The sequence below is a fragment of the Streptomyces sp. NPDC005302 genome (assembly GCF_040607345.1).
In the GTDB taxonomy this organism is placed as follows: Bacteria; Actinomycetota; Actinomycetes; order Streptomycetales; family Streptomycetaceae; genus Streptomyces.
Map to the genome: position 1 here is coordinate 57,672 of NZ_JBEXGN010000009.1, position 230,686 is coordinate 288,357.

Sequence of the window (230,686 nt, forward strand, 5' to 3'; positions counted from 1 at the left end):
CAGGGGGCGGGGGTCCATGGCGTTCATGAGCGACCTCTTCCGTGTCTCGGTGTGCCCCCACCGTGGACGCATAACCTGACAACCTCCGTCAGCATTTGCCGGGCCCCCGGGCGAGCGCGATCCTGGGCCCGTGAAGTCCGACCGCCTGCTCTCGATCCTCCTGCTGCTCCAGACCCGGGGCCGGGTCCCCGCCCACGAACTCGCCGACCGCCTCGAGGTGTCGGTGCGCACCATCTACCGGGACATCGAGGCCCTCTCCACCTCCGGCGTCCCCGTCTACGCCGAGCGCGGCCGGCACGGCGGCATCGAACTGCTCGCCGGATTCCGTACGGACGTCACCGGACTGACCGCCGACGAGTCCCGCGCGCTGTTCATCCTGGCCGCGCAGGGCGCGCACGCGGCCCTCGGCCTGGACGCGGCGCTCGACTCCGCACTGCGCAAGGTGATGGCCGCGCTGCCCGCGCCGTTCCGGCCGGCCGCCGAGGTCACCGGCAGGCGCATCCTCGTCGACGCCACGCGCTGGAAGGGCGGCCCCCGACGGACCGTCGACCTGGACGTGCTGCAGGACGCCGTGTTCAGCGACCGCAGGCTGCGGCTGCGTTACCGGCACGGCGGGGAGACCGAACCGCGCACGTACACCGTCGACCCGTACGGGCTCGTCTCCAAGGCCGGGGTCTGGTACCTCGTCGCCGACCGGCGCGGCACCCCGCGGCTGTTCCGCGCCGACCGGATCGGCGCGGCCACCCTCCTGCCGGACCCGGTGCGCCGCCGTCCTGGAGTGGAACTCGCCCATGCCTGGAAGGTGTTGCGCCGCCAGGTGGAGGAGCGGCCCGGAGGCGTCGAGATCACGGTCCGGGTGCGCCGCACCCACCTGGACATGTTCGTGCGCCTCAACGCGGCCGCCCTCACCGAACTGCCCGAGGACACCGGGGCCGGGGAGTGGGTGACGGCGCGGCTCTCCCACGGCTCCGTGCGCGAGGCCCGGACCCTGATGGCCTTCGGGGACGCGGTGGAGGTCCTCGCCCCGGCATCGGCCCGGGCGGAGCTGGCCGCGACGGCCGCGGCCATCGGCGTGCTGTACGCGGGGGGTTGAGCCCAGGATCGGCACTCCCGCCGTACAGGGCTGCGCACAGCAAGCCACAGCTCCGGCACAGCGCGGACCTACGTGGATCTGGTCCTCTGGCCACCGCTCGACCGGCTCTCGTCGGCCGGCCCGACCGGGGCGGCCCTCGCCAACGGGCCTGTGCACACGCGTCGTCCGCCGGCCGGCGCCGGTCCGACGTCGACCGGCCCACGCCGGGCGCTCGGGCCGACCGGCCTGTCGTCGGGCGGCCCTGGCCACCCGGCTTCGTCGACCGGCCCTCGCCGACGGGAGGGCGGGTCGACCGCCGACGTCGGTCGGTCACGTCGACCGGCGGTCATCGCGTGCCGTCCGCTCACCATCTCGCCCGATCCGACTGGGAGTTACCCATGAATCCTCGCGCACGGCTCGTCCCCGCCGTCGTCCTCCTCGCCCTCGCGCCCCTGCTGGCGGCCTGCGGCTCGGACGACGCGACGTCCTCGGACAGCGGCACCTCCGACGGCCGGAACTGCACCCGCCCCTCCGGCATGCCGAGCGGTGGCGCCTCCGGCCGCCCTTCGGGAGCACCGTCCGGCATGCCCTCCCGCTCCGGCGCCCCCTCGGGCATGCCCACCGGCAAGGCGCCGTCCGGCAACCCCTCGGGCATGCCGAGCGGCGCTCCCGGCGGCGGCATGGGCGGCGGCCAGGGCGGCTGCGGCGGCCCCGGAGGAGGGCAGGCCGGACAGGCGGGTGAGGGGCAGCAGGCGAATCAGGGCTGAGCCGCCGGGCGCGGGGCGCGCGGGGCGTGGTGCGATGCCGGGCGCGGTGGGGGAGGGGGCGATCTTCGGGGCGGGCAGACAGGCGGGCCGGTGCGGTCGCCGGGTGGCCGTGGTGAGGGGAGCGCCCGAACCGGCGGGGCTACGAGGTGTGCCGCGTCGGCGCGTTCAGGTGGGCCGCGCCGGTGCCTTCAGCCGGGCGGCCGCGCTCACCGGGCCGGCGCCCGTGCGGGCTCGGACGCTCGGCGGATGTCACCAGGCCGGAGGCTGGGCTCAGTTGGCCCGAGTCGGGTCGTGACGTCGGTCGGTGTCCAGCCCGGATGACCGCGCCCAGCCGCCCCGCGTACGGGCCTCGCCACGCGCTCGTCGGGTGCCATCAGGCCGGAGGCTGGGCTCAGTTGGCCCGAGCCGGGTCGTGCCGTCGGCCGGTGTCCAGCCCGGATGACCGCGCCCAGTCGCCCCGCGTACGGGCCTCGCCATGCGCTCGTCGGGTGCCATCAGGCCGTTGGTCGCGCTCAGTTGGCGCCTGCCCGGCCGGATCGTGTGGTCGGCAGGGTTCGCTTGGCGCCGGATGGGGTGGTCGTTCGGGCTGGCGCGGCGCCGGGTCGGGTGGTCGTTCGGGTTCGTGCGGCGCCGGGTCGGGTGGTCGTGCGGGTTCGCTTGGCGCCGGATCGGGCGGTCGTCCGGGTTCTCGTGCGCGGCCGGGTCGGGCGGTCAGCAGGTTCGTGCACGGCCGTCGCTCGGGCGGACGCAGGTCTTGGTGCCGGTGCCGGTGCCGGTGCCGGTGTCGGCGGCGGGCGGGTCGTCGGGCGGCCCGTGTCCCGGCTCGGGCCGGAGCTCATGCCCGTCCCGGGTTGTGGGGCCCCGTCCGCCGGGCCGGGGATCAGGGGTCAGCCGAGCCAGTGGCGACGGCCGAGGCTGATCAGACGCATCTGACGGCCGGCCACCCGGGCCACCCGCTCGCGCTCCGCCTCGGGGGCGTCCAGCGCCTCCAGGAATGCCGAGGCCGCCATCAGCATGTGGTCGACGTAGAGGCCCGCCAGCATGAGCAGGTCGTCGTCGCTCCACCCCCGCGACTCGGGGTGTTCGGCGAGCGCGTCCCGCACCTCCTCGGCGAACCGGGCCAGTTGCTCGCGGATCGCGTCCCGCACCGACTGCACCCCGCCGTGCCGCTCGCGCGCGATGAAGCGGACGTGCGCGGGGTGCGCCGCGACGTGATGGTCGATCAGTTCCACGGCGCGGGCGATGCGTTCGTCGCTGTCTCCGGCCGCGGACACCGTGTCCTCGATCATCGGGTGCAGGCTGCCGAGCGCCTCCTCGACGAGGGCCACGCCGAGATCCGCCGTCGAGCGGAAGTGCCGGTAGAAGGCGGTCGGAGCGACGCCCACGGCACGCGTGACCTCCCGCAGGCCCAGGCTGCTCAGGCTCTGGTCCTCCAGAAGCAGCAACGCGGCGTCCAGCAGCGCCTGTCGGGTCTTCTGCTTCTGCGCCTGCCGGATGCCGAGAGTGTGACTCATGCCATGCAGTTAACAACTGTTCTCTGGATTTTTAAAGCCGCCGGACGCGCTAGACTCCAAAGTCAGTGAACAAGTGTTACTACAACCGTTCACTGAGTCGTCAAGTCCCGGAAACAATCGGGCCTCACCGTCGAGGCACGGGTGGTCCGGGACCGGACCACGAGACTTCTTCGAGAGGCATCCCATGCTGTTCCTCGTCGCCGCACTCCTTCTGCTCGGCGTCGTCATGGGCACCGTGGCGCACGCGCCGCTGCCCGTCACCCTGGTCGCCGCGGCCGTCATCGGCACCTGGCTGGTCGTCTTCGCGCTGCGTGAGCGCGGCGCCCGCCGCCGGCACACCTCCGCCGGCTGACCGCATGCACACCTCCGCCGGCTGACCGCCGGCCACCGCACCCTCGCCGACCGGCCCGTGGTCCCCTTCCTTCACCAACTGACCGTTGGGAGCTGACATACGTCATGGCACTCACCACTCACACCGCCGGCACCACCCGATCCGCCGGTAACACCAGCAGCGCCGACTCCACCAGCACCGCCGACACCGACTTCGACACCGCTCGCGGCGCGGAGACGGCTCCCGGCACGGACACCGCCCCCGGCGGGCGGACCGTGCGTACCGAGGGCGCCGCCCGCTCCACGGAATCCACCCGGGACGAGGCGACCACGCGCGCCGCGCTCGCCCGCCGTGTCCGGGACGCGGACGGCATGGCCGTGGCCGCGTTCATCCTCGGGCTGGTCGGCCTCCTGGTCCTCAACGTCTTCCTCGGCCCCATCGCCATCGTTCTCGCCTCCGTCGCCCTGTGGCGCGGGACCGCCCGTCGCGGCCGCGCGTTCCTCGGCCTCGGCCTGGGCATCGCCGACCTGGTCGTCCTGATCGCCGTCATGCACGTCGACAGCACGGTGTCCTGGAGCTTCTGACGCCGGACGTCCGAGCGGCGCACGGTGGCCCGAGTCCGGCGAGGCGCCCGTTCCGGTGCGGGGAGGACGCCCCCGCCGGTCCGCGCGCGGCCCGCGACGACCGTCATGGCGGTGGGGGCAACCGCTGGGGAACCACGGGCCCGTAGAATCGGGCCCACCATGGCTTACCTCGACCACGCCGCGACCACCCCCATGCTCCCCGAGGCGGTAGAGGCACTGACCGCCCAGCTGAGTGTCACGGGCAACGCCTCCTCCCTCCACGCCGCCGGCCGCCGCGCCCGGAGGACGGTCGAGGAGTCCCGCGAGACCCTGGCGGACGCCCTCGGCGCCCGTCCCAGCGAGGTGGTTCTCACCTCCGGCGGCACCGAGGCCGACAACCTCGCGGTGAAGGGCCTCTACTGGTCCCGCCGCGACGCCGACCCCGCCCGCACCCGCGTCCTGTCGAGCCCCGTCGAGCACCACGCCGTCCTCGACGCGGTCCACTGGCTCGGCGAGCACGAGGGCGCCACGGTCGAGTACCTCCCCGTCGACGCGTACGGCCGCGTCCACCCCGACGCCCTGCGCGAGGCGATCGCCCGCAACCCCGACGACGTCGCCCTCGCCACGGTCATGTGGGCCAACAACGAGATCGGCACCCTGATGCCGGTACGTGAACTGGCCGACGTCGCCGCCGAGTTCGGCATCCCGCTGCACGCCGACGCCGTCCAGGCCTTCGGCCAGGTCCCCGTCGACTTCGCCGCCTCGGGCCTCGCCGCCATGACGGTCTCCGGCCACAAGATCGGCGGCCCCTACGGGATCGGCGCGCTGCTGCTGGGCCGTGAGTACACCCCCGTGCCCGTGCTGCACGGCGGCGGTCAGGAGCGGCACGTGCGCTCCGGCACCCTCGACGTACCCGCCATCGCCTCCTTCGCCGTCGCCGGGCGTCTGGCCGCCGAGCAGCGCGAGTGGTTCGCCCGCGAGATCGGCTCCCTGCGCGACGAGCTCGTCGACGCCGTCCGCAAGGCCGTGCCCGACGCGATCCTCGGCGGTGACCCGGCCCCCGGCGGCCGGCTGCCCGCCAACGCCCACTTCACCTTCCCGGGCTGCGAGGGCGACTCACTCCTGCTGCTGCTCGACGCGCAGGGCATCGAATGCTCCACGGGCTCGGCCTGCACCGCGGGCGTGGCCCAGCCGAGCCACGTCCTCCTCGCCACCGGCACCGATCCGGACCTCGCGCGCGGCACGCTGCGCTTCTCGCTCGGCCACACCTCCACGGAGGCCGACGTCGACGCGGTGGCCCGGGCGATCGGCCCCGCCGTGGAACGAGCGCGGAGCGCGGGCCTCACCTGACCGACCCGGCGCGCGCCCTCGGCCCGCCTCGCGGTCGAGGCCGTTCCCCGGGTGCGACCGGCCTTCAGGCCGCGCTCACGCCGCCGCCGTCCGCGCCCGCCGCACCAGACGCAGATACCGGTCCCAGTCCCAGTACCGCCCGGGGTCGGTGTGGTCGGTGCCCGGCACCTCCACGTGGCCGATGATGTGCTCCCGGTCCACGGGGATGTCGTACCGGCCGCATATCCCGGCCGTCAGCCGGGCCGACGCCTCGTACATCGCGTCCGTGAACGACGAGGCGCGGTCCACGAAGCCCTCGTGCTCGATGCCGACACTGCGCTCGTTGTACGCGCGGTTGCCCGCGTGGAACGCCACGTCCAGCTCGCGGATCATCTGTGTGACGTGACCGTCCTTGCGGACGATGTAGTGCGCCGCCGCCCCGTGCCCCGGGTCCTGGAAGACCCGCACCGCGCTCGCGAAGCTGCCCTGGGTGACATGGATGACCACCCGGTCTATCGAGTAGTCGTCCGGCCGGTCCGCCCGCCGCCAGTTCGCCGTCGACGCCGCCACCCACTGGGCTCCCCGGGAGTCCACCGCTCCCGCGACCCTCTCCTTCTCCACGCCGGGAAGCCGCCACCACAGGTGCGTCAGCACGTCCCGGGCGATCGCGGCCGTGCCCACGGCGGCCGCCACACCGCCGACGAGCAGCACCCGGCGCCCGACCGCCGCGTCCGCGTCCTTGGCCGCCGCCTTGCCACCGCGGCCCTTCGGCTTCCCCTTTTTCTCCCCCATGCGATCTTCAACGGATACTCGCGGGATCCGGTTCCCGCCGCCCCGTACTCTGGAGGGGTTATGACTGACACCTCGCAGCGCCCCCTCCGCGTCCTCGCCGCCATGTCGGGCGGCGTCGACTCCGCCGTAGCCGCCGCCCGCGCCGCCGAAGCCGGACACGACGTGACGGGCGTGCACCTCGCCCTGTCGGCGAACCCCCAATCGTTCCGGACCGGCGCGCGGGGCTGCTGCACCATCGAGGACTCGCGCGACGCCCGACGCGCGGCCGACGTCATCGGCATCCCCTTCTACGTCTGGGACCTCGCCGAGCGTTTCCGCGAGGACGTGGTCGAGGACTTCGTCGCCGAGTACGAGGCGGGCCGCACCCCGAACCCCTGCCTGCGCTGCAACGAGAAGATCAAGTTCGCCGCCCTGCTCGACAAGGCGCTCGCGCTCGGCTTCGACGCGGTCTGCACCGGCCACTACGCGCAGGTGATCGTCCGCGAGGACGGCACGCGCGAACTGCACCGCGCCTCCGACATGGCCAAGGACCAGTCGTACGTCCTCGGTGTCCTCGACGACCGCCAGCTCGCCCACGCCCTGTTCCCGCTCGGCGACACCGTCACCACCAAGGACGAGATCCGCGCCGAGGCCGAGCGCCGTGGCCTCGCCGTCGCCAAGAAGCCGGACTCGCACGACATCTGCTTCATCGCCGACGGAGACACCCAGGGCTTCCTCGCGAACCGCCTGGGCAAGGCCGAGGGCGACATCGTGGACGAGGCCGGAGCGGTCGTCGGATCCCACGAGGGCGCGTTCGGCTTCACGATCGGCCAGCGCAAGGGGCTGCGCATCGGCACCCCCGCCCCGGACGGCAAGCCGCGCTACGTCCTGGACATCTCGCCGGTGGACAACACGGTGACGGTGGGCCCGGCCGCGTCCCTGGACGTGTCCGCGCTGACCGCCCTCAAGCCCCGCTGGTGCGGCGCCGCCCCCACCGGACCCGGCACCTACACGGCCCAGCTGCGCGCCCACGGCGGTGAGACGGAGGTGGCCGCCGAACTGGTCGACGGCTCCCTCCAGGTCACCTTCACCGAGCCGGTCCGCGGGGTCGCCCCCGGCCAGGCGATCGTCCTGTACGACGGCACGCGCGTGGTGGGCTCGGCGACGATCGCGACGACCACGCGCGCGACCGCGGGCGTCTGACCCGACGGTCGCCTCGCGCGGCCGTGCGCGGCGAGGCCCGGCCGGGCGAGGCAGCCGTCCGGGGCGGTCAGCCGTTCGCGTCGAAGAACTCCGCCAGCACGGGGGCGAGCGCCAGGGGGTCGACCATGTGGGTCTGCCCCTCCAGCGTGCGGTACGAGCCGTGGGGCGCCGCGTCCGCGACGACACGGGCCGCCTCGCGCATCCACCCGGGGCTGGCGTCGCCCGCGACCGACAGCAACGGCACGGGTACGGCGGCCAGTCGCTCACGCGGCACCGCACCGTCGCCCAGGGCGGCGTTGTCGTACGCCAGGGTCGCGGCGATGGCCTCCATGCCGGCCCACACATGGGACAGCCGGATTCCGGCGATCGTCGCCGGCGGCGTGCCGACCCGTGACAGGAACAGCTCGACGGCGTCACCCCGCCGGTCCTGCCCGAGCAGCTCCGTCAACCGCTCGGTGTACTCGGCACGCTCCTTGCCGCCCCGGTCGTCGACGGCGAACGGCGTCTCGTAGAGGGCGATTTCGCGCACGGGCAGCCCGCTCGCCACCGCTCTGAGGGCCAGCGCGCCGCCCGACGAGATGCCGTAGAGCGCCGCGCTGCCTCCGGATGCCTCGATCAGCGCCGCGATGTCCTCGACCTCACGAGCGACCGCGAAGGGCGCGGTGTCGCCGCTCGCGCCGCGACCCCGCCGGTCGTAGGTGACGGCCCCGAAACGGTCCGACAGGGCCGCCGCCAGGGGCGCCAGAGTGGCGCCCGTGCACATGGCCCCGCCGACCAGGACGACCGCGGGGCCGTCACCGAAACGTTCGTACGCGATGGGGGTCCCGTCGCGCGAGATGGTCTTGTTGTCCATGCCTGGGAAGACTGCCGGGTGGCCCGGAAGTCATCGCGTCGCCACGCCCGCGTGGGCGCGGCGTCAGGACACGTCCTGCTCGTAGAAGCAGAAGTGGTCCTTGATCCCGGCGACGTCGGGCTTGGGGTCGGGGTAGGCCCACACGAGGTCCGCCCCGTCCGGGCGCGACCAGTACGACGCGGTGCCCTTGAAGGGGCAGTACGTGTGGGTGTCGGAGGGCGTCAGCAGGTCGAGACGGACGTCCTCGGGCGGGAGGTAATAGCGCACCGGACAGCCGGTCTCGCGCAGCAACAGGGGGCGGTCGCTCTCCGCCAGGACCTGGTCGCCGTGCACGACGCGGACGTGCTGGGTGCCCTGCTCGATGGTGATCGTGTGTCCTTCAGCCATACCGGGAAAGCGCTCGCGGGCCCCGATTCGTTCCCGCGTACGGTGAGGACATGAACATCTGCGTCTTCCTTTCGGCCGCCGACCTCGACGAGCGCTACACCCGCCCCGCGCGGGAGTTCGCCGAACTCCTCGGCAAGGGCGGCCACACCCTGGTGTGGGGCGGCTCCGACGTCGGACTGATGAAGGTCGTCGCCGACGGCGTCCAGGAGGCGGGCGGACGGCTCGTCGGCGTCTCCGTGGACTTCCTGGCCGCCAAGGCCCGCCCCGGAGCCGACGAGATGGTCGTCGCCGGTGACCTCGCCGAGCGCAAGGCGCTGCTGCTGGCGAAGGCGGACGCCGTGGTCGTCATGGTCGGCGGCACCGGAACCCTCGACGAGGCGACGGAGATCCTGGAGCTGAAGAAGCACGGGAAGACCGAGAAGCCGGTGGTCCTGCTGAACACGGCCGGGTTCTACGACGGCCTCAAGGAGCAGTTCCGCCGCATGGACACCGAGGGCTTCCTGCCCCGCCCGCTGACCGACCTGGTCTTCTTCGCGGAGGAGCCCGTGGGGGCCGTGGCCTACCTGGAGGAGAGCCTCGGCACCCAGTGAGGCGCGTGCGGCCGAGGTGCCGGCACGCGGTGACGGGCCGGCCCCTGTGACGTGTCGGCCCCTGTCACGCGTCAGGACCCGGTGGGGGGCCCGCGCCCGGTGATGCGAGCATGGCGTCCATGGCTACACATGTGATCACCGGGGCCGGCTCCGGCATCGGCACGGCCGTCGCCCGCCGCCTGCACGCGCGCGGGGACGACCTCGTGCTCCACGCGCGCGACGCGGGCCGCGCCAAGGAACTCGCCGTCGCGTTCCCCGGCGCGAAGACCCTGGTCGGCGACCTGGCGGACCCCGACAAGCTCTCCTGGGCGTTCTCCCACCAGACACTCCCCGACAGCGTCGACTCCCTGTTGCACATCGCCGGCGTCGTCGACCTCGGTCCCGTCGGCGACCTCACCCCGAAGACCTGGCGCCACCAGCTCAACGTCAACCTGATCGCCCCCGCCGAGCTGACCCGCCACTTCCTGCCCCAGCTCCGCGTCGCCCAGGGACACGTGCTGTTCGTGAACTCGGGCGCCGGCCTGAGCGCCCACGCCGACTGGTCCGCCTACGCCGCCTCCAAGCACGGTCTGAAGGCCCTCGCGGACTCCCTGCGCCACGAGGAGCACGCCGCCGGTGTCCGGGTGACCTCCGTCTACCCCGGCCGCACCGCCAGTCCCATGCAGGCGAAGGTCCACCAGCAGGAGGGCAAGGACTACGACGCCGCACGCTGGATCGACCCCGAATCGGTCGCGACCACCATCGTGATGGCGCTCGACCTGCCGCGCGACGCCGAGGTCAACGACCTGACGGTGCGCCCGGGGGGCTGACCTCCCCACGGCATTCCGTACGCTTCCGGGGTGAGCGAAAACAGCGTGTTCAGCTTCGGTGCGGCCACCGGGGTCGGGTCCATGCCGGGCGGCGACGCCCGGGAGGCCGCGAAGACCGTCACCGGTTCCCTGGAGGACTTCCCCCACCTCGCCGAACTCCCCGCCCGCGGGCCGGGCGCCGACATGATCGGCCGGACCGCCGGGATGCTCGTCGAGCTGTACGCGCGCGTGGAGCCCAGCGGCTGGCGGATCGGCGACCGGCCCGGCCGGGACACCAGGCGCGCCCGGTCCTGGCTGGGGGAGGACCTCGACGCCCTGGAGGAGTTCACCCAGGGCTACGAGGGACCTCTGAAAGTGCAGGCGGTCGGCCCCTGGACGCTGGCCGCCGCCCTGGAACTGAGGAACGGCGAGTCGGTGCTCTCCGATCCGGGCGCCTGCCGCGACCTGGCCGGCTCGCTCGCGGAGGGACTGCGCGTCCACCTCGCCGACGTACGCGAGCGGATCCCCGGCGCCCAGGTCGTCCTCCAGCTCGACGAACCCTCCCTCATCTCCGTGCTGCGCGGACAGGTGCGCACCGCCAGCGGCTACCGCACCCACCGCGCCGTGGACCGCCAGCTCGTCGAGGGAACCCTCCGCGACGTCCTCGGCGCCCACGCGGGCGGACCCGTCGTGGTCCACTCCTGCGCCCCGGACGTCCCCTTCGCCCTGCTCCGCCGGGCGGGTGCGACGGCGATCTCCTTCGACTTCTCGCTGCTCACCGAGCGTGACGACGACGCGATCGGAGAAGCCGTCGAGAGCGGCACGCGTCTGTTCGCCGGTGTCGTCCCCGGCGTGGACGGCCCGTTGTCGGACCCTGCCGGTAGCGTCATGGGTGTCAGGACGCTGTGGCGCAGGCTGGGGCTGCGGCCGGGGCTGCTCGCGGAGGCCGTCACCCTCACTCCGTCGTGCGGGCTCGCGGGGGCTTCCCCCGACTACGCGCGCAAGGCGCTCGCCCACTGCGTCCGGGCGGCGAGATCCCTCGCGGACAACCCTGAGTAACGGGAGGACACAACGGTGGCCGGCGAAAAGCACGCAGAGCCCACATCGGTACCCGCCGAGGCACGGGAGAAGCACGCGCAGCTCGCTGAGCAGATCGAGGAGCACCGCTTCCGGTACTACGTGAACGACGCGCCGGTCGTCAGCGACGCCGAGTTCGACAAGCTGCTGCGCTCCCTGGAAGCCCTGGAGGAGGAACACCCCGAGCTGCGCACCCCCGACTCGCCGACCCAGAAGGTCGCGGGCGCGTACGCCACGGAGTTCACCTCGGTCCAGCACCGCCTCCGCATGCTGTCGCTGGACAACGCCTTCTCCGATCTGGAGCTGGCCGCCTGGGCGGAGCGCGTCGCCAAGGACGTGGGCACCTCCGACCACCACTTCCTGTGCGAGCTGAAGGTCGACGGCCTCGCGGTCAACCTGACGTATGAGCGCGGCCGTCTCACGCGCGCGGCGACCCGCGGCGACGGCCGGACGGGCGAGGACATCACGCCCAACGTCCGCACGATCGCGGAGATCCCGGACCGCCTGGCCGGCGACCGCGTCCCGGACCTCGTGGAGATCCGCGGCGAGGTGTACTTCCCGATGGAGAAGTTCGAGGAGCTCAACGCCCGCCTGGTGGAGGCCGGCGACAAGCCCTTCGCCAACCCGCGCAACGCGGCGGCCGGTTCACTGCGCCAGAAGGACCCGCGCGTCACCGCGTCCCGCCCGCTGCACATGGTCGTCCACGGCATCGGCGCCCTGGAGGGCTTCGACGGTCTCGGCCGCCTCTCCGAGGCCTACGAGTTGCTGCACTCCTGGGGCCTGCCCACCACGCGGTACGCCAAGGTGGTCGACGACCTCGACGGCGTACGGGAGTTCATCGCGTACTACGGGGAGAACCGCCACTCCGTGGAGCACGAGATCGACGGCGTGGTCGTCAAGCTCGACGAGATCCGTCTCCAGGGCCGCCTCGGTTCCACGGCCCGCGCTCCACGATGGGCCATCGCCTGGAAGTACGCGCCGGAAGAGGTCAACACCAAGCTGGTCGACATCAAGGTCGGCGTCGGCCGGACGGGGCGCGTCACTCCGTACGCACAGGTCGAGCCGGTCACCGTGGCGGGCTCGGAGGTCGAGTTCGCGACCCTGCACAATCAGGAGGTCGTGAAGGCCAAGGGCGTCCTCATCGGGGACACGGTCGTGCTGCGCAAGGCCGGTGATGTCATCCCGGAGATCCTCGGGCCGGTGGTGGATCTCCGCGACGGCACCGAGCGGGAGTTCGTGATGCCGGCAGAGTGTCCGGAGTGCGGGACGTCGCTGCGCGCCATGAAGGAAGGCGACATCGATCTTCGCTGTCCCAACGGCCGTGGCTGCCCGGCCCAGTTGAGAGAGCGGGTCTCCTATCTCGCGGGCCGGGAGTGCCTCGACATTGACCACTTCGGCAGCGTGGCCGCCGCGGCGCTGACCCGTCCGCTGGAGCCCGCCGCCCCGCCGCTCGTCGACGAGAGCGACCTCTTCGACCTCACGATCGAGCAGTTGCTCCCCATCAGGGCCTACGTTCTCGACCAGGACAGCGGCCTGCCCAAGCGGGACCCGAAGACCGGCGAGGAGAAGATCGTCACGGTCTTCGCCAACCAGAAGGGCGAGCCCAAGAAGAACGCGCTTGCCATGCTGGAGGGGATCGCCGAGGCGAAGAGCCGACCCCTCGCCCGTTTCATCAACGGACTCTCCATCAGGCACGTGGGCCCGGTGGCCGCAGAGGCGCTGGCCCGCGAATTCCACTCCATCGACCGCATCGAGCAGGCCACCGAGGCGGAGCTCGCCGCGGTCGACGGGGTCGGCGGGATCATCGCGACGTCCCTCAAGGAGTGGTTCGCCGAGGACTGGCACCGCGAGATCATCCGCAAGTGGCGGGCCGCCGGGGTCCGGATGGAGGACGAGGGAGCGGACGAGGACCGGGGACCGCGCCCCCTCGAAGGCCTCACCGTCGTCGTCACGGGAACGCTGGAACACCACACGCGGGACGGGGCCAAGGAGCAACTCCAGAGCCGTGGAGCGAAAGTGACCGGTTCTGTTTCGAAGAAGACGTCATTCGTTGTGGTGGGTGACAATCCTGGTTCGAAGTACGACAAGGCGATGCAGCTGAAGGTTCCGGTTCTGAACGAGGACGGCTTCGCGGTCCTGCTCGAACAGGGGCCCGAAGCGGCGGCGGACGTCGCACTTCCGATCGAGGAGTAGCGGTTGAAGGCCACCCGTTCGGCGCATATCAGATGCATACGGGTGGCCGGGTCGCATTCGGGCAACCGTAGACGACCGCTGCCCGTGGAAGCCTTCTGCGGCCTACTGTTGACGTGTGCGCCTGCCGTGCCCAGTTGCGGCCGGCGCACCCCCTGCTCCACGGGAGCGGGGGGAAGGGTTTTCCGACGTGGCTCCGTTGGCAGTTGTCGCCGGCGACGGACCGCGTGGCGTGGGCACCGCCGGCTGTGAGAGGGACGGGAATGGAACCGACCGAGAGCGCTCCCCCGGACTCCCGGCTGCGACTGAGCCGGATGACCGGCGCGTGGCTGGCGGGACTCCGGACCGGACGGTCCGCGCAGCGTCCCGCGCCCAGCGGCCTCGGCGCCGCACCACTCGGCGCTCCCGCTCACTCCGGCGCCGGCCCGCTCACCGCCGGGCGCGGCACCGGTCTGCCCGGCCACGACCCCGAACGCCACCCGTCCTGGCCCGCGCTGCCCGCCGCGGTCGTCGCCGCGGCCGGCATGGTCCTGGGCGCCGGTTTCTACCGGGCGTTCAGCGACCACCACGCGCTCTTCCCGTGCGGCACCGTCGGCTGGGCCCTCGCCCTGCTGACCGGCATCATCGTCGGCCACCTCGTCGCCCTCGGCCGCGCGCGCTGGTGGGGCGGCACCGGCTCCGGCGCCGCGCTCACCCTCGCGGTCCTGCTGCTCTACGGCTGGGTCCCCGCCGGGATGGTCAGCCTCACCGTCGTCGTCCTGGTCGGGGCGGCCCGCCGCAACCGCTGGCGGCAGGGCGTGCTCCACGGCGCCGCCGACATCCTCGGCATCGGGGCCGGAGCCCTCGTCCTCACCTCGTTCGGGCGGTACCCGAGCGTCGAGACGCCCTGGGACGCCACGACCTGGACGCTGTACGCGGCCCCGCAGGTGGTGCTCGTCGCCGGTACCTACCTCGCCGTCACGCGGGGAGTCCTCTGGTACCTGCAGGCCCCCCGCGGCGGCGGGCTGCCCACCGTCGCCCGCACGGCCCTGGTCAGACAGGGACTCGTCGCCGTCGCGCTGCTCGGTATCGCGCCGCTCGTGTGCGTCGTCGCGATGTCCCAGCCGATGCTGCTGCCCCTCTTCTCGATCCCGCTGATCGCCCTCGACTCCACCCTGTGGATAGCCCGCGCGCGGGCCGAGGAGCAGCTTCGCGACCCGCTCACCGGACTGCCCAACCGCCAGTGGCTGCTGGAGCGGACCTGGACGGCCCTGGACGACGCCGAGCGCATCGGCGCACGGTCCGCCCTCCTGCTGATCGACCTGGACCGGTTCCGGTCGGTGAACGACACGTTGGGGCATCTCGCCGGTGACCGGCTCCTCCTCCAGATAGCCGACCGGCTGCGGCTCGCCCTGCCGCGCGGTGCGGAGGCCGCGCGACTCGGCGGGGACGAGTTCGCCGTATTACTGCCGGTCGCGGACTCCACCACGTCGGCCACCCGCGTCGCCCGCAACCTCGTCACCGCCCTCGGCTCGCCGCTCGACCTCGACGGGCTCACCCTCGTCCTGGAGGCCAGCGCCGGGCTCGCCGTCTTCCCCGACCACGCGCTCGACGCCGAGGGGCTGCTGCGCCGGGCGGACGTCGCGATGTACCAGGCAAAGCGCGACCGCACGGGCGTCGAGGTCTACGAGTCCAAGCGGGACTCCAACACCCCCGACCGGCTCGGCCTGTTGGGCGACCTGCGCCGCGCGCTGGACGCCGGCGACGTCGAACTGCACTACCAGCCCAAGGTCCGCTTCGACGGACAGGTGGCCGGCCTGGAGGCCCTGGTCCGCTGGGTGCACCCCGAGCGGGGCAAGGTGCCGCCGGACGAGTTCATCGCCATCGCCGAGTCGTCCGGGCTGATGCCCCACCTCACCGAGTACGTGCTGGAAACCGCCCTCGCGCAGGTCGCCCGCTGGCGCGCCCAGGGTCTGTTCGTGCCCGTCGCGGTGAACGTGTCGCCCCGCGACGTCCACACGCCCGGCTTCGCCGGCTCCGTCGCCGCGCGCCTCGCCCGGCACGGCGTCCCCGCGGGATCGCTCCAACTGGAGATCACCGAGCACGTGCTCCTGGAGGATCCGCAGCGGGCCGCCGACACCCTGGCCGCGCTCACCGGGCACGGCGTGAAGATGTCGCTGGACGACTTCGGCACCGGGTACTCCTCTCTCGTGCATCTGCGCAGGCTCCCCGTGAGCGAGCTGAAGATCGACCGTTCGTTCGTCGCGCGGCTCGCCATCGACACCGAGGACGCGGAGATCGTGCGCTGCACCGTCGATCTCGCGCATTCGCTCGGGCTGCTCGTCGTCGCGGAGGGCGTCGAGGACGACGAGACGTGGGAACGGCTGCGGGATCTGGGGTGTGACGCCGTGCAGGGGTGGCTGGTGGCGGCGGCGATGCCTCCGGAGGAGGCCACGGCGTGGCTGCTGGCGCGTGGGTCGCGGGGCTGGCAGCGGCCTCGCGCCGCGCTGCCCGCCGCGGAGTAAGTCCCCCTTCCTGGAAGGGGCCGCCCTCCGACCTGATCTCTCCCACCCGCGCACGGCCCGTGACTGTGTCCCGACTGGCTCGGCTCGCCTGTGGTGTCTTAGCGCCGTCGGCGTGCGCCGGTTGCAGGATCTCTCCCACCCGCGCACCGCCCGCGACTGTGTCCCGACAGGCTCGGCTCGCCTGTGGCGTCTTAGCGCCGTCGGCGTGCGCCGGTTGCAGGATCTCTCCCACCCACGCACCACCCGCGACTGTGTCCCGACAGGCTCGGCCCTCTCGTGGTGCCGTCTCGCCGTTGGCGGGTGGCGTCGGTCCTGGCGGCGGGCGGGCGCCGATGGTGGGAGGGCCGTGCGGGAGGGCTGTGGCTGTTCCGTGGGGTCACGGGTGGTGCGTGGGTGGGAGGGATCCGGCCGGAGGCCGGCCTGCGTTGTGCGCGTGCCCGGCGGGAGACGGTGACGCGTGGTGCGGGGGTGGGAGACACGCGGCCGGAGGCCGGAGAGCGGCCGACGGCAAACCCGGGCGCGGGCATGGGCGTGGGACCCATAGGATTGGGCCAAACCACACACACTCACCCCAGAGGATCGCTGCATGCCTGGCATCACGCGCGAGGAGGTCGCCCACCTCGCACGGCTGGCGCGTCTGGAGCTGAAGGGCGAAGAGCTCGACCACTTCGCCGGCCAGCTCGACGACATCATCGGCGCGGTCGCCCGCGTCAGCGAGGTCGCCGACCAAGACGTACCGCCGACCTCTCATCCGCTGCCGCTGACGAACGTCATGCGCGCGGACGAGGTCCGTCCGTCGCTCACCCCCGCGCAGGCGCTCTCCGGCGCCCCGGCCCAGGAGCAGCAGCGTTTCAAGGTGCCGCAGATCCTGGGGGAGGACTAATCACCATGACGGACACCAACGTCAACATCATCAAGCTCACCGCCGCCGAGATCGCCGAGAAGATCGCGGCGGGCGAGCTGACGGCCGTCGAGGTCACCGAGGCCCACCTCGCCCGGATCGGGGCCGTCGACGAGAAGGTGCACGCCTTCCTGCACGTCGACCGTGAGGGTGCCCTCGCGCAGGCCCGCGCCGTGGACGCCAAGCGCGCGGCCGGCGAGAAGCTCGGCCCGCTCGCCGGTGTGCCGCTCGCGCTGAAGGACATCTTCACCACCGAGGGCATCCCGACCACGGTCGGTTCCAAGATCCTCGAAGGCTGGATCCCGCCCTACGACGCGACGCTCACCAAGCGGCTGAAGGCCGCCGACGTCGTCATCCTCGGCAAGACCAACATGGACGAGTTCGCCATGGGGTCCTCCACCGAGAACAGCGCGTACGGTCCGACCGGAAACCCGTGGGACCTCACCCGTATCCCCGGCGGCTCCGGCGGCGGTTCGTCCGCGGCCCTCGCCTCCTACCAGGCGCCGCTCGCGATCGGCACCGACACCGGCGGTTCCATCCGCCAGCCGGCCGCCGTCACCGGCACGGTCGGCGTCAAGCCGACGTACGGCGCCGTGTCGCGGTACGGCATGGTCGCCTTCTCCAGCTCCCTCGACCAGGGCGGGCCCTGCGCCCGTACGGTCCTGGACGCGGCCCTGCTCCACGAGGTCATCGCCGGCCACGACCCGCTGGACTCGACGTCCATCGACGCCCCGGTCCCGCCGGTCGTCGAGGCCGCCCGCAACGGCAGCGTCGCCGGAATGCGCGTCGGCGTCGTCAAGCAGTTCCGCGGCGAGGGCTACCAGGCCGGCGTGGTGCAGCGCTTCGACGAGGCCGTCACCATGCTCAAGGAGCTGGGCGCCGAGGTCGTCGAGCTGGACTGCCCGTCCTTCGACCTGGCGCTCTCCGCGTACTACCTGATCGCCCCGTCCGAGTGTTCGAGCAACCTCGCGCGCTTCGACGGTCTGCGCTACGGCGCGCGCGTCGGCGACGACGGCACGCACTCCGCCGAGGAGGTCACCGCCCTCACCCGTGAGGCCGGCTTCGGCCCCGAGGTGAAGCGCCGCATCATGCTCGGCACGTACGCGCTCAGCTCCGGCTACTACGACGCGTACTACGGCAGCGCCCAGAAGGTCCGTACGCTCATCACCCGCGACTTCGAGAAGGCGTTCGAGCAGGTCGACGTGATCGTCTCCCCGACCACGCCCACCACCGCCTTCCCGATCGGCGAGCGCGCGGACGACCCGATGGCGATGTACCTCGCGGACCTGTGCACCATTCCGACCAACCTGGCCGGCAACTCCGCGATGTCGCTTCCCTGCGGCCTCGCCCCGGAGGACAACCTGCCGGTCGGTCTGCAGATCATCGCCCCGGCGCTGAAGGACGACCGCCTTTACAAGGTCGGAGCCGCAGTCGAGGCCGCCTTCGTGGAAAAGTGGGGCCACCCGCTGCTTGAGGAGGCTCCGTCGTTGTGAGCAAGGCAATGTCCAAGGCCAAGGGATTCAAGAAGTCCAAGTCCGGCACGTACCTGTCCATGGCCGGTACGGCGTTCGGTGCGCTCGGTGTCGCGAAGCAGGTCAGGAAGGCCCGCTCCGAGAACGACACGCTGCGCCTCATCGACGCGGCCGTGTCCGCCGCCGCCATCGTCACCGGCCTCGCCATCCTCTACCGGGAGCTCAAGCGCCTGGGCGACGACGACGTCCTGCTGGGCTGAGAGGGAAGTTTTCACCGTGACCACCACGACCGACCTGGTGTCGTACGAGGACGCACTCGCCTCGTACGACCCCGTCATGGGCCTCGAAGTCCATGTCGAACTCGGCACCAAGACGAAGATGTTCTGCGGCTGCTCGACCGAGCTCGGGGCCGAGCCCAACTCGCAGACCTGCCCGACCTGCCTCGGCATGCCCGGCGCCCTCCCGGCCGTCAACGCGATCGGCGTCGAGTCCGCCATCAAGATCGGCCTCGCGCTGCACTGCGACATCGCCGAGTGGTGCCGCTTCGCCCGGAAGAACTACTTCTATCCGGACATGCCGAAGAACTTCCAGACCTCCCAGTACGACGAGCCGATCGCTTTCAACGGCTATCTGGACGTCCAGCTGGAGGACGGCGAGGTCTTCCGCGTGCAGATCGAGCGCGCCCACATGGAGGAGGACACCGGCAAGTCGCTGCACGTCGGCGGTGCCACCGGCCGTATCCACGGCGCCTCGCACTCCCTGCTCGACTACAACCGCGCGGGCATCCCGCTCATCGAGATCGTCACCAAGCCGATCGAGGGCGCGGGCGAGCGGGCCCCCGAGGTCGCCAAGGCGTACGTCGCCGAACTGCGCGAGCTCATCAAGGCGCTCGGTGTCTCCGAGGCCCGCATGGAGCAGGGCCAGATGCGCTGCGACGTGAACCTCTCGCTGCGCCCGCACGGCCGCGAGAAGTTCGGCACGCGCTCCGAGACGAAGAACGTCAACTCCCTGCGCTCCGTCGAGCGTGCCGCCCGCTTCGAGATCCAGCGCCACGCCGCGGTGCTGAACTCCGGCGGCACGATCATCCAGGAGACCCGCCACTTCCACGAGGACACCGGGTCCACGACCTCGGGCCGGGTGAAGGAGGAGGCCGAGGACTACCGGTACTTCCCGGAACCCGACCTCGTCCCCGTGGCCCCGTCCCGTGACTGGGTCGAGGAGCTGCGCGCCGGGCTGCCCGAGCAGCCGCTGGCCCGCCGCAACCGGCTGCGCGAGGAGTGGGGCGTGGGCGCCCACGACATGCAGTCGATCCTCAACGCCGGCGCCATCGACCCGATCGTCGCGACGATCGCGGCCGGGGCCGACGCCGCGTCCGCCCGCAAGTGGTGGATGGGCGAGCTGGCGCGCAGCGCCAACGAGTCCGGCAAGGCGCTGGAGGACCTGCCGATCACCCCGGCGCAGGTCGCCCGGGTGGCCGAGCTGGTCACGTCCGGCGACCTGAACGACAAGCTGGCCCGCCAGGTCATCGAGGGCGTTCTCGCCGGCGAGGGCACTCCGGACGAGGTCGTCGAGAAGCGGGGCCTGAAGGTCGTCTCGGACGAGGGCGCGCTGACCGCCGCCGTCGACGAGGCCATCGCCGGGAACCCGGGCATCGCCGACAAGATCCGCGGCGGCAAGCTCCAGGCCGTCGGCGCGCTCGTCGGCGCGGTCATGAAGGCCACCCGCGGCCAGGCCGACGCGGCCCGCGTCAAGGAGCTCATCCTGGAGAAGCTGGGCGTCAGCGAGGGCTGAGGTCACGTTTTCCCACGTCCCAGGGGGTGCATCGCCGAGCGATGCGCCCCCTGCGGTCTGTCCCGGCCCCTCCGGTCCCGTCCGGCTCCTTCCGGGACCGCCGTGACACGCGTGGGGCGCCGGAGTTCACGCGTATGCCCCGGGACAGGGGTCACAGATCTGTGAGTAAGCCCACGAATGCGACAAAGGATCATTTCCGGCTGTAAGAGTGATGGCGCATGAGTCATGCGTTCTTTGCGGGCAGTTCCCGATAAAGATCCCCAAATCCCCCAGGGAGCTCGTCCGTGGCAGCCCTCGCACGTTGGTGTGTCCAGCACCGCCTCGTTGCCGTACTGCTCTGGCTGGTCGCCTTCGGCGGCGTGACCGCTGCCGCCGCCGTGACGGGTTCCTCGTACTCGAACGACTACGAGGCCCCGGGAACCGAATCCGGTCGCGCCACCCAGCTCCTCGGCGAGGGCTTCCCCGGCCTCGGTGGCGACAGCGACACGGTCGTCTGGCACACCGGCCAGGGCGCCAGCGTGCGTTCCCCCGCCGTCGAGCAGTCGATGACCCGCACCCTCGACAAGATCGCCGAGCTCCCCGGAGTCGCCTCCGTCGACAGCCCGTACGGCCGCGGTGGCGCCGACCGGATCAGCGACGACGGCCGCACCGCGTACGCCAACATCACCTTCGCCGACCGGGCCGAGACCATCGACAAGGGCGAGGCCCGCGCCGTCGTCGACACCGCGAAGGCGGCCGGGACCGAGGGGCTCGACGTGGAACTGGGCGGCAGCGCCGTCGCCCTCACCCAGTCGTCCGGCGGGCACGTCGCCGAGATCGTCGGCGTGGTCGTCGCCGCTCTCGTCCTCTTCCTCGCCTTCGGCTCCCTCGCCGCCTCCATGCTGCCCATCGCCACCGCCCTGATCGGCGTGGGCACGGCGTACTTCGGCATCGTGCTCCTCGGGCACGCCATGACCGTCGCCGACTTCGCCCCCATGCTCGGCATGCTCATCGGGCTCGGTGTCGGCATCGACTACGCCCTGTTCATCGTCACGCGACACCGGCGCGGCCTGAAACGCGGGCTGCCGGTGGCCGAGGCCGCCCGGAACGCCGTCACCACCACGGGCCGCGCCGTCGTCTTCGCCGGCGCCACCGTCTGCATCGCCCTGCTCGGCATGCTCATCCTGCGGCTGGGCTTCCTCAACGGCGTCGCCATCGCCGCCTCTCTGACCGTCGTCCTCACCGTCGCCGCCTCCGTCACGCTGCTGCCCGCACTGCTCTCCTTCATCGGGCCCCGCGCCCTGAGCCGCCGCGAACGGCGCCGGCTGGAGGAGCACGGACCGCAACCGGAGCTGCCCACCGGGTTCGCCGCCCGCTGGTCCGCCTTCGTCGAACGCCACCCCAAGGTGCTCGGCGGCGTCGCCGTCGTCGTGATGGCACTGCTCGCCCTGCCTACGTTCTCCCTCCATCTGGGCACCTCCGACCAGGGCAACGACCCGCGGACGACGACCACCCGACAGGCCTACGACCTCATCGGCAAGGGCTTCGGACCCGGCGTGAACGGGCCCCTGACCCTCGTCACCAAGGTCGGCGGCGCCGAGGACCGCCTCGCACTCGACAACCTGGACCTCTCGCTGCGGCTCACCCACGGCGTCGCCTCGGCGACCCCGGTCACCTACAACACCGCGGGCGACACCGCCTACCTCACCGTCGTCCCGTCCTCCGCCCCGCAGGCGAAGGACACCAGCGACCTCGTCGACCGGCTGCGCACCGAGGTCCTGCCGCGCGCCGAGGCGGGCACCTCCCTCGACGTGCACGTGGGTGGGGTGACGGCGAGCTACGACGACTTCGCCGACGTCATCGTCGGCAAGCTGCCGCTCTTCGTCGGCGTCGTGATCAGCCTCGGCTGCGTCCTGCTGCTCCTCGCGTTCCGTTCGATCGGTATCCCGCTCAAGGCCGCCGTGATGAACATCGCCGCCGTCGCCGCCGCCTTCGGGGTCGTCGTCGCGATCTTCCAGTGGGGCTGGGGGAGCGACCTGCTCGGCCTCGGCCGCGCGGGACCGATCGAGCCCTTCCTCCCCGTGATCATGGTGTCGGTGCTCTTCGGGCTCTCGATGGACTACCAGGTGTTCCTGGTCAGCCGCATGTACGAGGAGTGGCTGGAGACGGGCGACAACCGGCGGGCGGTCCGGGTCGGGCTGGCCGAGACCAGCCGGGTGATCAACTCGGCGGCCGTCATCATGATCTCGGTGTTCCTCGCCTTCGTCCTCAGCGGCGACCGCGTCATCGCGATGTTCGGCGTCGCCCTGGCCGCCGCCGTCGCCCTCGACGCCTTCGTCCTGCGCACGCTCCTCGTCCCCGCCCTCATGCATCTGCTGGGCGGCGCGAACTGGTGGCTGCCCGGCTGGCTCGACCGCCGGCTGCCCCGGGTCAGCATCGAGGCACCGGAGTGCCGTGCCGCCCATGAGAGGCTGGCCGAGGTGACGGACGCCGGTGTGGCGGACGTCCTGGACGCCGCCGACGCGGCGGACCTGATGGCGAAGGAGCGGTAACCGGATGTACGCGATATCCCTGGGTGACGACGGGGCGGAACTGCGGCCCCTGGAGCCGTGGCACGCCGAGGAGTTCCTCGCCCACCTGGACCGCGGCCGCGAGTTCATCGGACAGTTCATCCCCTTCGGATCCCAGTCCACGGACGTGCCGTCCACGCGGGCCCACCTCCAGCGGTACGCCGACATGCGCGCGGCGGACACCGGCTCCCTGCACGGCCTGTGGCTCGACGGCAAGCTCGTCGGCGGTGTGCTCTTCCTCAACTTCGACGCCGAACAGGGCAACTGCGAGGTCGGCTGCTGGCTGGAACCCGCCGCTTCCGGCCGCGGTCTCGTCACCCGCGCGATGCGCGTGCTCATCGACTGGGCGGTCGAGGGCCGCGGGATCCACCGGATCGAGTGGGTGGCCGCCGCCGGCAACGTGCCGAGCCTGAACGTGGCCCGCCGTCTGGGCATGACCCAGGACGGTGTTCTGCGCGAGAAGCACCCCTACCGCGGGGTCCGGCACGACCTGGAGGTGTGGTCCTTGCTGGCCCCCGACTGGCGCGCAGCCCGTGCGCGCGAGGCGCACAAGGATCATTAAGGAACTTCTCAGACAGCGTCCGTACGGTGCGGGGCATGGGAACCAAGACAGTTGACGAAGCCGGGGCCGAGACCGGCACCGAGGCGCAGCGCGACGACCAGACCGTGGACGTCACCAAGACCGACGCGACCACGGACGACGTGACCGGCACCGAGGCGGAGGGCGCCCGGGCCGAGGAGCAGGACGAGGCCGACGCGGCCCTCGTGGACGGCGACGACACCACCGCCGCCGAGCAGGCGACCGGAGTCGGCCAGGGTGCCGCCGCCGTGGTGTCCGCCGGACTCGGCATCGTGTCGCTGACCGGCAGCTGGGTCTCCACCGTCGCCGCCGCGCGCGAGACGCTCGTCGGCCAGCTCAGGACCTCGTCGAGCGCGAGCGTCGCCCAGCAGGTCAAGGAGGTCTACGGCGATGCCTGGGCGACCACCGCGCTGATCGGCGGCCTCTTCGCACTGGCCGCGCTGATCGTCGGTGTCGTCGTCCTCGTCCGCCCCGCGTTCGGCGCCCCCGGCAAGCCGCAGGCCGCCTGGATCAAGTCGGTCGCCTGGGCGGGCGTCTCGCTCGGCGTCGTCGGGCTGGTGCTGGCCGTCGCCAAGTACTCCGACCTCCTTCTCGGGCTGCCCTCCACCAGCTGAGAACCGACCACTCTGAGGGGCCTTAGGGCCGGCGCCGTACAACCGGCGTCGCCCTAAGGCCCTTCGCGTGCCCAAGATGCGGAACTCTCCCGATGTGGCGCACCCCCCTCGGAGACGAAGGTTGAGACATCGCAGACAGCGAGGCCGAGACCGACTCTTCACCAGGGGTACGAGATGTTCGAGTACGAGCTTCACCAGATCCGGACCGCGGAACTGATCCGCGAGGCCCAGAACCACCGGCTCGCCCGGGAGGCCCTCCAGGGCCGCAGGGCCGCCCGACGCGCGGCCCGCCGCGAGTCCGTACAGCAGGACACGGAGGGGCGGGCCCATAGCCGCCGTCCCCGCCGGTATCCGTTCACCCGCGCCGCGTGAACGCCACGGCACCCGGCGCCGGCCGTACCGCGTACGACCGGCTGCCGGGTGGGCAGGAGGGCGGCCGTACAGGGGGCGGCCGCCTCCTGCCGGACACCGCACGTCCCGCCGGGGCACCGACGGCCCACCGGATAACCGGTGCCGCGCCGTCGGTGCCCTGTGCGATGCTCGGGCCCGTGGAGACCAGGTCCGTGAGCCCCGTGTTCGTCGGACGCACCGCCGAACTGGGGGTGTTGAACGACGCGCTCTCCCGTGCCGCCACGGGAGAGCCACAGGCGTTGCTGCTCGGCGGCGAGGCCGGCGTCGGCAAGACCCGCCTCCTGGAGGAGTTCGCCACCGCCGCGGCCCGCGAGGCCGCCGTCGTCGCCTGCGGCGGCTGCGTCGAGATCGGCGCCGACGGCCTCCCCTTCGCCCCGTTCTCCACCGCCCTGCGCGCCCTGCGCCGCATCCTGCCCGACGAACTCGCCGCCGCGGCCGCCGGACAGGAGGAGGAACTCGCCCGCCTGCTGCCCGAACTCGCGGACACCAACTCCGGACGGCGCTACGACGAAGAGGGCATGGCCCGGCTCTTCGAGCTCACCGCCCGCCTCCTGGAACGCGTCGCGGCGGACCGTACGGTCGTGGTCGTCCTGGAGGACCTGCACTGGGCCGACGCCTCCACCCGCCATCTGCTCGCCTACCTCTTCCGCACCCTGCGCAGCGGCCGGCTCGTCGTCATCGCCACCTATCGCGCCGACGACATCCACCGCCGCCACCCGCTGCGCCCCCTGCTCGCCGAACTCGACCGCCTCCGCACCGTCCGGCGTCTCGAACTGGGCCGCTTCAGCCGGGCCGAGGTCGGCCGCCAGATCGCCGGAATCCTCGCCCGGGAGCCCGACCCGGCCCAGGTCGACGAGATATTCGCCCGCTCCGACGGCAACGCGTTCTTCGTCGAGGAACTCGCCGTCGCCGCCCACGAGGGCTGCCGCACCGGACTCACGGACTCCCTGCGCGATCTGCTCCTGGTGCGTGTCGAACGGCTCCCGGAGAGCGCCCAGCGGATCGCCCGGACCGTCGCCGAAGGCGGCTCCACCGTCGAGTACGCGCTGCTCGCCGCCGTGGCCCAGCTCGCCGAGGACGATCTCATCGAGGCCCTGCGGGCCTGTGTGGGAGCCAACATCCTGATCGCCTCGCCCGGCGGCGACGGCTACCGCTTCCGCCACTCCCTGGTCCGCGAGGCCGTCAGCGACGACCTGCTGCCCGGCGAGCGCTCCCGCTTCAACCGCCGCTACGCCGAGGCACTGGAGGCCGCTCCCGCGCTCGTCCCGGCCGACGAACGCGTGACCCGGCTGGCCAGCTACTGGTACCACGCCCACGACGCCGCCAAGGCGCTGCCCGCCGTCCTCGACGCCTCCGTCGAGGCCCGCCGCCGACACGCCCACTCCGAGCAACTGCGGCTCCTGGAACGGGCGATGGAGCTGTGGGAGGTCGCCCCCGACACCGTGCGCGCCGCGCTGCGGCCCGTCGACTACGCGGAGGCCTACCCGGCCTGCGGCTGCGATCCCGAGACGACCCCGCTGAGCTACCTCGACCTGATGGCCGAGGCGGCCGTCGCCGGCCGACTGTGCGGAGAGCGCGAGCGCGCCCTGAAGACGACCCGGCGCGCCCTGCACCTCCTGGAGGACACGGGCGATCCGCTGCGCGCCGCCTGGTTCTGGCTCCAGCGCTCCCGGCTCGTCCAGTCGCAGGTCCGCGGCGACGGATGGGAGGAACTCGCCACCGCCCAGGAACTGGTGCGCGGCCTCCCGCCCTCCCAGGTGCACGCCGAGGTGCTGTCCATGGTCGCCGCCTGGTGCATGCTCCACGAACCGGGCCACGGCGCCCTCTCCGCGGCTGAGCGGGCGGTGGAGTACGCGCGCATGGTGGGCGCCCGGGACATCGAACTCAACGCCCGGCTCACCCTCGGCGGCCTGATGGTCGACTCGGGGGACGTCGAGGCCGGACTCGCCGCGATGTACCAGGTCAAGGAAGCGGCACACCGGCACGGCGCCGCCTACGTCGTCGGCCGGCTGCACATCAACCTGCCCTCCCACCTGGAGTCCGTCGGCCGTTCCCGCGAGGCCGTCGCGATCCTGCGCGAGGGCGTCGAACTTGCCCGCAGGAACGGCCTGTTGGACACCCTCGCCTGGGTCTGGGGGAACCTCTCCGAGTCGCTGTACGCCCTCGGCCAGTGGGACGAGGCCGTCGACGCCGCCCGGAACGCGCTGGGCGTGGGACTCAGCGGCAAGGCTTCCGGGGTGGGCGCCGCCCGTCTCGCGCCTGTCGCCCTCGCCCGCGGCGACCTCGCCGAGGCGACCCGCCAACTGACCGCCGCCCGGGGCCACTTCGGAACCCACGATCCGATGCCGCAGCACTCCCTGCCGCTGCTCTGCACCAGCGTCGGTATAGCCGCCGGCGAGGGCCGCCTCCTCGACGCCCGCGCCACCCTGGAGCAGGCCCTGGAGGTGGGCTTCCCGCCCGGCACCCAGCGCTACGGCTGGCCCCTGCTGCTCGCCGCCGCCACCGCGGAGGCCGACGCCCGCGGCCTGCCCGTCGCCGAACCGGGCCGCGCCCCGGCTCTGGATCGCATCCGCGTGACCGCGAAGTCGCTGGCGGCGGGTGCGCCCGTCTGGCTCGCCCACGCCGAATGGGTCCGCGCCGAACTGGGCCGGGCCGAGGGCGACAGCTCTCCGGACCAGTGGTCCGACGTGGTCAGCGCCCTCGAACGCCTGGAGCGCCCCTACGACCTGGCGCGGGTCCGCCTCCGCCTCGCCGAGGCCCTGCTCGTCTCCGGCACGGACGACGACGAGCGCGACCGGGCGACGGAACTCCTCCGGCTGGCCCGTGCCGCTGCCGACCACCTCGGCGCCCGCCCGCTCACCGACGCCGTCGCGCTCCTCGCCCAGCGCGCCCGCCTTCCGCTGGAGCACGCCCCCGAGCGGTCGGCGGCGCCCACGGACCCCGCGCTCGCCCTCGGTCTCACCGGCCGCGAGCGTGACGTCCTGCGGCTCGTCGCCGCCGGCCGCAGCAACCGCCAGATCGCCGGGGAACTCTTCATCTCCCCGAAGACGGCCAGCGTCCACGTCTCGAACATCCTGGCCAAGCTGGAGGTCTCGGGACGGGGTGAGGCGGCTGCTCTGGCCCACCGGCTGCGGCTCTTCCCGCCGGAGACCACCTCGGTGCGGGCGGCGGGGCGAGGTCTAGGCTGAAAGGGATTCGGGCCGAGGGAGGCGCCGTGTTCAACATGTTCGAGGAACTCTTCGCACCGGGCCGCAAGCACACCGACGACGAACGCAAGCGGCTGGAGCTGAGCCGCGTCGACCTGAACGACGGCGACCCGGGCCGCGGCCCCATAGACCTGACCTCGGGCAAGGTGGTCGTACGGGCACCTCGGCATGACGAGGAGCAAGCGCAGGACGAAGAGCAGGCGCAGGACGAGGAGCAAGCGCAGGACGTAGAGCAGGCGAAGGACGTAGAGCAGGCGCAGGAAGCGGACCAGCCGACGGCCGCGGTCCAGGACCAGAGCGCCGCCCATGACCAAGACGCTGCCCAGGACCGGAGCGCGAGCCCGGGACGGGACGCGGCGCGGAACCCCGGTCCCTCGCAGGCGCCGTAGCCCGCACGACCGCCGCCTCGGCCCTCCGCCCGCTTCCCCCGCCGCAAGCTCCCGCTATTTCACCTCGATCTCCAGCAGCCGGTCGTCACCCTTCCCGGGGCTGCCCCGGCCGTCGGTCTCGCTCGTCATCAGCCAGAGCTTGTCGCCGCCCGCGGAGACGACCGTGCGCAGCCGGCCGTACTTCCCCTGGAGGAACGCCTCGGGTTCGGCCGAGGTCTTCGTGCCGTTCAACGGGATGCGCCACAGCCGCTCGCCCTTGAGGCCCGCCATCCATATGGATCCCTCGGCATACGCGATCCCGCTCGGCGAGGCGTCGTCCGTGTGCCACTGGGCGACCGGGTCGTGGTACTTCGCGTCCTTGCCGATGCCCTCGACCACCGGCCAGCCGTAATTGTCGCCGGGCTTGATCTGGTTCAGCTCGTCCCAGGTGTCCTGGCCGAACTCGGAGGCCCACAGCCGCTGTTTGTCGTCCCAGGCGAGACCCTGGACGTTGCGGTGTCCGTACGAGTAGACGACGGAGCCGGGGAACGGATTGCCGGGCGCGGGCTCGCCGTCCGGGGTCATCCTCAGGATCTTGCCGCCGAGCGCCTTCTTGTCCTGCGCCTGCCCCCGGTCGCCCGTCTCGCCCGCGCCCGCGTACAGCATCTTGTCCGGGCCGAACGCTATCCGCCCGCCGTTGTGGATGATCCCCTTGGGGATGCCCTTGAAGATCGTGTCCGGTGCGCCGAGCTGTTCGCCGGAGGGCTTCTTCGCGTCGTACAGCATGCGGACGATGCGGTTGTCGGAGGCCGTGGTCACGTACGCGTAGATCATGTGGTCCGAGGCGTAGGCGGGGGAGAGGGCGATGCCCAGCAGACCGCCCTCGCCGGCCGGGGCCGCTCCGGGGACGTCGCCCAGCTCGGTCTTCCTGCCGGTCTTCTCGTCGATCCGGGTGATCGTCCCCTTGTCCCGCGAGGACACCAGCAGGCCGCCCTCCGACAGCGGAGCCAGGCCCCACGGGCTGTCCAGGTCCTCGGTCACGGTGCGCACGACCTTCACCGACCCCTTGGCCGGCGGGGTCGGCTCGGGAGAGGCGCCGCGGGCGGACGACGACTGCGGCGCGGGGCTGCTCCCGAGGCCCGGGAACGCGCCTCCGTCGTCCGAGCCCCCTCCACCGCCGGAGGAACAGCCTGCCGTCACCAGAAAGGCGGCCGTGACCAACACGGCTGTCACTGCTCGACGTTGCACCATCTGTGTCCCTTCGAAGCGGCGGTCCCACTGTTCATACACCGCTCGCGTTCCTCAGGTTCCCGATCACGGACCGGAGAATCCGCACTCCGGCCCGCGGACGTGCCTCACTCCCAGGATCCCAGGGCCCCCGGCAGACCCGCCACCTCCGCCAGATCCTCCGGCGTCAGCCGCAGTCCCGCCGCCCCCGCGTTCTCCGTCACCCAGCGTTCCCGCTTGGCCCCGGGCACCGGAACCACGTGCGGGCCCTGCGCCAGCACCCAGGCCAGCGCCACCTGCGCGGGCGTGACCTCACGGCCCGCCTCCGAGTGGCGCCGGGCGATGCGCCGCAGACCCACCACGATGGGCTGGTTCGCGGCCATCATCTCGGCGGTGAAGCGGGGATGCCGGGCCCGTACGTCGTCCGGCTCGAAGCCCTCGCCGGGGGTCAGCGTCCCGGTCAGGAAGCCGTTGCCCAGCGGCATCGCGGCGAGGAACCCGACCCCGCGCGCCGCACACCACGGCAACAGCGCGTCCAGCGCCTCCGTCGACCACACCGACAGCTCGGCCTCCACGGCGCTCACCGGGAACACCTGCTGGACCCGCTCCAGCTGCCGGATCGTTCCGTCGTGCAACCGCGCCCCCGAGCGCCGGCCGGACCGGGCCCCCAGCGCGCACAGCCCGAGCGAGCGCACCTTCCCCGCCGACACCAGCTCGGCCATCGCGCCCCAGGTCTCCTCGACCGGCACCTCCGGATCGGCCCGGTGCAGCTGGTACAGATCGATCACGTCCGTCTGGAGCCGGCGCAGCGAGGCGTCGCACGCCCGCTTCACATACTCGGGACGGCCGTTGGCCACGATGTGCTGCTCGCCCGCCAGCAGACCGACCTTGGTCGACACGAAGGCTTCCGGGCGGCGCTCCCTGAGCGCCCGCCCGAGGAGCAGCTCGTTGGTGAAGGGGCCGTACATGTCGGCCGTGTCGAGCAGCGTCGAGCCCCGGTCGAGCGCCGCGTGCACCGCGCGCAGCGACTCCTCGCCGCGCTGTCGCGATCCCGTGTAGGCCCAGCTCATCGGCATGCACCCGAGGCCGACCGCCCCGACACCGAGCGCCGCGGCCCCGATCGTTCTGCGCTCCACCTGGTCGTGATCCTCCCTCTGCCGGCACCCCAACCTAACCTCTGCGCGAACGGGCGCCTGGCATAGCCTCCTGACCATGACTTCCGATGTGTGGCTGCCGTTTCACGCCGACGAGATCGAGGGGCTCCCAGAAGGCCCCGCGTACCGCTTCTGGGACGGCGACCAGGACTTTCCCGCCGACCCGGCGGAGTGCGCGTTCTACGTCGTCCCCTATATGAAGCCGCCCGCCGTGTCACAGCGTCCGCTGTCGGCGATGACGTCGGTCCGGGTGGTGCAGACGCTCTCCGCGGGTGTCGACCACGTCCTGCCGAGCCTCAAGTCCCTGCGCCCCGGCGTGGTGTTGTGCAACGCCCGCGGTGTCCACGAGGCGAGCACAGCGGAGTTGACCCTCACACTGATCCTCGCCTCGCTGCGCGGCGTCCCCGACTTCGTCCGCGGCCAGGACGCCGAGGAGTGGCGCTCGGGCTTCCGGCCCTCGCTGGCCGACAAGTCCGTCCTCATCGTGGGGTACGGCTCGATCGGGTCCGCCATCGAGGACCGGCTCGCGCCGTTCGAGCTCGCGCGGGTGGCGCGCGTCGCGCGCTCCGCCCGCACCACGGAGCGCGGCCCGGTGCGCCCACTCACGGAACTCCCGTCGCTGCTGCCCGAATCCGATGTCGTCGTGCTGTCCACACCGCTCACGGAGAGCACCCGTGGGCTGGTGAACGCCGACTTCCTGTCCCGGATGAAGGACGGCGCCCTGCTGGTCAACGTGGCGCGCGGCCCCGTCGTCGACACCAAGGCGCTGCTCGCCGAACTGGAGAGCGGCCGCATCACGGCGGCCCTCGATGTGACCGACCCCGAACCGCTGCCCCCGGGCCATCCGCTGTGGCACGCGCCCGGTGTCCTCATCAGTCCCCATGTCGGCGGCCCCACCTCGGCGTTCTGGCCGCGCGCCAAGCGGCTGCTCGCGCAACAGCTGACGCTTTTCGTGAACCGGGAGCCGCTGCGGAACGTGGTTCTCACCACCGGCACCTGAGCACCGCTCCGTTCGTCCTCCGTCCGCCTCGAACACCCTCCGCAGTTCCCCGAACGCGGGCAGTTCCGGCATAGTCCCTGGTCGTCACGGAGCGTAGAGGAACTATGTCCCTGAGTGACGAGACTGGTGTATCGTCCCGACAGGGGCTGCGCCGCGCACCGTTCGGCGCCGGGGATGGACATTGAGACTGCGAGGGGGGCGACGGGCGATGCACGGCCTATGGACCAACGATCCGACGCGGCGGGGCCGCCGCCGACGACCCTGGCGCGCGGCCGCACGCGGACGCGGCCACGGCTGCCATCACCACCGCAGGCATCCGAGCCGTCGCAGGCATGCCCATCCGGCGCACCGGGACCAGTTGGACCCGGGGGCACGGACCGGGTGGGCCCGGTGAGCTCCCCCGGAGCGCTGTTGGCCCGCCGTCCGGTCTTCGACGGCGGGACGGGCCTGTTCTCGCAACTCGTCCTGGCCCTGGTGTGCGGGGGATACGCCGTCGGTTCCGCGCTCGGCTGGGGCTCCGCGAGTCTCGCGCTGGTCATGGGCGACTTCGGGCTGAGCATCGCGGCGGGCACCGCGGCCGTCTCGTGCTTCCTCTACGCCCGTAGCCGGAGCAGCCGCTTTCGTCCCGCCTGGCTGCTGTTCTCGCTCTCCTCGGCGATGGCCTCCCTCGGCAATCTGGTCTGGGGGTGGTACGAGGTCGTCCTCGAACGCCCGGTGCCCAGCCCGAGCTACGCCGACCTGTTCTTCCTCTGCTTCGCGCCGCCCGCCATCGTCGGCCTGCTGGTGCTCGCCAAGAGGCCCGTCACCAGGGCCGGTTGGGTGTGCCTCGCGCTCGACTCCTGGCTGATCGGCGGTTCGCTGCTCACGCTGTCCTGGTCGCTGGCGCTCGCCCAGGCGGCCAAGTTCGACGGACCGAGCGTCGCCCACACCGCACTGTCGCTGGCGTACCCGCTGCTGGACATCGCTCTGGTCAGCATGGTCCTCGCCCTGCACTTCCGGCGCTCGTCGGTGAACCGTTCGGCGGTGAACACCGCGATCGGGGCGCTCGCCCTGACCGTGATGTGCGACGCCCTGTTCACCTCGCCCCTCCTGCACAACAACTACCACTCGGGCCAGCTCCTCGACGCGGGCTGGTTCGCCGGCTCCCTGCTCCTCGCGTACGCCCCCTGGGCGGCCACCCGGCACGGACACCCGGAGGCCGAGGAGCACGGTCCGCAGGGGCACGCCCCGGAGGGGCCCGTGCGCGGGATGCGGGAGCACATCCCCGGCCAGCGCCGGGAGGGCCGCTTCGGTCCGCCGGGCTCCGACGGGCGGGGCGGACCGCGCGGCGGCCACGAGCCGTCCGGGCCGGGAGGCCCGCGGGGCCCCGGAGGCCACGAGCGCCGGGGCGGGTCCGGTGCGCAGGAGGAGGAGCACGGGTACGAGCGGGAGCAGGACGGACACCCGCAGCCCGCCCCGCAGGGCCCGGGGCACGGCCGGTACCCGGTGACGCGTCCGATCGCCGGATCGATCGCCGCGCTGACGCCCTATCTCGCCGCCGCCGTCTGCACGTTGGGGATCCTCTACAACATCCTGAACGGGCGCCGGGTGGACCGCGTGGTGCTCCTCACCGCCGGCCTCGTCGTCCTCGCCCTCGTGGTGCGCCAGGGCATCATGCTGCTCGACAACATCACCCTCACCCAGGAACTGGCGCAGAAGGAGAACCACTTCCGCTCCCTGGTGCAGGGCTCCAGCGACGTCATCATGATCGCCGCTCCGAACGGCATCCTGCGGTACGTGAGCCCGGCCGCCGCCGGGGTCTACGGCCGCGATGCGGAGGACCTCGTCGGCTCCGAGCTCGCCTCGCTCATCCACCCCGAGGACCTCGGCTGCGTGGTCCACGAGGTGCGGCGGTTCCTCGCGGCCAGCCACGTGGAGGAGCCGACCACCCGGATCGAGTGCCGGTTCCGGTCCGGCGACGGCGGCTGGCTGAACGTGGAGTCCACCGTCAACCGGCACCACGGCGGACTGATCTTCAACAGCCGTGACGTGACCGAACGCGTCCGCCTCCAGGCGCAGTTGCAGCACAACGCCGAGCACGACCCGCTCACCGACCTGCCGAACCGCGCGCTGTTCACCCGGCGCGTCCAGCAGGCACTCTCCGGGCGTCGTTCCTCCGACCGGGGCACCGCCGTGCTTTTCATCGACCTGGACGGCTTCAAGGCCGTGAACGACACGATCGGGCACCAGGCGGGCGACGAACTGCTCGTCCAGGCCGCCCGCCGGCTCCAGGACTCCGTACGGCACGGGGACACCGCCGCCCGTCTCGGCGGGGACGAGTTCGCGGCGCTCATCGTCGGCGACGGCGGCCGCGACCGCACGGCCCGCGAGCAGCAGATAATGGAACTGGCCGACCGGCTGCGGATCAGGCTCTCCCAGCCGTACTGCATCGACGGCAACGATGTCCGCGTCGCCGCGTCCATCGGTGTGGGTTTCGCCGAACCGGGTCTGGGCGCGGGTGAGTTGCTGCGCAACGCCGACCTGGCCATGTACCGCGCCAAGGCGGCGGGCAAGGGCCGTGTCGAGCTGTACGCGCCGCAGATGCAGCAGGACGTGGTCCGCAAGGCGGAGCTGGCGACCCGGCTGCGCTCCGCGCTCCAGGAGGGTGAGTTCGCCCTGCTGCACCAGCCGGTGGTGTCGTTGGAGAACGGCCGGATCTCGTCGGTCACCGCACAGGCGCGCTGGCGTTCCTCCCAGGGAGTGCTCTTCACGCCCGCCGAGTTCCTGCGGGTCGCCGAGGACAGCGACCGCACCGCCGAGCTGAGCCGCTGGATGCTGGACGAGGCCGTCGGGCAGGCCGCCGAGCGCACCGCCGCCGGCATCGCGGTGCCGGTGGCCGTCCGGATGACCGCCCGGCGGCTGCTGGACCGTTCCCTGCCGCTCGGTTCCGTCGAGTCCCTGCTCACCCGGCACGGGCTCGCGTCCGGCGGGCTGGTCATCGAGCTGTCGGACACCGATCCACGCGTCCCTCTGGACGAGCTGGAGCGCCGTCTGAACGCCCTCAGACGCCTCGGGGTCCGGATCGCCCTGGACGGCTTCGGCAGCGGCTACGCGGCCATCACAGCGCTCCGCCGGCTCCCCGTGGACATCCTGCGCCTCGACCGCAGCCTGGTCGAGGGAGTCGTCGAGTCCGCCCGGCTGCACAAGATCACCAGCGGGCTGCTGCGGATCGCGACCGACCTGGGGCTGCAGTCCGTGGCGGACGGGGTGGATCTCCCGGAGCAGGTGATCGCGCTGCGGGCGATGGGCTGCACGCACGGGCAGGGCATGGCGTTCTCCGGACCGCTGGACGAGTACCGGCTGCGCCGGGCGCTCTCCTCCGGCCACTTCCCCGTACCGAACGGGCCGGTCGAGCCCGTCTTCGCGGGCGGTGGAGCGGGGGTGTACACCGGTGGTGTGCCCGCTGTTCTCGGGGGCGGAACGGCCCTCCGTTCACATAATGAGACTCCCGTCCCACCTACTTGACAGTCGGTGCGTGCCGGGGGGAGGGTCAATGCCATGCGCACCCGAATTCTCGTACTTGGAAAGCGCGTCGGCTGAAGCTAGGTGGTCACCGGAGGATCCGGTAACACCCAGCGACCGCACCCGGCGCGCTCCCCTCGCTTGCCTCACGGCACGAGGGGTTTTTTGTTGCACAGACGCCTGTCGACCAGCACACGCACACCGCACAAAAGTCGCAAAAACCCTCAGCATCGAGAAGAGAATGCCGATGACCGAGCAGGCCACCGGGGCCCACCATCCGCAGCCGCGGCCCCGTTCCGGAGGACAGCAGTCCGCCCCCGAGCACGTCACGGGTGCGAAGTCCCTCATCCGCTCGCTCGAGGAGGTCGGGGCCGACACCGTATTCGGCATCCCCGGTGGGACGATCCTTCCGGCGTACGACCCGATGATGGACTCGAACCGGCTGCGCCACGTGCTCGTCCGTCATGAGCAGGGTGCGGGTCACGCGGCCACCGGCTACGCGCAGGCCACCGGCAGGGTCGGTGTCTGCATGGCCACGTCGGGCCCGGGTGCGACGAACCTCGTGACGCCGATCGCGGACGCCATGATGGACTCCGTCCCGCTGGTCGCCATCACCGGCCAGGTCGTCACCAAGGCGATCGGCACGGACGCCTTCCAGGAGGCGGACATCGTCGGTATCACGATGCCGATCACCAAGCACAGCTTCCTGGTCACCAGGCCCGAGGACATCCCGAAGGCGATCGCCGAGGCGTTCCACATCGCCTCGACCGGCCGTCCGGGCCCGGTCCTCGTCGACATCCCGAAGGACGTGCTCCAGGCGCAGACGACGTTCTCGTGGCCGCCGCAGAGCGACCTGCCCGGCTACCGTCCGGTGACCAAGCCGCACGCCAAGCAGATCCGCGAGGCCGCCAAGCTCCTCAGCCAGGCGAAGCGGCCCGTGCTGTACGTCGGCGGAGGCGTCCTCAAGGCCCACGCCACCGCCGAGCTGAAGGTCCTCGCCGAGCTCACCGGAGCGCCCGTCACCACCACACTGATGGCGCTCGGCGCATTCCCCGACAGCCACCCGCTGCACGTGGGAATGCCGGGCATGCACGGTGCGGTCACCGCCGTCACCGCGCTGCAGAAGGCCGACCTGATCGTCGCCCTCGGAGCCCGCTTCGACGACCGTGTCACCGGCAAGCTGGACAGCTTCGCCCCCTTCGCGAAGATCGTCCACGCCGACATCGACCCGGCCGAGATCGGCAAGAACCGCGCCGCCGACGTGCCGATCGTCGGTGACGCCCGCGAGGTCATCGCCGACCTGGTCCAGGCCGTGCAGAAGGAGCACAGCGACGGCAACACCGGCGACTACAGCGCCTGGTGGAAGGACCTCAACCGCTGGCGCGAGACGTACCCGCTCGGCTACGAGCAGCCCGACAACGGCTCGCTCTCGCCGCAGCAGGTCATCGAGCGCATCGGCCAACTCGCCCCCGAGGGAACGATCTTCGCGGCGGGCGTCGGCCAGCACCAGATGTGGGCCGCGCACTACATCCAGTACGAACAGCCCGCGACCTGGCTGAACTCGGGCGGCGCCGGAACGATGGGCTACGCGGTCCCGGCCGCGATGGGCGCCAAGGCCGGTCAGCCGGACCGCACGGTCTGGGCGGTCGACGGCGACGGCTGCTTCCAGATGACCAACCAGGAACTCACCACCTGCGCCCTGAACAACATCCCGATCAAGGTCGCCATCATCAACAACGGCGCCCTCGGGATGGTCCGCCAGTGGCAGACCCTCTTCTACAACCAGCGCTACTCCAACACCGTGCTGCACAGCGGCCCGGATGCGGACGGCAAGCAGCCGAGCGCCGGCACCCGCGTCCCCGACTTCGTCAAGCTGTCGGAGGCCATGGGCTGTTACGCGATCCGCTGCGAGTCCCCGGACGACCTCGACAAGGTGATCGAGGAGGCGAACTCGATCAACGACCGCCCGGTCGTGGTCGACTTCATCGTCCACGAGGACGCGATGGTGTGGCCGATGGTCGCCGCCGGCACCTCCAACGACGAGGTCATGTTCGCCCGGGACGTCCGCCCCGACTTCGGCGACAACGAAGACGACTGAGAGAGAGCCGAGTCAGAACCATGAGCAAGCACACCCTCTCCGTCCTCGTCGAGAACAAGCCCGGTGTCCTCGCCCGGATCACCGCCCTGTTCTCCCGGCGCGGCTTCAACATCGACTCCCTCGCCGTCGGTGTCACCGAGCACCCCGAGATCTCCCGCATCACCATCGTGGTGAACGTGATCGAGGCACTCCCGCTCGAACAGGTCACCAAGCAGCTCAACAAGCTCGTCAACGTCCTGAAGATCGTCGAGCTGGAGCCCGGCGCCGCCGTTCAGCGCGAACTCGTTCTGGTGAAGGTGCGCGCCGACAACGAGACGCGCTCCCAGATCGTCGAGATCGTCCAGCTGTTCCGCGCCAAGACCGTCGACGTCTCCCCGGAGGCCGTCACCATCGAGGCCACCGGAGGCGCCGACAAGCTGGAGGCCATGCTCAAGATGCTGGAGCCCTTCGGCATCAAGGAGCTCGTCCAGTCCGGCACCATCGCGATCGGACGCGGATCGCGTTCGATCACCGACCGGTCGCTGCGCGCGCTCGACCGTTCGGCCTGAGCACCGACGGACGACACCGGTACACGGGCGGGCGGCACCCGCGGCCCGCCCGTATACCGAGACCCGAGAACTTCCCTTCCCCAGCCCGCCGTACGGTGGGACGCAACACCGGCAATACCGGATAACAAGGAGAACCCCAGTGGCCGAGCTGTTCTACGACGACGACGCCGACCTGTCCATCATCCAGGGCCGCAAGGTCGCGGTCATCGGCTACGGCAGCCAGGGCCACGCCCACGCGCTGTCGCTGCGCGACTCGGGTGTCGACGTCCGCGTCGGTCTGCACGAGGGCTCCAAGTCCAAGGCGAAGGCCGAGGAACAGGGCCTGCGCGTGGTGACGCCGTCGGAGGCCGCCACCGAGGCCGACGTCATCATGATCCTGGTGCCGGACCCGATCCAGGCCCAGGTCTACGAGGAGTCCATCAAGGACAACCTCAAGGACGGCGACGCGCTGTTCTTCGGCCACGGCCTGAACATCCGCTACGGCTTCATCAAGCCGCCGGCCGGCATCGACGTCTGCATGGTCGCCCCCAAGGGCCCGGGCCACCTCGTGCGCCGTCAGTACGAGGAGGGTCGCGGCGTCCCCTGCATCGCGGCCGTCGAGCAGGACGCGACCGGCAACGGCTTCGAGCTCGCCCTCTCGTACGCCAAGGGCATCGGCGGCACCCGCGCCGGCGTCATCAAGACGACCTTCACCGAGGAGACCGAGACCGACCTGTTCGGTGAGCAGGCCGTCCTCTGTGGTGGCACCGCCGCCCTGGTCAAGGCCGGTTTCGAGACGCTGACCGAGGCCGGCTACCAGCCGGAGATCGCGTACTTCGAGTGCCTCCACGAGCTGAAGCTCATCGTCGACCTCATGTACGAGGGCGGCCTGGAGAAGATGCGCTGGTCGGTCTCCGAGACCGCCGAGTGGGGCGACTACATCACCGGCCCCCGCATCATCACGGACGCCACCAAGGCCGAGATGAAGCAGATCCTCGCCGAGATCCAGGACGGCACGTTCGCCAAGAACTGGATGGACGAGTACCACTCGGGTCTGAAGAAGTACAACGAGTACAAGAGCCAGGACGAGAAGAGCCTCCTGGAGACCACCGGCAAGGAGCTGCGCAAGCTCATGTCGTGGGTGAACGACGACGAGGCGTAAGCCGTCCGACGAGGGGCCGGGGCGGCACGCTCCGGCCCCTTCGTCGAACCCCGGGTAACCCCCGGGGCCGCGGTGTTGTCCATCCCGTCCAGCCACGGACGGGTGATCCTTCCGCGGAGGCGCAGGACGACCGCTTCGGCGCCACTACACTGCTGCACATCACCAACGCGTCAGGCCCACAGCGTCGTGCGTCTTCCACGCGGCTCGAGCGACCCCACCCCCTGTGCAGGCACGCCCCAGGGGCCGCTACAAACCCTCCACCGCCTGCGGCCGTCGGGACGGCCGTCCGCAATGGACTTGTGAGGACTCACGTGAGCTCGAAACCTGTCGTACTCATCGCTGAAGAGCTGTCGCCCGCGACTGTGGACGCCCTGGGCCCGGACTTCGAGATCCGGCACGCGAACGGCGCCGACCGCGCCGAGCTGCTGCCCGCCATCGCCGACGTCGACGCCATCCTGATCCGTTCGGCCACCAAGGTCGACGCCGAGGCAGTCGCCGCCGCCAAGAAGCTGAAGGTCGTCGCACGAGCCGGCGTCGGCCTGGACAACGTCGACGTCTCCGCCGCCACCAAGGCCGGCGTGATGGTCGTCAACGCCCCCACCTCGAACATCGTGACCGCCGCCGAGCTGGCCTGCGGCCTCCTGCTCGCCACCGCGCGCCACATCCCCCAGGCCAACACCGCGCTGAAGAACGGCGAGTGGAAGCGCAGCAAGTACACCGGCGTCGAGCTCGCCGAGAAGACCCTCGGCGTCGTCGGCCTCGGCCGCATCGGCGCGCTCGTCGCGCAGCGCATGTCGGCGTTCGGCATGAAGGTCGTCGCCTACGACCCGTACGTCCAGCCCGCGCGGGCCGCGCAGATGGGCGTGAAGGTCCTCACCCTCGACGAGCTGCTCGAGGTCTCGGACTTCATCACCGTGCACCTGCCGAAGACCCCCGAGACCCTCGGTCTCATCGGTGACGAGGCGCTGCACAAGGTCAAGCCGACGGTGCGCATCGTCAACGCCGCGCGCGGCGGCATCGTCGACGAGGAGGCGCTGTACGCGGCGCTCAAGGAGGGCCGCGTCGCCGGCGCCGGCCTCGACGTGTACGCCAAGGAGCCCTGCACGGACTCCCCGCTCTTCGAACTCGACGAGGTCGTCTGCACTCCGCACCTCGGCGCCTCCACGGACGAGGCCCAGGAGAAGGCCGGTATCTCCGTCGCCCGCTCGGTGCGCCTCGCCCTCGCCGGTGAGCTCGTCCCGGACGCGGTCAACGTCCAGGGCGGCGTGATCGCCGAGGACGTCAAGCCCGGTCTGCCGCTAGCCGAGAAGCTCGGCCGCATCTTCACCGCGCTCGCGGGCGAGGTCGCGGTCCGTCTCGACGTCGAGGTGTACGGCGAGATCACCCAGCACGACGTCAAGGTGCTCGAACTCTCCGCTCTCAAGGGCGTGTTCGAGGACGTCGTCGACGAGACCGTCAGCTACGTCAACGCCCCGCTGTTCGCGCAGGAGCGCGGCGTCGAGGTCCGTCTGACCACCAGCTCCGAGTCGCCCGACCACCGCAACGTGGTCACCGTCCGCGGCACCCTCAGCGACGGCCAGGAGGTCTCGGTCTCCGGCACGCTCGCCGGCCCCAAGCACCTCCAGAAGATCGTCGCCGTCGGCGAGTACGACGTGGACCTCGCCCTCGCCGAGCACATGGTCGTGCTCAGCTACGAGGACCGTCCCGGTGTCGTCGGCACCGTCGGCCGCATCCTCGGTGAGTCCGGCATCAACATCGCCGGTATGCAGGTCGCCCGCGCGGCCGTCGGTGGGGAGGCCCTCGCGGTCCTCACCGTCGACGACACGGTCCCGCAGAACGTGCTGACCGAGGTCGCCGAGGAGATCGGCGCCACGTCGGCGCGGTCCGTCAACCTCGTCTGAGGTCGGAAGAGGCCTGAACAAGGCCTGTCCGCCGGGGTTTTCGCCCAGCGGCCGAGGGCCGGGTCACCCGAGGGTGACCCGGCCCTCGCGCGTTGTCCGGGTCACCCGGACCGCGCGGACTCCTCAGGTGGAGGCGGTCGTCTCCGGCTCGATCAGACCCTCGCGGTAGGCGATGGCCACGGCCTCGGTGCGGCTGGCCGCGCCCAGCTTGGCGAGGATGTTCGACACGTGGACGCTCGCCGTCTTGCCGCTGATGAACAGCTCCTCGCCGATCTGCCGGTTGGTGCGCCCCCGGCCGAGCAGCCGCAGGACATCGCTCTCGCGGGCGGTCAGCGCGGCGATGCGGTCCGCGGCGGCCGGGGCGTCGGAGAGGCGGCCGCGCCGGACCAGGGTGTCCACCGCCTCGCGCAGCGGTACCGCGCCCAGGCGTACGGCGGTGTCCCGGGCCGCGCGGGCCTGTTCGGCCGCGTCCTCGCGGCGGTCGGCGGTGAGGAGCGCCTCCGCCAGTCTCCTGCGGCAGCGGGCCAGCTCGTACGGATCGCCGTAGCCGAACGCCGTCACGGCCCGGTCCCAGACGTCGACGTCCGGACCGGTGGCCGCGCGCACTCCCTCGGCCTCGGCGCGGGCCAGCCAGGCCAGTCCCTCGGGGCCCTGCTCGGTGCCGTCCTCGCCGCGCGCGGCGGTGCTCCGGGCCAGTTCCACCAGGTCCGCGGCGGTCGCCGCGCAGCGCTTCGCGGCCACCGGGTCACCGCTCAGGCGGGCCTGCTCCGCCGCGTCCGCGACCGCTGCCAGCGTGAGCGCGGCGAGCCGCACCACCACGTCGGGCCGCTCGGAGACGGAGGCGTCCGTGAGCGCCTCGACCGACGCGCTCATCCGGCGGACGGCCTCCTCGGCGTCACCGCGCAGTGCCGCGGCGTCGGTCAGCACCACGCTCGCGACGAGCGTCGCCATCCAGTCGAAGGGGCGGTCCAGCAGGGCGTGCGCCCCGGCGGTGGCGGCGTCCAGCTCGCCGCGCGCCAGAGCGACGTACAGCGCGGGTCCGGTCGCGAACCCGCCCGCGGACGGGAGGAGTTCGGCGTCCTCGGCGGCGGCTCGCACGCACTCGTCCCAGCGGCCCAGCGTGTACAGCAGCAGGGACTCCAGATAGCGCAGTTCCAGGGCGTACGGCGAGGAGAGGAGTCCGGCACGGCGGGCGCGGTCCAGGCCGTCGCCGATCCAGGTCAGGCATTCGTCCAGGGCACCGGACTCGTAGCATCCGATGGCCAGGTTGAACAGGGCGCGCATCTCCACCGGGAGGTTCCCGGCGGTGCGGGCCAGCTCGCGGGCCCGGCGCAGCCGGTCCCGGCCCTGCGCGGTCCGCCGGTTGTGCGGCTCCATGCCGACCAGCGAGATCATCAAGTCGGCCTGGGCGTCGCCCAGTCGGAGCCGCTCGGCGATGTCCAGCGCCTGCCGGGCGACCCGCTCCGCGTCCTCTTCGTGTCCCACCTGCCGGGCGGCCATGACGTGGGTCGCCGCCGCCCACACCCAGGTGTGCGAGGGCGGTTCGGCCGGGATCAGGGCGAGGGCCTCGCTGCTGTACGTGAACGCGTCGTTCAGGCTGTCGATCCGGATGAGGTTGCCCGCGAGGGTGTAGCGCACCCGCGCGGCCAGTTCGGAGTCGGTGTCGGCGCCGGCCCGGGCCAGCGCGGAGCGGGTGAGCTGGACCGCGCGATGGGGTTCACCGGCGCGGGCGGCGGCGGCCGAGGCGCGCAGCGTGAGCGTGACGGTGTCGCCGCTCTCGGGGCGGGCGGAGGCGTCGACCACCGCCCAAAGTTCGAGCGCGGTCTCCAGATGGCGCAGCTCCTCGGCGGGCGCCCCGACGCGCTGGGCGTGGTCGGCGGCTTCGAGGGAGGCGGTCAGCGCGTCGGCGAGGTCGTGGCTCTCGCGGGAGTGGTGGGCTCGCTCCGCCGCGCTCTTCGCCGAACGGCCGTCCGCGGCGAGGAGTTTGGCGAACAGTCCGTGCAGCCGGACCCGCTCGCCGGGCAGCAGGTCCGCGTACACGGCCTCGCGGGTGAGGGCGTGCCGGAACGAGTACGCCGCGTCGTCGCCGGGCAGCAGCAGCTGGCGTCCGACCGCCTCGCGCAGCGCCGACTCCAGCTCCTCCTCCGGCAGTTGTACGGCGTCACGCAGCAGGTCGTGTCCGACGCGGCGCCCCGCGACGGCCGCCGTGCGCAGCACCTGCTGGGCGGTCTCGGAGAGCTGCTCGATCCGGATGAGCAGGACGTCCGCCAGGCCGCTGGGCATGGCGGGGGACCCGGACGCGTCGTCGCCGGGCAGTGCGGCGAGCAACTCCTCGGCGTAGAAGGCGTTTCCCTCGGCGCTGTCGACGATGCGGCGGACCGTGCTGTCGGAGACGGGGTCGGTGCGCAGCGCGCGCACGAGCCTCGCCACGTCCGCGTCGGCCATCGGCCGCAGTTCCAGCCGGTCGACGGCGGGCAGCCGGATCAGCTCGGCGAGCAGCGGCCGCAGGGGGTGGCGGCGGTGCAGGTCGTCCGCGCGGTACGAGGCGAAGACGGCGAGGCGGCGGGGCGGGCCGCCGGGGGAGGGCCGCTGGAGGACGCCCCGGCTGAGCAGGAAGCGGAGCAGGTCGCGGGAGGACTGGTCCGCCCAGTGGAGGTCTTCGAGGACCAGCAGGAGCGGGGTCAGGTCCGCGAGGTCCGCGAGGAGTCCGGCGATGCCCTCGAAGAGCTGGAGGCGGCTGCCGGGATCGGGTGCGCTGCCGGTCCCGGAGGCCGTGCCGATCAGGCGGTCCACGGCGGGGTGCGCGGCGAAGGCCGGGGCGAGCCGGTCGTCGGCGGCGGCCGCGCCGAGGATCTCCGTGAACGGGAGATACGGCAGGCCCACGTCACCGAGGTCCACGCAGTGGCCGGTCAGGACGGTCATGCCGGCGGCGGACGCGTGCGCGGCGGCCTCCGTCAGCGTGCGGGTCTTGCCCACTCCCGCGTCGCCGGCCAGCAGGACGGCGCGCGGGTCGCCGGCCGCGGCCCGCTCCAGCACGCTGGTGAGCCGGGCGAGTTCGTCCTCCCGGCCGATGAACGGCGTACCGAATGTCTGTGCCACGTGCCCATCCTGGCACGCCCGCCGACCACGCCCGGTGGGTTTCCCGCGCACCCGGACCGGGACGGCGCGGTGCCGGGCGGGGCCGGAGTGCTCCGGCCCCGCCCGGCGGGCGGGTGGCGTCCGGCGCGGAGCCGGCGCGAGGGGGTCAGGCGGTCACCTCCCCGGCCGCCTGCTCGGTGGCCAGGGGCTCGGGTGCCGGCGCCCCGGACGCGGTTCCGGCCGCACCGGCCGCGACCTTGCGGAGGGTGGCCTCGGCGAGCAGCGCGGCGGCCAGCAGAAGGACCGCGCCGGACACCGCCGCCGCCTGCATGCCGTGGGTGAAGGCCTCCCGTGCGGCGGCGGTCAGGGCCCGGCCCGCGTCGCCCGGCAGCTGCCCGGCGACGGCCAGCGCGCCGCCCAGCGTCTCGTGGGCCGCGGCGGGGGCGCCGGCCGGGATGTCGTGGCGGTAGACCGCGGTGCCGACGGAGCCGAGGACGGCCATGCCGAGGGCGCCGCCGAACTCGGCGCCCGTCTCCAGCAGGGAGGCCGCGGAGCCCGAGTTGCCGAGCGGGACGGTGCCGAGCGCCAGGTCCATCATCTGGGACATCACGGTGACGATGCCCGAGGCGAGCACGCCGGCGCCGGCCAGGACCAGCCAGAGCGAGTCGCTGCCGGCGAGGGCCAGCAGGGCGTATCCGCAGGCGGCGACGGCGAAGCCACCGGCGACGACGTGGGCGCGGTGCACGCCCTTCTCGACCAGTTGAGCGGCGACGGGCGCGGCCACACCGACGAGGACCGTGGGGAGCAGCGACCAGAGGGCGGCCGACATGGAGCTCTTGCCCAGCACGGACTGGAGGTACTGCGTGGTGAAGAAGGCCGAGCCCATCATGCCGAACGAGGAGACGAGGTTGAGGACGACAGCGGGCGCGAATCCCCGGCCGCGGAAGAGGGCGGGGGAGATGAGAGGGGACCGCGCGGTGCGCTGCCGGTGGACGAAGAGGGCGGTGAACAGCAGTCCGACGGCGATCGAGACGACGTACCGCACGTTCCAGCCCTCGGAGGGGATCTCCTTGATGCCGTAGATCACCGGGAGGACGGCCGCCATCGACAGCGGCACGCTGACCAGGTCGAAACGGCCGGGCTCGGGGTTCCTGGACTCCGGCAGCAGGAACGGGCCGAGGACCAGCAGCAGCACCATCGCGGGCAGGTTGACCAGGAAGACCGAGCCCCACCAGAAGTACTGGACGAGGACGCCGCTCATCACCGAACCGAGCGCGATACCGCCGGTCATGACGCCCGACCACAGTCCGATCGCCTTCGCGCGCTGCCCGGGGTCGCTGAACATCGTGCGGACGATCGCCATGGTCGACGGCATCAGGGTCGCGCCGCCGACTCCGAGGAGCGCGCGGGCGGCGATGAGGGTCTCGGCGCTGTTCGCGTAGGCGGCCAGGGCGGAGGCGGTGCCGAAGGCGGCGGCGCCGATCAGCAGCAGCTTGCGGCGCCCTATCCGGTCGCCCAGCGAGCCCATCGTCATCAGCAGGCCGGCGAGCACGAACGCGTAGATGTCGAAGATCCAGAGCTGCTGGGTCCCGCTCGGCTCCAGGTCCGCACTGATCGCGGGGATCGCGAAATACAGGACGGAGACGTCCATGGAGACCAGGAGCAGCGGAAGCATCAGTACGCCGAGGGCGGTCCACTCGCGGCGGCCGGCCAGGGCGCCGGGGGCGCCGGGGACGGGAGTCGTGCTCGTCGGGTTCGTCATGGCAGGGACTGTACGGATGTCATAAACGCTTGTCTAGTACGTTCGTATAAGACAATCGTTTGGGACGTCGGTATAGGACGGTTGTCTGAATCGCGGTACGCTGGCCGGCATGGGACACCGTGAGGATCTGCTCGAAGGCGCCAAGCGCTGCCTGCTGGAGAAGGGCTTCGTGCGCACCACGGCGCGCGACATCGTCAAGGAGTCGGGGACGAACCTGGCGTCCATCGGCTACCACTACGGGTCGAAGGACGCGCTGCTCGCCACGGCGTACGTGGATCTCATCGCCAACGTCGGTGACACGTTCGGCGCGTTCGCGACGACCGACACCGCGAGCGCGCCCGGATCCCTGGAGCGCTTCCAGGAGGCATGGGAGAACATCACCCGGTCGTTCGTCAAGGAGCGGCCCATCTGGATGCTCACCTTCGAGGTGATCACCAACTCGGACCGGCTGCCCACGGTCCGCGAACACCTGGCGAAGGCCTCCGACGAGGGCCGCCGCGGACTCGTCCCCATGCTGGCCGGCGGAGTGGAGGCCGACGTGGACGACGCCACGCTGCGCTCGCTCGGCGGCTTCTACCAGGTCCTGCTCAACGGGCTCAGCGTGCAGTGGCTCTTCGACCCGGCCTCGGCGACCGACGCCGCCGAACTGACCGAGGGGCTGCGCCGGGTGATGGACGGGGTGGCACGGTCCGGGAGCTGAGTGTTCGTCAGTCCGACGTGGGTGAAGGGGACTTGGTTGTCCGCGGGACCGGCAGCGGGGGAGCGGCCGTCGCTCCCCGGTCCCGGAAGGCCGGGATCAGGGCGGCCGTCATCAGGACGCCGGTGACCGCGAACGCCGCCGGGTAACCGGTCGCCCCGGCCAGCGTGCCGAAACCGACCGCCCCGACGCCCATCCCCCCGTCGTACGCCAGGTTCCACAGCGCGCTGACGGTGCCGTAGCCGGAGGCCGGGACCCGGGTGTACATCAGGGTCAGCGTGGCGTTCTGGGCGACACCGAAGCCGGTGCCGAAGACGGCGACTCCCGCGAGGACGGCGACCGGGTCGGCGGTGAACGCGGTGATGACCATGCCGCAGGCCGACAGGAGCAGCCCCGGCACCACGAGCCGCGCGGGCCCGTGCCGGTCCCCGAACCGGCCGGCCGCCCAGCGGGCCGCCGTCGACGCGGCGGGCTGTACGAAGAGGGCGGTCGCGACGATCCCGGAGGACGCCGCGGGAACGGCGAGCGGCAGGAACGTGACGATGATCCCGGCCGCCAGGGCCGTCGTCGCGAAGACGACCGCGGGCCGCGCCAGGGCCCCGGTACGCAGCGCGGCCACCATCCCCACCGGCTTCTCCGACGCGGCCTCCCGGCCGGGCAGACCCGGCACCGACGCGACGGCGGCCAGCGCGGCGACGCCCGCCGCCACGGCGACCGGGGTGAAGCCCACGTGCGCGGCCAGCCAGACGCCCAGCGGCAGGGCGATCAGCGACGGCACCCCGGAGACCACGCCCACCAGTGCCAGCCCCTCGCCCCGTCGCCCGGCCGGAATCAGCGTCGCGGTCGGCGCACCGCCCGCGACCAGCGTGAGCGCGAACCCCAGACCGCGGACCAGGCAGATCAGCACGATCCACACCAGGGAGTGCGAGAGCGTCAGCACCAGGGCGGGAGCGCCGAGCAGGCAGAGGCCGGCGACCAGCGCGACGCGGTAGCCGTAGCGGGCGACGAAGCGCGGAGCGGCCAGTTCGCCGAGAACCGTGGAGAGCATCAGCGCGCCGGTGGCCGGGCCCGCGCCGGACGCCGTGGTGTAGGCGGGCACGACGGACAGCAGCAGGAAGAAGCTCACCGAGGAGCCGACGATGCTCACGAAGCGGAGCAGCAGGGGCCGGGTGACCAGCGGCGGCCGGGCGGCGCCGGGTTCGGCCGAGGGCGCCCCGGCCACCCGCGCCGTCCCGTCCCCGGAGGCCGGGACCTTCGGGGGAGTGGCCGGGGCCGGAACCGGGTTCTGCGGGGGCGGTTGCTGCTCCGGAGACGTCGTCATGGCTTCACGCTAGGTTCCGGCCGGACCGCCGGTAAGCTCCAATTCCATGCCGCCGCAGTGGGCCGGTCTGTCACCCGAGCTGCTCCTGTCCGTCGACCGGGACAGTGGCGAGCAGCTGCGCGCCCAGCTGGAGCGACAACTGCGCGACGCGATCCGCACCGGCCGTCTCGACGCGGACGAACGCCTCCCCTCCTCCCGTGAACTCGCCCGCGAACTCGGGCTGTCGCGCGGCCTCGTGCAGGACTGCTACGCCCAGCTCCAGTCCGAGGGATACCTGGTGACCCGGGCCGGCTCCGCCACCCGGGTCGCCGCCGGTGCCCACGTCCCGCCCGTGCCCGCCGCCGCGCGACCTGCGGCCCCGCGGCTCATCGCCGACTTCCGGCACGGCGTCCCCGACCTGGGCAGCTTCCCGGTCGCCGACTGGCTCCGGGCACTGCGCGAGGCGGGCCGCGCCATGCCGACCGCGGACCTCGACTACGGCGATCCGCGCGGGAGCCGGGTGCTGCGCGAGGTGCTGGCCGGCTATCTGCGCCGGGTGCGCGCGGCCGCCGCCGACCCCGAGCGGATCGTCGTCTGTTCCGGATACGCGCAGGGGCTCGGGCTGGCTCTGCGCAGCCTGGCCGGCGCCGGGGTGCGGGTCGTCGCCCACGAGGATCCCGGCGGCCCCGCCACCGTGACGGCCGCCGCCGGGGCCGCGGGCCTGACGGCCGTGCCCGTCCCGGTCGACGAGGACGGCATCGACGTCACAGCGCTCGACGCGAGCGGAGCCCGGGCCGTCGTCGTCACCCCCGCGCACCAGTGGCCCACCGGGGTCGTCCTCGCCCCCGCACGCCGGCTCGCCCTCATCGACTGGGCCATGCGCCGGGACGCGTACGTCATCGAGGACGACTACGACGCCGAGTTCCGCTACGACCGGGAGCCGGTGGGCGCGCTCCAGGGGCTGGCCGCGGACCGGGTCGTGTCGATCGGCACAGTCAGCAAGTCCCTCGCCCCGGCGCTGCGCATCGGGTGGCTGCTCTGCCCGCCCGCGCTGCTCGCCCCGGTCACCGAGGCCAAGCGGCTCACCGACCGCGGCTCACCGACCCTGGACCAGCTCGCGCTCGCCCGGCTGATCGAGTCCGGCCGCCACGACCGCCACCTGCGCCGTATGCGCACCGTGTACGCGGCCCGGCGTACGGCCCTGGTCGACGCGCTCGCCGCCCACGCCCCGGAGGTCCGGCTGACCGGACTCGCCGCCGGGTTCCACGCGGTCCTCCACCTCGCGGAATCGGCCGACGAACGGTCCGTCGTCGCCGCGGCCCGGGCACGCTCCGTCGGCCTGTACGGCATGAGCGACTGCCGCGCCGGTCACGGGACCACACCGCCCCGGCTGGTGCTCGGCTTCGGCGACGTGGGGGAGCGGGCGATCACCGAGGGCGTGGCGGCCGTCGGCGACCTCCTGACCGGCGCCTGATACCGCCCCCGCTCGCTAGAGCCTGGCCCCCTTCAGCGCCATGTGCAGCAGCAGGCGGTCCTCGCCGTCGTCCAGGTCGAGGCCGGTGAGCTGTTCGACGCGGGACAGGCGGTAGTAGAGGGTCTGGCGGTGGATGCCCAACTCGGCCGCCGTGCGCCCCGCCTGGCCCGCGAGGTCGAGGAACACCTCGGCAGTGCGCGCGAGTTCGCGGTGGGCCGGGGCCAACAGGGCCTGCACGACGGGATCGTGGGCCGCTTCCGGAGACAGGGCGGTGAGTAGGCGGTAGGGCCCGATGGCGCCCCATTCGGCGACCGGTCCGAGCCGTGGTTCGGCCAGCGCGGCGCGCGCCGCGGAGGCGGCCTCCTGCCAGGCGCCACCCAGCTCGCCGAGTCCGACCCGCGCTCCGGAGACCCCCGCGGCGGCCCGTCCGCCCCCGCCGGCCGGCCCCGCGCCGGCCGCGCCCTCGCCCCGTCCGCCCTCCGCCTCCCGTACGAAGCGGTTGGCCGCGGTCAGCGCCGGCGTCAGGACGTCCGCGGAGCGCAGCCGCACCAGCAGCGCCAGACTCTGGCCGGTGGTGCCCCACGGGACGGTGCACAGGGCGGTCGCGCCGGGCACCGTGCGGGCCGAGGGGGCGTCGTCCGGATCGGCCGAGGGCCACGGCGCGACGCACACCACCGTGTGCAGACCCTCGCCGCGCGCCCCGAGCGCGGTGCGCAGCTCGGCCACCGCCATGTCGCGCTGCCAGCCGCGCTCGGCGGTCAGGACGGCGCGCAGCTCACGGGTGAGGTCGGCGCCCGCCTGCGCCTCGTCCGCGAGGAGGGCGCCGATGCGCGAGGTCACCTGCATGGCCGCGGCCAGCTGCGCTTCGGTGGGTCCCGGGTCGTCGTCGAGCAGCCAGACGTAACCGAGCACGACACCCCGATGGCGTACCGGCAGACAGATCCGGCCCCGGTAGACCCCGGCCTCCGGGGTGGGCGGGATACGGACGGGGCCGGAGGCGCGGGTGATGCCGAACCCCTCGAACCAGGTCCGCACCGTGGTGGTGGAACGGCGCGTGAGGATCGAGCGCGTGCGCACCGGGTCGAGCGCCGACGGGTCGAGGTCGCCCTCACTGTCGTACGCGCCGAAGGCGATCAGCTCGAAATCGCGGTTCTCCAGCGTCGCGGGCACGCCGAGGAGCGCCGAGATCTCGTCGACCAGCTCTTGGTAGTCGCCTCTGTATTCACCGCTCACCCGGGCATTCTCCCGCATTTCAGCGAGCCCTTCATACATTTGTCTGAGATCCGGGGAACGGATGCGTGACAGGTGTCGATGGCCCAGGATCGAAGAGATCCCTAGGTTTCACGGTGGTTCTCCGTGCCGTACCCGAATCGTCGGGATTCGGCCTCCTGCTGGCCTTGTTGTGGAGGTGCCCCGTGCTGGGTCCCGTGATTCTCGCCGCTTCGCGCAGCGACAAGATGCGCCGTCTGATCTCGGCCGCCCCGGTGACCAAGCCGGTCGTCGACCGTTTCATCCCGGGTGAGACCGTCGACCAGGTCGTCCCGATCATCAAGGACCTGACGGCCAAGGGCCTGGAACTCACCATGGACGTCGTCGGTGAGGACATCACGACGCCCGAGCAGGCCGCCGCCGCCCGGGACGCCTACCTGGCGCTCGTCGACCACCTGAAGGAGCTGGACCTCGGCACCCGTGCCGAGATGTCCGTCAAGCTCTCCATGTTCGGCCAGGCGCTGGAGGGCGGCCACGAGCTGGCTCTCGCCAACGTCCGCCCGGTCGTCGAGGCCGCCGCCGCCATCGGCACCACGGTCACGCTGGACGCCGAGGACCACACCACCCTCGACTCGATGTTCGCCATCCACGAGGAACTGCGGAAGGACTTCCCGCAGACCGGCTGTGTGATCCAGGCCTACCTGTTCCGCACCGAGTCCGACGCCCGCCGCCTCGCCGAGAGCGGCAGCCGCGTCCGTGTGGTGAAGGGCGCCTACAAGGAGCCCGCGGAGGTCGCCTACCAGCAGAAGGCCGAGACCGACAAGGCGTACGTCCGCATCCTGAAGATCCTGATGGAGGGCGAGGGCTACCCGATGATCGGGTCCCACGACCCGCGGATCATCTCCATCGCGCAGGAGCTCGCCCGCAGGGCAGGGCGCAAACTGGACGAGTACGAGTTCCAGATGCTGTACGGAATCCGCAGCGACGAGCACCTGCGGCTCGCCGCCGAGGGCCACCGCATGCGCGTCTACACGGCGTACGGCACCGACTGGTACGGCTACTTCATGCGGCGTCTCGCGGAGAAGCCGGCGAACCTGCTGTTCTTCGCGCGTTCGATCCTCACCAAGGGCTGACGGATGACGGCCGTACGGACCATCGGCCGGGGGTCCGGGGGTTGTCCCCCGGGGAGGCGCAGCATGCGGCGTCTCGCGGAGAAGCCGGCGAACCTGCTGTTCTTCGCGCGTTCGATCCTCACCAAGGGCTGAGCACCGGCCCGAGCCCCACCGCTCGACACCGAAACACCCGCCCGACTCAAGGAGTTACGGAACTCATGGACGCTGTGACCCAGGTCCCCACCCCCGTCAACGAGCCGGTGCACGGCTACGCCCCCGGCTCGCCCGAGCGTGCCCGGCTGGAGGCCAAGCTCAAGGAGCTGGCCGAGAACCCGATCGAGCTGTCGATGACCATCGGCGGCGAGAAGCGGCTCGGCGGCGGTGAGCGCTTCGAGGTCGTGCAGCCGCACAACCACAAGTCCGTCATCGGCACCGGCGCGCACGCCACCCGGCAGGACGCCCAGGACGCGATCGACGCCGCCCTCGCCGCCGCCCCGGCCTGGCGCGCGATGTCCTTCGACGACCGTGCCGCGATCATCCTGCGCGCCGCCGAGCTGCTCTCGGGTCCCTGGCGCGAGACGCTGGCCGCGTCCACCATGCTCGGCCAGTCGAAGACCGCCCAGCAGGCCGAGATCGACACCCCCTGCGAGCTCGTCGACTTCTGGCGCTTCAACGTCCACTACGCCCGCCAGATCCTCGCCGAGCAGCCGCCGGCGAACTCCCCGGGTGTGTGGAACCGCATGGACCACCGCCCGCTGGAGGGCTTCGTCTACGCGATCACGCCCTTCAACTTCACGGCGATCGCCGGCAACCTGCCCACCGCTCCGGCGCTCATGGGTAACGTCGTCGTCTGGAAGCCGTCCCCGACGCAGACCCACGCCGCCGTGCTGCTGATGCAGCTCCTGGAGGAGGCGGGCCTGCCCAAGGGCGTCATCAACCTCGTCACCGGTGACGGCATCGCGGTCTCCGAGATCGCCCTGGAGCACCGCGACCTCGCGGGCATCCACTTCACCGGCTCGACCAAGACCTTCCAGTACCTGTGGAAGACGGTCGGCAACAACATCGAGAAGTACCGCGCGTACCCGCGTCTCGTCGGTGAGACCGGTGGCAAGGACTTCGTGGTCGCCCACCCGTCGGCCGACCGCGCGGTCCTCAAGACCGCCCTGACCCGCGGTTCCTTCGAGTACCAGGGCCAGAAGTGCTCGGCGAGCTCCCGCGCCTACATCCCGGCCTCCATCTGGAACTCCGGTTTCAAGGAGGAGTTCGCGGCCGAGGTCGACTACCTGACCATGGGTGACGTCACCGACCTGTCGAACTTCGTCGGCGCGGTCATCGACGAGCGGTCCTTCGCCAAGAACAAGGCGGCCATCGACCGCGCGAAGGCCGACCCGACCTGCACGATCGTCGCGGGCGGCACGTACGACGACTCCGTCGGCTACTTCGTGCGCCCGACCGTCGTCGAGTGCTCCGACCCGGAGAACGAGGTCTTCACGACCGAGTACTTCGGCCCCTTCCTCGCCGTGCACGTCTACGAGGACGACAAGTACGACGAGATGCTGACCCAGATGGAGTCGGCCTCCGACTACGCGCTCACCGGCGCGGTCATCTCCGGCGACCGCGCGGCGACCGCCCACACGATGGAGAAGCTCCGCTACGCGGCGGGCAACTTCTACATCAACGACAAGTCGACCGGCGCCGTCGTCGGCCAGCAGCCCTTCGGCGGCGGCCGTGCCTCGGGCACCAACGACAAGGCCGGCGCCCCGCAGAACCTGATGCGCTGGACGCTGACCCGCGCCATCAAGGAGACGCTGGTCGCGCCGACCGACTACGGCTACCCGCACATGGGCTGACACCCCGCCACCGACTCCGCCCCCGCCCACGGTCTCCCCCGTCCGTGGACGGGGGCGGTTCCATGTCCGCACGCGACGGCGCGACGAAGTCCGCGGCGAGGGGGCCCGATTCCCCTCCGCCATCGGAATACTGGCCGCATGGCCATCCGACTGAGGACCGCCCACACCGCGGACCTCGCCCCCGCCGAGCTCCGCGCCGCCCGCACCCTCCTGGAGGACGCCTTCGACGGCGACTTCCGCGACGAGGACTGGGACCACGGACTCGGCGGCCCGCACGTCCTCGTCCACGACGACCGGGGTCTCGCCGCGCACGGCTCGGTGATCCAGCGGCGCGTCCTGCACGCCGGACGCTCGCTGCGCGTCGGCTACGTGGAGGCGGTCGGCGTCCGCGCGGACGTGCGCCGCACGGGGCTCGGCGGGCGCGTGATGGCCGAGCTGGAGCGGATCATCGAGGGCGCCTACCCGCTCGGCGCGCTCTCCGCCAGCGAGGACGGCGCCGCCCTGTACACGGCGCGCGGCTGGCAGCTCTGGCCGGGCCGCGTCTGCGTCCTCGCCCCGGACGGCGTCGTCCGCCTCCCCGACGAGGAGGGCACCACCTTCGTTCGCCCCGGCACCGCCCTCGGCACCCTCGACCCGGCACGCGACCTGGTCTTCGACTGGCGCGACGGCGACGTGCTCTGACCGGCGCGGACGCGGACACCCGGTCCCGGCGAGGGGCCCCCGCCGCCTCCGGTCAGGACCCGCCGGACTCCGACGCCGGGCCGAACTCCGCCGCCAGCCGGGTGAACGACCGCCGCAGCCACCGGTGCGCCGGGTCCGTGTCCAGGCGTACGTGCCACGCCTGCGCCGATGTCACCCGCGGCAGGTCCAGCGGGATCTCCAGGACGGCGAGCGGCATCACCCGGGCCGCCTCCGTCGCGACCTCGACCGGGACCAGGGCCAGCGCGTCGGTGCGCAGGGCGAAGAAACAGGCCGCGCCGTAGGTGGGGGCGGTGGCCAGGACGTCGCGGCCCAGGCCCAGTTCGGCGAGCCGGTCGTCCACCACGCTGCGCGTGCGGCCCCGCCGGGTGACCGTGATGTGGGGGAGCGCGGCGAAGGACGCGGCGGTCAACGGGCCCCGCGCGAAGGAGGCGTCGGCGCGCGCGACGGCCACATACCGGTGCACGTGCAGGACGGCGCTGCGCACGTCGTGCGGCAGTCGCTCCGGCAACTCGCCCACGTCCAGGTCGATATGGGTGCGCAGATCCGCCGGGTCCTCGTCGCCCTCCGGCAGCAGTCGCAGCCGTACACCAGGCGCCTCTCGCGCCGCCAGCGCGAGCAGCGGGGCACCCAGTGACATGGCGACCCCGTCGTTCGTGCGGATCCTGAACTCCCGCTCCAAAGTGGCGAGTTCGACGTCCAGGGGTGGATGCAGGGCGGCCACGGCCGCGGCGAGCGCCGCTTGCACCCCCGGCCGCATCTCGTGCGCGCGGGGGGTCAGTGTCAGGCCCCGGCCCGACGGCACGAGGAGCGGGTCGCCGACGACCCGGCGCAGCCGGCCCAGCGTGCGGCTCATCGCCGAGGGGGAGACGCTCAGCTCGGCCGCCGCGCCCGCGACGCTGCCCGCGCGCAGCAGGGCGTCCAGCGCGGGGAGCAGGTTCATGTCCGGAAGGGGCGCCATCGCGTCGGGCGGAGCCGAAGCCGATCGTGAATGCTGCATGAGACGCAAGGCTACGTGAAGCAATCAGACCTTGTGTGCAGCAATGGTGCTCCCCGAGTCTGGACGCATGATGGATTCTCGTCAGCGCGGCACCGCGCTCCTGGTCGCGGGCTGCTTCTTCATGGAGATGCTCGACGGCACGATCGTGTCGACCGCCGCTCCCCGGATAGCCGACGACCTGCACACCACCCCCGCCTCGGTCGGCCTGATCATCACGGCCTATCTCGTCACCCTCGCCGTCCTCGTCCCCCTCTCCGGCTGGCTCACCGCCCGCTTCGGCCCGCGCCGCGTCTTCCTCGCGGCGATCACCCTCTTCACCCTCGCCTCGCTGGCCTGCGCCTTCGCCCCCGGCCTCGGGGTCCTCGTCGTGACCCGGGTCCTCCAGGGCGCCGGCGGAGCGATGATGGTGCCGGTCGGCCGGCTCGTCGTGGTCAGCGGCATCGCCAAGCAGGACCTTCCCCGCGCGGTCGCTCACATCGTGTGGCCCGGCCTCGCCGCCCCGGTCGTCGCGCCGCTGCTCGGCGGCGTGATCACGACCTACGCCTCCTGGCACTGGATCTTCCTTCTCAACGTGCCTCTCGGGGCCCTCGCCCTGATCGTCGCCCGCCGTCTCATCGCACCCGGCACACCCGGCGGCGCGCCGCCCCTCGACGTGCCCGGCATGCTGCTCGCCGGCACCGGGCTCGCCGCGCTGACCTGGACCGCGCACCTCGTCTCCGAGACCGGGCGCGGGCCGGAGGGGGCGGCCGTGAGCGGCGCCGTCGCGGTCGTCGCCCTCGCGGCTGCCGTACGCCATCTGTTGCGAGCCCGGCATCCGCTGGTCAACCTCCGCACCCTGCGCGTGCCGTCATTCCGGGCTGCCGCGCTCGACGGCGCCCTGTGCATGGCCGTCGTCTCCGCCGTCCCCTTCCTGCTGCCCCTGCTCTTCCAGGAGGTCTTCGGGTGGAGCGCGGTGAAGTCGGGCGCCGTCGTGCTGTTCGTGTTCGCCGGCAACATCGGCATCAAGCCGGCCACGACGTATCTGATCAACCGGTTCGGCTTCCGGCCGCTGCTGCTCGTCGCCACACTCGGCCTCGCGGTCACCACGGCGGGCTGCGCCCTGTTCACCGCCGCGACGCCGGTCGCGGTGATCGCCGTCGTGGCGGCGGCGGGCGGTGTGGTGCGTTCGGTCGGGCTGAGCGGCTACGCGACGATCGCGTTCAGCGAGACCGGCGAGGAACGGCTGCGGGACGCGAACGCCCTCTTCGCGACCTCGCACCAACTGGCCGCGGGGCTCGGCGTCGCGATCGCCACCGTCGCGCTGCGCGGGGGAGCGGTCCTGACGGACGGGGCCCGTTCGGCGTACGCGGTCGCCTTCGTGGTGCTCGGTGCGCTCTGTCTGCTGCCCGCGGTGGGCGCGCTGCGGCTGCACCCCGCGGCGGGTGACGCGGCGCGGACCGTCGGCCCCGCCGGGACGCGAACTGTCGCCCCTGGTCGGAGCGGTGTGACCCGGTCCACCGTCTCAGATAGTAGGAAGTCCGAGTAATCGTAGAGACAGATGCCCGGTCCTCGCCTAGTTTTGTAGGAGCCGAACGTCTCGCTCGACCAAGCGAATGGCGGTCGTGAGCCGGAGCCCCTGGCAGGCAACCCCTGCGGCCCCGCTCCCCGCCCCTTCCGGCGTCTCGTAAAGACCTCACCGCACTTCCGGGCGTCCCCGTGCGGGCCCCACCGGAAGGTAAGGAGTCGATTCATCATGGCCGAGACGACCGTCCGCCGAGTCCGTCACCACTCTCGTTCGAGCAGCGAATCCGACCGCAAGAACGCCGCCGCTGCCCTCCAGCGCGCCCTGGACCGCCGGGACAACGGCGGCGAGACGGGTCACTAGGCAAGGACCTGCCCGTCCGTCCCCTCAAGCCGGGAGCCGCCCGCAGAGGTGCGGCGCGAGGCCGATGCCCCGCGCCGCACCTCGGGCTGCCGTCCGCCCCATCGGTGCCGGGGTGGTCACGTCCTGCCGCCGCCGGTCACTTCCCGCGCCGCACCACGAAGTGGTCGATCCGTTCGCCGCTCTGCGCCAGCGCCGACACCGTGAGCCGCGGTGAGGGACCGGTCTCCGCCTCCACCGAGAGGAAGGAGTAGCCGGTGTACCGCACCCGCGACCACGTGACGGTGTCCGGCTTCTGCTTCTTCGACTTCGTCCAGTGGAAGGTCTCCACGGACTCGCGGTCCTTCACCTTGCCCTCGTAGCTGTCCTTCACCCCGATGGGGAACCGGTACAGGCTCTTGCCCGCCCCGCCCGCCGTGACGTAGACGATGCCGTCACGCGTCGGGTCGGTCGTGGCGCCCACCGGCACCTGCCGGCCCACCGTGCCGCCCTTGATCGCGTCGGTCCGCTCGTAGACGTGGTTGTGTCCGTTGATCACCAGGTCCACCTGGTGCTTGGCGAACAACGGCACCCACGCGTCCCGCACCCCGCCGTCGGAGGCGTGCGTGGAGGTCGAGTAGGCGCAGTGGTGGAAGAAGACCACGACGAAGTCGACCTGCCCGCGCAGCTCCCCGAGCCGCCGGTCGAGCCAGGCGGTCTGCCGGCCCCCGGAGTAGCCCTTGTTGGCGGGGATCTCGTACGACACGTCGTTGGCGTCCAGCGCGACGACGCCGACGTTGCCGTAGACGAAGGAGTAGACGCCCGGCGCCCGCTCCGCGTCGAAGCCGTTGTCCGGGAGCGACCAGCGCGCGGACTGGCCGCCATAGCCGTTCGGCGAGTACCAGGCCTCCATGTCGTGGTTGCCGGTCGTCACCATCCACGGCACCGACCGGGCCACGGTCTCCGTCTGCTTCAGGAACAGGTCCCAGGCGGCCGGGTCGTAGATGTCCGACGCCTCGCCGTGGCCGATCCCGTCCGCGTAGCAGATGTCACCCGCGTGCAGGTGGAAGGCCGGGCCGCGGCCGAGCAGCACCTTGTCGTTGGCGAGGGCGTCGGGAGTGACGCCCTGGTCGCCGAAGGCGGTGAACACGAACTTCTCCGGACGCGCGGGCGCCGTACGGAAGTGGCCGACCGTCGCGTGCTGTTCCTTGCCGGCCGGGTCGAAGCCCTCGTGGCCGACGCCGTAGTAGTACGTGGTCCCCGGGCGGAGCCGGTCGAGCGCCGCGTGCAGGTAGTACTGGTCGAGCGCCCCGCGCTGCCCGGCGAGTCCCGGCGTGTGCAGGTCGCGGACCTCGGCCTCGATCCGCCGGCTCAGCGCCCAGGGCGTCATGCCCACCCGGACGTACGGCTTCCTGACGGCGAACGGGACCTGCCAGGAGATCCGCATCTGGGTCTTCGGGTCCGCGCCGAAGGCGAGATGGCGTCCGAACGGCGTGACGGCGGAGCCCGGCACCCGGCTGGTGGCCGGGTTCGGCGTCGAGCCGGACGTCCGCGCAGGGCTCCCGCCGCCCGGCCCCGCGCAGCCGGCCAGCAGGCCGCCGCCCGCGAACGCGCTCGCCGACACCAGCGCGCGGCGCCGCGTGAGCTTCGTCCGCAGGTACTCGTACTGCTCCGCCATGCTCATGTTGCCCGCGAGCTCGTGCGGGATGCCGACGTCGGGGACGGGATGCCCGGGGGGAGTCACCCTGGAAGGAGCGGTCATGTCTGGAAAGTTCCCACCGCGCGCCAACGGCCGTCATACATACGGGTGAACACCGGTCGAAGCGTACGCGTGCTCCGGGACTCGCGTGTCCGCATGGCGGACATCGTGTGTCATCCCATGGGACAAGGAGTACGGTGCCGTCATGTCTCGCAGCATCGATCTCGCAGTGATCCCCGGTGACGGCATCGGCCAGGAAGTCGTGGCCCAGGGGCTCAAAGTCCTCTCCGCCGTCCTTCCGCAGGACGTGAAGCTGGAGACCAAGGATTTCGACTTCGGCGCCCGGCGCTACCACGCCACCGGTGAGACCCTCACCGACGCCGACCTCGACGCGCTGAAGCAGCACGACGCCATCCTCCTCGGCGCGATCGGTGACCCCTCGGTCCCGTCCGGCGTCCTGGAGCGCGGCTTCCTGCTCAAGCTCCGCTTCGCCTTCGACCACCACGTCAACCTGCGTCCGTCGAAGCTCCTGCCGGGTGTCGAGACCCCGCTCGCCGGTCAGCCCGCGATCGACTTCGTCGTCGTCCGTGAGGGCACCGAGGGCCCGTACACGGGCAACGGCGGCACCATCCGCAAGGGCACGCCGCACGAGGTGGCCACCGAGGTCTCCGTCAACACGGCGTTCGGCGTCGAGCGGGTCGTCCGTGACGCCTTCGCCCGGGCCCAGGCCCGCCCCCGCAAGAAGCTGACGCTGGTCCACAAGAACAACGTGCTGACCTTCGCGGGCCACCTCTGGACGAACGTCTTCAACCGGGTGGCGACGGAGTTCCCCGAGGTCACCACCGACTACATCCACGTCGACGCGGCGACGATCTACCTCGTCACCCAGCCCGAGCGCTTCGACGTGATCGTCACCGACAACCTCTTCGGCGACATCATCACCGACCTCGCCGCGGCCGTCTCCGGCGGCATCGGCGTCGCCGCCTCGGGCAACATCAACCCGAGCGGCGAGTTCCCCTCGATGTTCGAGCCCGTGCACGGCTCGGCGCCCGACATCGCGGGCCAGGGCAAGGCCGACCCCAGCGCCACCGTCCTGTCCGTCGCCCTCCTGCTGCGCCACCTCGGCTACGAGGCCGAGGCCGCCCGCATCGAGGACGCCGTCTCCGCCGACCTCGCCGAGCGGGTCGGCAAGGCCGCCCGCAGCACCGAGGAAATCGGCGACGCGCTGGCCGTACGAGTAGCCGGCTGACCCGCCGCACCGCCTACGTCTCGTAGCAGCCGCCGGGTCGCATCCGCACCCGGCGGCTTTGCTGTGCCCTCGCCGGGTGCCACCATCAATCCCTGGGCCTCCCCCGGGCCGCATACACGCCGTTTTCTCCCACGGTCCTCCGCTGGGCGATAATCGAACGCGGAGCCGCGGAATGAGGGAATGCTCGGACGTCCTACCACTGGCCACTGGCAGTGCGGGCGTGAGCGCGGCCCGTCACATCCAACCGGTGAAGGACAAACCACTCATGACGCAGCCCACGATCGAGCTCAAGCCGTCCGCCAGCCCGCTCTCCGCCGCCGAGCGCGAGGGAATCCTGGTCAACCCGGGGTTCGGCCGCCACTTCACCGACCACATGGTGACGATCAAGTGGACGGAGGGCCGCGGCTGGCACGACGGGCAGCTCGTTCCGTACGGACCGCTCTCCCTCGACCCGGCGAACATGACCCTGCACTACGCGCAGGAGATCTTCGAGGGACTCAAGGCCTACCGCCAGCCCGACGGCTCCGTCGCCACGTTCCGCCCCGACAAGAACGCCCGTCGCTTCCAGGCCTCCGCCCGCCGGCTCGGCATGCCGGAGCTGCCGGTGGAGACCTTCGTCGAGGCCTGCGACGCGCTGGTCCAGCAGGACCGCGACTGGGTCCCGGCGCACGGCGGCGAGGAGTCCCTCTACCTGCGCCCCTTCATGATCGCGACCGAGGTGGGCCTCGGTGTGAAGCCGGCCAACGAGTACCTCTTCCTCGTCATCGCCTCGCCCGCCGGTGCCTACTTCGCGGGCGGCGTGAAGCCCGTCTCGATCTGGCTCTCCGAGGACCGTGTGCGCGCCGTCCCCGGCGGCATGGGCGACGCGAAGACGGGTGGCAACTACGCCGCGTCGCTCCTCGCCCAGGCCGAGGCCGCGGCCAAGGGCTGCGACCAGGTCTGCTACCTCGACGCGGTCGAGCACCAGTGGATCGAGGAGCTCGGCGGCATGAACCTGTACTTCGTGTACGGGGACCGGATCGTCACCCCCACCCTCACCGGCTCGATCCTGGAGGGCGTCACCCGTGACTCCCTGCTGACCGTCGCCCGTGACCTCGGCTACACCGCCGAGGAGGGCCGTGTCTCCATCGACCAGTGGCAGACCGACGCCGAGAACGGCAGCCTCACCGAGGTCTTCGCCTGCGGTACCGCGGCCGTCATCACCCCGGTCGGCACGGTCAAGCGCACCGGCGCCGAGTGGAAGCAGTCGGGCGGCGAGCCCGGCGTGGTCACCCTCAAGCTCCGCGAGGCCCTGCTCGACATCCAGCGCGGCATCACCGAGGACACCCACGGCTGGATGCACCGCCTGGGCTGACCCGCCCGGCCGGCGTTCCCCGGCCCCGGCCGGACCGTGCCCGTACAGCCCGAGTCCCCGCCATGTCCCCGCGCGAGCGGTGACCGGGCGGGGACCGGCGCTTTCCGGGCACTGAGGGTGCTGGGGGCGCGGGGGCACAGAGGGTGCTGAGGGCGCTGAGGGAACTTGAGTCTCCTCCCGTCCCGTACAACCCTTCAGTCCCGCCAGAGGTCATCTCCAGGCCCGCACGTTTGTCCTGGAGAGGAATTCATGTCCCGGCCCCACCACCAGCGTTCCCGCCGTCCCGTCGCCCTGGCCGCCACCGCCGTCGCCGCCGTCCTGGCCGGTGGTCTGCTGATCGCCCTGCCCGGCGCCGCGAGTGCCGCCCCGTCGGGCCTCGCCGACGACTTCAACGGCGACGGCTACCGCGATCTGGCGACCGGCGCCCCGGGTGCCGTCGCGGCCGGGAAGGCGAAGGCGGGCGCCGTGGTCGTCAACTACGGCTCGTCGAGCGGGATCAGCGCCGCGCGACACAAGACCACGTCGCAGAGCTCCTCCGGCGTGCCGGGCGCCTCGGAGACCTCCGACCGCTTCGGCACCGAACTCGCGCACGGCGACCTCAACCGCGACGGCTACGGCGATCTCGTCGTGGGCACACCGCAGGAGGACGTCGGCGGCGACGCCGACGGCGGCTCCGTCACCATCCTGTGGGGCGGCTCGTCCGGCCTGTCGGGCGGCACGACGATCAGCGATCCGAACCCGTCGGGTCACGACCGGTTCGGCCAGTCCCTCGCGGTCGGCGACTTCACCGGCGACGGGAAGACCGATCTGGCGGTCGGTTCCACCGGCAAGGACGTGTGGATCTTCAAGGGTGGCTTCACCGCGTCCGGCGGCGCGGCAGCGAAGCTGCGCTTCGACGCGCAGATCGAGGCCGGCGCGTACCCGATGGGCGCCGTCCGGCTCGCGGCAGGGGACTTCGACGGCGACGGGACGGACGACGTGGTGGTGGGGTCCTCCGCCGGGAACTTCGTCTACCTGGGCGGCTCGACCGGGCCGACGCTCCAGACCGAGGCGGGCGAGGGGTACGCGGGGGCGCTCACCGTCGCCGACTTCGACCGCGACGGGCACGACGACCTCGTCGTCGGCACCGACTTCGTCTCCGTGCTGGACGACACGGCGAGGGGCGGGTACGTCAGCGTGTTCCACGGCGGCGCGGCGGGCGTCGACACCACGCGCAAGGCCGTCTTCAGCCAGGACACCGCGGGGGTGCCGGGAACGGACGAGTCCAATGACTGGTTCGGAGCCTCGCTCGCGGCGGGCGACGTCAACGGCGACAAGTACCCGGACCTCGCCGTCGGCGCGGACAACGAGTCCGTCGGCTCGACGGACGGCGTCGGCAACGTCTGGGTGCTGCGCGGCGGCCCCTCCGGCCTGACGGGTACCGGTGCCCAGTCCTTCAACCAGGGAACCGCGGGCGTCCCGGGAGCCAACGAGCAGTCGGACATGTTCGGCGACGCCGTCCACCTCGCCGACCACAACAAGGACGGCCGCGCCGATCTCTCGGTGGGCGCGGCCGGCGAGAACAGCGACGACGGCGCCGTATGGGTCCTGCGCGGCTCCGCCGGCGGCATCACGGCCACCGGCTCCGTGAGCTTCGGCGCGTCCTCCGTCGGCATCGGGAAGTCGGGGGACGACCCCATGTTCGGGGATGTCATGTCGGGTTCCTGAGAGCTGCCACGCCGGGCCCCCGGGCCGGGCGCGGACCGGGAACGGAGGAAGGGGCGGCGCCGGACGATTCCGGCGCCGCCCCTTCCTCGTGTTTCCAGCACGCGCCCCTGAGGGCCGACGGGTCCTAGAGCCCGCTCTCCGCCGGCGCGAGTTGCTCCACGGCGGGGGCCGGCGACTGCGTCTGACGCGCGGTGAGCGCCAGGTGGAGCAGACCGCCGACCAGGCCGGACAGCAGGAAGCTGCAGTCCACCCCGCCGGTCAGCTTCAGCAGCGGGCCCTCGTACGAGGGCAGCGAGACCGCGAGCAGTCCGGCGCAGGCGCCGACCGCCCAGGACACGGTGGCCTGGATGTTCCAGCCGGCCCGGTACCAGTAGACGCCGCCCTTCGAGCGCCGGTTGAAGACCTGGAGGGCGTCGGGGTCGTAGACACCGCGGCAGCGCACGAAGCCGATCAGCGTGATGACCGCCCACGGGGTGCCGATCGCGGTCAGCAGCAGGACGAACGACGTCATGGCGGACTGCGCGTTCCAGGCGTAGTGGCCGACGAAGACGCAGAGCATGGCGACGACGGCGACCGAGCAGGTGGCGCGGGCGCGGGAGGCGCGCGGCAGGATCGCGTCCAGGTCGAGGCCCATGGAGTAGAGCATCAGACCGGCGTTGCCGACCGAGCCGGCGGACGCGGCCAGCAGCAGCGGGACCAGGTACCAGCCGGGGGCCGCGGAGACGAGCGGGCCCGCGTAGTCGAGGGCCGCGTGGGCCGCGTACGCCGTGAAGGTGCCGAAGAGCTGCGGGACCAGCAGGCCGGCGATCAGGCCGAGCCAGGTGGCGTGCAGGACGGTGCGCGAGGAGTGGCGCGCGGGAGAGATGTAGCGGGTGTAGTCGCCGAGCAGCGTGATGAAGGCGATCGGGCCCGACAGGCCGGCGGCCACCGCCGCCAGCAGCCAGGTGGGCCAGAACGAGCCGAGCAGATAACCGCCGGTCTCCGGGATCGCGGCGGTGCTGAAGTGCGGGGCGTACGCGATCACGCCGACGGCCAGCAGGGCCGTCATGCCGACCGCGAGGGCGCGGGACATGGTGAGCAGCACGCGGTAGCCGTAGACCGCGCCCGCGACGGTGGCGGCGGCGAGCACGACGTAGACGACGGCGTACGCGGCGCCGCTCGGCTCCAGGCCGAAGAGCCGGCCGAGGACGCTCACCATCACGTCGCCGCCGATCCACACGGTCAGCGCGGTGTAGCCGAGCGCGAGAAGCAGGCCGACGACCGAGCCGACCAGCCGTCCCCGCACGCCGAACTGGGCGCCGGAGGAGGTGGAGAGGTTGGTCCCGGTCCGCAGGGAGACCAGGGCCAGCGGCGCGGTGAGCGCCGTGCCGACCACGGTGCCTGCCACGATCGCGCTGACCGAGGACCACCAGCCGAGCCCGAAGGAGGGCGGCAGCCAGCCGAAGATGATCACCCCGAGGCAGAGGTTGGAGCCGAGCAGGATCGACATGAGGTCGCGCGGACCGCTGGTGCGTTCCTCGTCGGGGATCGTGTCGACTCCGCGCTGTTCAATCGGCATGGCTGGTCTCCTTCGACGGCCGCCCGGGGGGTGCTGCTGGTCGCATCCAAAAGTTAGAGCGACGCTCAATGTGTCGTCTCCAACGCTTGTCCGTCAATGTTTCCCTTCCATGAAATCCGCGTTTAGAGTGATGCTCTAAACGGAGGAACGCAAGGAGGTGTCGTGGCGTGAGACTGACCCCCACGGAACGTGACCGGCTGCTGCTGTTCTCGGCCGCCGAGCTGGCCCGGGCCCGCAGAGCCCGCGGACTGCGGCTCAACGTGCCGGAGGCCACCGCCCTGATCGCGGACACCGTCTGCGAGACAGCCCGTGACGGCGGCCGGCTGGCCGAGGCGATCGAGGCGGCCCGGTCCGTCCTCGGCCCCGACGACGTGCTGCCCGGCGTCGCGGACGTGGTCACCGAGGTGCACGTCGAGGCCGTCTTCGACGACGGCTCCCGGCTCGCGGTCGTCTCCGACCCCATCGGCGGCGGACTCGGCGACCGGGCCCCCGGCGCGCTGCTGCCGGCGCCCGCGCACACCGAGCCTCCCGCGATCCTGCGGCTGACGGTCACCAACACGGCCACCGTGCCCGTCTCCGTCACCTCCCACTTCCACTTCTTCGAGGCCAACCCGCGGCTCGACTTCGACCGGGCGGCCACCTACGGCATGCGGCTCGCGGTGCCCGCCGGATCCTCCGTCCGCTTCGGGCCCGGCGAGAGCGCCGAGGTCGGTTTCGTGCCGATCGGCGGCGAGCGGATCGCCATCGGCTTCGCCGGCCTGGTCGACGGGCCGCTGGACGCGCCCGGAGCGAAGCAGGAGGCCCTGCGCCGGGCCGCCGCCTGCGGCTACCTCGGCGTCCCGGACACCCGTGACAAGGAGGCCGGCCGATGAGCCGCCCCGGAGGCCACCCCGCGGAACCCCGCCGCCTCACCCCGTACGAGTACGCCGCCACCCACGGCCCCCGGGCCGGCGACCGGGTCCGGCTCGGCGACTCCGGGCTCACCATCCGCGTCGAGTCCGACGCGCAGCTCCCCGGCGACGAGTTCCTCGCCGGATTCGGCAAGACCGCCCGGGACGGACTGCACCTGAAGGCCGCCGCCGTCCGGGACACCTGCGACGTCGTCATCAGCAACGTGGTGGTGATCGACGCCGTCCAGGGCATCCGCAAGGTGTCCATCGGCATCCGCGAGGGCCGGATCTGCTCGATCGGACGGGCCGGCAACCCCGACACCCTCGACGGCGTCGACGTCGTGGTCGGCACCGGCACGTCCATCGTCTCCGGCGAGGGCCTCATCGCCACCGCCGGAGCCGTCGACACCCACGTCCACCTGCTCTCGCCGCGCATCATGGAAGCCTCGCTGGCCTCCGGCGTGACGACGGTCATCGGCCAGGAGTTCGGCCCGGTGTGGGGCGTCGGCGTCAACTCCCCCTGGGCACTGCGCCACGCGTTCGGCGCCTTCGACGCCTGGCCGGTCAACATCGGCTTCCTGGGCCGGGGTTCGTCCTCCGACGGCGCCCCGCTCGTCGAGGCCCTCGCCGAGGGCGGCGCCAGCGGCTTCAAGGTCCACGAGGACATGGGCGCGCACACCCGCGCCCTCGACACCGCGCTGCGCGTCGCCGAGGAACACGACGTCCAGGTCGCCCTGCACAGCGACGGCCTGAACGAGTGCCTGTCGGTCGAGGACACCCTCAAGGTGCTGGACGGCCGCACCATCCACGCCTTCCACATCGAGGGCTGCGGCGGCGGACACGTCCCGAACGTCCTCAAGATGGCGGGCGTCCCGAACGTCATCGGGTCCTCCACCAATCCGACCCTGCCCTTCGGCCGGGACGCGGTCGCCGAGCACTACGGCATGATCGTCTCCGTCCACGACCTGAAGACCGACCTGCCCGGCGACGCCGCGATGGCCCGCGACCGCATCCGCGCCGGGACGATGGGCGCCGAGGACGTGCTGCACGACCTGGGCGCGATCGGCATCACCTCCTCCGACGCCCAGGGCATGGGCCGCGCCGGCGAGACCGTCCGCCGCACCTTCGCCATGGCCGGCAAGATGAAGGCCCAGTTCGGAGCGCCCGAGGACCACGACAACGAACGTGTCCTGCGCTACATGGCCAAGCTGACCATCAACCCGGCCATCGCCCACGGCCTCGCCCACGAGGTCGGCTCCATCGAGACGGGCAAGCTCGCCGACATCGTCCTGTGGCGCCCCGAGTACTTCGGCGCCAAGCCGCAGCTCGTCCTGAAGTACGGCTTCCCCGCCTACGGAGTCGTCGGCGACCCGAACGCCGCCACCGACACCTGTGAACCCCTCGTCCTCGGCCCGCAGTTCGGGGCGCACGGCGCGACGCCCGCAGAGATCTCCGTGGCGTTCGTCGCCCAGGCCGCGCTCGACCAGGGCAACGACACCATGCCGACCCGCCGCCGCCGCGTCGCGGTCCGCGGCACCCGCGGCATCGGCCCCGCCGACCTGCGCCTCAACTCCCGTACCGGAGCGGTCGACGTCGACCAGCGCACCGGTCTCGTCACCCTCGACGGCGACCCGCTGCGCTCCGAGCCCGCCGACTCGGTCTCCCTCAACCGCCTCTACTTCCTGTAATCGACCCAGCCTCTAAGGATCACCCATGTCTGCTGCCGCCGACGGATTCCGCATGCCCGCCGAGTGGACCCCGCACGAGCGCACCTGGATGGCGTGGCCGGGCCCCAACCCCACCTTCGACAACCCCGAGGACCTCGCTGAGTCGCGCGCGGCCTGGGCGGCCGTGGCCCGCGCCGTCCGCCGCTTCGAGCCGGTCACCGTGGTCTGCGGCCCCGGCCAGTCCGCGCCCGCGGCCGAGCTCCTCGGCCCCGGCATCGACACCGTCGAGCGGGAACTCGACGACGCCTGGATGCGTGACATCGGCCCCACCTTCCTCACCAACGGCCAGGGTGAACTCGGCGCCGTGGACTGGACGTTCAACGGCTGGGGCGCCCAGGACTGGGCCCGCTGGGAGCACGACTCCAAGATCGGCGCGCAGGTCGCCGGACTGGCCGGAGCGAAGACGTACGCCTCCCGGCTCGTCAACGAGGGCGGCGCGATCCACGTAGACGGCGAGGGCACCGTGCTGCTCACCGAGACCGTCCAGCTCGGCCCCGAGCGCAACCCCGGCTGGAGCCGCGAGGAGGTCGAGGCGGAGATCCACGCCCAGCTCGGCACCAGCAAGGCGATCTGGCTGCCGCGCGGCCTCACCGGCGACTACCCCCCGTACGGCTTCGGCACCCTCGGGCACGTCGACATCGTCGCCGCCTTCGCCCGGCCCGGCGTGATCGTCGCGCACTCCCAGACGGACCCGGCGCACCCCGACCACGAGCTCAGCAAGGAGATCACCGGGCTGCTCAGGGCGCAGACCGACGCGCGCGGCCGCAGCATCGAGGTCGTCGAGGTGCCCGCCCCGACGGTCCTGGAGGCCGACGGCCACTGGGCCGACTACTCGTACATCAACCACTACCTCTGCAACGGCGGCGTCGTGCTCTGCGGCTTCGACGACCCGCGCGACGAGATCGCGGCGGGCATCTTCCGCCGCCTCTTCCCGGAGCGGACGGTGACACTGGTGGACGCACGTACGATCTTCGCGGGCGGCGGTGGCATCCACTGCATCACCCAGCAGCAGCCGAAGGTCTGAACACGGGAGTCACGGATGGCCGGTGCGCGGAAGAACGCGCCGCCGCGCGAGGAGGTCCTCGCCGCCGCCATGGAGATGATCGCCGAGCGCGGTCTGGAGAAGCTCACCATGGCGGCGCTCGGCCACGAGGTCGGCATGAGCAGCGGCCATCTCCTCTACTACTTCCGCTCCAAGGACGAGCTGCTGCTGCGCACCCTGGAGTGGAGCGAGGGCCGGCTCGGCGCCGAGCGCGGCCGGCTGCTGGCCGCGCGCGGGACCGCCCGCGAGCGCCTCGACGCCTACGTCGACCTGTACGTCCCCGACGGCCACCGCGACCCGCACTGGACGCTCTGGCTGGAGGTCTGGAACCGCTCGCAGAACGCGGCCGACGACGCCCGCGAACGACAGGTCGCCATCGAGGGCGCCTGGCACCGCGACCTCGTCGCACTGCTCGCCGAGGGCATCTCGCGCGGCGAGTTCCGCGCCGTCGACCCGGACCGCCTCGCCGCCCGGCTGCGCGCCCTGCTCGACGGCTTCTCCATCCACGTGGCGATCGGCCTGCGCGGCACCGACCGTGAACGGGTCCTCTCCCACGTGCGGGAGTTCCTCGACGAGTCGCTGGGCTGACCCGCGGCGCGGTGTCCGGGCGTGCCCCCCGCCGTCCGGAACGGTGCTCGCATCCTGAGACGCCTCGCGAGAGGGGGCGTGCTCTGTGCCAGACTGCCCCCGTGCTCTCGTTCGCCACGATTATTGGCAGCAGGCGCGCCGGTCCGCAGTGACCGCCACGTACGACCAGGTACGGGCGGACACCGTCGTTCTCGACCCGCGCGCAGACCTCTCGCACCCGCGAGGGGTTTTTCGCATTTCTGGCCCACCTACAGCCGGGAGCGCAGCGCGAGGGATCATTGGAGGACGGTGGAGCCGGTCATTCCGGTAGACCGAGATCCAACACAGGAGCCTTGACACCATGACGGAAACCAGCGAACTGGACGACGCGTTCCACGTCTTCGACACGACGCTGCGCGACGGCGCGCAGCGCGAGGGCATCAACCTCACCGTGGCGGACAAGCTGGCCATCACCCGGCACCTGGACGACTTCGGGGTCGGTTTCATCGAGGGCGGCTGGCCCGGCGCCAACCCCCGCGACACCGAGTTCTTCGCCCGCGCCCAGCAGGAGATCGACTTCAAGCACGCGCAGCTCGTGGCCTTCGGAGCGACCCGCAGGGCAGGCGGCAAGGCCTCCGAGGACCCGCAGGTCAAGGCACTCCTGGACTCCGGCGCCCCGGTGATCACCCTGGTCGCCAAATCCCACGACCGGCACGTCGAGCTCGCGCTGCGCACCACCCTGGAGGAGAACCTGGAGATGGTGCGCGACACCGTCTCCCACCTGCGTGCGCAGGGCCGCCGCGTCTTCGTCGACTGCGAGCACTTCTTCGACGGCTACCGCGCGAACCCCGGCTACGCCAAGGCCGTCGTCCGCGCCGCCGCGGAGGCGGGCGCCGACGTCGTGGTCCTGTGCGACACCAACGGCGGGATGCTCCCGGCGCAGGTCCAGGCCGTCGTCGCCACCGTCCTCGCGGACACCGGCGCCCGGCTCGGCATCCACGCGCAGGACGACACCGGCTGCGCGGTCGCCAACACGCTGGCCGCCGTCGACGCGGGCGCCACCCACGTCCAGTGCACGGCCAACGGCTACGGCGAGCGGGTCGGCAACTCCAACCTGTTCCCCGTCGTCGCCGCCCTGGAGCTGAAGTACGGCAAGAAGGTGCTGCCCGACGGCGCCCTGCGCGAGATGACCCGGATCTCGCACGCCATCGCCGAGGTGGTCAACCTGACCCCCTCCACCCACCAGCCGTACGTGGGAGTGTCGGCCTTCGCCCACAAGGCGGGCCTGCACGCCTCGGCCATCAAGGTCGACCCCGACCTCTACCAGCACATCGACCCCGAGCAGGTCGGCAACACCATGCGGATGCTGGTCTCCGACATGGCCGGCCGCGCCTCGATCGAGCTCAAGGGCAAGGAACTCGGCGTCGACATCAGCGACGACCGCGAACTGGTCGCCCGCGTCGTCGCCCGCGTCAAGGAGCGAGAGCTGGAGGGCTACACGTACGAGGCCGCCGACGCGAGCTTCGAACTCCTGCTGCGCGCCGAGGCCGAGGGCCGGGCCCGCTCCTACTTCGAGGTCGAGTCCTGGCGTGCCATCGTCGAGGACCGCCCCGACGGCAGCCACGCCAACGAGGCGACGGTGAAGCTCTTCGCGAAGGGCGAGCGCATCGTCGCCACCGCCGAGGGCAACGGCCCGGTCAACGCCCTCGACCGTGCCCTGCGCGTGGCCCTGGAGACGATCTACCCCCAGCTCGCCAAGCTGGAACTGGTCGACTACAAGGTCCGCATCCTGGAGGGCAAGCACGGCACGTCCTCCACCACCCGCGTGCTGATCGCCACGTCCGACGGCACGGGGGAGTGGTCCACGGTCGGCGTGGCCGAGAACGTCATCGCCGCGTCCTGGCAGGCGCTGGAGGACGCGTACACCTACGGCCTGCTGCGGGCCGGGGTCGAGCCGGCGGCGTAGCGCGCCGAAACGCCGGAGGGGCCGAGGCCCCTCCGGCGCTCATCCCCAGTCATCCCCGTGGGGGTTGGGCTACTGGAGATGCCACTTCTGGTTGCCCGCGCCCGTGCAGGTCCAGATTTGCGCCCGGGCGCCGTTCGCCGACGTGTTGTCCGTGACGTCGAGGCACTTGTCCGCACCCGCGTTGACCACGTCGCCGGTGGAGGCGTTGTACGTCCAGCGCTGGGCGGCCGAACCGTTGCAGTCGTAGAGCTGGACCTTGGCGCCGTTCGCCGTGGAGGCCGACGTGACGTCGAGGCACTTGCCGAGCGAGCGCACCGAACCGTCGGCCTGCACGCTCCAGGACTGCGCGGTGGATCCGTTGCAGTCGTAGAGCTGGACCGCCGTGCCGTTGGCGCTCGAACCGCCCGCCACGTCCAGGCACTTGCCGGCCAGTCCGACGAACGCGCCCGACTGCGCGCCCCCGCCCGACTGCGTCCCCGACCAGGTGAACGTCGCCGACGTCTTGCCCGGCAGCGAGTAAGTGGCGTGCTGCGAGCCCCAGTTGACGGTGACGGTCTTGGCGGCCGAGCCGTCGTTGTAGGCGATCAGGGCCTTCGAACCGTCCGGGTTGCGCCAGGCGACGTTCGGGACCGCCGAGGACGCCGTGGAGGCGATCCGCTGCGCGCCGGGCCGGACGAACTTCGTCAGATGGCCCATCGTGTAGTACTCGACCGTGTAGTCGACGCTCCCGCTCGCCCCGTCACCGTTGTGCACGGTGACCAGGCCGGTGCAGGTGCCGCAGCCCCCGTTGTGCGGGCCCATGTTCTGGTCCACGGCCAGCGACCACTTGGTCACCGACTTCGCCCAGTTGCGGGTGTAGTCGACGATGTTGAGCATGTCCTCGCGCTGCTGGTTGGCGATCCAGGTGCCCCCGGAGTGCTCCGTGCCGAAGGCGTCGAGGGCCGGGTACTGGTTGTGCACGCTCGTCTGCTTGGTGACGTCACCGCCGTACCCGTGCCAGGCGATCCCGCCGAAGTTCGGATGCGAGCGGACCGCCGCGTCGTCCACGGTCTGCGCCGCGTAGGAGTCGTACACGTCCCAGTTCCAGTCGTGCGCGAGCACCTTGGTGGACAGCCCGGCCGCCTGGAGCTTGGGCAGCAGCTCGCTCTTGGTGAAGTAGGCGAGCCCCGAGGCGTTCCAGCTCATCGAGGGATAGCCCGAGCAGCAGGTCGGCTCGTTCTGCGCGGTGACGTACGAGACGGGGACCCCCTGGTCCCGGTACGCCTGGAGGTACTTCACGAAGTACGAGGCGTAGGCGCCGTAGTCCTCCGATTTCAGCCATCCGCCGTTCAGCGACCCGCTGTCCTTCATCCAGGCGGGCGCCGTCCACGGCGAGGCCATCACCGTGAGGGAAGGGTTGAGCTGGAGCGCCTGCTTGGTCAGCGGCACCACATCCGCCAGGTCGTGCGCGATGGAGAACTTCGTCAGGTTCGGATCGGTCTGGCCGGCGGGCACGTCGTCGTAGCTGTAGCCGAAGCGGGCCAGGTCGGAGGCGCCCATGGGGTTGCGCAGGAAGGACAGCCCGATCCCGTCCGTCGGCGAGAAGAGCTTGCGCATCGTCGCGTCGCGCGTGCTCTGCGACAGCGCTCCACTGCTGTTCATCAGCCAGGCCGCCGTGTCGGTGAAGGAGGCGCCCCCGCCGGTGAACGTCTGGTAGCGCGTGTTCTCGTCGACGGTGATGTTCTCGCCACTTCCGCCGCTGCCCGACTGGAAGGCGAACGGCGCCTGGGCCTGCAGACCGCGGACGACATGACGGCCGCCCGAGTCGTCCGTCGTCGTGAGCCAGGCGGTCACCTGTTCGCCCGCCGCGTTCGCCGGAGTGGGCCCGGCGGCGGTGAAGGCCGCGGTGGTGAGCAGTCCCGCGACGATCAGCCGGACCGCCCGGGTGGATCTCCTGATGGATCTCCGCATGGAGCGCCGCCCTTCTGAGTGGGGGGTGGGGAGGCGTGCGAGGCGTGAGTAAATGACGGCTGCGGACCCGCGTCAAGGGGTCGCGCGTTCATTGCGTGAACAAACAACTCCCCTGATCCGGACGTGACTTGGGTGTGTACCGGTTCTGACGTGAAGTCTTGACGGGTTCCCGGGACGCCAGTTAACTCACGCCCTGATCTAAGCCGTGAGACGAACGTGAGAGTCGAGGGAAACCCATGACAGGGCTCGATCGGAACTCCGTACGAAGAACCGCCGTGCTGGCCGGTGCCGCACTGATCGCGGGACTGCTCCCGCTCGCGTCGGCGGGGACGGCGGCGGCCGCCGATCCCGACCCCGTCCCGGTCGACCGCTTCGAGGGGGAGGTGCCCTTCGCGAGCCAGCCGGCCGAAGGCCTCTTCACCTGGGGCGGCGACGCGGACGACCCGCCCGAACTCACCCTGGCCGAACGGTCCGACGCGCCCGAGGGAGCCAAGGTCCTCGCGGGCGACTACGACATCAGCGGCTACGGAGGCTTCACCCACGACTACGCCGCGGACCAGCCGGGCCACGACTGGTCCGCGCACAAGGGCATCCGCTTCTGGTGGGACGGCCAGGACAACGGCAAGAAGACCGCCTTCGAGATCAAGGACGGCGGCGCCAACGGCGAGGCCTCCGAGCTGTGGACGACCTCCTTCACGGACGACTTCACCGGCTGGAAACAGATCGAGATCCCCTTCACCGACTTCACTTATCGCACGGACTACCAGCCCGTCGGCGGCATCGACCAGGTGCTCGGCCTGACCCAGATGTGGGGTTATGCGGTCACCCTCCCGGTCGGCGCCCAGGGCCGGTTCGCCATGGACGACGTCGAGCTGTACGGCAAGGCCGACCAGTCGCTGCGCGCCTCCGTCACCACCGACGCGGCCGTCTACCCGGTGAAGGAGGGCGGCACCGCGAGCGTGAAGGTCTCCGTCGCCACCACCGGTGCCGCCCCGATCGACGAGCCCGTGACCGTCGCCTACGAGAGCACCGGCGGCACCGCCGAGTCCGGCAAGGACTACACCCCGGTCAAGGGTGAGATCACCTTCCCGGCGGGCACGGTGTCCGGCACGAGCCGTACGGTCCGGGTCCCGACCCTCCGTGACCGCTCCGGTGAGTCGGCCGAGACGATCCCGCTCAAGCTCACGGTGACCGGCGCCAAGGCCCCCGCCGAGACCCCGCAGGTCGTGATCGACGCGCACGGGCTTCCGTACCTGGACGCGAGACTCCCCGTGAAGAAGCGGGTGGCCGACCTCCTCTCCCGGATGTCCCTGGAGGAGAAGGCCGGTCAGATGACCCAGGCCGAGCGCGGCGCGATCGGCGCGGGCGGCGACATCGCCGCGTACGACCTCGGATCGCTGCTCTCCGGCGGCGGCTCCACCCCGACGCCCAACACCCCCGCGGCCTGGGCGAAGATGATCGACGGCTACCAGTTGCGGGCGCAGGCCACCCGCTTCCAGATCCCGCTGATCTACGGCGTGGACGCGGTGCACGGCCACAACAACCTCGCCGGCGCCACCGTCATGCCCCACAACATCGGCATCGGCGCCACCCGCGACCCGGCGCTCGCCGAGCGGACGGGAGCCGTCACGGCGGCCGAGGTCCGCGCCACCGGTGTCCCGTGGGACTTCGCGCCCTGCCTGTGCGTGACCCGCGACGAACGCTGGGGCCGCTCCTACGAGTCCTTCGGTGAGGACCCGGCGCTCGTCGAGTCCATGGAGACGGTCGTCCAGGGCCTCCAGGGCGACCGTAGCGGCAAGGACCTGAAGGACGACGACAAGGTCCTCGCCACCGCCAAGCACTTCGTCGGCGACGGCGGCACCGCCTACGGCTCCTCCACCACCGGCAGCTACACCGTCGACCAGGGCGTCACCAAGGTCAGCCGCCAGGAACTGGAGGCCGTGCACCTGGCCCCGTTCCAGGAAGCGGTGGACCGCGGTGTCGGTACGGTCATGCCCTCGTACTCGTCGCTCGACATCCTCGGCGACGGCCAGGGCCCGGTGAAGATGCACGCCCGCGCCGACATGATCAACGGAGTGCTCAAGGACCGGATGGGCTTCGACGGCTTCGTCATCAGCGACTGGAACGCCATCGACCAGCTCCCCGGTGACTACGCCTCGCACGTCCGCACCTCGGTCAACGCGGGCGTCGACATGATGATGGTCCCGTACAGCTACAAGGAGTTCAGCGCGACGCTGATCGACGAGGCGAAGGCCGGGCGGGTCACCGACCGGCGGATCGACGACGCGGTCGCGCGGATCCTGGCGCAGAAGTTCCGCCTCGGCCTCTTCGAGAAGCCGTACGCGGACACCAGTGGCGCCTCGGCGATCGGCTCGACGGCCCACCGCGCGGTGGCCCGTCAGGCGGCGGCCGAGTCCCAGGTCCTGCTGAAGAACGCCGGTTCCGTCCTGCCGCTGAAGAAGTCCCAGAAGGTCTACGTCGCCGGTTCCAACGCCGACGACATCGGCAACCAGACCGGCGGCTGGACCATCACCTGGCAGGGCTCGTCCGGGAACATCACCCAGGGCACGACGATCCTTCAGGGCATGCGCAAGGCCGGCGGCGACGTCACGTACTCCAAGGACGCCTCGGCCTCCACTGACGGATACGACGTCGGCGTGGTCGTGGTCGGGGAGACCCCGTACGCCGAGGGCGTGGGTGACGTCGGCAACGGCAACGACCTGGAGCTGACCGCGGCCGACAAGGCCGCCGTGGACAAGGTGTGCGCGGCCATGAAGTGCGCCGTGCTCATCGTGTCGGGCCGCCCGCAGCTCATCGGCGACCGCCTCGGCGACGTCGACGCGCTCGTCGCCTCCTGGCTGCCGGGCACGGAGGGCGACGGTGTCGCCGACGTCCTCTACGGCAGGCGCGCCTTCACCGGACAGCTCCCGGTCACCTGGCCGAAGAGCGAATCCCAGCTGCCGATCAACGTCGGTGACACGTCGTACGACCCGCAGTTCCCGTACGGGTGGGGTCTGACGACGCTCACGAACGTGCCGGGCGGCGGCACGGGGACCCTCAGGGCCCTCGCCCTGGTGGCCTCGGCCGCCGAACGGGCGGGTGCCGACCAGGTCGCCCGCACGGCCGTGACCAAGGCCCGGCTGCTGGTCCAGCAGAAGATCGGCACGGCGGTCACCGCCGCGTCCGCCAAGCCCTTCGCGGACGCCGACCATCTGCTCCTGACAGGGCACTACGCGGACGCGGTGGCGAAGCTGACGGAGGCGTACCGCGCCGGGTGAGACGCGTCGTGAAAGCGCCGGCCGGGGCTGGACACCAGCCCCGGCCGGCGCTTTTCGCCGTCTGGGGTGCCTAGGCCGTGCTCGCCGGGGCGCTGTTGAGCTGCTTGGCCGCCTTACGGGCCCGCAGCGCCTTGACCACGGTGTGGACGCGGATCGAGGTGAACACCAGGACCGCGAGTCCGAGGAGGGCGCCGACGGGCGCCCGGTCCCGGGCCGCGGCGTAGAAGAGCGCGATGGAGAAGGGGACGCCGACGACGATGAGCAGCGGCTCGCGCACCCAGAACGGGAGCACGCGAAGGATGAGTCCGACCATGCGGGTCACCTCATCAGGTGCATGCCAGCAACTGCTGTGACGGAGGCCACAATTCCGCCAGGCGGAACCGGATCGTTGCGGGACGGACGACTCGACGGGCGACTCGACGGGCGACTCGGGGACGACGAGGCGGAGGGCCGGACGCGCGGGTACGGATGCCCGGCGACACCTGCCGCGCCGGCGTGCTCGCGTCCGGGCCGTGACGGCACCCGGGCCGCCGCTCCCGATGCCCGGTTCTGCTCCGGTTCGGGTAGCTTCGAAGGCATGAGGGCCGCACGCACCCGAGGGATTCCGGGCCTGTTGGTCGCACTGGCACTCGCGGCCATGGTCATGCTGTCGTTCGCGCCCGGAGCGCACGCGGCCACCAGCGTCTCCACCGTCGCCGCCGCGCTGCGCGAGAGCCCGGTCTACGTGGACCCGGCCGCCGCCGACCAGCTCTCCGCCCGGCAGGCCTCCGCACTCGCCGAGAAGATCGAGAAGGCGGACAAGCCCGTCTTCGTCGCCGTGCTCCCCGCCGGCTTCCCGGCCCAGGACCTCTTCCGGAACCTGCGTACCTCCACGGGCGTCACGGGCCTGTACGCGATCCGGCTCGGCGACCGCTTCGACGCCCGCGCCGACTCCGCCGTGATGTCCCGCACCGCGGTGCGGAACCTCGTCACCGGCGTCCAGCGCGAGCCGGACGCGAACACCCAGCTGAACGACTTCACGGACAGCGCGCTGGCGAACATCAGGGGCTCGGCGCCCGCGAGCTGGAGCGGTGGCGGGGGCGGCGACGGTGTCTCCGCGGGCGCTCTGATCGCGGTCGGCGCGGTGGTCGTGATCGGCGGCGCGGGCGCCTACACGGTCGTGCGGCGCAACCGGCGGCGCCGTGAGGAGGAGCAGCGGGCGGCGCTGGAGCGGCTGCGTGTCGTCGTGGACGAGGACATCACCGCGTTCGGCGAGGAGTTGGACCGCCTCGACTTCCATCCGGCCGAGGCGGGCGCCGACGACACCATGCGCGCGGACTACGAGCGCGCCCTGGACGCCTACGAACAGGCGAAGTCGTCGATGGCTGCCGCCCGGCGTCCGGAGGACGTGCGCGCCGTGACCCAGGCGCTGGAGGACGGCCGGTTCTCGCTCGCCGTGCTCGCCGCGCGCCGCGAGGGCCGGCCCGTCCCCGATCGCCGCGCCCCCTGCTTCTTCGACCCCCGGCACGGCCCGTCGGTCGCCGACGCCCGGTGGACTCCGGCCGGGGGCGCGGCGCGGGAGGTCCCGGTGTGTGCGGCGGACCGGGCGCGCCTCGCCGACGGCACGGACCCCGCGGTCCGCGAGGTCGACACGGAGCACGGCCGCCGTCCCTACTGGGACGCGGGCCCGGCGTACGGTCCGTGGGCGGGCGGCTACTTCGGCGGCGGCCTGCTGCCGGGTCTGCTCGTCGGCACCGCGCTCGGCAGCCTGATGTCGAGCCCCGCATACGGGGCCGACTACGGCTCCGGGTACGGCGACTTCGGCGGCGGCGACGTCTCCGGCGCCGACTTCGACCCGGGCGACTTCGGCGGCGGCTTCGGGGACGGCGGGGGCGGCGGCGACTTCGGCGGCGGAGGAGACTTCGGCGGGGGCTTCTGACCGACCCGGGCAGCCGGCCGGGGTCTGCCGGTTCCTACGCGTCCGGCAGCGCCAGCCAGTCGCTCCAGGACAGGTCCCGGCCGATGAAGCGGGGCCGGGTGAAGGGCCATTCCTCGGCGATCCACCGGGGGACGAGCAGATCCAGTTCTCGTTCGAGGTCTGTACCGACGCGGTCGTCCACCACCCACCAGGAGATCTCGGCGTCGGCGCCCGCCTTCTCCGGCGGGTCGATGTAGACGCACCCGTACTCGGTCGTCCCGGCGGCGTCGAACAGGACGTAGTTGAAGGACTCGTGGGCGGCGATCTCCCTCTCGTGCCGCTCCAGGTCCTTCAGGTTCGCGTCGTACGTCATCGTCTCGGCGGGCCAGCCCCACGCCTCCCCGAAGATCGACCACAGCCGCTCGCGCGACCCCATGACGGTCGGGTAGTCGACGGCGGCGTCGCCCCCGGTGATGGGCCGCAGATGGCACCCGCCGGGCACCTCGACGCGCGACGGGTGGACGAAGTCGTGGGGAAGCCAGCTCATACCCGGAGGCTAACGACCGCGTGGGCGGCGCGCACCGGGTTAACGCGGGGCCCGGTGAGAGCGAGGCGGGTGCCGCGCGGGCTAGCGTCCTCCCATGGCCCATTCCGGCGGGACCGAGGACACGGCAGGCGTCGAGAGCTTCGCGGACGTGGAGGAGATGGACGCGTGGCTGACCGCCCACGCCGGACTCCGGGGCGGAGTCTGGGTGAAGGTCGCGAAGAAGGGGACCGGGCTCGACTCCGTCGACGCGGCGGACGTCAACGACGTGGCGCTGTGCCACGGCTGGATCACGGGCCACCGCAAGGGGTACGACGAGGCGTGGTTCCTCCAGCGGATCACCCCGCGCCGGCCCGGCAGTGTGTGGTCGGCGGTGAACGTGCGACGCGTCGGGGAGCTCACCGGGGCGGGACGCATGCGGCCCGGAGGACTCGCGGAGGTCGCGGCCGCCGAGGCGGACGGCCGGTGGGCGGCGGCCTACGCCTCGCAGAAGGAGGCCACGGTCCCCGACGACCTGGCCGCGGCGCTGGCCGGGAACCCGGGCGCCCGGAGCTTCTTCGACGGGCTGGGCCGGACCGACCGGTACCGGGCCGTGGTGGGCCTGCTGCGGGCGCGGACCCCGGAGACCCGGGCGGCCCGCCTGCGGGCCGTGATGACCGAACTGGAGGCGGGCCGACGGCCGAAGTGAGCGCCGCCCCCCCGAACGCCGGAGCGCCCGTCCCCCCGTCCACGGAGGGACGGGGTACGGGCGCGTTCGGGTACCGCGTGAGCGGTCGGCCGGGCCGGCCGGTCACCGGTGGGAGCCGACGGCTCAGTCGGCGTTGCGGATCGCCGAGATGTCGAAGTTCAGCTTGATCTTGTCGGAGACGAGAACGCCACCGGTCTCCAGGGCCGCGTTCCAGGTGATGCCCCACTCGGAGCGCAGGATCTCGGCCTTGCCCTCGAAGCCGACGCGCTCGTTGCCGAAGGGGTCCTTCGCGGCGCCGTTGAACTCCAGGTCGATGGAGATCTCCTTGGTGGTGCCGAGGATCTCCAGGTCACCGGTGATGCGGTAGTCGTCGCCGCCCAGGGCCTCGGCCCTGGTGGAACGGAAGGTCATCGTCGGGAACTCGTCGATCTTGAAGAAGTCGGCGCTCTTCAGGTGACCGTCACGGTCCGCGGAACCGGTGTCGATGCTGTCCATCTTGATGTCGAGGGAGGCCGTCGACTTGGCCGGGTCGCCGCCGTCCAGGTGCAGGCTGCCCTCGAAGTCCTTGAACGAGCCCTTGACGTTGGTGACCATCGCGTGGCGGGCGACGAAGCCGATCGTCGAGTGCGCCGGGTCGATGGTGTACTCGCCGGTCAGCGCGGCCAGCTCCGGGGTGACGGGGGTCGCGGCGGAGGCCGGCGACTCGGCGGCGTCGGTGGACTTGCGGCCGAAGATACCCATGACGTGCTCCTTGAGGGGACGGGCCACGGTTCGGTTCGGAGCCGCAGCGTTGGTCTGTTGAATCTTCAACGAGGTCAACAGAGGGAACCGTAGACCTATTCCGTTCAAGTTTCAACATCATCCGCAATGTGTCTGTGGCGTCACGTTATGTCATCTCCCACCGCCCTCTGGCGAACGCGCGTAGAACTCGGGCACCATCTGCGTGCACCCCCTGCACAGCCGCCCCACAGGAAGCACGGCCGTACGCCGTACGGCCGCCGACGGTCCTTCGCAGGAAAGGTTCCCCCCGCATGAAGCTCAGGTCCACGCTGACCGCGCTCGCCCTCGTCGTCGCCCCCGGTGTCGCCGTCGTCGGCACCTCCACCGACGCCTTCGCCGCCACGAAGATCAGCCACGCCACCGCGACCTCGATGTTCCGCCAGGTCGGTATCACCTGGTCCTCCTCCGGCGGTTGCTCCGACCGCAACAACTCCACCTGTACGTCCTTCGACCAGCTGAACCTGGCCACCGCGCAGGGCGCCCAGACCCTCAAGGGGGCCAGCGGCTGCGCGCTCAACATCACCGGCGGCACCGAGACCGGCCACGCGAGCGGCACCTACTCGCACTGGAACGGCTACAAGCTCGACTTCGGCAAGAACACCTGCGTCACGAACTACATCCACAACTTCAGCTACATAGGCCTGCGTGGGGACGGCGCTCCGCAGTACAAGTCCGGCTCGGGCAACATCTACGCCGACGAGGGCAACCACTGGGACGTCCTCTACTACAACTGTGGCGGCTGCTGAGCCCTCGCGCGAGGTGACGCGGACCCCCGTCCGGGGGTCCGCGTCACTCCGGGGGTGGCATGCGCCCCTCATGAATGTGAGGCGGCTCTCAGCGGAAGTCTTTGTGCGACCCCTACAAGCAGAAGCCCCTCTGAGCAGTCCGATTGCCTGCACGAGGTGGTGGTTCTGTTCAGGGTTACCAGGAAAACGGGCCGGAGACTGTGCAGAGTCGACGGGCCCCTTTCCTTGGTGGACTTCGTATGGTCACTACATGACCGTTTTGGACGAGGCCGGCTCCGCGAGCCCCACGAGCTCCACAGGTGAACCGACGGACGCGCGCGGGCGTGTGGCGGAGCTGCACGCGATCCGTGCCGAGGCTCTGCGCGGACCCAGCGAGAAGGCGACCGAGGCGCAGCACGCCAAGGGCAAGCTGACCGCCCGGGAGCGCATCGAGCTGCTGCTGGACGCGGGCTCGTTCCAGGAGGTCGAGCAGCTGCGCCGGCACCGGGCGACCGGGTTCGGCCTGGAGGCGAAGAAGCCCTACACCGACGGTGTCATCACCGGCTGGGGCACGGTCGAGGGCCGCACGGTCTTCGTGTACGCCCACGACTTCCGCATCTTCGGCGGCGCGCTCGGCGAGGCGCACGCCACGAAGATCCACAAGATCATGGACATGGCCATCGCGGCCGGTGCTCCGCTGGTGTCCCTGAACGACGGCGCCGGCGCCCGTATCCAGGAGGGCGTCTCGGCGCTCGCCGGCTACGGCGGCATCTTCCAGCGCAACACCAAGGCGTCCGGTGTCATCCCGCAGATCTCGGTGATGCTCGGCCCGTGCGCGGGCGGCGCGGCCTACAGCCCCGCCCTGACGGACTTCGTCTTCATGGTCCGCGAGACCTCGCAGATGTTCATCACCGGTCCGGACGTGGTCAAGGCGGTGACGGGCGAGGAGATCACCCAGAACGGCCTGGGCGGCGCCGACGTCCACGCGGAGACCAGCGGCGTCTGCCACTTCGCGTACGACGACGAGGAGACCTGCATCGCCGAGGTGCGCTACCTCCTGTCGATGCTCCCGCAGAACAACCGCGAGAACCCGCCGCGCGCCGCCTCGGACGACCCGACCGACCGTCGCAGCGAGGTGCTGCTGGACCTGGTCCCGGCCGACGGCAACCGCCCGTACGACATGACCAAGGTCATCGAGGAGCTCGTCGACGACGGCGACTACCTGGAGGTCCACGAGCGCTGGGCCCGCAACATCATCTGCGCGCTGGCCCGTCTCGACGGCCAGGTCGTCGGCATCGTGGCCAACCAGCCGCAGAGCCTCGCGGGCGTCCTCGACATCGAGGCCTCCGAAAAAGCTGCACGCTTTGTCCAGATGTGTGACGCTTTTAACATCCCGATCATCACGTTGCTGGATGTCCCTGGATTCCTTCCGGGCGTCGACCAGGAGCACGGCGGGATCATCCGGCACGGCGCGAAGCTGCTGTACGCGTACTGCAACGCGACGGTGCCGCGGATCTCGCTCATCCTGCGCAAGGCGTACGGAGGTGCCTACATCGTCATGGACAGCCAGTCCATCGGGGCCGACCTCACCTATGCCTGGCCCACGAACGAGATCGCCGTGATGGGCGCCGAGGGCGCCGCCAACGTCATCTTCCGCCGCCAGATCGCCGAGGCCGCCGACCCCGAGGCCATGCGCGTCCGCATGGTCAAGGAGTACAAGGCCGAGCTGATGCACCCCTACTACGCCGCCGAGCGCGGTCTGGTGGACGACGTCATCGACCCCGCCGAGACCCGCGAGGTCCTGGTCAAGTCGCTCGCGATGCTCCACACCAAGCATGCGGACCTGCCCTCCCGTAAGCACGGCAACCCCCCGCAGTAACCCTGCGGATCCTCCGCGGTACCGCCGCGGAAACCTCTCTCATGGAGACTGAAACCTATGAGCACCCCTGACATCCGCGTCGAGAAGGGCCACGCCGAGCCCGAGGAGGTCGCCGCCATCACGGCGATCCTGCTGGCCCGTGCCGCCGCCGCTCCCACCGATGCCGCTCCGGCCCACCGTGGCCGCCCCCGGGCCGGCTGGCGCCGCCTGGAGCGCGAGGGCGGCTTCCGCGCCCCGCACAGCTGGCACTGAGCGTCCTGACGACCGACAGCCCCGCCCCTCCGTCCGGAGGGGCGGGGCTGCGGCGTTCTCCGGACCCAGGCGGCCCGCCCGCCGGTCACGGGCGCCGCCGGCGCGTAGGAGGCCGCCCAACGCACCCGCACGGGCCGCGAGTTCGGGTGCCGCACGGACAACGGCCCCCGTTTCTCCGGTGGGAGAAACGAGGGCCGACGCCTCGGAGTGGGGGAGGGGCTAGCGGAGCCGCGCCATCAGGGCGTGCTCCACGAGCGTGATCAGCGCCGACTTGGCGTCCGCGCGGTGGCGGGCGTCCGTCGTGATGATCGGGGTGTCCGGGCCGATCTGCAGGGCCTCACGGACCTCGTCCGGGTTGTACGGCTGGCTGCCGTCGAAGCCGTTGAGGGCGATCACGAACGGCAGGCCGCTGTTCTCGAAGTAGTCGACCGCGGGGAAGCAGTCGGCGAGACGCCGGGTGTCGACCAGCACGATCGCGCCGATGGCGCCGCGGACCAGGTCGTCCCACATGAACCAGAAGCGGTCCTGCCCGGGGGTGCCGAACAGGTACAGGATCAGGTCCTGGTCCAGGGTGATGCGGCCGAAGTCCATGGCGACGGTGGTCGTCGTCTTGTCTCCGGTGTGCGTGAGGTCGTCGATGCCCGCGGAAGCGGACGTCATGACGGCCTCGGTGCGCAGCGGGTTGATCTCCGAGACGGCGCCGACGAACGTGGTCTTGCCCACGCCGAAGCCGCCCGCCACCACGATCTTCGCGGACGTGGTGGAGCGGGACTGCCCTCCGCTAGAGCTTGCGAAGTCCACTGAGCACCCTTTCGAGCAATGTCACGGCTGGCTGGCCGCCGGCGCTCTCGTCGCCGCCCGGCTGATGAATGGCGACCAGGCCCGCCTCCGCCAAGTCGGCGACGAGGATCCTGGCGACGCCGAGAGGGATGGTCAGCAGGGCCGAGATCTCGGCCACCGACTTGATCTCCCGGCAGAGGTTGCAGATGCGCTGATGCTCGGGCAACTGGCCCTGCATCTGGTGCGGCTGCGCGGTGGTGTGCACCAGTGCCTCGATGGCGAGCTGGTAGCGGGGCCTGGTGCGGCCGCCCGTCATGGCGTACGGACGCACCAGAGGGTTGGACGCCGCGGTGGGCGACGGCTCGGGCGAGCGTCGCTGCGGCTGTACGGGCTGGATGCGCGGCGCCGGCGGCTGGTCGTACGGAGACGGCCCGGGGCCCTGGGGGGCCTGAGGCGGGTACGGCTGCTGCCGCCGCTGGCTGGGCGCGGAGGGAAAGTTGTATCGGTTCGGGTTCTGCGAACCGTCGCCCTGGCCGCCCTGCCCCTGGCCGGGGCCGTACGACCAGTTGCCCGAAGACGAACCGCCTGGGGGTGTCACCACTTTCTCCTCCTCCGACTGTGCCGGGAACCCGTCACTGTGGGTCCGCGTCCCGAAACCTTACGGCCACAAGACGCCAATACGCACCGTCTGTCTGTTAGTTGAGAAGGCTGCCCTGGAGCTCCGCACGGAGATCCGGGGTCAGGACCGTGCCCGCACGGTCCACCAGAAGCGCCATCTCGTACCCAATGAGGCCGATGTCCGCCTCCGGGTGTGCAAGGACCGCGAGCGACGAACCATCGGAAACGGACATGAGGAAGAGGAATCCTCGCTCCATCTCCACAACCGTCTGGTTCACATGGCCGCCCTCGAAGATGCGGGAGGCACCCGCGGTCAGCGAGGTCAGACCCGACGCGACAGCGGCCAACTGGTCGGCGCGGTCACGGGGGAAGCCTTCGGACATCGCCAGAAGGAGTCCGTCGGCGGAGACCACCACCGTGTGCGACACCCCGGGGGTGTGGTCCACGAAATTGGTGATCAACCAGTTCAGGTTCTGCGCCGCCTGGCTCATCGGACTCACACTAACGCTCCTGGTTGTAGGTGCTGTCGGAGCCGAAGCCCTGACCGTTCGTGTCACTACCTGCATTGCGTCCCCGCTCGACGCCCCGGCGCAGGTTGCTCAGCCTGCCCCGCACGTCCTCGGGAGCGCGGGAGACCTGGGGGCCGCCCTGGGGGGTCGATTCCGCGGTGCCCTCGACCAGGTTGGCCTTGGGTACCCGCCGGGGCAGACCGGACGAGGTGACTCCGCCCGCCTTGGGCTTCTTGAGCTGCTCGGCGCGCTGCCAGCGGTCGTCGTTGGACGAGCGCCAGTCGTCGTCACCCTTGCCGTCGGGAGCCGGCGTGGCCTGCTCCCTCTGGTGGTCCGCGGGGCCCTGGCCGTTGCCGTTGACGTTGCCGCCGGCGGTGGATCCGCGGCGGGGCAGTCCGGCATCGGTCATCGTGTGGGGGGCCGAGGGGGCCGGTCCCGGACGACTGAAGCCTACGCGGTCCTGCTCACTCACGTCAGCGGCCTGCGGTGATTCCGCTTGTGGAGCGTACTCGGAGCGGTAGCCGCCCTGGTACGCCTCCTGCTGCGGCCAGTCGTCCTGGTAGGACGGCTCTTCGAAGCCCGAATGCGTCTCCGGCGCGGAACCGCGCGCTCCGGCGTGCTCCTCCTGGACCGCCTCCGGATAGGAGGCTTCCGGGTAGCCACCGGTGGACGGGAAGTACGCCTCGTCGTACGCGGCGCGCTGCGGCTCCTCGTACGACGTCTGCTGGTCGTACGTCGTCTGCTGCTCCTCGTGCACACCCTGGCCGCCGTCGTACGCCGGAGCGCCGCTGTAGGGCGGCTGTCCGTTGTCGTAGGGCTGCCGGCCGTCGAAGCCCTCGGTGTACCCCTGCGGGCCCTCGATGGCTTCCATGCCCTGCGCCTGGGCCTCCAGGGCCGCCCGGCGCTCCTCGCGCATCAGGGAACGGCCCACCGGGTCGAGGTCGCGGATGTCGTCCGGGACCTCGTAGCGGCTGTCGTCGAAGCCGAGGTCGGCCGCGGTGAGCAGCGGCTGCTGCTGCTGGGCCCCGAAGCTCTCGCCCTGGAACGACTGCTGCTCCGGGATGATCTGGGACACGGTGAACTCGTCGCGCATCGGCTGCTCGCCGCCGCCGCCGTGGGTGATGGCGTCGGGGAGCATGACCAGCGAGGTGGTGCCGGCCTGCTCGCCCGAGGGGCGCAGCTGGACGCGGATGCCGTGCCGGTCGGACAGCCGGCCGACCACGAAGAGGCCCATGCGCTGGGAGATCGCGGCGTCCACGGTCGGCGGGTTGGCCAGCTTGTGGTTGATGTCCGCGAAGTCCTCGGCGGTGAGGCCGATGCCCTTGTCGTGGATCTCGACCATGATGCGGCCGTCCGGGAGACGGGTCGCGGTGACGCGGACCTTGGTCTGCGGGGAGGAGAACGTGGTGGCGTTCTCCAGGAGCTCGGCGAGCAGGTGCACGAGGTCGGTCACGGCGCGGCCGTGGATCTCGGCCTCCGGGACGCCCGAGAGCTCGATGCGCTCGTACTGCTCCACCTCGGAGGAGGCGGCGCGCAGCACGTCCACCAGCGGGACCGGCTGGTCCCAGCGGCGGCCGGGCTCCTCGCCGGCGAGGACCAGGAGGTTCTCGCCGTTGCGGCGCATACGGGTCGCGAGGTGGTCCAGCCGGAAGAGGCTCTCCAGCTGGTCCGGGTCGGCCTCGTTGTTCTCCAGCTCGGTGATCAGGGTCAGCTGGCCCTCGATCAGCGACTGGTTGCGGCGCGACAGGTTGGTGAAGATCGCGTTGATGTTGCCGCGCAGGAGGGCCTGCTCGGCGGCCAGCCGGACCGCCTCGCGGTGGACCTGGTCGAAGGCGCGGGCGACCTCGCCGATCTCGTCCGTGGTGGTGATCGGGATCGGCTGGACCCGGGTGTCGACGCGGCCGGGGTCGGTGCGCGAGAGCTGGTCGACCAGCATCGGCAGGCGCTGCTCGGCGACGTTGAAGGCCGCGTTGCGCAGCTGGCGCATCGAGCGGCTCATCTGGCGGGCCACCATGCCGGCCAGGATGAACGCGGCGAGCAGGGCGATCACGACGGCCGCGCCGGTGATGATGGCGTCGGTCTTGGCGCTGTCGGAGATGTCCGCCGCCTCGGCCACGGCCTTGTCGGAGAGGTCCGACTCGATCTGGCGGTAGGCGTTGTACTTGGCGGTGTTGACCGCCCACCAGTTCTGCGCGGTGATGCCGTTGCCGGCGAGGGCGGCGCGGTCGCTGTCCAGCGGGGACTTGAGCTGCGCGAGCGCCGTGACCATCTGGGTCGGGTCGGACGGCGGCTTCACGTAGTTCGGGTCGGCGGCCGCGGCCTGCTTGCCCTGCTCGGTCAGCTGCGCCTTGATCTTCGCCTGGGCGGCGGAGAGCTTGTCGGCGTCGGACTGGGTGCCACCGCCGATGTACTCCTCGACGGCGATGCCCTCGAGGTAGGCGTAGGAGGAGAGGGCGACGCGCTGGTTGGCGAGGCTGCTCAGGCCCGGGCCGGGCTGGACCAGCATGTGCATACCGATGGCGCGCTCCAGCGACAGGGCCGCCTTGGAGAGGGAGATCGCGTAGACGGTACGGCCGTAGCTGGTGATGTTTCCGGTGCCCAGACCGAGTTCGTTGGCGAACTCCATCAGCGGGTGCTGGATCTGGAGGTAGCCCTCCTCCGTCTTCACTCCGGGGAGCTTGGAGGTGTACGCGAGCTTGCGCAGGGTGTCCAGACCGGGCTCGACCTTGCGGAAGATGGCGAGGCGCCGCTCCAGGCCGGCCGTCTTCGGCATTTTCTGGGCCGCCGCGTCGAACGCGTCGGCCGCGGCGTCGGTCTGCTTGCGCACGGCCGTGACGGCCGCCTTGTCCTTGGCGCTGGCCTGACTGCCCTGGAGCAGCGGGGCCGCGCTGACGTCGCGCTCGACGAACAGCTTGTCGCCGTAGTTCAGCGCCGCCTGCACCAGACGCGCCGTCTTCTCGGCGTCCTGGGCCTGCTGCCAGGTGTCGATCGAGCTCCTCACCTGGAAGCCGCCCATGACGAGGCCGACCACCACGGGTATGAGCAGGATCGCGTTCAGCCTGGCCGGCACACGCCAGTTGCGCGGGGAGAAACGGCCGCCGCTCGGCGCGGGGGCCGGTACGGGCTCCGGGCCGGGCATGTGTGCGGGCGCCGCTCCGCGCGGCGGCGGGGTGAAGTTGCCCCGTGCCGACGGCTCGGGACCGTTCGTGCTTCGCCTCACTCGACCAACAACCTCTCGGCGTCGGCACCTACGTTGTGCCGCGGTATCTCCAGCGCCCGTGACTTAGCTACTGGGCAGTTCAGCGCATTCCAGCACGTCAGGGAGCGCCCTTCCAAACACTCGGAACCTGGGGTTCCGGGTGGCTTCGACCACAGATAAAACGGTCATAAAGAGCGAGCCCCGCCAAAAGGCGGGGCTTTCGTGAGCGCAGCGGTACCGGGTGACCGCGAACCGTGTCGGCGCCGGTGAAATTCTCTGTCGAAACGTTATGAACACTGTGGCCGACCGTGTCAAACGACACAGCCGGCTCCAGTTCGTCTACGACAACTTCCTTATGGTCCTGTCGACTTGGCTGCTACCGCAGCCGAGCCATGAGGGCGTGCTCGACCAGCGTGATCAGAGCGCTCTTCGCATCCGCACGGTGTCGGGCGTCCGTCGTGATGATCGGAGCGTCCGGACCGATCTGGAGGGCCTCGCGCACTTCCTCGGGGTTGTACGGCTGGTGGCCGTCGAAGCCGTTGAGGGCGATGACGAACGGCAGGCCGCTGTTCTCGAAGTAGTCGACCGCGGGGAAGCAGTCGGCGAGACGCCGGGTGTCGACCAGGACCACCGCGCCGATGGCGCCGCGGACCAGGTCGTCCCACATGAACCAGAACCGGTCCTGACCCGGCGTACCGAAGAGGTACAGGATCAGGTCCTGGTCGAGGGTGATACGGCCGAAGTCCATGGCCACCGTGGTGGTGGTCTTGTCCCCGGTGTGGGTGAGGTCGTCGATGCCCGCCGAAGCGGACGTCATGACGGCCTCGGTGCGCAGCGGGTTGATCTCGGAGACGGCACCCACGAACGTGGTCTTGCCGACACCGAAGCCACCCGCCACGACGATCTTCGCGGAGGTGGTCGCCCGGCCTCCGTCAGAGCTTGCGAAGTCCACTGAGCACCCTTTCGAGCAAAGTCACGTCCGGCGCGCCGCCGTTGTTCTCATCGCCGCCAGGCTGGTGAATGGCGACCAGTCCGGCCTCCGCGAGGTCCGCGACGAGGATCCTGGCCACACCCAGAGGCATGGACAGGAGAGCCGAGACCTCGGCCACCGACTTCACTTCCCGGCACAGGTGGCAGATGCGCTGGTGTTCGGGGAGCAGCCCCATCAGCTGCGCCGGGTCGGCCGTGGTGCTGATCAGCGCCTCTATGGCGAGTTGGTACCGCGGCCGGGTCCGGCCACCGGTCATCGCGTACGGACGTACCAGCGGCTGGTCGCCCTCGTCCCCGTACGGATCAGCGTACGGATCATGAGAGGCGGTGGGCGGGGTCATGAATCCTCCGGGCGGGACAGCAGGTCGGTCAGTCGTGCCGTCTGTTGAGGCCGGTGGGGGGATTGTGGCGGCCGGACGGTGATTTCGTGCGGTGTCTGGATCCGGGGGCGGTCAGTGAAGCAGACTGCCTTGTAGCTCGGCACGCAGGTCCGGCGTGAGGACAGCGCCCGCACGGTCGACGAGCAGTGCCATCTCGTAGCCGACGAGACCGATGTCGCACTCCGGGTGGGAGAGGACCGCGAGGGACGATCCGTCCGAGACGGACATCAGGAAGAGGAAGCCGCGCTCCATCTCCACGACCGTCTGGGCCACCGTCCCGCCCTCGAAGATCCGGGATGCCCCGGCGGTCAGCGAGGTCAGTCCGGAGGCGACGGCCGCCAGTTGGTCCGCGCGGTCGCGGGGGAAGCCTTCGGACATGGCCAGAAGGAGTCCGTCGGCGGACACGACGACGGTGTGGGACACCCCAGGGGTGTTGTCCACGAAGTTGGTGATCAACCAGTTCAGGTTCTGTGCCGCCTGGCTCATCGGGCTCAACTAACGCTCCTGCTGGTGAGTGGGGCTGGGGAAGCTGCCGGTCTGGCCGTTGGGAGCGGCCTGTCGACCTTGCTGAATGCCCCTACGGAGATTGGTCAGCCGGCCGCGTACGTCATCAGGCGCACGCGAGACCTGCGGACCGGTTTGGTGCGTTTGCTGCTGTGCCGTGCCCGCGACCAGGTTGGCCCGCGGGACGCGGCGCGGCAGGCCGGAGGTGGTGACCCCGCCTGCCGACGGTTTACGGGCGCGCTCTGCCTGCTTGACGAGGTCGTCGTTGGGAGAGCTGCGCCAAGAGGCGGAGGCCGGTGCCGCGGCGGGCCGCTGCTGCGGCGCCGAGGAACCCTGCGGCTGCTGGGGAACGACCTGCGAGGCTCCCTGCGAACCGTTGGTCTGGTGCGCGCCGTCAGCGCCGGCACCGTTCGCCTGACCGTGGAACCAGTTGGTCTCCAGGGTGTCGAACAGCGGCGTACGGCCGTCACCGGGACCCGCGGGCGGAAGCGCCTCGGGCTCCTGCGGACGGACGGGCGGCTGCGGGGCCGCCGGCCGCTCGAACTGTCCGGTGGACGAGGAGTCCTGCCGGTTGCCGTAGCCGGTTGCCGAGAACTGCCCGGTGGACGCGGGGTCCTGGGAGGCTCCGTAGCCGGGACGGGCGAACTGGCCGGTGGACGACGGGTTCTGCGTGGCGCCGTAGCCCTGGGCCGAGAACTGCCCGGTGGACGACGGATCCTGCGAGGCGCCGTAGCCCTGCGGAGCGAACTGGCCCGTGGAGGCCGGGTTCTGGCCGACGGGGGAGGCGCTGCCGGTGCCGTACACGTCCGGGCGGGGGTACTGCCCGGTGTTCTGGCCGCCGTTGCTCTGAGCGTTGCCGCCCTGGCCGTTGCCGTTCTGTCCGCCGTTGTTCAGGCCCGTGTACTGCGGCGTGCCGGCGCCGGGGCGCGGGGCGTCGAAGTCGGGACGGGCGAACTCCGAGGTGGACGCGGGGCCCTGGTGGTCCTCGATCCGCGGCATGCGGGAGGTGGACTCGGGGTCCTCGTGGCCGCGCGGGGCGTCGAGGGAAGCGCGCGGCACGGGAGGCTGCGCGTTGTCGTCGCTCCAACTCGGCGTACGGGAAGCGGTGTTGCCGCCGGGCAGTTCGGCGCGAGCGCCACCGCGGCCCGGAAGCTGCGGCCGGCGACGGCTGCCCTTGCCGGTCTGCGGGGTCTGCGGGGCCGGCGGCGTGGCGGCGGGGGCGCTCTCGCCGAAGCCGTTCTGCTGCCGGGCACCGGAGCCGTTGGCCGCGCCGAACGCGTTCTGCCGGCCGCCGGAGGTGTCACCGAAGGCGTTCGCGGAGCCCGGCGTCTCACCGAAGCCCTGCTGGTTGCCGTTGCCGGCCTGGAGACCCTGCGGGGCACCCTGCGCGTTCTGTCCGAAGACGCCCGCGCCGGCACCGGCCGGAGCCGGCCTGCCCTGCTGTCCGGCACCCGGGTTCTGGGGGCCACGCGCACCGCCGGGAGCACCCGGGCGACCGCCCTGGTTGCTGCCGGGCAGCGCGGCCCGCGGACCCTGGCCGGCGCCGACCTGTCCGCGCTGCGGCGGGGCACCGAGGGAGCCGCCGGCGGCCGCGGGGGCTCCGGCGCCGAGTGAGGGACCGCCCTGCGAGCCGTTGCCGCGACGGGCCGCGGCCAGTCCGGCCGAGGCCTGCGCGGCGGCGGGTCCGCCACCCTGCATGCCCTGGCCGGGCTTGCCCGGAACGGGCTTCTTGCCGCCCTGGGCGACGTCGACGGGCAGCATGACCAGCGCGGTCGTACCACCGGAGTCGGACGGACGGAGCTGGATGCGGATGCCGTGGCGCTGCGACAGACGGCCGACCACGAAGAGGCCCATGCGGCGGGAGACGGAGACGTCCACGGTGGGCGGTGCGGCGAGCCGCTCGTTGATCGCGGCGAGGTCCTCGGGGGACAGGCCGATACCGGTGTCGTGGATCTCGATCAGCACCCGGCCGTCGGGCAGGGCGTGACCGGTGACCTTGACCTTGGTCTGCGGTGAGGAGAACGAGGTGGCGTTCTCGAGCAGCTCGGCGAGCAGGTGCACGAGGTCGTTGACCACACGGCCGGCCACTTCGGTGGTCGGCACGGAGGCCAGTTCGATGCGCTCGTACTGCTCCACCTCGGAGGCGGCGGCGCGGAGCACGTCGACCAGCGGGACCGGGCGGGTCCAGCGGCGGCCGGGCTCTTCACCGGCGAGCACCAGGAGGTTCTCGCCGTTACGGCGCATGCGGGTCGCGAGGTGGTCGAGCTTGAACAGCGAGGAGAGCTGGTCGGGGTCGGCCTCACGCGACTCCAGCTCGGATATGAGCGAGAGCTGGCGCTGGATGAGACCCTGCGAGCGGCGCGAGAGGTTGGTGAACATCGCGTTGACGTTGCCTCGCAGGAGGGCCTGCTCGGCGGCGAGGCGGACGGCCTCACGGTGCACGTCGTCGAAGGCCGCGGCCACCTGGCCGATCTCGTCCCGGGAGTGCACACCGACGGACTCGACGGAGGTGTCGACGTCCTGCGGGTCCGACTCCGAGAGCTGCTTGACCAGCTCGGGCAGACGGTCCTGGGCGACGCGGGTCGCGGTGTCCTGCAGGCGGCGCAGCGAGCGGATCATGGACCGGGCCACCACGAAGGCGCCGACGAGCGAGACACCGAGCACGAGCAGGATCAGCGCACCCGAGATGATCGCTTCGCTCTCGGACTCGTTGCGCAGCTGACGGGCCTTCTGCTCCATCTCGCCGAGCAGCGTGGTCTCGATCGTCGACATCTTGTCGATCTTGGTGGTGTCCTCGTCGACCCAGTCCTTGTAGGACTGCTTCGCCTGCGTCTTCAGACCGTCCTGGCCCGCGAGTACACGCCGGGCGTACTTGTCGGCGGACTCGATGGTCGGGTTGGGGCCCTCGATGGGCTTCAGGAGGTCGGCGTAGCCGCTGCCGTAGATGGTCTTGAAGCCGTTGATCTCCGAGTCCTGGCTCTCCTGCGCGGAGGACGCGTAGAGCCGGTCGTTCTCGGAGAGCGTTCCGAAGGTCTTCGGCTGCTCGGGCAGGGCGGCGGCGATGACGGCGCGCTGGACGGAGGCGTACTCCTTGGCGGTGGAGAAGGCCGTCAGCGCACGGGTGCGCTGGATCATCTCCGGGTTGCTGGTCGCCTCGGCCATGTCCTGCGAGAGCGCGAGGAGCTGACTGACGAGGCGGTGGTACGCCTCGACCGTCTGCATCGAGTTCCTCGGGTCGTTGTACGCGTCGTTGCGGATCTGGTTGAGCTTGATCAGCTCGCCCGCGATACCGACGAGGCTGTCGCGGACGCCGGAGAGCTGCCCCTTGGCCGTCGCGTCCTCGATGTCCTGCGTGCCCTCGAGGAAGTGCTTCTTCGCGACGTCCGTCGCGTCACGCACGCCCTTGACCGTGTAGTCGCTGGACGTGGCGCCGTGCGACAGCGGGCCGGCCGACAGGTCACGCTCCTTCTGGAGCGCGACGGAGAGTTCGGTCGCCTGCCGGGTCATCTCGGTCAGCAGCTTCATGTTGTCGAGCTGCTGGATGTCGTCCATCGACTGGTTGATGCGCAGGGCGCCCAGCGAGGTCGCGGCGACCACGGGGAGCGCGAGCAGTGAGACCAGTCGCGTCGAGATGCGCCAGTTCCGCAGGGCGACGCGCGGGCCGGGGCCCGGGGTGCTCGGCGGCGTGGCGGCCGGTGTGGTGGCGGGAGCCTTGGGCTTCGCGCCGGAGCGAGCGGACTGACCACCGCTGGCGCCGACCTCTGCCGGTCCCGGGTTCTGGGCGTGCTGGGGCGAGGAACCGCGGTCGGTCCCGCCGCGCGGCTCCGGCTCCGCCGAAGCGCTGCCATCCCTCTTGAAACGTCCCTGCACTAGCGTCGCAACCTCTGGACCAGGCGCCCCTCCGCGCGAACGGCGGGACGGTGTCGGCGTCGTACAAAGGCGCAGATGCGCCTCTTGGTGTGGTCGTGAGTGACCGGCGCAGGCTCCCCTTTCCCGCCGCCACTCGGCGCTGCGTTGCGCCCCTGCGCGCCGGTTCGTATCCCGCGGCGGTCCGTGGAATTCCAGCACAGTGCAGGATCTCCAACAAGGGCCGAGTACCAGGCTGTGACCTCCGTGACAGCATGTGAGGGCCGCGTCACGAGATGTGCAAAGCGATCTCGTACATACCGGGCGTATGCCCACGAGCCATTGGCGCGCACCCCCTGTCCCAGTCGCCATGATCAGGAGCGGAATGACTGGTTCAGTGGAGCAATGTCCGTTTGGTCGGGCGGAGTTGGGGGTGGCAATTGACCGCTTTGCCCCTGGGTGAGTGAGCAAACTCACACCACGATCATGGCGTCTTCACGGCTTCGCCCGGGAATTGCATGTTTAGCCTGACGCTTTACAGGGATGGCGAATCCGACAACCCGCGCCTATACGGGGCTCTTCGCCCCCGGCGCCCAGGACGACAAGGTCGAGTACAACGGTGAAGACGACGATGATGTTCCGCAACATTGCCAACCCGCGACGCACCACCCTGGCGCACCTCGACGACGCCGGTGCCCTCGGGACCGCGGAGCAGCCGGAGCACTCGCTCGACCTTCCGGGCCAGACCGCCAACCCCCGCCGCACCATCCTCATGGAGGTCCCGGTCTCCGCGGCCGCCGCGGAGTGAGCCGGCCGCCCCACGGCGACCCCCGGCGGACATACGCGAAGCCCGCACCCCTTGCCGCGTTAGCCTGGAGCGTCAGACTTCAGCCAGCTCAGTGAGGGGCGCAAGGATCCCGTGCGCATCGCCAGATTCTCCATCGACGGCAACGTCGCTTTCGGCGCGGTCGAGGGCGACAGGCCGGACGAGCTCGTCCTCGACATCATCAAGGGCATCCCGTTCGCGGACTTCGAGCTCTCCGGTACGAAGGTCCCGCTGAGCAAGGTGCGGCTGCTGCCGCCGGTGCTCCCCAACAAGGTCGTGGCCTTCGGCCGCAACTACGCGGAGCACGCCAGGGAACTCGGCAACGAGGTACCCGACGCCCCGTTCGCCTTCTTCAAGCCGTCGACCTCGGTGATCGGCTCCGGCGACCCGATCCAGCACCCCTCCTTCACCAGTGATCTCCACCACGAGGCGGAGCTCGCCGTGGTGATCGGCCGCATGTGCCGTGAGGTCCCGCGCGAGCGCGTCAAGGACGTCATCCTCGGCTACACCTGCGCCAACGACGTCACCGCGCGCGACGTGCAGAAGCGCGAGAAGCAGTGGGCCCGGGCCAAGGGCTTCGACAGCTCCTGCCCGCTCGGCCCCTGGGTGGAGACGGACGTGGACCCCGCCGACCTCACCATCCAGTGCACGGTCAACGGACAGCAGCGGCAGCTCGGCCGCACCAGCGAGATGATCCACTCCGTCGAGGACCTGATCGTCAACATCTCCGAGGCCATGACGCTGCTGCCCGGCGACGTCATCCTCACCGGCACCCCGGCTGGGGTCGGCCCCCTTAACGTCGGCGACGAGGTCGCCGTCACCATCGAAGGCATCGGCACTCTCACCAACAAGGTGATCAAGCGTGGCTAACGCGACCGTCCGCGTACGTTTCTGTCCGTCCCCGACCGGCAACCCCCACGTGGGCCTGGTCCGCACCGCCCTGTTCAACTGGGCCTTCGCCCGGCACAACGAAGGCACGCTGGTCTTCCGCATCGAGGACACCGACGCGGCCCGCGACTCCGAGGAGTCCTACGACCAGCTGCTCGACTCGATGCGCTGGCTCGGCTTCGACTGGGACGAGGGCCCCGAGATCGGCGGCCCGCACGCCCCGTACCGCCAGTCGCAGCGCATGGACATCTACCGGGACGTCGCCGCGAAGCTGCTGGAGGCGGGTCACGCCTACCCCTGCTACTGCTCGACCGAGGAACTGGACGCCCGCCGCGACGCCGCCCGCGCCGCCGGCAAGCCCTCCGGCTACGACGGCCACTGCCGCGACCTCTCCGCCGAGCAGAAGGCCGCCTACGAGGCCGAGGGCCGCAAGCCCATCGTCCGCTTCCGGATGCCCGACGAGCCGATCACCTTCGACGACCTGGTGCGCGGCGAGATCACGTACCTCCCGGAGAACGTCCCGGACTTCGGCATCGTCCGGGCCAACGGCGCACCGCTGTACACGCTGGTCAACCCGGTCGACGACGCCCTGATGGAGATCACCCACGTCCTGCGCGGCGAGGACCTGCTCTCCTCCACCCCCCGGCAGATCGCCCTCTACAAGGCGCTGACCGAGCTGGGCATCGCCAAGAGCACGCCGGCCTTCGGGCACCTCCCCTACGTCATGGGCGAGGGCAACAAGAAGCTCTCCAAGCGCGACCCGGAGTCCTCGCTCAACCTCTACCGGGAGCGCGGGTTCCTCCCCGAGGGCCTGCTGAACTACCTGTCCCTGCTGGGCTGGTCGCTCGCGGCGGACCGCGACATCTTCTCCATCGAGGAGATGGTCGCCGCGTTCGACGTCAAGGACGTGAACCCGAACCCGGCGCGCTTCGACCTGAAGAAGTGCGAGGCGATCAACGCCGACCACATCCGCCTGCTCGACGTGAAGGACTTCACCGAGCGCTGCGGCCCCTGGCTGCGCGCCCCCTTCGCCCCCTGGGCGCCGGAGGACTTCGACGACGCCAAATGGCAGGCGATCGCCCCGCACGCCCAGTCGCGGATGAAGGTCCTCTCGGAGATCACCGACAACGTCGACTTCCTGTTCCTGCCCGAGCCGGCCATCGACGAGGCGTCCTGGACGAAGGCCATGAAGGAGGGCAGCGACGCCCTGCTCCGCACGGCCCGCGAGAAGCTCGACGCCGCCGACTGGTCGTCCCCGGAGTCCCTCAAGGAGGCCGTCCTGGCCGCCGGTGAGGAGCACGGCCTCAAGCTCGGCAAGGCGCAGGCGCCGGTCCGTGTCGCCGTCACCGGCCGCACGGTCGGCCTGCCGCTCTTCGAGTCCCTGGAGATCCTGGGCAAGGAGACGACGCTGGCCCGCGTCGACGCCGCCCTGGAGCGGCTCGCCGCATAGCCACGAGGAGTACACACAGGGGGCGGTGTCCGTTTCGGGCGCCGCCCTCCTGCTGTGCCCACCCCGCGCGACCGACGAGTGCCCGGCCCCGGCGCCCTGCCGGGCCGCCCAGGACGGCGGCCGGGGGACAGCCGCCCGTCTCCGGAGATACGGTCGTTCCATGGGCATCGACGCGGTGGTCTGGGACATCGACGACACGATCTTCGACTACACGGCGGCGGACCGGGCCGGCATGCGCGGCCACCTGGCGGCCGAGGGCCTGCTCGACGGACACACCTCCGTCGAGCAGGCCCTCGCGCGCTGGCGTGAGATCACCGACGCGCAGTGGGCACGGTTCTCGGCCGGTGAGACGGACTGGCAGGGCCAGCGCCGGGAGCGCGTCCGGGTGTTCGTGGGGGAGCGGCTGAGCGACGCCGACGCCGACGCGTGGTTCGACCGCTACGTCACGCACTACGAAACCGCCTGGACCCTCTTCCCCGACGTCCTGCCCGTCCTCGACCGTCTCACCGGCAGCCACCGGCACGCGGTCCTGTCCAACTCCAGCCTCCTCGTGCAGGACCGCAAACTGCGCGTCCTCGGGGTGCACGACCGGTTCGAGACGATCCTGTGCGCCGCGGAACTGGGCGTCTCCAAGCCCGCGGCGGCCGCCTTCCACGCGGCCTGCGACGCCCTGCGGCTGCCACCGCACCGGGTCGCCTATGTCGGGGACCACCCGGAGATCGACGGCCGGGGCGCCGCCGAGGCCGGCCTGCTCTCCGTCTGGATCGACCGTGACGGCGCCCACATCGCGGCGGACGGTCCGCCGACGGGCCCGCACCGCATCGCCTCGCTGGCCGAACTCCCCTCGCTGCTCGGCGCCGATACCCGTTTTGGAGCGCCGTCCACCTTCGGGTAATGTTCTTCCTGCGCCGCCGAGAACGGGCCGAAAGGCCGGAGCTCGGAGGCGCTAGCTAAGACAAGATCCCGCAGGGGATGGTGTCTCAGTGGCCTATGGTGTAATTGGCAGCACGACGGTTTCTGGTTCCGTTAGTCTAGGTTCGAGTCCTGGTAGGCCAGCTCGCAGAGCTCATCTGCACCGCGGAGACCAGCTCCGCAAAGCCCCCGTTGTGTAGCGGCCTAGCACGCTGCCCTCTCACGGCAGTAGCGCCGGTTCGAATCCGGTCGGGGGTACAGATCCTTCTCAGGGGGACAGTCCGGGTCGCACCCGCTGGCTCTCATGCAGGATCGCTAGGGCCCCCGTTGTGTAGCGGCCTAGCACGCTGCCCTCTCACGGCAGTAGCGCCGGTTCGAATCCGGTCGGGGGTACTGGTCTAAACCACCATGGGCTATGGTGTAATTGGCAACACTACGGTTTCTGGTACCGTCATTCTAGGTTCGAGTCCTGGTAGCCCAGCTCGGTTCTGTGCAAGCGCACGATCCAAGGCCCCCGTTGTGTAGCGGCCTAGCACGCCGCCCTCTCAAGGCGGTAGCGCCGGTTCGAATCCGGTCGGGGGTACGTGGTTCGCAAGGGTCTCCACTTCGGTGGGGGCCCTTTCGGCGTTCCAGGACTCCTCGGTGCTTCGGGGCCGTTCTCGTGACGGTGGCGCCAACTCGGTTTCCGTCGTCGCGAGTTCGGTGCTCCGGGGCGGGCCTGCCGCGGCGTTGGGGCCGGCCCGTCCCGGAGAGCGAGAAACACGAGGACCAGGGAACTAGGGGAACAAGGGGAGAGGGAAGCCTGATCAGCCGGTGCGGCGCAGGGCCTCGGAGAGCCGCCCGGCGGCGTCGATGACCGCCTGGGCGTGCATCCGGCCCGGGTGACGGGTCAGGCGCTCGATCGGACCGGAGACCGAGACGGCGGCCACCACGCGGTTCGAGGGACCGCGGACCGGAGCGGAGACGGACGCGACACCCGGCTCCCGCTCGCCGATCGACTGGGCCCAGCCGCGGCGTCGTACTCCCGACAGGGCGGTCGCGGTGAAGCGGGCGCCCTGGAGGCCGCGGTGCAGCCGCTCCGGCTCCTCCCAGGCCATCAGGATCTGCGCGGAGGAGCCGGCCTTCATGGTGAGGGTGGAGCCCACCGGCACGGTGTCCCGCAGACCCGACAGGCGCTCGGCCGCCGCGACGCAGATACGCATGTCTCCCTGGCGGCGGTACAGCTGGGCGCTCTCGCCCGTGATGTCCCGCACATGCGTGAGCACCGGGCCCGCCGTCGCGAGCAGGCGGTCCTCGCCGGCGGCCGCGGCCAGCTCGGCGAGACGGGGGCCGAGGATGAACCGGCCCTGCATGTCACGCGCCACCATGCGGTGGTGCTCAAGTGCCACGGCGAGGCGATGTGCCGTGGGCCGTGCCAGTCCGGTCGCCGCGACCAGGCCCGCGAGGGTGGCCGGACCGGACTCCAGAGCGCTCAGGACAAGGGCTGCCTTGTCCAGAACGCCGACGCCGCTACTGTTGTCCATGAAACGATACTCGCGTCTCACTCTGTGAAACGCAAGTTCAATTTCCGGTGGAACGCGCCACCCTTGTAGACACAACGGCCCGCGGACCAACGGGCCGGGCGGACGACGTCCGGACGAGGGGTACGGACGTCTGCCGCCTCGGAAATCTCTAGTTGGGCCGGCGCCACACAGGCCGGCCGGAGGGAAAGCGATGGGTAGGACACTCGCGGAGAAGGTCTGGGACGACCATGTCGTCCGGCGCGCCGAGGGCGAGCCCGACCTCCTCTTCATCGATCTGCACCTGCTGCACGAGGTGACCAGCCCGCAGGCCTTCGACGGCCTCCGTCAGGCGGGGCGTCCGGTGCGGCGGCTCGACCTCACCATCGCCACCGAGGATCACAACACCCCGACCCTCGACATCGACAAGCCCATCGCGGACCCGGTCTCCCGGGTCCAGCTGGAGACGCTGCGCAAGAACGCGGCCGAGTTCGGTGTGCGCCTGCACTCCCTGGGCGACGTCGAGCAGGGCGTGGTCCACGTGGTGGGCCCCCAGCTCGGCCTGACCCAGCCCGGCACCACCGTGGTCTGCGGCGACTCCCACACCTCCACGCACGGAGCCTTCGGCGCCCTGGCGTTCGGCATCGGAACCTCGCAGGTCGAGCACGTGCTGGCCACCCAGACGCTGCCGCTGGCCCGCCCGAAGACGATGGCCATCACCATCGACGGCGAACTGCCCGACGGTGTCACCGCCAAGGACCTCATCCTCGCGATCATCGCCCGGATCGGCACCGGCGGCGGCCAGGGCTACATCCTGGAATACCGCGGCTCCGCCATCGAGAAGCTGTCGATGGAAGCCCGGATGACCATCTGCAACATGTCGATCGAGGCCGGCGCCCGCGCGGGCATGATCGCCCCCGACGAGACCACCTTCGCCTACCTCGAGGGCCGCGCGCACGCCCCCGAGGGCGAGGACTGGGACGCCGCCGTCGCGTACTGGAAGACCCTGAGGACCGACGACGACGCCACCTTCGACGAGGAGGTCGTCATCGACGCCGCCTCGCTGGCGCCGTTCGTCACCTGGGGCACCAACCCGGGCCAGGGCGCGCCGCTTTCGGCGGCCGTCCCCGACCCGGCTTCGTACGAAGACGCTTCGGAGCGCCACGCCGCCGAAAAGGCCCTGGAATACATGGGGTTGACCGCCGGACAGCCGCTGCGGGACATCAAGGTCGATACCGTCTTCGTAGGTTCGTGCACCAACGGCCGTATCGAGGACCTGCGGGCCGCGGCCTCGATCGTCGAGGGCCGCAAAGTCGCCGACGGGGTAAGGATGCTGGTCGTCCCCGGCTCCGCGCGGGTCGGTCTGCAGGCCGTCTCCGAGGGCCTGGACGTGGTCTTCAAGGAGGCCGGCGCCGAATGGCGGCACGCGGGCTGCTCGATGTGTCTCGGCATGAACCCGGACCAGCTGGCCCCCGGTGAGCGCTCCGCCTCCACCTCGAACCGCAACTTCGAGGGCAGGCAGGGCAAGGGCGGCCGTACGCACCTCGTATCGCCGCAGGTGGCGGCCGCGACCGCCGTTCTCGGTCACCTCGCCTCGCCGGCCGACCTGTCCGACGCCCCCGTGCCCGCTGGAGTCTGAGAGCCATGGAAGCATTCACCAAGCACACCGGCCGGGCCGTCCCGCTGCGCCGCAGCAACGTCGACACCGACCAGATCATCCCCGCCCACTGGCTCAAGAAGGTGACCAGGGACGGCTTCGAGGACGGCCTCTTCGAGGCCTGGCGCAAGGACCCGTCCTTCATCCTCAACCAGCCCGAGCGCAAGGGCGCCACGGTCCTGGTGGCGGGCCCCGACTTCGGTACCGGCTCTTCCCGTGAGCACGCCGTCTGGGCCCTGCAGAACTACGGCTTCAAGACCGTCGTCTCGTCCCGGTTCGCGGACATCTTCCGGGGCAACTCGCTCAAGAACGGCCTGCTCACCGTGGTTCTGGAGCAGAAGACCGTGGACGCGCTCCAGGAGCTGGTGGAGAAGGACCCGCAGGCCGAGATCACCGTCGACCTGGAGGCCCGCGAGGTGCGCGCCGAAGGCATCACCGCCGCCTTCGAACTCGACGAGAACGCCCGCTGGCGGCTGCTGAACGGGCTGGACGACATCTCCATCACCCTCCAGAACGAGGGCGACATCGCCACGTACGAGGCCAAGCGGCCCTCGCACAAGCCGAAGACGCTCCAAGTCTGACCCGAGGGCCGTTCCGCGGCCGGGGCAAGACTGATTTCAGCCACCCGCAACACCCCTCTGTACCCCCAATCGTGGACGGTTGGGGGTACAGCTGTATCCGCCCTCGAAGGCCCCTCGTTCACCCCCGTGACACCTGTCAACTCCCTTAGTTACAAGGGAGTTTGCCTGGGTACGCGCCCTGTGGAGCAGCTTCCGGCCGGCGTCGCCAGGAGGCCCTCGGGAGGCGGCAGTTACCCCCTGCGCAGGCGACAACTCGCCCCAGATGGCACAATCTGTGCATGGAACGCGACGGCCAACTCGAGCTCTACACGGCAGTCGCCGCCCAACTCAAGGAAGCGCACACAAGAGTGCGCGCACTGCAAGTCCCGGAGGGCGTACGGATGGCGCTGGCCCGGAAGCTGCTGGTCATTACGGCTGCGGCCAAGCACGATCTCGCCGATGCGACAAGGCGTCTGGAGCGGTTCACCAACGACCTCGACGAGGGCCGATTCCCCGAAGAGGAACGCTGAGGAACTCCGCTGCGGTCCGAGTTCGTTGCGGCACAAGGGTGATTAGCCCGTTTCGTGTTTGATTTGCGGTATATATCTGCCTAACGTGCGAAAAAGCTTGAACGCATTCGTTCGGGCAATGTCTCCGAAGGGGAAGACGTGAACAAGGCGCAGCTCGTAGAAGCGATTGCCGACAAGGTCGGTGGCCGTCAGCAGGCCGCCGACGCGGTCGACGCGGTACTGGACGCGGTCGTCCGTGCGGTCGTCGGCGGGGACCGGGTCTCGGTCACCGGCTTCGGTTCCTTCGAGAAGGTCGACCGTCCGGCTCGTTACGCCCGCAACCCCCAGACGGGAGAGCGTGTCCGGGTCAAGAAGACCTCGGTGCCGCGCTTCCGCGCGGGTCAGGGCTTCAAGGACCTGGTGAGCGGCTCGAAGAAGCTCCCGAAGAACGACGTCGCGGTCAAGAAGGCCCCGAAGGGCAGCCTGTCCGGCGGCGCTTCGGCGACGGTGAAGAAGGCCGCGGCCAAGAAGGCCACCACCGCCAAGAAGGCGGCGACGGCGCGCAAGGCCGCCACCGCCAAGAAGACGACCGCGAAGAAGACCACCGCGGCCGCGAAGAAGACCACGGCGACGGCGAAGAAGACCACCGCCAAGAAGACCACGGCCACCGCCAAGAAGGCGGCCACGGCGAAGAAGACCACCGCCAAGAAGGCGACGGCCAAGAAGGCCCCGGCGAAGAAGGCGACGGCCAAGAAGGCCCCCGCCAAGAAGTCGACGGCGCGCAAGACCACCGCCAAGAAGGCCACCGCCCGCTAGAAGCAGGGCGCTGGAATACCTCACGCGCCGGGCCGGGCTCCCCTCGGGAGCCCGGCCCGCGGCGTTCTCAGAACGTCTGCAGGGTGATCAGCGTGATCCGGCGCCCCTCGCCCTCGCCCTCGGTCTCGATCCGTACGCGCTGCCCGGGCCGCAGCAGCCGCAGCCCGCCGGCGTCGAACGCCGCCCCGTCGAAGGGCACCGGAGTGCCGTCGTCGAGCAGCACCTGTCCGCTGCGGGTCTCGGGGTCGTACGTGTACGAGGTCGCCTGCATGGGGGCAGCCTACTGACCCCCGGGCGGCGCTCCCGACGGCCGAGCGGGACGCGATGCCTCCCCCTGAATCCGCTGGATCCGCGCCGTGGGCACAGGCCGTTCGCGGGGTGCGGGACCCCCCCCGGCCGGCCCAGCGCTTCGGCGCGAACCCGCCGCCTACTGTTTCGGAATCAGCAGCCGGGCCGCCGCCGCGAGCGTGCGCGGTCCCACCCCGAGCGTCAGCGCCGCCCGCAGATCGTCCCCGGTGTCCACGTCCTGCCGTACGGAATCCACGGCGTCGGGACGGAGTTCCGCGGCACCCGACGCACGATGGCGGGCCCGGGAATCGGTGCCGAAAGCCGGGAGCAATTCGAGACCCGGGGAAGCGGCCAGGAGTGTCGTCCCGATTGCGGCCGCATCGGCCAGGAATGCGCGCGGGAATTCGGCCGCCGCGTGCAGTACCCGGGCCAATTCCGCGGGGCGCAGAGCGGGCAGGTCCGCATTCAGGGCGGCGACGGCACTTCCGGGGTCCCGGGAGCGTACGGTCCCCGCTCCGTGCGCCAGTGCCGCGTTGAGGCCGCCGCCCGGCTCGTCCGCGACGATGCGCGCGCCCAGCGCGGCCAGCTCCCGCCCGGCCAGCGGATCGCCCGTGACGACCACCACATCCCCGACCGCCTCGCAGGCCAGCGCCGCCGCCACGGTGTCCTGGGCGAACGCCAGGGCGAGGGCCGGGCGCAGTCCCGCGGAGGCCGTGTCCGCCAGCCTGCTCTTGGCCCGCGCCAAGGGCTTGAGGGGAATGACCACCGTCCACCGCACGAGCACTCCGCCCTCTCTCGTCACGCCTTATTGTGACCCGCCGACCCTGGCGGTGCGGACGCCGGGGCGTACGGTGTTCTCGACAGACAGGCGGCCTGGGGCGACACTTGTGCGGCCCCCCAGGCCCAAGAGGAAGGTGTCCGCGTGCCCCGCCGCAGAATCGGCTTCTGGTACCGCTTCGCAGCGGTTCTCTGCAAACCGCCGCTGGTGGTTCTGATCAAGCGGGACTGGGGCGGAATGGAGAACATTCCGGCCGAGGGCGGATTTATCACCGCGGTGAACCACAATTCGCATGTGGACCCCTTCGCGTACGCGCACTATCAGTACAACACGGGGCGTGTTCCGCGCTTCCTGGCGAAGGCCGGCCTTTTCCGGAAGGGATTCGTCGGCGCCGCGATGCGCGGTACCGGACAGATCCCCGTCTACCGCGAGAGCACCGACGCGCTGAGCGCCTTCCGCGCCGCCATCGACGCCGTGGAACGCGGTGAGTGCGTCGCCTTCTACCCCGAGGGCACCCTCACCCGTGACCCCGACGGCTGGCCGATGACCGGCAAGACGGGCGCGGCCCGGGTGGCCCTGCAGACCAGGTGCCCGGTGATTCCCGTCGCCCAGTGGGGCGCCAACGAACTGCTCCCGCCCTACGCCAAGAAGCCCAACCTCCTTCCGCGCAAGACCCACCACGTGCTCGCGGGCCCGCCGGTGGACCTCTCGCGCTTCTACGACAAGGAGATGAGCCCGGACCTCCTGAAGGAGGCCACCGAGGTCATCATGGCGGCCATCACCGCGCAGCTGGAGCTGGTCCGCGGCGAGAAGGCGCCCGAGAAGGTGTACGACCCCCGCGAGGTGCGTATCGCGCAGCGCCGCAGGGCCGCGGCCCGGGCGAAAGCACAGCAGGAAGAGGAGCAGGGCACGTGAGCAACCCGGTCAGGGCAGCCGTCTTCGGGACCGGATCGTGGGGCACGGCCTTCGGGATGGTGCTCGCCGACGCGGGGTGCGACGTCACCCTGTGGGCCCGCCGCCCCGAACTCGCCGAAGCGGTCAACTCCACGCGGATGAACCCGGACTACCTCCCGGGCATCGAACTCCCGGAGAACCTGCGGGCCACCGCCGACCCCGCGGAGGCGGCGCGCGACGCCGACTTCACCGTGCTCGCCGTGCCGTCCCAGACCCTGCGCGCCAACCTCGCCGAGTGGGTGCCGCTGCTCGCCCCCGGCACCGTGCTCGTCTCCCTGATGAAGGGCGTCGAACTCGGCACGGTGAAGCGGATGAGCGAGGTCATCGAAGAGGTCGCCAAGGTCCCCGCCGACCGCGTCGCCGTCGTCTCCGGACCCAACCTCGCCAAGGAGATCGCCCAGCGGATGCCCGCCGCGGCGGTCGTCGCCTGCGCCGACGAGTCGGTGGCCCGCCGGCTGCAGGCCGCCTGCCACACGCCGTACTTCCGCCCGTACACGATCACGGACGTCGTGGGCTGCGAACTCGGCGGCGCCGTGAAGAACGTGATCGGCCTCGCGGTCGGCATCGCCGACGGCATGGGACTCGGCGACAACGCCAAGGGCTCGCTCATCACCCGCGGTCTCGCCGAGACGACCCGCCTCGGACTCGTCATGGGCGCCGACCCGATGACGTTCTCCGGCCTCGCGGGCCTCGGGGACCTCGCCGCGACCTGCTCCTCGCCGCTCTCCCGCAACCACACCTTCGGCCTCAACCTCGGCCGGGGCATGACGCTGCAGGAGACCATCGCGATCACCCGGCAGACCGCCGAGGGCGTCAAGTCCTGTGAGTCCGTGCTGGATCTGGCGCGCCGCCACGGCGTCGACATGCCCATCACGGAGACCGTGGTCGGCATCGTCCACGAGGGCAAGCCTCCGGTGGTCGCCCTCAAGGAGCTGATGTCCCGCAGCGCCAAGCCCGAACGGCGCTGAACGGGCCCCGGCACACCGCCGGGTGGGCGACGCTCCGCAACGGCCGGTACGACGCTCAGCAACGGCCGTCGTGGGGCGCTGACTCACCGCACGACCACCGGGTACTCTCAACCCGATATGAGCACCGAGAACCTCACCCAGAGCCCTGAGCAGCCGCGTCGCAAGCCGCGCGTGGCTGTCGTCTTCGGCGGCCGCAGCTCCGAACACGGGATCTCCGTGGTCACGGCCGGCGCCGTCCTCAGCGCCATCGACCGTGCCAAGTACGACGTCCTGCCGATCGGCATCACCCAGGACGGCCGGTGGGCGCTCACCGCGGACGACCCGGAGCGCATGGCGATCGTCGACCGGAAGCAGCCGAGCGTCGAGCAGCTCGCCGAGTCCACCGAGGGCGGCGTGGTGCTCCCCGTGGACCCGTCCAACCGCGAGGTCGTCTACAGCGAACCCGGTTCGGTCCCCAAGGCGCTCGGCGAGGTCGACGTCGTCTTCCCGGTGCTGCACGGCCCGTACGGCGAGGACGGCACCCTGCAGGGCCTCCTGGAGCTGTCCGGCGTCCCCTACGTCGGCTCGGGTGTGCTCGCCTCGGCCGTCGGCCAGGACAAGGACTACATGAAGCGGGTGTTCACCTCGTTCGGCCTCAAGGTGGGCCCCTACGTGGTGATCCGGCCCCGCGAGTGGCAGCAGGACGAGTCCGCCGCCCGCAAGAAGATCGTCGACTTCGCGGGTGAGCACGGCTGGCCGCTGTTCGTGAAGCCCGCGCGCGCGGGATCCTCGTTCGGCATCACCAAGGTCGACGACCTCGCCGGCCTCGACGAGGCGATCGAGGAGGCCCAGCGGCACGACCCGAAGATCATCGTGGAGGCGCTGCTGCGCGGCCGCGAGATCGAGTGCGGTGTCCTGGAGTTCGAGGACGGCCCGCGCGCCTCGGTCCCCGCCGAGATCCCGCCCGTGCAGTCGCACTCCTTCTACGACTTCGAGGCCAAGTACATCGACTCGGCCGACGGGATCGTGCCCGCGCCGCTCACCGAGGAGCAGACCGCCGAGGTCCGCCGGCTCGCCGTCGAGGCCTTCGACGCCGCCTCCTGCGAGGGCCTGGTCCGCGCGGACTTCTTCCTCACCGAGGACGGCGAGTTCGTGATCAACGAGATCAACACGATGCCCGGCTTCACGCCGATCTCCATGTACCCGCGCATGTGGCAGGAGACGGGCGTGGGCTACGCGGAGCTGGTCGACCGCCTCGTCCAGGCGGCGCTGCGCCGCTCGACGGGCCTGCGCTGAGCCCTGCGCGGAACCGCGGTGTCAGTCGGCGATCCCCACGGGGATCGCCTTCTTGACGCAGGCCGCGAGCCCGACCAGTACGCCCGAGACGTCGTCGCCCTTCGGGACCGTGACCTCGACGTACGTCGTGCGCAGGGCGGTGGTGAGACGGGTGGACCCGTCGTCCTGCTTCTCCATCAGCCAGTCGACGCCGTTCACACCGCCGCCGACCGCCTTCGGGTCGTTGCCCGAGGCTACCTTCGGGTCGGTCATCTTCGGCGGCCGTTCGACACCGCAGCGCAGTATGATCGCCGTCGCCGGGCTTCCCCAGCCCGCGGTCAGCGCGGACCGGGGCTCCGGGTCCTCACGGCTGCGGCCGTCCAACGTCCGCGGCAGCGCCTTGTCCAGGTTCTGGCACAACCCGGTGGCCTTCCGCCCCGGGTTCGGAACCGCGGCGGACGCGTTGTCGTCTGCTGAGGAGCAGCCCGCGATCGCGGTCAGAACCGCGATGACGGGCAGCCCGAGGAGAGCGGCGTGCCGGTGACGGAAGAAGTTCACCGGCCAAGGGTAGACGGGGGCTACAGGTGAACGACCGGGCAGGTCAGGGTGCGGGTGATGCCGTCCACTTGCTGGACCTTGGCGACCACCATGCGGCCGAGTTCGTCCACGGTCTCGGCCTGGGCCCGCACGATCACGTCGTACGGTCCTGTCACGTCCTCGGCCTGGATCACCCCCGAAATCTTGCTGATCGTCTCGGCGACGGTCGACGCTTTGCCGACCTCCGTCTGGATCAGGATGTACGCCTGTACCACGGAACCTCCAGGGCGGCCACGAGGATCATGTGGGGAAAAGGAACGCCACGGTATCGCGTTGCCGCACGCCGCGGGGAGACCCGCGGTGACTGGGGCTTGCGCGCCGGGGTGCAGGGACGGCACAAGTTGACGGTCAACTCGACCGTACCGAGTACGGACACCGCTCGCGACCGGGCACGAGCAGCGACAGAGGGAGCAGGACGATCATGAAGGGCACCGTGGGCGAGTTGGGGGAGTTCGGGCTCATCCGAGAGCTCACCTCGCGTCTCACCACCACCCCGGCGGTCCGGGTCGGCCCCGGCGACGACGCCGCGGTGGTGGCAGCGCCGGACCGCAGGGTCGTGGCGAGCACCGACATCCTCCTGGAGGGACGGCACTTCCGCCGCGACTGGTCCACGGCGTACGACGTCGGCCGCAAGGCCGCCGCGCAGAACCTCGCGGACATCGCCGCGATGGGAGCCGTGCCGACCGCGCTGCTGCTCGGCCTGGTCGTGCCCGCCGAACTCCCGGCCACCTGGCCGTCCGAGCTGATGGACGGGCTGCGCGACGAGTGCCAGGTCGCGGGGGCGGCCGTGGTCGGCGGCGATGTCGTACGGGGCGAGACCATCACCGTCGCGATCACCGCGCTCGGTGATCTGCGCAACCACGAGCCGGTCACCCGGGGTGGCGCCCAGCCCGGTGACGTCGTGGCGGTGACGGGCTGGCTGGGCTGGTCCGCGGCCGGCTTCGCGGTGCTCTCCCGCGGGTTCCGCTCGCCGCGCGCGTTCGTGGAGGCCCACCGCCGCCCCGAACCGCCGTACCACGCGGGCCCCGCGGCCGCCGGACTCGGCGCGACCTCGATGACGGACGTGAGCGACGGTCTGATCGCGGACCTCGGGCACATCGCCGAGGCGAGCAAGGTGCGCATCGACGTCCGTTCCGGGGACATCGACGTGCCGTCGCAGATGAACGACATCGGGCAGGCCGTCGGCGTCGACCCCATCCAGTGGGTGCTGAGCGGCGGAGAGGACCACGCGATCGTCGCGACGTTCCCGCCGGACGTGAAGCTGCCCGCGCGCTGGAAGGTGATCGGCGAGGTCCTCAACCCGTCGGCTCTTCCCCAGGTCACCGTGGACGGCGCCCCCTGGACGAGCAAGGGCGGCTGGGACCACTTCGGGGACATCGAGTCCTGAGAGCGGGTGGCGGAGTCCGTGCGGTGTGCGCCCGAGGGCGTGCGCCGCACCTCCGCGTACCGGGATGTACGGCGTAGGGGCATCCCGGGCCGTCCGGATGCCGGCGGATGCCGGCGGTCCCGGACAGCAAGAAACCCGCCCACCGGAAAGGTGGACGGGTTCAGTGCAAGCGAACCAGCAGTGGCCGCGCGCTGGCGGTTGTCAGCGCGTGACCTTGCCGGCCTTGATGCACGAGGTGCAAGCGTTCACGCGCTTCGGCGTCCCGCTCACAACGGTACGGACGCGCTGGATGTTCGGGTTCCAGCGACGGGACGTACGACGGTGCGAGTGCGAGATGTTGTTGCCGAAGCTCGGCCCCTTGCCGCAGACATCGCAGTTGGCAGCCACGGGTCACTCCAAAGACTTCAGATGCACTTACGGTTGATCCCTGCATGCCGGAATCAAGATCTAGGATCTGAGTGGCGGTGCCAGGGGGATGGCCCGAGTGGATCGGGCAACTGGAGCAGCATACAACGACTGCGTCCGGAGAACGAAACTACCATGGCCCGGCCGACCTCCCGCCCACCCCTCACAGGGCCCGCTACCGGCAGTAACCCTTGCTGGGACTACGCTGCGACCCACGTCCAGCCGCTCAAGGAGGCGCAGGTGCCGCAGGGACCGCAGACATTCGATGCTCTCGCGGTGCGTACCTGGTGCGGGCTCGCGCTGGAGGCCCTCGGTCGCGCGCGCGAGGAGATCGACGCGATCAACGTCTACCCGGTGGCCGACGGGGACACCGGCACCAACCTGTATCTGACCCTGGAGTCGGCCGCCGCCGCGGTCGAGGCGGTGTTCGCGGGCCACGCGATGGCCGCCGCGTCGGCGCCCCCGCCCCTGGCCGACGCCGTACGGGCGATGGCGCACGGAGCCCTGATCGGCGCCCGGGGCAACTCCGGGACCATCCTGGCGCAGCTGCTGCGGGGCATGGCACAGGTCCTCGCGGCCGACGGTGAGAGCGCCCACACCGACGGCCCGGGCCTGCGGCTGGCCCTGCGGCACGCGGCCGAGTCGGCACGCCAGGCCGTCGCCCACCCCGTGGAGGGAACGGTCCTCACCGTCGCGACGGCCGCCGCCGAGGCGGCCGCCGGCGCCGAGGGGGACTGCGGCAGCGTCGCACGGGCGGCCTACGAGGGCGCCGGCGTCGCGCTGGCCGCGACGACCCGGCAGCTGGCGGTGCTGGAGCGGGCCGGAGTGGTCGACGCCGGCGGGCGGGGCCTGGTGGCGCTCCTGTCGGCGCTGGTGCAGACGTTCACGGGCGAGGCGCCGAGGCAGCAGGCCACCGGGTCCGCCGCCCTCCCGCCGCACGCCGACGGGACGCCGGACGGAACGCCGGACGGGACGGACGGCGCCGAGACCGAGGCCTGCGGTGACGGAGCGGCCGGGGAGAGCGGTCCCGCCTTCGAGGTGATCTACCTCCTGGAGGCACGGGACGCCGCCGTGGACCGCTTGCGCGAGCGGCTCGACGGACTCGGCGACTCCCTCGTGGTGGTCGGCGGCGACGGGCTGTGGAACGTCCACGTGCACGTGGACGACGCCGGTGCCGCCGTCGAGGCGGGCGTCGAGGCGGGGCGCCCCCACCGCATCCGCATCACCCATTTCGGGCTCGGAGACGTCCACGCCGGGGGAGCGGGACGTCCGCCCAGGGAACGGGCGCAGCGCGCCGTCGTGGCCGTCGTGCCCGGCGAGGGTCTGGCCGGGCTGTACGCGGAGGCCGGGGCGACGACCGTGCTGGCCCGGCCCGGGGAGCCCCCGGCCAGCGGCGAACTCGTCCAGGCCGTACGACGGGCCCACGCGCTCGAGGTGGTGCTGCTGCCCAACGACGCCGACCTGCGCCACACCGCCGCGGCCGCCGCCGAACAGGCCCGCACCGAGGGTGTCCGGGTCGCGCTCATCCCCACCCGCTCCGCCGTGCAGGGCATCGCGGCGCTCGCCGTGCACGAGCCGGAACGCCGCTTCGACGAGGACGTCGTCGCCATGACCTCGGCCGCGGGAGCCACCCGCTACGCCGAAGTCGCCGTCGCCGAACGGCAGTCCTGGACCATGGCCGGGATCTGTCAGGCCGGGGACGTCCTCGGCCTCATCGACGGCGACGTCGCCGTCATCGGCGCCGACGTCACGACCACGGCGGAGACCGTCCTCGACCGCATGCTCGCCGCCGGCGGCGAAATGGTCACCCTGGTTCTCGGCGACGAGACCCCCGACGCCGTCGCCACCCGCCTCGAGGCCCGGGTGCGGGAGGCCTACCTGGCCGTGGACACCGTGGTGTACCGCGGCGGGCGGCAGGGCGCGCTGCTGCTCATCGGGGTCGAGTAGCCGGCGCCGGGACGGCCGCCGGACCGGTCACACGGCCGTCGGTTCCGTCGTCCTCGGGCCGGGTACCTCCGGCGGCGCGGAGGCTCTGAAGTCGCGTTCGACGGCCTGCCCCCAGTAGGTTCCCGCGACCATGAGTACGGCACCGAGAGCGGTGAGCACCGTGAGGTGTTCGCCGCCCAGCCCGATGCCGACGGCGACGGCCCACACCGGCTCCGTGCCCAGCAGCAGACTGGCACGGCTGGCGGAGCCGCGCTGCACCGCCCACGTCTGGGCGAGGAACGCGAACACGCTGCAGAACAGGGCGAGATAGAGCAGCTGAGCCCAGCCCGCCACGCCGACCCCGCCGAGCCGCGGCAGACTGCCCGCGACGGGCACCAGGAACAGGACGGTGCCGACGACCGTCTGAACGGCCGTGATCTGCAAGGGCCTTACCGGCCGACGGGCGGTGAGCCGTCCCACGAGGGCCACGTGGGCGGCGCGGACCAGCGCGGCCGCGAGCATCAACAGGTCGCCCACGCGCGGCTCGTGGAAGCCGTTGCCCGACACCAGCAGCCCGACGGCCAGGAGGCACAGGCCGGTCGCGGCGAAGTAGCGCGGGGGCAGTCCCGGCGCCCCCGCCGAACGGTCGAGGAACGGGGTGAGCACCACGGTGAGGCTGATGATCAGGCCCGCGTTCGCCGCGCTGGTGTGGGCGACGCCGTAGGTCTCCAGGACCAGGATCGCGGCCTGCGTGACCCCCAGCACCGAACCGAGCCGCAGCTCGTCCCGTGTGCAGCGGCCCGCCCCCTTCCCGAGGCCGACGAGGAGGACACAGGCGGCGGCGGAGATGCCGTAGCGCGCGAACAGGACGAGCAGGACGGGGAGCGCCGAGGTGGCGGTCTTCGCGGCCAGATAGCTGGAACCCCAGACGGCGGCGACAAGGAGGAGCACCGCGTCGGTGCTGCGGACTCGGGACACGCCCACACGCTCCCGCAGGCTGACGCTGAAGCACAGAGTCACCTTCTTCAAGAACCTTGAAGCATCACTACAACTACGATGCCCGGATGAACGAGCGACAGCTGCGGATCCTGCGGGAACTCGGGGAGCTGGGCAGTGTCACCGCCGTGGCCGAGGCGCTGTTGATGACCCCCTCGGCCATCTCCCAGCACCTGCGGCTGCTCCAGCGCGCCCTGCCGGTTCCGCTCACCGAGCGGGACGGACGGCGGCTGGTGCTCACGGAGGCGGGGCGTGCGCTGGCCGGTGCGGCGATCGAGGTGGAGACCGCGCTGGCCCGCGCCCGGCACACCGTCGACGACTTCGTGGACGAGCCGGCCGGCCAGGTGTCCGTGGCTGCCTTCCACAGCGCCGCCTCCACGTTCTTCCCGGTGCTGCTGCGCGGCCGGACGCCTGGGGCGCCGCGGCTCTCGCTCGCCGACGAGGACGTCGCCCAGGACCGGTTCCCCCGGCTCACGCGCGACTACGACCTGGTCCTCGCCCACCATCTCGGCCAGGCGGCGCCCTGGCCGCGCACGGTCACCACGACGACACTGCTGCGCGAACCGCTCGACGTCGCCCTGCCGGCCGACGATCCGCTGGCCCGCCGGGAGCACCTCACCCCGGAGGACGTCGCGGGCCGCCCCTGGATCACCGTGCACGACGGCTTCCCGCTGATGGCCACCATCGAGGCGATCGCGACCGCCGCGAACCGGCGGCTCGACATCGTCCACCGCATCAACGAGTTCGCGGTCGTCGCGGAGGCGGTCGCCGCGGGCGGCGGGCTCGCCCTGATGCCCCGCTGGACCACCCGCCCGCATCCCGCCGTGGTCCTGCGACCCCTCGCAGGCGTCCACGCCGTCCGGCGCATCGACGTCCTCCACCGCCCCGAACGCGCGGCCCGCAAGGCCGTACGGACCGTGCTCGACGAACTCCGCCAGGCGGCGGAGACGATCCGGCAGGGTGACACCGGGGGCACCGGGGGCACCGGAGGGACGCGGGGCCCGGCGGCCTGACCCCGCCCCGGGGGGCCCGCCGCGGGGGCGGACGGCGCGGAGTCCTGAGACCGGCCGCCCGCGTGCCCGCCGAGGAGCCGCCGAGGCCGGGCATCAGGGCGGCGCACCGGTTCGTCTCCTCCGGACGCCGTCCGCACGGGCGACGGGACAGGCCGGCGCGGGCCTGCCGGGCGTATGCCGGTCCCGCGCGGAACCGGCATCGGCGTCCGGCCGGCTCAGGCCTTCTCCGGCCTCTCCACGCGTTCCAGCATCCGCCCGGCCTCCGCGCGGCGGGCCTCGGCGACGTCTCCGTCCAGGCGGGGGCAGGCGTCGAGCACCGCACGCGCGCGGGCCGCCGCGGCCTCGTGCCGGCCCAGGTCCGCCTCCAGCCGGCCGGCGGCCAGTTCGGCGCCGGTACGGGCGTCGAGCACGTCGTCCCCGAGGGAGGCGAACACGGCGATGGCGCGAGTGAGATGACCGAGGGACTCCTCGAACGCGGCCCACGCGAGGGCCTCTTCCTCGTCGTCCGGGACGGAACGGGCCACCAGGTCCCCGAACTGGCGGTGCGTGTGGCCGAGTTCGGCGACCATCCCGCGCCGCGCCTCCTCCGCCTCCCCAGCGTCCGCTCCGCCACCGGGCGCCGTGCCCGGCGAGCCGGCGGCCTGCGCCGGGCCCTCCACCGCCGCCGCACACGCGCGCAGCGCCGCTTCCATCAACTCCCGCGCTCCGTCGAGGGTTTCGTCGCTGCGGGCCGCGGCCCACGCGCGCGCCCGCAGCGACCGGACCAGCCCGTCCACGTTGCCCAGCTCGCGCCACAGGTCGCCTGCCCGGGCATACGCCCGGTCCGCCTCGGCGGTCAGCCCGGCGCGTCCGAGGGCCTCGGCGGCGAGATGCGCGAGCATCGCGTGGTCCCGCTGCTCGGGCCAGTGCCGGGCGATGTCCGCGGCCCGCAGCCAGTGCTCGGCCGCCCCGCGGTGCTCGCCCAGCTCGGTCAGACAGTCGCCGAGCCACCAGCGCGTCTGCACGATCGCGCCGTCGCCGTGCATCTCGGCCGTCAGATCGGGCAGCGCCGACTCCAGGATCTCGGCGGCCTCCGCCCACCGCCCCTGACGGAGCAGGAACCCGCCGAGCTGATGACGCGCCCAGGCACCGAGCGTGCAGGCCTCACCCGCCTCGTCGGCCCAGTGCGCCGCCTCCAGGGCGTGCTCCGCGGCGGGGCCCACCTGCCCGGTCGCCGCCAGGATCTCCGCCAGCCGCAGCTGCAACTGCGCCTGGCCCGCCGGCTCCAGGTGGGACCCTCCGTGCTCCAGGGCGGCCCGCGCCGACCGCTCCGCCAGCTCCGGGTCGCCCAGGTGCAGGGCGATCCCGGCGAGCCGGGAGTCGTACTCCACCGCGAACCACGGCAGCCCGGCCGCCACGAACCCGTCGACGGCCAGCGTGAGCGCCGCGGCCGCCGCCTCGCCGTCCCCGGCACGCGCCGCCAGCTCCCCGAGCATCGCGTGGGCCTCCGCGCCGCGCGAAGCCACGGCCGGGTCGTCGGCGCCGTGCGGCTCCACCAAGGCCAGCAGTTCCCGCGCGGCCGCCTCCGCGACGGCCATGACCTCGTCCAGTGGATCCGGACCGCCGGGCGGGGCGCTGTCCTGCGCGGACTCCGCCTCCTCCACCCGGTGCATCAGCGTCCGCGCCCGGCCCACCAGCACCGACGCCGTCTGCGCCACACCGGTGCCGCCCCGCGCGAACAGGGCGAGGACCTGCTCGCGCAGCTCGGCGCAGTCGGCCAGGGACTCCTCGGAGCCACCGGTCAACGCCCGCACGTACGCGGCACGGGAGCGCGCCGCGAGCGCCTCGCCGGGGTCACCCGCCTCCGCGTACAGCTCGGCCGCCCGCAGGAACAGGTCGATGCCCTGCGGGCCCCGCCCCATCGCCGCGTGATCGGCGATCGCCGCACGGTCGTGGACGTCCAGCTCATGCCCCTCGGCGGCCCGCGAGACCGCCTCCCACGCCTCCACGGCGTCCGGACTCCGGCGCGCGGCCAGCCCCCGGGCCTCGGCGAGCAGGGCGTCCAGCCCGGTCGCCGCGCTCCCGCCGGGTGCCGCGTCCCCGTTGCTCCCGGCGGACGGCGCGACTCCCTGGGCGTCCGGCGGGGGAGTGTGCGCCTCGATCGGCGCCCCCTGGCCGGCGCGGGCGGTGCGCACGGACCGGACGCCCAGCGGCAGCCGGTCGACGAGCACCGGCCGGTCCATCCGCGCGCCGGCCCGCTCACTCACGTACGACGTGCCGTTGCGGGCGTCGAATCGAGAGGCCAGCGCGAGCGCCTCCCCGCGCGCGTGCACGGCGAGTTCCGCCGCCGTCCAGACCCGTCCGGCGGGCCCGGGAACCGTCTGCTCCCCGAGCCCCAGAGCGGTCAGGCGGTCCATCAGGAGCGCCACCACCGCCATGAATTCCAGCTTGCTGCGGGGGTCCCCGGAGTCCGTGAAGTAGGCCGGACGCTCCGCGAGGAGCTCCAGGGCGCGCGCCTCGTTGCCGGTGACGGCACAGAACTCCACGTGGTCCGCGTACGCGCTCCGCATGCTCTCCATGGCGCGCACCAGCCGGAAACCCCGCAGATGGTGGGCGCGCGCCTCCTCGACCCGCCCGAGACGCAGCAGCGGCAACAGGGACGACGCGAGCACCGTGTGCGGCTCGTGGGCGCAGCCGTACTCGCCCTCCAGCACCGGCGCCCACAACTCCAGCGCCTCGCCGTCGGCGCCGCGCACCGACTGCCACCACCCCTGCCCGTGCAGCTCGCACGCGTGGCAGTCGGCCATCGTGTCGCGGTCGGCGGCGAGCCAGGCACCGTACGCCCGTTCGGCGCGCGCCAGATCGCCCAGGTGCGCGGCGACACTGAACTCCGCGCTGCGCACCGCCCGTTCGGAGTGGCCGGCGAGGCGGTAGCGGTGCTCCATCTCGCCGAGCCACTTCTCTATGGAGGCGAGCGGGACGTGCGGCTGGTCGAGCATGCCCGCCGACATCCACTTGAAGACCCAGTGCAGGGAGTGGATCTCGTACTCGTCGAAGTCCTCGGGGCGCTCGTCCCACATGCGCAGCAGGCGCGCGAAGGGCACGAACATCTTGCCCTTCTCCGAGCTGTAGTTGTAGACCTTCAGCTGGTGTCCGAGCGCCTCGATCACGGCGAGCGGGATGCCCAGCTTCTCGGCCTCCACGAGCAGGTGCTCCGCGCGCGCGTTGCGGGCGGGGCCCTCCGGCTGACCGTAGTTGTCCGCCATCGCCCGGCGCAGTGTGTCGAAGTCCATGGCCGGGTTCATCGGCGGTCGTCCTTTCCGGGGTCGGTGTGCGTGGCCCACTCCAGGAGGCCGATGAAGGCGCGGTTCAGGAGCGCGGAGTCCGCCGGCCGCAACGGGCGCTGGGCCATCAGCAGGGCCTGCCCGTAGAGCGACTCCGTGGCGGTGCCGATCAGGTCCGGCTCGTCGAGCGAACTGATGCGCCGGATCAGCGGGTTGAGATGGTTGAGGACCAGCCGCGCGCGCGGGGCGCTGCCGCGCAGCGAGCCGAGGATGCCGGCCCACAGGTCGTCGGCCTGCTCCTCGGCGTCCGCGCGGGCCTGCTCGTGCCGGGCGGCCCGGTCGTCCAGGTGCAGGGCGGGCACCGACAGCGGATGGAAGGCCCGCAGGACGACGTCGCAGCCCAGCGGGTCGAGCCGGGCCCGGGCGGCCGCCAGGAACGCCGACAGCGCCAGCTCCTCGGCCGGGTCCACCCCGTCCAGGTGCGCGGTCACGGTGTCCGCGTCCAGCTCCGAGACGACCGTGCCCGGACGCACCGACGGCAGCGCTTCGACCAGTTCGCTGTCGTACGTGTAACCGCCGTTGACGACCCCGACGCCCTGCGCGGAGGCGATCGGCGCGACCTGCCGGTACTCCTCCACCGTCCGCGTGAAGTGCACCACCGGGTGCCGCTGCGCGAACTCCTCCAGGGACAGCCGTCCGTCGGTCGTCTCGAACGGCAGCCACGGCAGCATCGTGCGCAGCATCTCCGGGTCGTGCCGCGCCAGCGACTTCACCCCGAGGTGGTGCACCGAGAGGAACGCGGCCAGCCGCTCCGGATCGCCCGCCGCGAGCCCGGTCAGCCAGGACCGGATGCGCTCGCCCAGCGCCTCCCGTACGGCCGCGAGCGTCTCGTCCTCGTACAGCGACTCGCGTGAGGCGGTGGGCCGCAGACTGTCCGTGTCGAGGACACAGCGCACGAAGAACGCCCAGTCGGGCAGCAGCTGTTCGGCCCGCTCGGTGAGCAGCATGCCCTTCAGGTGCACCCGGTGACTCGCCCGCTGGGCGGGGCTGACCGCCGACGGCAGCACATAGGCCACACCCCGGATCCCGGCGAGCGGCACGTCCAGGTCGATCGAGTCCAGCGGAGTGAACCCGAACAGGTCGTGACAGTGCCGGGCCAGTGCCACGCGGCGGGTGGCGGGGCTCGGATAGGAGCGGTCCCAGGGCGCGGGGAGATCCGCGATCGCCTCCTCGCCCACCCGCACGTCGTACGGCAGCAGCGCCCCGAAGTCCCGGGCCAGCGACCTGACCCGCTCGGGGCTCAGCCACTCGGCGGCCCCGGCGCGCGCCACCAGGTGCACGGTGGTGCCCGGTTCGGGTCGCGCGGAGTGCGGCAGCGTCCGCACGGTGTACGAGCCGTCGTCCGCCGCCGTCCACTCGACCGGCGCCGCGTCGGGCGTCCGCGCGCTGCGGCTGACCACCCGGATGCGCTCGGCCACGACGAAGCAGGCCAGCAGCCCGATCCCGAACTGGCCGAGGAAGTCCGAACGGGCCGACTCCAGGCCGTCGTCGCGCTTGGAGCTGCGGCCGATCGTCGCGAGCAGACTGTGCACGTCGGACTCCGTGAGCCCGATGCCCGAGTCCTCCACGCGCAGGGCGCCGCCCTCGGCGTGCAGCCGCACCGTGGCGGGCGCGTCCGGCTGCTCGGCGCGGCGCGCGGTGATCGCGTCCACCGCGTTCTGCAGCAGCTCGCGCAGATAGACCTTGGGGCTGGAGTACAGGTGATGGGAGAGCAGGTCGACCAGACCGCGCAGGTCGACCTGGAACGTGTGAGGTGACGGGGAGGCCGGTGAGGGCTGTGAGGTCTGGGAGTCCATCGTCGCTGCGCCGGTGGGGGGACGTGCGACGGCGCGGGGTCGGGCGGTCCCGGGGGACGGTGACCGCGAAGAGGGCCGGAGCGCGTCATCCTAGGCCCGGAACGAGCCGCCTGACCAGCGGATTTCCAGGACGTATACGGCAATGTCAGAGGTGTGGTGTGCAATGGATCTCGTGCCCGTGCTCGATGAACCACTGAAAAAGGCGCTCGGTGCCGCCACCGCGAAGGTGATGGCCGAGCACCTCGGCCTGCACACCGTCGGCGATCTGCTGCACCACTACCCGCGCAGATACGAGGAGCGGGGCCAGCTCACCCACCTCGCCGACCTGCCGCTGGACGAGCACGTGACCGTGGTCGCCCAGGTCGCCGACGCGCGCCTGCACACCTTCGCCTCCTCCAAGGCGCCCCGCGGCAAGGGCCAGCGCCTCGAAGTGACCATCACGGACGGCAGCGGCCGCCTCCAACTGGTCTTCTTCGGCCACGGCGTGCACAAGCCGCACAAGGAGCTACTGCCCGGCACCCGCGCGATGTTCTCCGGCAAGGTCTCCGTCTTCAACCGCCGCCTCCAGCTCGCCCACCCGGCGTACGAACTGCTCACCGGGGACGGCGACGAGGCCGTGGAGAGCGTCGACAGCTGGGCCGGCGCCCTCATCCCGATCTACCCGGCCACCGCCAAGCTGGAGTCCTGGAAGATCGCCAAATCCCTCCAGACGGTGCTGCCGAGCGCCCAGGATGCCGTCGACCCCCTCACGGACTCGCTGCGCGAGGGCCGCGGCCTGGTCACCCTCCCGGAAGCCCTCCTCAAGATCCACCGCCCGCACACCAAGGCGGACATCGACGACGCCCGCGCCCGCCTCAAGTGGGACGAGGCGTTCGTCCTCCAGGTCGCCCTCGCCCGCCGCCGCCACGCCGACGCCCAACTCCCCGCCGTGGCGCGCGTCCCCGCACCGGACGGCCTGCTCACCGCCTTCGACGCCAAACTGCCCTTCACCCTCACGGAGGGCCAGCAGAAGGTGTCCAAGGAGATCTTCGACGGCCTCGCCACCGAGCACCCGATGCACCGGCTGCTCCAGGGGGAGGTCGGCAGCGGGAAGACGATGGTCGCCCTGCGCGCCATGCTCGCCGTCGTCGACGCCGGGGGGCAGGCCGCGATGCTCGCGCCCACCGAGGTGCTCGCCCAGCAGCATCACCGGTCCATCACCGAGATGATGGGCGAGCTGGCCGAGGGCGGCATGCTCGGCGGGGTGGAGCACTCGACGAAGGTCGTCCTGCTCACCGGCTCCATGGGCGCGGCGGGCCGCCGCAAGGCCTTGCTCGACCTGGTCACCGGCGAGGCCGGGATCGTCATCGGCACGCACGCGCTGATCGAGGACAAGGTCCAGTTCCACGACCTGGGCCTGGTCGTGGTCGACGAACAGCACCGCTTCGGCGTCGAGCAGCGCGACGCCCTGCGCGGCAAGGGCAAGCAGCCCCCGCACCTTCTGGTCATGACCGCCACCCCCATCCCGCGCACGGTGGCGATGACGGTCTTCGGGGACCTGGAGACCTCCGTGCTCGACCAGCTGCCCGCAGGCCGTTCCCCGATCGCCAGCCATGTCGTCCCCGCCGCCGACAAGCCGCACTTCCTCGCCCGCGCGTGGGAGCGCGTGCGCGAGGAAGTGGAGAACGGCCATCAGGCGTACGTGGTCTGCCCGCGCATCGGCGACGAGGACGACGACCCGAAGAAGGGCAGGAAGAAGGCCTCACCCGAGGACGACGCGGAGAAGCGTCCTCCGCTGGCCGTCCTGGACATCGCCGCCCAGCTCGCCAAGGGACCCCTCCAGGGGCTCCGGATCGAGGTTCTGCACGGCCGGATGCACCCCGACGACAAGGACGCCGTGATGCGCCGCTTCGCCGCCGGCGAGACGGACGTCCTCGTCGCGACGACAGTCATCGAGGTCGGGGTGAACGTACCGAACGCCACCGCCATGGTGATCATGGACGCCGACCGCTTCGGTGTCTCCCAGCTCCACCAGCTGCGGGGCCGCGTCGGCCGCGGCTCGGCGGCCGGGCTGTGCCTGCTCGTCTCCGAGATGCCCGAGGCGAGCCCGGCCCGCCAGCGGCTGAACGCGGTGGCCTCCACGCTGGACGGCTTCGAACTCTCCCGCATCGACCTCGAACAGCGCCGCGAGGGCGACGTACTCGGCCAGGCCCAGTCCGGAGTCCGCTCCTCCCTGCGCATGCTCGCCGTCATCGAGGACGAGGAGATCATCGCGGAGGCCCGCGAGGAGGCCACCGCGGTCGTCGCCGCGGACCCCGAGCTGACCGGCCTGCCCGGACTGCGCACCGCTCTGGACGCCCTGCTCGACGAGGAACGCGAGCAGTACCTGGACAAGGGCTGACCGCGGTGACCGGCCGTCGGCTGAGAGACTGGGAACGACCGACTCACCCTCAGCGCAAAGGACCCTCATGACCCGCGTGATCGCCGGCCGGGCCGGCGGACGCCGTCTGGCCGTCCCGCCGGGCACCGGCACCCGCCCCACCTCCGACCGGGCGCGCGAGGGCCTCTTCTCCACCTGGCAGTCCCTGCTCGGCGGCCCGCTGGGCGGCGAGCGCGTCCTCGACCTGTACGCGGGGTCGGGCGCCGTCGGGCTGGAGGCGCTCAGCCGCGGCGCCGGACACACCCTCCTCGTCGAGGCCGACGCCCGCGCGGCCCGGATCATCCGCGAGAACGTGACGACACTGGGCCTGCCGGGCGCCGAGGTCAGAGCGGGCAAAGCGGAGCAGATCGTCCGTACGGCGCCGCCCGCGGAACCCTACGACCTGGTCTTCCTCGACCCTCCGTACGTGGTCCCGGACGACGATCTTCGCGAGATCCTGCTCACACTCCGGACCGGGGGCTGGCTCACGGAGGATGCGCTCGTCACCGTGGAGCGCAGCACCAGAGGCGGCGAATTCGTGTGGCCGGACGGTTTCGAAGCCGTCAGGGCCCGTCGATACGGCGAGGGCACGTTTTGGTACGGTCGCGCCGCCTCTACGTGCGAAGACGCACGATGACCGGACCGGAGAGCGAGGGACCACTGTTGCGCCGCGCCGTCTGTCCGGGGTCATTCGACCCCATCACCAACGGACACCTCGACATCATCGCCCGCGCCTCGCCGCTGTACGACGTCGTACATGTCGTGGTGATGATCAACCAGTCGAAGAAGGGCCTGTTCACGGTCGACGAGCGGATCGAGCTGATCCGCGAGGTCACGGCCGAGTTCGGCAACGTCCAGGTCGAGGCCTACCACGGCCTCCTCGTCGACTACTGCAAGCAGCGCGACATCCCGGCCATCGTGAAGGGCCTGCGCGCGGTCAGCGACTTCGACTACGAACTCCAGATGGCCCAGATGAACAACGGCCTCTCGGGTGTCGAGACCCTCTTCATCCCCACCAGCCCGACCTACAGCTTCCTGTCCTCCTCCCTGGTCAAGGAAGTCGCGCAGTGGGGCGGCGACATCAGCCACCTCGTGCCGCCGTTGGTTCTGGAACAGCTCACGGAGCGACTGGGCAAGCAGTGAGCGGCTGACAGTGCGTCACCCGGTGTCGGGCGGGGCGGCAGTGGTCGTACAGTCGACCCGTCCGTCTCCATCACAGCTGTAGAGAGTGGCGAGCACACGGTGGACGTGCAGAAGAAGCTCGATGAGATCGTGGCCGCGGTCGGCAGTGCCCGGTCCATGCCGATGTCGGCCTCGTGCGTGGTCAACCGCGCCGACCTGCTCGCGATGCTCGAGGAGGTGCGCCAGGCGCTGCCCGGCTCCCTCGCCCAGGCGCAGGAGCTGATCGGCGGCCGCGAGCAGATGGTCGAGCAGGCCCGCCAGGAGGCCGAGCGGATCATCGAGACCGCGCATGCCGAGCGTGGCTCCCTGATCTCCGACACCGAGGTCGCCCGCCGCTCGCAGAACGAGGGTGACCGGATCCTCGCCGAGTCCCGTCAGGAGGCCGAGGACATCCGCGCCGAGGCCGACGACTACGTCGACTCCAAGCTCGCCAACTTCGAGGTCGTCCTCACCAAGACCCTCGGCTCCGTCGGCCGCGGCCGGGAGAAGCTCCTCGGCACCGGCCCGGGCGTCGACGAGCAGGGGTACGAGGACGAGGACGCCCCCGAGCGCAGCCACGACCCGGAGACCCTGCGCCGCAACGCCGACGAATACGTCGACATCAAGCTCGGCGCCTTCGAGGCGGTCCTCGCCAAGACCCTGGAGGCCGTCGGCCGCGGCCGGCAGAAGCTGCACGGCCGGATCGCCAGCGACGACCTCGGCGACCTGACCCCCTTCGGCGACGACGGGACGCCGGGCCTGCACACCAGCGACTCCGACTACCTGGCCGGCCTCGCCGACCTGGCCGAGGTCCCCGAGCAGCCCGTCCAGGCGGCCCCCGAGGTGCCGGCCCAGCAGCCGTCGTACGGCGAGCAGCAGGAGGCGTACGCCTACCAGCACCAGCAGCAGGACCCGTACGGCTACCAGCAGCAGTACGCCCAGCAGCAGGACCCCTACGGCTACCAGCAGGCCGACCCGTACGCCGCCTACCCGCAGCAGGGCTACGACCAGCAGGCGGCGTACGACCAGAACCAGCAGCAGGCGTACGTCCAGCAGCAGGGGCAGCTCCAGGAACAGCAGGCCCAGGGGCTCGACGAGACCAGTCTCTTCGACACCGGCATGATCAGCGCCGAGCAGCTCAGGGCCTACGAACAGGGGCGCGGCGGCCACTGACGGCCGGGCCGGGAGGGGCGCGCGCCGGGGGACGGAGCGGGTCGCCCGGACCGGATTGGGCCGTGAGCGAAAGGTCCAGTATCCTGGCTCTTCGGTCGCGTGTACGTCCGCGATCAACGCTGCCCGCGGAACACCAGGGGCAGCGTCCCCATGAGTTCGAAGATCGAAAGCAGGAATGGCTCTGAACGCCCGCCTCGACCACCGCAACCCTCTCGTGTTCGACACACACGAGCTGGGGCGGCGTCCTGGCGCGCTGCAGCGCCTGAACCGCACGATCGACGCGCCCCAGGATCTCGGGATCCAGGGCGTCATCGGAGTGCCGGAAGGCGCCCCGGTGGAGCTCGACCTCCGCCTGGAGTCGGTCATGGAAGGGGTGCTTGTCACAGGCACCGCCCGTGCATCGGCCAAGGGGGAGTGCGTAAGGTGTCTGGAGCCGCTTGAGCAGGTGCTCGAAGCGGACTTCCAGGAGATGTTCTCGTACCCTGACGCCGATGACCGGGGCCGCCCCAAGGCGGAGCCGGCCGACGACGCCGAGGACGACGAGGACACGCTCTTCCTCGAGGACGGCTTGTTCGACCTCGAACCCGTGCTGCGTGATGCGGTAGTGCTCGCACTGCCGATGCAGCCGGTGTGCCAGGACGACTGCCCGGGCCTGTGCTCCGAATGCGGAGCCCGGCTCGCGGACGACCCGGAGCACCAACATGACGCCGTCGACATCCGTTGGGCGGCACTGCAGGGACTCGCCGGTTCACTCGAAGATGGCGAGAAGGACGAGTTGAGCGGCGCCGAACCTGGCGTCGACGAGAAGCAGGAGAAGTAGCCGTGGCTGTTCCGAAGCGGAAGATGTCGCGCAGCAACACGCGCCACCGCCGGTCGCAGTGGAAGGCTGCGGTCCCCACCCTGGTTGCGTGCGAGCGCTGCCACGAGCCCAAGCTGCAGCACATCGCGTGCCCGGCTTGCGGCACCTATAACAAGCGCCAGGTCCTCGAGGTCTGAGCGGCTGGTGAGAGGTCTGATGTCTGACGCCAAGGCGGACTCAAACGCCAAGAAAAAGGCGGAGAACACAGCCTCGTCCCACACGCTTCTGGAAGGGCGGCTCGGCTACAAGCTCGAGTCCGCCCTTCTGGTGCGTGCGCTGACCCATCGTTCCTACGCGTACGAGAACGGCGGTCTGCCGACCAACGAGCGCCTGGAGTTCCTCGGGGACTCCGTGCTGGGGCTCGTGGTCACGGACACGCTGTACCGCACCCACCCCGACCTGCCCGAAGGCCAGCTGGCCAAGTTGCGGGCCGCGGTGGTCAATTCTCGTGCGCTGGCGGAAGTGGGCCGCGGCCTCGAACTCGGCTCCTTCATCCGGCTCGGCCGTGGTGAAGAAGGCACGGGAGGCCGGGACAAGGCGTCCATCCTCGCCGACACCCTTGAAGCGGTGATCGGCGCTGTCTATCTCGACCAGGGTCTGGAAGCGGCGGGCGATCTCGTCCACCGGCTCTTCGACCCGCTGATCGAGAAGTCCTCGAACCTCGGTGCCGGCCTGGACTGGAAGACCAGTCTCCAGGAGCTCACCGCGACCGAGGGGCTCGGCGTTCCCGAGTACCTGGTCTCGGAGACCGGTCCCGACCACGAGAAGACCTTTACTGCTGCCGCCCGCGTCGGAGGCGTCTCGTACGGCACCGGCACCGGCCGCAGCAAGAAGGAGGCGGAGCAGCAGGCCGCGGAGTCCGCGTGGCGTGCGATCCGCTCCGCCGCGGACGAACGCGCGAAGTCGGCCCAGGCCGCGGAGCAGGCGGCTCGCGCCGCTCAGCCTCCGGCCGAGGACGTCGAGGGGACCGAAGAAACCCCCTCGGCACCGACCACCGACACGGCCACGGCCTGATCCTTCACAAGAAGCACCGCACCATCGGACCCCGTCGCAGCGCACCAGCGCCGCGGCGGGGTCCGTGCTTGTGCGGGGCCGGGGGAGGGGGCTCGACCGCGCCCGGGCAGGGCCCGCCGCGTGCGATGTACGCTTCCGGCATCACCCCTCAGTCCGCCCCTCCGGAGGAGTCCCGTGCCCGAGTTGCCCGAGGTCGAAGTCGTGCGGCGGGGCTTGGAACGCTGGGTGTCCGGGCGGGTCGTGCAGTCCGTCGAGGTGCGCCATCCACGGGCCGTGCGGCGGCACTTGGCGGGTCCGGACGGCTTCGCCAAGTCGCTGGAGGGGCAGCGGATCGGTGAGGCGATGCGGCGCGGCAAGTATCTGTGGCTGCCGCTCGACGACTCCCCGTACTCCGTGCTCGCGCACCTCGGGATGAGCGGTCAGCTCCTCGTGCAGCCGCTGGAGGCCGTGGAGGAGAAGCACCTGCGGATCCGTTTCCGCTTCGACGACTCCCTCGGTACCGAGCTGCGCTTCGTCGACCAGCGGACCTTCGGCGGGCTCTCCCTGCACGAGAACACCGCGGACGGACTGCCGGACGTCATCGCGCACATCGCCCGCGATCCGCTGGACCCGCTGTTCGACGACGCCGCGTTCCACGTCGCCCTGCGGGCCCGCCGCACGACGATCAAGCGCGCCCTGCTCGACCAGTCACTGATCAGCGGCGTCGGGAACATCTACGCGGACGAGGCGCTCTGGCGCTCCAAGCTGCACTACGAGCGTCCGACGGGGACCATGACCCGGCCGCGCACCGCCGAACTCCTCGGCCACATCCGCGACGTCATGAACGACGCCCTCGCCGTCGGCGGCACCAGTTTCGACAGCCTGTACGTCAACGTGAACGGCGAGTCGGGCTACTTCGACCGCTCGCTCGACGCGTACGGACGTGAGGGCGAGCCGTGCCGTCGCTGCGGGACGCCGATGCGCCGGCGGGCCTGGATGAACCGCTCCAGCTACTTCTGCCCGCGCTGCCAGCGCGCTCCGCGTCCGGGCGCCGACCTCTGACCGTCCCGCTCCCGCTCGCCGCAGTCCCCGCAGGTCACGCCCCACGCGTCGTGTCGTAGCGCCCGCGGGACTCCAGGACCTCGTCCATGTTGCCCTCCACGAACGTGATGAGGGCCAGCAGGCGCTCGGCGACCTGGCGACCGAGCGGCGTGAGGGTGTAGTCGACGCGCGGCGGGTTCGTGGGCTGTGCGTCCCGGTGCACCAGCCCGTCGCGCTCCAGCGCGTGCAGGGTCTGGGAGAGCATCTTCTCGCTGACGCCGTCGACCCGGCGCCGCAGCTCGTTGAAGCGGAACGTGCCGTCGTGCAGTGCCCCCAGCGTGAGCGAGCCCCAGCGGCCGGTGACGTGCTCCAGCGTGCCCCGGGACGGGCAGCCGCGCGCGAACACGTTGTACGCGAGGTCCTCGCCGTCGGGGCACGCGGTGCCCTCGTCGCGGTCGGGACGCTCGGAGAGGGGGACGACGGTTTCCATGCGAGCAGCATACGCAGACGCAGCGCTTCCCGAAAGGTTGCACTAACCAGAAGTTAGTGCTTTCCTTTCGGCATCGCTGGTGAGCGGCTCATACGCCGCTCCCGCACTCGTTTCGTTCTCGTTCTCATGCTCTGAGGAGTTCCCACCGTGACGACCCCCGTTGTCTCCATCGCCTACCACTCCGGCTACGGCCACACCGCGGTCCTCGCCGAGGCCGTGCGCACGGGTGCCCTCGAGGCCGGTGCCGAGGTTCATCTGATCAAGGTCGACGAGATCACCGACGCGCAGTGGGAGCAGCTCGACGCCTCGGACGCCGTGGTCTTCGGCTCGCCGACCTACATGGGCACGGCGTCGGGCGCCTTCCACGTCTTCGCGGAGGCGTCCTCGAAGCGCTGGTTCGGCCAGGACTGGAAGGACAAGCTGGCCGCGGGGTTCACCAACTCGGGCTCCAAGAGCGGCGACAAGCTGCACACCCTGCAGTTCTTCCAGATCCTCGCCGCTCAGCACGGCATGAACTGGGTCAACCTCGGTCTGCACCCGGGCTGGAACAACAGCGCCGGCTCGGAGCACGACCTCAACCGCCTCGGCGTCTTCGCGGGCGCCGCCGCGGCCACCAACGTCGACGAGGGGCCCGACGCGGTCCACCCGTCCGACATCGCCACCGCGGAACACCTGGGCCGCCGGATCACCGAGACGGCCCGCGTCTTCGCCCTGGGCCGCGCGGCGGCGTCGGTGCCGGTCGCCTAGACGGGGCCGGCGCGCGGCGGGCAGCGCTACAAGGCTCGTCCGCGTGACGACGTGCGGGACCGGGCGCCGACGGGTTCGGCGGCAGGGTCGGTCGTGAAGGGTCGGCTCAGTAGCCGAAGTCCTGCGTCCACCAAGGGCCGCCCGAGCCGAAGTGGGCTCCGACGCCGAGGGTCTTGAAGTCGCAGTTCAGTATGTTCGCGCGGTGGCCGGGGCTGTTCATCCAGGCCTCCATCACCGCTTCGGCCGTGGTCTGGCCGCGGGCTATGTTCTCGCCGCCGAGGCTGGTGATGCCGGCCTGCGCCGCACGGTCCCAGGGGCTGAGGCCGCTCGGGTCGGTGTGGTCGAAGAAGTCGCGTGCCGCCATGTCCTCGCTGAAGGACTGGGCCAGGTCCGAGAGCGCGCTGTTCGCGGACACCGGGCTGCAGCCCACCTTGGAGCGCTCGTCGTTGACGAGCTTGAGCACCTCGGCCTCGGCCGCCGTCTCCGCGGACACGGTCACCGGGGCCTTGGTCGCCGGCGCCTTCGTCGCGGTCTTGGAGGGCTTCGGGGCCGCGGGGGCCTTCGACTCCTCGGTCGGCTCGGCGCTGGGCTTCTTCGAGGGCGTCTTCGTCGGGGCGGCCGACGGCGACGACGAGGAGGGGGCCGCCGAGGGGGTGGCCGCGCGATGGGCGTCACGGCTCGTCGCCGTGTCGTCGTCGTGGGCCTCCGCGCTGCCCGAGGTGCCGCCCTGCTGGGTCTCCAGACCGGAGGGCGAGCCGACGGCCTGCACCTTGTCGGAGCTGCCGCCGCCACCACCGAGCGCGTAGTTGTCGCTGCCGGGCAGCACACCGGCCGCGACGGCGGCGGTGCCCAGGGCCACGGCGGCCGAGACACCGAGCAGGCCGGTGCGTACGGCGGTCGCACCCTTCTTCTTGCGGTGCGAGCGGGCGGACGACGCGGACGGGAGATCGGCGACGGCGGCGTAGCCGTACAGGTTCTCCGGACCGTAGTTCTCCGTGTCGGCCCCGTGCTGGTCGGTGGCGCGGCCTGTGGCGGCGCGGCCGGCGGCGTGGCGTCGGTGGCGTCCCATCTCTTGGGCCTTCCTCGATCTTGCGTCAGGCGATCCTCAAACGAACCTCACCCGAAAGAGTGAGTTTCTTATGAGACTCATTGGGTGGGGACGGTACCCCATGGCGCAAGGGGAGGAAGTGCTCCGAGAGACATTGTCCGGTTAGCGTGCACCCATGAACGAGGTTGTACGGCTGGTCGTCTGGGTACGCGGGCGCGTCCAAGGTGTGGGTTTCCGCTGGTTCACGCGTGCCCGGGCTCTGGAGATCGGCGGCCTGAGTGGTTTTGCTCTCAATCTGGAGGACGGACGCGTCCAGGTCGTCGCGGAGGGCCCTCGCGACGGCTGTCAGGGACTGCTCGACTGGCTCCAGGGCGACGACACGCCCGGCCGGGTGGACGGAGTCACTGAGATCTGGGACACGCCCCGGGGGATCTACGACAGCTTCGCCATCCGCTGACGATGTGACGCGCGAGGGCCTCCGGGAAGCCCTCCGCGCATGCCCCGGGCACCTGCCCGAAGCAGGAATGGCCTGGTGGTTGCCAAGAAGGCCGCGAAGTGGCAGGCTCGCGAGGTAACGATGATCTCCACGCCCTGAGGGTCCCGCAGGAGTCGCAGCGCCGCCGGTTCAGAGCCGCGCGACAGCGGGTTGCCCCCCGATACGGGGCGTGATCGTGTTGACCGTCAAACTTTTTGGTGAGACTCTGAAAGCCCCGCGCACCTTAGCTGTTTGGCATGTGGAACGGCAGCAGGACATCAGCAGTGTCAAGCATCGCGGGTGCGATTCCCTCACGACCCACACCGCTTCCCGGTCGGTCACTCAGTGTGGAGGACCATCCATCATGGCAAAGGCGCTTCTCGGTTACGTCGGCGGTTCCGACCCGCGACTCATCGCCGAGATGCGACGGCTCCAGCAGCGCGTACAGGACCTCGAATCCGAGCTCGTACGGATTCAGGCCGAGAACGACGCGCTCGCGGCTGCCGCTTCTCACGACTCGCTTCTCGAGAGCATCGACGTACCCCAGGCGGAGCCTGCGCTCACCTGACCGCTGCACCGCACTACTCACGACAGCAGTGGTCGGCCAGCCCGAATCAGCCGCTAAGTTGTCAGATTTGCAAGGGACGCCTCTTCGGCGTCCCTTCTTTCTTGCCCCCGCGCCCCCGTGGACCCCCGTCCCCTCTCTTTAACGTGTGGTGTGCCCTGCACATTCACGGGTGAAACCGCGCGTTCATGGAGTGAGACCGGGACCGAAAGGTAGAGTCCGGCGGCGTGCACCTCAAGGCCCTGACCCTCCGCGGGTTCAAATCGTTCGCCTCGGCGACCACGCTGCGGTTCGAGCCGGGCATCACCTGTGTCGTGGGCCCCAACGGTTCGGGCAAGTCCAACGTCGTGGACGCGCTCAGCTGGGTCATGGGAGAGCAGGGCGCCAAGTCGCTGCGCGGCGGCAAGATGGAGGACGTCATCTTCGCCGGTACCACCGGGCGCCCGCCGCTCGGCCGTGCCGAGGTCTCCCTCACCATCGACAACTCCGACGGCGCCCTGCCGATCGAGTACGCCGAGGTCACCATCACGCGGATCATGTTCCGCAACGGCGGCAGCGAGTACCAGATCAACGGAGACACCTGCCGCCTGCTGGACATCCAGGAGCTGCTGTCCGACTCCGGCATCGGCCGCGAGATGCACGTCATCGTCGGCCAGGGCCAGCTCGACTCCGTCCTGCACGCCGACCCGATGGGCCGCCGGGCCTTCATCGAGGAGGCGGCCGGCGTCCTCAAGCACCGCAAGCGCAAGGAGAAGGCGCTTCGCAAACTGGACGCGATGAAGGCGAACCTCGCCCGCGTCCAGGACCTCACGGACGAACTGCGCCGCCAGCTGAAGCCGCTCGGCCGGCAGGCCGCCGTGGCACGCCGCGCCGCCGTCATCCAGGCCGACCTGCGCGACGCCCGGCTGCGGCTGCTCGCCGACGACCTCGTCCGGCTGCGCGGGGCGCTCCAGTCCGAGATCGCGGACGAGGCCGCGCTCAAGGAGCGCAAGGAGTCTGCCGAGGCCGAGCTGAAGAAGGCGCTCCAGCGGGAGTCCCTCCTGGAGGACGAGGTCCGGCAGCTGACGCCGCGCCTCCAGCGCGCCCAGCAGACCTGGTACGAACTCTCCCAGCTCGCCGAACGGGTGCGCGGCACGATCTCGCTGGCCGAGGCGCGCGTGAAGAGCGCCACGTCGGTGCCCGCCGAGGAGCGGCGCGGACGCGACCCCGAGGACATGGAGCGCGAGGCCGCACGGATCCGTGAGCAGGAGGCCGAACTCGAAGCGGCCCTGGAGGCGGCGGAGCGGGCTCTGGAGGACACGGTCTCCCACCGCGCGGATCTGGAGCGCGAACTCACCGTCGAGGAGCGCCGCCTCAAGGACGTGGCCCGTGCCATCGCCGACCGCCGCGAGGGCCTCGCCCGCCTCAACGGCCAGGTCAACGCCGCCCGTTCACGGGCCGCGTCCGCCCAGGCCGAGATCGACCGGCTCGCCGCCGCACGCGACGAGGCACAGGAGCGCGCGTTCGCCGCCCAGGAGGAGTACGAGCAGCTGAAGGCCGAGGTCGAGGGCCTCGACGCCGGCGACGCCGACCTCACGGACCAGCACGAGGCGGCGAAACGGGCGCTGTCCGACGCCGAGGCCGGTCTCGGTGCCGCCCGCGAGGCCGTCACCGCGGCCGAACGCCGGCGGGCCGCGACCCAGGCCCGCCACGAGGCACTCGCGCTCGGGCTCCGGCGCAAGGACGGCACGGGGGCGCTGCTCGACGCCCGCGACCGGCTGACCGGACTGCTGGGCCCCGCCGCCGGACTGCTGTCGGTCACCCCCGGTTTCGAGGTCCCGCTCGCCGCCGCGTTCGGCGCGGCCGCCGACGCCATCGCCGTCAGCACGCCGGCCGCGGCCGCGGAGGCCATTCGGCTGCTGCGCAAACAGGACGCGGGCCGGGCCTCCCTCCTGCTCGCCGGAGCACCCGAGGAGTCCGTCCGGGACGTCCGGGACGGACACAGGATCGGGGGAGAGGAGCAGGGCCCTGGTGACGGGGGGCGGTACGCCGCCGACCTCGTGCGCGGGCCCGCCGAGCTGATGCCGGCCGTACGGCGGCTGCTGCGCGGCATCGTCGTCGTCGGAACCCTGGAGGACGCCGAGGACCTGGTCTACGCGCGGCCCGGGCTCACCGCCGTGACCGCCGAGGGCGACCTGCTCGGCGCCCACTTCGCGCACGGCGGGTCCGCCGGAGCGCCCAGCCTTCTCGAGGTGCAGGCCTCGGTGGACGAGGCGGCGGCCGAGCTGGAGGAGCTGGCGGTGCGCTGCGACGAGCTGTCCGAGGCACAGCGCCTCGCCGCCGGGCGGCGCACGGAACGGGCCGCGCTCGTCGAGGAGCTGGGGGAGCGGCGGCGGGCCGTGGAGCGGGAGAAGTCGTCGGTCGCGCAGCAGCTCGGCCGGCTGGCCGGGCAGGCGCGCGGAGCCGCGGGCGAGGCCGAGCGGAGCACCGCGGCGGCCGCCCGCGCGCAGGACGCCCTCGACCGGGCCCTGGAGGAGGCGGAGGAGCTGGCCGAACGGCTCGCCGTGGCCGAGGAGATGCCCGTCGAGGAGGAGCCCGACACCTCGGCGCGGGACCGGCTCGCCGCGGACGGCGCCAACGCCCGGCAGACCGAGATGGAGGCCAGGCTCCAGGTGCGGACCCATGAGGAGCGGGTCAAGGGCCTCGCCGGACGGGCCGACTCGCTCGACCGGGCCGCCCGGGCCGAACGCGAGGCACGCGCGCGTGCCGAGCAGCGCCGGGCACGGCTGCGTCACGAGGCGGCCGTCGCGCAGGCCGTGGCCTCGGGAGCGCGGCAGCTGCTCGCGCACGTCGAGGTCTCGCTCGCCCGCGCCGACGAGGAGCGCACCGCCGCCGACAGCGCCAAGGCCCACCGCGAGCAGGAACTCGTCGCCGCGCGGAGTCAGGGACGCGACCTCAAGTCCGAGCTGGACAAGCTCACCGACTCGGTGCACCGCGGGGAGGTGCTGGGCGCCGAGAAGCGGATGCGCGTGGAGCAGCTGGAGGCGAAGGCACTGGACGAGCTCGGCGTCGAGCCGGGGGGACTCGTCGCGGAGTACGGCCCCGAGCAGCCCGTACCGCCGTCCCTTCCGGCCGAGGGCGAGGAGCTGCCCGAGGACCCGGAGCACCCGCGCAACCAGCCCCGGCGGTTCCACCGTGCCGAGCAGGAGAAGCGGCTCAAGTCGGCCGAGCGGGCGTACCAGCAGCTGGGCAAGGTCAACCCGCTCGCCCTGGAGGAGTTCGCCGCGCTCGAGGAGCGTCACAAGTTCCTCAGCGAGCAGCTGGAGGACCTCAAGAAGACGCGAACCGACCTCCTCCAGGTGATCAAGGAGGTCGACGAGCGGGTCGAGCAGGTGTTCACCGAGGCGTACCGGGACACCGCCCGGGAGTTCGAAGGGGTCTTCAGCCGGCTGTTCCCGGGCGGCGACGGACGGCTGATCCTGACAGACCCCGACAACATGCTCACCACGGGCGTCGACGTCGAGGCCCGGCCACCGGGCAAGAAGGTCAAGCGGCTCAGCCTGCTCTCCGGCGGCGAACGGTCGCTGACCGCCGTGGCGCTGCTGGTGTCGATCTTCAAGGCGCGCCCCAGCCCGTTCTACGTGATGGACGAGGTGGAGGCGGCGCTCGACGACACCAACCTCCAGCGGCTGATCCGCATCATGCAGGAGCTGCAGGAGGCCTCGCAGCTGATCGTGATCACGCACCAGAAGCGCACGATGGAGGTCGCCGACGCGCTGTACGGCGTCTCGATGCAGGGCGACGGAGTCTCGAAGGTCATCAGCCAGCGACTGCGCTGACGTCCGCGGGGGCGCTGTCCCCGGACACTCGCCGGCGGGGCCCCGGGCGTCGCCCACCCGGTCGGCGTACGCGGACTCGCCTTCGCCGTGCGGGCGTCGGCCGTTCCCGGGTGCTGATGGACGCGGTGTGCCCCGTGCCCGCACCGGTCGCCGGCTCCCGTGTTCCGAGTGTCACATCGGTGTACCTCCCACGGAGTTACTGCCGAAGCTTCGGGGGCAGAAGGCCTTGTGTTGAGCCGTACGAGGGTCAACTGTTCAAGTCTTGAACACAGCAGCACACGTTTGGGCGCAGAACCTCACAGCATCCCCATTATTGACTTCGCATCTTGAAGGCATAGTCTCTGCAACGTTGCTTTTACCTTCAGGTGGTGGGCGGCGTGAAGTTGTGCGCCACTGATACCACCATCGAAGGGTTTCGCCCCCCACCCCCGGCAGCGAGGCCGGTGGCCCGAGGAGTTTTACGTGACCAGCGCAGCGCAGGCACCCCCACCGGCAGCCAGGCCGGCTCATCCCGAACATCTCGGGCACGTCATCTTCATCGCGGCCGCGGCCGCGATGGGCGGTTTCCTGTTCGGTTACGACAGTGCCGTCATCAACGGCACCGTCGAGGCCATCCGCAGCCGTTACGACATCGGCTCCGCGGCGCTGGCCCAGGTCATCGCAATCGCCCTGATCGGCTGTGCCATCGGCGCCGCGACCGCCGGCCGCATCGCCGACCGCATCGGCCGCATCCGCTGCATGCAGATCTCCGCGGTCCTGTTCACCATCAGCGCCGTCGGCTCGGCCCTGCCCTTCGCGCTGTGGGACCTCGCCTTCTGGCGCATCATCGGCGGATTCGCCATCGGCATGGCCTCCGTCATCGGCCCCGCCTACATCGCCGAGGTCTCCCCGGCGGCGTACCGCGGCCGGCTCGGCTCCTTCCAGCAGGCGGCCATCGTCGTCGGCATCGCCATCTCGCAGCTCGTCAACTACGGCATCCTGCAGGCCGCCGACGGCGACCAGCGCGGCGAGCTGATGGGTCTGGAAGCCTGGCAGGTCATGCTCGGCGTCATGGTCATCCCGGCCGTCCTCTACGGTCTGCTGTCCTTCGCCATCCCCGAGTCGCCGCGCTTCCTGCTGGAGGTCGGCCGCAGGGACCGTGCCCGCGAGGTGCTCAAGGAGGTCGAGGGCGACCACATCGACCTGGACGCCCGCGTCGCGGAGATCGAGCAGGCGATGAAGCGGGAGCACAAGTCGAGCTTCAAGGACCTGCTCGGCGGCACCGTCTTCTTCAAGCCGATCGTCTGGGTCGGTATCGGCCTCTCGGTCTTCCAGCAGTTCGTCGGCATCAACATCGCGTTCTACTACTCCGCGACGCTGTGGCAGTCGGTCGGCGTCGACCCGACGGACTCGTTCTTCTACTCGTTCACCACGTCGATCATCAACATCGTCGGCACCGTGATCGCCATGATCTTCGTGGACCGCATCGGCCGTAAGCCGCTCGCCCTCATCGGCTCGGTGGGTATGGCGATCGGTCTCGGCCTGGAGGCATGGGCCTTCTCCTACGACCTGGTCGACGGCAAGCTGCCCGCCACCCAGGGCTGGGTCGCCCTGATCGCCGCCCACGTCTTCGTCCTCTTCTTCGCCCTCTCCTGGGGCGTCGTGGTCTGGGTCTTCCTCGGCGAGATGTTCCCGAACCGGATCCGCGCCGCCGCTCTCGGTGTCGCCGCCTCCGCGCAGTGGATCGCCAACTGGGCCATCACCGCGAGCTTCCCGTCGCTGGCCGACTGGAACCTCTCGGGGACCTACATCATCTACACGGTGTTCGCCGTGCTCTCCATCCCCTTCGTGCTCAAGTTCGTCAAGGAGACGAAGGGCAAGACCCTGGAGGAGATGGGCTAGCCCCACCCGCGTCACCGGGCGCCCCGCGCGGGCCCCGGTGGCTCCCCGAAGCTCGGGGAGAAGGGCCAAGTCCCCGCTGCCCCTCTCCTCGTACTCGTAAAGAGGGCGTCCTGCCCCGGCTCGGACCGAAAGGTCAGGCGAGCCGGGGCAGTACGTTTTCGCAGAACAGCTGGAGACTGCGCCAGCCCTCGTCCAGGGGCATCCCGCCGGACAGCGGATGCAGGACGAGGTTGTCGAGGCCCAGCTCCACGCACTGGCCGGGCGTCAGGATGCGGTAGACGCCCTCGGCGCGCAGCTCCTCGACCGTCGTGGCCGCCGACTTCACCGCCGAGCGGATCTCGCCGGACTGCCAGGAGGCGTACGTCCGTGCCTCGTGCAGGAAGTGCGTCCCGTACTCGGCCCAGGCGCGGTCCGGGTCCTCGGCGATGTGCAGCAGCGGGGTCTCGGCGCCGGGCATCATCGTCCAGCCCTCGGTGCCGTACTCGACGAGCCGCTCCTTGTAGTACGCCTCCAGCTCGGGCAGGTGCGCGCTCGGGAAGAACGGCAGCCCGAGCCGGGCGGCACGCCGGGCCGCCGCCCGGGAGGAGCCGCCGACGAGCAGCAGCGGGTGCGGATCGGAGAACGGGCGCGGGGTGACCCGAACGGTACGGCCCCGGTAGTCGAACTCCTCGCCCGTCCAGGCCTTCAGCACCGTCTCGAGCAGCTCGTCCTGGAGCCTGCCGCGCTGCTTCCAGTCGACGTCGAAGAGGGCGTACTCCTCGGGCCGGTAGCCGATGCCGGCCACCGTCACGAGCCGCCCGCCGCTCAGCAGGTCCAGTACGGCGATGTCCTCGGCCAGGCGCAGCGGGTCGTGCAGCGGTCCGATGACCGCCGAGACGGTGACCGCGACGTTCCGGGTCGCCCCGAAGACGGTGCCCGCGAACGCGAACGGTGAGGGCAGCCAGTTGTTGGCGACGCCGTGGTGCTCCTCGGTCTGCACCGTGGTGACGCCGCGGTCGTCGGCGTACCGGGCCATCTCGACGGCCGCCTTGTAGCGGGCGCTCAGCGAGGCGGGGGTGGCGCCGGGTTCGACGAGGTTGAAGCGCACGACCGTAACGGGCATGGGGAGCCCCCCTTCGTGTGTGGTGGGGGACGGTAGCTGACGGTACGTCAGGTAGCCATAGCGGCGGAGGCCGGAATCGGGCGCGAGCGGGGAGCGGCACCCGGGCTCCGCCCGGCTCCGGATCCTCGTACGAAACGACAAGAGTTCCTCTGCGCGGGGGAAAATCCCTCCCGCGCGGGCGATGACTGATACTGGGGGACGTTATGGAAACCGTCATCCTTGCTGTAGTCATCGCCGTGGTCGTGATCGGCGCGCTCGGCGGGCTCGTCGTCGGCAGCCGCAAGCGGAAGCAGCTGCCCCCGCCGCCCCCGTCCGCCCCCGACATCACCGCCCCGCCCGCCGAACCGCACGTCGGCGACGAGGCCGAGACGCCGCGCGACGAGTCGCGCCGAACGATAGAGGAAGTGGATCTCCCCGACCGCTCGGCGGATGCGCCGGTCGTCGTGGAGGAGCCTCCGACCGCTCCCGGGATCGAGATCCCGGAACCGACCGCCGGCCGCCTCGTGCGCCTGCGCGGCCGGCTCTCCCGCTCGCAGAACGCGCTCGGCAAGGGGCTGCTCACGCTGCTCTCGCGCGAGCACCTCGACGAGGACACCTGGGAGGAGATCGAGGACACGCTGCTGACCGCCGACGTCGGCGTGCAGCCCACCCAGGAACTGGTCGACCGGCTGCGCGAGCGCGTCAAGGTGCTCGGCACGCGCACCCCGGACGAGCTGCGCGGCCTGCTGCGCGAGGAGCTGCTCCAGCTGCTCGTCCCGGAGTTCGACCGCGAGGTCAAGACCGACTCGAACCTCGACACCCCGGGCATCGTGATGGTCGTCGGAGTCAACGGCACCGGGAAGACCACCACCACCGGCAAGCTCGCGCGGGTGCTCGTCGCCGACGGCAAGAACGTCGTGCTGGGGGCCGCGGACACCTTCCGCGCCGCCGCCGCCGATCAGCTCCAGACCTGGGGCGAGCGCGTCGGCGCCCGTACGGTGCGCGGCCCCGAGGGCGGCGACCCCGCCTCGATCGCGTTCGACGCGGTCAAGGAGGGCATCGAGGAGGGCGCGGACGTCGTGCTCATCGACACCGCAGGCCGGCTCCACACGAAGACCGGTCTGATGGACGAGCTGGGCAAGGTCAAGCGCGTCGTCGAGAAGCACGCCCCGCTCGACGAGGTGCTGCTCGTCCTCGACGCCACCACCGGTCAGAACGGCCTCATCCAGGCCCGCGTGTTCGCCGAGGTCGTCGACGTCACCGGCATCGTGCTGACCAAGCTCGACGGCACGGCGAAGGGCGGCATCGTCATCGCGGTCCAGCGCGAGCTGGGTGTGCCCGTCAAGCTGGTGGGGCTCGGCGAGGGCGCGGACGACCTGGCGCCGTTCGAGCCGGAGGCGTTCGTTGACGCCCTTATCGGAGAGTGAGCATCCGCGCGAACGCGTAGGTGCCCGAAGAAGCGCCCGCCTCCCGAGACGTACTCGGGGGACGGGCGCTTCGTCGTACGGACGGTGGTGGGGTGAGGGGCGGCTCGGGCCGGTCAGACCCGCGACCGGTGGGCCACGTAGGCGAGCGTGCCGAGCAGCAGACGGGCCTGGGGCGGGTTCGTCGCCGAGTCGAGGGCGGGGGCGCGCAGCCAGCGGACCGGGCCGAGCCCGGCGCGGTCGGAGGGCGGGGCGGTGACGAACGTGCCGCGACCGAGGCCGTGCAGGTCGAGGGAGGCGTCGTCCCAGCCCATCCGGTACAGCAGGCGGGGGAGTTCGGCGGCGGATCCGGGGGAGACGAAGAAGTGGGCGCGGCCGTCCGGGGTGGCCGCGACCGGGCCGAGCGGCAGACCCATCCGCTCCAGGCGCACGAGCGCCCGGCGCCCCGCGGGCTCCGCGACCTCGATCACGTCGAACGCGCGGCCGACCGGGAGCATCACCGCGGCACCCGGGAATCCCGCCCAGGTGCCGGTCGCCTCGTCGAGCGTCGCGCCGGCCCGGATCGTCGGGGCGAAGTCGAGGGGATGCGCTCCGGGCGCCGCACAGTCGGTCCTGCCGCACGAGCACGTGCCCGACGCGGCCCGGGCGCCCGGGACCACGTCCCAGCCCCACAGCCCGGTGTACTCGGCGACCGCGGTGCACTCCGACGAGCGGCCGCGGCGTCGTGTCCCGGTCCGGATGTCGCGCATCGTCCGACTGCTGCCGATCGTGAAGCCCATGCCCCCTCCAACGGGTCCGACCCACCAGTGGTTACGTGACGGAGCCGGTTTGTCACGCTCTGCTTCCGGCTACCCGTTGCCGCGCGGTCCAGGCGGCGCCCTGTCGCACTCCGGGTGGTGCGCCCGATTTCGCGCGCCCCGGCGTACACCGTTCCATCCATCCCCGATGATGCCGTGTCAAGTGAATCGCGATCAGCGCGGACGGAGTTCATTCGAAGGGGTGGCGAATGGTGGCGATTCACGGATCGCCATGGCTGGAGGGGTGATCGTAGGATTACTTTGTGTGCACGAGACCTGGGAACGTCGCACTCGTGGGTATGCCAAGGGCAAGTCGGCTTCCCGTTCGAAGGGTGACAACTGGCGGACGGGCGGCCGTATTTACCGGCATTCTGATAGGGCTTGGCGCACAGCGGCGGCGAGTGGGTTCAGGGATGGGGGCGTTCCAGTGGGCGGCAACGGCGGAGGCGGGACGAACGCTGAGAAGCGCCCCAACGAGCTGCTCGGCTCGTGGTTCGTGCGCAGTGGCTGGTCCAAGGGTGAGCTGGCGCGTCAAGTGAACCGCCGGGCGCGCCAGTTGGGGGCCAACCACATCTCCACGGACACCTCCCGGGTGCGCCGCTGGCTGGACGGGGAGAACCCGCGTGAGCCGATCCCGCGGATCCTGTCCGAGCTGTTCTCCGAGCGGTTCGGCTGTGTCGTCGCCGTCGAGGACCTCGGTCTGCGCGCGGCCCACCAGGCGCCCTCCGTGTCGGGTGTCGACCTGCCCTGGACGGGCCCCCAGACCGTCGCGCAGATCAGCGAATACTCGCGCAGCGACCTGATGTTGGCGCGCCGGGGCTTCCTCGGCAGCTCGCTCGCGCTCGCCGCCGGCCCGGCCCTGATCGAGCCCATGCAGCGCTGGCTCGTGCCCACCTCGCTGGCCCAGCAGGAGGAGCCCGAGCCGCCGGCCTCGGCCCGCCGCGGCGGCCGGCTCTCCAAGCCGGAGCTGGACCTCCTGGAGTCCACCACGGTGATGTTCCGCCAGTGGGACGCCCAGTGCGGTGGCGGCCTGCGCCGCAAGGCCGTCGTCGGCCAGCTCCACGAGGTGACGGACCTGCTCCAGGAGCCGCAGCCCGCCGCCACCACCAAGCGCCTGTTCAAGGTCGCCGCCGAACTCGCCGAGCTGGCCGGCTGGATGAGCTACGACGTGGGTCTCCAGCCCACCGCCCAGAAGTACTTCGTGCTCGCCCTGCACGCCTCGAAGGAGGCGGGCGACAAGCCGCTGGGCTCGTACATCCTCTCCAGCATGAGCCGCCAGATGATCCATCTCGGGCGGCCCGACGACGCGTTGGAGCTGATCCACCTCGCGCAGTACGGCAGCCGCGACTGCGCGAGCCCGCGCACCCAGTCGATGCTGTATGCGATGGAGGCCCGCGCGTACGCCAACATGGGCCAGCCCGGCAAGTGCAAGCGTGCCGTGCGGATGGCCGAGGACACCTTCTCCGACGTGCACGAGTGGGACGACCCGGACCCCGACTGGATCCGCTTCTTCTCCCAGGCCGAGCTGTACGGCGAGAACTCGCACTCCTATCGTGACCTCGCCTACGTGGCGGGCCGCAGCCCCACCTACGCGTCCATGGCCGAGCCGCTGATGCAGGAGGCGGTCGACCGCTTCGGCAAGGACCCCGAGCACCAGCGTTCGTACGCACTCAACCTCATCGGCATGGCCACCGTGCACCTGCTGCAGCGGGAACCCGAGCGGAGTGCGGAGCTGGCCCTGGAAGCCCTCAGGATCGGCAAGAAGGTCCGCTCCGAGCGCGTCAACACTCGTATCCGAAAGACGGTCGACACCGCGGTCCGCGACTTCGGGGAGCTGGCCGAGGTCGTCGACCTCACCGCCCAGCTGGCCGTCGACCTGCCCGAGACCGCAGAGGCGGTCTGACCCCGGGCCGCCGAGGCGGCCCCACCCCGTGCCCCGGCCATGGCCGGCCGTCCCGAAACGCCCGACTCGGCTCCCCCGTGCCAGGTCATCGGACGGCCCGCCGTGGCCGGTCCCGCGCTCTGCCCGGCCCACCCGGTGGACCTCCCCGCGAACCCCGCCTGGAGCCCCGTGGACGCGTCCACAGCGGGTCGCGACCGCCGCCGCCGAAGATTGCGTCACGATAACGATCGACGCGAACACAATCCGGCAGTTCATGAACGCGTAACACGCGGAGTGCCTTCGTCACTGGTGCGAAACATCGAGGGCCGTCGACGGAAACGGCGCTGCGCCAATCTCATGGCGCATAACCGGCCCACCCCTCACGCCCACTCAGGCTTCGCCCGCACGGGGCCGTACCAACGACGAGGAGACGCCGATGGCACCAGCCATCACCCTTGCCGCAGAGGCGCCAAAGCTCTCTGCAGCCAACACAGGGTTCATGCTCATCTGTTCCGCTCTGGTGCTGATCATGACGCCCGGCCTCGCCTTCTTCTACGGAGGCATGGTCCGCGTCAAGAGCACCCTCAACATGCTGATGATGAGCTTCATCAGCATGGGGATCGTCACCATCCTGTGGGTGCTGTACGGCTTCTCCCTCGCCTTCGGCACGGACAAGGGGTCGTTCATCGGCTGGACCTCCGACTGGGTCGGCCTCAGCAACATCGGCCTGACGGAGCTGTGGCCGGGCTACACCATCCCGGTCTTCGTCTTCATGGTCTTCCAGCTGATGTTCGCGATCATCACGCCCGCGCTGATAAGCGGCGCGCTCGCCGACCGCGTGAAGTTCACCGCGTGGTCGCTGTTCATCGCCCTGTGGGCGACGGTCGTGTACTTCCCGGTCGCCCACTGGGTCTGGGGCACCGGCGGCTGGGCCTTCGACCTCGGTGTGATCGACTTCGCCGGTGGTACGGCGGTCCACATCAACGCGGGTGCCGCGGCACTCGGCGTGATCCTCGTCATCGGCAAGCGCGTCGGGTTCAAGAAGGACCCGATGCGTCCGCACAGCCTCCCGCTGGTGATGCTCGGTTCCGGCCTGCTGTGGTTCGGCTGGTTCGGATTCAACGCCGGCTCCTGGCTCGGCAACGACGACGGCGTCGGCGCGCTGATGTTCGTCAACACGCAGGTCGCCACCGCCGCCGCCATGCTGGCCTGGCTCATCTACGAGAAGATCCGGCACGGCGCGTTCACCACGCTGGGCGCCGCCTCCGGCGCGGTCGCCGGTCTGGTCGCCATCACCCCGTCCGGTGGTGCGGTCTCCCCGCTCGGCGCGATCGCGGTCGGCGCCATCGCCGGTGTCCTGTGCGCCATGGCCGTGGGCCTGAAGTACCGGTTCGGCTACGACGACTCGCTCGACGTCGTCGGCGTCCACCTCGTCGGCGGTGTCATCGGCTCCCTGCTCATCGGCTTCTTCGCCAGCGGTCACGGCCAGTCCACGGTCGAGGGTCTCTTCTACGGCGGCGGGCTCACCCAGTTCTGGAAGCAGTGCGCCGGCGTCTTCGCCGTCCTCGGCTACTCCCTCGTCGTCTCCGCCATCCTCGCCTTCCTCATCGACAAGACCATCGGCATGCGGGTCACCGAGGACGAGGAGATCACCGGCATCGACCAGGCCGAGCACGCCGAGACCGCATACGACTTCAGCGGCGCCGGCGGCGGCTCCGTTGCCCGGACCGCCGCGCCCGCCCCGTCCGACACGGACACCAAGAAGGTGGACGCATGAAGCTCATCACCGCCGTCGTGAAGCCTCACCGGCTCGACGAGATCAAAGAGGCCCTGCAGGCCTTCGGGGTTCACGGACTGACGGTCACCGAAGCGAGCGGCTACGGTCGGCAGCGGGGACACACCGAGGTCTACCGCGGTGCCGAGTACACCGTGGACCTCGTTCCCAAGATCCGTATCGAGGTGCTGGCCGAGGACGACGACGCCGAACAGCTCATCGACGTCGTGGTGAAGGCGGCCCGTACCGGCAAGATCGGTGACGGCAAGGTCTGGTCCGTCCCGGTCGAGTCGGCGGTCCGGGTCCGGACCGGGGAGCGCGGCCCCGACGCGCTCTGACCGGTCGTACTCCGACCGGCCTGCACGAAGGAAGAAGAAAGACAGGAGTCGCTGGGTGACGAGTACCGACACACGTACGGAAGCAGAGGACTCGGGACCCAGCGGCTACGCGGCGGCCCGGCTGCGTCTCCTCCAGGAGGGGGCGCGGTCCGGGCCGCCGCGCCGTGCGGCCCTCGCCGAACTCACCGACGACTGGCTGACCGGCCTGTTCACCGCCGGGGCCGAGGGCATGCGCGGGGTCTCCCTCGTCGCCGTCGGCGGCTACGGCCGCGGTGAACTCTCCCCGCGCAGCGACCTCGATCTGCTGCTCCTGCACGACGGCGGGGACTCCGGCGGGATCGCCGCCCTCGCCGACCGCATCTGGTACCCCGTCTGGGACCTCGGCCTCGCCCTCGACCACTCCGTCCGCACGCCGGCCGAGGCCCGCAGGACCGCCGCCGAGGACCTCAAGGTCCAGCTCGGCCTCCTCGACGCCCGCCACCTCGCCGGTGATCTCGGCCTCACCGCCGGACTGCGCACGGCGATCCTCGCCGACTGGCGCAACCAGGCACCCAAGCGGCTGCCCGAGCTCCAGGAACTGTGCGCCGAGCGCGCCGAACGCCAGGGCGAGCTGCAGTACCTCCTCGAACCGGACCTCAAGGAGGCGCGCGGCGGACTGCGCGACGCCACCGCCCTGCGCGCCGTCGCCGCCTCCTGGCTCGCCGACGCGCCCCGCGAGGGACTCTCCGACGCCCGCCGCCGCCTCCTCGACGTCCGGGACGCCCTGCACCTCGCCACCGGCCGCGCCACCGACCGCCTTGCCCTCCAGGAGCAGGACCAGGTCGCCGCCGAACTCGGCCTGCTCGACGCCGACACCCTGCTCCGCCAGGTGTACGAAGCCGCCCGCGTCGTCTCGTACGCGAGTGACGTCACCTGGCGCGAGGTGGGGCGCGTGCTGCGGTCGCGTGCCGTGCGACCCCGGCTGCGCGCCATGCTGGGCGGCGGCTCCAAGCCCGCCGCCGAACGCTCGCCGCTCGCCGAGGGCGTGGTCGAGATGGACGGCGAGGTCGTGCTCGCACGGGCCGCCCGTCCCGAGCGCGACCCGGTCCTCCCGCTGCGCGCCGCCGCCGCTGCCGCCCAGGCCGGTCTCCCGCTGTCCCTGCACGCCGTACGGCGCATGGCGGCAGCGGCGCGCCCGCTGCCCTCGCCCTGGCCCGCCGAGGCGCGCGAGCAGCTCGTCACCCTGCTCGGCTCGGGCCGCCCGACCGTCGAGGTCTGGGAGGCGCTGGAGGCCGAGGGCCTGATCACCCGGCTGCTGCCCGACTGGGAGCGGGTCCGCTGCCGGCCCCAGCGCAACGCCGTCCACATCTGGACCGTCGACCGCCACCTCATCGAGACCGCCGTCCGCGCCTCCGAACTGACCCGCCGCGTCGGCCGCCCCGACCTGCTCCTCGTCGCCTCCCTGCTGCACGACATCGGCAAGGGCTGGCCCGGGGACCACTCCGTGGCCGGCGAGATCATCGCCCGTGACGTGGCCACCCGCATCGGCTTCGACCGCGCGGACGTCGCCGTGCTCGCCACCCTGGTACGCCACCACCTGCTGCTCATCGACACCGCGACCCGCCGTGACCTGGAGGACCCCGCCACCGTCCGCTCGGTCGCCGACGCCGTCGGATCGCAGGGCACCCTCGAACTGCTCCACGCGCTCACCGAGTCGGACGCCCTCGCCACCGGCCCCGCCGCCTGGTCCACCTGGCGCGGCTCCCTCGTCGCCGACCTGGTCAAACGGGTCGCGGCCGTCCTCGCAGGAGACGCCCCCGAGGAGCCCGACGCCGTGGCGCCCACGGCCGAACAGGAACGGCTCGCGATGGAGGCCTTCCGCACCGGCGGACCCGTCCTCGCCCTGCGCGCCCAGACCGAGCCGGTCGACCCCGGGACCGAGGCCGTGCCGGACGACCCCGAGCCGCTCGGGGTCGAGCTGCTCATCGCCGTCCCCGACCAGCCCGGGGTGCTCCCCGCGGTGGCCGGCGTCCTCGCCATGCACCGTCTGACCGTCCGCACCGCCGAGCTGCGTGCCCTGGACCTGCCCGACGAGGTCGCGGGCTCGGTCCTGCTGCTCAACTGGCGCGTCGCGGCCGAGTACGGCTCCCTCCCGCAGGCCGCCCGGCTGCGCGCCGACCTCGTGCGCGCGCTGGACGGCTCCCTCGACATCGCCGGGCGGCTCGCCGAGCGCGACGCCGCCTACCCGCGCCGCCGCGGGACCGTCGCCCCGCCGGCGCGCGTGACGGTCGCCCCGGCCGCCTCACGGCACGCGACCGTCATCGAGGTCCGCGCCCACGACGCCCCCGGACTCCTGCACCGCATCGGGCGGGCCCTGGAGAAGGCGCACGTCCGGGTGCGGAGCATGCACGTCTCCACCCTCGGAGCGAACGCCGTGGACGCCTTCTACGTCACCGGTACCCAGGGCGCGCCCCTGCCCGCGGAGGAGGCGGTGTCGGTGGCGCGCGCCCTGGAGGAGGCGCTGCGGGAGTGAGCGGGGGAGCGGGTCCGGCCGCCCGGGCCGTGCGGCGTTCCCCCGGGCGCCGACCGTCCCGTACGTACGGCTACGAGGTGCCATAGGTCTCTCGTATGAACGCGGTGGAGACCCCACCGCACGCGGCCAGATACCCTGGAGGGCGAATCCCTTCGCCCCCGACCCCTGAGGACCGACGAGCGCCGTGTTCGATACTCTCTCCGATCGCCTCTCAGCGACGTTCAAGAACCTGCGGGGCAAGGGCCGACTGTCCGAAGCGGACATCGACGCCACCGCACGCGAGATCCGTATCGCGCTCCTCGAAGCCGACGTGGCCCTCCCGGTCGTGCGGACCTTCATCAAGAACGTCAAGGAACGCGCGCTCGGTGCCGAGGTCTCCAAGGCGCTGAACCCGGCCCAGCAGGTCCTGAAGATCGTGAACGACGAGCTCGTCACGATCCTGGGCGGCGAGACGCGCCGTCTGCGGTTCGCCAAGAACCCGCCCACCGTGATCATGCTGGCGGGTCTCCAGGGTGCCGGTAAGACCACCCTCGCCGGAAAGCTCGGCAAGTGGCTCAAGGACCAGGGTCACTCCCCGCTCCTCGTCGCCGCCGACCTCCAGCGCCCGAACGCGGTGAACCAGCTCAGCGTGGTCGCCGAGCGCGCGGGCGTCGCCGTCTACGCTCCCGAGCCGGGCAACGGCGTGGGCGACCCGGTCAAGGTCGCCAAGGACTCCATGGAGTTCGCGAAGACCAAGGTCCACGACATCGTGATCGTGGACACCGCCGGCCGCCTCGGTATCGACCAGGAGCTGATGCGGCAGGCCGCGGACATCCGCGACGCCGTCAGCCCCGACGAGATCCTGTTCGTCGTCGACGCGATGATCGGCCAGGACGCGGTCAACACCGCCGAGTCCTTCCGTGACGGCGTCGGCTTCGACGGCGTGGTGCTCTCCAAGCTCGACGGTGACGCCCGCGGTGGCGCCGCCCTGTCGATCGCCTCGGTCACCGGCAAGCCGATCATGTTCGCGTCGAACGGCGAGAAGCTCGACGACTTCGACGCCTTCCACCCGGACCGGATGGCCTCCCGCATCCTCGACATGGGTGACCTCCTCACCCTGATCGAGCAGGCGGAGAAGACGTTCAGCCAAGAAGAGGCCGAGCAGATGGCCTCCAAGCTGGCGTCCAAGAAGGGCCAGGACTTCACCCTGGACGACTTCTTGTCCCAGATGGAGCAGGTCCGGAAGATGGGCAGCATCAGCAAGCTGCTCGGCATGCTTCCCGGCATGGGCCAGATCAAGGACCAGATCAACAACCTCGACGAGCGCGACGTCGACCGCACGGCCGCCATCATCAAGTCGATGACCCCGGCCGAGCGCCACGAGCCGACGATCATCAACGGCTCGCGCCGCGCCCGTATCGCCAAGGGCTCCGGTGTCGAGGTCAGCGCGGTCAAGGGGCTGGTCGAGCGGTTCTTCGAGGCCCGCAAGATGATGTCCCGCATGGCCCAGGGCGGCGGTATGCCGGGCATGCCGGGGATGCCGGGCATGGGTGGCGGCCCCGGCCGTACCAAGAAGAAGCAGAAGCAGGCCAAGGGCAAGCAGCGCTCCGGCAACCCGATGAAGCGCAAGCAGCAGGAGGAAGAGGAGGCGGCCCGCCGTGAGGCCGGCGCCCAGGGCGGCAACGCCCTCGGCCTCCCGCAGCAGAGCGCCCAGGAGGACTTCGAGCTGCCGGACGAGTTCAAGAAGTTCATGGGCTGACGTCCGTCCCACGCGGACCCGCTCGTACGACACCCCCTGGGGGCGTCCCTCTCCGCAGGGGCGCCCCCAGCGGCGTACTCCGAGGCTCCGCGCAGCGGTGTTCCGGCCGTACGAGCGCGGGTGCCGCCGTTCGTCTTGTGTCGTAACGTCCGGATATGAGCAACCCCGTTCCGCCGCGCAAGGCACCTGAGAAGCCGTGGCGTACCGAGGGCACGCCGCCCGAGCCGACACCGCCGCCCTCCGGCAGGCGGAAGATGCCCGGCGGCTGGTGGAGCCTGGCGCTGGCCGCTCTCGTCGTGTTCCTGATCGCCAACCTGGTCCTGTCGTTCTTCAACGAGGGCGACGAGCCGACGATCTCGTACACCGAGTTCAGCAAGCAGGTGGGCGAGGGCAACGTCACCAAGATCTACTCCAAGGGCGACGCGATCCAGGGGCAGCTCAAGAAGTCCCGGGACAAGCCCGACGGCGACGGGACGTACACCAAGTTCAAGACCCAGCGCCCGGTCTTCGCGGACGACAAGCTCTGGGAGAACCTGGAGCAGCACGACGTCACGGTGACCGCCTCGCCGGTGGTCCAGCAGCGCAGCCTGCTCTCCAACGTGCTGATCTCGCTCGCCCCGATGCTGCTGCTCGTCGTCCTGTGGATCTTCATCGCCCGGCGGCTCAGCTCCGGCATGGGCGGCGCGGGCGGCATGCTCGGCCGCAAGGCACCCCCGAAGCCGGTCGAACTGGTTCCCGGCGGCAAGCGCACGACGTTCGCCGACGTGGCCGGGATCGACGAGGTCGCGGGTGAACTCAACGACGTCGTGGACTTCCTCAAGAACCCCGACGCCTACCGCCGGATGGGCGCCAAGATGCCCCGTGGGGTGCTTCTCGCCGGTCCGCCCGGCACGGGTAAGACCCTGCTCGCGCGGGCCGTCGCGGGGGAGGCGGGCGTCCCGTTCTTCTCGGCGTCCGCCTCCGAGTTCATCGAGATGATCGTCGGCGTCGGCGCCTCGCGCGTCCGGGAACTGTTCGCCGAGGCCCGCAAGGTGGCCCCGTCCATCATCTTCATCGACGAGATCGACACCATCGGACGGGCCCGCGCGGGCGGCTCCGGGATGGGCGGCCACGACGAGCGCGAGCAGACCCTCAACCAGATCCTCACCGAGATGGACGGCTTCTCCGGCTCGGAGGGCGTCATCGTGATCGCCGCCACCAACCGCGCGGACATCCTGGACCCCGCGCTCACCCGCCCGGGCCGCTTCGACCGGGTCGTCAGCGTCTCGCCGCCCGACCGCGACGGCAGGGCGGCGATCCTGGAGATCCACACCCGTCAGATCCCGCTGGCCCCCGACGTGGACCTGGAGCAGGTCGCCCGGACGACCCCGGGCATGACCGGCGCCGATCTCGCCAACCTCGCCAACGAGGCGGCCCTCCTCGCCGTCAAGCGCGACCAGGACCAGGTGACCCAGGGCGACCTCTCCGAAGCGCTCGAAAAGGTCCAGCTGGGTGCCGAACGCCCGCTCGTCATGCCCCTCGACGAACGCCGCCGCACCGCGTACCACGAGAGCGGCCACGCCCTGCTCGGCATGCTGCACCCGGGCGCCGACCCGGTCCGCAAGATCACCATCGTGCCGCGCGGCCGCGCCCTCGGCGTCACCCTCTCGACCCCGGACGCGGACCGGTACTCGTACACCGAGGAGTACCTGCGCGGCCGGATCATCGGCGCCCTCGGCGGCATGGCCGCCGAGCACGTCGTGTACGACGTCATCACCACCGGCTCGGAGAACGACCTCGAACAGGTGACCAGACTCGCCCGCGGCATGGTCGCCCGCTGGGGCATGAGCGAACGCGTCGGCCGGATGTCCGCGCTGCCCGACGACGCCCAGCAGGCGTACGGCCTGGCGGCCGCCCCGAGCACCCTCGACTCCATCGACCACGAGATGCGCCGCATCGTCGACGAGTGCTACGAGGAGGCCTGCGGCAAGCTCCGCGAACACCGGGGACAGCTGGACGCCCTGGCCGAGGCGCTCCTCGCGAACGAGACGCTGGACGAGGCGGAGGCGTACCGGATCGCCGGCGTACCCCGCATGGCGAAGGACGCCTGACCGAGGCGGGGACCGGCCCGTGCCGGCGCCCGTTCAGACCGTCCGGGCGATGAGGTAGCGGAACACGTTGGGCATCCAGACCGTCCCGTCCCCGCGCAGATACGGGTGCAGGGCCTCCGCGACCTCCTTGTCGACCTGGGCCTGGTCGGTCGCGTCGACCGCCGCGTCGAACAGTCCCGTGGACAGCAGTCCCCGCACGGCGCTGTCGACGTCCGCGTACCCGAACGGGCAGGCCACCCGGCCCGAACCGTCCGGCCGTAACCCGGCCCGCTGGGCGACGTCCTCCAGGTCGTCCCGCCGAGCGGCACGCCAGCCGGGCGCGGTGCGCAGCGGATCGGCGAGCTTGCGGGCCACCCGCAGCACGGCCGAGGTGCTGCACCGCTCCGGTGGCCCCCAGCCGACGAGCACCACGGGAGTCCCGCGCCCGGTCAGCGGCGCCGCCGCGGCGAGCTGGGAGGCGAGCCCCTCGGAGTCGCCGGCCACGCAGCCGATCGGCTCGAAGGAGGTCACCACGCTGTACGGAGGATCTCCCTCGACGGCCGCCTCCCCGGGAGGCCCGGCCACCAGGCGGGTCCCCGTGTGCGCCCGCGTGGTCCGCTCCCCCGGCAGCAGTCGTTCCCGCGCCAGGGCCAGCCGTTCGGGTGACGCGGAATCGACCCCCGTGACCGCGGCGCCGCGGGTGCGTGCCATCAGCAGGGCCAGTCCCGCCCCGCAGCCGAGCCCGAGCAGCCGCGTCCTGCCGCTCACTTCGAGTCGTTCGTGGACGGCCTCGTAGAGCGGCACCAGCATCCGCTCCTGGATCTCGGCCCAGTCACGCGCGCGTGCGGCACGGTCCGTGCGGGGCGGTGGGCCCGCGTGAGGAAGGTGCTGCCGCACGAGTGTCGGTGTCATCGAAAGTGCCCCAATCAGCCGAGAGTTGCCGCCGGGCCCCGATTCCTTCGCCCCCGCGCAGTAGGCCCGCACTCCCCCCGTATGTCAGGTAACTCCGCCCTCGTCGTGTCGTCCAGGGGTTGCGGGGGCCCGTTTGCTCCCCGGCCGTGAACGTCGCGAGAATTCACATCCCGGCAACGTGGGCCCGTACCATCGCCGCATGGCAAAGGCACCCGTTCTCACGCCCCGGGCGGACGACTTCCCGCGGTGGTACCAGGACCTGATCAACAAGGCGGAGCTGGCCGACAACGGGCCGGTGCGCGGCACCATGGTCATCAGGCCGTACGGGTACGGGCTCTGGGAGCGCATGCAGCAGGAGCTGGACGCCCGCATCAAGGAAGCGGGTGCCCAGAACGCGTACTTCCCGCTGTTCATCCCGCAGTCGTACCTGACCCGGGAGGCGGAGCACGTCGAGGGGTTCGCGCCCGAGCTCGCGGTCGTCACGCACGGCGGCGGCAAGGAGCTGGAGGAGCCGGTCGTCGTCCGGCCCACCTCCGAGACGATCATCAACGCCTCCTTCTCCAAGTGGGTGCAGAGCTACCGCGATCTGCCGCTGCTGATCAACCAGTGGGCGAACGTGGTCCGTTGGGAGATGCGCCCGCGGGTGTTCCTGCGGACGACCGAGTTCCTCTGGCAGGAGGGCCACACCGCCCACGCCACCTACGAGGACGCCCGGGACTACGCCGCGTACATCCACAAGGACGTGTACGCCGACTTCATGGTCGATGTCCTCGGCATCGACGTCGTGCTCGGCCGCAAGACGCCCAGCGAACGGTTCGCGGGCGCGATCAACACCCTCACGCTCGAAGGCATGATGGGCGACGGCAAGGCCCTCCAGATGGGCACCAGCCACGAGCTGGGGCAGAACTTCGCGAAGGCCTTCGACACCCGGTACCTGTCCAAGGACGGCAAGCAGGAACTCGTCTGGCAGACCTCCTGGGGGTCCTCGACCCGCATGGTCGGTGGCCTGATCATGTCGCACGGCGATGACAACGGGTTGCGGGTGCCGCCGCGCCTCGCCCCCGTCCAGGTCGTCGTCCTCGCGATCAAGGGGGACGAGGCGGTTCTGGCCAAGGTCCACGAGATCGGCGACCGGCTCAGGGCCGCGGGGGTACGGGTCCAGGTCGACGACCGCACGGACACCCCCTTCGGACGCCGCGCCGTCGACTGGGAGCTCAAGGGTGTCCCGGTACGCGTCGAGGTCGGTCCCCGTGACCTGGAGAGCGGCACCGCGATGCTGGCCCGCCGCATCCCCGGGGGCAAGGAACCCGTCGCCGTCGAGGCGCTCGCGGCCCTGCTCCCCGGCGTCCTCGAGGAGGACCAGGCGCTGCTGCTGAGGCAGTCGCGCGAGCGCCGCGAGTCCCGCACGTCCGACGTGTCGACGACCGAGGAGGCCGTGGAGGCCGCCGTCGCGGGCGGCTGGGCGCGCATTCCGTGGGCCGACCTCGGCGAAGAGGGCGAGGCCAGGCTCGCCGAGCACGCGGTGACCGTACGGTGTCTGGTCGCCGAGGACGGGTCGGTGCCCGACACCGACGACGCACCCGGTAACGTCGCCGTCGTCGCCCGCGCCTACTGAGCCGGCCGCGAGCGCGACCGAAACACCTCTTGCGCATCTGCCGACCACAGGTACCCCGGTACGCGGACACCGTCTACGTGCCGGGGCGTACGTGACCCTACGTACCGCCTTGGTATGAGCTGTGATGCTTCTCCGCAGATCAGCGCACCCGCCCTCGTCAGGACGCATCAGCGGCAACTGACGGGTACGTGCAAATTATTTGGGATGCCCCGGAATAGGAACACAGAGGCACCCACGCTCGTTGTCATTACGTGAGCACGACACCACCTGTTCTCGCCGCAGAGCTGGCAGGGGCGTGGGCCGACATTCAGCGGCACCACCCCGAGCTGCCCGATCTTGCCGCGCCAGAGTCCCTGATCGGGGAGTCGTCGTCCGCCTGCGGACACGAACTCTCCTTCGAGCGACTGCTTCACGAAGCAGTCCACGGCATCGCCGCCGCGCGCGGAGTCCGCGACACCTCGCGCGCCGGCCGGTATCACAACCGCAGATTCCTCGCGATCGCCGAGGAGTTGGGCCTCGACCACCCCGAAGAACCGCATCCCAGCAGCGGCTTCTCGTTGGTCACGCTCAACCCCGAGGCCAAGCGCCGTTACCGTCCGACGATCGAGCGGCTCCAGCGCGCGTTGAAGGCCCACACGGCCGCCACCGCCGCCGACACCGCCCGCTCGTTCCGCGGCCCGGCCGCCCGTCACGGTTCCTCCGGGGGAGGCGTCCGCGTGAAGGCCGTCTGCGACTGCGGGCGCAACGTCCGCGTCGTCCCGTCGGTCCTCGCGCAGGCGCCGATCGTGTGCGGGGGGTGCGGCAAGCCCTTCCGGATTCCGGAGGTGGTCGGCGCGGCAGCCGGCTGATCCGGGTGCTACACCGGCATCTCGTGGGTGCCGGCCCAGCACACGCGGTCCGCGGCAGTCGTGCCTCCCTCACCGTCCCAGGGCGGTGGGGGACCTCAGGAGGCACCCGTGCGCGCGGACCACACCGTCCCGACAACAGCAGACGACCGCCGCCGACCGGCGACATCCGCCCGGACCGACCCGGGCCGGCGTCACCTGACGGGCACCCGAGAGACCGCCGGGTGCCCGTCAGGTGTGGGCCGGCTCACCCTCGGTCGGGGGGATCCGCGGGATGTGGCAGAATGGTCAGCTGTACTCGACAGCCGCACAGGACCCCTCTCTCCTCCGGCTGACGCGTCCATCGGACACTCGGGTACCGCAACCCCACGCGGCCATCTCGTCGTGTCCAACCCCGTCAAGACCAGGAGACACCACTTCCGTGGCAGTCAAGATCAAGCTGAAGCGTCTGGGCAAGATCCGTTCGCCTCACTACCGCATCGTCGTCGCCGACTCCCGTACCCGCCGTGACGGCAGGGCCATCGAGGAGATCGGTCTGTACCACCCGGTCCAGAACCCCTCGCGCATCGAGGTCGACTCGGACCGCGCGCAGTACTGGCTGGGTGTCGGCGCGCAGCCGACCGAGCCCGTCATGGCCATCCTGAAGCTGACCGGCGACTGGCAGAAGTTCAAGGGCCTGCCCGCCCCGGCTCCGCTGCTCGTGGCCGAGCCGAAGGCCGCGCGCCCGCTGTTCGACGCCCTCGGTGGCGACGACACGGGCAAGGGTGAGGCCATCACCCAGAAGAAGAAGGCTGAGAAGAAGGACGAGGCTCCGGCCGAGTCCGAGTCGACCGAGGCCTGAGCATGCTCGAGGAGGCTCTCGAGCACCTCGTGAAGGGCATCGTCGACAACCCCGACGACGTGCAGGTCGCCTCGCGCAACCTGCGCCGCGGGCGCGTTCTCGAGGTTCGGGTGCACCCCGACGACCTCGGCAAGGTGATCGGTCGCAACGGCCGCACCGCGCGCGCTCTGCGGACCGTCGTGGGTGCCATCGGCGGCCGCGGTGTCCGTGTCGACCTCGTCGACGTGGACCACGTCCGCTGACGTAGCACGCAGCACCGGCTCGGGCCGGGGAGGGCTTACGAGCCGTCCCCGGCCCGAAGTCGTCTGCGCACCCCGTACGAAGCATTGCCGTCGGTACACGACAGGAGATCAAGCACAGTGCAGCTGGTAGTCGCTCGCGTCGGCCGCGCCCACGGCATCAAGGGCGAGGTCACCGTGGAGGTCCGCACCGACGAGCCGGAACTGCGGCTCCCTCCCGGTGCCGTCCTGCTCACCGATCCGGCCTCCGCCGGCCCGCTGACCATCGAGACGGGCCGCGTCCACAGCGGCCGTCTCCTGCTGCGCTTCGCCGGCGTACGCGACCGGAACGGCGCCGAGGCGCTGCGCAACGTCCTGCTGATCGCCGAGGTCGACCCGGACGTGACTCCGGAGGACCCCGAGGAGTACTACGACCACCAGCTGATGGACCTGGACGTGTTCACCACGGACGGCGCCGCGGTCGGCCGGATCACCGAGATCTCGCACCTGCCCTCGCAGGACCTGTTCGTGGTCGAGCGGGAGGACGGCACCGAGGTGCTGATCCCGTTCGTCGAGGAGATCGTCGTCGAGATCGACCTGGAGGAGCAGCGGGCCGTCATCGACCCGCCGCCCGGCCTGATCGACGACCGCGCGGAGATCGTCTCCTCCCGCGACGCCGAGGAGGACGCCACCGGCGACGAGGGCGCCGCGGGGGCGGACGCCTGATGCGGCTCGACGTCGTCACGATCTTCCCCGAGTACCTGGAACCCCTGAACGTCTCGCTCGTCGGCAAGGCCCGCGCGCGCGGCCAGCTGAACGTGCACGTGCACGACCTCAGGGACTGGACGTACGACCGCCACAACACGGTCGACGACACCCCCTACGGCGGCGGTCCCGGCATGGTCATGAAGACCGAGCCCTGGGGCGACGCCCTGGACTCCGCCCTCGCGGACGGCTACGAGACCGGCGCCCACGGGCCCGTCCTCGTCGTCCCCACGCCCAGCGGACGCCCGTTCACCCAGGAACTCGCCGTCGAACTCTCCGAGCGCCCCTGGCTGGTCTTCACGCCCGCGCGCTACGAGGGCATCGACCGCCGCGTGATCGACGAGTACGCGACCCGGATGCCCGTCTACGAGGTGTCCATCGGCGACTACGTGCTCGCCGGCGGGGAGGCGGCCGTGCTCGTCGTCACCGAGGCCGTGGCCCGGCTGCTGCCGGGTGTGCTCGGCAACGCCGAGTCGCACCGGGACGACTCCTTCGCCCCCGGCGCCATGGCCAACCTCCTGGAGGGGCCGGTGTACACCAAGCCCCCGGAGTGGCGCGGGCGCGAGATCCCGGAGGTGCTCGTCAGTGGCCACCACGGGAAGATCGCCCGCTGGCGCCGCGACGAGGCCCTGCGCCGTACGACGGCGAACCGGCCCGATCTCATCGGCCGCTGCGACCCCTCCACCTTCGACAAGAAGGACCGCGAGATGCTCTCGATCCTCGGCTGGCGGCCGGGTCCCGACGGCCGATTTGGGCGCAGCCCCGAGGCCGTGGAAGAATAGGCCGCTGCTCTTTGTCGTCCGGCGTGCGCCCCTGCCACAGGGGGACACGACGCCCGTCCCGACGAGGCAGCACCATCCCGGAATCCTCTCCCGTCGATGACCTGTGGCATTGGCGAAGAAAGCAGACACACATGACTCACCTGCTCGACAACGTCGACAGCGCGTCGCTGCGCACCGACATCCCGGCGTTCCGCCCGGGTGACACCGTCAACGTCCACGTCCGCGTCATCGAGGGCAACCGCTCCCGTGTGCAGCAGTTCAAGGGCGTAGTCATCCGCCGCCAGGGCGCCGGTGTCCGGGAGACCTTCTCGGTCCGCAAGGTCTCGTTCTCCGTCGGCGTCGAGCGCACCTTCCCGGTGCACACCCCGATCGTCGAGAAGATCGAGGTCGTCACCCGTGGTGACGTGCGTCGCGCGAAGCTGTACTACCTCCGTGACCTGCGCGGCAAGGCCGCGAAGATCAAGGAGAAGCGCGACCGCTGAGCCCGTTCCGCCGACGTGATACGTCGGCGACCGAGCCGGTAAGAAGGCGTCTCATGGAGGCCGGATAGCATCTGGCCCCGATGGACACCGAAGCACAGCACGTGGAGCGCGACCGCTCCTCCCGCCCTTCCGCCTCCGAGGAGATCTCGGACACGGAGCGGCCGGAGGGACGGTCGCGTTTCGCGTTGGCGGGCCGGGCCGCCGAGTGGCTCCCGGGCGGGTGGATCACCCTGACGCTGCTGGTCTGTCTCGTCTTCCTGCTCCTGGTCAGCCGCTTCGTGATGCAGCCGTTCCAGATTCCCAGCGGCTCCATGGAGTCCGGATTGAGGATCGGGGACCGCGTTCTCGTAAATAAGTTGGCGTACCGTTTCGGTTCCGAACCGCGGCGGGGCGACGTCGTCGTGTTCGACGGCACCGGTTTTTTCGGGAGCGCAGACTACGTCAAGCGCGTTGTGGGGGTAGGGGGAGACCACGTGGTCTGCTGCGACAGGGAGGGGAGACTCGAGGTGAACGACCGGTCGGTCGACGAGTCGGCGTTTCTCCACCGGGGCGACAGCCCCTCGGACGTGCCCTTCGACGTCCTCGTGCCCGACGGCTCGCTCTTCGTCCTCGGTGACCACCGCAGCCGCTCCAGCGACTCCCGCGACCATCTGGGCTCGCCGGGCGGCGGCATGATCCCTGTCGGTGACGTCATCGGCCGGGCCGACTGGATCGCCTGGCCCGCCGGTCACTGGACCCGGCTGACCCGCCCCGACGCCTACGCGCGCGTGCCCGCCGCCGGCGGTGTCCATGGGTAACCGCGGACGGCCTCGTGGAGCCCCCACGAGCGCCATGGAGAACCTGCTGCCCACGGGCACCCGGCGTGCCTCCGGAGGAGCCGCCCGTCCCAGCAGGGTGGAGCGGCGCAAGCTCGCCCGCAAGATCAAGCGGCGCAGACGGCGCTCCGCGGCCAAGGAGATACCCCTCCTCGTCGGCGTCGCCGTGCTCATCGCCCTGGTCCTCAAGACCTTTCTCGTCCAGGCCTTCGTGATCCCGTCGGGTTCGATGGAGAACACGATCCAGATCGGCGACCGTGTCCTGGTCGACAAGTTCACCCCGTGGTTCGGCTCCGAGCCCTCGCGCGGTGACGTCGTCGTCTTCAAGGACCCCGGTGGGTGGCTCACCGCCGAGGAGACCAAGAAGAAGGACGACCCCGTGGTCGTCAAGCAGTTCAAGCAGGGGCTGACCTTCATCGGCCTGCTGCCGTCCGACAACGAGAAGGACCTCATCAAGCGGGTCGTCGGCGTCGGCGGCGACACGGTCAAGTGCTGCGACGCGCAGGGCCGGGTGACCGTGAACGGCGTCCCGCTGACCGAGCCGTACATCTTCGCGGGCGACAAACCGTCCGACTTCGCCTTCGAGGTCAAGGTGCCCGAGGGGCGGCTGTTCGTGCTCGGCGACCACCGGGGCAACTCCGCGGACTCCCGTTACCACCGGACCGACAAGTTCAGCGGTACCGTCTCCGAGAAGTCGATCGTGGGCCGGGCCATGATCATCGGATGGCCCATCGGTCACTGGACCCGACTGCGCGAGCCGAGCACGTTTTCGACCGTGGCCGACGCGCCTGGAGCGTCGACCGTCGCCTCGGTGCTGTCGCATAGGGTGGCCCCTGCGGATCCAGACGGATTGACCCCGCTCCCGAGCCCTGCGGAACTCCCGCTCGTTATGGGAGTGGTGGGCCTGCGCCGAATACGGCGCGGGCGGCGGCACGGAGTGAGGAGTGGATGTGGGGGATGTGGCGGTCGGCGCACGGTCCGGACACGATGGTCCCGAAGGGCAGCCGGAGCGGCCCGACGATGCGGCTGCCCCCGGCGTAGAGGACGGGTCGGGTTCCGGCGGTGGTTCCGAGGGCGGTGACGCCTCGACCGGGCGTTCCGAGCAGGACCCGCAGTCCAGGAAGCAGCGCTCCTTCTGGAAGGAGCTGCCGATCCTGATCGGCATCGCCCTGGTGCTCGCGCTGCTCATCAAGACGTTCCTGGTGCAGGCGTTCTCGATCCCGTCGGACTCGATGCAGAACACGCTCCAGCAGGGTGACCGTGTCCTGGTCGACAAGCTGACCCCGTGGTTCGGTTCGGAGCCGGAGCGCGGCGAGGTCGTCGTCTTCCACGACCCCGACAACTGGCTGGCGGGCGAGCCGACGGCCGACCCGAATGCCTTGCAGACCTTCCTCAGCTGGATCGGCCTGATGCCGTCCGCGGAGGAGAAGGACCTGATCAAGCGCGTCATCGGCGTCGGCGGCGACACCATCGAGTGCAAGGGCACCGGCCCGCTCACGGTCAACGGCAAGGCACTGAACGAGGCGTCGTACGTGTACGCCGGGAACACCCCGTGCAGCCAGGACGACGAGGGCGGCCAGTTCAAGGTCAAGGTCCCCAAGGGCATGATCTGGGTGATGGGCGACCACCGCCAGAACTCGCGGGACTCCCGCTACAACCAGGCCGACAAGCACCACGGCATGGTCCCCGTCGACGACGTCGTCGGCCGTGCCGTCGTCAAGGCCTGGCCGATCAACCGCTGGGGCACCCTTCCCGTCCCGGACACCTTCGACCAGTCCGGCCTGAACGCCAAGGCGGCCGCCGGGGTCACGGCGCCCGCTGCCGTCGCCCTCGTCGGCGCGGTGCCGCTCGTGCTGGTGCGCCGCAAGCGCAAGGCGTCCAAGGACGACTGACGACCGAGTCGTCTCCGGCCTTCGGGGCCGGTCGCTCCGGATCTCCCCGGAGCGACCGGCCCCTGCTCGTTCCGGTAGCCCGCTGGCCGGCGGGCGTCCCCCGTCACCCCGCGTACAGGCGATCGGCACAGGTCGTCCACATCGGTGCCCGGGGCCGTGATCGTTGTCCGAACCATGGGCTGACCGCGGACCGTACCCCCGGGTAGGGTGCGGACCCATGGGTGGCGAGAGCGCAACACGTACGGCCCCGCGCAGCGGTGGCGCGGCCAGGGACCAGGCGGGCAGCAAGGTCGGACAGCGGTTGTCCGGGCTGGCCGTCGGGCTGGGCCTGGTGCTGTTCCTCGGAGGGTTCGCCTGGGGAGCGGTGGTGTACCTGCCGTACACCGTGCCCACCAGCTCGATGGCGCCGACGATCAACGTGGGCGACCGCGTCCTCGCGCAGCGCGTCGACGGGAGCGAGGTCCGCCGCGGCGACGTCGTCGTCTTCAAGGACAAGGCGTGGGTCACCAACGCGTCCGTGGTCAAGCGCGTGGTCGCCGTCGGCGGTGACACGGTCTCCTGCTGCACCAACGGCAAGCTGACCGTCAACGGCAAGCAGATGGACGAGCCGTACCTTCCCGAGGGCAGCCTCGCCGAGATCACCAACTTCCCCACCGTGAAGGTCCCCAAGGGCCGTCTCTTCCTGCTCGGCGACGAGCGACAGGGCTCCCTCGACTCCACCGCGCACCTGTCGGACGCGGCCAGCGGCACCGTGGCGCGCAGCGCCGTGTCGGCCAGGGTGGACGCCATCGCCTGGCCCATGGACGGCATGCTCGAACGCCCCAGCGGTTTCGCGACGCTCGGTCCCCTGTCCCAGCCGGGCCCGCTCCGCATGATCGTCGCCGCGGTGATCGCCGGTGCCGTGTTCGTGCTGGGCGGCGCCGCCTACGGGCCCATCGCCAAGCGGGCGGGCCGCTCCCGTGCGAAGACGGGCTCCGCCGGTGTCCGCTGAGCCGGCGGACCCGGTGTCCGCCCAGCCCGCGGGCGACGGCGAGGAAACGCACGAGGGCGGTCTGCGCAAGGTCGCCCGGGTCGTCCTGCTCGACCCGCAGGACCGGATCCTCCTCCTGCACGGACACGAACCGGACGATCCCGCGGACGACTGGTGGTTCACTCCCGGCGGCGGTCTGGAGGGGGACGAGACCCGGGAGCAGGCCGCGCTGCGGGAACTCCTGGAGGAGACCGGTATCACGGAGGTCGAGCTGGGCCCGGTGCTGTGGCGCCGGATCTGCGCGTTCTCCTTCGCCGGCCGGCGCTGGCACCAGGACGAGTGGTACTTCCTGGCGCGCACGACCCAGACGACCACGGCCGCCACGGCACTGACCGACCTGGAACGGCGCAGCGTCGCCGGAGCGCGCTGGTGGACGTGCCGGGAACTGGCCGAGGCACATGAGACGGTGTATCCGACCAAGCTCGCCGGGCTGCTCCGCAGGGTGCTCGACGAGGGTCCTCCGGCCACGCCCGAGATCCTCGACACGGAAATCGTCTAGGGGCTCCCGGGGCTGGCGCACAATAGGGGGACGCACGGCTGAAGGGGAACATGCCATGAGCGCCGAGGACCTCGAGAAGTACGAGACCGAGATGGAGCTGAAGCTCTATCGGGAGTACCGCGACGTCGTCGGTCTGTTCAAATATGTGATCGAGACCGAACGGCGCTTCTACCTCACCAACGACTACGAGATGCAGGTGCACTCGGTCCAGGGCGAGGTGTTTTTCGAGGTGTCCATGGCGGACGCCTGGGTGTGGGACATGTACCGGCCCGCTCGCTTCGTGAAGCAGGTACGCGTCCTGACATTCAAGGACGTGAACATCGAGGAACTGAACAAGAGCGATCTGGAGCTGCCGGGCGGCTGACTCGGAGGCGGCCGGGCGGCTGACTGACGGGCCGGACGCGCGACGGACCGGTAGGGCCGGGAACCAACGGGTTCCCGGCCTTCGTGCTTCCCGGGGACTGCCGCAAGCTCGCCGCGAGCCCTCCCGGACCGTCCGGGTCAGGTGGGAGCACGGCCGTCACGCCTGCGGGTGACGGACTTTTCCACAGTCACGCACCTGTCCACCAAGATCCACAAGCTGCGCGGCGCGGCCTCAGTGTGGGTGCCGGAGGTGGTGCCGACATGAAGACGACCGAGGCACGGAACGACGCACGCAAGGACACACGGAACGACGCCCGCAAGGACACACGGAACGACGCACGGATCGCCCTGGGCAGGTACGGCGAGGATCTGGCCGCACGGCGGCTGACCGGGACCGGCATGACGGTTCTGGCACGCAACTGGCGGTGCGGCAGGACGGGCGAGGTAGACATCGTGGCGCGCGACGGCGACGCGCTCGTCCTCTGCGAGGTCAAGACCCGCAGGGCCGGCACGTTCCAGCACCCGATGGCGGCCGTGACACCGGCCAAGGCCCTGCGGTTGAGGGGCCTCGCCGAGCGCTGGCTTCAGGAACACGGAGGGGCCCCACCGGGCGGTGTCCGCATCGACCTGATCGGCATCGTCCTCCCCGACCGCGGCGCACCCGTGGTCGAGCACGCGCGGGGGGTGGCCTGAGATGGGCTTCGCGCGTACGTGTTCGGTGGCCCTGGTGGGTGTGGAAGGCGTCGTCGTCGAGGTCCAGGCTGACCTGGAGCCGGGTGTCGCGGCGTTCACCCTGGTGGGGCTCCCCGACAAGAGCCTGACGGAGAGCCGGGACCGGGTCCGGGCCGCGGTCGTGAACTCCGGCGCCGCCTGGCCGCAGAAGAAGCTGACGGTGGGGCTCAGCCCGGCCTCTGTGCCGAAAGGCGGTTCGGGGTTCGATCTCGCCGTCGCCTGCGCGGTGCTGGGTGCCTCCGAGCGGATCGATCCCCGGGTGCTCGCCGACATCGTGATGATCGGAGAGCTCGGGCTCGACGGCCGGGTGCGGCCGGTCCGCGGGATCCTCCCGGCGGTGCTGGCGGCGGCGGACGCGGGGTACGTGCAGGTGGTCGTCCCCGAGTGCGCCGCGGCCGAGGCGTCACTGGTGCCAGGGGTCTCGGTGCTGGGCGTCCGCAGCCTGCGCCAGCTCATCGCGGTGCTCGCCGACGAGCCGGTGCCCGAGGAGGACCCCGACGAACAGGGCCGCCCCGATCCGCTGCTCGCGGGCCTCCGCGTCCCCGGGACGGGCGAGGCCACCGGCCTGTGCGGCATCGCCGTCCCGGAACACGACCAGGGGCACGATCTCGCCGATGTCGTGGGCCAGTTGTCGGCCCGCACGGCGATGGAGGTCGCGGCGGCCGGAGGACACCACGTCTTCCTGCAGGGTCCACCGGGGGCGGGCAAGACGATGCTCGCCGAGCGGATGCCGTCCCTCATGCCGCGGCTGTCCCGGCAGGAATCCCTGGAGGTGACGGCGATCCATTCCGTGGCCGGCCTGCTCCCACCCGGCAAACCGATGGTCGACATCGCCCCGTACTGCGCGCCGCACCACTCCGCGACCATGCAGTCCCTCGTCGGCGGCGGCAAGGGCCTCGCGCGGCCCGGAGCGGTGTCCCTGGCGCATCGCGGGATCCTCTTCCTCGACGAGGCACCGGAGTTCAGCGGCTTCGTGCTCGACGCCCTGCGCCAGCCGCTGGAAGCGGGACACGTGGTGATCGCGCGCAGCGCCGGCGTGGTGCGGTTCCCCGCGAAGTTCCTGATGGTGCTGGCCGCCAACCCCTGTCCCTGCGGCCGCTTCAGCGTGACGAACGACTACTGCGAATGCCCGCCCTCCGCCATCCGCCGCTACCAGGCACGGCTGTCCGGACCACTGCTCGACCGGGTCGACCTGCGCGTCGAGGTGGAGCCCGTCACCCGGTCCGAGCTGACCGCGCGGGGTGCTGAGGGCGAGTCCACCAAGACGGTCGCCGAGCGGGTGCGGGCCGCCCGCGAGCGGGCCACCGCCCGCTTCACGGGGACGCCCTGGCACACCAACAGCGAGGTTCCGGGGCGGGAACTGCGCAGCCGGTGGCAGGCGGTGCCGGGGGCGATGGACGAGACCGAGCGGAGCCTGGAGCGCGGACTGCTCACGGCCCGGGGCCTCGACCGGGTGCTCCGCGTCGCGTGGACGGTCGCGGACCTGTCGGGACACGACCGTCCCGACGCCGGTGACGTGGCCCTCGCCCTCCAGCTGCGCACCGGCGTCCCACGCGGGGTGCCGATGGCGATCGGCTCACCGGTATGACGGACGACGAGCGCACGGCCCGCGTCACCCTCTCCCGGGTCGTCGAACCGGGCGACGAGGTCTGCGGACGCTGGGTCCGGGAGATCGGGGCCCGGGAAGCCCTGCGGTGGCTGTCCGAGGGTGATCGGCAGCCGCGCGGGATGACGGACACCCGGTGGGCGGGCCTGCGGGCGAGAGCCGAGCGGGCCGACCCGGAGGGCGATCTCGCCCGGGCACGGGAGGCCGGGGTGCGGTTCGTCTGCCCCGGCGACTCCGAATGGCCGGCGCAACTGGACGACCTCGGGGACGGACGGCCCCTCGGGCTGTGGGTCCGGGGGCTGTCCAGCCTGCGGATATGGGCGCTGCGGTCGGTCGCCGTCGTCGGCGCCCGGGCCTGCACCGAGTACGGCGCGCACATGGCGGCCACCCTCGGCGCCGGGCTCGCGGAGCGGGGCTGGGTCGTGGTGTCCGGCGGCGCCTACGGGGTGGACGGTGCCGCGCACCGAGGCGCCCTCGGCGCGGGCGGCGCCACCGTCGCCGTGCTGGCCTGCGGGGTCGACCGCCCCTACCCGCGCGGCCACACCCAGTTGATCACCAGGATCGCGGAACAGGGGCTGGTGATCGGGGAGTTGCCGCCCGGTGACCATCCCACGCCGAGCAGATTCATCCTCCGCAACCGGGTCATCGCGGCGCTCACCCGCGGCACCGTGGTCGTCGAGGCGGCGTATCGCAGCGGTGCGCTCGTCACCGCCCGCGCGGCACAGCGGCTGGGGCGGTTCACCATGGGAGTGCCGGGCCCGGCCACCAGCTCGCTCTCCGCGGGGGTGCACGAACTGCTGCGCGGAGAAGCGGTTCTGGTCACCGACGCCGCGGAAGTCGCCGAACTGGTCGGTGACATGGGTGAGCTGGCTCCCGACCGTCGCGGACCCGTGGTGCCGCGCGATCTCCTGTCCCCGGGCGCCCAGCGCGTCCTGGCCGCCCTGCCGGCGCGGCGCCCCGCGGCCGTCGACGAGATCGCCCGCGGGGCCGCCACCACCACGGACGACGCGGTCGGGAGACTGTACGAACTCCGAGCACTTGGATTCGTCGAACGACACGGCGACGGCTGGAAGTTGACACGCCAGGCGTCGACCTCCGTCCGCGATGACCGGGAGGGCCGCTGACCGAGCGTGTTCGGCCGTCCGGGGGAACGCCGACGCCCTTGCGGATTCCCGCAGTTGGCGGATCCCCGTGGTCACGCAGGGCGACCGGCGGGATGCCGGGAGCCGGCTCGCGGAACCCCTCCGCGTCCGGGTGACAGCACTCTCTTCGCACACTGCGACTGTCCAGTCACGCTACGCTCACGAGGATCCGACGCAGGCCCACCCATCTCGGCACGAGGCCGACAGGCACCCAGGCACCCAGTTCACGGCAGAACGGCACAAGGCGACGAATGCCCCAGCACACCTCCGGGTCCGACCGGACGGCCATCCCGCCAGCCGCCCGCGACGGCGGCAGCGTGCGCCCGCCCGCTCCCTCGACACTCGACGAGCTGTGGCGGTCGTACAAGTCGACCGGTGACGAGCGGCTGCGCGAGCAGTTGATCCTGCACTACTCGCCGCTGGTGAAGTACGTCGCGGGCCGGGTCAGCGTGGGCCTGCCGGCCAACGTCGAACAGGCCGACTTCGTCTCGTCCGGGGTGTTCGGGCTGATCGACGCGATCGAGAAGTTCGACATCGAGCGCGAGATCAAGTTCGAGACGTACGCGATCACCCGGATCCGGGGCGCCATGATCGACGAACTGCGCGCCCTCGACTGGATCCCGCGGTCGGTCCGGCAGAAGGCGCGCAACGTCGAGCGCGCCTACGCCACGCTGGAGGCCCGGCTCAGACGCACCCCCTCGGAGACGGAGGTGGCCTCCGAGCTGGGCATCGCGGTGGAGGAACTGCATGCGGTGTTCAGCCAGTTGTCGCTGGCCAACGTGGTCGCCCTGGAGGAACTGCTGCATGCCGGCGGTGAGGGCGGCGACCGGCTGAGTCTGATGGACACCCTGGAGGACACCGCCGCCGACAACCCGGTCGAGGTCGCCGAGGACCGGGAACTGCGCAGACTCCTGGCACGCGCGATCAACACCCTCCCCGACCGGGAGAAGACCGTCGTCACGCTCTACTACTACGAGGGACTGACCCTCGCGGAGATCGGTAACGTCCTCGGCGTGACGGAGAGCCGGGTCAGTCAGATCCACACCAAATCCGTACTTCAGCTGCGCGCCAAGCTGGCCAGTTTCGGGCGCTGACCAGGGCGTTCATCCACCCCCGGACAACCTGGGACCGGGGCCCCGGGACCGCGTGCCGCCCGGCGGGGTGGGCGGAGTGGCTCCCGTACGCGGCGGAGCGTCCGTAGAGTGGTTGACGTGCCAAGGATTCGAGCGGCCTCCGTGGCCGAGCACCGGTCGATGCAGCGAGCCGCCCTGCTGGACGCTGCGCGCTCCCTGCTGTCCGAGGGCGGGACGGAGGCGCTGACCTTCCCGGCGTTGGCCGAGCGCACGGGGCTCGCGCGGTCCTCCGTGTACGAGTACTTCCGCTCCCGGGCCGCCGTGGTCGAGGAACTCTGCGAGGTCGACTTCCCCGTCTGGGCCGCCGAGGTCTCCTCCGCCATGGCCGCCGCCGAGGGCCCCGAGGGCAAGGTCGAGGCGTATGTGCGCCGGCAACTCGTCCTCGTCGGGGACCGGCGGCACCGCGCGGTGGTCGCCATCTCCGCCAGCGAACTCGACGCGGGCGCCCGGGAGAAGATCCGGGCCGCGCACGGCGGGCTCGTCACGATGATCGGCGAGGCGCTGGCCGCCATGGGCCACGCCGAGCCGCGGCTCGCCGCGATGCTGCTGCAGGGCGTGGTCGACGCCGCCGTGCGCCGTATCGAGCTGGGCGCCGCCGAGGACCCCACCGCGATCACCGAGGCGGCCGTCTCGATGGCCCTGCGAGGCGTCCGCGGCTGACCCGCGCCGACCGGGCACCGCGGGTGCCCGGTGTCAGTGCTCCACGCGAGATCCGTCGAGCGGCAGCAGGCGGGACGGGCCGAGGCCCAGGAGCCAGGGTGGCAGCAGCGACAGCGGGTTCAGGTAGGCCGTGCCTCTGAGCAGGCCCCAGTGCAGACAGGGCGTCGGCCCGCAGTGCGCGTCGCGCGTCGCCTCCACCGTCCCGAGAACCGCGCCCGCGAGGACCTCCTCGCCTTTGCGCACCGAAGCCCGCACCGGGCCGTACGTCGTGCGCAGCGGAGGCGACCCGGTGCCCGCCAGTTCCACGGAGACGACGCCTCGGCCCGCGACCCGGCCGGCGAAGGACACCCTGCCCGGGGCGACGGCACGCACCGGAGTGCCGGGAGCGGCTTCGAGGTCGACGCCGCGATGACCCCGGGAGTAGGCCGTCGCCGGCGGCTCCCAGCCCCGTACGACCGGAGGACGGACCCCCACCGGCCAGGTGCGGGCGATCGCCGGGACGGCGGGGTCGGCCACGGGAGGAGTGACGGGTCCGGCGGGCGCCGGTGCGGTGGAGCCGGCTCCTGAAGGGAGCCCGGCGTCGGCATCGGCGTCGGCGTCGGACAGGTCCGCCGGACCGGCCTCCGGCGGGTCGCCGGGATCGGCGCGAGAGGGGTCGGCGGACCCGGCGGCCTCGTCGGCCTCGGACGTGATCGGGCCGGCCGTCCCGGGGCGGGAGACCTGGATCGGCGGTGCGGGACCGACTCCCTGGGGCGAGGTCGCCGCGGACGTCAGGGTCAGGAGCAGCGGCCCGGCAGTCCGCCCAGAGGCCGAGGCCAGGGCCCGGGCCGGAGTCGGCGCCGGCGCGGGGGCGGCGGGGGTCGGGACGCCCGGGACGGTCAGGGCCAGGCCGAGGAGAAGGCACGGCCACGTACGCACACATCGGTTCGCTCGCATGCGGAAACCGTCCCGCACCGAGCGGATCACGGCAGGGATCTGTGGAGTACCGGCCGGTTGTGGACAGGGGCGTCACCCGGCCCCTCTCGGGTCCCGTACACTTCTGGTGGCGATTCGGGTCACCGAGTCGACTTCGCACGCCCCGACATCTGGTCTTCAGTACCGGTGTCAGCGCCTCTCGGTCCTTTGTGGCACGGCGCATCGCGGGCGTCAGGAGCGAGTGCCGTCCGGCACACGCGGTACAACCGAGAAAACCTAGGAGAACGGCCATGGCCGTCGTCACGATGCGGGAGCTGCTGGAAAGCGGCGTCCACTTCGGTCACCAGACCCGTCGTTGGAACCCGAAGATGAAGCGCTTCATCTTCACGGAGCGCAACGGCATCTACATCATCGACCTGCTCCAGTCGCTGTCGTACATCGACCGCGCCTACGAGTTCGTCAAGGAGACCGTCGCCCACGGCGGCACGGTCATGTTCGTCGGCACGAAGAAGCAGGCGCAGGAGGCCATCGCGGAGCAGGCCACCCGCGTCGGCATGCCTTACGTCAACCAGCGCTGGCTGGGCGGCATGCTCACCAACTTCTCGACCGTCTACAAGCGTCTGCAGCGCCTCAAGGAGCTCGAGCAGATCGACTTCGAGGACGTCGCCGCTTCGGGTCTCACCAAGAAGGAGCTTCTCGTGCTCTCGCGCGAGAAGGCCAAGCTGGAGAAGACCCTCGGTGGTATCCGCGAGATGCAGAAGGTGCCCAGCGCCGTCTGGATCGTGGACACCAAGAAGGAGCACATCGCGGTCGGTGAGGCCCGGAAGCTCAACATCCCGGTCGTCGCCATCCTCGACACCAACTGTGACCCCGACGAGGTCGACTACAAGATCCCGGGCAACGACGACGCGATCCGCTCCGTCACCCTGCTCACCCGCGTGATCGCCGACGCCGTCGCCGAGGGCCTCATCTCCCGTTCCGGCGCCGGCAAGGCCGCCGAGGGTGACAAGGCCGCCGGCGAGCCGCTGGCCGCGTGGGAGCGCGACCTGCTCGAGGGCGAGAAGAAGGCCGACGAGCCCGAGGTCCAGACCTCCGCCGAGACGGAGAAGGTCGCCGACGCCGAGCAGGCCGACGCGCCCGCCGCCGAGGCTGAGGCCGTCGAGGCCCCCGCCGCCGAGGCCGAGGTCACCGAGGCGCCCGCCGCCGAGGCCCCCGCCGCGGACGCCGAGCAGGCCTGACCCCTCACCCTTTCGGGTTGCTGAACGGCGGGGGCCCACAAAGCCCCCGCCGTTCGTCCCGTAGATCTTCAGACTTCGAGAGAGATTCCAGGAATCATGGCGAACTACACCGCCGCCGACGTCAAGAAGCTCCGTGAGCTCACCGGCGCCGGCATGATGGACTGCAAGAAGGCACTGGACGAGGCCGACGGCAGCGTCGACAAGGCCGTCGAGGCTCTGCGCATCAAGGGTCAGAAGGGCGTCGCCAAGCGCGAGGGCCGCTCCGCCGAGAACGGCGCCGTGGTCTCCGTCATCGCTGACGACAACACCGCCGGTGTCCTGGTCGAGCTGAAGTGCGAGACGGACTTCGTCGCCAAGGGCGAGAAGTTCCAGGCCGTCGCCAACCAGATCGCCCAGCACGCCGCCGCCACCTCCCCGGCGGACATCGCCGCGCTCCTCGGCTCCGAGATCGAGCCGGGCAAGACGGTTCAGGCGTTCGTCGACGAGGCCAACGCCAACCTGGGCGAGAAGATCGTCCTGGACCGCTTCGCCCAGTTCTCCGGCGCGTACGTGACCGCGTACATGCACCGCACCATGCCCGACCTGCCCCCGCAGATCGGTGTTCTGGTCGAGCTGGACAAGGCCGACGCCGACCTCGCCAAGGGCATCGCGCAGCACATCGCCGCCTTCGCGCCGAAGTACCTCTCCCGTGAGGACGTTCCGGCCGAGGTCGTCGAGACCGAGCGTCGTGTCGCCGAGGAGACCACCCGCGCCGAGGGCAAGCCCGAGGCCGCCCTCCCCAAGATCGTCGAGGGTCGCGTCAACGGCTTCTTCAAGGAGGCCACCCTCCTCGGTCAGCCGTACGCGCTCGACAACAAGAAGTCCGTCCAGAAGGTCCTGGACGAGGCCGGTGTCACCCTGAAGCGCTTCTCGCGCATCAAGGTCGGCATCTGAGTCCGTACCGCGATCGACGCGCGGCCCCTATAGGGTCGACAGCAGTCGTCCGCGTACGCCGGCACCCACGCGCGTGTGCCGGACGACAGCAGATCTGACGAGGAGGCCATTGCCGAGCACGGGATGCGAACACACCCCACCGGCAATGGCCTTCTTCGTATGTGCACCATGAGGAGATCTCCATGACCACCACCCCGGCCGACAAGGGCGACAAGACCGACGACGGCAAAGGCGCGGGACGCTTTCTGCTGAAGCTTTCCGGCGAGGCGTTCGCCGGTGGCGGCGGACTGGGCGTCGACCCCGACGTGGTGCACAAGATCGCCCGCGAGATCGCGGCCGTCGTGCGCGGCGGAGCCCAGATCGCCGTCGTCATCGGCGGCGGCAACTTCTTCCGCGGCGCCGAACTCCAGCAGCGCGGCATGGACCGGGCCCGTTCCGACTACATGGGCATGCTCGGCACCGTCATGAACTGCCTCGCCCTCCAGGACTTCCTGGAGAAGGAGGGCATCGACAGCCGCGTCCAGACCGCCATCACCATGGGCCAGGTCGCGGAGCCGTACATCCCGCTGCGCGGCGTGCGGCACCTGGAGAAGGGGCGCGTGGTCATCTTCGGCGCCGGCATGGGCATGCCGTACTTCTCCACCGACACCACGGCCGCCCAGCGCGCCCTGGAGATCGACGCCGAGGCGCTCCTGATGGGCAAGAACGGCGTGGACGGCGTCTACGACTCCGACCCGAAGACCAACCCCGGGGCGGTCAAGTTCGACGCCCTCAGCTACAGCGAGGTCATCACCCGGGACCTCAAGGTCGCCGACATGACGGCCATCACGCTGTGCCGGGACAACAAGCTGCCGATCCTGGTCTTCGAGCTCCTGGCGGAGGGCAATATCGCGCGGGCCGTCAAGGGTGAGAAGATCGGCACACTCGTCGGCGACCAGAACGGCCAGGCCTGACGGGGAACGCTCCCGTCCGGGTACGAACCCCGGACGCGGACGGACCCTGACCGGGGGATGGACAATGTCCTGCCGGTCCGGAACCGTGCAGGAACAAGACGCGACGCAGCCGGCCGCCGACCCCGACGAGGAACAGCTGCCGGGCCTACTCAAGACACGCAGGAGCAAGTGGTGATCGAAGAGACCCTCCTCGAGGCCGAGGAGAAGATGGAGAAGGCCGTCGTGGTCGCCAAGGAGGACTTCGCCGCGATCCGCACCGGCCGTGCGCACCCGGCGATGTTCAACAAGATCGTGGCCGACTACTACGGCGCGCTGACGCCGATCAACCAGCTGGCCTCGTTCTCCGTGCCGGAGCCGCGCATGGCCGTGGTGACCCCGTTCGACAAGAGCGCGATGCGCAACATCGAGCAGGCGATCCGCGACTCCGACCTGGGCGTCAACCCCAGCAACGACGGCAACATCATCCGTGTGACCTTCCCCGAGCTGACGGAAGAGCGTCGCAAGGAGTACATCAAGGTCGCGCGGACCAAGGGCGAGGACGCCAAGGTCTCGATCCGTTCCGTACGCCGCAAGGCGAAGGACGCCCTCGACAAGCTCGTCAAGGACAAGGAGTCCGGCGAGGACGAGGTCCGTCGTGCGGAGAAGGAGCTCGACGACACCACGGCGAAGTACGTCGCCCAGGTGGACGAGCTCCTGAAGCACAAGGAAGCGGAGCTGCTCGAGGTCTGATGAACGACTCTTCCTGGGGGGCGCCGCCACAAGCCGGGTACTGGGGGCCGTCCGAGCAGGGGCCTGTCCAGGGGGCAGCCCCGGCGGGTCCCACGTACGATGCGCATGACGCGCAGCACACTCGGCCCATGCCCACCGTGCCCGACGTACCCGCACATGGCGGAGACCAGGATGACGACTCGGGGGCCGCTCGGCCGAGCGGCCCCTTGTTCCACGACGACGCACCGTCGACGGCGCCCTACGGGGATCCGTCGCACAACCCGCAGAGCCCGCAGGAGCCCATGCCCAGCGCCGCCCCCCAGCCCGCCCCCGCACCTCAGAAGAAGAGTGCGGGACGCGACCTGGGCGCGGCCATAGGAGTGGGCGTCGGGCTCGGCGCGGTGATCGTCGCGTCGTTGTTCGTCGTCAAGGCCGTCTTCGTCGGAGTGATAGCGGTCGCCGTGGTGGTGGGGCTCTGGGAGCTCACCTCACGGCTGGAGGAGCGCAAGGGCATCAAGGCGCCCCTGGTGCCGCTCGCGGTCGGCGGGGCGGCCATGGTCGTCTCCGGATACGTGCGGGGCGCCGAGGGCGCGTGGGTCGCCATGGCCCTGACGGCGCTGGCCGTCCTGGTCTGGCGGATGACCGAACCGCCCGAGGGCTACCTCAAGGACGTCACGGCGGGGGTCTTCGCGGCCTTCTACGTGCCGTTCCTGGCGACTTTCGTGGCCATGATGCTCACGGCCGACGACGGTCCGCGCCGCGTCCTGACCTTCCTGCTCCTGACGGTCGTCAGCGACACCGGCGCGTACGCGGTCGGCTGGCGCTTCGGCAAGCACAAGCTGGCGCCGCGCATCAGCCCCGGAAAGACCCGCGAGGGTCTGTTCGGAGCGGTCGGCTTCGCGATGGTCGCGGGTGCGCTGTGCATGCAGTTCCTGATCGACGACGGCACCTGGTGGCAGGGTCTGGTCATCGGCCTCGCGGTCGCGGCCAGCGCCACACTCGGTGACCTCGGCGAGTCGATGATCAAGCGGGACCTCGGCATCAAGGACATGGGCACGCTGCTGCCGGGTCACGGCGGCATCATGGACCGGCTGGACTCGCTCCTGCCGACGGCTCCGGTGGTCTGGCTGCTGCTCGTCCTTTTCGTCGGCTCGGGCTGACCGTCCTTCCGCACCGAACGCGTCTGTTCGCGCGTACCTACGACACCGCCCCTCCCGGTCGGATGATCACCACACGGTGAGTCATGTGACCGGGAGGGGCGGTGTCGTCAGTTCGGGCCGTAGGTGTGGGGCGGTCCCTCCTGCCAGTGCACCCAGGACGGGTCGTCGAGGAGGTCCTCGGCGTCCGGGAGGCCCGCACGGCGGAGGAACTCGACGAGGTCGGCGTCGCTGTGGGCGAGGCCGGCGCTCCGCGCGCGGATGGTGACGCGGCGGCCGCCGCTTCCGGAGGGGCGGCCCACGACGATGGGCGCGGCGGGGGCGTCCGCGTCGTCGGGGCCGGTGGGGTCGGATGATGCGTGGTCGTTGTTCACAGGACACCGAGATTTCCGGTTCGGCGATCGTGTCGTGTCGCCGGTGCGGGGCGGCTGCCGGGCCAGCCGGGCGTGGGCAGCGCGGGGGCGCTCCGGACGGGACACGTTATCGGACACGAGTTCGATTCTAGGTCCAAGCGGCATGTGGTGAGAGCACTCTGCCGGAACAGGCCGGTCGCGAGTGGCCCCGGCGGGCACTGTGCGCCGGTGGCCGGGCGGGGCGCAAGGGGCGGGGAGCCCCGAATCCGGCGGCTCCTGCCCGGTCCGCCCGCACCGGAACATCCGCGGCCCGGGTCATGCGATCCGATCTGCGACACTGGTACAGCCATGCCTAAGCCCGGAGAACTCACCTTTGTAGCGCCGCGCGGAGCCAAGAAGCCGCCGCGGCACCTTGCCGATCTCACGCCTGCCGAGCGCAAAGAGGCGGTTGCCGCGATCGGTGAGAAGCCGTTTCGCGCCAAGCAGCTCTCGCAGCACTACTTCGCCCGGTACGCGCACGACCCCGAGCAGTGGACGGACATCCCGGCCGCCTCGCGGGGCAAGCTCCAGGAAGCGCTGCTTCCCGAGCTGATGACCGTCGTCCGGCATCTGTCGACCGACCAGGAAACCACCCGCAAGACCCTGTGGCGGCTCTTCGACGGCACGCTCGTCGAATCCGTGCTGATGCGCTACCCGGACCGGGTGACGATGTGCATCAGCTCGCAGGCCGGCTGCGGGATGAACTGCCCGTTCTGCGCCACCGGACAGGCCGGCCTCGACCGGAACCTGTCGACGGGCGAGATCGTGCACCAGATCGTCGACGGGATGCGGGCGCTGCGGGACGGCGAGATCCCCGGTGGCCCGGCGCGGCTGAGCAACATCGTCTTCATGGGGATGGGCGAGCCGCTCGCCAACTACAAGCGCGTGGTCGGGGCGATCCGGGCCCTCACCGACCCCGAGCCGGACGGCCTCGGCCTCTCGCAGCGCGGTATCACCGTGTCGACGGTCGGCCTCGTGCCCGCCATCAACCGGTTCTCCGACGAGGGCTTCAAGTGCCGTCTCGCGATCTCCCTGCACGCTCCGGACGACGAGCTGCGCGACACCCTCGTCCCCGTGAACACGCGGTGGAAGGTGCGCGAGGTGCTGGACGCCGGATGGGAGTACGCCGCGAAGTCCGGGCGGCGCCTGTCCATCGAGTACGCCCTCATCCGGGACATCAACGACCAGGCGTGGCGGGGCGACCGGCTCGGCCGGATGCTCAAGGGCAAGCCGGTGCACGTCAACCTCATCCCGCTGAACCCGACCCCGGGTTCGAAGTGGACCGCCTCGCGGCCCGAGGACGAGAAGGCGTTCGTCGAGGCGATCGCCGCCCACGGCGTGCCGGTGACCGTCCGGGACACCCGCGGACAGGAGATCGACGGAGCGTGCGGTCAGCTCGCCGCGACCGAGCGGTAGTCTGAGACGCGTCCGTACAACGTCATACCCTTCACATCTTCATATTCCGACAGGGGAGCGCCACAGCGCTGAGAGTGCGGGACAGACCGCAGACCCTCTGAACCTTGCCCAGGTCATTCTGGGTAGGAAGTTCGGTCATCACTCAAGCTGTTGCGCCCTGCCCGGGATCCGTCAGAGTTCCCGGGCAGGGCCGCGTCTCTTCCTGGTCAGCCAGGAGGAATCAGTGAGCACCACCAGCAAGCGGTTCGCGGCGACGGCCGTCGGGCTGAGCCTCGTCACGCTGCCCGTCCTGTCGGCGTGCGGCTCGTCCGACGCCGGCGCCTCGGGAGACCCGAAGACCGTCACGCTCGTTACCCACGACTCGTGGGTCGTCTCCAAGAGCGTGCTCAAGGACTTCGAGAAGCGGTCCGGCTACACGGTCCGTGTCCTCAAGGACGGCGACGCCGGGCAGGCCGTCAACAAGGCGATCCTGACCAAGGACAATCCGCAGGGCGACGTCTTCTTCGGCGTCGACAACACCCTGCTGAGCCGGGCCCTCGACAACGGGCTCTTCCAGTCCTACGAGGCCAAGGGCTCCGACGGGATCGCCCAGCAGTACCGCGTCGACCAGGACAGGCACCGGGTCACGCCCATCGACTCCGGCGACATCTGCGTCAACTACGACAAGGCGTACTTCACCAAGCACGACCTGGCGCCGCCGAAGTCGTTCGACGACCTGGTCAAGCCCGCCTACAAGAACCTCCTCGTCACCGAGAACGCGTCGACCTCCTCGCCCGGTCTCGGCTTCCTGCTCGGGACCGCCGCGAAGTACGGCGACGACCAGTGGCAGGGCTACTGGAAGAAGCTCAAGGCCAACGGCGTGAAGGTCGTGGACGGCTGGGAGCAGGCGTACAACGACGAGTTCTCCGGGTCGGCCGGCGGCAAGAAGGCCAAGGGCGACCGGCCCCTCGTCGTCTCGTACGCCTCCTCGCCGCCCGCCGAGGTCGTCTACGCCGATCCGAAGCCCACCACCGCCCCGACCGGCGTCGTGGACGGCACCTGCTTCCGCCAGGTCGAGTACGCGGGACTCCTCAGCAACGCCTCCAACACCAAGGGCGGCAAGGCGCTCGTCGACTTCCTGCTGACCAAGGAGTTCCAGCAGGACATGCCGCTGAACATGTTCGTGTACCCCGTCACCGACACCGCCGAGGTGCCCGAGGAGTTCACGAAGTTCGGCCCGCAGGCCAAGGACCCGGAGACCCTGGCCCCCGCGAAGATCGCAGCCGACCGCGACCAGTGGGTCAAGTCGTGGACCTCGCTCGTACTGAAGTAGCCGGGCGGAACCCGCGCGCGGCCCGGCGGCAGGGCGCGACACGGCTCGGCCTCATGGCCCTGCCCGTCGCGTTCTTCGCGGTGTTCTTCGCCTACCCGGTGGTCGCGATCGTCGCGCGCGGGCTGCACGTCGACGGCGGCTGGCGGTTCGGCCGGCTCTGGGACGTCCTGGCCCAGCCCGACATCCGGCACGTGCTGTGGTTCACCACGTGGCAGGCGCTCGCCTCCACGGCGCTCACGCTGCTGATCGCGCTCCCCGGCGCGTACGTGTTCGCGCGCTTCGAGTTCCGGGGCAAACAGCTCCTGCGGGCCGTGGTGACCGTTCCGTTCGTGCTGCCGACCGTCGTCGTGGGCACCGCGTTCCTCGCCCTCGTCGGCCGGGGCGGGCTGCTCGACGAGCTGTGGGGCGTACGCCTGGACACCACGGTGTGGGCGATCCTGCTCGCACACGTCTTCTTCAACTACGCGGTGGTCGTACGGACCGTCGGCGGGCTCTGGTCGCAGCTCGACCCGCGGCAGGAGGAGGCCGCGCGGATGCTCGGCGCCTCGCGCCTCGCGGCCTGGCGCAGGGTGACGCTTCCGGCGCTCGCCCCCGCCGTGGCCGCCGCCGCCCTCATGGTCTTCCTCTTCACCTTCACCTCGTTCGGTGTGGTGCAGATCCTCGGTGGCCCCACCTTCTCGACCCTGGAGGTCGAGATCTACCGGCAGACCTCCGAGATCTTCGACCTCGGGACGGCGGCGGTGCTGACGATCATCCAGTTCGCGGCGGTCGGGGCGATCCTCGCCGTGCACGCGGCGACCGTCCGCCGCCGCGAGGCCGCGCTGCGGCTGGTGTCCGCGCGGACGACCGCGCGCAGGCCGCGCGGCGCCGGGCAGTGGGCGCTCCTCGCCGGGGTACTGGCGAGCATCGCCGTCCTGCTCGTGCTGCCCCTCGCCGTCCTCGTCCAGCGCTCCCTCGACGCCCCGGGGTTCCGCTACTACCGGTCGCTGGCCGACGACGACGGGGGCACCTTCCTCGTCGCCCCGATCGCCGCGATCGGCAACTCGCTGGAGTACGCGCTCGCCGCCACCGCGATCGCCGTGCTGATCGGCGGTCTGGCGGCCGCGGCCCTGACGCGCCGCGCGGGCCGTCTCGTACGGGGCTTCGACGCCCTGCTGATGCTGCCCCTCGGCGTCTCCGCGGTGACGGTGGGCTTCGGCTTCCTGATCGCCCTGGACGAGCCGCCCCTGGACCTGCGCGGCAGCTGGATCCTCGTGCCGCTGGCGCAGGCGCTCGTCGGGGTCCCCTTCGTCGTCCGCACGATGCTGCCCGTGCTGCGGGCCGTGGACGGGCGGCTGCGGGAGGCCGCGGCCGTGCTCGGGGCGTCACCGTGGCGGGTGTGGCGCGAGGTCGATCTGCCGATGGTGCGGCGCGCCCTCCTGGTCGCCGCCGGGTTCGCGTTCGCCGTCTCCCTCGGGGAGTTCGGGGCGACGGTCTTCATCGCACGGCCCGACAACCCGACGCTGCCGGTCGCCGTGGCCCGGCTGCTCGGGCGCGCGGGCGATCTCAACTACGGCCAGGCGATGGCCCTTTCGACGATCCTGATGGTGGTGTGCGCGGCCGCGCTGCTGCTGCTGGAGCGGGTACGCACCGACCGGACCGGGGAGTTCTAGATGCTGCTGAGCCTCAGGGCCGCGACCGTACGATTCGGCGGACGGGCCGTGCTCGACGCGGTCGACCTCGATGTCGCCGAGCACGAGATCGTCTGTGTGCTCGGGCCGAGCGGCAGCGGCAAGTCCACACTGCTGCGGACGGTCGCCGGTCTCCAGCCGCTGGACGCGGGCCGCGTGACGCTGGACGGGCGCGACCAGGCGGGCGTGCCCGCACACCGGCGGGGCGTCGGCCTGATGTTCCAGGACCACCAGCTCTTCCCGCAGCGGGACGTCGGCGGCAACGTCGCCTTCGGGCTGCGTATGCACGGCGCGCCGAAGAGTGAACAGGCCGAGCGGGTCGCGGAGTTGCTCGAACTCGTCGGCCTGCCCGGTGCGCGGAACCGGGCGGTCGCCTCCCTCTCCGGCGGGGAGCAGCAACGCGTCGCGCTGGCCCGGGCGCTCGCCCCGCGCCCCCGCCTGCTGATGCTCGACGAACCGCTCGGCCAGTTGGACCGCTCGCTGCGCGAACGGCTCGTCGTCGAACTGCGCGGCCTCTTCGGCGAGTTGGGCACGACGGTGCTCGCGGTCACGCACGACCAGGGGGAGGCGTTCGCGCTGGCCGACCGGGTCGTGGTGATGCGCGACGGACGGATCGCCCAGTCCGGCACGCCCCTTGAGGTCTGGCAGCAGCCCGCGGACGCGTTCGTGGCCCGGTTCCTCGGCTTCGACAACGTGGTGGACGCCACCGTGAGCGGCGAGGCCGCCGACACCCCCTGGGGGAAGGTCCCGGTGCCGGAGGGCGCCACGCAGGGGCCCGGCACGCTCCTCGTACGGGCCGCCGGCGTCCGGCTGGTGGCCCCGGCCGACGGGCTGCCCTGCACGGTCGCCGCACGCACCTTCCGGGGCACCCACGTCGCCGTACGGCTCCGGCCTCGGGACGCGCCGGAACTGGAGGCGGCGTGCGCGCTGCGGGAGGCGCCGGAGCCCGGTGAGACGGTCGGGGTGCGGTTCGACCCCGCGGAGGTCGTGCTGCTCGGCGGCTAGCTCCTCGGGTCCGGGGCGGAACGGACGTGTGGCCCGCCTCCGGGAAGGAGACGGGCCACACGGTCGTGCGGGGTGGGTCAGTTGGCCTTCGGGGCGCCACGGCGACGCATGCCGAAGAAGACCGCTCCGCCACCGACGACGACGAGCGCACCGGCGATACCGGCGATCATCGGGGTGTTGGAACTGGCGCCGGTCTCGGCGAGGTTGGACTCACCGGCCGCGGCCGACGGCGAGTTGTCGCCCGCGGCCGCCGGAGCGGTGCTGCTGCTCTCCTCGGCCGAGGGGGTAGCCGCGTCCGAAGGCTTCTCGGACGGCTTCGGGGTGTCCGAGGCCGACGGGGTCCCGGAAGGCGACGGGGACTCCGAGGCACAGCCCTCGGCCGACGTGGTGAGAGTCGGCGAGACGTCCTCGTTGACGAGGCCCGGGACGTCGACGTGGATCCGGTACTGGGCCTTGGGGCCCCAGTTCTCCGAGAACGTCACGGTGGCACCGTCACGGGTGCCCTTGACCTTCTCGCTGCCGATCTGCTTGGCGTCGGCGCCGTTCGACTCCAGGAAGACCGTGACGGTCGCTTCCTTGCCGGAGGCGTCCGTGTCGGTCACGGTGATGCTGCCCTTCCCGTTGTCGCAGGATGCGACGGCCGAGAAGTCACGGATGTTGCAGGCGAGTGCGTTGCCCGCCACGCCGAGCGCGAGCGCGGCAGAGGCGGAGGCAACGCCGAGGATTCGCACGGTACGTGCGGTGCGTCGAGATATGGACACGATTGCCCTTCACAGGTTGCGCAACTGCGGGGGGTGTCGGGGGATTTGCTGCGCTTCGTTCATTGGCAACAGCACCCCCACGAGTTTCACAGGTTTATAAGCGTTGCCTAAGGGCTGTCAATGCGTAGACGCCGGACCGCCGTTGGCTTTGCCGAGACATTAACCGGCAAGGTGTTTGAGTGCCTCCGGAGCGTCATCGATCCGGTCGACGAGAGCGATCCTCGACTCCATCGCCCGCTCCCGCGCCAGGGATTGGAGCAACGGCCAGGCGGGATGCCGCTCGGTCCAGTGGACCCGGTCCACGAGGACCATGGGAGTGGGCTCGCCCCGTGACTCGTAGTAGTTCGGCGTCGCGTTGTCGAAGATCTCCTGTACGGTCCCGGCGGCGCCCGGCAGGAACACGACTCCCGCGTTCGAGCGGGCCAACAGGCCGTCCTCGCGCGTTGCGTTGGCGAAGTACTTGGCTATGTGGACGGCGAACGCGTTCGGCGGCTCGTGGCCGTTGAACCAGGTGGGGATGCCCACCGAGGGCCCGCCGGACGGCCAGCGTTCGCGCACCGCGAAGGCGGCCCGCGCCCAGTCGGTGACCGACGGGGTGAACGACGGCGTCCCGGCCAGGACCGCGAGCGCCTCGTCGAGCATGCCGTCGTCGAAGGGGGCCGCGTACGCGCCGAGGTTGGCGGCTTCCATGGCGCCCGGGCCTCCGCCGGTGGCGACCATGAGGCCGGAGCGCGCCAGGTCGCGGCCGAGCCGTGCGGCCCCTGCGTACTCCTCCGTGCCGCGTGCCATCGCGTGGCCGCCCATCACACCGACCACCCGCGCTCCCGCGAGGAGTTCGTCGAGCGCGTCGGAGACCGAGTCGTCGTGGATGGCGCGCACCGTCGACGCGAAGATGTCGCCGTCCGCCCTGGTCTGCTGGAACCAGGCGTACGCGCGGGCGTCGGGCGTCGCCTCGTAGCCGGCTTCGAGCCCGTCGAACAGCTCGGTGGGTGAGTAGAGGCGGCCCCGGTAGGGGTCGAGGGGGAGGCCGGGCACCGGCGGGAAGACGAGGGCGCCCGACGCGCGGACCTTGGCCGCCGCCTCGGAGTCCATGGAGCAGCCGAGGAAGACGGTGTCCGTGGTGTCGGCGGCCAGCAGGGCCCGCGTACGGTCCGTCAGATCGATGGCCTGGATGCGGAACCGGGCGAGCGAGCCGCCCGACGAGACGACCTCGTCGAACTCGGCGAGGGACTCGATCTCACGGTCATGGGATGCGTGAAGAGGTGTCGGCTGCACCGGGCCATGTTAGGGGCGGCGGTCCGCGGCCCGGGCGGGTACCCGCAAGGCGGCCGGGAACGGCGGCGGGGCCGGTGCGCGAACCCCTGTACCGCGCTCCGGCCCCGGGACTCGAACCGGGAGTGGGTGGGTGCTCAGCCCTGGACCGCCGCCGGGTCCATCCACACGACCTCCCAGGAGTGGCCGTCCGGGTCGTCGAAGGACCGGCCGTACATGAAGCCCTGGTCCTGGGTCTCACCCGTAGACGAACCGCCGACGGCGATCGCACGGTCGACCAGCTCGTCGACCTTCTCGCGGCTCTCGGCGCTCAGACACAGCAGCACCTCGCTGCCCTTGGTCGCGTCCACGATCTGCTTCTTCGTGAAGTCCGCGTAGCGCTGCTTGCTGAGCATCATCGCGATGATCGTGTCGCTGATGACCACGCAGGCGCAGTCGTCGGTGGAGAACTGCGGGTTGATCGTGTAGCCGAGCTCCGTGAAGAACTTCTTCGAGGTGTCCACGTCGGACACGGGCAGGTTCACGAAGATCATCTGCTGGTACATCTGAGGTCTCCCGTTCGCGTTGTGCGGGTGGCGTTGTGCCGTTCGCAGGGTTAGACCGGTGGTCCGCGCGGAACTCATCGCACCGCGCGGGACATTTATCCGGAGATCCGGGCGGAGACCGCCGTGGGCCGGTCAGTTGATCAGCGGCAGGGCGGCCAGCTCGGCGACGGCCCAGGTCAGCGGGGCGAACGCGGCGAACAGTGTGCCGACCCGCAGGGCCGCCGCGGCACGCAGCGTCGCGGCGGGCGCCCCCAGCCGCAGCAGGGCCGCCGTGGTGTCCGCGCGCGCCTGCTTCGCCTCGACGGCGGCCGTGGCCAGCGTCAGCAGTGTGCACCCGGCGACGAGCAGGCCGCCGAGTGTGGTCAGCGGACCGAACGCGGGCCGGGAGCCGGTGTACAGCGCCGTCGCCGCGAACGCGCCCGACGCCACCGCGCACACCACGCCGAGCGGCTGCCCGATGCGCCGTGCCTCCGCCTGCAGCACCCGGCCGGCCAGCAGCCGCAGCGCGCCCGGCCGTACCGCCTGGAGCAGCCGCCCGCACAGATACGTGATCGCGGGTCCCGCGAGGGCGAGTCCGACCGCCGTCAGCACCCAGCCGGCCAGTACTCCGGCCGGACCGCCGACGAAACCGCCGGGCAGCGCCAGCGCGGGCGCCGGTCCGGAACGGCTCGCGTAGGTCTCCACGGCCAGCCCGGCCGCCACCGCGGCAGCACCCCAGGGGAGACCGTTCGGCGCGGTCTCCGCGGGCAGCTCCCGGGAGCCCGTCCGCGCGACCGGACGGGCGGCGGCGTCCGCACCCTCACCCGCGGCCTCCGCGCCGGTCCTGCCCCGGGTGAGGGCGCCGGAGCGGTCCTGTGCGCCGACGCGCGCCGGCGCCTCACCGGCGGCATGCTCCGCGTTGGTCCAGTGGACGCCGCTGCCGGCGGTGTCCGACGGTGACGCCTCGGACGCCTCCGGCACCTCGGGGGTCTCGGCCGGGGCGGCGGTGGCGGGCGTGCCGCGGCCGTCCGGCTGTGCGCCGGGCAGGACCGCGCGCGCGGGAGCGCTCGCGACCGCGGTCTGCCGTGCCGACAGCCAGGTCAGGCTGTACGCCCGCGCGGCGCCCTTCGTACGGCCGTCCCGCGGGCGCAGGGCCAGCGCGGCCGCGCCGGAGGCGGCGAGGGGCACCAGGGCGAGCAGGGTCAGAGCGGCCGGCAGGGGCAGCTCCTGGTCGACGGCGAGGAACTCGGCCGCCGACCCGTCGAACGGGATGCCCGTCAGATCGCCGCGCAGCTGCAGGAACAGGAGCAGCGCGAGCGCCGAGCCGAGCAGGGTCGACAGGGCCGTGGTGAGGGCGGAGACCGCCATCAGCCGGGCCGGGCCGAGGCCGACGGCGGACAGGCCGGGCCGGGGGCGGGTGCCGGGGTCGGTGCGGGCCACCGCGATGGCGAAGTAGACCGTGGCGGCGAGGGGAACGACGCACCAGGCCAGGCGCAGCGCGCCGGCGGCCGAGGCGTCCGGGTGGCTCATCGCGTAGCCCAGCGTGCACAGCAGCAGGAACCCGGTGCCCGCGGAGGCGGCGGCGACCAGGAGCCGGCGGAGCTGGACGAGGGGGCGGCCCGCGCGGGCTAGACGGAGAGCGAGCACGCGGCCCGGCCTTCCGTCTCGGCGACCGGCGGGAGGTGGACGGTGTTCACGCGCCGTCCGTCGAGCAGCGACACCGTGCGGTCGGCGAGGGCCGCGGTGTCGGCGTCGTGGGTGGCGAGGACGACCGTGATGCCGTGCGAACGGGCCGCCGTGGTGAGCGTGCGCAGCACGTGGGCGCGGTCGGCGCGGTGCAGCGGCGCGGTCGGCTCGTCGGCGAACAGGATCGTGGGGGCGGGGGCCAGGGCGCGGGCGATGGCGACGCGCTGCCGCTCCGCCTGGAGCAGGGCGTGCGGGCGCTTGCGGGCGCAGCCGCCGATGTCGAGGCGCTCCAGCCACTCCATGGCGGCGGTCTTGGCGGCCCGGCGGGCACAGCCGCGCAGCATCAGCGGGAGGGCGGCGTTCTCCCAGGCGTTCAGTTCGGGGACCAGGACCGGCGCCGGGTCGATCCAGCCGAACCGGTCGCGGCGCAGCCGTTCGCGGGCGACCGGGCCCATGGTGTGCACGGGCGAGCTGTTGAACCAGACCTCGCCCTGCTGGGGCAGCAGCTGGCCGGACAGGCAGTGCAGGAGGGTCGTCTTGCCGCTGCCGCGCGGGCCGCCGACGGCGAGGATCTCGCCCTCTCGGACGCCGAGCGAGACACCGCTGAGCGCGGGCGATCCGTTGTGCTTGACGTGCAGGGCGCGTGCCCAGAGCACGTCGTTGTCAGGCGGGGCCACCATCGCGTACACCTCGTTCAGATCTGATGTGCCTTGCCCGGCGGCCTCTTCGAGGTCGCTCGGTCCCCCGGACGGGGGAACGAAGGCAGGGCCGATCGGTCACTGCGCACGCTAGGGAGTCGCGGTCGGGAGGCCGGACAGCACGCGGCCCCGGGCCGCCCATTCTCACTCGAACGGGCGGCACCGGGGCCGGTGTTGATCAGCCGTACGGAAGCGCCGACGGCCCCGGCGCGTCGGCTCGGGGCCGGCGCGGCGGGGCCGTCGGGAGGTGGATCAGAGCTTGGTCCACGCCTCCGTCAGCACCTGACGGATGATTCCCTCGATCTCGTCGAAGGTCGACTGGTCGGAGATCAGCGGCGGCGACAGCTGGATGACCGGGTCACCGCGGTCGTCGGCGCGGCAGTAGAGGCCGTACTCGAAGAGCTTCTTGGAGACGAAGCCGTAGAGCACGCGCTCCGACTCCTCGTCCGTGAAGGTCTCCTTGGTGGCCTTGTCCTTCACGAGCTCGATGCCGTAGAAGAAGCCGTTGCCGCGGACGTCGCCGACGATCGGCAGGTCGTGCAGCTTCTGCAGGGTCTGCAGGAAGTTCGCCTCGTTGTCCAGGACGTGCTGGTTGAGGTTCTCGCGCTCGAAGATGTCGAGGTTGGTCAGCGCCACGGCCGCGGAGACCGGGTGACCGCCGAAGGTGTAGCCGTGCAGGAAGGTGTTGTCACCCTTGTAGAACGGCTCGGCGATGCGGTCCGAGACGATGGTGGCACCGATCGGGGAGTAGCCCGAGGTCATGCCCTTGGCGCAGGTGATGATGTCCGGGATGTAGCCGAACTTGTCACAGGCGAACATCGTGCCGAGGCGGCCGAAGGCGCAGATGACCTCGTCCGAGACGAGCAGTACGCCGTACTGGTCGCAGATCTCGCGGACGCGCTGGAAGTAGCCGGGGGGCGGCGGGAAGCAGCCGCCGGCGTTCTGCACCGGCTCCAGGAAGACCGCGGCGACGGTCTCGGGGCCCTCGAAGAGGATCTCCTGCTCGATCTGGTCGGCGGCCCAGCGGCCGAAGGCCTCGGGGTCGTCGCCGTGGATCGGGGCACGGTAGATGTTGGTGTTCGGCACCTTGTGCGCGCCCGGGACGAGCGGCTCGAAGGGGGCCTTCAGGGCCGGCAGGCCGGTGATGGACAGGGCGCCCTGCGGGGTGCCGTGATAGGCGACCGCGCGCGAGATGACCTTGTACTTCGTGTGGTTGCCGGTGAGCTTGTGGTACTGCTTCGCCAGCTTCCACGCGGTCTCGACGGCCTCGCCGCCACCCGTGGAGAAGAACACCTTGTTCAGGTCGCCCGGCGCGTAGTGCGCGAGGCGCTCGGCCAGCTCGACGGCCTTCGGGTGGGCGTAGGACCAGATCGGGAAGAAGGCCAGCTCCTGCGCCTGCTTGAACGCCGTCTCCGCGAGTTCGACGCGGCCGTGGCCCGCCTGGACCACGAACAGGCCCGCGAGACCGTCGAGGTAGCGCTTGCCCTTGTCGTCGTAGATGTAGGTGCCCTCACCCTTGACGATGGTGGGAACGGGCGCGTTCTCGTACGAGGACATGCGGGTGAAGTGCATCCACAGGTGGTCGTACGCGGTCTTGCTGAGGTCCTTGGTGCTCACGGTTATCGGGTTCCCCACATGTAGGTCTGTTTCTTGAGCTTCAGGTAGACGAAGCTCTCGGTGGAGCGCACGCCGGGCAGGGCCCGGATGCGTTTGTTGATGACGTCCAGCAGGTGGTCGTCGTCCTCGCAGACGATCTCGGCGAGGATGTCGAACGAGCCCGCGGTCATCACCACGTACTCGACTTCCGACATGGCAGTCAGTGCTTCGGCCACCGGATCGAGGTCGCCCTCCACGTTGACGCCCACCATCGCCTGCCTGCGGAAGCCCACGGTGAGCGGGTCCGTGACGGCGACGATCTGCATCACGCCCTGGTCGAGCAGCTTCTGGACGCGCTGGCGCACGGCCGCCTCGGACAGGCCGACGGCCTTGCCGATCGCGGCGTACGGGCGTCGTCCGTCCTGCTGCAACTGCTCGATGATGGCGAGGGAGACGGCATCCAGCTGAGGGCTGCCGTTCCTGGACTCGCGTGAGTCCCTGGGTTCCGCACTTCGACTGACCACGACCTCACTGTGCACGACGTCTCGATAGTTGCGCAAGGTTCGGGCGATGAAATTCGTTGTTTACGGGTACGTGACGTGCGGATTTCGCAGTTCTGGCGCGATCGGGGGTGTTGAAAACGTCGAGCCACGGATTAGGGTGGGGACTCAGGTATCTCAGGTACTGGACACCTGGGTCGTTGGACATCCGACAGGAGGGCCGGGCAGTGAGCACCGAGCTGCGTCGTCTGCGCAATTACATCGACGGAGAGTTCCGCGATGCCGCCGATGGAGGGACCACGGAGGTGGTCAACCCCGCGACCGGCGAGGCGTACGCGACCGCGCCGCTCTCCCGTGAGGCGGACGTCGACGCCGCGATGGCCGCCGCCGCCGCGGCCTTCCCGGCCTGGCGCGACCAGACCCCCGCCGAGCGCCAGAAGGCCCTCCTGAAGATCGCGGACGCGTTCGAGGAGCGGGCCGAGGAGCTCATCGCCGCCGAGGTGGAGAACACCGGCAAGCCGATCGGTCTGACCCGGTCCGAGGAAATCCCGCCGATGGTGGACCAGATCCGCTTCTTCGCGGGTGCCGCCCGCATGCTCGAGGGCCGCTCGGCCGGCGAGTACATGGAGGGTCTGACCTCGATCGTGCGCCGCGAGCCGATCGGCGTGTGCGCCCAGGTCGCCCCGTGGAACTACCCGATGATGATGGCCGTGTGGAAGTTCGCCCCGGCCCTCGCCGCGGGCAACACGGTCGTCCTGAAGCCCTCGGACACCACCCCCGCCTCCACCGTGCTGATCGCCGACATCATCGGCGGCATCGTCCCCAAGGGCGTCTTCAACGTCGTCTGCGGCGACCGTGACACCGGCCGCGCGATGGTCGAGCACCCCACCCCGGCGATGGCGTCCATCACCGGCTCTGTCCGCGCGGGCATGTCGGTCGCCGAGTCGGCGTCCAAGGACCTCAAGCGCGTCCACCTGGAGCTGGGCGGCAAGGCCCCGGTCGTCGTCTTCGAGGACACCGACATCGCCAAGGCCGTCGAGGACATCTCCGTGGCCGGCTTCTTCAACGCGGGCCAGGACTGCACGGCCGCCACCCGCGTCCTCGTGCAGGAGTCCATCCACGACGAGTTCGTGACCGCGCTCGCGAAGGCCGCCGCCGAGACCAAGACGGGCCAGCCGGACGACGAGGACGTGCTCTACGGTCCGCTGAACAACCCGAACCAGCTCAAGCAGGTCTCCGGGTTCATCGAGCGGCTGCCCGCGCACGCCAAGGTCGAGACCGGCGGCAAGCAGGTCGGCGACAAGGGCTACTTCTACGCCCCGACCGTCGTCTCCGGCCTCAAGCAGGACGACGAGATCATCCAGAACGAGGTCTTCGGCCCGGTCATCACGGTCCAGTCCTTCACGGACGAGGCCCAGGCCGTCGAGTGGGCCAACGGCGTCGACTTCGCCCTCGCCTCCTCGGTGTGGACCAAGGACCACAGCCGGGCGATGCGCCTGTCGAAGAACCTCGACTTCGGCTGTGTGTGGATCAACACGCACATCCCGCTGGTCGCCGAGATGCCGCACGGCGGCTTCAAGAAGTCCGGCTACGGCAAGGACCTCTCCGGGTACGGCTTCGAGGACTACACCCGCATCAAGCACGTCATGACGTCGCTGGACGCCTGAGGCGCACCGGCAGTGACGCGGCCCCGGAGGGATCGATCCCTCCGGGGCCGCGCCGTGCCGTCGGTGGGGCGCCCGCCGGGCGGGCCGTCCGGGCCTCCGGCGAAAGTGATCGACAGGGTGTCGGGTCGTGGGACCACCGCTCGACGCAGCGTCCATTGTTCGTGCCGGACGCGGGCGGCATGCTGCGGGCGTGCCAGTGATTCGGAACACCTCGCCCCTGTCCCGCCGGTCCCTGCTGCGCGCCCTCGGCGGAGGCGCCGCACTCGGCGCCCTGGCCGGCTGCGGGGTGCCCGCCGCGTACGTGAGCGCAGGGGAGCGCGCCGGAACCGACACGTCCGCCACGGACAAGCGACTGACTTGGGCGAACTGGCCGCTGTACATCGACACCGATGACAAGAACCCCACGAAGCGCCCCACCCTGGAGGCGTTCGAGAAGCGCACCGGGATCTCCGTCGACTACATCGAGGAGATCAACGACAACGACGAGTTCTTCGGCAAGATCAGCCCGTCGCTGATGAACCACCAGCGGACCGGCCGCGACCTCATCGTCATCAGCGACTGGATGTGCGCGCGCTTCGTCCGGCTCGGCTGGGTGCAGGAGATGGACCGGGCCAAGCAGCCCAACGTCGCCAAGTACCTCGACCCGCTGCTGCGTTCGCCCGCCTTCGACCCCGGCCGCGCGTCGTCCGTGCCGTGGCAGTCGGGCATCACCGGCATCGCGTACAACCGCCGCAGGGTCGGCCGCGAGATCAAGCACGTCTCCGATCTGTGGGCCCCCGACCTGAAGGGCCGGGTCACCCTCCTCTCCGGTCTGGACGAGGCGTTCGCGCTGCTCATGCAGGGCAACGGCGTCGACATCACCAAGTGGAAGGCCGACGACTTCCACCGGATGTGCGACCAGGTCGAGAAGCACGTGCGCAGCGGCCAGATCCGCCGCTTCACCGGCAACGACTACATCAAGGACCTCTCCAGCGGCGACGTCCTGGCGTGCCAGGCGTACTCGGGTGACGTGATCCAGCTCCAGGCCGACGACCCCGACATCCGCTTCGTCGTCCCCGAGGAGGGCGCCGAGCTGTGGGCCGAGTCGCTGATGATCCCCAACCTGGCCCGCCACAAGGCCAACGCGGAGAAGCTCATCGACTTCTACTACCAGCCGGAGGTCGCCGCGGAGCTGGCCGCGTGGGTCAACTACGTCTGTCCGGTACCGGCCGCGCAGGACGTCCTCGCGTCCTCCAAGGACAAGGACACCGCCGCCCTCGCCGAGGACCCGCTGATCTTCCCCGACGCCACCATGCGCAAGCGCCTCGCCATCGCCCGCGACATCACCTCCACGGAACGCACGGAGTTCGCCAAGCGCTGGAACGCGATCGCGGGTTTGTGAGGCGGGGGCCGACCGGGCGTCGGCCCACCCCCTGGCCCGAAGGGCGCCGAGACTCAGGTCCGGCGCCCTTTTTCATGGCCCCGCATCCCGTGGTGCTGGTGCTGGTGCTGGTGTCGTGCCGGTCCTGCGGGTGCTGTCCGCGCTGCTGCTCCCGCATAGCGTTCACCGTCAATCGTTGCAACGCGTGCTGCGGGAGTCTGTTGCGTTATCTCCGAATCCATTGCAACAACTTCTCCGCATCCACCTGCGTTTATGGCATTCAAGCGCAATGAAGGCGTTGTCGAATCCGTGAAGGCAACGTAGCGTTTCTCTCATCGGAAAACGCGGACGCCGTAGGGCGCGCGATGCAGGAGAAGGAGAGCACGATGCAGAAGTTCGACAGCCCCGCCCCCGTCTCGGCCGTCATCGACATTCCCGCGGGCCGGATCCAGGTCATCGCCGCCGACCGGTCGGACACCACGGTCGAGGTGCTGCCCGCGAACGCCTCCAAGAGCCGCGACGTGAAGGCGGCGGAGCAGGTCACCGTCACCTACGCCGACGGCGTCCTGCGCATCGGGGCCGCACCGGCCAAGAACCGCATCCTCGGCACTGGTTCGGGGTCCGTCGAGATCACGATCCAGCTTCCCGTCGACTCCCGCGTCGAGGCCAAGGCCGCCGCGGCGGAGTTCCGGGGAGTGGGACGCCTCGGCGACGTCACCTTCGAGGGCGGCTACCGCACGGTCAAGATCGACGAGGCCGCGAGCGCCCGTCTCGCCGGCCACGACGCGACCATCACGGTCGGCCGTCTGAACGGTCCCGCGGAGATCAGCACCCAGCGGGGCGACCTGTTCATCACCGAGGCGGTCCGCGGTGCCGTCACGCTCAGCACACAGCAGGGCGACATCACCGTCGGCGCCTCCCGCGGCGTCTCCGCCTCCCTGGACGCCGGCACCAGCTACGGCCGGATCAGCAACGCCCTGAAGAACACCGACGGCACCCCCGGCCTGACCATCCGGGCGACCACGACCCAGGGCGACATCACCGCCCGCAGTATCTGACCTCGCGACAGCACTGCTTAAGGAGCAGCTCCATGACCAACCTGGCCATCGCGGCGCACGGGTTGCGCAAGTCCTTCGGTGACAAGGTCGTGCTCGACGGCGTCGACCTGATGGTTCCCGAGGGCACCGTGTTCTCTCTGCTGGGTCCGAACGGTGCCGGCAAGACGACGGCCGTGAAGATCCTCTCGACGCTCATCACCCCGGACACGGGTTCGGGTCAGATCCACGTCGGCGGCCACGACCTCGCCACACAGGCGCAGGCGGCCCGCGCGGTGATCGGGGTGACGGGCCAGTTCTCGGCGGTGGACGGTCTGATCACCGGCGAGGAGAACATGCTCCTCATGGCCGACCTGCACCACCTGTCCAAGGCGGAGGGCCGGCGCACGACGGCCGAACTCCTGGAGCGCTTCGACCTGGTGGAGGCGGCGAAGAAGCCCGCCTCGACCTACTCGGGCGGGATGAAGCGACGCCTGGACATCGCGATGACCCTCGTCGGCGCCCCGCGGATCATCTTCCTCGACGAGCCGACCACCGGCCTGGACCCGCGGTCGCGTCACACCATGTGGCAGATCATCCGGGAGCTGGTCACCGGCGGCACCACGGTCTTCCTCACCACGCAGTACCTGGAGGAGGCCGACGAACTCGCCGACCGCATCGCCGTCCTGAACGACGGAAAGATCGCCGCGGAAGGCACCGCCGAAGAACTGAAGCGCCTCATCCCCGGCGGACACATCCGCCTGCGCTTCACCGACCCCACCGCCTACCAGAGGGCCGCGGACGCTCTCACCGAAGCCGCCCGCGACGACGAAGCCCTCGCCCTCCAACTCCCCAGCGACGGCAGCCAACGCGAACTGCGCTCCATCCTCGACTGGCTCGACGCGGCCGGTGTGGAGGCGGACGAACTGACCGTCCACACACCCGACCTGGACGACGTCTTCTTCGCCCTCACCGGCGACACCACCGCGCCGCACCAGCCGGCTCAGCCCACTCCAACCACCCCGACCGCCCCGACCAAGGAGACCGTTCGATGAGTTCTCTCTCCCTCGCCGTGCGTGACTCGTCGACGATGCTGCGCCGGAACCTGCTGCACGCACGCCGCTACCCCTCGATGACCCTCAACCTGCTGCTCACTCCGGTGATGCTCCTGCTGCTGTTCGTCTACGTCTTCGGCGACACCATGAGCGGCGGCGCGGGCCGCTCCGCCTACATCGCCTACATCGTCCCGGGCATCCTGCTCATGACGATCGGCTCCACGGTGGTCGGCACCGCCGTCTCGGTCTCCATGGACATGAACGAGGGGATCATCGCCCGCTTCCGCACGATGGCCATCCACCGGGGCTCGGTGCTGTTCGGGCACGTCGCCGGAAGCGTGCTGCAGGCGATCATCAGCGTGGTGGTCGTCGGTGCCGTCGGTGTCGCGATGGGCTTCCGGTCCACGGACGCCACCGTCCTGGAGTGGCTCGCGGCCTTCGGCCTGCTCGCCTTCTTCGCCCTCGCGTTCACCTGGATCGCGGTCGGCATGGGCCTGGGCGCCCCCAACGCCGAGGCGGCCAGCAACAACGCGACGCCGCTGATCCTGCTGCCGCTGATCTCCAGCGCCTTCGTCCCGCTGCACTCGATGCCCGGCTGGTTCCAGCCGATCGCCGAGTACCAGCCCTTCACCCCCGCCATCGAGACCCTGCGCGGACTGCTCCTGGGCACGGAGATCGGCAACAACTGGTGGATCGCCCTCGCCTGGTGCGTGGCCCTGAGCGTCCTGGGATACCGCTGGTCCCGGGCACAGTTCGACCGCGACCCCAAGTAGGCCACCAGGATGCGTCGAACCGACCGCGGACCACACGACAGAACCCCCGGGCATCGCCCGGGGGTTCTGTCGTACGGAGGCCGTGGACCGGAGTCGCCGGCCACCGGGCGGGTCAGGAGAGCTTGAACGTGACGACCTGGTGGAGGGCGTTGTCCTGGGTCAGGAACCGGCCGCCGATGCTCTCGGCCATCCGGTCCGACGTCGTCTCGTCCGTGTTGAGCGACAGGACCTCGGTCACACCGTCGCCGTCGAGGTCGGCGGCGAGCGTCTCGCCTCCGCCCATGACACCGCCGCTGCCGAGGAACGGCGCGTAGGCGCCCTCGGCCGTGTCGAAGACGCTCGGGTCGTAGGCGTAGACGCCGCCCTCGACCGTGCTGATCAGGAGCTCGCGGCCGCCGGGACCGGTCGCGAAACCGCCACCGAGGGCTGTCGGCACCGTGAAGACCATGGCGTCGGTCGTGCCCTCACCGCTGTACCGGCGGTAGGACGCCGTGCCGGCCTCGTACAGGCTCCCGTTACCGGTGAAGAACCCGTGGTGCGTCCACAGACCGCCGGCGGTGGCGCCGTGCAGCACCTCACCGGTGCGGCCGTCGCGGATCTCCACGTAGTTGAACAGGCTGTTGCCGTCGGTGGCGTCGGCTCCGGCCCGCGCCATGATCTCCCACACGTAGGCGACCGCGTGGCCGCCCGCGTACGGGATCTCCCGGGACGTGAAGACACCGTCGTTCGGGATGGCGGCGTGGATCACGCCGTCGGTCGAGTCCGACGGAGCCGTCGGCACGATGTCCCACTTGGCCTTGCCGGTCCTGGCGTTCAGGGCCACCGCGGCCACCGCCGGGTGGTCCAGGGTGATCGCGCCGACGCTGGAGTACGAGGCGTAGACCCTCCCGTCGCCTGCCGACGGGTCGGTGAAGACGACGTCGCCCGCGCTCTTGGGAGCCGCGTACGACCACAGCCTGTGGCCGTCGCCGTGGTAGGCGTCGAGGCTCTTCGTCGGGACGAGGATGTCCAGTTCGCCGTCGCCGTCGAGGTCGGCCAGCTTGGCCGAGCGGACGTACTGGCCGCCGCCGTCGATGGTGGCGAGCGTCTTGCCGGTCCTGCCGTCGAGGACGACGACCGCGGTGTCGGCGGCGACGACGATCTCGGGCCTGCCGTCGCCGTTGACGTCACCGGTCTCGATGTCGGAGACGGCGCCGGGGACCGTGGCCTGCCACAGCTTCTCCGGCTTCCCGGTGACCAGCGACGGACCGGAGTAGGCCCACACGCCGTCCGACGAGCCGCCCATGACGACGTCGGACACGCCGTCCTTGTCCAGGTCGACGGCCTTCGCGTGGGAGACGTCGGCCTGCAGCGGTGTCAGGCTCTGCCGCTTGCCGTTGACGAGCCCGTAGGTGCGGATGTTCTGCGTCTGGTCGATCACCCGCACGTGGGTGCCCTGGTCGTCGGCGAAGACGTCCTGGTACATCGGAGAGGCGCCGAGGCCCTTCTCCTGCCAGCTGACCTCGCCCTTGGCGGAGAAGACGGTGAGCGACGCGAGGCGGGCACCGCCGGTGTTCTCGGCCGTCTGGAGCTTCTCGTCGTCCTGCGCGGCCGTGACGAGCCTGCCGTCCACCATCTGCAGGCGCCAGATGCTCGCCCCGTCGTTGACGTTGTCGGCGGAGCGCTTGAGGGTGTTCGACCACAGCACCTTGCTCGGGTCGGTGCCGTTCAGCACCCGCACCGTGCTGGCGTTCACCCATAGTTCGTTGTCCAGGGACGACTCGGCGACCGCGTACTCGTCGCCCGCCTTGGCTGTGAGGTCGCCGATCGTCAGTGCGGTGGGCAGCACGTTCGCGCGGCTGTCCAGCGTCGTGCGCCGGCCGGTCCTCGTGTCGTACGCGGCGACCTCGTAGCCCACACCGTCGGTGGACTCGGCCTGCTCGACGGCGACGAGCCGTTTGCGGCCGGCGTCCACCCGCAGCTGCCGGCTGTAGAGCAGGCTGTCGGTCTGCCAGGTGACCGAGCCGTCGGCCAGGTCGAGGGCGAGAGTCCGGCCGCGCGGGGCGACACCGGCCGCCGCCGCCCGGTCCCAGGAGACGGCGACCTTGCCCTTGCCCAGCTTCTGGATGTCGCCCCAGTTGGCTTCGCCGGCCTCCTGGGTGTCGTACGTCCACGTCGAGTCCGCGGTCAACTTCCCACCGGCGTACGAGAACCGGGTGCCGGTCAGAGTCGCCGTGTCGGCCGCCGGGGAGTTGAGGCTCATCCGCGGCGCGTCGGCGACCAGCAGGGTGCCGTCGACGATCTTCACCATGGTCGCGTAGTTGTAGAGCTTCGACCAGAGCGTCGCGCCGGTCCTGCCGTCGACCACGGTGACGAACGTGCCGGTGGGCAGCGACGAGCCGGGCGAGGTGAACGGCCGGTAGGGAGCCGAGCCGACACTGGCCGTGAAGGCCAGGTCGTCGGTGCCGTCGCCGGTCAGGTCACCCGTGTCGAAACCGGAGTCCGAGGTCGGCGAGAACGGCGAGACCGCGTTGTAGCCCATCAGGATGCGGGCCGGGTACGGCTCGGTCTGCCACGGGCGGACCGGCTTCACCTGCCAGTCGGCGTACAGCGAGGCGTTGGTGCGCTCCCACACCGAACTGCCGTCGGCGGCGTGCCGTTGCACGTTGCCGAGCGAGTTGAGGGTGAGGTAGTCGCCCTTCGTGCCGACGGGCACGGTCGCGCCCATGCCGCGCACGCCCTCCAGCGCCGACGTGTTGGTGAAGGTGACCTTGGTGGCCGGGTCGACGCCGGTGGCCGCGTCGCCCGGCTTCGCGCCGCTGCCGGAACCCGTGGCGGACTCGGTGCCGTCGCCCGCCGGCTTCGGCTGATCCGCGGGCTTCGGGCTGATCCGCGAGTCGTCGTCGCCGTAGGCGTCGAGCGTGACGTGGGCGGCCAGCGTCTTTGCCTCGGCGCTGGTCAGCTTCATCGCTCCGTCACCGCCGTCGGCGGCCAGCGCCTGCGGCGCGGCGCTCAGGCACAACCCCGCCGCGACCAGGGCGGAGGCCAACTGCAGGCCCCTGCGCGAGTGGTGGGCTCTCATCACTTGGCTCCCTGCGTGAAGCGGACGGCCGAACCGTCGGTGAGGACCGACTGGTCGAAGGAGTACTGGAGGGCGTCGCTGCCGGCCTGGTTCTGGATGCCGACGGTGGCGCCCGCGCCGTGGTCGGCGACCGACTTGTACTGGAGGGTCACGGCGCCGGTGGCCTCGTCGAAGAGGACCTCGAAGGTGGCGCGGCCCGTGGTGCCGGTGGCGTAGGCGGCGTCGTTCCACACGACGGCGAACGTGCGGCTGCCCTTGGTGCCGGTGGTTGCCGTCTGCACCGACGACTTCTTGTCGAGCGTCAGGTCGTCCCAGAGCGGCGCGATGAACCCGTTGGGGTTCCTGACCGTGGGCAGCGCGGTGTTGGTGTAGTCACCGACGCGCGGGGCCAGGAAGTTCACCAGGCCGTCGGTGGTGACGGAGGCGGTCGAGTAACCGACGCCGTAGTGCTTCACCGAGAACGGCAGCGCGATCGTCGTGGCGTCCTCGTCACCGCTCAGGGCGACCTTCTTGGTGCCCGCGATCCAGGAGTACGCGGCCGGGGCACAGCTGTTCCCGGCGGCGTCGGAGCGGGCCGGGACCCGGACGTCCTTGGTCAGGTCGCCGGCGGCGACGGTGGCGGCACCGGAGTAGACGCCGTTGCACAGGGTCGGCGCGGCGGGCCGCACCGTCAGGGTGTATTTGCCCTCGGCGATCTTCGGGAACGTGTACGCGCCCTTGGCGTTCGTGGTGACCGGGGCGACCGGCGTGCCCGTCACCTCGACGCTCGCGCCGGCCAGCGGCTTGCCGGTGACGTCGAGGACGGTGCCGGTGACCTTGTGGGCGGCGACCGCGGCGAGCGCGAAGTCCTCGGTGACGGAGCCGTTCTCGGTGACCGCGACGCCGGTGGCGGAGCCGTCCGCGTAGCCGTAGCCGCCGACCGTGAAGTCGTACGTGCCCGGAGCCAGCGACAGCGAGTACGAACCGTCGGTGCCGGTGCTGACGGTGCGGGTGCCGGAGCCGGCGTTCGTCGCCTTGACCAGGACGCCGGACAGCGCGGCGCCGGTGGCCTTGTCGGTGACCTTGCCGGTCACGGTGCCCGCGGTGTGCGGGGCCTTGTCCACCGACGCGAGGATGTCGAGCTTGCCCTGGCCCCAGACGTTGTTCACGTCGGCGGTGCCGCCGCAGTGGGTGTCGTCGACGTCACGCGCGCCCTCGTCGAGCAGGTCCCGCGTCTCGTCGATGTTGCCGATCAGCGACGGGGCCGCCGACCACAGCAGCGCGACCGCGCCCGCGACGTGCGGGGTGGCCATCGACGTACCGGATTCGGTGTTGTACGAGGAGCCGGGCCAGGTCGACTCGACCGCGACGCCGGGCGCCGAGATGTTCGGCTTCATCGAGCCGTCGACCAGCGACGGGCCGAAGCCGGAGAACGAGGCGATCGTGCCGGTGGAGTCGTACGCGCCGACACCGTAGGAGGTCTCCTGCGAGCCGGGGGCGTGCGCCGTGGAGCAGGTGACGCCGTCACCGTCGTTGCCGGCCGCGAACGCCTCGAAGATGCCCGCGGCGTTCCAGGACTGGACGATGTCCTGGTAGAACGTCGTGTCGCCGCCGCCCCACGAGTTGTTGACGATGTTCGGCGCCAGGTCGGGGCGCGGGTTCCGCCCGGTGTGGTCGGTCGGGGCGAGGATCCACTGACCGGCCGCGAGCAGGTTGGTGTCGGAGCAGGAGGACGCCTCGCAGCCCTTGGCGGCGATCCACGTGGCGTTCGGCGCGACGCCGATGCCGTGCTTGCCGACCATCGTGCCCATGGTGTGGGTGCCGTGGCCGTTGTTGTCGCACGGGGTGCCGTCCGAGGGGCAGGTGCCCGAGGGGTCGTAGAAGTTGTAGTCGTGCGTGAACGTGCCGTCGCCGTTGTTGCCCCGGTACTGGGCCACCAGGTCGGGGTGGTCGTACTGGACGCCCGAGTCGACGCTGGCGATCACGATGCCCTCGCCGCGGGTGCCGTACTTGTCCCAGACCTGGTCGGCCTTGATGTCGGAGACGCCCCACTCGGGGGTGTCGTCGCCGTTCGCGGAGGAGTCCGTACGGGACTTGGTGATCTTCGTGTCGGCGGTCCGGACGTCGTCGAGCCTGTACGTCCGCTCCTTGACGACGGACGCGACGTCCGAGCGCTTTGCCAGCTTCTCGACCAGGTCCTGACCACCGGTCACCTGGACGGCGTTGGCGATCCAGTAGTCGGTGTGGCCGACCTTCCGGCCGTCGAGGAAGGCGTCGATCGACTTCTGGCTGGTCCTGGCGTGCGCGCGCAGCTCGCCGTAGGCGGCCTCGGCCTTCGCCGCGTGGGACTTCTTCCTCTTCACGGAGGACAGGTCCGCCCGGTCCTTCAGGACGACGAAGAAGGTGGCGTCGCCGCCCTTGGCGACGGCGGCGGAGAGGGCGGAGTCGACCTTGGCCGACGGGGCGGTGCCGGAGTCGGCGGCGGCCGCGGGCAGCGGCGCGGTGAGCAGGGCGGCCGCGGTGAACGCGGCCGCCGCCCAGGCGGCGTGTCCGCGCCGAGGCGGTCGGGGCAGGTGCATCGAAGTGCTCCTCCAGGAACGGAACGGGGGAGCCCGGACGCTAGACAGGGGCCGTTACTCGGGCATTACAGGGCCGGGGGACGGCCATCCGACGAACACTCCCCGGCCGGAGCGCGAACGTCACCGCCGCGCCCGTTCCCTCCCGCACTTCACGCGCCTTTGCCCGCTCTTTACAACCCGGCCCCGCGCTGCCTCGTCTCTCCGCTCGATCCACGACGCAGCCCGCCGCTTTCACCGGCGGGCGGACCGACGAAAGAGAGCCACTCATGCGAACCGTCCTCAGTGCCACGGCACTTGCGTGCACCGCCGTGCTGGCGGGCGCGGTGCCCGCGTTCGCCGACGGGCCGTCCCCGGTCCCCTCGACCCGGCCCAGCGTCAGCTCCGCGCCCACTCAGGCGAGTTCCTCGCCGGGCCGGACGCCCTCCGCGGTGCCGAGTGCCGAGCCGACCCGTGCGCCTGCCGCGCGCCAGGTGTCCGTCCGGCCGAGCGGAGCGCCCGACACCGGGGTGACGGCGGCGGGACAGGGATCCTCCGGAGGACAGGGCGGGTTGATCGGCGGCAGCGCGGCCGCGCTGTTCGCCGCCGGGGGCGCGACGTTCCTCGTCGTACGCCGCCGCCGGGCCACCGGGGTATGACGGCCCTCTCCAGGCGCGCGTTCGGCACCGCGGCGCTGGCCGCGCTGCTCGCGGGCTGCGGCGGCTCCCCGGACGGCCGGAATCCCGCGGACGCGAACGCCGCCGGCCGGGCCGCGGCCGAACGGCCGGGCGGCACGACGCCGTCCGCGTCCGAGGCCGCCGGCCCCGCCCGGGCGCTGAAGCGTTCGGAACCGGTCGCGCTCCGCATCCCCGCCATCGGCGTCGATACCCCGGTCATGCGGCTGGGGCTGGCCTCCGACGGCAGTGTGCAGGTGCCGCCGGTCGTCGCGCACGACCGGGCGGGCTGGTACCGGCACTCGCCGACACCGGGACAGACCGGTCCCTCGGTGATCCTCGGCCATGTCACGGTCGGCGCGTACGGGGACGGCGTCTTCCGCCACCTCGCGCGCCTGCGCCGCGACGACCGGATCGAAGTGCGCCTGGAGAACGGCAGGTCGGCGGTGTTCGCCGTCACCTCCGTACGGACCGTCGCCAAGGCGGAGTTCCCCTCCGACGCGGTCTACGGAGACGTGGACCGCCCGGAGCTGCGGCTCATCACCTGCGGCGGCCCCCGCACCGAGGACGGCTACGCCGACAACGTGATCGTGTTCGCGGCACTCGGCTCCGCGAGCCCCTGACACACGGGCGGACGCTCCTCGGTCCCCGCCGGGTGCCGGGCCGCCGTCCGTTCGTCGCACAACCGCGGCACAACCGCAGGGTCCCACCGGGGCCCGAGGCGCGATCCTGGGCCGATGGACCGTACGTCCGCGGCCCGGGATCCCGCCCCTCGCATTCCGTCACGACCATGGAGAGTGTTGAAAGGGTCCCGCGAGAAGGCAGCGTCCGAGCTGTTCGCCGCCCTCTACCCGCGCCTCGCCGGCTGGTGCCGCCGTCTCGTCGACGACGACGGCACGGCCCACGAGATCGCCTCCGAGGCGTTCACCCGGCTCTGGGCGCGCTGGACGACCGTGGCCGAACCCCGGGGCTTCCTCTACGTCACCGCGGCCAACCTCGTCCGGGACCACTGGCGCAAGCTGGAGCGTGAGCGCCGGGCCGTGCACCGGGCGACCACCGAGGCGGCCCTCGGCCCGCCCAACGAGCAGAGCGACCCCTCGGTCCGGCTGATGGTGCAGTCGCTGCCCGAACGGCTGCGCGTCCCGATCCTGTTGCACTACTACGCTGACATGCCGATCCGGGAGGTGTCCGTGCTGACCGGGCGCAAGGAAGGGACCATCAAGGCCGATCTCCACGCGGCCCGCGAACTGCTCCGCGCGCACCTGAGGAGAAGCCTTGATCACACACTCTGACGACGGCCCGGACTTCGAGCCCGACGACCCGCTCGCCGTCATCATGCGACCCCCTTCCGACCTCCTCGGACCCCCGGCCGGCCGGTACGAGGCCATCCGCCGGGGTGCGGCACGCCGCCGACTGCTCCGGGCGTCGCTCGGAGCCGGGCTCGCCTGTGCGGTCGCGGTGCTCGTCGCGCTGCCGCTCCGGGCGGCACAGTCCGAGGGCCCCGCCTTGCCGACGGTCCCCCTGGCGCCGCCGCCCGCGAGCAGTCCGTCGACCGTGCCCGACCCGTCGCCCTCGCAGCGGGGCGCGAGTCCCCGGCCCGGCGCGAGCGACCCTGCCGCGCGGAGCTCGGCGACCTCGGCTCCGCGCACCGTGCCCACCCCGCGCGGTCCGGCCCGTTCGTCGGCCCCCACCCGGACGCCGCCGACGGCCTCCGTCTCCGTCGAGCCCTCGGCGGCGCGGACCGGCACCGGCCCGACGCCCTCGGCTGCGGTGCGGCGGTAGGCGCAAGGGGCTCCGGGGGTGCCGTGGGCCGACCGGGGAGCCGACATGGGTCGACCGGGAGAGCCGACAGCCCCGGTCGCGGGAGGGGCCGGGACCAGGCCATAAAGCAGCCCTTGAACACCCATAAGGCAGCCTTATGAGGTCATAGCCCGGACCCGCCTACTGACTTAGGCTTGCCTTAGTTTAGGCTTCCCGTCGAGCCCCCTGCCTCTGCCCGAAGGGAACCTGATCATGCCTCGCCCTCTGCGGGTAGCCATTGTCGGAGCCGGCCCCGCCGGAATCTACGCCGCCGACGCGCTCCTGAAGTCCGCAGTGGCCGCCGAGCCCGGTGTGTCCATCGACCTGTTCGAGCGGATGCCGGCCCCGTTCGGTCTCATCCGCTACGGCGTCGCCCCGGACCACCCCCGGATCAAGGGCATCATCACGGCCCTGCACCAGGTGCTCGACAAGCCGCAGATCCGCCTCTTCGGCAACGTCGACTACCCGCGGGACATCAACCTCGACGATCTGCGCGCCTTCTATGACGCGGTGATCTTCTCGACGGGCGCCACGGCCGACCGGGCCCTCGACATCCCGGGTGTCGACCTCGACGGCTCGTACGGCGCGGCCGACTTCGTCTCCTGGTACGACGGCCACCCCGACGTCCCACGCACCTGGCCGCTGGAGGCGGAGAAGGTCGCCGTCCTCGGTGTCGGCAACGTCGCGCTGGACGTGGCCCGCATCCTCGCCAAGACGGCGGAGGAACTGCTGCCCACCGAGATCCCGCCGAATGTGCACGAGGGGCTCAAGGCCAACAAGGCCCTGGAGGTCCACGTGTTCGGCCGCCGCGGCCCGGCGCAGGCGAAGTTCAGCCCGATGGAACTGCGCGAGCTGGACCACTCGCCGAACATCGAGGTCATCGTCGACCCCGAGGACATCGACTACGACGAGGGCTCGATCGCCACCCGGCGCGGCAACAAGCAGGCCGACATGGTCGCCAAGACCCTGGAGAACTGGGCCATCCGCGACACCGGCGACCGCCCGCACAAGCTGTTCCTGCACTTCTTCGAGTCGCCGACCGAGATCCTCGGCGAGAACGGCGAGGTCGTCGGCCTGCGCACCGAGCGCACCGCCCTCGACGGCACCGGAAACGTGAAGGGCACCGGCGCCTTCAAGGACTGGGACGTCAGCGCGGTCTACCGGGCTGTCGGATACCTCTCCGACAGCCTGCCCAAGCTGCCCTGGGACGTCGACTCGGGCACGGTCCCGGACGTAGCCGGCCGGGTGATCGAGGACAGCGGCGAGCACCTCCGGTCCACCTACGTCACCGGCTGGATCCGGCGCGGCCCGATCGGTCTGATCGGTCACACCAAGGGCGACGCCAACGAGACGGTCGCGAGCCTTCTCGACGACCACGCGAACGGCCGTCTGCCCGAACCCGCTTCGCCCGACCCGGCGGCCGTCGACGCGTTCCTCGGCGAGCGCGACGTCCGTTTCACCACGTGGGACGGCTGGTACCGGCTGGACGCGGCGGAGAAGGCGCTGGGCGAGCCCGAGGGCCGCGAGCGCGTGAAGCTCGTCGAGCGCGAGGACATGCTGAAGGCGAGCGGCGCCTGAGCCGTACGGAACCCCGTGCGGGGCGGTTTTGAACACGTTCAAGTCGGAGCGTAGGCTCCTGACATGAGCGACAGAGCCGCCCTGCTCAAGGGCATCCGTGCGTGGCTTGTCTTCTTCGTCGTCAGCCTGGTGCTCAGCGGCGCCACGGCCTTCCCCCTGGTGCACGAACTGCACTGGACCGAGGACCTGTTGCGGTCCCTGTCCGTGCCGGAGCACCTGCCCGCCCTGATGGACTGGATCGAGCGGGTCCGCCGCGGCCTCGACACCGCCGACGCCGACTACCCGTTCCTGCTCTACGGAACCGACTGGCTGGCCTTCGCGCACCTGGTCATCGCCGTCGCGTTCTACGGCCCCTACCGCGATCCGGTCCGCAACATCTGGGTCGTCGAGTTCGGGATGATCGCCTGCGCCGGCATCGTCCCCCTCGCCCTGATCTGCGGACCGGTCCGCGGAATCCCCTTCTGGTGGACGCTCGTCGACCTGTCCTTCGGGGTCCTCGGCGTCATCCCCCTCCACGTCGTGCGGAAGAAGATCAAGCGCTTGGAGACCCTCACCGCCGGCCGGGGGAGCGTGCCGGTTCCGGCCGGCTGAGCGCCGCCATCGCGATCCGCTCGGCGACCGGATTCATCGTCTCGCCCTTGGCGTCGGTGGAGTTGACCGAGTAGACCAGGGTGCGGGACAGGTCCCGGGTGGCGCCGACCACCGCGCTGTAGCCGTACCGGGCGCCCGACTTGATCCAGTACACCCTGCCCTCGTACGCGAAGCGCTGCAGGCCGGCGCTCATGTCGGCGCCCTCGATCCCGGCCGGCACGGTGAACATCTCCTCCAACTGCCGTGCCGGGACCAGCTCTCCGCGGAACAGGTGCGTGATCAGTCGCTCCAGGTCGGCGGTCGTGGAGATCATGTCGCCGGCCGCCCAGCGGTCCGCCTGGTTCCAGTCGGTGACGTCCACGAATTCCGTCGTCCCGTCAGGCCGCCGCACCGCCTGGTAGCCGTGGTTGTGCGGCCCGTGGATACGGGGGTCGGTGCCGGGGAAGTACGTGTCGCGCATCCCGGCCGGCCGGAGGACCCGCCGCTCCGCCTCCCGCGCGTACGTGTGGCCGGTCACCTTCTCGATCAGCAGGCCGAGGATCGTGTAGTTGATGTTCAGGTAGTCCTGACGGGTGCCCGGAGCGAACTCCGGTCCCTTCGCCACCGCCGACGCCACGACCTGGCGCGGTGTCAGGGTGTCGAAGCGGTGGGCGTACACGTCCGCGAAGTCGTCGCCGAAGCCGTCACCCGCCTGGACACCGCTCGTGTGATTCAGCAACTGCCGTACGGTGACGGGCTCGAAGGAGGACGGCAGGAGCCCGGGGAGGTACCTCTGCACCGGTGTGCCCAGCCCGATCCGGCCCTCGGCGGCGAGCTGGAGCACGACCGCCGCGGTGACGACCTTGGTGGTGGAACCGGCGCGGAAGCGGGCGTCGGGGTCGGCCGCCCGGCCGCACTCCAGATCGTGCACGCCCGCGCTGCCCCGCCAGCGTCCGTCGGTGCCCCCGACCCGGACGAGCGCCGCCGTCGCGTCCTGATCGGGGAGTCCTGCCAGCGCGGCACGCAGCGCGTCGGCGTCGGGTCCGGCGGACGTACGGGCCGGCGCGACGGCGGGAGAGGCGAACGCGGGGGCTCCCAGCGGCACGGCGGCGAGACCGAGGCTGAGGGCGGCGACGAGGACAACTGCCGTACTGCGTGCGGGCATCGGGTCTCCTGAGGAAGCTGCCGGACGGGAACGCCCTCATCCTCCGGCCGGCGGAGATCCCTGTGATCCTCATCAGGAAGGGTGCCGTCCCCGGTCTCCGCACCGGGGCCCCCCTTAGGGAGACGGGCCGCCGGGGGAGGGGGACGGGCGCCCTGCGCCGGTCACGGCACCCGCGTCGACGGCCGGTCCCCTGGGGAGACCGGCCATGGGGACGAGCGACCGCTCCCGCGCCGTCAGCCGTCGCGGAGGGCGACCAGCGTGTCGATGCGGTTGGTCGTGACCGAGTCGACGCCCGCCGCGAGGAGACGGCGCATGGTGCGACGGGTGTCCGGGGTCCACACCGACACCAGCAGACCGTCCCGGTGGACCCGGGCCACGAGATCCCGGTCCGCCAGCCCGAAGCGGTAGTTGAGCCAGCGCGGACGCACCGCGTCGAGCAGCGCCGGGCGAGGCGGTGCCAGCGTCGTCCAGGTCAGCGCGATCTCGGCGGCGGGGTCGACGGCCCGGACCGTGAGCATCGCCGGGGCGCCCGCGCAGTAGTACACCCGCTCCTGTGCCCCGCACGCGCGCACCACGTCCACGACCTCACGCACGGCCTTCTCGTCCACCGGACCCGGCAGATCGACCATGATCCGGGTGTCGCCGGTCGCCCCGAGGGCCTCCGCCAGCGTCGGCACCCCGCCGCCGGTCAGGCCCTTCACCTCGTCGGAGGAGAGCGACCGCAGGGGACGGTCGTGCCCCCACAGCCGGTTGAGCGTCTCGTCGTGCAGCAGGACGGGCAGGCGGTCTCGCGTCAGCCGTACGTCGATCTCGACGGCGTCCGCGCCCTGGCGGAGCGCGGAACGCAGCGAGTCGATCGTGTTCTCACGGGCGCGATAGGGGTCGCCGCGGTGGGCGACTGCGGTCACGGTGCGCATGCGCCCATTGTGCTGGGTCAGAGTGCCAGCCAGGTCGCGGCATACGTGTCGATCTCGGCCGCGAGCTTCGCCTTGCCGGCCTCGTCGAGGAACGACGCCTCCACCGCGTTGCGGGCCAGCGAGGCGACGCCCGCCTCGTCCAGGTCCAGCAGGCGGGCGGCGACCGCGTACTCGTTGTTGAGGTCGGTGCCGAACATCGGCGGGTCGTCGGAGTTGACGGTGACCGTCACCCCGGCCGCCACGAACTCCCTGATGGGGTGCTCGTCGAGGGTGCGGACCGCACGCGTGGCGATGTTCGAGGTCGGGCAGACCTCCAGGGCGATCCCGTGCTCGGCGAGGTGGGCGAGCAGCTTGGGGTCCCCCGCGGAACTCGTGCCGTGGCCGATGCGCTCGGCGCCCAGGAAGTTCAGCGCGTCCCAGACCGTCTCCGGGCCCGTCGTCTCACCGGCGTGCGGCGCCGACCGCAGCCCCGCCGCGATCGCCCGGTCGAAGTACGGCTTGAACTGCGGCCGCGGTACGCCGACCTCGGGGCCGCCGAGCCCGAAGGACACCAGCCCCTCCGGCCGCAGCCGGTCGTCGGTCGCGAGCCGCACGGTCTCCTCGGCGGCCTCCAGACCGGCCTCGCCCGGGATGTCGAAGCACCAGCGCAGGACGACGCCCAGCTCCGCCTCGGCGGCCCGGCGCGCGTCCTCGATCGCCTCCATGAAGGCGAGTTCGTCGATCCCGCGCCGGGTGGACGACCACGGCGTGATGGTCAGCTCGGCGTAGCGCACCTGCTGACGGGCCATGTCCCGGGCCACCTCGTACGTCAGCAGCCGGACGTCCTCCGGCGTGCGGATCAGGTCGACGACGGACAGGTACACCTGGATGAAGTGGGCGAAGTCCGTGAACGTGAAGTAGTCGGCCAGCGCTTCGGGGTCGGTGGGCACCATCGAGTCGGGGTGCCGGGCGGCGAGCGTGGACACGATGCGCGGGGAGGCGGATCCGACGTGGTGGACGTGCAGTTCGGCCTTGGGCAGCCCGGCGATGAAGGAGTGCAGGTCGCGGACTTCGTCGCGTGCGGTGATGTGCTCGGTCAAGGGGTTCCTCCCCGGAACGGCGTCTCCGGACGGTGCTCGGCGGGACGCGGGTGATCGGCTGATCGGTGACTCGGGATCATCGTAGGCACAGGCTCCGGGACGACGGCCCCGGGCTGTGCGAAGCGGCCGTCGTCCCGTGGAGATCCACGGGACACGCCCGGGCCGTAGCATGACGGCACGCAGAAGAGAGGGGACTTCGCGCATGTCCGAGGACGCGAGCAAGCCGGGAACGCCAGGTGACACCGAGGCGTGGACACCGACGGCTCAGGGGAACGGGTGGACCGCGCCGGCGGACCGGGAGAACGCCACGCGGGCCGATGACGGCGCGCGGTGGGTGGACGGCGCGGCGGGCGACGGCCCGCAGTACGCCGTGACCGGTGAACCGGGGGAGGGCCGGGAACAGGTCCCGCCCCCGGCGGACCGTGCACCGGCCGACGGGCCGGGACCTTCCGTGCCCGCCCAGGCCACCGAGCCGTTCGCCGCCCCGGGCCGGAACGCCGCCTCCGCGTCCGGTGGGGCGGGGCAGGATTCCGCGCCCGGTCAGGCCCCCGGCCCGCAGGTCTCCCTCGGCAAACCCGGCGCCGACCCGCGGCAGGAACCCAATCCCTGGGCGCCGCCCGAGGAGACCGACGCGTCCGCGCGGAGGGCGCCGGGCGGCGCGAGCTCTTCGCCTTCTCCCGCGTACGGGCTGCCGACGATCACATCGCTCCCCGGCACCGGCGTCCCGCCCGGGCCCACGGCTCCCGGCGGCCCCGCCTGGGACAACCCCTTCGCGCCCCCGGCGGCCCACACCCCGTACCCGCAGCCCGGCCCCGGCGAGCCCGTGCCTCCGCCGCCGATAGCCCCCGGCGGTCCGGGGCATCTCCCGTACGGCTACGGCTATCCGCAGTACCCCGGCTCCGGCCCTTCCGCGTACGGGGGCGTCCCGGGCTACGGCTGGCCCGCGGGGCCGCCCGCCCCGAGCAACGGCCTGGGCACCGCTTCCATGGTCCTCGGCATCATCGCCTCCGTCCTGTTCTGCGCGTGGCCCCTGGCGATCGTGCTCGGCATCCTCGCCATCGTCTTCGGCGTGATCGGCCGGGGCCGGGTCCGCAAGGGCGAGGCGACGAATCCGGGGCAGGCGCTGGCCGGGATCATCTGCGGATCGGTCGGCATCGTGCTCGGCACCGCGCTGATCGTCGTCATCGTCGCTCTCCCGGACGACATCGGCAGCGACGACTCCAACGGGTACGACGGGTTCGACACGTCCCTGGTCACGCAGCAGAGGTGAACGAGGCACCGCGCCGGCGGTGTCCCGTCCGCCGGGTAACGCGCGGCCCGCGCGTCACCGGATCGCGCCGTCCGCGCGCCACCTGACCGGCGACCGGGCTCACCTCCGGCCGCGGGAACGGGACCGGTCGGCGGGCCGTCGTGTCAGAGGCTCGTCCGGTGCTCGTCCTCCGACGGGGGCGCGGGAGTCGTCGGGGCCGAACGCGGTTCGCCCTCCGCGGCGGCCGGTGTCGCCTTGCCCCCGGGATGGCGCAGCGCGACCAGGTATCCGATGCCGAGCGCGATGGCCATGCCGTAGAAGACCCACTGGTTGGCCTCGGCGAAGTCCATCCGCACGCTCGACATCGCGTCGCGCGCGGCGCTGGCGGCCGGCCCGGTGCCGGTGGGCGTCCGGGCGTCCCCGTTGCCCGTGACTGCCTCCGCGATGTCCTTGGCCACCCCGTTCGCGGTGTCCGAGGACACTCCGCGGGACGTGAGCGTCGACACGACGTTCTCCGTCGTCCGGTGGGTGAGGATCGTCCCGAGGACGGCCAGGCCCACACTCGCCGCGTAGTTGCGCACGGTCTGGGTGATGCCGGTGACCTCGCCGTACGAGGCGCCGATCGACCGGTTGACGGCGTCCGTCGAGGCGGGCGCGAGGATGAAGCCGATGCCGGCGCCCGCGAGGGCCACATAGGGCCACTGGTCGTGCATCGACAGGTCGGTCAGCTTGTTGGCCCACAGGGCGAACCCGACCGCGCCCACGACGGTGCCGATCTTCATCGGCCCCCGGGCCCCCTGCTTGTCCAGCATGCGGCCGCCCCACTGGGAGGCGATCGCGAAGCCGGCGAAGAAGTACAGCAGGTACAGCGCGGCCTGGTTGGGGGAGGCGCTCAGCGAGACCTGGGCGTAGACGGAGGCGAAGAAGAAGACGGGGACGAAGGCCAGCATGGCGAAGAACAGCACCAGCGTGTCCACGGTGAACGCCTTGTCGCGGAACACCGCCAGGTTGACCAGCGGGTGCCGCTTGTCCCGCTCGTAGCGCCAGAACAGGACCAGCAGCGCCAGACCGCCCGCAATGCAGGCCCAGGTCGCCGCGCTGTCCCAGCCCCAGGAGGCGGCCTGCTGGAAGCCCAGCACGCTCAGACCCATCCCGGCCGCGATGAGGACGGCACCGACGCCGTCCAGTGATTCGGCGCGCCGCCGGTCCGGGATGCGCGCCATCATCGTCAGGACGAGGGCCACGACGGCCACGGGAACGTTCACCCAGAAGATCGCCCGCCAGGTCCAGGACGTGAGCCAGCCGCCCAGCAGCGGGCCGATCGCCGTCAGCGCTCCGGACAGCCCGAAGAACAGCGCCAGGGCCCGGCCGCGCCGCTCCACCGGAAAGACGGCCACCACGACAGCCAGTGCCGCGGGGAACAGGAGCGCCGCCCCCAGTCCCTGCGTCACCCGGAAGATGATCAGCCAGGTCTGGGCGAAGTCCCCTTTGGGCACGCAGCCGCAGAGCACGGAGGAGATGACGAAGACGAGGGTCCCGATGATCACGACCCGGCGTGGCCCGAAGAGGTCGGCCAGGCGGCCTCCGAGGGCGAAGAACGCCGCCAGCGAGAGCAGATAGGCGTTCACCACCCACTGCATGCCCGAGGCGGACAGGCCCAGCTCATTGACGATGTCCGGAGCCGCGATGGAGACGATCGTCTGGTCGATGAACGTCATCGACACCGCGAAGAGCATGGCCGCGAGGGCCAGCGTCTGGTTCGGGGTCCTGGGCGCCGGTTCAGCGGCCGCGCCCCGTGCCGGATGAGTGCCAGTCACCTCTGCATTCTCAGCCGGTTCGCGGGGGGTCGCATCCGCAGGACGATCACCGGTCCGGGCCGCCAGGCCCGCCCCCACCCCGTCCTACCGCAACCGCTCCCGCGCCTCCATGAGCGCGAAGCCCAGCAGGTTCCCGCCCCGCCAGCGCCGTGGATCCGAGGCGCCCTCGTCGGTCGCGGCGAGACCGATGCCCCAGACCCGGTCCAGCGGGCTCGCCTCGACGAGCACCCGGTCGCCGGTGCCCAGCAGGAACTCCCGCAGATCCGCGTGTGCCGCGAACTTGTGGACGCTGCCCTCGACCACGATCCCGAACCGCTCGCGCTCCCACACGGCGTCGTCGAAGCCCCGCACCAGCCGGCCCGCCTTCTTGGCGAGCGCGGGGTTCGCCGCCTCCACCGCCCGCCGCTCGGCCTCGGCGTCCCCGAAGAGGCGCGCCTTGGCGGCCATCATCCAGTGTTCCGCCGTAGCGTAGGCGACCCCTTCGGTCACGAAGGGTGACGGCCACCACTGGCTGAGGCAGCTCGATCCGACCTGTCCGTCCGCCCGCGGACGGTGCCCCCAGAACGGCAGGTACTTCACACGCGCCCCCGACTCGACAGCGCTGACCAGTGCTTCCCGCGTGGCGATCTTCCCCATGCACGCCACTGTGGCACGCACCACTGACATTCCGTCCCGCCTTTTCCAGAAGGACTCGACACCTGGTCGAAGGATTCCGTCGCGTAACCAAAAGGCAACAACGGAATCACTTGTTGGAGTCCCTTAGCTCTGTCAGGATCGGCACTCAAATCGAGCTGGAGCTACGCCGACCCCTGTTCCGACGGGGAGGGCGGCGGAGGAGAGCGACATGCACAAACCGGGCCATCGCTTCCAGGCGCAGGACCGCCTCGCCGGCGGAGCGCAGTACATCGCGGGCCGTCTGACCAAGGGCACTTCCGGCCGCACGCACGCGGTCGTGGACCCCGCCACCGGCGAAGAGGTGTACACCTACGAGCTGGCGGGCACCGCCGACGTGGACGCGGCCGTCGCCGCCGCCCGCGCGGCCTTCCCCGGCTGGTCGGGCGCCACCCCCGGGGAGCGCTCCGACGCGCTGCACCGCTTCGCCGCCGTGCTCGCCGAGCGGGCCGAGGAGTTCGCCCAGGCCGAGTCCCTCCAGTGCGGGAAGCCCCTCAAGCTGACCCGCGAGTTCGACGTGCCGGGCACCATCGACAACACCGCGTTCTTCGCCGGTGCCGCCCGGCACCTCCAGGGCCAGTCCGCGGGCGAGTACTCCGGTGACCACACCTCTTACGTACGCCGCGAGGCCATCGGGGTCGTCGGCTCCATCGCGCCCTGGAACTATCCGCTCCAGATGGCCGCGTGGAAGATCCTCCCGGCGATCGCCGCGGGCAACACGATCGTCCTGAAGCCCGCGGAGCTGACCCCGCTCACCTCCCTGCTGTTCGCCGAGGCGGCCACGGCGGCGGGCATCCCGGACGGCGTGATCAACATCGTCACCGGCCTCGGCCGGGAGGCGGGCGAACACCTCGTCGGACACCCCGACGTCGCGATGACCTCCTTCACCGGGTCGACGGCCGTCGGCAAACGCGTCGCGGAGATCGCCACCTCCACCGTCAAGCGCCTCCACCTGGAGCTCGGCGGCAAGGCGCCCTTCCTCGTCTTCGACGACGCCGACCTGGAGGCCGCCGTCAACGGCGCGGTCGCCGGCTCGCTCATCAACACGGGCCAGGACTGCACCGCCGCCACGCGCGCGTACGTGCAACGCCCCCTCTACGACGCCTTCGTGGAGCGGACGGGTGAGCTGATGGCGAGCGTCCGAGTGGGCGACCCCTTCGCGGTCGACACCGACCTCGGCCCGCTGATCTCGCACGCCCAGCGCGACCGCGTCGCCGGCTTCGTCGACCGCGCCCGCGGCTACGCGCGCGTGGTCACCGGAGGTGAGGCTCCCCAGAGAGATCTCAAGTCCGGCGCGTACTATGCGCCCACGCTCGTCGCCGACGCCGGGCAGGACAGCGAGATCGTGCAGGCCGAGATCTTCGGCCCGGTGCTCGTGGTGCTCCCCTTCGACACCGACGACGAGGGCATCGCGCTGGCCAACGACACCCCGTACGGACTCGCGGCCTCGGCCTGGAGCCGCGACGTCTACCGCGCCAACCGCGCGACCCGTGAGATCAAGGCGGGCTGCGTCTGGGTCAACGACCACATTCCGATCATCAGCGAGATGCCGCACGGCGGTTACAAGGCGTCCGGCTTCGGCAAGGACATGTCCGCCTACTCCTTCGAGGAGTACACGCAGGTCAAGCACGTCATGTTCGACAACACCGCGGTCGCCAGGAAGGACTGGCACCGCACGGTCTTCGGGGACCGGCCGTAACCGACCGACCGGCTACGGCCCTGTGGCAGACCAGGCCGCGACCACGGCCGCGACGCTTCCGAAAGGGCACCAGAGCATGGAGCAGTACGAGCCCGAACGCATGTCCCCGGTCCAACTGGCCGCGCTGCGGCGCAGCTTCCGGAACGGCAGGGCCTCCCTCAGCCGCCGTTCCCTGCTGCGCGCGTCGGCGGGCGGCGCGCTCGCCGTCGGCGGCCTCGGGGCACTGAGCGCCTGTGGGATCCCGGCCGCGGGAAAGACCCAGGGCGGAGTCTCGGCCGAGGACCACTCGGCCAAGGAGAAGGCGATCAACTTCTCCAACTGGACCGAGTACATGGACGTCGACGAGAGCGAGAAGCACCACCCCACGCTCGACGCGTTCGCCAAGCGGACCGGTATCTCGGTCAAGTACACCGAGGACATCAACGACAACGTCGAGTTCTTCGGCAAGATCAAGCCGCAGCTCGCGGCGGGCCAGGACACCGGGCGCGACATCATCGTCGTCACCGACTGGCTGGCGGCCCGGCTCATCCGGTTCGGTTGGGTGCAGAAGCTCGACGCGGCCAACCTCCCGCACGCCTACACCAACCTGTCCGCCCAGTTCCGCAACCCCGACTGGGACCCCGGGCGCGCCTACTCCTACCCCTGGCAGGGCATCTCGACCGTCATCGCCTACAACAAGAAGGCGCTCGACGGTGTCGAGGTCCGCTCGGTCTCCGACCTGCTCGACAACCCCAAGCTCAAGGGGCGCGTCGGCTTCCTCTCGGAGATGCGCGACAGCATGGGCATGACCCTGCTCGACATGGGCAAGGACCCGGCGAACTTCACCGACGACGACTTCGACGCGGCGATCGCCCGGCTCCAGAAGGCCGTCGACAAGGGCCAGATACGCCGCTTCACCGGCAACGACTACACGTCCGACCTCACCAAGGGCGACCTCGCGGCCTGTGTCGCCTGGGCCGGTGACGTCGTCCAGCTCAAGGCGGACAGCCCGGACGTCGACTTCATCATCCCCGACAGCGGATACATGACGTCGACCGACAACATGCTGATCCCCAACAAGGCACGTCACAAGACGAACGCCGAGCGGCTCATGGACTTCTACTACGAGCCCGAGCCCGCCGCGGAACTCGCCGCCTACATCAACTACGTCTGTCCGGTCGACGGGGTCAAGCCCTATCTCGCGAAGATCGACAAGGACGCGGCGAACAACCCGCTGATCATTCCTGACAAGGCCATGGCCGCGAAGTCACACCCCTTCCGCTCGCTGAGCCAGAAGGAAGAGACGGCCTACGAAGAGAAGTTCGCGAAGCTCACAGGGGCGTGACCACGATGACGAATGACAACAGCGGCGACGTCCGCCTCTCCGGGATCAGCAAGACGTACGGCTCCTTCACGGCCGTGCACCCCCTCGACCTGACCATGCCGCAGGGCTCGTTCTTCGCGCTGCTCGGCGCGTCCGGCTGCGGCAAGACCACCACCCTGCGGATGATCGCCGGCCTGGAGGAGCCCTCCTCGGGCACCGTCATGCTCGGCGACCAGGACGTGACGAACCTGCCGCCCTACAAGCGCCCGGTGAACACGGTCTTCCAGTCCTACGCCCTCTTCCCGCACCTCGACATCTTCGAGAACGTCGCCTTCGGCCTGCGCCGGCGCGGCATCAAGTCGGTGAAGAAGCAGGTCGAGGACATGCTCGACCTCGTCCAGCTCGGCGAGCAGGCGCGCAAGAAGCCGCACCAGCTCTCCGGCGGCCAGCAGCAGCGCGTCGCCGTGGCCCGTGCGCTGATCAACCACCCCAAGGTGCTCCTCCTCGACGAGCCCCTCGGCGCCCTCGACCTCAAGCTGCGCCGGCAGATGCAGCTGGAGCTCAAGCGCATCCAGACCGAGGTCGGCATCACCTTCGTCCACGTCACGCACGACCAGGAGGAGGCCATGACCATGGCCGACACCGTCGCCGTGATGAACGCGGGCCGTGTCGAGCAGCTCGGCGCGCCCGCCGACCTCTACGAGAACCCGAACACCACCTTCGTCGCCAACTTCCTCGGCACCTCCAACCTCATCGAGGCCGAGGTCGACTCGAGGAGCGGCGACGAGATCGTGCTCAGGGCGGGCGGCGGCAAGCTGGTGCTCCCCGGGGCGCGATGTTCGGCGGACACCACGACCGGCGGCAAGCTGCTGGTCGGCGTCCGCCCGGAGAAGATCTCCCTCACGCACGCCGACGACGCGGGCGAGATACCCGCCGGCCGCAACCGGATCACCGGCAGGATCGCCGACTCCAGCTTCATCGGCGTCTCCACGCAGTACGTGATCGACAGCGCGGTCTGCCCGGAGTTCGAGGTCTACGCCCAGAACATCGACCGCGACTCCCGGCTCGTCCCGGGTGCCGAGGTCGTCCTGCACTGGAGCCCGGCGCACACGTTCGGTCTCGACGCGACTCAGGACATCGACGCGGGCGTCGACACGGCCGAGGACGAGGCCGCCTGATGGCCACCGTCACCGAGGTGGAGGCGCCGCCGCTCGCGCCGCAGCCCGCCCAGAAACCGCCGAGGAAGCGCGGCCGCCTCGTCCCGTACTGGCTGCTGCTGCCCGGCCTGCTGTGGCTGGTCGTCTTCTTCGCGCTCCCGATGGTCTACCAGGCCTCCACCTCGATCCAGACCGGATCACTGGAGGACGGCTTCAAGGTCACCTGGCACTTCCAGACGTACTGGGACGCGCTCGCCGACTACTGGCCGCAGTTCCTGCGCTCCGTGCTCTACGCCGGTGCCGCGACGATCCTGTGCCTGGTGCTCGGCTACCCGCTCGCGTACCTGATCGCCTTCCGCGCCGGCCGCTGGCGCAACCTGATCATGATCCTGGTGATCGCGCCGTTCTTCACCAGCTTCCTGATCCGCACGCTCGCCTGGAAGACGATCCTCGCGGACGGCGGCCCGGTCGTCGGCGCCCTGAACACGCTGCACGTCCTGGACGTCACCAGCTGGCTCGGCTTCACGGCCGGCGACCGGGTGCTCGCCACACCGCTCGCGGTGGTCTGCGGACTCACGTACAACTTCCTGCCGTTCATGGTGCTGCCGCTCTACACCTCGCTGGAGCGGATCGACGGACGGCTGCACGAGGCGGCCGGCGACCTGTACGCCCGGCCCATCACCACCTTCCGCAAGGTGACCTTCCCGCTGTCGATGCCCGGGGTCGTCTCCGGCACCCTGCTGACGTTCATCCCCGCCAGCGGTGACTACGTGAACGCCGACCTGCTCGGCTCCACCGACACCCGCATGGTCGGCAACGTCATCCAGACCCAGTTCCTGCGGATTCTCGACTATCCGACGGCCGCGGCGCTCTCCTTCATTCTCATGGCCGCGATTCTCATCATGGTCACGCTCTACATCCGCAAGTCCGGGACGGAGGATCTGGTCTAAATGGCCTTCGTGAACTGGTTCAAGCGTCACCTCGTCGTCATCGGGGGACTGCTGACGCTCGGATATCTGCTGCTGCCCAACATCGTCGTGACGGTGTTCTCCTTCAACAAACCGAAGGGGCGCTTCAATTACGAGTGGCAGCAATTCTCGACGGACGCCTGGCGTGATCCGTGCGGGGTCGCCGACATGTGCGGCTCGCTCTCGCTCAGCCTCCAGATCGCCGTCTGGGCGACGATCGGCGCCACGATCCTCGGCACGATGATCGCCTTCGCGCTCGTCCGCTACCGCTTCCGCGCGCGCGGCGCCGTGAACTCGCTGATCTTCCTGCCGATGGCGATGCCCGAGGTCGTGATGGCCGCCTCGCTGCTCACCCTGTTCCTCAACATGGGCGCTCAGCTGGGCTTCTGGACGATCCTGATCGCCCACATCATGTTCTGCCTCAGCTTCGTCGTGACGGCCGTCAAGGCCCGCGTCATGTCGATGGACCCCCGCCTCGAACAGGCCGCGCAGGACCTGTACGCCGGTCCCGTGCAGACCTTCGTGCGCGTGACCCTGCCCATCGCGGCCCCCGGAATCGCCGCGGGCGCGCTGCTCGCCTTCGCGCTCTCCTTCGACGATTTCATCATCACCAATTTCAACGCGGGCTCGACCGTCACATTCCCCATGTTCGTCTGGGGCTCGGCGCAGCGCGGAACACCCGTTCAGATCAACGTCATCGGTACGGCCATGTTCCTCGTCGCCGTACTGTTCGTCCTGACCGGAATGGTCGTCGGCAATCGCCGCAACAGGCAAAAGGCATAACGCTCGAAAACCCTCGTAGGGAGTTGGAAATCATGGCCCCAAGCGCCATGACGCGTGGTAATCAGTGGACGAAGTCCCTCGCGGACGCCCAGCCGGTCCCGTACTGGCTGGACGACCCCGGCAAACCCCGGCCCGAGCCCGCGCTCACCGGCTCCGACACCTGCGACCTGCTCGTCGTCGGCGGCGGGTACAGCGGACTGTGGACGGCGCTGATCGCCAAGGAGCGCGACCCGGGCCGGGACGTCGTTCTCGTGGAGGGCCGTGAGGTGGGCTGGGCCGCCTCCGGCCGCAACGGCGGCTTCTGCGCCGCCTCCCTCACCCACGGTCTGTCCAACGGACTGACCCGCTGGCCGGACGAGATCCGCAAGCTGGAGGAGCTGGGCGCCCGCAACCTCGACGAGATCGAGGCGGCCGTCGCCCGCTACTCCCTCGACTGCGACTTCGAGCGCACCGGTGAGATCGACGTCGCGACCGAGCCGCACCAGGCGGCCGAACTGCGCGAGTGGCACCAGGAACTGGAGCGCGAGGGCCTCGCCGAGGGCGTCGAACTCCTCGACACCGAGGCCGTCCGCGACCAGGTCGCCTCCCCGACCTTCCTGGCCGGTCTGTACGACCGCCGCGGCGTCGCCATGCTCCACCCGGCCAAACTGGCCTGGGGACTGAAGCGCGCGTGCCTCGGGCTCGGAGTCCGGGTGTACGAGAACACGCCCGCCCTCGACCTGAAGCCGTCCGGCGCCGGCATGGCCGTCCGCACCCCGTACGGCGCGATCGGCGCCCGCAGGGTCGCCCTCGGCACGAACATCTTCCCGAACCTCGTCAAGCGCGTCCGCCCGTACACCGTCCCGGTCTACGACTACGCGCTGATGACCGAGCCGCTCAGCGAGGAGCAGCTGGCCTCCATCGGCTGGAAGAACCGCCAGGGCCTCGGCGACTCGGCGAACCAGTTCCACTACTTCCGGCTCTCCGCCGACAACCGCATCCTGTGGGGCGGTTACGACGCGATCTACCCGTACGGCGGGCGGATGCGCGCCGAGTACGACGACCGCCCCGAGACGTACGACAAGCTCGCCGGGCACTTCTTCACCTGCTTCCCGCAGCTGGAGGGCGTCCGCTTCTCGCACGCCTGGGGCGGCGCGATCGACACGTGCTCGCGCTTCTCAGCGTTCTTCGGCACGGCCCACCAGGGCAAGGTGGCCTACGCAGCTGGCTACACGGGCCTCGGCGTGGGCGCCACCCGCTTCGGCGCGGACGTGATGCTCGACCTGCTGGCCGGGGAGCGCACCGAACGCACCGAGCTGGAGATGGTCCGCAAGAAGCCGCTGCCGTTCCCGCCCGAGCCCTTCGCCTGGACGGGTATCGCCCTCACCAAGTGGTCGCTGGCCCGGGCCGACACCCACGGAGGCCGGCGCAACCTGTGGCTGAAGACCATGGACAGGCTGGGCCTCGGCTTCGACAGCTGAGGGCGCGCGGCACGCTCCGTGATCCACCGGCGTACGCCCAGCTCGTCGGTGTGATCCGGTTCACCACCAACTGGTGGCCCGAACCCGCGTAATGATCGCCCCGGACCTCCCTCTCCCCTGTGACGCGACCAGCGTCATCGCGAGAGAGGGAGGTTCCGTCATGACAGGGCCCAAGACGGCGGTCGAGTGGCTGACATCCGTGGCTCCGGACCCCGAGGCGTGCCGGTGGGAGTGGGAACGCAACCCCCTCGGCATCGCGCTGCTCCCGGCGGGCCGGGCCTGGGACGTGCTCATCCTGCCGGGCGAACTCGGCTATCCGACGCTCGACGTGCTGAGCCGGGTGATCGACCAACCCGGGCCCGTGCTCGTCGACTTCGGGGACGCGCGGATGGGTTTCTTCGTGCCCGCGGGCACAGCCGCCCGCTGGCTCGGTACGGGGGTGCGCACCGCGGGGTCCGGCACCTGGATCGTGGTGCCGTATCCGGGGCGGGCCACCGGCGGGGTCCGCTGGCTGGTGCAACCGGACGGCTCGGGCACCCTCACGGATCCGGCACTGCTCGAACTGGCCATGCACGAGGCGGCGGCGGGCCTCGCCAGGAACGGGGACCGATAGCCGTGCCGGCGCCGCGCGGCGGCGAGCTTCCGAAGTCCCCGGTACGCGGGGGGTCTTGACAACAGAATTGGTCTGGACCAAGTTGGGCGCGCTCCACCCTCCCCATTCCCCCCGTGCCCGGAGGCAGCAGTGGAACGCACCAGACGCAGCAGACCGTCCGAACACCGCCGAAGGATTCTCGCCGTGTGCACGGCCACCGTTCTGGCCGTACCCGGCCTCGTCGCGCTCTCGTCGTCCGCCCGTGCGGCCGACGCGGACCTCGCGAAGAACGGCGGGTTCGAGTCGGGTCTGGCCAACTGGACCTGTACGGCCGCGAGCACCGTCACCACCCCGGTGCGCAGCGGCAGTTCGGCGCTGAAGGCGACCCCGGCCGGCAGCGACTACGCCCAGTGCTCGCAGACCGTGACGGTGAAGCCGGACGCGCAGTACACGCTCTCCGGGTTCGTCCGCGGCAGCTACGTCTACCTCGGCGCGAGCGGCACCGGCACGACCGACGTCAGCACCTGGACCCAGTCCGCGGCCGACTGGCAGCAGTTGAGCACCACCTTCCGCACCGGCGCCTCGACCACCAAGGTCACGATCTACACGCACGGCTGGTACGGCACCGGCACCTACTACGCCGACGACCTCTCGCTGACCGGCCCCGGTGTCGACGCGGGCCAGCCGCCGGCCGTGCCCACCGGACTCAGGACCGGCACGCTCACCTCCTCGTCGGTGGGCCTGTCCTGGACGGCGGTGTCCGGCGCGACCGGATACGCCGTCTACCGCGACGGGGTGAAGGTCCAGACGGCCACCGGCACCTCGGCGACCGTGAGCGGACTGGCGGCGTCCACGGCGTACTCCTTCCAGGTCACCGCGACGAACGACGCCGGTGAGTCGGCGAAGTCGGCGACCGTCACCGCGACCACCCCGGCGGGCTCCGGCGGCGGAGGAGGCTCGTCCGACCTGCCCACGCACGCCCTCGTCGGCTACCTCCACGCGAGCTTCGCCAACGGCGCGGGCTACACGCGCATGGCCGACGTGCCCGACAGCTGGGACGTCATCGACCTGGCCTTCGGCGAGCCGACCTCCGCCACCTCGGGCGACATCCGCTTCAACCGCTGCCCGGTCGCCGAGTGCCCGACGGTCGAGAGCGACGCCGACTTCAAGGCCGCGATCAAGGCCAAGCAGGCGGCGGGCAAGAAGGTGCTGATCTCGATCGGCGGCCAGAACGGCCAGGTCCAGCTCACCACCACGGCCGCCCGTGACACGTTCGTCTCCTCGGTCTCGAAGATCATCGACACCTACGGACTGGACGGCCTCGACATCGACTTCGAGGGCCACTCGCTCTCCCTCGACGCGAGCGACACCGACTTCAAGAGCCCGACCACCCCGGTGGTCGTGAACCTGATCTCCGCCCTGAAGACCCTGAAGGCCAAGTACGGCGCGAAGTTCGTCCTGAGCATGGCCCCGGAGACCTTCTTCGTGCAGCTCGGCTACCAGTACTACGGCACCGGGAAGTGGGGCGGCCAGGACCCGCGCGCCGGCGCCTACCTCCCGGTCATCCACGCCCTGCGCGACGACCTGACCCTGCTGCACGTCCAGGACTACAACTCCGGGTCGATCATGGGCCTCGACAACCAGTACCACTCCATGGGCGGTGCCGACTTCCACATCGCGATGACCGACATGCTCCTGACCGGCTTCCCGGTGGCGGGCGACGCGAACAACGTCTTCCCGCCGCTGCGTCCGGACCAGATAGCCATCGGCATGCCGGCCACCACGAACGCCGGCAACGGCTATGTGTCCCCCGCAGAGGTCACCAAGACCCTCGACTGCCTGACCAAGAAGACCAACTGCGGCACGTACACCACCCACGGCACCTGGCCGTCCCTGCGCGGCCTGATGACCTGGTCGATCAACTGGGACCGCTTCGGCGGCTGGGAGTTCTCCCGGAACTTCGACAGCTACTTCGGCTGAGGACGACCGCTCGTCCGGCCGAGGAACAGCCGCAACGAGTGGAGCAGCACCGCGCAGAGGCACCAGCTGGCCACCACATCCAGTGGCCAGTGGTAGCCGCGCAGGATCAGGCCGGTGGCGACCGCCGCGTTCAGGAGCGCGCAGGTGAACAGCAGGGCGCGGCGGGTGCCGGGCGTGCGGAGCCAGGGGAGGAGGAGCAGGGTCGCCGCGCCGTAGGCGACGGCGGCCGTGGCGGTGTGGCCCGAGGGGTAGTAGCCGTTGCCGGGTCCCATGACCGGGGGCCCGGAGCGGGCGATGAGTTCCTTCAGGGGCACGATCACCGCCGGAACGACGGCCATCAGGACCGCGGCCGCCGTGGACGGGAGCCACCACCGGTGGAGGCCCGCCCGGCGGGCGCGGACCGCCGCGTACACGAGGGCGGCGGCCAGGACGGGGACGGCGACCGTGATGTTGCCGAGGTCGGCGAGGAGTTCCCAGACACGGGCCGGGTGGACCAGCGAGTCGCTGAGGCGTTCGTCCGCGCGGGCGAGGGGGCCGTGGGCCGTGACCTGCCAGGTGATCAGCGCGAAGAGGAGGGCCGGAAGGCCGAGAAGGAGGGTCGGCCGCCCCGGAACAGGGGGGGTGGTTCCGGGGCGGCCGTCCGGACCGGGTTGTCGCGCGCCCCGGGGGGTTTGGGGCGGGCGACTGTCCGATCGGTGAGGAGAACCGGAGCCGGAAGCCCCGGGTGTGTGCGCGAGGGCACGACCAGGGCGAAGCTGGGGAAGCGACGACCCGGAGTCGCCCACAGTCCCCTGTGGGCGGGGTGTATCTCTCATCTGGGTAGAACCTACGGCAGGGTGTCCGGCTCCGACAGGCGCAATCGCGTCCCGTCATGCACCTCGCACACGTTCTTCACACGCTCCGACCGGGTACGCCGCGGCGCCGGAACCAAGCGGAATCCATCCGTGGACGGTGTTCCCGAGGCCCGGCGCCGCGGTGCGTGGGGCGTCAGATGGTGGAGAAGGCCTGCTCGATGATGTCGAGGCCCTCGTTGAGGAGGTCCTCGCCGATGACCAGCGGCGGCAGGAAGCGGAGGACGTTGCCGTAGGTGCCACAGGTCAGGACCAGCAGGCCCTCCTGGTGGCAGGCCTTGGCCAGCGCGGCGGTCGCCTCCGCGTTGGGCTCCTTGGTGGCGGCGTCCTTCACCAGCTCGATCGCGATCATGGCGCCGCGGCCGCGGATGTCGCCGATGATGTCGAACTTCTCCGCCATGGCGCCGAGGCGGGCCTTCATGACCGCCTCGATGTTCTTCGCCTTGGCGTTGAGGTCGAGCTCCTTCATCGTCTCGATGGCACCGAGCGCACCGGCGCAGGCCACCGGGTTGCCGCCGTAGGTGCCGCCCAGGCCGCCGGAGTGCGCGGCGTCCATGATCTCGGCGCGGCCGGTGACGGCGGCGAGCGGCAGGCCGCCCGCGATGCCCTTGGCGGTCGTGATCAGGTCCGGGACGATGCCCTCGTCCTCACAGGCGAACCACTGGCCGGTACGGCAGAAGCCGGACTGGATCTCGTCCGCGACGAAGACGATGCCGTTGTCCTTGGCGAACTGGCTGATGGCCGGCAGGAAGCCCTTCGCGGGCTCGATGAAGCCGCCCTCGCCGAGCACCGGCTCGATGATGATCGCGGCGACGTTGTCCGCGCCGATCTGCTTGTTGATCATATCGATGGCCTGCGCGGACGCCTCGGCGCCGGCGTTCTCCGGGCCGGTCAGCCAGCGGTAGCCGTAGGCGACCGGCACGCGGTAGATCTCGGGCGCGAACGGGCCGAAGCCGTTCTTGTACGGCATGTTCTTGGCGGTCAGCGCCATCGTCAGGTTCGTCCGGCCGTGGTAGCCGTGGTCGAAGACGACGACGGCCTGGCGCTTGGTGTACGCGCGGGCGATCTTGACGGCGTTCTCGACGGCCTCGGCACCCGAGTTGAACAGGGCGGACTTCTTGGCGTGGTCGCCCGGGGTCAGCTCGGCCAGCGCCTCGGCGACGGCGACGTAGCCCTCGTACGGCGTGACCATGAAACAGGTGTGGGTGAAGTCCTGGAGCTGGGCGGAGGCCCGGCGTACGACGGCCTCGGCGCTCGCGCCGACCGATGTCACGGCGATGCCGGAGCCGAAGTCGATGAGGCGGTTGCCGTCGACGTCCTCGATGATCCCGCCGCCGGCGCGCGTGGTGAAGACAGGGAGCACCGATCCCACACCGGCCGCGACCACGGCGGTGCGCCGGGCCTGCAGCTCCTGCGACTTCGGGCCGGGGATGGCGGTGACGACGCGGCGCTCCTGCGGAAGTGCGGTCATGAGGGGCTCCCTGAGATCGTGCAGACGGGGGTTTGCTGTGGGCGGCGGAGACGTGGGGTCCCATCGACTGCCCCGGCGGACGCTGGTCCGGCCTCGCGGTCCTGCTTCTTCTTTCTTCGCAGGCTAGGGCCGAGAGCGGGGGGTCGGCATGCTCCATGTGGGCGTTGTCGGACGATTCGCTTGTCCGTGGTGGACATACAAGCCGGACGGGGAGGACACGATGCCGACGGGGAGGCGTAGAACCGCCGGTGACCCGGGCGCGTGGCGGGCCCGGCCGTGTAAACGGTGAACTCCCCCCGCAGGGGCACTAGATTGACCCGCGGACGAAGCACGGAGCGGCTGGTCAGGGGGCAAGGGCGATGAACAGCGACGGGACCCAGGACGCGCGGGGCACACAGGCCGGCCCCGTACCGCGTCCGGCAGGGCCGCCCGACGGGCGGCAGGCACCGGACATGCCCGCCGCCCCGCCCCGGCCCGCACGGGCGCCCGGCCTGCCGCCGCTGCCCGACGGATCCGAGTTCGTGGCCTGGGCGCGCGCGCCCAGGCCGGACGCGGCACCGGGCGTGTGGCGCTTCGGCCACCGCCCGCGGCCGGAGGCGGAGCCCGAACAGATCCCGGCCCGCCAGCTGCTCAGCGGCGCCGTCATCGCCTTCCTCGTGGGATGGCTCGTCTGGTCGCTGCTCTGGAACGGCTACCTCGGCGGCTGGTGGGTCCTGCCCCTCGAACTGTTCACCCCGGACTCCTGGCGCCACAGCGGCGACCGCGTCGGCAACGCGTTCCTCTGGTACGGCTACTACACGCTGATCGCCCTGATCATCATGGTCGTCGTCGGACGGCTCGGCCGCTGGAACGAGATCTGGCGCCGCTACGGACCGCCCGCCTGGCGAGGCGCCGCCCCGGTGGACGAGCGACCGCCCGCCCCCGAGGACGACCCCGTCCAGTGGAACCAGCTCCGCGCCGCGGGCGCCACCGAGGCCGCCGACCGGCTCGCCGCCGACGCCCGCCGCGGGCTGATGCGCGACGTCGACCACGCCCGCATCGCCCGCGCCTGGCAGGGCGTACGCAGCGGACGGCACAGCCTCGCCACCTTCACCGGCGCGGTCGTCAAGGACGGCTCGGCCGCCTGTCTGCACCCCTCCGGCGCACGCGACCTGCCAGGACGCCTCGCCCGCCACGACCTGGTGACCGGACAGGTCCGCCTCGGCACGACCGCCGACGACGCCCGCAACCCCTACGCCTACCGCGGCACCGGCCTCGGTCTCGGACCCGACCTGCTGGGCACCTCGCTGCTCGCCGTCGGGCCCCCCGGATCCGGCAAGACCGGCGGGATCGTCTGGCCGCTCGCCGAGTCGCTGTGCCTGCACGCGCTCGCCGGACGCGCCGCGGTCGTCGTGGTCGGCGCCGCCGGCGCCGGGCTCGGACCCGTCGACGCGTACGACGTCGTCGTCCGCATCGGACACCCCGACTCCGTCTACGACCTCGACCTGTACGGCGGGACCGCCGACCCCGACGAGGCGGCGGCGGTCCTCGCCGAGGCGCTCGTCGGTGACCTCGCCGACCCGCACCCCGGCGGCGACAGCAGGCGCTCCACCACCGTGCTCGCCCAGCTGCTGGGCCCCTTCCGTTCCGTCCACGGCAGGTTCCCCTCCGTGCCCGAACTGCGCCAGCTGCTCGACGGCGCCCGCGGACCGCTCGACGCGCTCCGCAAGGGCCTGGAGGACACCGGCCAGGCGTCGCTCCTGCGCGAACTCGACGCCCGCGAACGGCAGACGGGGCTCCCCGGCGACGTCGGCGGGGTCCTCGCCGACCGGGTGGCACTGCTCGACCGGCCCGCCTTCGCCGGCTTCTTCGACACCTCGGGACAGTCGCGGCCCTTCTCGCTGCGCGCCCTCGACCACCCGGTGCGGGTCCGGATCGACCTGCCCGCGCGCGGTCACGCCGACGCCTCCCGGATCCTCGCCCGTCTGGTGCTCGCCCAGTTCTCGGCGAGCGTCGCGGTGCGCGAGGACCGCTCCCTGTTCGCCTGTCTGGTCCTCGACGACGCGACCGGCGTCATCACCCCCGAGGCCGTCCGCGGCATCCAGCGGCTGCGCTCCGGCAACGCCGGGGCCGTCCTCACCCTGCGCACCCTCGACGACGTGCCGCGCGCCCTGCGCAGCCCCCTGCTGGGGGCCATCGGCTGCCGGATGGCGCTGTCCGGGCTCACCCCCTGGGACGGGCAGGACTTCGCCGAGGTCTGGGGCAAGGAGTGGATCGAGGCCCGCGACGTCACCGACCGGCAGATCATCGCCGAGACACCCGCGGGCAAGGCCGTCCACATGCTGCGCCGGGTGATCACCGGGAACGCGCCGAGCGCCCGCGCCGTCACCGTCCGGCAGGTCGAACGCGAGCGCTGGTCCGCGTCAGAGCTGGCCCACGGAGTCCCGCCCGGTCACGCGGTGCTGTCGCTGACCAGCGTCAAGGGCGAGCACGCGCCGCCCCTGCTGGTCGACCTGCGCGGCTGACCCGCCGGCCCGCGCGGCCGACCGCCGGGGCAGATGATCGCCGCTGAGCTGGACGTATGGGCACGAGGTCACGCGGCGACCGTACGGTGAGGCAGAATCGACACAGGTCGTTCATACGCGGCGGCCAAAAGATCACAGAGATCACACCGGACCCGACCTGAGATCACAGAGATCACACAGACCTGACCTGAAGGCCTCATGCCCCCCACGCTCGCCTCGCTCGTCCACCACTCCGCGCTGAAGCTCACGGTGCGAGCGGGCGAGGACCGGCTGGACGTACCCGTCCGCTGGGCGCACGTCAGCGAGCTCGCCGACCCCGTGCCCTACATGGAGGGCGGGGAACTGCTCCTGATCACCGCGCTCAAGCTGGACGCGGACGACCCCGACGTCATGCAGCGCTACGTGAAGCGGCTGGCCGGCGCGGGAGTCGTCGGACTCGGCTTCGCCGTCGGGGTCAACTACGAGGAGATCCCCAAGGCCCTCGTCGAGGCCGCCGAGAAGGAGGGCCTGCCCCTCCTCGAAGTACCCCGGCGCACCCCCTTCCTCGCCATCAGCAAGGCCGTCTCCGCCGCCATCGCCGCCGACCAGTACCGGGCCGTCACCGCCGGGTTCGCCGCGCAGCGCGAACTCACCAAGCAGGCCCTGACCGACGGCCCCGAAGGACTCCTCTCCGCGCTCGCCGGGCAGGTCGACGGCTGGGCGGCGCTCTACGACGCGTCCGGCGCCGTCGTCGCCACCGCGCCCGAATGGGCCGGACGCCGGGCCGCGCGGCTCACCCCGGACGTGGAGCGGCTGCGGGAGCGGCCCGCGCCGGCCAGCTCGGTGGTGGGCGGCGAGGACCGCGTCGAACTGCACTCCCTCGGCACCGGACGCAGGCCCCGCGCCGCCCTCGCCGTCGGGACCGCCGCCGCCCTCGGCACCGCCGAGCGCTACGCCCTCCACTCGGCCATCGCCCTGCTCACGCTCACCACGGAACGCTCCCGGTCGCTGCACGCCGCCGAACAGCGGATCGGCGCGGCCGTCCTGCGGATGCTGCTCGCCGGTGAACCCGACCACGCCCGGGCCGTCGCGGGCGACCTGTACGGCCGGCTCCTCGACGCGCCCTTCCGGCTGATCATCGCCGAGGCTGCGTCCGGGTCCGCCGCGCGGGCGCATGCCGACGGTCACGCGCGCGTGGGCGCGGCCACCCGCTCCAAGACCCCCGTCGCCGTCCCCGACGTCAACGGCGATCCGCTGGGCGGCCTCGCCGAGGTCCTCGAGTCGGCCGCCGCCCGCTCCGGGGAGTCCGTGCTCGTCGTGCCCGAGGGGGAGCGGCTGGTCGTGCTCGCCGTGGACGGCGGCGCCGCGGTCACCGCCTGCGGGGACTACGCGGTGGTGCTGGAGGCCGCCCGCGCAGCACAGCGCGAGCAGCCCGCCGGGGACGAGGACGAACTCGTCGTCGGACTCTCCGCCCCCTCCGGTCCGATCGCCGCGCGCGCCGCCTACAAGCAGGCCGAGCAGGCACTGTCCGTCGCCCGGCGGCGCGGTCGCTTCCTCGTCGAGCACGAGGAACTGGCCGCCGGATCCGTGCTGCCGCTGCTCGCGGACGACGCCGTGCGGGCGTTCGCGGACGGCCTCCTGCGCGCCCTGCACGAACACGACGCCACCGGCCGCGGGGACCTGGTCGCCTCGCTGCGGGCCTGGCTGTCCCGCCACGGCCAGTGGGACGCCGCCGCCGCCGACCTGGGCGTCCACCGCCACACCCTGCGCTACCGGATGCGCCGCGTCGAAGAGATCCTCGGCCGCTCCCTCGACGATCCGGATGTCCGGATGGAACTCTGGCTGGCCCTGAAGACGACGGCCGCGACGGGGGAGTGAGGCGCGGGACGCCTCCGGTCCCGGTCGACCGCGCGCACGCACAGGCCCGGGTCTCAGCGCCGGAGCGCGGCCTCCTCGTACCGGCGGACGGAGCCTCCCGGGCCGGCCCGCGCCCGGGCTTCCGGCCGCCAGGCCAATCCGGAGCGCGGTCGACCGCGCACACGCACAGGCCCGGGTCTCAGCACCGGGGCCCGGCCTCCCCGTACCGGCGGACCGTGCCTCCCGGGCCGGGCCGCGCCCGGGCTTCCGGCCACCAGGCCAATCCGGAGCGCGGTCGACCGCGCACACGCACGGGCCCGGGTCTCAGTACCGGGGTCCGGCCTCCCCGTACCGGCGGACCGAGCCTCCCGGGCCGACCCGCGCCCGGGCCTCCAGCCACCAGGCCAATCCGGCGCACCCCGCTCCCCGACTGCTACGCGTCGGACAAACGACCCCCGCTGCCCACGGCCCTACCGTGGAGCCGGACAGCGCAAGACCGCCAGCAACACCCCCCAACACTGAAGGGCCGGGACTCGCAGATGCCGCAGAAAATTGTGGGGGCCACCCACGCCTTCTGGCTCGCCGGCCGCCAGGTCACCGGTGAGACCACCTTCGACGTCACCTCGCCGTGGGACGGCCGGGTCGTCGGTCAGGTCAGCGTGCCCACCGAGGCCCAGGTCGAGGAGGCCGTGGCAGCCGCCCACGCCGTGCGGGACGAGTTCGCCGCCACGCCGGCCCACGTGCGCGCCGCCGCCCTCGACCACGTCTCGCGCCGTCTCGTCGAGCGCACCGAGGAGATCGCGCAGCTCATCTCCGCCGAGAACGGCAAGCCGATCAAGTGGGCCCGGGGTGAGGTCGGCCGCGCCGTCTCCGTCTTCCGGTTCGCCGCCGAGGAGGCCCGCCGGTTCAACGGCGGCGAGGCCCAGCGCCTCGACACCGACCAGGGCGGCCAGGGCCGGCTCGCCCTCACGCGCCGCTTCCCCAAGGGTGTCGTCCTCGGTATCGCGCCCTTCAACTTCCCGCTCAACCTGTGCGCCCACAAGATCGCCCCGGCCATCGCCGCCGGCGCCCCGATCATCCTGAAGCCGGCACCCGCCACCCCGCTGTCCGGCCTCGTCATCGGTGACCTGCTCGCCGAGACCGACCTGCCGGCCGGTTCGTGGAGCATCCTGCCGGTCGCCAACGACAAGATGCCCGCCCTCGTCCAGGACGAGCGCCTCCCGGTCATCTCCTTCACCGGGTCCGAGAAGGTCGGCTACGCGATCATGGACTCGGTGCCGCGCAAGCACTGCACCCTGGAGCTGGGCGGCAACGGCGCGGCCGTCGTCCTCGCCGACTTCGCGAGCGACGCCGACCTGGACTGGGCCGCGACACGGATCGCGACCTTCTCGAACTACCAGGGCGGCCAGTCCTGCATCTCCGTGCAGCGCGTGATCGCCGACGCCTCGGTGTACGACCGGCTGCTGCCGCGCATCGTCGCCGCCGTCGAGGCACAGGTCACCGGTGACCCCTCCGACGCCGGCACGGACGTCGGCCCCCTCGTCAGCGAGGCCGCCGCCGAGCGCGTCGAGTCCTGGGTGGACGAGGCCGTGGCCGCCGGCGCCACGCTCCTCACCGGCGGCAAGCGCGACGGCGCCTCCTACGCGCCGACCGTCCTCACCGACGTACCGGCCGACGCCACGATCTCCTGCGAGGAGGTCTTCGGCCCGGTCCTCACCGTGCACAAGGTCGACGGAGAGGCCGCCGCCTTCGCCGCCGCCAACAACTCCAAGTACGGCCTCCAGGCGGGCGTCTTCACGCACGACCTCCAGACCGCCTTCCGCGCCCACCGCGCCCTGGAGGTGGGCGGCGTGGTCATCGGCGACGTCCCGTCCTACCGCGCCGACCAGATGCCGTACGGCGGCGCCAAGCAGTCCGGCGTCGGCCGCGAGGGCGTCCGCTTCGCCATGGACGACTACACCTACGAGCGGGTGCTGGTGCTGACCGGCCTCGCCCTCTGAGCGAGACCACGCACGACCTCACCGAAGCCGACGGCCTGAGCCCACTGTGCGGGAGCTCAGGCCGTCGGCGTGTCCGCCCCCGGACCCCCCGGCGCACGGCGCGCGTTGGGCCGAACGCCGCGTGAGGGCTGGTGGGCTGACAGGGAATCGGGTACACGGGTACATACGATCGAGTAGCACCGGTCGGTAACGAATTGTCCTGTGTCCCCTATCCGCGGCGAGGTGAGCCTCATGTCCGCACCACCCCACCAGCCCACAGTCACCGAACGTGAGGCACGTCAGGTCGCCGAAGCCGCCCGCGAACAGGACTGGCACAAGCCCAGTTTCGCGAAGGAGCTCTTCCTCGGCCGGTTCCGGCTCGACCTCATCCATCCGCACCCGATGCCCGCGGACGAGGACGCCCAGCGCGGCGAGGAGTTCCTCGCCAAACTCCGCGACTTCTGCGAGACGCAGATCGACTCGGCCCGCATCGAGCGCGAGGCGCAGATCCCGGACGAGACCGTCGACGGGCTCAAGGAACTCGGCGCCCTCGGCATGAAGATCGACACGAAGTACGGCGGCCTCGGCCTCACCCAGGTGTACTACAACAAGGCCCTCGCCCTGGTCGGCTCCGCGAGCCCCGCGATCGGCGCCCTGCTCTCCGCCCACCAGTCCATCGGCGTACCCCAGCCGCTGAAGCAGTTCGGCACCCAGGAGCAGAAGGACACCTTCCTGCCCCGCTGCGCCCGTACCGACATCTCCGCCTTCCTGCTCACCGAGCCGGACGTCGGCTCCGACCCGGCGCGCCTCGCGACCACCGCCGTGCGGGACGGGGACGACTACGTCCTCGACGGAGTGAAACTGTGGACGACCAACGGAGTCGTCGCGGACCTCCTCGTCGTGATGGCCCGCGTCCCGAAGTCCGAGGGGCACAAGGGCGGCATCACCGCGTTCGTCGTCGAAGCCGGCTCCGAGGGCATCACCGTCGAGCACCGCAACGCCTTCATGGGCCTGCGGGGCCTGGAGAACGGCGTCACCCGCTTCCACCAGGTCCGGGTCCCCGCCGCGAACCGCATCGGCCCCGAGGGCGCCGGCCTGAAGATCGCCCTGACCACCCTCAACACCGGCCGGCTGTCCCTGCCCGCGATGTGCGTGGGCGCCGGCAAGTGGTGCCTCAAGATCGCCCGCGAATGGTCGGCGGCCCGTGAACAGTGGGGCAAGCCCGTCGCCCTCCACGAGGCGGTCGGCTCCAAGATCTCCTTCATCGCGGCCACCACGTTCGCCCTCGAAGCCGTCCTCGACCTGTCGTCGCAGATGGCCGACGAGAACCGCAACGACATCCGCATCGAAGCCGCCCTCGCCAAGCTGTACGGCTCCGAGATGGCCTGGCTGATGGCCGACGAACTGGTCCAGATCCGCGGCGGCCGGGGCTTCGAGACCGCCGAGTCGCTGGCGGCCCGCGGCGAACGCGCCGTCCCGACCGAGCAGATCCTGCGCGACCTGCGGATCAACCGCATCTTCGAGGGCTCCACGGAGATCATGCACCTGCTGATCGCCCGGGAGGCCGTCGACGCCCACCTCTCGGTCGCCGGCGACCTCATCGACCCCGAGAAGTCGCTCTCGGACAAGGCGAAGGCGGGCGCCAACGCCGGCGTCTTCTACGCCAAGTGGCTGCCGAAACTGGTGGTCGGACCCGGCAGGCTCCCGAACTCCTTCGGCGAGTTCAAGCACGAGGTCGACCTCTCCCCGCACCTTCGCTACGTCGAGCGCAGCGCCCGCAAACTCGCCCGGTCGACCTTCTACGCCATGTCTCGCTGGCAGGGCCGGATGGAGACCAAGCAGGGCTTCCTCGGCCGGATCGTCGACATCGGCGCCGAACTGTTCGCGATGAGCGCGGCCTGCGTACGGGCCGAGCTCCTGCGCAGCACCGACGACCACGGCCGCGAGGCCTACCAGCTCGCCGACGTCTTCTGCCGGCAGTCCCGCATCCGCGTGGAGGAACTCTTCGGGCGCCTGTGGTCCAACACCGACGACCTCGACCGCACGGTGGTCAAGGGCGTCCTGTCCGGCACGTACACCTGGCTGGAGGAGGGCGTCGTCGACCCGTCCGGGGAAGGCCCCTGGATCGCTGACGCGACACCCGGGCCGAGCGAGCGGGAGAACCTCCACCGCCCCATCCGCTGACGGCCTCGACACCCACGTCGGCCGCGACCACGCCGCACCGCCCCTCGACACGGCGGACGGCGTGGTCGAAGGCGCGTTCGCCCGCCCGTGGACGCACCCGCACGCCGGCCGCAGCCTCACCCGCACGCCCCGCCGCACCGGCCCGCGCGAACGGCCCGCCCGCCGGGGGCGGCGCCCCCCTCCGACACCACGCTCCAGGCGCCGCCGTACACGCTGACCTGCGGATCAGTACGACCGCCCGGCAGGTCGGACACCCACAGGGGACCGGCTCCCCGCCGACGGCGTCGCCATCGGGCGTTCCCGCTCCCCACCGCACCCGACGCGATCGCACCGGCGGAATCGGGTGTGAAGGAGCGGGAACAGGGGACGCCCTGTCCTGCCGCAGGCGCGATGCGGCCACAATGGGGGGATGAGCGACAGTCCAGCCCCCCTCGCTGATCCGCATCTCGTCTTCGACCCCGTGGACGGAGCCCGCGATGTCGTGATCCTCGGCTCCACCGGCTCGATCGGCACCCAGGCCATCGACCTCGTGCTGCGCAACCCCGACCGGTTCCGGGTCACCGCGCTCTCCGCCGCCGGCGGCCGGGTCGCCCTGCTCGCCGAGCAGGCCCACCGGCTCCGGGTGCGGACGGTCGCCGTCGCGCGCGAGGACGCCGTACCGGCGCTGAGGGAGGCCCTCGCGGACCAGTACGGCCCGGGCGAGCCCCTTCCCGAGATCCTGGCAGGACCGGAGGCCGCCACCCAGGTCGCCGCCTCCGACTGCCACACCGTCCTGAACGGCATCACCGGCTCCATCGGCCTCGCCCCGACCCTCGCCGCCCTGGAGGCGGGCCGCACCCTCGCGCTCGCCAACAAGGAGTCGCTCATCGTCGGCGGCCCGCTGGTGAAGGCGCTCGCCGAGCCGGGCCAGATCATCCCGGTCGACTCCGAGCACGCCGCGCTCTTCCAGGCGCTCGCCGCCGGCACCCGCGCGGACGTCCGCAAACTCGTCGTCACCGCCTCCGGAGGCCCGTTCCGCGGCCGTACGAAGGCGGAACTGGCGGACGTGGCACCGGCCGACGCCCTCGCGCACCCCACCTGGGCCATGGGACCGGTCATCACGATCAACTCCGCGACCCTGGTGAACAAGGGACTGGAAGTCATCGAGGCCCACCTCCTCTACGACATTCCCTTCGATCGCATTGAGGTGGTCGTGCACCCGCAGTCGTATGTCCACTCGATGGTGGAATTCACGGACGGCTCGACGATCGCCCAGGCGACGCCCCCCGACATGCGGGGGCCGATCGCCATCGGCCTCGGCTGGCCCGAGCGCGTCCCGGACGCGGCGCCGGCCTTCGACTGGACCAAGGCGTCGAGCTGGGAGTTCTTCCCCCTCGACACCGAAGCCTTCCCCTCCGTGGGGCTCGCCCGGCACGTGGGGCAGCTCGCGGGGACGGCTCCGGCGGTGTTCAATGCCGCCAACGAGGAGTGCGTGGACGCGTTCCTGAACGGCACCCTGCCGTTCAACGGGATCATGGAGACTGTGACGCGGGTGGTCGAGGAACACGGCACACCGCGGACGGGAACTTCCCTGACCGTCGCGGACGTCCTCGAAGCAGAGACCTGGGCGCGTGCCCGGGCTCGTGAACTGACGGTACGGACGACAACCGCGGAGGCTCGTGCATGACGACCCTGATGATGATCCTCGGCATAGTCGTCTTCGTGGTCGGCCTGCTCATCTCGATCGCGTGGCACGAGCTGGGGCATCTGTCGACGGCCAAACTGTTCGGCATCCGTGTGCCGCAGTACATGGTCGGCTTCGGCCCGACCATCTGGTCGCGCAAGAAGGGCGACACCGAGTACGGCGTCAAGGCCGTCCCCCTCGGCGGGTACATCCGCATGATCGGGATGTTCCCGCCCGGCCCGGACGGACGGATCGAGGCCCGCTCGACCTCCCCCTTCAGGGGCATGATCGAGGACGCCAGATCGGCGGCCTTCGAGGAACTGCAGCCCGGTGACGAGACCCGCCTCTTCTACACGCGCAAGCCGTGGAAGCGCGTGATCGTGATGTTCGCCGGCCCCTTCATGAACCTCATCCTCGCCGTCGTGATCTTCCTCGGCGTGATGATGACGTTCGGCGTGAACACCCAGACGACCACGGTCGGCAAGGTCTCGGACTGCGTCATCCAGCAGAGCGAGAACCGCACGAAGTGCGCGAAGAGCGACGATGCGGCGCCCGCCAAGGCCGCGGGACTCAAGGGCGGCGACAAGATCGTCGCGTTCGACGGCAAGCCGGTCAAGGACTGGGAGGCCCTCCAGTCCGACATCCGGGCCAACCCCGGCAAGGACGTCGCGCTCACCGTCGAGCGCAAGGGCGAGCGCCTCGACCTGAACGCCCACCTGATCAGGAACCAGGTGAGCAAGACCGACGGCGACGGCGGCTACGTCGAGGGCAAGTACGTGTACGCCGGCTTCCTCGGCTTCACGCCCGCCTCCGGCATCGTCGAGCAGTCGCTCGGACAGTCCGTGACCCGCATGGGCGACATGATGCAGAACGGCGTCGAATCCCTGGTCGCGCTGCCCGGCAAGGTCCCCGACCTGTGGGACGCGGCCTTCGGCGACGGCCCGCGCAAGGCCGACTCCCCGATGGGCGTGGTCGGCGCGGCACGCATCGGCGGTGACGTCTTCACCCTCGACATCCCCGCGTCGCAGCAGGTCGCGATGATGCTGCTGCTGGTCGCCGGCTTCAACCTCTCCCTCTTCCTGTTCAACATGCTCCCCCTGCTGCCGCTCGACGGCGGGCACATCGCGGGGGCGCTCTGGGAGTCGCTGCGGCGGAACACGGCGAAGCTCCTGAAGCGGCCGGACCCCGGCCCGTTCGACGTGGCGAAGCTGATGCCGGTGGCCTACGTGGTGGCCGGAGTCTTCGTCTGCTTCACGATCCTGGTCTTCATCGCGGACGTGGTTAACCCGGTCCGCATCAGCTGACCGAGTGCTCGTCCGGGCAGGCCGGTCGCCCGTGCCCCGCTCTCCACCCACGTAACTCACATGGGTGAAGAGCGGGGCTTCTTCGCTTCTTCACCAGTGCGGTTTTCGTACGTTCCTTCTGTTCATGGGTGACCCCAGCGGTGCGCCAACACTGTCGACCAACGAACACCGAGCAGGGACCCCGCTAGGGATTCCCGCCCAACGGCAGGCCATCCAGTCGCATGCCGCACGACGCCCGAGGTGGCACCTCGTGGGATACCAGCAGGACACCGGCGCATCGGGCTCGACGGACTCGCGTCCCGGTTTCGACGCACTGCTCGCAGACATCGCGGCGGGGCAGGTGCGATACGTGATGCTCAGTGGGAACCGGGTGACCGTGCGAAAGTGCGAGCCAGGCAGCGGGTGTGGCTGGAGAGCGGCGTCTGGGAGGCCCTGGTCAGGCTGCTCAACGAGGAGGGCGGCGGAACGCCGGTCTTTCAGCGAAGCGTGCCATCGCTCCTGATCCGCACGGCACTGGACGCCGAACGGATTGCCTGAGGGCCCGGCGATCGGCCCGACAGGGTTCCATCCGGACAGGCTGCCCAGGGGGAACCGTCTCCATGTCGGGCCGATCGCCATACACCGACATCGAGTGGACCGCAGGACGTCATGTGCCTCCGTACACCTGCGTGCCGTAATCTCAAATCTTGGAGCCCGCTGCTCACGGGACCAGCACTTGATCCACGACTTGGGGTTGCACAGCAGATGACTGCGATTTCTCTCGGCATGCCGTCCGTTCCGACCAAGCTGGCCGAGCGCCGCAAGAGCCGACAG

General features: G+C 71.3%; 194 protein-coding genes, 5 tRNA genes, 2 pseudogenes and 1 riboswitch (2 of these 202 only partly in view). Of the genes and pseudogenes, 143 read left to right on the plus strand and 58 right to left on the minus strand.

Annotated elements, in window-relative coordinates; all coding sequences use genetic code 11:
• Positions 1-27 carry the beginning of a TIGR03086 family metal-binding protein gene (locus tag ABZT74_RS15715; protein ID WP_356435410.1) on the minus strand. Its footprint begins 564 nt before the window's first position, so only the first 27 of its 591 coding nucleotides appear in the window; it begins with the start codon at positions 25-27; its stop codon lies beyond the left edge, outside the window.
• A gap of 103 nt (positions 28-130) precedes the next feature.
• Between ABZT74_RS15715 and ABZT74_RS15720 the strand changes: the two genes are divergently transcribed.
• Both ABZT74_RS15720 and ABZT74_RS15725 read left to right on the plus strand, forming a co-directional pair.
• Positions 131-1,093: a YafY family protein gene (locus ABZT74_RS15720; RefSeq protein ID WP_356435413.1), complete on the plus strand. Its 963-nt coding sequence runs from the start codon at positions 131-133 to the stop codon at positions 1,091-1,093.
• 377 nt (positions 1,094-1,470) lie between these two features.
• Positions 1,471-1,839: a hypothetical protein gene (locus ABZT74_RS15725; protein WP_355867590.1), complete on the plus strand. Its 369-nt coding sequence runs from the start codon at positions 1,471-1,473 to the stop codon at positions 1,837-1,839.
• Positions 1,840-2,726: 887 nt separating this feature from the next.
• Here ABZT74_RS15725 and ABZT74_RS15730 read toward each other — a convergent pair.
• Positions 2,727-3,353 carry a TetR family transcriptional regulator gene (locus ABZT74_RS15730; RefSeq protein WP_355867593.1) on the minus strand — a complete coding sequence of 209 codons (627 nt, stop codon included), beginning with the start codon at positions 3,351-3,353 and terminating at the stop codon, positions 2,727-2,729.
• Between the two features lie 184 nt (positions 3,354-3,537).
• On the opposite strand from ABZT74_RS15730, the gene ABZT74_RS15735 reads away from it, so the two are divergent.
• The 3 genes from ABZT74_RS15735 to ABZT74_RS15745 all read left to right on the plus strand — a co-directional run bounded on the left by ABZT74_RS15735 (position 3,538) and on the right by ABZT74_RS15745 (position 5,597).
• A complete protein-coding gene (locus tag ABZT74_RS15735) occupies positions 3,538-3,705 on the plus strand; it encodes a hypothetical protein (protein WP_356435416.1) in 168 nt (55 codons plus the stop codon).
• 350 nt (positions 3,706-4,055) lie between these two features.
• Positions 4,056-4,268: a DUF4190 domain-containing protein gene (locus ABZT74_RS15740; protein WP_355868184.1), complete on the plus strand. Its 213-nt coding sequence runs from the start codon at positions 4,056-4,058 to the stop codon at positions 4,266-4,268.
• Between the two features lie 159 nt (positions 4,269-4,427).
• Positions 4,428-5,597, plus strand: coding sequence for a cysteine desulfurase family protein (locus ABZT74_RS15745; RefSeq protein ID WP_355867599.1), 1,170 nt, complete (start codon positions 4,428-4,430; stop codon positions 5,595-5,597).
• Between the two features lie 75 nt (positions 5,598-5,672).
• Here the strand turns inward: ABZT74_RS15745 and ABZT74_RS15750 are convergent, their stop codons facing one another.
• Positions 5,673-6,368, minus strand: coding sequence for an N-acetylmuramoyl-L-alanine amidase (locus ABZT74_RS15750; protein WP_355867602.1), 696 nt, complete (start codon positions 6,366-6,368; stop codon positions 5,673-5,675).
• Positions 6,369-6,428: 60 nt separating this feature from the next.
• On the opposite strand from ABZT74_RS15750, the gene mnmA reads away from it, so the two are divergent.
• Entirely contained in the window at positions 6,429-7,550 is a 1,122-nt protein-coding gene (mnmA, locus tag ABZT74_RS15755; protein WP_355867605.1) for a tRNA 2-thiouridine(34) synthase MnmA, read from the plus strand.
• Positions 7,551-7,617: 67 nt separating this feature from the next.
• On the opposite strand, the gene ABZT74_RS15760 is transcribed toward mnmA, so the two are convergent.
• Both ABZT74_RS15760 and ABZT74_RS15765 read right to left on the minus strand, forming a co-directional pair.
• The gene (locus ABZT74_RS15760; protein ID WP_356435419.1) at positions 7,618-8,403 is read right to left on the minus strand and encodes an alpha/beta hydrolase; all 786 of its coding nucleotides are present in this window, start codon (positions 8,401-8,403) and stop codon (positions 7,618-7,620) included.
• A 63-nt stretch (positions 8,404-8,466) separates the two neighbouring features.
• The gene (locus ABZT74_RS15765) at positions 8,467-8,790 is read right to left on the minus strand and encodes a DUF427 domain-containing protein (RefSeq protein WP_355867611.1); all 324 of its coding nucleotides are present in this window, start codon (positions 8,788-8,790) and stop codon (positions 8,467-8,469) included.
• A gap of 50 nt (positions 8,791-8,840) precedes the next feature.
• On the opposite strand from ABZT74_RS15765, the gene ABZT74_RS15770 reads away from it, so the two are divergent.
• The 15 genes from ABZT74_RS15770 to ABZT74_RS15840 all read left to right on the plus strand — a co-directional run bounded on the left by ABZT74_RS15770 (position 8,841) and on the right by ABZT74_RS15840 (position 27,852).
• Entirely contained in the window at positions 8,841-9,380 is a 540-nt protein-coding gene (locus ABZT74_RS15770; RefSeq protein WP_356169577.1) for a TIGR00730 family Rossman fold protein, read from the plus strand.
• 110 nt (positions 9,381-9,490) lie between these two features.
• Positions 9,491-10,189, plus strand: a complete 699-nt coding sequence (locus ABZT74_RS15775; RefSeq protein WP_356435422.1) for an SDR family oxidoreductase — start codon at positions 9,491-9,493, stop codon at positions 10,187-10,189.
• A gap of 30 nt (positions 10,190-10,219) precedes the next feature.
• Positions 10,220-11,227 carry a methionine synthase gene (locus ABZT74_RS15780; RefSeq protein ID WP_355867620.1) on the plus strand — a complete coding sequence of 336 codons (1,008 nt, stop codon included), beginning with the start codon at positions 10,220-10,222 and terminating at the stop codon, positions 11,225-11,227.
• Between the two features lie 15 nt (positions 11,228-11,242).
• Positions 11,243-13,438, plus strand: coding sequence for an NAD-dependent DNA ligase LigA (gene ligA, locus ABZT74_RS15785; protein WP_356435425.1), 2,196 nt, complete (start codon positions 11,243-11,245; stop codon positions 13,436-13,438).
• A 260-nt stretch (positions 13,439-13,698) separates the two neighbouring features.
• Entirely contained in the window at positions 13,699-15,939 is a 2,241-nt protein-coding gene (locus ABZT74_RS15790) for a bifunctional diguanylate cyclase/phosphodiesterase (RefSeq protein ID WP_356169586.1), read from the plus strand.
• A gap of 586 nt (positions 15,940-16,525) precedes the next feature.
• Positions 16,526-16,822 (plus strand): Asp-tRNA(Asn)/Glu-tRNA(Gln) amidotransferase subunit GatC, encoded by a 297-nt coding sequence (gene gatC, locus ABZT74_RS15795; RefSeq protein ID WP_003966094.1) that lies wholly within the window; start codon positions 16,526-16,528, stop codon positions 16,820-16,822.
• Between the two features lie 5 nt (positions 16,823-16,827).
• Entirely contained in the window at positions 16,828-18,333 is a 1,506-nt protein-coding gene (gene gatA, locus ABZT74_RS15800; protein ID WP_356169589.1) for an Asp-tRNA(Asn)/Glu-tRNA(Gln) amidotransferase subunit GatA, read from the plus strand.
• A gap of 8 nt (positions 18,334-18,341) precedes the next feature.
• Positions 18,342-18,572: a hypothetical protein gene (locus ABZT74_RS15805; RefSeq protein ID WP_355868187.1), complete on the plus strand. Its 231-nt coding sequence runs from the start codon at positions 18,342-18,344 to the stop codon at positions 18,570-18,572.
• A 16-nt stretch (positions 18,573-18,588) separates the two neighbouring features.
• Entirely contained in the window at positions 18,589-20,103 is a 1,515-nt protein-coding gene (gatB, locus tag ABZT74_RS15810) for an Asp-tRNA(Asn)/Glu-tRNA(Gln) amidotransferase subunit GatB (RefSeq protein ID WP_355867633.1), read from the plus strand.
• 284 nt (positions 20,104-20,387) lie between these two features.
• Positions 20,388-22,634, plus strand: coding sequence for an MMPL family transporter (locus tag ABZT74_RS15815; RefSeq protein ID WP_356169592.1), 2,247 nt, complete (start codon positions 20,388-20,390; stop codon positions 22,632-22,634).
• A gap of 4 nt (positions 22,635-22,638) precedes the next feature.
• On the plus strand, positions 22,639-23,214 hold the full coding sequence (locus tag ABZT74_RS15820; protein WP_356169595.1) for a GNAT family protein: 576 nt from the start codon (positions 22,639-22,641) through the stop codon (positions 23,212-23,214).
• A 35-nt stretch (positions 23,215-23,249) separates the two neighbouring features.
• Positions 23,250-23,846 (plus strand): hypothetical protein, encoded by a 597-nt coding sequence (locus ABZT74_RS15825; protein WP_356169598.1) that lies wholly within the window; start codon positions 23,250-23,252, stop codon positions 23,844-23,846.
• Positions 23,847-24,020: 174 nt separating this feature from the next.
• Positions 24,021-24,218, plus strand: coding sequence for a hypothetical protein (locus ABZT74_RS15830; protein WP_355867645.1), 198 nt, complete (start codon positions 24,021-24,023; stop codon positions 24,216-24,218).
• Between the two features lie 164 nt (positions 24,219-24,382).
• Entirely contained in the window at positions 24,383-27,445 is a 3,063-nt protein-coding gene (locus tag ABZT74_RS15835; RefSeq protein ID WP_356435608.1) for an AAA family ATPase, read from the plus strand.
• 35 nt (positions 27,446-27,480) lie between these two features.
• Entirely contained in the window at positions 27,481-27,852 is a 372-nt protein-coding gene (locus tag ABZT74_RS15840) for a DUF6191 domain-containing protein (protein ID WP_356435610.1), read from the plus strand.
• 54 nt (positions 27,853-27,906) lie between these two features.
• On the opposite strand, the gene ABZT74_RS15845 is transcribed toward ABZT74_RS15840, so the two are convergent.
• Together ABZT74_RS15845 and ABZT74_RS15850 are read right to left on the minus strand one after the other, a co-directional pair.
• Positions 27,907-29,082, minus strand: coding sequence for a PQQ-dependent sugar dehydrogenase (locus ABZT74_RS15845; RefSeq protein WP_356169604.1), 1,176 nt, complete (start codon positions 29,080-29,082; stop codon positions 27,907-27,909).
• A 104-nt stretch (positions 29,083-29,186) separates the two neighbouring features.
• Positions 29,187-30,194, minus strand: coding sequence for an aldo/keto reductase (locus ABZT74_RS15850; protein ID WP_356435429.1), 1,008 nt, complete (start codon positions 30,192-30,194; stop codon positions 29,187-29,189).
• Between the two features lie 76 nt (positions 30,195-30,270).
• Between ABZT74_RS15850 and ABZT74_RS15855 the strand changes: the two genes are divergently transcribed.
• The 6 genes from ABZT74_RS15855 to serA all read left to right on the plus strand — a co-directional run bounded on the left by ABZT74_RS15855 (position 30,271) and on the right by serA (position 40,401).
• Positions 30,271-31,212 carry a 2-hydroxyacid dehydrogenase gene (locus ABZT74_RS15855; RefSeq protein WP_356169609.1) on the plus strand — a complete coding sequence of 314 codons (942 nt, stop codon included), beginning with the start codon at positions 30,271-30,273 and terminating at the stop codon, positions 31,210-31,212.
• 390 nt (positions 31,213-31,602) lie between these two features.
• Positions 31,603-34,716 (plus strand): EAL domain-containing protein, encoded by a 3,114-nt coding sequence (locus ABZT74_RS15860; protein ID WP_356169612.1) that lies wholly within the window; start codon positions 31,603-31,605, stop codon positions 34,714-34,716.
• 244 nt (positions 34,717-34,960) lie between these two features.
• Positions 34,961-36,811: an acetolactate synthase large subunit gene (locus ABZT74_RS15865; RefSeq protein WP_355867659.1), complete on the plus strand. Its 1,851-nt coding sequence runs from the start codon at positions 34,961-34,963 to the stop codon at positions 36,809-36,811.
• 20 nt (positions 36,812-36,831) lie between these two features.
• Positions 36,832-37,359: an acetolactate synthase small subunit gene (gene ilvN / locus ABZT74_RS15870; RefSeq protein ID WP_355867662.1), complete on the plus strand. Its 528-nt coding sequence runs from the start codon at positions 36,832-36,834 to the stop codon at positions 37,357-37,359.
• Positions 37,360-37,498: 139 nt separating this feature from the next.
• Entirely contained in the window at positions 37,499-38,500 is a 1,002-nt protein-coding gene (ilvC, locus tag ABZT74_RS15875; protein ID WP_355867665.1) for a ketol-acid reductoisomerase, read from the plus strand.
• Between the two features lie 311 nt (positions 38,501-38,811).
• Positions 38,812-40,401 carry a phosphoglycerate dehydrogenase gene (gene serA / locus ABZT74_RS15880; RefSeq protein ID WP_355867668.1) on the plus strand — a complete coding sequence of 530 codons (1,590 nt, stop codon included), beginning with the start codon at positions 38,812-38,814 and terminating at the stop codon, positions 40,399-40,401.
• 123 nt (positions 40,402-40,524) lie between these two features.
• On the opposite strand, the gene ABZT74_RS15885 is transcribed toward serA, so the two are convergent.
• Both ABZT74_RS15885 and ABZT74_RS15890 read right to left on the minus strand, forming a co-directional pair.
• A complete protein-coding gene (locus ABZT74_RS15885) occupies positions 40,525-43,500 on the minus strand; it encodes an AAA family ATPase (protein ID WP_356435433.1) in 2,976 nt (991 codons plus the stop codon).
• A gap of 145 nt (positions 43,501-43,645) precedes the next feature.
• Positions 43,646-45,241 (minus strand): MFS transporter, encoded by a 1,596-nt coding sequence (locus tag ABZT74_RS15890; RefSeq protein ID WP_356435436.1) that lies wholly within the window; start codon positions 45,239-45,241, stop codon positions 43,646-43,648.
• A 109-nt stretch (positions 45,242-45,350) separates the two neighbouring features.
• Between ABZT74_RS15890 and ABZT74_RS15895 the strand changes: the two genes are divergently transcribed.
• Complete coding sequence (locus tag ABZT74_RS15895) at positions 45,351-45,941, plus strand: TetR/AcrR family transcriptional regulator (RefSeq protein ID WP_356435439.1); 591 nt, start codon at positions 45,351-45,353, stop codon at positions 45,939-45,941.
• Positions 45,942-45,948: 7 nt separating this feature from the next.
• Here ABZT74_RS15895 and ABZT74_RS15900 read toward each other — a convergent pair whose 3' ends face one another.
• Positions 45,949-47,259: an MFS transporter gene (locus tag ABZT74_RS15900; RefSeq protein ID WP_356435442.1), complete on the minus strand. Its 1,311-nt coding sequence runs from the start codon at positions 47,257-47,259 to the stop codon at positions 45,949-45,951.
• A gap of 46 nt (positions 47,260-47,305) precedes the next feature.
• On the opposite strand from ABZT74_RS15900, the gene ABZT74_RS15905 reads away from it, so the two are divergent.
• A complete protein-coding gene (locus ABZT74_RS15905; RefSeq protein WP_356169627.1) occupies positions 47,306-48,712 on the plus strand; it encodes a PLP-dependent aminotransferase family protein in 1,407 nt (468 codons plus the stop codon).
• A 15-nt stretch (positions 48,713-48,727) separates the two neighbouring features.
• Here ABZT74_RS15905 and ABZT74_RS15910 read toward each other — a convergent pair whose 3' ends face one another.
• Positions 48,728-49,963: a helix-turn-helix domain-containing protein gene (locus ABZT74_RS15910; protein WP_356169630.1), complete on the minus strand. Its 1,236-nt coding sequence runs from the start codon at positions 49,961-49,963 to the stop codon at positions 48,728-48,730.
• Between the two features lie 164 nt (positions 49,964-50,127).
• Between ABZT74_RS15910 and ABZT74_RS15915 the strand changes: the two genes are divergently transcribed.
• From ABZT74_RS15915 to ABZT74_RS15925, 3 genes are all read left to right on the plus strand, one after another.
• Positions 50,128-51,054: a proline dehydrogenase family protein gene (locus ABZT74_RS15915; protein ID WP_355867688.1), complete on the plus strand. Its 927-nt coding sequence runs from the start codon at positions 50,128-50,130 to the stop codon at positions 51,052-51,054.
• Positions 51,055-51,251: 197 nt separating this feature from the next.
• Positions 51,252-52,883, plus strand: coding sequence for an L-glutamate gamma-semialdehyde dehydrogenase (gene pruA / locus ABZT74_RS15920; RefSeq protein WP_356169633.1), 1,632 nt, complete (start codon positions 51,252-51,254; stop codon positions 52,881-52,883).
• Positions 52,884-53,021: 138 nt separating this feature from the next.
• A complete protein-coding gene (locus tag ABZT74_RS15925) occupies positions 53,022-53,564 on the plus strand; it encodes a GNAT family N-acetyltransferase (protein ID WP_356435445.1) in 543 nt (180 codons plus the stop codon).
• Between the two features lie 52 nt (positions 53,565-53,616).
• On the opposite strand, the gene ABZT74_RS15930 is transcribed toward ABZT74_RS15925, so the two are convergent.
• Positions 53,617-54,582 (minus strand): LysR family transcriptional regulator, encoded by a 966-nt coding sequence (locus ABZT74_RS15930; RefSeq protein WP_356169638.1) that lies wholly within the window; start codon positions 54,580-54,582, stop codon positions 53,617-53,619.
• Between the two features lie 67 nt (positions 54,583-54,649).
• Between ABZT74_RS15930 and ABZT74_RS15935 the strand changes: the two genes are divergently transcribed.
• A complete protein-coding gene (locus ABZT74_RS15935; RefSeq protein WP_356435448.1) occupies positions 54,650-56,107 on the plus strand; it encodes an MFS transporter in 1,458 nt (485 codons plus the stop codon).
• A 207-nt stretch (positions 56,108-56,314) separates the two neighbouring features.
• Positions 56,315-56,446, plus strand: coding sequence for a hypothetical protein (locus ABZT74_RS15940; protein ID WP_266616822.1), 132 nt, complete (start codon positions 56,315-56,317; stop codon positions 56,444-56,446).
• Between the two features lie 136 nt (positions 56,447-56,582).
• Here ABZT74_RS15940 and ABZT74_RS15945 read toward each other — a convergent pair whose 3' ends face one another.
• Complete coding sequence (locus ABZT74_RS15945; protein WP_356169644.1) at positions 56,583-58,184, minus strand: metallophosphoesterase family protein; 1,602 nt, start codon at positions 58,182-58,184, stop codon at positions 56,583-56,585.
• Positions 58,185-58,326: 142 nt separating this feature from the next.
• Between ABZT74_RS15945 and ABZT74_RS15950 the strand changes: the two genes are divergently transcribed.
• The 3 genes from ABZT74_RS15950 (at position 58,327) to ABZT74_RS15960 (ending at position 62,431) form a co-directional block, all read left to right on the plus strand.
• A complete protein-coding gene (locus ABZT74_RS15950) occupies positions 58,327-59,370 on the plus strand; it encodes a 3-isopropylmalate dehydrogenase (protein WP_355867706.1) in 1,044 nt (347 codons plus the stop codon).
• A gap of 265 nt (positions 59,371-59,635) precedes the next feature.
• Complete coding sequence (locus ABZT74_RS15955) at positions 59,636-60,724, plus strand: branched-chain amino acid aminotransferase (protein ID WP_355867709.1); 1,089 nt, start codon at positions 59,636-59,638, stop codon at positions 60,722-60,724.
• Positions 60,725-60,973: 249 nt separating this feature from the next.
• Positions 60,974-62,431, plus strand: a complete 1,458-nt coding sequence (locus tag ABZT74_RS15960) for an FG-GAP-like repeat-containing protein (RefSeq protein ID WP_356169647.1) — start codon at positions 60,974-60,976, stop codon at positions 62,429-62,431.
• Positions 62,432-62,555: 124 nt separating this feature from the next.
• On the opposite strand, the gene ABZT74_RS15965 is transcribed toward ABZT74_RS15960, so the two are convergent.
• A complete protein-coding gene (locus ABZT74_RS15965) occupies positions 62,556-63,989 on the minus strand; it encodes a cytosine permease (RefSeq protein ID WP_355867715.1) in 1,434 nt (477 codons plus the stop codon).
• A gap of 167 nt (positions 63,990-64,156) precedes the next feature.
• Between ABZT74_RS15965 and ureA the strand changes: the two genes are divergently transcribed.
• The 5 genes from ureA to cimA all read left to right on the plus strand — a co-directional run bounded on the left by ureA (position 64,157) and on the right by cimA (position 70,181).
• Positions 64,157-64,861: an urease subunit gamma gene (gene ureA, locus ABZT74_RS15970; protein WP_355867717.1), complete on the plus strand. Its 705-nt coding sequence runs from the start codon at positions 64,157-64,159 to the stop codon at positions 64,859-64,861.
• A complete protein-coding gene (locus ABZT74_RS15975; RefSeq protein WP_356435452.1) occupies positions 64,858-66,567 on the plus strand; it encodes an urease subunit alpha in 1,710 nt (569 codons plus the stop codon). Before ureA ends, ABZT74_RS15975 begins: the two co-directional genes overlap by 4 nt.
• Before the next feature lie 25 nt (positions 66,568-66,592).
• Positions 66,593-67,630, plus strand: coding sequence for an agmatine deiminase family protein (locus ABZT74_RS15980; RefSeq protein ID WP_356435455.1), 1,038 nt, complete (start codon positions 66,593-66,595; stop codon positions 67,628-67,630).
• 15 nt (positions 67,631-67,645) lie between these two features.
• Complete coding sequence (locus ABZT74_RS15985; RefSeq protein ID WP_356435458.1) at positions 67,646-68,236, plus strand: TetR/AcrR family transcriptional regulator; 591 nt, start codon at positions 67,646-67,648, stop codon at positions 68,234-68,236.
• A 340-nt stretch (positions 68,237-68,576) separates the two neighbouring features.
• Positions 68,577-70,181 (plus strand): citramalate synthase, encoded by a 1,605-nt coding sequence (cimA, locus tag ABZT74_RS15990; protein ID WP_355867728.1) that lies wholly within the window; start codon positions 68,577-68,579, stop codon positions 70,179-70,181.
• Between the two features lie 69 nt (positions 70,182-70,250).
• Here cimA and ABZT74_RS15995 read toward each other — a convergent pair whose 3' ends face one another.
• A complete protein-coding gene (locus tag ABZT74_RS15995; RefSeq protein ID WP_356435461.1) occupies positions 70,251-72,131 on the minus strand; it encodes a ricin-type beta-trefoil lectin domain protein in 1,881 nt (626 codons plus the stop codon).
• Between the two features lie 236 nt (positions 72,132-72,367).
• Here ABZT74_RS15995 and ABZT74_RS16000 point away from each other — a divergent pair, with 236 nt between their 5' ends.
• Positions 72,368-75,409, plus strand: coding sequence for a glycoside hydrolase family 3 N-terminal domain-containing protein (locus ABZT74_RS16000; RefSeq protein ID WP_356435464.1), 3,042 nt, complete (start codon positions 72,368-72,370; stop codon positions 75,407-75,409).
• A gap of 70 nt (positions 75,410-75,479) precedes the next feature.
• Here ABZT74_RS16000 and ABZT74_RS16005 read toward each other — a convergent pair whose 3' ends face one another.
• Positions 75,480-75,722, minus strand: a complete 243-nt coding sequence (locus ABZT74_RS16005) for a hypothetical protein (RefSeq protein WP_356169662.1) — start codon at positions 75,720-75,722, stop codon at positions 75,480-75,482.
• A gap of 264 nt (positions 75,723-75,986) precedes the next feature.
• Between ABZT74_RS16005 and ABZT74_RS16010 the strand changes: the two genes are divergently transcribed.
• The gene (locus tag ABZT74_RS16010; RefSeq protein ID WP_356435468.1) at positions 75,987-77,327 is read left to right on the plus strand and encodes a hypothetical protein; all 1,341 of its coding nucleotides are present in this window, start codon (positions 75,987-75,989) and stop codon (positions 77,325-77,327) included.
• Positions 77,328-77,361: 34 nt separating this feature from the next.
• On the opposite strand, the gene ABZT74_RS16015 is transcribed toward ABZT74_RS16010, so the two are convergent.
• Positions 77,362-77,853 carry an N-acetyltransferase gene (locus ABZT74_RS16015; protein ID WP_355867743.1) on the minus strand — a complete coding sequence of 164 codons (492 nt, stop codon included), beginning with the start codon at positions 77,851-77,853 and terminating at the stop codon, positions 77,362-77,364.
• 94 nt (positions 77,854-77,947) lie between these two features.
• On the opposite strand from ABZT74_RS16015, the gene ABZT74_RS16020 reads away from it, so the two are divergent.
• On the plus strand, positions 77,948-78,538 hold the full coding sequence (locus ABZT74_RS16020; protein ID WP_355867746.1) for a YdeI/OmpD-associated family protein: 591 nt from the start codon (positions 77,948-77,950) through the stop codon (positions 78,536-78,538).
• Positions 78,539-78,661: 123 nt separating this feature from the next.
• Here ABZT74_RS16020 and ABZT74_RS16025 read toward each other — a convergent pair whose 3' ends face one another.
• The gene (locus ABZT74_RS16025; RefSeq protein ID WP_356169673.1) at positions 78,662-79,279 is read right to left on the minus strand and encodes a YceI family protein; all 618 of its coding nucleotides are present in this window, start codon (positions 79,277-79,279) and stop codon (positions 78,662-78,664) included.
• 290 nt (positions 79,280-79,569) lie between these two features.
• On the opposite strand from ABZT74_RS16025, the gene ABZT74_RS16030 reads away from it, so the two are divergent.
• The 3 genes from ABZT74_RS16030 (at position 79,570) to ABZT74_RS16040 (ending at position 82,174) form a co-directional block, all read left to right on the plus strand.
• Positions 79,570-80,064 (plus strand): hypothetical protein, encoded by a 495-nt coding sequence (locus tag ABZT74_RS16030; protein WP_355867752.1) that lies wholly within the window; start codon positions 79,570-79,572, stop codon positions 80,062-80,064.
• 250 nt (positions 80,065-80,314) lie between these two features.
• Positions 80,315-81,922, plus strand: coding sequence for an acyl-CoA carboxylase subunit beta (locus ABZT74_RS16035; RefSeq protein ID WP_356169679.1), 1,608 nt, complete (start codon positions 80,315-80,317; stop codon positions 81,920-81,922).
• Positions 81,923-81,979: 57 nt separating this feature from the next.
• Positions 81,980-82,174, plus strand: coding sequence for an acyl-CoA carboxylase subunit epsilon (locus ABZT74_RS16040; protein WP_355867758.1), 195 nt, complete (start codon positions 81,980-81,982; stop codon positions 82,172-82,174).
• 219 nt (positions 82,175-82,393) lie between these two features.
• Here the strand turns inward: ABZT74_RS16040 and ABZT74_RS16045 are convergent, their stop codons facing one another.
• The 8 genes from ABZT74_RS16045 to ABZT74_RS16080 all read right to left on the minus strand — a co-directional run bounded on the left by ABZT74_RS16045 (position 82,394) and on the right by ABZT74_RS16080 (position 93,024).
• The gene (locus ABZT74_RS16045; RefSeq protein ID WP_355867761.1) at positions 82,394-82,975 is read right to left on the minus strand and encodes an ATP/GTP-binding protein; all 582 of its coding nucleotides are present in this window, start codon (positions 82,973-82,975) and stop codon (positions 82,394-82,396) included.
• Positions 82,956-83,555 carry a DUF742 domain-containing protein gene (locus ABZT74_RS16050; RefSeq protein ID WP_355867764.1) on the minus strand — a complete coding sequence of 200 codons (600 nt, stop codon included), beginning with the start codon at positions 83,553-83,555 and terminating at the stop codon, positions 82,956-82,958. Before ABZT74_RS16050 ends, ABZT74_RS16045 begins: the two co-directional genes overlap by 20 nt.
• A gap of 94 nt (positions 83,556-83,649) precedes the next feature.
• Positions 83,650-84,063: a roadblock/LC7 domain-containing protein gene (locus ABZT74_RS16055; protein ID WP_355867767.1), complete on the minus strand. Its 414-nt coding sequence runs from the start codon at positions 84,061-84,063 to the stop codon at positions 83,650-83,652.
• A gap of 10 nt (positions 84,064-84,073) precedes the next feature.
• On the minus strand, positions 84,074-87,301 hold the full coding sequence (locus ABZT74_RS16060) for a nitrate- and nitrite sensing domain-containing protein (RefSeq protein ID WP_356435471.1): 3,228 nt from the start codon (positions 87,299-87,301) through the stop codon (positions 84,074-84,076).
• 355 nt (positions 87,302-87,656) lie between these two features.
• Positions 87,657-88,232 carry an ATP/GTP-binding protein gene (locus tag ABZT74_RS16065; protein ID WP_028802395.1) on the minus strand — a complete coding sequence of 192 codons (576 nt, stop codon included), beginning with the start codon at positions 88,230-88,232 and terminating at the stop codon, positions 87,657-87,659.
• A complete protein-coding gene (locus tag ABZT74_RS16070; protein WP_355867773.1) occupies positions 88,213-88,611 on the minus strand; it encodes a DUF742 domain-containing protein in 399 nt (132 codons plus the stop codon). Before ABZT74_RS16070 ends, ABZT74_RS16065 begins: the two co-directional genes overlap by 20 nt.
• Before the next feature lie 111 nt (positions 88,612-88,722).
• Entirely contained in the window at positions 88,723-89,136 is a 414-nt protein-coding gene (locus tag ABZT74_RS16075; protein ID WP_010984127.1) for a roadblock/LC7 domain-containing protein, read from the minus strand.
• Positions 89,137-89,145: 9 nt separating this feature from the next.
• Positions 89,146-93,024: a nitrate- and nitrite sensing domain-containing protein gene (locus ABZT74_RS16080; RefSeq protein WP_356169685.1), complete on the minus strand. Its 3,879-nt coding sequence runs from the start codon at positions 93,022-93,024 to the stop codon at positions 89,146-89,148.
• A 595-nt stretch (positions 93,025-93,619) separates the two neighbouring features.
• On the opposite strand from ABZT74_RS16080, the gene ABZT74_RS16085 reads away from it, so the two are divergent.
• The 9 genes from ABZT74_RS16085 (at position 93,620) to ABZT74_RS16125 (ending at position 97,659) form a co-directional block, all read left to right on the plus strand.
• Positions 93,620-93,808, plus strand: a complete 189-nt coding sequence (locus ABZT74_RS16085; protein WP_355867779.1) for a hypothetical protein — start codon at positions 93,620-93,622, stop codon at positions 93,806-93,808.
• Positions 93,809-93,919: 111 nt separating this feature from the next.
• On the plus strand, positions 93,920-94,696 hold the full coding sequence (locus ABZT74_RS16090; protein WP_356435474.1) for a fumarylacetoacetate hydrolase family protein: 777 nt from the start codon (positions 93,920-93,922) through the stop codon (positions 94,694-94,696).
• Positions 94,689-96,164 carry a glutamate--tRNA ligase gene (gene gltX, locus ABZT74_RS16095; protein ID WP_356169688.1) on the plus strand — a complete coding sequence of 492 codons (1,476 nt, stop codon included), beginning with the start codon at positions 94,689-94,691 and terminating at the stop codon, positions 96,162-96,164. Before ABZT74_RS16090 ends, gltX begins: the two co-directional genes overlap by 8 nt.
• Before the next feature lie 160 nt (positions 96,165-96,324).
• Positions 96,325-97,059, plus strand: a complete 735-nt coding sequence (locus ABZT74_RS16100) for an HAD family hydrolase (RefSeq protein ID WP_355867788.1) — start codon at positions 96,325-96,327, stop codon at positions 97,057-97,059.
• Positions 97,060-97,148: 89 nt separating this feature from the next.
• Positions 97,149-97,220: transfer RNA gene (locus tag ABZT74_RS16105), tRNA-Gln, on the plus strand.
• A gap of 41 nt (positions 97,221-97,261) precedes the next feature.
• Positions 97,262-97,334, plus strand: a tRNA-Glu gene (locus tag ABZT74_RS16110).
• A 62-nt stretch (positions 97,335-97,396) separates the two neighbouring features.
• Positions 97,397-97,469: transfer RNA gene (locus tag ABZT74_RS16115), tRNA-Glu, on the plus strand.
• Between the two features lie 16 nt (positions 97,470-97,485).
• Positions 97,486-97,557, plus strand: a tRNA-Gln gene (locus tag ABZT74_RS16120).
• Between the two features lie 29 nt (positions 97,558-97,586).
• Positions 97,587-97,659, plus strand: a tRNA-Glu gene (locus tag ABZT74_RS16125).
• Positions 97,660-97,882: 223 nt separating this feature from the next.
• On the opposite strand, the gene ndgR is transcribed toward ABZT74_RS16125, so the two are convergent.
• Positions 97,883-98,599 (minus strand): IclR family transcriptional regulator NdgR, encoded by a 717-nt coding sequence (gene ndgR / locus ABZT74_RS16130; protein ID WP_355867791.1) that lies wholly within the window; start codon positions 98,597-98,599, stop codon positions 97,883-97,885.
• Between the two features lie 190 nt (positions 98,600-98,789).
• On the opposite strand from ndgR, the gene leuC reads away from it, so the two are divergent.
• From leuC to ABZT74_RS16150, 4 genes are all read left to right on the plus strand, one after another.
• On the plus strand, positions 98,790-100,214 hold the full coding sequence (gene leuC / locus ABZT74_RS16135; protein WP_355867794.1) for a 3-isopropylmalate dehydratase large subunit: 1,425 nt from the start codon (positions 98,790-98,792) through the stop codon (positions 100,212-100,214).
• Between the two features lie 5 nt (positions 100,215-100,219).
• Entirely contained in the window at positions 100,220-100,813 is a 594-nt protein-coding gene (gene leuD / locus ABZT74_RS16140; RefSeq protein WP_355867797.1) for a 3-isopropylmalate dehydratase small subunit, read from the plus strand.
• Positions 100,814-101,091: 278 nt separating this feature from the next.
• Complete coding sequence (locus ABZT74_RS16145; RefSeq protein ID WP_164374128.1) at positions 101,092-101,322, plus strand: hypothetical protein; 231 nt, start codon at positions 101,092-101,094, stop codon at positions 101,320-101,322.
• A 138-nt stretch (positions 101,323-101,460) separates the two neighbouring features.
• A complete protein-coding gene (locus ABZT74_RS16150) occupies positions 101,461-102,117 on the plus strand; it encodes an HU family DNA-binding protein (RefSeq protein WP_356435477.1) in 657 nt (218 codons plus the stop codon).
• Positions 102,118-102,184: 67 nt separating this feature from the next.
• On the opposite strand, the gene ABZT74_RS16155 is transcribed toward ABZT74_RS16150, so the two are convergent.
• Both ABZT74_RS16155 and cofC read right to left on the minus strand, forming a co-directional pair.
• Positions 102,185-102,388, minus strand: a complete 204-nt coding sequence (locus ABZT74_RS16155) for a hypothetical protein (protein ID WP_081219622.1) — start codon at positions 102,386-102,388, stop codon at positions 102,185-102,187.
• Positions 102,389-102,544: 156 nt separating this feature from the next.
• On the minus strand, positions 102,545-103,183 hold the full coding sequence (gene cofC, locus ABZT74_RS16160) for a 2-phospho-L-lactate guanylyltransferase (RefSeq protein WP_356435612.1): 639 nt from the start codon (positions 103,181-103,183) through the stop codon (positions 102,545-102,547).
• Positions 103,184-103,327: 144 nt separating this feature from the next.
• Here cofC and ABZT74_RS16165 point away from each other — a divergent pair, with 144 nt between their 5' ends.
• The 3 genes from ABZT74_RS16165 (at position 103,328) to ABZT74_RS16175 (ending at position 106,380) form a co-directional block, all read left to right on the plus strand.
• On the plus strand, positions 103,328-104,098 hold the full coding sequence (locus tag ABZT74_RS16165) for a lysophospholipid acyltransferase family protein (protein ID WP_355867805.1): 771 nt from the start codon (positions 103,328-103,330) through the stop codon (positions 104,096-104,098).
• Positions 104,095-105,105, plus strand: coding sequence for an NAD(P)H-dependent glycerol-3-phosphate dehydrogenase (locus tag ABZT74_RS16170; RefSeq protein WP_355867808.1), 1,011 nt, complete (start codon positions 104,095-104,097; stop codon positions 105,103-105,105). Before ABZT74_RS16165 ends, ABZT74_RS16170 begins: the two co-directional genes overlap by 4 nt.
• A gap of 117 nt (positions 105,106-105,222) precedes the next feature.
• A complete protein-coding gene (locus ABZT74_RS16175; protein ID WP_356169694.1) occupies positions 105,223-106,380 on the plus strand; it encodes a D-alanine--D-alanine ligase family protein in 1,158 nt (385 codons plus the stop codon).
• Between the two features lie 21 nt (positions 106,381-106,401).
• Here ABZT74_RS16175 and ABZT74_RS16180 read toward each other — a convergent pair whose 3' ends face one another.
• Positions 106,402-106,917: a DUF3515 domain-containing protein gene (locus ABZT74_RS16180; RefSeq protein ID WP_356435480.1), complete on the minus strand. Its 516-nt coding sequence runs from the start codon at positions 106,915-106,917 to the stop codon at positions 106,402-106,404.
• Between the two features lie 20 nt (positions 106,918-106,937).
• Positions 106,938-107,171 carry an Lrp/AsnC ligand binding domain-containing protein gene (locus ABZT74_RS16185; protein ID WP_164374121.1) on the minus strand — a complete coding sequence of 78 codons (234 nt, stop codon included), beginning with the start codon at positions 107,169-107,171 and terminating at the stop codon, positions 106,938-106,940.
• Positions 107,172-107,377: 206 nt separating this feature from the next.
• Between ABZT74_RS16185 and ABZT74_RS16190 the strand changes: the two genes are divergently transcribed.
• Entirely contained in the window at positions 107,378-108,343 is a 966-nt protein-coding gene (locus tag ABZT74_RS16190; RefSeq protein ID WP_081219628.1) for a thiamine-phosphate kinase, read from the plus strand.
• A 201-nt stretch (positions 108,344-108,544) separates the two neighbouring features.
• Here the strand turns inward: ABZT74_RS16190 and rpmB are convergent, their stop codons facing one another.
• Positions 108,545-108,730, minus strand: a complete 186-nt coding sequence (gene rpmB, locus ABZT74_RS16195) for a 50S ribosomal protein L28 (protein ID WP_153288410.1) — start codon at positions 108,728-108,730, stop codon at positions 108,545-108,547.
• 258 nt (positions 108,731-108,988) lie between these two features.
• On the opposite strand from rpmB, the gene ABZT74_RS16200 reads away from it, so the two are divergent.
• Positions 108,989-110,695 (plus strand): DAK2 domain-containing protein, encoded by a 1,707-nt coding sequence (locus ABZT74_RS16200; protein WP_356435483.1) that lies wholly within the window; start codon positions 108,989-108,991, stop codon positions 110,693-110,695.
• A gap of 27 nt (positions 110,696-110,722) precedes the next feature.
• Here ABZT74_RS16200 and ABZT74_RS16205 read toward each other — a convergent pair whose 3' ends face one another.
• The gene (locus ABZT74_RS16205; RefSeq protein ID WP_356435486.1) at positions 110,723-111,652 is read right to left on the minus strand and encodes a DMT family transporter; all 930 of its coding nucleotides are present in this window, start codon (positions 111,650-111,652) and stop codon (positions 110,723-110,725) included.
• A gap of 86 nt (positions 111,653-111,738) precedes the next feature.
• On the opposite strand from ABZT74_RS16205, the gene ABZT74_RS16210 reads away from it, so the two are divergent.
• Positions 111,739-112,683: a LysR family transcriptional regulator gene (locus tag ABZT74_RS16210; protein WP_356435489.1), complete on the plus strand. Its 945-nt coding sequence runs from the start codon at positions 111,739-111,741 to the stop codon at positions 112,681-112,683.
• Positions 112,684-112,898: 215 nt separating this feature from the next.
• On the opposite strand, the gene ABZT74_RS16215 is transcribed toward ABZT74_RS16210, so the two are convergent.
• Together ABZT74_RS16215 and ABZT74_RS16220 are read right to left on the minus strand one after the other, a co-directional pair.
• Positions 112,899-115,967, minus strand: a complete 3,069-nt coding sequence (locus ABZT74_RS16215; protein WP_356435492.1) for a tetratricopeptide repeat protein — start codon at positions 115,965-115,967, stop codon at positions 112,899-112,901.
• Complete coding sequence (locus ABZT74_RS16220; RefSeq protein WP_356435495.1) at positions 115,964-117,802, minus strand: HSP90 family protein; 1,839 nt, start codon at positions 117,800-117,802, stop codon at positions 115,964-115,966. Before ABZT74_RS16220 ends, ABZT74_RS16215 begins: the two co-directional genes overlap by 4 nt.
• A 163-nt stretch (positions 117,803-117,965) precedes the next feature.
• Here ABZT74_RS16220 and recG point away from each other — a divergent pair, with 163 nt between their 5' ends.
• The 8 genes from recG to mutM all read left to right on the plus strand — a co-directional run bounded on the left by recG (position 117,966) and on the right by mutM (position 125,448).
• Complete coding sequence (recG, locus tag ABZT74_RS16225) at positions 117,966-120,182, plus strand: ATP-dependent DNA helicase RecG (protein WP_356435498.1); 2,217 nt, start codon at positions 117,966-117,968, stop codon at positions 120,180-120,182.
• Positions 120,183-120,249: 67 nt separating this feature from the next.
• Positions 120,250-120,837 (plus strand): 16S rRNA (guanine(966)-N(2))-methyltransferase RsmD, encoded by a 588-nt coding sequence (rsmD, locus tag ABZT74_RS16230; protein WP_356435501.1) that lies wholly within the window; start codon positions 120,250-120,252, stop codon positions 120,835-120,837.
• 26 nt (positions 120,838-120,863) lie between these two features.
• Entirely contained in the window at positions 120,864-121,343 is a 480-nt protein-coding gene (gene coaD, locus ABZT74_RS16235) for a pantetheine-phosphate adenylyltransferase (RefSeq protein ID WP_355868199.1), read from the plus strand.
• 99 nt (positions 121,344-121,442) lie between these two features.
• A complete protein-coding gene (locus ABZT74_RS16240) occupies positions 121,443-122,534 on the plus strand; it encodes an ATP synthase F0 subunit B (RefSeq protein WP_355867837.1) in 1,092 nt (363 codons plus the stop codon).
• Positions 122,535-122,709: 175 nt separating this feature from the next.
• The gene (locus ABZT74_RS16245) at positions 122,710-123,354 is read left to right on the plus strand and encodes a YceD family protein (protein ID WP_356169713.1); all 645 of its coding nucleotides are present in this window, start codon (positions 122,710-122,712) and stop codon (positions 123,352-123,354) included.
• 2 nt (positions 123,355-123,356) lie between these two features.
• Positions 123,357-123,530: a 50S ribosomal protein L32 gene (gene rpmF, locus ABZT74_RS16250; protein WP_006139588.1), complete on the plus strand. Its 174-nt coding sequence runs from the start codon at positions 123,357-123,359 to the stop codon at positions 123,528-123,530.
• Positions 123,531-123,549: 19 nt separating this feature from the next.
• A complete protein-coding gene (rnc, locus tag ABZT74_RS16255; RefSeq protein WP_356169716.1) occupies positions 123,550-124,407 on the plus strand; it encodes a ribonuclease III in 858 nt (285 codons plus the stop codon).
• Positions 124,408-124,581: 174 nt separating this feature from the next.
• On the plus strand, positions 124,582-125,448 hold the full coding sequence (gene mutM, locus ABZT74_RS16260; protein ID WP_356169718.1) for a bifunctional DNA-formamidopyrimidine glycosylase/DNA-(apurinic or apyrimidinic site) lyase: 867 nt from the start codon (positions 124,582-124,584) through the stop codon (positions 125,446-125,448).
• A 34-nt stretch (positions 125,449-125,482) separates the two neighbouring features.
• Here mutM and ABZT74_RS16265 read toward each other — a convergent pair whose 3' ends face one another.
• A complete protein-coding gene (locus ABZT74_RS16265; RefSeq protein WP_355867849.1) occupies positions 125,483-125,917 on the minus strand; it encodes a helix-turn-helix domain-containing protein in 435 nt (144 codons plus the stop codon).
• 147 nt (positions 125,918-126,064) lie between these two features.
• Here ABZT74_RS16265 and ABZT74_RS16270 point away from each other — a divergent pair, with 147 nt between their 5' ends.
• Positions 126,065-126,664, plus strand: coding sequence for a flavodoxin family protein (locus tag ABZT74_RS16270; protein WP_356169721.1), 600 nt, complete (start codon positions 126,065-126,067; stop codon positions 126,662-126,664).
• Positions 126,665-126,770: 106 nt separating this feature from the next.
• On the opposite strand, the gene ABZT74_RS16275 is transcribed toward ABZT74_RS16270, so the two are convergent.
• Positions 126,771-127,733, minus strand: a complete 963-nt coding sequence (locus ABZT74_RS16275) for a CAP domain-containing protein (RefSeq protein WP_356169724.1) — start codon at positions 127,731-127,733, stop codon at positions 126,771-126,773.
• A 154-nt stretch (positions 127,734-127,887) separates the two neighbouring features.
• Between ABZT74_RS16275 and ABZT74_RS16280 the strand changes: the two genes are divergently transcribed.
• The 4 genes from ABZT74_RS16280 to ABZT74_RS16295 all read left to right on the plus strand — a co-directional run bounded on the left by ABZT74_RS16280 (position 127,888) and on the right by ABZT74_RS16295 (position 134,451).
• Positions 127,888-128,169 carry an acylphosphatase gene (locus ABZT74_RS16280; protein WP_355867858.1) on the plus strand — a complete coding sequence of 94 codons (282 nt, stop codon included), beginning with the start codon at positions 127,888-127,890 and terminating at the stop codon, positions 128,167-128,169.
• A 382-nt stretch (positions 128,170-128,551) separates the two neighbouring features.
• A complete protein-coding gene (locus ABZT74_RS16285) occupies positions 128,552-128,755 on the plus strand; it encodes a hypothetical protein (RefSeq protein ID WP_028802434.1) in 204 nt (67 codons plus the stop codon).
• Between the two features lie 224 nt (positions 128,756-128,979).
• Positions 128,980-132,570: a chromosome segregation protein SMC gene (gene smc, locus ABZT74_RS16290; protein WP_356435505.1), complete on the plus strand. Its 3,591-nt coding sequence runs from the start codon at positions 128,980-128,982 to the stop codon at positions 132,568-132,570.
• 462 nt (positions 132,571-133,032) lie between these two features.
• Complete coding sequence (locus ABZT74_RS16295) at positions 133,033-134,451, plus strand: sugar porter family MFS transporter (protein ID WP_355867870.1); 1,419 nt, start codon at positions 133,033-133,035, stop codon at positions 134,449-134,451.
• A 133-nt stretch (positions 134,452-134,584) separates the two neighbouring features.
• Here the strand turns inward: ABZT74_RS16295 and ABZT74_RS16300 are convergent, their stop codons facing one another.
• Positions 134,585-135,553, minus strand: a complete 969-nt coding sequence (locus ABZT74_RS16300) for an LLM class flavin-dependent oxidoreductase (protein ID WP_356169729.1) — start codon at positions 135,551-135,553, stop codon at positions 134,585-134,587.
• Between the two features lie 203 nt (positions 135,554-135,756).
• On the opposite strand from ABZT74_RS16300, the gene ftsY reads away from it, so the two are divergent.
• The gene (gene ftsY, locus ABZT74_RS16305) at positions 135,757-136,959 is read left to right on the plus strand and encodes a signal recognition particle-docking protein FtsY (RefSeq protein WP_355867876.1); all 1,203 of its coding nucleotides are present in this window, start codon (positions 135,757-135,759) and stop codon (positions 136,957-136,959) included.
• A 113-nt stretch (positions 136,960-137,072) separates the two neighbouring features.
• On the opposite strand, the gene ABZT74_RS16310 is transcribed toward ftsY, so the two are convergent.
• Positions 137,073-137,735, minus strand: a complete 663-nt coding sequence (locus ABZT74_RS16310) for a bifunctional DNA primase/polymerase (protein ID WP_355867879.1) — start codon at positions 137,733-137,735, stop codon at positions 137,073-137,075.
• Between the two features lie 445 nt (positions 137,736-138,180).
• Here ABZT74_RS16310 and ABZT74_RS16315 point away from each other — a divergent pair, with 445 nt between their 5' ends.
• The 6 genes from ABZT74_RS16315 (at position 138,181) to ftsH (ending at position 148,087) form a co-directional block, all read left to right on the plus strand.
• Positions 138,181-139,656: a hypothetical protein gene (locus tag ABZT74_RS16315; RefSeq protein WP_355867882.1), complete on the plus strand. Its 1,476-nt coding sequence runs from the start codon at positions 138,181-138,183 to the stop codon at positions 139,654-139,656.
• 415 nt (positions 139,657-140,071) lie between these two features.
• On the plus strand, positions 140,072-141,412 hold the full coding sequence (locus ABZT74_RS16320; RefSeq protein WP_355867885.1) for an ammonium transporter: 1,341 nt from the start codon (positions 140,072-140,074) through the stop codon (positions 141,410-141,412).
• A complete protein-coding gene (locus ABZT74_RS16325; protein ID WP_081219652.1) occupies positions 141,409-141,747 on the plus strand; it encodes a P-II family nitrogen regulator in 339 nt (112 codons plus the stop codon). The genes ABZT74_RS16320 and ABZT74_RS16325 overlap by 4 nt, the downstream gene beginning before the upstream one ends.
• Before the next feature lie 55 nt (positions 141,748-141,802).
• Entirely contained in the window at positions 141,803-144,259 is a 2,457-nt protein-coding gene (locus ABZT74_RS16330) for a [protein-PII] uridylyltransferase (protein WP_356435508.1), read from the plus strand.
• A gap of 184 nt (positions 144,260-144,443) precedes the next feature.
• Positions 144,444-145,997 carry a signal recognition particle protein gene (gene ffh / locus ABZT74_RS16335; protein ID WP_355867892.1) on the plus strand — a complete coding sequence of 518 codons (1,554 nt, stop codon included), beginning with the start codon at positions 144,444-144,446 and terminating at the stop codon, positions 145,995-145,997.
• A 155-nt stretch (positions 145,998-146,152) separates the two neighbouring features.
• Positions 146,153-148,087: an ATP-dependent zinc metalloprotease FtsH gene (gene ftsH / locus ABZT74_RS16340; protein ID WP_355867895.1), complete on the plus strand. Its 1,935-nt coding sequence runs from the start codon at positions 146,153-146,155 to the stop codon at positions 148,085-148,087.
• Positions 148,088-148,120: 33 nt separating this feature from the next.
• On the opposite strand, the gene ABZT74_RS16345 is transcribed toward ftsH, so the two are convergent.
• On the minus strand, positions 148,121-148,978 hold the full coding sequence (locus ABZT74_RS16345; protein WP_355867899.1) for an SAM-dependent methyltransferase: 858 nt from the start codon (positions 148,976-148,978) through the stop codon (positions 148,121-148,123).
• 199 nt (positions 148,979-149,177) lie between these two features.
• On the opposite strand from ABZT74_RS16345, the gene proS reads away from it, so the two are divergent.
• The 18 genes and pseudogenes from proS (at position 149,178) to ABZT74_RS16435 (ending at position 164,398) form a co-directional block, all read left to right on the plus strand.
• Positions 149,178-150,593, plus strand: coding sequence for a proline--tRNA ligase (gene proS / locus ABZT74_RS16350; protein ID WP_356169737.1), 1,416 nt, complete (start codon positions 149,178-149,180; stop codon positions 150,591-150,593).
• A 251-nt stretch (positions 150,594-150,844) separates the two neighbouring features.
• The gene (locus tag ABZT74_RS16355) at positions 150,845-151,441 is read left to right on the plus strand and encodes a hypothetical protein (protein ID WP_355867905.1); all 597 of its coding nucleotides are present in this window, start codon (positions 150,845-150,847) and stop codon (positions 151,439-151,441) included.
• 418 nt (positions 151,442-151,859) lie between these two features.
• Positions 151,860-152,279 carry a 30S ribosomal protein S16 gene (gene rpsP / locus ABZT74_RS16360; RefSeq protein WP_355867908.1) on the plus strand — a complete coding sequence of 140 codons (420 nt, stop codon included), beginning with the start codon at positions 151,860-151,862 and terminating at the stop codon, positions 152,277-152,279.
• A gap of 2 nt (positions 152,280-152,281) precedes the next feature.
• Positions 152,282-152,521 carry an RNA-binding protein gene (locus ABZT74_RS16365; RefSeq protein WP_003973401.1) on the plus strand — a complete coding sequence of 80 codons (240 nt, stop codon included), beginning with the start codon at positions 152,282-152,284 and terminating at the stop codon, positions 152,519-152,521.
• 117 nt (positions 152,522-152,638) lie between these two features.
• Positions 152,639-153,223 (plus strand): ribosome maturation factor RimM, encoded by a 585-nt coding sequence (gene rimM / locus ABZT74_RS16370; RefSeq protein WP_356169740.1) that lies wholly within the window; start codon positions 152,639-152,641, stop codon positions 153,221-153,223.
• On the plus strand, positions 153,223-154,044 hold the full coding sequence (gene trmD, locus ABZT74_RS16375) for a tRNA (guanosine(37)-N1)-methyltransferase TrmD (protein ID WP_356435511.1): 822 nt from the start codon (positions 153,223-153,225) through the stop codon (positions 154,042-154,044). Before rimM ends, trmD begins: the two co-directional genes overlap by 1 nt.
• 131 nt (positions 154,045-154,175) lie before the next feature.
• Positions 154,176-154,526: a 50S ribosomal protein L19 gene (gene rplS, locus ABZT74_RS16380; RefSeq protein ID WP_081219662.1), complete on the plus strand. Its 351-nt coding sequence runs from the start codon at positions 154,176-154,178 to the stop codon at positions 154,524-154,526.
• A gap of 80 nt (positions 154,527-154,606) precedes the next feature.
• Positions 154,607-155,323 carry a signal peptidase I gene (gene lepB, locus ABZT74_RS16385; RefSeq protein ID WP_356169745.1) on the plus strand — a complete coding sequence of 239 codons (717 nt, stop codon included), beginning with the start codon at positions 154,607-154,609 and terminating at the stop codon, positions 155,321-155,323.
• Positions 155,316-156,347 (plus strand): annotated as a pseudogene (gene lepB, locus ABZT74_RS16390) (signal peptidase I); the annotation flags it as partial. The gene lepB (ABZT74_RS16385) and the pseudogene lepB (ABZT74_RS16390), both read left to right, overlap by 8 nt.
• Positions 156,292-157,233 carry a signal peptidase I gene (gene lepB, locus ABZT74_RS16395; protein WP_355867921.1) on the plus strand — a complete coding sequence of 314 codons (942 nt, stop codon included), beginning with the start codon at positions 156,292-156,294 and terminating at the stop codon, positions 157,231-157,233. The pseudogene lepB (ABZT74_RS16390) and the gene lepB (ABZT74_RS16395), both read left to right, overlap by 56 nt.
• Before the next feature lie 217 nt (positions 157,234-157,450).
• Entirely contained in the window at positions 157,451-158,224 is a 774-nt protein-coding gene (gene lepB, locus ABZT74_RS16400) for a signal peptidase I (RefSeq protein WP_356435514.1), read from the plus strand.
• Between the two features lie 13 nt (positions 158,225-158,237).
• Positions 158,238-158,762 (plus strand): NUDIX hydrolase, encoded by a 525-nt coding sequence (locus tag ABZT74_RS16405; RefSeq protein ID WP_356169870.1) that lies wholly within the window; start codon positions 158,238-158,240, stop codon positions 158,760-158,762.
• Between the two features lie 55 nt (positions 158,763-158,817).
• Entirely contained in the window at positions 158,818-159,126 is a 309-nt protein-coding gene (locus tag ABZT74_RS16410) for a DUF2469 domain-containing protein (protein ID WP_003965949.1), read from the plus strand.
• 260 nt (positions 159,127-159,386) lie between these two features.
• Positions 159,387-159,818 (plus strand): YraN family protein, encoded by a 432-nt coding sequence (locus ABZT74_RS16415; protein ID WP_356169750.1) that lies wholly within the window; start codon positions 159,387-159,389, stop codon positions 159,816-159,818.
• Between the two features lies 1 nt (position 159,819).
• Positions 159,820-161,445, plus strand: a complete 1,626-nt coding sequence (locus ABZT74_RS16420; protein WP_356169753.1) for a YifB family Mg chelatase-like AAA ATPase — start codon at positions 159,820-159,822, stop codon at positions 161,443-161,445.
• Positions 161,442-162,587, plus strand: coding sequence for a DNA-processing protein DprA (gene dprA / locus ABZT74_RS16425; RefSeq protein WP_356435517.1), 1,146 nt, complete (start codon positions 161,442-161,444; stop codon positions 162,585-162,587). Before ABZT74_RS16420 ends, dprA begins: the two co-directional genes overlap by 4 nt.
• A gap of 269 nt (positions 162,588-162,856) precedes the next feature.
• Positions 162,857-163,699: an RNA polymerase sigma factor WhiG gene (gene whiG / locus ABZT74_RS16430; RefSeq protein ID WP_355867936.1), complete on the plus strand. Its 843-nt coding sequence runs from the start codon at positions 162,857-162,859 to the stop codon at positions 163,697-163,699.
• A gap of 141 nt (positions 163,700-163,840) precedes the next feature.
• Positions 163,841-164,398, plus strand: coding sequence for a helix-turn-helix domain-containing protein (locus ABZT74_RS16435; RefSeq protein ID WP_355868205.1), 558 nt, complete (start codon positions 163,841-163,843; stop codon positions 164,396-164,398).
• A gap of 33 nt (positions 164,399-164,431) precedes the next feature.
• On the opposite strand, the gene ABZT74_RS16440 is transcribed toward ABZT74_RS16435, so the two are convergent.
• On the minus strand, positions 164,432-164,914 hold the full coding sequence (locus ABZT74_RS16440) for a M23 family metallopeptidase (protein ID WP_356435616.1): 483 nt from the start codon (positions 164,912-164,914) through the stop codon (positions 164,432-164,434).
• A gap of 689 nt (positions 164,915-165,603) precedes the next feature.
• Between ABZT74_RS16440 and rpsB the strand changes: the two genes are divergently transcribed.
• From rpsB to ABZT74_RS16465, 5 genes are all read left to right on the plus strand, one after another.
• Positions 165,604-166,551, plus strand: coding sequence for a 30S ribosomal protein S2 (gene rpsB / locus ABZT74_RS16445; RefSeq protein ID WP_355867939.1), 948 nt, complete (start codon positions 165,604-165,606; stop codon positions 166,549-166,551).
• Between the two features lie 96 nt (positions 166,552-166,647).
• Entirely contained in the window at positions 166,648-167,484 is an 837-nt protein-coding gene (gene tsf / locus ABZT74_RS16450; protein WP_355867942.1) for a translation elongation factor Ts, read from the plus strand.
• Positions 167,485-167,666: 182 nt separating this feature from the next.
• Complete coding sequence (pyrH, locus tag ABZT74_RS16455) at positions 167,667-168,437, plus strand: UMP kinase (protein ID WP_355867945.1); 771 nt, start codon at positions 167,667-167,669, stop codon at positions 168,435-168,437.
• A 171-nt stretch (positions 168,438-168,608) separates the two neighbouring features.
• Positions 168,609-169,166 carry a ribosome recycling factor gene (gene frr / locus ABZT74_RS16460; RefSeq protein ID WP_355867948.1) on the plus strand — a complete coding sequence of 186 codons (558 nt, stop codon included), beginning with the start codon at positions 168,609-168,611 and terminating at the stop codon, positions 169,164-169,166.
• Entirely contained in the window at positions 169,166-170,305 is a 1,140-nt protein-coding gene (locus tag ABZT74_RS16465) for a phosphatidate cytidylyltransferase (RefSeq protein WP_356169774.1), read from the plus strand. Before frr ends, ABZT74_RS16465 begins: the two co-directional genes overlap by 1 nt.
• Before the next feature lie 107 nt (positions 170,306-170,412).
• Here the strand turns inward: ABZT74_RS16465 and ABZT74_RS16470 are convergent, their stop codons facing one another.
• Complete coding sequence (locus ABZT74_RS16470) at positions 170,413-170,676, minus strand: hypothetical protein (RefSeq protein ID WP_356169777.1); 264 nt, start codon at positions 170,674-170,676, stop codon at positions 170,413-170,415.
• A gap of 327 nt (positions 170,677-171,003) precedes the next feature.
• Between ABZT74_RS16470 and rlmN the strand changes: the two genes are divergently transcribed.
• The 4 genes from rlmN to ABZT74_RS16490 all read left to right on the plus strand — a co-directional run bounded on the left by rlmN (position 171,004) and on the right by ABZT74_RS16490 (position 176,097).
• Positions 171,004-172,110 (plus strand): 23S rRNA (adenine(2503)-C(2))-methyltransferase RlmN, encoded by a 1,107-nt coding sequence (rlmN, locus tag ABZT74_RS16475; RefSeq protein ID WP_355867956.1) that lies wholly within the window; start codon positions 171,004-171,006, stop codon positions 172,108-172,110.
• A gap of 41 nt (positions 172,111-172,151) precedes the next feature.
• Positions 172,152-172,257, plus strand: a riboswitch (TPP riboswitch).
• 76 nt (positions 172,258-172,333) lie between these two features.
• Positions 172,334-173,422 carry a thiamine ABC transporter substrate-binding protein gene (locus ABZT74_RS16480; protein ID WP_356435522.1) on the plus strand — a complete coding sequence of 363 codons (1,089 nt, stop codon included), beginning with the start codon at positions 172,334-172,336 and terminating at the stop codon, positions 173,420-173,422.
• Entirely contained in the window at positions 173,398-175,074 is a 1,677-nt protein-coding gene (locus tag ABZT74_RS16485; protein ID WP_356435525.1) for an iron ABC transporter permease, read from the plus strand. Before ABZT74_RS16480 ends, ABZT74_RS16485 begins: the two co-directional genes overlap by 25 nt.
• Positions 175,075-176,097 (plus strand): ABC transporter ATP-binding protein, encoded by a 1,023-nt coding sequence (locus tag ABZT74_RS16490; protein ID WP_355867962.1) that lies wholly within the window; start codon positions 175,075-175,077, stop codon positions 176,095-176,097.
• A 77-nt stretch (positions 176,098-176,174) separates the two neighbouring features.
• On the opposite strand, the gene ABZT74_RS16495 is transcribed toward ABZT74_RS16490, so the two are convergent.
• The 7 genes from ABZT74_RS16495 to ABZT74_RS16525 form a co-directional block, all read right to left on the minus strand.
• Positions 176,175-176,858 carry an LAETG motif-containing sortase-dependent surface protein gene (locus ABZT74_RS16495; protein ID WP_355867964.1) on the minus strand — a complete coding sequence of 228 codons (684 nt, stop codon included), beginning with the start codon at positions 176,856-176,858 and terminating at the stop codon, positions 176,175-176,177.
• Positions 176,859-177,017: 159 nt separating this feature from the next.
• Positions 177,018-178,133 carry a Rossmann fold nucleotide-binding protein gene (locus ABZT74_RS16500; RefSeq protein WP_356435528.1) on the minus strand — a complete coding sequence of 372 codons (1,116 nt, stop codon included), beginning with the start codon at positions 178,131-178,133 and terminating at the stop codon, positions 177,018-177,020.
• 134 nt (positions 178,134-178,267) lie between these two features.
• Positions 178,268-178,675, minus strand: coding sequence for a VOC family protein (locus ABZT74_RS16505; protein WP_355867968.1), 408 nt, complete (start codon positions 178,673-178,675; stop codon positions 178,268-178,270).
• Between the two features lie 132 nt (positions 178,676-178,807).
• Positions 178,808-180,301 (minus strand): hypothetical protein, encoded by a 1,494-nt coding sequence (locus tag ABZT74_RS16510; protein WP_356435530.1) that lies wholly within the window; start codon positions 180,299-180,301, stop codon positions 178,808-178,810.
• Positions 180,283-181,020 carry an ATP-binding cassette domain-containing protein gene (locus ABZT74_RS16515; RefSeq protein ID WP_356169792.1) on the minus strand — a complete coding sequence of 246 codons (738 nt, stop codon included), beginning with the start codon at positions 181,018-181,020 and terminating at the stop codon, positions 180,283-180,285. The genes ABZT74_RS16510 and ABZT74_RS16515 overlap by 19 nt, the downstream gene beginning before the upstream one ends.
• 270 nt (positions 181,021-181,290) lie before the next feature.
• Positions 181,291-182,673 (minus strand): aspartate aminotransferase family protein, encoded by a 1,383-nt coding sequence (locus tag ABZT74_RS16520; RefSeq protein ID WP_355867976.1) that lies wholly within the window; start codon positions 182,671-182,673, stop codon positions 181,291-181,293.
• Positions 182,658-183,173, minus strand: a complete 516-nt coding sequence (locus tag ABZT74_RS16525; RefSeq protein WP_081219687.1) for an Lrp/AsnC family transcriptional regulator — start codon at positions 183,171-183,173, stop codon at positions 182,658-182,660. Before ABZT74_RS16525 ends, ABZT74_RS16520 begins: the two co-directional genes overlap by 16 nt.
• 188 nt (positions 183,174-183,361) lie before the next feature.
• Here ABZT74_RS16525 and ABZT74_RS16530 point away from each other — a divergent pair, with 188 nt between their 5' ends.
• The 5 genes from ABZT74_RS16530 (at position 183,362) to ABZT74_RS16550 (ending at position 189,023) form a co-directional block, all read left to right on the plus strand.
• Positions 183,362-184,801, plus strand: a complete 1,440-nt coding sequence (locus ABZT74_RS16530; RefSeq protein WP_355867980.1) for a gamma-aminobutyraldehyde dehydrogenase — start codon at positions 183,362-183,364, stop codon at positions 184,799-184,801.
• A 190-nt stretch (positions 184,802-184,991) separates the two neighbouring features.
• Positions 184,992-186,182, plus strand: coding sequence for a spermidine/putrescine ABC transporter substrate-binding protein (locus tag ABZT74_RS16535; protein WP_355867983.1), 1,191 nt, complete (start codon positions 184,992-184,994; stop codon positions 186,180-186,182).
• A gap of 365 nt (positions 186,183-186,547) precedes the next feature.
• Complete coding sequence (locus tag ABZT74_RS16540) at positions 186,548-187,219, plus strand: DUF4097 family beta strand repeat-containing protein (protein WP_356435533.1); 672 nt, start codon at positions 186,548-186,550, stop codon at positions 187,217-187,219.
• A 32-nt stretch (positions 187,220-187,251) separates the two neighbouring features.
• Positions 187,252-188,250: an ATP-binding cassette domain-containing protein gene (locus tag ABZT74_RS16545; RefSeq protein ID WP_356435536.1), complete on the plus strand. Its 999-nt coding sequence runs from the start codon at positions 187,252-187,254 to the stop codon at positions 188,248-188,250.
• Positions 188,247-189,023, plus strand: a complete 777-nt coding sequence (locus ABZT74_RS16550) for an ABC transporter permease (protein WP_355867992.1) — start codon at positions 188,247-188,249, stop codon at positions 189,021-189,023. The genes ABZT74_RS16545 and ABZT74_RS16550 overlap by 4 nt, the downstream gene beginning before the upstream one ends.
• A 112-nt stretch (positions 189,024-189,135) precedes the next feature.
• On the opposite strand, the gene ABZT74_RS16555 is transcribed toward ABZT74_RS16550, so the two are convergent.
• Entirely contained in the window at positions 189,136-192,084 is a 2,949-nt protein-coding gene (locus ABZT74_RS16555; protein WP_356435539.1) for a VCBS repeat-containing protein, read from the minus strand.
• Entirely contained in the window at positions 192,084-194,642 is a 2,559-nt protein-coding gene (locus ABZT74_RS16560; RefSeq protein ID WP_356435543.1) for a S8 family serine peptidase, read from the minus strand. The genes ABZT74_RS16555 and ABZT74_RS16560 overlap by 1 nt, the downstream gene beginning before the upstream one ends.
• Positions 194,643-194,908: 266 nt before the next feature.
• On the opposite strand from ABZT74_RS16560, the gene ABZT74_RS16565 reads away from it, so the two are divergent.
• From ABZT74_RS16565 to ABZT74_RS16590, 6 genes are all read left to right on the plus strand, one after another.
• Positions 194,909-195,277: a sortase-dependent protein gene (locus ABZT74_RS16565; RefSeq protein WP_355868001.1), complete on the plus strand. Its 369-nt coding sequence runs from the start codon at positions 194,909-194,911 to the stop codon at positions 195,275-195,277.
• On the plus strand, positions 195,274-195,915 hold the full coding sequence (locus tag ABZT74_RS16570; RefSeq protein ID WP_356435546.1) for a class F sortase: 642 nt from the start codon (positions 195,274-195,276) through the stop codon (positions 195,913-195,915). The genes ABZT74_RS16565 and ABZT74_RS16570 overlap by 4 nt, the downstream gene beginning before the upstream one ends.
• 177 nt (positions 195,916-196,092) lie before the next feature.
• Positions 196,093-196,584 carry an RNA polymerase sigma factor gene (locus ABZT74_RS16575; protein WP_355868007.1) on the plus strand — a complete coding sequence of 164 codons (492 nt, stop codon included), beginning with the start codon at positions 196,093-196,095 and terminating at the stop codon, positions 196,582-196,584.
• Positions 196,568-197,074, plus strand: coding sequence for a hypothetical protein (locus tag ABZT74_RS16580; RefSeq protein WP_356435548.1), 507 nt, complete (start codon positions 196,568-196,570; stop codon positions 197,072-197,074). Before ABZT74_RS16575 ends, ABZT74_RS16580 begins: the two co-directional genes overlap by 17 nt.
• A gap of 231 nt (positions 197,075-197,305) precedes the next feature.
• Positions 197,306-198,670, plus strand: coding sequence for an FAD-dependent oxidoreductase (locus ABZT74_RS16585; RefSeq protein ID WP_355868013.1), 1,365 nt, complete (start codon positions 197,306-197,308; stop codon positions 198,668-198,670).
• 63 nt (positions 198,671-198,733) lie between these two features.
• Positions 198,734-199,261, plus strand: coding sequence for a hypothetical protein (locus tag ABZT74_RS16590; RefSeq protein WP_356435551.1), 528 nt, complete (start codon positions 198,734-198,736; stop codon positions 199,259-199,261).
• Here the strand turns inward: ABZT74_RS16590 and ABZT74_RS16595 are convergent.
• From ABZT74_RS16595 to ABZT74_RS16605, 3 genes are all read right to left on the minus strand, one after another.
• The gene (locus ABZT74_RS16595) at positions 199,221-200,405 is read right to left on the minus strand and encodes a serine hydrolase domain-containing protein (RefSeq protein WP_356435554.1); all 1,185 of its coding nucleotides are present in this window, start codon (positions 200,403-200,405) and stop codon (positions 199,221-199,223) included. The two genes, ABZT74_RS16590 and ABZT74_RS16595, sit on opposite strands and share 41 nt — an antisense overlap.
• Before the next feature lie 233 nt (positions 200,406-200,638).
• A complete protein-coding gene (locus ABZT74_RS16600; RefSeq protein ID WP_356435557.1) occupies positions 200,639-201,322 on the minus strand; it encodes a glycerophosphodiester phosphodiesterase in 684 nt (227 codons plus the stop codon).
• A 17-nt stretch (positions 201,323-201,339) separates the two neighbouring features.
• Positions 201,340-202,545 (minus strand): adenosine deaminase, encoded by a 1,206-nt coding sequence (locus ABZT74_RS16605; protein ID WP_356169873.1) that lies wholly within the window; start codon positions 202,543-202,545, stop codon positions 201,340-201,342.
• Between the two features lie 58 nt (positions 202,546-202,603).
• Between ABZT74_RS16605 and ABZT74_RS16610 the strand changes: the two genes are divergently transcribed.
• Entirely contained in the window at positions 202,604-203,671 is a 1,068-nt protein-coding gene (locus ABZT74_RS16610) for a DUF4190 domain-containing protein (protein WP_356435560.1), read from the plus strand.
• Positions 203,672-203,814: 143 nt separating this feature from the next.
• Here ABZT74_RS16610 and ABZT74_RS16615 read toward each other — a convergent pair whose 3' ends face one another.
• Together ABZT74_RS16615 and ABZT74_RS16620 are read right to left on the minus strand one after the other, a co-directional pair.
• A complete protein-coding gene (locus ABZT74_RS16615; RefSeq protein ID WP_356435619.1) occupies positions 203,815-205,386 on the minus strand; it encodes an MFS transporter in 1,572 nt (523 codons plus the stop codon).
• Positions 205,387-205,551: 165 nt separating this feature from the next.
• Complete coding sequence (locus ABZT74_RS16620; RefSeq protein WP_356169829.1) at positions 205,552-206,103, minus strand: NADAR family protein; 552 nt, start codon at positions 206,101-206,103, stop codon at positions 205,552-205,554.
• A 208-nt stretch (positions 206,104-206,311) separates the two neighbouring features.
• Here ABZT74_RS16620 and ABZT74_RS16625 point away from each other — a divergent pair, with 208 nt between their 5' ends.
• The 8 genes from ABZT74_RS16625 (at position 206,312) to ABZT74_RS16660 (ending at position 216,081) form a co-directional block, all read left to right on the plus strand.
• Positions 206,312-207,838, plus strand: coding sequence for a gamma-aminobutyraldehyde dehydrogenase (locus ABZT74_RS16625; RefSeq protein ID WP_356435563.1), 1,527 nt, complete (start codon positions 206,312-206,314; stop codon positions 207,836-207,838).
• A 76-nt stretch (positions 207,839-207,914) separates the two neighbouring features.
• Entirely contained in the window at positions 207,915-209,162 is a 1,248-nt protein-coding gene (locus tag ABZT74_RS16630; RefSeq protein ID WP_356435566.1) for a spermidine/putrescine ABC transporter substrate-binding protein, read from the plus strand.
• On the plus strand, positions 209,159-210,319 hold the full coding sequence (locus tag ABZT74_RS16635; protein WP_356435569.1) for an ABC transporter ATP-binding protein: 1,161 nt from the start codon (positions 209,159-209,161) through the stop codon (positions 210,317-210,319). The genes ABZT74_RS16630 and ABZT74_RS16635 overlap by 4 nt, the downstream gene beginning before the upstream one ends.
• Complete coding sequence (locus tag ABZT74_RS16640) at positions 210,319-211,248, plus strand: ABC transporter permease (RefSeq protein WP_355868043.1); 930 nt, start codon at positions 210,319-210,321, stop codon at positions 211,246-211,248. Before ABZT74_RS16635 ends, ABZT74_RS16640 begins: the two co-directional genes overlap by 1 nt.
• Complete coding sequence (locus tag ABZT74_RS16645; RefSeq protein ID WP_355868046.1) at positions 211,249-212,049, plus strand: ABC transporter permease; 801 nt, start codon at positions 211,249-211,251, stop codon at positions 212,047-212,049.
• 32 nt (positions 212,050-212,081) lie between these two features.
• Positions 212,082-213,509 carry an FAD-dependent oxidoreductase gene (locus ABZT74_RS16650; RefSeq protein ID WP_356435572.1) on the plus strand — a complete coding sequence of 476 codons (1,428 nt, stop codon included), beginning with the start codon at positions 212,082-212,084 and terminating at the stop codon, positions 213,507-213,509.
• 160 nt (positions 213,510-213,669) lie between these two features.
• On the plus strand, positions 213,670-214,122 hold the full coding sequence (locus tag ABZT74_RS16655; RefSeq protein ID WP_355868052.1) for a hypothetical protein: 453 nt from the start codon (positions 213,670-213,672) through the stop codon (positions 214,120-214,122).
• 129 nt (positions 214,123-214,251) lie between these two features.
• A complete protein-coding gene (locus tag ABZT74_RS16660; protein WP_356435574.1) occupies positions 214,252-216,081 on the plus strand; it encodes a glycoside hydrolase family 18 protein in 1,830 nt (609 codons plus the stop codon).
• On the opposite strand, the gene ABZT74_RS16665 is transcribed toward ABZT74_RS16660, so the two are convergent.
• Positions 216,069-216,896: a phosphatase PAP2 family protein gene (locus ABZT74_RS16665; protein ID WP_356435577.1), complete on the minus strand. Its 828-nt coding sequence runs from the start codon at positions 216,894-216,896 to the stop codon at positions 216,069-216,071. The genes ABZT74_RS16660 and ABZT74_RS16665 overlap by 13 nt on opposite strands.
• Positions 216,897-217,068: 172 nt before the next feature.
• Positions 217,069-218,403 (minus strand): 4-aminobutyrate--2-oxoglutarate transaminase, encoded by a 1,335-nt coding sequence (gabT, locus tag ABZT74_RS16670; protein WP_356435581.1) that lies wholly within the window; start codon positions 218,401-218,403, stop codon positions 217,069-217,071.
• Between the two features lie 359 nt (positions 218,404-218,762).
• Here gabT and ABZT74_RS16675 point away from each other — a divergent pair, with 359 nt between their 5' ends.
• From ABZT74_RS16675 to ispG, 9 genes and pseudogenes are all read left to right on the plus strand, one after another.
• On the plus strand, positions 218,763-220,907 hold the full coding sequence (locus ABZT74_RS16675; protein WP_356435584.1) for an ATP-binding protein: 2,145 nt from the start codon (positions 218,763-218,765) through the stop codon (positions 220,905-220,907).
• A gap of 198 nt (positions 220,908-221,105) precedes the next feature.
• The gene (locus ABZT74_RS16680) at positions 221,106-222,764 is read left to right on the plus strand and encodes a PucR family transcriptional regulator (RefSeq protein WP_356169846.1); all 1,659 of its coding nucleotides are present in this window, start codon (positions 221,106-221,108) and stop codon (positions 222,762-222,764) included.
• A gap of 533 nt (positions 222,765-223,297) precedes the next feature.
• A complete protein-coding gene (locus tag ABZT74_RS16685; protein WP_356435622.1) occupies positions 223,298-224,743 on the plus strand; it encodes an aldehyde dehydrogenase family protein in 1,446 nt (481 codons plus the stop codon).
• A gap of 231 nt (positions 224,744-224,974) precedes the next feature.
• Positions 224,975-226,906 carry an acyl-CoA dehydrogenase family protein gene (locus tag ABZT74_RS16690; protein ID WP_355868076.1) on the plus strand — a complete coding sequence of 644 codons (1,932 nt, stop codon included), beginning with the start codon at positions 224,975-224,977 and terminating at the stop codon, positions 226,904-226,906.
• Positions 226,907-227,315: 409 nt separating this feature from the next.
• On the plus strand, positions 227,316-228,572 hold the full coding sequence (dxr, locus tag ABZT74_RS16695) for a 1-deoxy-D-xylulose-5-phosphate reductoisomerase (protein ID WP_352203317.1): 1,257 nt from the start codon (positions 227,316-227,318) through the stop codon (positions 228,570-228,572).
• Positions 228,569-229,873 (plus strand): site-2 protease family protein, encoded by a 1,305-nt coding sequence (locus ABZT74_RS16700; protein ID WP_356435587.1) that lies wholly within the window; start codon positions 228,569-228,571, stop codon positions 229,871-229,873. Before dxr ends, ABZT74_RS16700 begins: the two co-directional genes overlap by 4 nt.
• 124 nt (positions 229,874-229,997) lie before the next feature.
• A pseudogene (locus ABZT74_RS16705) lies at positions 229,998-230,216 on the plus strand (recombinase family protein); the annotation flags it as partial.
• A gap of 41 nt (positions 230,217-230,257) precedes the next feature.
• Positions 230,258-230,410 carry a hypothetical protein gene (locus ABZT74_RS16710; protein ID WP_356435628.1) on the plus strand — a complete coding sequence of 51 codons (153 nt, stop codon included), beginning with the start codon at positions 230,258-230,260 and terminating at the stop codon, positions 230,408-230,410.
• 207 nt (positions 230,411-230,617) lie between these two features.
• Positions 230,618-230,686, plus strand: partial view of a flavodoxin-dependent (E)-4-hydroxy-3-methylbut-2-enyl-diphosphate synthase gene (ispG, locus tag ABZT74_RS16715; protein WP_356269153.1) — the start only. Its footprint extends 1,089 nt past the window's final position; 69 of the gene's 1,158 nt are visible here — the first part of the coding sequence; its start codon is at positions 230,618-230,620; its stop codon lies beyond the right edge, outside the window.

What these genes read in the sequence shown, in the direction of transcription:
- ABZT74_RS15950 (WP_355867706.1), top strand. Translation starts at nt 58,327, where the DNA reads ATGTCTCGCAGCATCGATCTCGCAGTGATCCCCGGTGACGGCATCGGC.
- proS (WP_356169737.1), top strand. Translation starts at nt 149,178, where the DNA reads ATGGCAAAGGCACCCGTTCTCACGCCCCGGGCGGACGACTTCCCGCGG.
- ABZT74_RS16015 (WP_355867743.1), bottom strand. Translation starts at nt 77,853, where the DNA reads ATGAGCTGGCTTCCCCACGACTTCGTCCACCCGTCGCGCGTCGAGGTG.
- ABZT74_RS15995 (WP_356435461.1), bottom strand. Translation starts at nt 72,131, where the DNA reads ATGCGGAGATCCATCAGGAGATCCACCCGGGCGGTCCGGCTGATCGTC.
- ABZT74_RS16420 (WP_356169753.1), top strand. Translation starts at nt 159,820, where the DNA reads ATGGGCTTCGCGCGTACGTGTTCGGTGGCCCTGGTGGGTGTGGAAGGC.
- cimA (WP_355867728.1), top strand. Translation starts at nt 68,577, where the DNA reads ATGACGGAAACCAGCGAACTGGACGACGCGTTCCACGTCTTCGACACG.
- ABZT74_RS15725 (WP_355867590.1), top strand. Translation starts at nt 1,471, where the DNA reads ATGAATCCTCGCGCACGGCTCGTCCCCGCCGTCGTCCTCCTCGCCCTC.
- ABZT74_RS16325 (WP_081219652.1), top strand. Translation starts at nt 141,409, where the DNA reads ATGAAGCTCATCACCGCCGTCGTGAAGCCTCACCGGCTCGACGAGATC.
- ABZT74_RS16285 (WP_028802434.1), top strand. Translation starts at nt 128,552, where the DNA reads ATGGCAAAGGCGCTTCTCGGTTACGTCGGCGGTTCCGACCCGCGACTC.
- ABZT74_RS16610 (WP_356435560.1), top strand. Translation starts at nt 202,604, where the DNA reads ATGTCCGAGGACGCGAGCAAGCCGGGAACGCCAGGTGACACCGAGGCG.
- ABZT74_RS16220 (WP_356435495.1), bottom strand. Translation starts at nt 117,802, where the DNA reads ATGGACTCCCAGACCTCACAGCCCTCACCGGCCTCCCCGTCACCTCAC.
- ABZT74_RS16505 (WP_355867968.1), bottom strand. Translation starts at nt 178,675, where the DNA reads ATGTACCAGCAGATGATCTTCGTGAACCTGCCCGTGTCCGACGTGGAC.
- gatC (WP_003966094.1), top strand. Translation starts at nt 16,526, where the DNA reads ATGCCTGGCATCACGCGCGAGGAGGTCGCCCACCTCGCACGGCTGGCG.
- ABZT74_RS15805 (WP_355868187.1), top strand. Translation starts at nt 18,342, where the DNA reads ATGTCCAAGGCCAAGGGATTCAAGAAGTCCAAGTCCGGCACGTACCTG.
- ABZT74_RS16585 (WP_355868013.1), top strand. Translation starts at nt 197,306, where the DNA reads ATGCCTCGCCCTCTGCGGGTAGCCATTGTCGGAGCCGGCCCCGCCGGA.
- ABZT74_RS16280 (WP_355867858.1), top strand. Translation starts at nt 127,888, where the DNA reads ATGAACGAGGTTGTACGGCTGGTCGTCTGGGTACGCGGGCGCGTCCAA.
- ABZT74_RS16645 (WP_355868046.1), top strand. Translation starts at nt 211,249, where the DNA reads ATGGCCTTCGTGAACTGGTTCAAGCGTCACCTCGTCGTCATCGGGGGA.
- pruA (WP_356169633.1), top strand. Translation starts at nt 51,252, where the DNA reads ATGGACGCTGTGACCCAGGTCCCCACCCCCGTCAACGAGCCGGTGCAC.
- ABZT74_RS16345 (WP_355867899.1), bottom strand. Translation starts at nt 148,978, where the DNA reads ATGACACCGACACTCGTGCGGCAGCACCTTCCTCACGCGGGCCCACCG.
- ABZT74_RS15955 (WP_355867709.1), top strand. Translation starts at nt 59,636, where the DNA reads ATGACGCAGCCCACGATCGAGCTCAAGCCGTCCGCCAGCCCGCTCTCC.
- ABZT74_RS16700 (WP_356435587.1), top strand. Translation starts at nt 228,569, where the DNA reads ATGACGACCCTGATGATGATCCTCGGCATAGTCGTCTTCGTGGTCGGC.
- gatA (WP_356169589.1), top strand. Translation starts at nt 16,828, where the DNA reads ATGACGGACACCAACGTCAACATCATCAAGCTCACCGCCGCCGAGATC.
- ABZT74_RS16625 (WP_356435563.1), top strand. Translation starts at nt 206,312, where the DNA reads ATGCACAAACCGGGCCATCGCTTCCAGGCGCAGGACCGCCTCGCCGGC.
- ABZT74_RS16615 (WP_356435619.1), bottom strand. Translation starts at nt 205,386, where the DNA reads ATGCTCTTCGCGGTGTCGATGACGTTCATCGACCAGACGATCGTCTCC.
- lepB (WP_356169745.1), top strand. Translation starts at nt 154,607, where the DNA reads ATGGACACCGAAGCACAGCACGTGGAGCGCGACCGCTCCTCCCGCCCT.
- ABZT74_RS15830 (WP_355867645.1), top strand. Translation starts at nt 24,021, where the DNA reads ATGTTCGAGTACGAGCTTCACCAGATCCGGACCGCGGAACTGATCCGC.
- ABZT74_RS16100 (WP_355867788.1), top strand. Translation starts at nt 96,325, where the DNA reads ATGGGCATCGACGCGGTGGTCTGGGACATCGACGACACGATCTTCGAC.
- leuD (WP_355867797.1), top strand. Translation starts at nt 100,220, where the DNA reads ATGGAAGCATTCACCAAGCACACCGGCCGGGCCGTCCCGCTGCGCCGC.
- ABZT74_RS16630 (WP_356435566.1), top strand. Translation starts at nt 207,915, where the DNA reads ATGGAGCAGTACGAGCCCGAACGCATGTCCCCGGTCCAACTGGCCGCG.
- ABZT74_RS15925 (WP_356435445.1), top strand. Translation starts at nt 53,022, where the DNA reads ATGGCCATCCGACTGAGGACCGCCCACACCGCGGACCTCGCCCCCGCC.
- ABZT74_RS16650 (WP_356435572.1), top strand. Translation starts at nt 212,082, where the DNA reads ATGGCCCCAAGCGCCATGACGCGTGGTAATCAGTGGACGAAGTCCCTC.
- ABZT74_RS16210 (WP_356435489.1), top strand. Translation starts at nt 111,739, where the DNA reads ATGAACGAGCGACAGCTGCGGATCCTGCGGGAACTCGGGGAGCTGGGC.
- ABZT74_RS15945 (WP_356169644.1), bottom strand. Translation starts at nt 58,184, where the DNA reads ATGACCGCTCCTTCCAGGGTGACTCCCCCCGGGCATCCCGTCCCCGAC.
- ABZT74_RS16245 (WP_356169713.1), top strand. Translation starts at nt 122,710, where the DNA reads ATGGCTCTGAACGCCCGCCTCGACCACCGCAACCCTCTCGTGTTCGAC.
- ABZT74_RS15735 (WP_356435416.1), top strand. Translation starts at nt 3,538, where the DNA reads ATGCTGTTCCTCGTCGCCGCACTCCTTCTGCTCGGCGTCGTCATGGGC.
- ABZT74_RS16075 (WP_010984127.1), bottom strand. Translation starts at nt 89,136, where the DNA reads ATGAGCCAGGCGGCACAGAACCTGAACTGGTTGATCACCAACTTCGTG.
- ABZT74_RS16415 (WP_356169750.1), top strand. Translation starts at nt 159,387, where the DNA reads ATGAAGACGACCGAGGCACGGAACGACGCACGCAAGGACACACGGAAC.
- ABZT74_RS16275 (WP_356169724.1), bottom strand. Translation starts at nt 127,733, where the DNA reads ATGGGACGCCACCGACGCCACGCCGCCGGCCGCGCCGCCACAGGCCGC.
- ABZT74_RS16600 (WP_356435557.1), bottom strand. Translation starts at nt 201,322, where the DNA reads ATGCGCACCGTGACCGCAGTCGCCCACCGCGGCGACCCCTATCGCGCC.
- ABZT74_RS16055 (WP_355867767.1), bottom strand. Translation starts at nt 84,063, where the DNA reads ATGAGCCAGGCGGCGCAGAACCTGAACTGGTTGATCACCAATTTCGTG.
- ABZT74_RS16560 (WP_356435543.1), bottom strand. Translation starts at nt 194,642, where the DNA reads ATGCACCTGCCCCGACCGCCTCGGCGCGGACACGCCGCCTGGGCGGCG.
- pyrH (WP_355867945.1), top strand. Translation starts at nt 167,667, where the DNA reads ATGACCACCACCCCGGCCGACAAGGGCGACAAGACCGACGACGGCAAA.
- rplS (WP_081219662.1), top strand. Translation starts at nt 154,176, where the DNA reads ATGACTCACCTGCTCGACAACGTCGACAGCGCGTCGCTGCGCACCGAC.
- dxr (WP_352203317.1), top strand. Translation starts at nt 227,316, where the DNA reads ATGAGCGACAGTCCAGCCCCCCTCGCTGATCCGCATCTCGTCTTCGAC.
- ABZT74_RS15730 (WP_355867593.1), bottom strand. Translation starts at nt 3,353, where the DNA reads ATGAGTCACACTCTCGGCATCCGGCAGGCGCAGAAGCAGAAGACCCGA.
- lepB (WP_356435514.1), top strand. Translation starts at nt 157,451, where the DNA reads ATGGGTGGCGAGAGCGCAACACGTACGGCCCCGCGCAGCGGTGGCGCG.
- ABZT74_RS15740 (WP_355868184.1), top strand. Translation starts at nt 4,056, where the DNA reads ATGGCCGTGGCCGCGTTCATCCTCGGGCTGGTCGGCCTCCTGGTCCTC.
- ABZT74_RS15940 (WP_266616822.1), top strand. Translation starts at nt 56,315, where the DNA reads ATGGCCGAGACGACCGTCCGCCGAGTCCGTCACCACTCTCGTTCGAGC.
- ABZT74_RS15855 (WP_356169609.1), top strand. Translation starts at nt 30,271, where the DNA reads ATGACTTCCGATGTGTGGCTGCCGTTTCACGCCGACGAGATCGAGGGG.
- ABZT74_RS16675 (WP_356435584.1), top strand. Translation starts at nt 218,763, where the DNA reads ATGAACAGCGACGGGACCCAGGACGCGCGGGGCACACAGGCCGGCCCC.
- ndgR (WP_355867791.1), bottom strand. Translation starts at nt 98,599, where the DNA reads ATGGACAACAGTAGCGGCGTCGGCGTTCTGGACAAGGCAGCCCTTGTC.
- ABZT74_RS15890 (WP_356435436.1), bottom strand. Translation starts at nt 45,241, where the DNA reads ATGACGAACCCGACGAGCACGACTCCCGTCCCCGGCGCCCCCGGCGCC.
- ABZT74_RS16215 (WP_356435492.1), bottom strand. Translation starts at nt 115,967, where the DNA reads ATGAACCCGGCCATGGACTTCGACACACTGCGCCGGGCGATGGCGGAC.
- ftsH (WP_355867895.1), top strand. Translation starts at nt 146,153, where the DNA reads ATGAGCAACCCCGTTCCGCCGCGCAAGGCACCTGAGAAGCCGTGGCGT.
- ABZT74_RS15935 (WP_356435448.1), top strand. Translation starts at nt 54,650, where the DNA reads ATGATGGATTCTCGTCAGCGCGGCACCGCGCTCCTGGTCGCGGGCTGC.
- ABZT74_RS16570 (WP_356435546.1), top strand. Translation starts at nt 195,274, where the DNA reads ATGACGGCCCTCTCCAGGCGCGCGTTCGGCACCGCGGCGCTGGCCGCG.
- ABZT74_RS16030 (WP_355867752.1), top strand. Translation starts at nt 79,570, where the DNA reads ATGAAGCTCAGGTCCACGCTGACCGCGCTCGCCCTCGTCGTCGCCCCC.
- ABZT74_RS15790 (WP_356169586.1), top strand. Translation starts at nt 13,699, where the DNA reads ATGGAACCGACCGAGAGCGCTCCCCCGGACTCCCGGCTGCGACTGAGC.
- ABZT74_RS16175 (WP_356169694.1), top strand. Translation starts at nt 105,223, where the DNA reads ATGAGCACCGAGAACCTCACCCAGAGCCCTGAGCAGCCGCGTCGCAAG.
- ABZT74_RS16595 (WP_356435554.1), bottom strand. Translation starts at nt 200,405, where the DNA reads ATGCCCGCACGCAGTACGGCAGTTGTCCTCGTCGCCGCCCTCAGCCTC.
- ABZT74_RS16020 (WP_355867746.1), top strand. Translation starts at nt 77,948, where the DNA reads ATGGCCCATTCCGGCGGGACCGAGGACACGGCAGGCGTCGAGAGCTTC.
- ABZT74_RS15895 (WP_356435439.1), top strand. Translation starts at nt 45,351, where the DNA reads ATGGGACACCGTGAGGATCTGCTCGAAGGCGCCAAGCGCTGCCTGCTG.
- ABZT74_RS15960 (WP_356169647.1), top strand. Translation starts at nt 60,974, where the DNA reads ATGTCCCGGCCCCACCACCAGCGTTCCCGCCGTCCCGTCGCCCTGGCC.
- ABZT74_RS15775 (WP_356435422.1), top strand. Translation starts at nt 9,491, where the DNA reads ATGGCGTCCATGGCTACACATGTGATCACCGGGGCCGGCTCCGGCATC.
- ABZT74_RS16310 (WP_355867879.1), bottom strand. Translation starts at nt 137,735, where the DNA reads ATGGGCTTCACGATCGGCAGCAGTCGGACGATGCGCGACATCCGGACC.
- ABZT74_RS16025 (WP_356169673.1), bottom strand. Translation starts at nt 79,279, where the DNA reads ATGGGTATCTTCGGCCGCAAGTCCACCGACGCCGCCGAGTCGCCGGCC.
- ABZT74_RS16665 (WP_356435577.1), bottom strand. Translation starts at nt 216,896, where the DNA reads ATGAGAGATACACCCCGCCCACAGGGGACTGTGGGCGACTCCGGGTCG.
- ABZT74_RS16005 (WP_356169662.1), bottom strand. Translation starts at nt 75,722, where the DNA reads ATGGTCGGACTCATCCTTCGCGTGCTCCCGTTCTGGGTGCGCGAGCCG.
- trmD (WP_356435511.1), top strand. Translation starts at nt 153,223, where the DNA reads ATGCGGCTCGACGTCGTCACGATCTTCCCCGAGTACCTGGAACCCCTG.
- ABZT74_RS16010 (WP_356435468.1), top strand. Translation starts at nt 75,987, where the DNA reads ATGAGGGCCGCACGCACCCGAGGGATTCCGGGCCTGTTGGTCGCACTG.
- ABZT74_RS16690 (WP_355868076.1), top strand. Translation starts at nt 224,975, where the DNA reads ATGTCCGCACCACCCCACCAGCCCACAGTCACCGAACGTGAGGCACGT.
- ABZT74_RS15845 (WP_356169604.1), bottom strand. Translation starts at nt 29,082, where the DNA reads ATGGTGCAACGTCGAGCAGTGACAGCCGTGTTGGTCACGGCCGCCTTT.
- ABZT74_RS15930 (WP_356169638.1), bottom strand. Translation starts at nt 54,582, where the DNA reads ATGCAGCATTCACGATCGGCTTCGGCTCCGCCCGACGCGATGGCGCCC.
- ABZT74_RS16620 (WP_356169829.1), bottom strand. Translation starts at nt 206,103, where the DNA reads ATGGGGAAGATCGCCACGCGGGAAGCACTGGTCAGCGCTGTCGAGTCG.
- ABZT74_RS16555 (WP_356435539.1), bottom strand. Translation starts at nt 192,084, where the DNA reads ATGAGAGCCCACCACTCGCGCAGGGGCCTGCAGTTGGCCTCCGCCCTG.
- ABZT74_RS15840 (WP_356435610.1), top strand. Translation starts at nt 27,481, where the DNA reads ATGTTCGAGGAACTCTTCGCACCGGGCCGCAAGCACACCGACGACGAA.
- ABZT74_RS16465 (WP_356169774.1), top strand. Translation starts at nt 169,166, where the DNA reads ATGAACGACTCTTCCTGGGGGGCGCCGCCACAAGCCGGGTACTGGGGG.
- leuC (WP_355867794.1), top strand. Translation starts at nt 98,790, where the DNA reads ATGGGTAGGACACTCGCGGAGAAGGTCTGGGACGACCATGTCGTCCGG.
- recG (WP_356435498.1), top strand. Translation starts at nt 117,966, where the DNA reads ATGGATCTCGTGCCCGTGCTCGATGAACCACTGAAAAAGGCGCTCGGT.
- ABZT74_RS15765 (WP_355867611.1), bottom strand. Translation starts at nt 8,790, where the DNA reads ATGGCTGAAGGACACACGATCACCATCGAGCAGGGCACCCAGCACGTC.
- whiG (WP_355867936.1), top strand. Translation starts at nt 162,857, where the DNA reads ATGCCCCAGCACACCTCCGGGTCCGACCGGACGGCCATCCCGCCAGCC.
- rsmD (WP_356435501.1), top strand. Translation starts at nt 120,250, where the DNA reads ATGACCCGCGTGATCGCCGGCCGGGCCGGCGGACGCCGTCTGGCCGTC.
- ABZT74_RS15770 (WP_356169577.1), top strand. Translation starts at nt 8,841, where the DNA reads ATGAACATCTGCGTCTTCCTTTCGGCCGCCGACCTCGACGAGCGCTAC.
- ABZT74_RS16590 (WP_356435551.1), top strand. Translation starts at nt 198,734, where the DNA reads ATGAGCGACAGAGCCGCCCTGCTCAAGGGCATCCGTGCGTGGCTTGTC.
- ABZT74_RS16490 (WP_355867962.1), top strand. Translation starts at nt 175,075, where the DNA reads ATGCTGCTGAGCCTCAGGGCCGCGACCGTACGATTCGGCGGACGGGCC.
- ABZT74_RS15760 (WP_356435419.1), bottom strand. Translation starts at nt 8,403, where the DNA reads ATGGACAACAAGACCATCTCGCGCGACGGGACCCCCATCGCGTACGAA.
- ABZT74_RS15820 (WP_356169595.1), top strand. Translation starts at nt 22,639, where the DNA reads ATGTACGCGATATCCCTGGGTGACGACGGGGCGGAACTGCGGCCCCTG.
- ABZT74_RS16640 (WP_355868043.1), top strand. Translation starts at nt 210,319, where the DNA reads ATGGCCACCGTCACCGAGGTGGAGGCGCCGCCGCTCGCGCCGCAGCCC.
- ABZT74_RS16190 (WP_081219628.1), top strand. Translation starts at nt 107,378, where the DNA reads ATGAAGGGCACCGTGGGCGAGTTGGGGGAGTTCGGGCTCATCCGAGAG.
- ABZT74_RS16540 (WP_356435533.1), top strand. Translation starts at nt 186,548, where the DNA reads ATGCAGAAGTTCGACAGCCCCGCCCCCGTCTCGGCCGTCATCGACATT.
- ABZT74_RS15975 (WP_356435452.1), top strand. Translation starts at nt 64,858, where the DNA reads ATGAGCCGCCCCGGAGGCCACCCCGCGGAACCCCGCCGCCTCACCCCG.
- ftsY (WP_355867876.1), top strand. Translation starts at nt 135,757, where the DNA reads ATGGAAACCGTCATCCTTGCTGTAGTCATCGCCGTGGTCGTGATCGGC.
- ABZT74_RS16145 (WP_164374128.1), top strand. Translation starts at nt 101,092, where the DNA reads ATGGAACGCGACGGCCAACTCGAGCTCTACACGGCAGTCGCCGCCCAA.
- ABZT74_RS15905 (WP_356169627.1), top strand. Translation starts at nt 47,306, where the DNA reads ATGCCGCCGCAGTGGGCCGGTCTGTCACCCGAGCTGCTCCTGTCCGTC.
- dprA (WP_356435517.1), top strand. Translation starts at nt 161,442, where the DNA reads ATGACGGACGACGAGCGCACGGCCCGCGTCACCCTCTCCCGGGTCGTC.
- ABZT74_RS16515 (WP_356169792.1), bottom strand. Translation starts at nt 181,020, where the DNA reads ATGGTGGCCCCGCCTGACAACGACGTGCTCTGGGCACGCGCCCTGCAC.
- ABZT74_RS15910 (WP_356169630.1), bottom strand. Translation starts at nt 49,963, where the DNA reads ATGCGGGAGAATGCCCGGGTGAGCGGTGAATACAGAGGCGACTACCAA.
- ABZT74_RS15985 (WP_356435458.1), top strand. Translation starts at nt 67,646, where the DNA reads ATGGCCGGTGCGCGGAAGAACGCGCCGCCGCGCGAGGAGGTCCTCGCC.
- tsf (WP_355867942.1), top strand. Translation starts at nt 166,648, where the DNA reads ATGGCGAACTACACCGCCGCCGACGTCAAGAAGCTCCGTGAGCTCACC.
- ABZT74_RS16000 (WP_356435464.1), top strand. Translation starts at nt 72,368, where the DNA reads ATGACAGGGCTCGATCGGAACTCCGTACGAAGAACCGCCGTGCTGGCC.
- ABZT74_RS15965 (WP_355867715.1), bottom strand. Translation starts at nt 63,989, where the DNA reads ATGCCGATTGAACAGCGCGGAGTCGACACGATCCCCGACGAGGAACGC.
- ABZT74_RS16265 (WP_355867849.1), bottom strand. Translation starts at nt 125,917, where the DNA reads ATGGAAACCGTCGTCCCCCTCTCCGAGCGTCCCGACCGCGACGAGGGC.
- ABZT74_RS16680 (WP_356169846.1), top strand. Translation starts at nt 221,106, where the DNA reads ATGCCCCCCACGCTCGCCTCGCTCGTCCACCACTCCGCGCTGAAGCTC.
- ABZT74_RS16035 (WP_356169679.1), top strand. Translation starts at nt 80,315, where the DNA reads ATGACCGTTTTGGACGAGGCCGGCTCCGCGAGCCCCACGAGCTCCACA.
- ABZT74_RS15900 (WP_356435442.1), bottom strand. Translation starts at nt 47,259, where the DNA reads ATGACGACGTCTCCGGAGCAGCAACCGCCCCCGCAGAACCCGGTTCCG.
- rlmN (WP_355867956.1), top strand. Translation starts at nt 171,004, where the DNA reads ATGCCTAAGCCCGGAGAACTCACCTTTGTAGCGCCGCGCGGAGCCAAG.
- ABZT74_RS15750 (WP_355867602.1), bottom strand. Translation starts at nt 6,368, where the DNA reads ATGGGGGAGAAAAAGGGGAAGCCGAAGGGCCGCGGTGGCAAGGCGGCG.
- ABZT74_RS16070 (WP_355867773.1), bottom strand. Translation starts at nt 88,611, where the DNA reads ATGACCCCGCCCACCGCCTCTCATGATCCGTACGCTGATCCGTACGGG.
- mnmA (WP_355867605.1), top strand. Translation starts at nt 6,429, where the DNA reads ATGACTGACACCTCGCAGCGCCCCCTCCGCGTCCTCGCCGCCATGTCG.
- ABZT74_RS16040 (WP_355867758.1), top strand. Translation starts at nt 81,980, where the DNA reads ATGAGCACCCCTGACATCCGCGTCGAGAAGGGCCACGCCGAGCCCGAG.
- gabT (WP_356435581.1), bottom strand. Translation starts at nt 218,403, where the DNA reads ATGACCGCACTTCCGCAGGAGCGCCGCGTCGTCACCGCCATCCCCGGC.
- ABZT74_RS15825 (WP_356169598.1), top strand. Translation starts at nt 23,250, where the DNA reads ATGGGAACCAAGACAGTTGACGAAGCCGGGGCCGAGACCGGCACCGAG.
- ABZT74_RS16410 (WP_003965949.1), top strand. Translation starts at nt 158,818, where the DNA reads ATGAGCGCCGAGGACCTCGAGAAGTACGAGACCGAGATGGAGCTGAAG.
- ABZT74_RS16550 (WP_355867992.1), top strand. Translation starts at nt 188,247, where the DNA reads ATGAGTTCTCTCTCCCTCGCCGTGCGTGACTCGTCGACGATGCTGCGC.
- ABZT74_RS16155 (WP_081219622.1), bottom strand. Translation starts at nt 102,388, where the DNA reads ATGCAGGCGACCTCGTACACGTACGACCCCGAGACCCGCAGCGGACAG.
- ABZT74_RS16545 (WP_356435536.1), top strand. Translation starts at nt 187,252, where the DNA reads ATGACCAACCTGGCCATCGCGGCGCACGGGTTGCGCAAGTCCTTCGGT.
- ABZT74_RS15745 (WP_355867599.1), top strand. Translation starts at nt 4,428, where the DNA reads ATGGCTTACCTCGACCACGCCGCGACCACCCCCATGCTCCCCGAGGCG.
- ABZT74_RS15865 (WP_355867659.1), top strand. Translation starts at nt 34,961, where the DNA reads ATGACCGAGCAGGCCACCGGGGCCCACCATCCGCAGCCGCGGCCCCGT.
- ABZT74_RS16320 (WP_355867885.1), top strand. Translation starts at nt 140,072, where the DNA reads ATGGCACCAGCCATCACCCTTGCCGCAGAGGCGCCAAAGCTCTCTGCA.
- ABZT74_RS15835 (WP_356435608.1), top strand. Translation starts at nt 24,383, where the DNA reads ATGCTCGGGCCCGTGGAGACCAGGTCCGTGAGCCCCGTGTTCGTCGGA.
- ABZT74_RS16565 (WP_355868001.1), top strand. Translation starts at nt 194,909, where the DNA reads ATGCGAACCGTCCTCAGTGCCACGGCACTTGCGTGCACCGCCGTGCTG.
- rnc (WP_356169716.1), top strand. Translation starts at nt 123,550, where the DNA reads ATGTCTGACGCCAAGGCGGACTCAAACGCCAAGAAAAAGGCGGAGAAC.
- ilvN (WP_355867662.1), top strand. Translation starts at nt 36,832, where the DNA reads ATGAGCAAGCACACCCTCTCCGTCCTCGTCGAGAACAAGCCCGGTGTC.
- ABZT74_RS15980 (WP_356435455.1), top strand. Translation starts at nt 66,593, where the DNA reads ATGTCTGCTGCCGCCGACGGATTCCGCATGCCCGCCGAGTGGACCCCG.
- ABZT74_RS16300 (WP_356169729.1), bottom strand. Translation starts at nt 135,553, where the DNA reads ATGCCCGTTACGGTCGTGCGCTTCAACCTCGTCGAACCCGGCGCCACC.
- rpsB (WP_355867939.1), top strand. Translation starts at nt 165,604, where the DNA reads ATGGCCGTCGTCACGATGCGGGAGCTGCTGGAAAGCGGCGTCCACTTC.
- ABZT74_RS16655 (WP_355868052.1), top strand. Translation starts at nt 213,670, where the DNA reads ATGACAGGGCCCAAGACGGCGGTCGAGTGGCTGACATCCGTGGCTCCG.
- ABZT74_RS16365 (WP_003973401.1), top strand. Translation starts at nt 152,282, where the DNA reads ATGCTCGAGGAGGCTCTCGAGCACCTCGTGAAGGGCATCGTCGACAAC.